This is a genomic window from Bacillus sp. C1, assembly GCF_054570475.1.
This window is the reverse complement of sequence record NZ_JBTMZT010000002.1, coordinates 230,148-460,833: the sequence shown is the minus strand read 5'-3', so window position 1 is coordinate 460,833 and position 230,686 is coordinate 230,148. Positions and strand designations below refer to the sequence as shown.

Annotated in this window: 199 protein-coding genes, 19 pseudogenes and 1 CRISPR repeat array (2 of these 219 only partly in view); of the genes and pseudogenes, 64 read left to right on the top strand and 154 right to left on the bottom strand. The window is 35.6% G+C overall.

Features of this window, described 5'->3' with window-relative positions; all coding sequences use genetic code 11:
- The 4 genes in view from ACX5JI_RS08820 to gerPF are tightly spaced (at most 36 nt apart) and all read left to right on the top strand, a layout consistent with a single transcriptional unit that may run on beyond the window.
- On the top strand, positions 1 to 283 hold the final stretch of the coding sequence (locus ACX5JI_RS08820) for a spore germination protein GerPC (RefSeq protein ID WP_459500702.1). Its footprint begins 332 nt before the window's first position; 283 of the gene's 615 nt are visible here — the last part of the coding sequence; its start codon lies off the left edge, out of view; its stop codon occupies positions 281 to 283.
- Between the two features lie 6 nt (positions 284 to 289).
- On the top strand, positions 290 to 484 hold the full coding sequence (locus tag ACX5JI_RS08815; protein WP_459500701.1) for a spore germination protein GerPD: 195 nt from the start codon (positions 290 to 292) through the stop codon (positions 482 to 484).
- 12 nt (positions 485 to 496) lie between these two features.
- Positions 497 to 892 (top strand): spore germination protein GerPE, encoded by a 396-nt coding sequence (locus ACX5JI_RS08810; protein WP_459500700.1) that lies wholly within the window; start codon positions 497 to 499, stop codon positions 890 to 892.
- A 36-nt stretch (positions 893 to 928) separates the two neighbouring features.
- Positions 929 to 1,144, top strand: a complete 216-nt coding sequence (gene gerPF, locus ACX5JI_RS08805; protein WP_459500699.1) for a spore germination protein GerPF — start codon at positions 929 to 931, stop codon at positions 1,142 to 1,144.
- Positions 1,145 to 1,227: 83 nt separating this feature from the next.
- Here the strand turns inward: gerPF and ACX5JI_RS08800 are convergent, their stop codons facing one another.
- The 9 genes from ACX5JI_RS08800 to aceB form a co-directional block, all read right to left on the bottom strand.
- A complete protein-coding gene (locus ACX5JI_RS08800; protein ID WP_459500698.1) occupies positions 1,228 to 1,521 on the bottom strand; it encodes an RNA polymerase alpha subunit C-terminal domain-containing protein in 294 nt (97 codons plus the stop codon).
- 136 nt (positions 1,522 to 1,657) lie between these two features.
- Positions 1,658 to 5,383, bottom strand: a complete 3,726-nt coding sequence (gene addA, locus ACX5JI_RS08795) for a helicase-exonuclease AddAB subunit AddA (protein WP_459500697.1) — start codon at positions 5,381 to 5,383, stop codon at positions 1,658 to 1,660.
- The gene (addB, locus tag ACX5JI_RS08790; protein WP_459500696.1) at positions 5,380 to 8,892 is read right to left on the bottom strand and encodes a helicase-exonuclease AddAB subunit AddB; all 3,513 of its coding nucleotides are present in this window, start codon (positions 8,890 to 8,892) and stop codon (positions 5,380 to 5,382) included. The genes addA and addB overlap by 4 nt, the downstream gene beginning before the upstream one ends.
- A 177-nt stretch (positions 8,893 to 9,069) precedes the next feature.
- Positions 9,070 to 9,633: a signal peptidase I gene (lepB, locus tag ACX5JI_RS08785; RefSeq protein WP_459500695.1), complete on the bottom strand. Its 564-nt coding sequence runs from the start codon at positions 9,631 to 9,633 to the stop codon at positions 9,070 to 9,072.
- A 51-nt stretch (positions 9,634 to 9,684) separates the two neighbouring features.
- Positions 9,685 to 10,278 (bottom strand): TVP38/TMEM64 family protein, encoded by a 594-nt coding sequence (locus ACX5JI_RS08780; RefSeq protein WP_459500694.1) that lies wholly within the window; start codon positions 10,276 to 10,278, stop codon positions 9,685 to 9,687.
- A gap of 435 nt (positions 10,279 to 10,713) precedes the next feature.
- Positions 10,714 to 11,304 (bottom strand): competence protein ComK, encoded by a 591-nt coding sequence (locus ACX5JI_RS08775; RefSeq protein ID WP_459500693.1) that lies wholly within the window; start codon positions 11,302 to 11,304, stop codon positions 10,714 to 10,716.
- Between the two features lie 662 nt (positions 11,305 to 11,966).
- Complete coding sequence (locus tag ACX5JI_RS08770) at positions 11,967 to 12,170, bottom strand: cold-shock protein (RefSeq protein ID WP_003195857.1); 204 nt, start codon at positions 12,168 to 12,170, stop codon at positions 11,967 to 11,969.
- Positions 12,171 to 12,449: 279 nt separating this feature from the next.
- Positions 12,450 to 13,727, bottom strand: coding sequence for an isocitrate lyase (gene aceA, locus ACX5JI_RS08765; protein ID WP_459500692.1), 1,278 nt, complete (start codon positions 13,725 to 13,727; stop codon positions 12,450 to 12,452).
- A 22-nt stretch (positions 13,728 to 13,749) separates the two neighbouring features.
- The gene (aceB, locus tag ACX5JI_RS08760; protein ID WP_459500691.1) at positions 13,750 to 15,339 is read right to left on the bottom strand and encodes a malate synthase A; all 1,590 of its coding nucleotides are present in this window, start codon (positions 15,337 to 15,339) and stop codon (positions 13,750 to 13,752) included.
- A gap of 378 nt (positions 15,340 to 15,717) precedes the next feature.
- Between aceB and ACX5JI_RS08755 the strand changes: the two genes are divergently transcribed.
- The 3 genes from ACX5JI_RS08755 to ACX5JI_RS08745 are packed head-to-tail and all read left to right on the top strand — an operon-like array spanning position 15,718 to position 17,058.
- Positions 15,718 to 16,059 carry a PadR family transcriptional regulator gene (locus tag ACX5JI_RS08755; protein WP_459500690.1) on the top strand — a complete coding sequence of 114 codons (342 nt, stop codon included), beginning with the start codon at positions 15,718 to 15,720 and terminating at the stop codon, positions 16,057 to 16,059.
- Positions 16,052 to 16,534: a hypothetical protein gene (locus tag ACX5JI_RS08750; protein ID WP_459500689.1), complete on the top strand. Its 483-nt coding sequence runs from the start codon at positions 16,052 to 16,054 to the stop codon at positions 16,532 to 16,534. Before ACX5JI_RS08755 ends, ACX5JI_RS08750 begins: the two co-directional genes overlap by 8 nt.
- The gene (locus ACX5JI_RS08745; RefSeq protein ID WP_459500688.1) at positions 16,531 to 17,058 is read left to right on the top strand and encodes a permease; all 528 of its coding nucleotides are present in this window, start codon (positions 16,531 to 16,533) and stop codon (positions 17,056 to 17,058) included. Before ACX5JI_RS08750 ends, ACX5JI_RS08745 begins: the two co-directional genes overlap by 4 nt.
- A 379-nt stretch (positions 17,059 to 17,437) precedes the next feature.
- On the opposite strand, the gene ACX5JI_RS08740 is transcribed toward ACX5JI_RS08745, so the two are convergent.
- From ACX5JI_RS08740 to ACX5JI_RS08705, 8 genes are all read right to left on the bottom strand, one after another.
- Positions 17,438 to 18,700, bottom strand: coding sequence for a M48 family metallopeptidase (locus ACX5JI_RS08740; protein WP_459500687.1), 1,263 nt, complete (start codon positions 18,698 to 18,700; stop codon positions 17,438 to 17,440).
- A gap of 189 nt (positions 18,701 to 18,889) precedes the next feature.
- Positions 18,890 to 19,264, bottom strand: a complete 375-nt coding sequence (locus tag ACX5JI_RS08735) for a DUF956 family protein (protein WP_459500686.1) — start codon at positions 19,262 to 19,264, stop codon at positions 18,890 to 18,892.
- A 194-nt stretch (positions 19,265 to 19,458) separates the two neighbouring features.
- Positions 19,459 to 20,370 carry a PTS system mannose/fructose/sorbose family transporter subunit IID gene (locus ACX5JI_RS08730; protein WP_459500685.1) on the bottom strand — a complete coding sequence of 304 codons (912 nt, stop codon included), beginning with the start codon at positions 20,368 to 20,370 and terminating at the stop codon, positions 19,459 to 19,461.
- Positions 20,371 to 20,391: 21 nt separating this feature from the next.
- Entirely contained in the window at positions 20,392 to 21,192 is an 801-nt protein-coding gene (locus ACX5JI_RS08725; RefSeq protein WP_459500684.1) for a PTS mannose/fructose/sorbose transporter subunit IIC, read from the bottom strand.
- A gap of 36 nt (positions 21,193 to 21,228) precedes the next feature.
- Positions 21,229 to 22,215, bottom strand: a complete 987-nt coding sequence (locus ACX5JI_RS08720) for a mannose/fructose/sorbose PTS transporter subunit IIA (RefSeq protein WP_459500683.1) — start codon at positions 22,213 to 22,215, stop codon at positions 21,229 to 21,231.
- Between the two features lie 913 nt (positions 22,216 to 23,128).
- Positions 23,129 to 23,296 (bottom strand): hypothetical protein, encoded by a 168-nt coding sequence (locus tag ACX5JI_RS08715; RefSeq protein ID WP_459500682.1) that lies wholly within the window; start codon positions 23,294 to 23,296, stop codon positions 23,129 to 23,131.
- Positions 23,297 to 23,312: 16 nt separating this feature from the next.
- On the bottom strand, positions 23,313 to 23,612 hold the full coding sequence (locus ACX5JI_RS08710; protein ID WP_459501059.1) for a hypothetical protein: 300 nt from the start codon (positions 23,610 to 23,612) through the stop codon (positions 23,313 to 23,315).
- Between the two features lie 292 nt (positions 23,613 to 23,904).
- The gene (locus tag ACX5JI_RS08705; RefSeq protein ID WP_459500681.1) at positions 23,905 to 24,738 is read right to left on the bottom strand and encodes a CPBP family intramembrane glutamic endopeptidase; all 834 of its coding nucleotides are present in this window, start codon (positions 24,736 to 24,738) and stop codon (positions 23,905 to 23,907) included.
- 136 nt (positions 24,739 to 24,874) lie between these two features.
- On the opposite strand from ACX5JI_RS08705, the gene ACX5JI_RS08700 reads away from it, so the two are divergent.
- Both ACX5JI_RS08700 and ACX5JI_RS08695 read left to right on the top strand, forming a co-directional pair.
- The gene (locus ACX5JI_RS08700; protein ID WP_459500680.1) at positions 24,875 to 25,579 is read left to right on the top strand and encodes a response regulator transcription factor; all 705 of its coding nucleotides are present in this window, start codon (positions 24,875 to 24,877) and stop codon (positions 25,577 to 25,579) included.
- Positions 25,580 to 25,588: 9 nt separating this feature from the next.
- Positions 25,589 to 27,328, top strand: coding sequence for an ATP-binding response regulator (locus ACX5JI_RS08695; protein WP_459500679.1), 1,740 nt, complete (start codon positions 25,589 to 25,591; stop codon positions 27,326 to 27,328).
- A 369-nt stretch (positions 27,329 to 27,697) separates the two neighbouring features.
- Here the strand turns inward: ACX5JI_RS08695 and ACX5JI_RS08690 are convergent, their stop codons facing one another.
- The gene (locus tag ACX5JI_RS08690; protein WP_459500678.1) at positions 27,698 to 28,564 is read right to left on the bottom strand and encodes a DUF4097 domain-containing protein; all 867 of its coding nucleotides are present in this window, start codon (positions 28,562 to 28,564) and stop codon (positions 27,698 to 27,700) included.
- 397 nt (positions 28,565 to 28,961) lie between these two features.
- Between ACX5JI_RS08690 and ACX5JI_RS08685 the strand changes: the two genes are divergently transcribed.
- Together ACX5JI_RS08685 and ACX5JI_RS08680 are read left to right on the top strand one after the other, a co-directional pair.
- Complete coding sequence (locus ACX5JI_RS08685; protein WP_459500677.1) at positions 28,962 to 30,878, top strand: ATP-binding cassette domain-containing protein; 1,917 nt, start codon at positions 28,962 to 28,964, stop codon at positions 30,876 to 30,878.
- Positions 30,878 to 32,722, top strand: coding sequence for an ABC transporter ATP-binding protein/permease (locus tag ACX5JI_RS08680; protein WP_459500676.1), 1,845 nt, complete (start codon positions 30,878 to 30,880; stop codon positions 32,720 to 32,722). Before ACX5JI_RS08685 ends, ACX5JI_RS08680 begins: the two co-directional genes overlap by 1 nt.
- Before the next feature lie 46 nt (positions 32,723 to 32,768).
- Here the strand turns inward: ACX5JI_RS08680 and ACX5JI_RS08675 are convergent, their stop codons facing one another.
- From ACX5JI_RS08675 to ACX5JI_RS08625, 11 genes are all read right to left on the bottom strand, one after another.
- Positions 32,769 to 33,953, bottom strand: a complete 1,185-nt coding sequence (locus ACX5JI_RS08675; protein ID WP_459500675.1) for a sensor histidine kinase — start codon at positions 33,951 to 33,953, stop codon at positions 32,769 to 32,771.
- Complete coding sequence (locus ACX5JI_RS08670; protein ID WP_459500674.1) at positions 33,946 to 34,641, bottom strand: response regulator transcription factor; 696 nt, start codon at positions 34,639 to 34,641, stop codon at positions 33,946 to 33,948. Before ACX5JI_RS08670 ends, ACX5JI_RS08675 begins: the two co-directional genes overlap by 8 nt.
- A 505-nt stretch (positions 34,642 to 35,146) precedes the next feature.
- Positions 35,147 to 36,724 (bottom strand): hypothetical protein, encoded by a 1,578-nt coding sequence (locus ACX5JI_RS08665; protein WP_459500673.1) that lies wholly within the window; start codon positions 36,722 to 36,724, stop codon positions 35,147 to 35,149.
- A 171-nt stretch (positions 36,725 to 36,895) separates the two neighbouring features.
- A complete protein-coding gene (locus ACX5JI_RS08660) occupies positions 36,896 to 37,801 on the bottom strand; it encodes an AraC family transcriptional regulator (protein WP_459500672.1) in 906 nt (301 codons plus the stop codon).
- Positions 37,802 to 38,326: 525 nt separating this feature from the next.
- Complete coding sequence (locus tag ACX5JI_RS08655; protein ID WP_459500671.1) at positions 38,327 to 39,436, bottom strand: metallophosphoesterase; 1,110 nt, start codon at positions 39,434 to 39,436, stop codon at positions 38,327 to 38,329.
- Between the two features lie 175 nt (positions 39,437 to 39,611).
- Positions 39,612 to 40,358 (bottom strand): ABC transporter permease, encoded by a 747-nt coding sequence (locus ACX5JI_RS08650; protein WP_459500670.1) that lies wholly within the window; start codon positions 40,356 to 40,358, stop codon positions 39,612 to 39,614.
- Between the two features lie 12 nt (positions 40,359 to 40,370).
- Positions 40,371 to 41,111, bottom strand: coding sequence for an ABC transporter permease (locus ACX5JI_RS08645; RefSeq protein ID WP_459500669.1), 741 nt, complete (start codon positions 41,109 to 41,111; stop codon positions 40,371 to 40,373).
- Positions 41,111 to 42,025, bottom strand: a complete 915-nt coding sequence (locus ACX5JI_RS08640) for an ABC transporter ATP-binding protein (RefSeq protein ID WP_459500668.1) — start codon at positions 42,023 to 42,025, stop codon at positions 41,111 to 41,113. The genes ACX5JI_RS08645 and ACX5JI_RS08640 overlap by 1 nt, the downstream gene beginning before the upstream one ends.
- 87 nt (positions 42,026 to 42,112) lie before the next feature.
- A complete protein-coding gene (locus ACX5JI_RS08635; RefSeq protein WP_459500667.1) occupies positions 42,113 to 43,507 on the bottom strand; it encodes an ATP-binding protein in 1,395 nt (464 codons plus the stop codon).
- On the bottom strand, positions 43,504 to 44,226 hold the full coding sequence (locus ACX5JI_RS08630) for a response regulator transcription factor (protein ID WP_459500666.1): 723 nt from the start codon (positions 44,224 to 44,226) through the stop codon (positions 43,504 to 43,506). The genes ACX5JI_RS08635 and ACX5JI_RS08630 overlap by 4 nt, the downstream gene beginning before the upstream one ends.
- A 503-nt stretch (positions 44,227 to 44,729) precedes the next feature.
- Positions 44,730 to 45,413, bottom strand: coding sequence for a hypothetical protein (locus ACX5JI_RS08625; protein WP_459500665.1), 684 nt, complete (start codon positions 45,411 to 45,413; stop codon positions 44,730 to 44,732).
- Between the two features lie 344 nt (positions 45,414 to 45,757).
- Here ACX5JI_RS08625 and ACX5JI_RS08620 point away from each other — a divergent pair.
- Positions 45,758 to 45,948 (top strand): annotated as a pseudogene (locus ACX5JI_RS08620) (hypothetical protein); the annotation flags it as partial.
- On the opposite strand, the gene ACX5JI_RS08615 reads toward ACX5JI_RS08620, so the two are convergent.
- The 10 genes and pseudogenes from ACX5JI_RS08615 to ACX5JI_RS08570 form a co-directional block, all read right to left on the bottom strand.
- Positions 45,914 to 49,264 (bottom strand): trifunctional glycoside hydrolase family 18/polysaccharide deacetylase/glycosyltransferase family 2 protein, encoded by a 3,351-nt coding sequence (locus ACX5JI_RS08615; RefSeq protein ID WP_459500664.1) that lies wholly within the window; start codon positions 49,262 to 49,264, stop codon positions 45,914 to 45,916. The pseudogene ACX5JI_RS08620 and the gene ACX5JI_RS08615 sit on opposite strands and share 35 nt — an antisense overlap.
- 140 nt (positions 49,265 to 49,404) lie before the next feature.
- Positions 49,405 to 49,488 (bottom strand): annotated as a pseudogene (locus tag ACX5JI_RS08610) (IS6 family transposase); the annotation flags it as partial.
- An 8-nt stretch (positions 49,489 to 49,496) separates the two neighbouring features.
- A complete protein-coding gene (locus ACX5JI_RS08605; RefSeq protein WP_459500663.1) occupies positions 49,497 to 50,765 on the bottom strand; it encodes an anti-sigma factor domain-containing protein in 1,269 nt (422 codons plus the stop codon).
- Positions 50,758 to 51,481 (bottom strand): annotated as a pseudogene (gene sigI, locus ACX5JI_RS08600) (RNA polymerase sigma factor SigI). The gene ACX5JI_RS08605 and the pseudogene sigI overlap by 8 nt, the downstream one beginning before the upstream one ends.
- A 65-nt stretch (positions 51,482 to 51,546) precedes the next feature.
- The gene (locus ACX5JI_RS08595) at positions 51,547 to 51,834 is read right to left on the bottom strand and encodes a hypothetical protein (protein ID WP_459500662.1); all 288 of its coding nucleotides are present in this window, start codon (positions 51,832 to 51,834) and stop codon (positions 51,547 to 51,549) included.
- A 317-nt stretch (positions 51,835 to 52,151) separates the two neighbouring features.
- Positions 52,152 to 52,836: pseudogene (locus ACX5JI_RS08590) on the bottom strand (RHS repeat domain-containing protein); the annotation flags it as partial.
- A gap of 254 nt (positions 52,837 to 53,090) precedes the next feature.
- A complete protein-coding gene (locus ACX5JI_RS08585) occupies positions 53,091 to 53,477 on the bottom strand; it encodes a hypothetical protein (protein WP_459501058.1) in 387 nt (128 codons plus the stop codon).
- 396 nt (positions 53,478 to 53,873) lie between these two features.
- Positions 53,874 to 55,406 (bottom strand): fatty acid--CoA ligase family protein, encoded by a 1,533-nt coding sequence (locus tag ACX5JI_RS08580; protein ID WP_459500661.1) that lies wholly within the window; start codon positions 55,404 to 55,406, stop codon positions 53,874 to 53,876.
- 210 nt (positions 55,407 to 55,616) lie between these two features.
- Positions 55,617 to 56,606 (bottom strand): lipoate--protein ligase, encoded by a 990-nt coding sequence (gene lplA, locus ACX5JI_RS08575; RefSeq protein ID WP_459500660.1) that lies wholly within the window; start codon positions 56,604 to 56,606, stop codon positions 55,617 to 55,619.
- Between the two features lie 9 nt (positions 56,607 to 56,615).
- Positions 56,616 to 57,350, bottom strand: coding sequence for an MBL fold metallo-hydrolase (locus tag ACX5JI_RS08570; RefSeq protein WP_459500659.1), 735 nt, complete (start codon positions 57,348 to 57,350; stop codon positions 56,616 to 56,618).
- Positions 57,351 to 57,551: 201 nt separating this feature from the next.
- Here ACX5JI_RS08570 and yhfH point away from each other — a divergent pair, with 201 nt between their 5' ends.
- Complete coding sequence (gene yhfH, locus ACX5JI_RS08565; RefSeq protein ID WP_000567010.1) at positions 57,552 to 57,680, top strand: protein YhfH; 129 nt, start codon at positions 57,552 to 57,554, stop codon at positions 57,678 to 57,680.
- A 40-nt stretch (positions 57,681 to 57,720) separates the two neighbouring features.
- On the opposite strand, the gene ACX5JI_RS08560 is transcribed toward yhfH, so the two are convergent.
- Positions 57,721 to 58,734: a LacI family DNA-binding transcriptional regulator gene (locus ACX5JI_RS08560; protein WP_459500658.1), complete on the bottom strand. Its 1,014-nt coding sequence runs from the start codon at positions 58,732 to 58,734 to the stop codon at positions 57,721 to 57,723.
- Between the two features lie 187 nt (positions 58,735 to 58,921).
- On the opposite strand from ACX5JI_RS08560, the gene ACX5JI_RS08555 reads away from it, so the two are divergent.
- A complete protein-coding gene (locus ACX5JI_RS08555; RefSeq protein WP_459500657.1) occupies positions 58,922 to 59,863 on the top strand; it encodes a helix-turn-helix transcriptional regulator in 942 nt (313 codons plus the stop codon).
- Positions 59,864 to 59,958: 95 nt separating this feature from the next.
- Entirely contained in the window at positions 59,959 to 60,483 is a 525-nt protein-coding gene (locus ACX5JI_RS08550) for a DinB family protein (RefSeq protein ID WP_459500656.1), read from the top strand.
- A 482-nt stretch (positions 60,484 to 60,965) separates the two neighbouring features.
- On the opposite strand, the gene ACX5JI_RS08545 is transcribed toward ACX5JI_RS08550, so the two are convergent.
- Complete coding sequence (locus ACX5JI_RS08545) at positions 60,966 to 61,634, bottom strand: sulfotransferase family protein (RefSeq protein ID WP_459500655.1); 669 nt, start codon at positions 61,632 to 61,634, stop codon at positions 60,966 to 60,968.
- Between the two features lie 170 nt (positions 61,635 to 61,804).
- Positions 61,805 to 62,227 carry a YfmQ family protein gene (locus ACX5JI_RS08540; protein ID WP_459500654.1) on the bottom strand — a complete coding sequence of 141 codons (423 nt, stop codon included), beginning with the start codon at positions 62,225 to 62,227 and terminating at the stop codon, positions 61,805 to 61,807.
- Positions 62,228 to 62,509: 282 nt separating this feature from the next.
- Between ACX5JI_RS08540 and ACX5JI_RS08535 the strand changes: the two are divergent.
- Together ACX5JI_RS08535 and ACX5JI_RS08530 are read left to right on the top strand one after the other, a co-directional pair.
- Positions 62,510 to 62,764, top strand: a pseudogene (locus ACX5JI_RS08535) (IS4 family transposase); the annotation flags it as partial.
- Positions 62,765 to 62,947: 183 nt separating this feature from the next.
- Complete coding sequence (locus ACX5JI_RS08530; RefSeq protein WP_459500653.1) at positions 62,948 to 63,472, top strand: hypothetical protein; 525 nt, start codon at positions 62,948 to 62,950, stop codon at positions 63,470 to 63,472.
- 991 nt (positions 63,473 to 64,463) lie between these two features.
- Here ACX5JI_RS08530 and ACX5JI_RS08525 read toward each other — a convergent pair.
- The 5 genes from ACX5JI_RS08525 to ACX5JI_RS08505 all read right to left on the bottom strand — a co-directional run bounded on the left by ACX5JI_RS08525 (position 64,464) and on the right by ACX5JI_RS08505 (position 68,985).
- Positions 64,464 to 64,898 (bottom strand): hypothetical protein, encoded by a 435-nt coding sequence (locus ACX5JI_RS08525; RefSeq protein WP_459500652.1) that lies wholly within the window; start codon positions 64,896 to 64,898, stop codon positions 64,464 to 64,466.
- A 327-nt stretch (positions 64,899 to 65,225) separates the two neighbouring features.
- Positions 65,226 to 65,858 (bottom strand): glycerol-3-phosphate 1-O-acyltransferase PlsY, encoded by a 633-nt coding sequence (gene plsY / locus ACX5JI_RS08520; protein ID WP_427368865.1) that lies wholly within the window; start codon positions 65,856 to 65,858, stop codon positions 65,226 to 65,228.
- A gap of 326 nt (positions 65,859 to 66,184) precedes the next feature.
- Positions 66,185 to 66,844: a protein kinase family protein gene (locus ACX5JI_RS08515; RefSeq protein ID WP_459500651.1), complete on the bottom strand. Its 660-nt coding sequence runs from the start codon at positions 66,842 to 66,844 to the stop codon at positions 66,185 to 66,187.
- Between the two features lie 166 nt (positions 66,845 to 67,010).
- The gene (locus ACX5JI_RS08510; RefSeq protein WP_459500650.1) at positions 67,011 to 68,441 is read right to left on the bottom strand and encodes an IS4 family transposase; all 1,431 of its coding nucleotides are present in this window, start codon (positions 68,439 to 68,441) and stop codon (positions 67,011 to 67,013) included.
- A gap of 118 nt (positions 68,442 to 68,559) precedes the next feature.
- Positions 68,560 to 68,985 carry a GNAT family N-acetyltransferase gene (locus ACX5JI_RS08505; RefSeq protein WP_459500649.1) on the bottom strand — a complete coding sequence of 142 codons (426 nt, stop codon included), beginning with the start codon at positions 68,983 to 68,985 and terminating at the stop codon, positions 68,560 to 68,562.
- Between the two features lie 782 nt (positions 68,986 to 69,767).
- Here ACX5JI_RS08505 and ACX5JI_RS08500 point away from each other — a divergent pair.
- On the top strand, positions 69,768 to 70,937 hold the full coding sequence (locus ACX5JI_RS08500; protein WP_459500648.1) for a serine hydrolase domain-containing protein: 1,170 nt from the start codon (positions 69,768 to 69,770) through the stop codon (positions 70,935 to 70,937).
- A 270-nt stretch (positions 70,938 to 71,207) separates the two neighbouring features.
- On the opposite strand, the pseudogene ACX5JI_RS08495 reads toward ACX5JI_RS08500, so the two are convergent.
- From ACX5JI_RS08495 to ACX5JI_RS08475, 5 genes and pseudogenes are all read right to left on the bottom strand, one after another.
- Positions 71,208 to 71,456: pseudogene (locus ACX5JI_RS08495) on the bottom strand (IS4 family transposase); the annotation flags it as partial.
- 93 nt (positions 71,457 to 71,549) lie between these two features.
- Positions 71,550 to 72,080, bottom strand: coding sequence for a GNAT family N-acetyltransferase (locus ACX5JI_RS08490; protein WP_459500647.1), 531 nt, complete (start codon positions 72,078 to 72,080; stop codon positions 71,550 to 71,552).
- Positions 72,081 to 72,321: 241 nt separating this feature from the next.
- Entirely contained in the window at positions 72,322 to 72,765 is a 444-nt protein-coding gene (locus ACX5JI_RS08485) for a carboxymuconolactone decarboxylase family protein (RefSeq protein WP_459500646.1), read from the bottom strand.
- Positions 72,766 to 73,332: 567 nt separating this feature from the next.
- A complete protein-coding gene (locus ACX5JI_RS08480; RefSeq protein WP_459500645.1) occupies positions 73,333 to 76,239 on the bottom strand; it encodes a YhgE/Pip family protein in 2,907 nt (968 codons plus the stop codon).
- Positions 76,240 to 76,508: 269 nt separating this feature from the next.
- Positions 76,509 to 77,081: a TetR/AcrR family transcriptional regulator gene (locus ACX5JI_RS08475; protein ID WP_459500644.1), complete on the bottom strand. Its 573-nt coding sequence runs from the start codon at positions 77,079 to 77,081 to the stop codon at positions 76,509 to 76,511.
- Between the two features lie 325 nt (positions 77,082 to 77,406).
- Between ACX5JI_RS08475 and ACX5JI_RS08470 the strand changes: the two genes are divergently transcribed.
- Positions 77,407 to 77,817 carry a hypothetical protein gene (locus ACX5JI_RS08470; protein WP_459501057.1) on the top strand — a complete coding sequence of 137 codons (411 nt, stop codon included), beginning with the start codon at positions 77,407 to 77,409 and terminating at the stop codon, positions 77,815 to 77,817.
- Between the two features lie 372 nt (positions 77,818 to 78,189).
- Entirely contained in the window at positions 78,190 to 79,047 is an 858-nt protein-coding gene (locus ACX5JI_RS08465; protein WP_459500643.1) for a hypothetical protein, read from the top strand.
- A gap of 47 nt (positions 79,048 to 79,094) precedes the next feature.
- Here ACX5JI_RS08465 and ACX5JI_RS08460 read toward each other — a convergent pair whose 3' ends face one another.
- The gene (locus ACX5JI_RS08460) at positions 79,095 to 81,461 is read right to left on the bottom strand and encodes a DUF6359 domain-containing protein (protein WP_459500642.1); all 2,367 of its coding nucleotides are present in this window, start codon (positions 81,459 to 81,461) and stop codon (positions 79,095 to 79,097) included.
- A 195-nt stretch (positions 81,462 to 81,656) separates the two neighbouring features.
- Here ACX5JI_RS08460 and ACX5JI_RS08455 point away from each other — a divergent pair, with 195 nt between their 5' ends.
- The gene (locus ACX5JI_RS08455) at positions 81,657 to 82,595 is read left to right on the top strand and encodes an aminoglycoside phosphotransferase family protein (protein WP_459500641.1); all 939 of its coding nucleotides are present in this window, start codon (positions 81,657 to 81,659) and stop codon (positions 82,593 to 82,595) included.
- Positions 82,596 to 82,627: 32 nt separating this feature from the next.
- Here ACX5JI_RS08455 and ACX5JI_RS08450 read toward each other — a convergent pair whose 3' ends face one another.
- Positions 82,628 to 83,365 (bottom strand): SDR family NAD(P)-dependent oxidoreductase, encoded by a 738-nt coding sequence (locus ACX5JI_RS08450; protein ID WP_459500640.1) that lies wholly within the window; start codon positions 83,363 to 83,365, stop codon positions 82,628 to 82,630.
- A gap of 123 nt (positions 83,366 to 83,488) precedes the next feature.
- Here ACX5JI_RS08450 and ACX5JI_RS08445 point away from each other — a divergent pair, with 123 nt between their 5' ends.
- Positions 83,489 to 84,313, top strand: a complete 825-nt coding sequence (locus tag ACX5JI_RS08445) for a LysR family transcriptional regulator (RefSeq protein ID WP_459500639.1) — start codon at positions 83,489 to 83,491, stop codon at positions 84,311 to 84,313.
- Positions 84,314 to 84,363: 50 nt separating this feature from the next.
- Here the strand turns inward: ACX5JI_RS08445 and ACX5JI_RS08440 are convergent, their stop codons facing one another.
- Entirely contained in the window at positions 84,364 to 85,236 is an 873-nt protein-coding gene (locus ACX5JI_RS08440; protein WP_459500638.1) for a LysR family transcriptional regulator, read from the bottom strand.
- Between the two features lie 110 nt (positions 85,237 to 85,346).
- On the opposite strand from ACX5JI_RS08440, the gene ACX5JI_RS08435 reads away from it, so the two are divergent.
- From ACX5JI_RS08435 to ACX5JI_RS08420, 4 genes are all read left to right on the top strand, one after another.
- The gene (locus ACX5JI_RS08435; protein ID WP_459500637.1) at positions 85,347 to 85,763 is read left to right on the top strand and encodes a tautomerase family protein; all 417 of its coding nucleotides are present in this window, start codon (positions 85,347 to 85,349) and stop codon (positions 85,761 to 85,763) included.
- A complete protein-coding gene (locus tag ACX5JI_RS08430) occupies positions 85,756 to 86,064 on the top strand; it encodes a carboxymuconolactone decarboxylase family protein (protein ID WP_459500636.1) in 309 nt (102 codons plus the stop codon). Before ACX5JI_RS08435 ends, ACX5JI_RS08430 begins: the two co-directional genes overlap by 8 nt.
- A 204-nt stretch (positions 86,065 to 86,268) precedes the next feature.
- Positions 86,269 to 86,703 carry an NUDIX domain-containing protein gene (locus ACX5JI_RS08425; RefSeq protein ID WP_459500635.1) on the top strand — a complete coding sequence of 145 codons (435 nt, stop codon included), beginning with the start codon at positions 86,269 to 86,271 and terminating at the stop codon, positions 86,701 to 86,703.
- Positions 86,704 to 86,740: 37 nt separating this feature from the next.
- A complete protein-coding gene (locus ACX5JI_RS08420; RefSeq protein WP_459500634.1) occupies positions 86,741 to 87,244 on the top strand; it encodes an NUDIX hydrolase in 504 nt (167 codons plus the stop codon).
- A gap of 124 nt (positions 87,245 to 87,368) precedes the next feature.
- Here the strand turns inward: ACX5JI_RS08420 and hemY are convergent, their stop codons facing one another.
- From hemY to ACX5JI_RS08400, 4 genes are all read right to left on the bottom strand, one after another.
- Positions 87,369 to 88,790, bottom strand: a complete 1,422-nt coding sequence (gene hemY / locus ACX5JI_RS08415) for a protoporphyrinogen oxidase (RefSeq protein ID WP_459500633.1) — start codon at positions 88,788 to 88,790, stop codon at positions 87,369 to 87,371.
- A 26-nt stretch (positions 88,791 to 88,816) separates the two neighbouring features.
- Positions 88,817 to 89,752: a ferrochelatase gene (hemH, locus tag ACX5JI_RS08410; protein ID WP_459500632.1), complete on the bottom strand. Its 936-nt coding sequence runs from the start codon at positions 89,750 to 89,752 to the stop codon at positions 88,817 to 88,819.
- Between the two features lie 14 nt (positions 89,753 to 89,766).
- Positions 89,767 to 90,813, bottom strand: a complete 1,047-nt coding sequence (gene hemE / locus ACX5JI_RS08405) for a uroporphyrinogen decarboxylase (RefSeq protein ID WP_459500631.1) — start codon at positions 90,811 to 90,813, stop codon at positions 89,767 to 89,769.
- Between the two features lie 184 nt (positions 90,814 to 90,997).
- Positions 90,998 to 93,115: a transglycosylase domain-containing protein gene (locus tag ACX5JI_RS08400; protein WP_459500630.1), complete on the bottom strand. Its 2,118-nt coding sequence runs from the start codon at positions 93,113 to 93,115 to the stop codon at positions 90,998 to 91,000.
- Positions 93,116 to 93,244: 129 nt separating this feature from the next.
- On the opposite strand from ACX5JI_RS08400, the gene ACX5JI_RS08395 reads away from it, so the two are divergent.
- Positions 93,245 to 93,718 (top strand): antibiotic biosynthesis monooxygenase family protein, encoded by a 474-nt coding sequence (locus tag ACX5JI_RS08395; protein WP_459500629.1) that lies wholly within the window; start codon positions 93,245 to 93,247, stop codon positions 93,716 to 93,718.
- A 104-nt stretch (positions 93,719 to 93,822) separates the two neighbouring features.
- Here ACX5JI_RS08395 and ACX5JI_RS08390 read toward each other — a convergent pair whose 3' ends face one another.
- The 8 genes from ACX5JI_RS08390 to ACX5JI_RS08355 form a co-directional block, all read right to left on the bottom strand.
- Entirely contained in the window at positions 93,823 to 95,247 is a 1,425-nt protein-coding gene (locus ACX5JI_RS08390) for a PH domain-containing protein (RefSeq protein ID WP_459500628.1), read from the bottom strand.
- A gap of 314 nt (positions 95,248 to 95,561) precedes the next feature.
- Entirely contained in the window at positions 95,562 to 97,013 is a 1,452-nt protein-coding gene (locus ACX5JI_RS08385; protein WP_459500627.1) for a PH domain-containing protein, read from the bottom strand.
- Complete coding sequence (locus ACX5JI_RS08380) at positions 97,006 to 97,482, bottom strand: PH domain-containing protein (RefSeq protein WP_459500626.1); 477 nt, start codon at positions 97,480 to 97,482, stop codon at positions 97,006 to 97,008. Before ACX5JI_RS08380 ends, ACX5JI_RS08385 begins: the two co-directional genes overlap by 8 nt.
- A 123-nt stretch (positions 97,483 to 97,605) precedes the next feature.
- Positions 97,606 to 97,788, bottom strand: a complete 183-nt coding sequence (locus ACX5JI_RS08375; RefSeq protein ID WP_459500625.1) for a hypothetical protein — start codon at positions 97,786 to 97,788, stop codon at positions 97,606 to 97,608.
- Between the two features lie 441 nt (positions 97,789 to 98,229).
- Positions 98,230 to 98,457, bottom strand: a complete 228-nt coding sequence (locus ACX5JI_RS08370; protein ID WP_459500624.1) for a hemolysin XhlA family protein — start codon at positions 98,455 to 98,457, stop codon at positions 98,230 to 98,232.
- A 167-nt stretch (positions 98,458 to 98,624) separates the two neighbouring features.
- Positions 98,625 to 99,014 (bottom strand): hypothetical protein, encoded by a 390-nt coding sequence (locus tag ACX5JI_RS08365; protein ID WP_459500623.1) that lies wholly within the window; start codon positions 99,012 to 99,014, stop codon positions 98,625 to 98,627.
- Positions 99,015 to 99,244: 230 nt separating this feature from the next.
- Entirely contained in the window at positions 99,245 to 100,453 is a 1,209-nt protein-coding gene (locus ACX5JI_RS08360) for a macrolide family glycosyltransferase (RefSeq protein ID WP_459500622.1), read from the bottom strand.
- Positions 100,454 to 100,555: 102 nt separating this feature from the next.
- Entirely contained in the window at positions 100,556 to 101,104 is a 549-nt protein-coding gene (locus ACX5JI_RS08355; RefSeq protein WP_459500621.1) for a helix-turn-helix domain-containing protein, read from the bottom strand.
- A gap of 186 nt (positions 101,105 to 101,290) precedes the next feature.
- On the opposite strand from ACX5JI_RS08355, the gene ACX5JI_RS08350 reads away from it, so the two are divergent.
- Together ACX5JI_RS08350 and ACX5JI_RS08345 are read left to right on the top strand one after the other, a co-directional pair.
- Positions 101,291 to 102,190 (top strand): DMT family transporter, encoded by a 900-nt coding sequence (locus tag ACX5JI_RS08350; protein WP_459500620.1) that lies wholly within the window; start codon positions 101,291 to 101,293, stop codon positions 102,188 to 102,190.
- An 80-nt stretch (positions 102,191 to 102,270) separates the two neighbouring features.
- Positions 102,271 to 102,521, top strand: a pseudogene (locus ACX5JI_RS08345) (IS4 family transposase); the annotation flags it as partial.
- 17 nt (positions 102,522 to 102,538) lie between these two features.
- Here the strand turns inward: ACX5JI_RS08345 and ACX5JI_RS08340 are convergent.
- Genes ACX5JI_RS08340 through ACX5JI_RS08330 form a run of 3 tightly spaced genes read right to left on the bottom strand, consistent with a single transcriptional unit; the run spans position 102,539 to position 105,219 of the window.
- Positions 102,539 to 103,258, bottom strand: a complete 720-nt coding sequence (locus ACX5JI_RS08340) for an EcsC family protein (RefSeq protein ID WP_459500619.1) — start codon at positions 103,256 to 103,258, stop codon at positions 102,539 to 102,541.
- A 13-nt stretch (positions 103,259 to 103,271) separates the two neighbouring features.
- Positions 103,272 to 104,483: an ABC transporter permease gene (locus tag ACX5JI_RS08335; protein WP_459500618.1), complete on the bottom strand. Its 1,212-nt coding sequence runs from the start codon at positions 104,481 to 104,483 to the stop codon at positions 103,272 to 103,274.
- Positions 104,476 to 105,219 (bottom strand): ABC transporter ATP-binding protein, encoded by a 744-nt coding sequence (locus ACX5JI_RS08330; protein WP_459500617.1) that lies wholly within the window; start codon positions 105,217 to 105,219, stop codon positions 104,476 to 104,478. Before ACX5JI_RS08330 ends, ACX5JI_RS08335 begins: the two co-directional genes overlap by 8 nt.
- 574 nt (positions 105,220 to 105,793) lie before the next feature.
- Between ACX5JI_RS08330 and ACX5JI_RS08325 the strand changes: the two genes are divergently transcribed.
- Positions 105,794 to 106,228: an HIT family protein gene (locus ACX5JI_RS08325; RefSeq protein ID WP_003195737.1), complete on the top strand. Its 435-nt coding sequence runs from the start codon at positions 105,794 to 105,796 to the stop codon at positions 106,226 to 106,228.
- A 40-nt stretch (positions 106,229 to 106,268) separates the two neighbouring features.
- Here the strand turns inward: ACX5JI_RS08325 and yhzF are convergent, their stop codons facing one another.
- Positions 106,269 to 106,451, bottom strand: a complete 183-nt coding sequence (gene yhzF, locus ACX5JI_RS08320) for a membrane protein YhzF (RefSeq protein WP_459501056.1) — start codon at positions 106,449 to 106,451, stop codon at positions 106,269 to 106,271.
- An 89-nt stretch (positions 106,452 to 106,540) separates the two neighbouring features.
- Between yhzF and ACX5JI_RS08315 the strand changes: the two genes are divergently transcribed.
- Both ACX5JI_RS08315 and ACX5JI_RS08310 read left to right on the top strand, forming a co-directional pair.
- Positions 106,541 to 106,903, top strand: a complete 363-nt coding sequence (locus tag ACX5JI_RS08315; RefSeq protein ID WP_459500616.1) for a YtxH domain-containing protein — start codon at positions 106,541 to 106,543, stop codon at positions 106,901 to 106,903.
- A 300-nt stretch (positions 106,904 to 107,203) separates the two neighbouring features.
- Positions 107,204 to 107,761, top strand: coding sequence for an HTH-type transcriptional regulator Hpr (locus tag ACX5JI_RS08310; RefSeq protein WP_459500615.1), 558 nt, complete (start codon positions 107,204 to 107,206; stop codon positions 107,759 to 107,761).
- A gap of 6 nt (positions 107,762 to 107,767) precedes the next feature.
- On the opposite strand, the gene ACX5JI_RS08305 is transcribed toward ACX5JI_RS08310, so the two are convergent.
- The gene (locus tag ACX5JI_RS08305; RefSeq protein WP_459500614.1) at positions 107,768 to 108,103 is read right to left on the bottom strand and encodes a DUF1878 family protein; all 336 of its coding nucleotides are present in this window, start codon (positions 108,101 to 108,103) and stop codon (positions 107,768 to 107,770) included.
- Between the two features lie 119 nt (positions 108,104 to 108,222).
- Between ACX5JI_RS08305 and ACX5JI_RS08300 the strand changes: the two genes are divergently transcribed.
- Positions 108,223 to 108,417: a hypothetical protein gene (locus ACX5JI_RS08300; protein WP_459500613.1), complete on the top strand. Its 195-nt coding sequence runs from the start codon at positions 108,223 to 108,225 to the stop codon at positions 108,415 to 108,417.
- A gap of 30 nt (positions 108,418 to 108,447) precedes the next feature.
- Here ACX5JI_RS08300 and ACX5JI_RS08295 read toward each other — a convergent pair.
- Positions 108,448 to 108,559 (bottom strand): annotated as a pseudogene (locus ACX5JI_RS08295) (YjcZ family sporulation protein).
- 293 nt (positions 108,560 to 108,852) lie between these two features.
- Between ACX5JI_RS08295 and prsA the strand changes: the two are divergent.
- Complete coding sequence (prsA, locus tag ACX5JI_RS08290) at positions 108,853 to 109,698, top strand: peptidylprolyl isomerase PrsA (protein WP_459500612.1); 846 nt, start codon at positions 108,853 to 108,855, stop codon at positions 109,696 to 109,698.
- Between the two features lie 323 nt (positions 109,699 to 110,021).
- Here the strand turns inward: prsA and glpD are convergent, their stop codons facing one another.
- From glpD to ACX5JI_RS08260, 6 genes are all read right to left on the bottom strand, one after another.
- Complete coding sequence (gene glpD, locus ACX5JI_RS08285) at positions 110,022 to 111,704, bottom strand: aerobic glycerol-3-phosphate dehydrogenase (RefSeq protein WP_459500611.1); 1,683 nt, start codon at positions 111,702 to 111,704, stop codon at positions 110,022 to 110,024.
- Between the two features lie 132 nt (positions 111,705 to 111,836).
- Positions 111,837 to 113,327: a glycerol kinase GlpK gene (gene glpK, locus ACX5JI_RS08280; protein WP_459500610.1), complete on the bottom strand. Its 1,491-nt coding sequence runs from the start codon at positions 113,325 to 113,327 to the stop codon at positions 111,837 to 111,839.
- Between the two features lie 13 nt (positions 113,328 to 113,340).
- Positions 113,341 to 114,162, bottom strand: coding sequence for a glycerol uptake facilitator protein GlpF (gene glpF / locus ACX5JI_RS08275; protein WP_459500609.1), 822 nt, complete (start codon positions 114,160 to 114,162; stop codon positions 113,341 to 113,343).
- A 227-nt stretch (positions 114,163 to 114,389) separates the two neighbouring features.
- The gene (locus ACX5JI_RS08270; protein ID WP_459500608.1) at positions 114,390 to 114,947 is read right to left on the bottom strand and encodes a glycerol-3-phosphate responsive antiterminator; all 558 of its coding nucleotides are present in this window, start codon (positions 114,945 to 114,947) and stop codon (positions 114,390 to 114,392) included.
- Between the two features lie 223 nt (positions 114,948 to 115,170).
- Positions 115,171 to 115,965 (bottom strand): sulfotransferase family 2 domain-containing protein, encoded by a 795-nt coding sequence (locus tag ACX5JI_RS08265; protein ID WP_459500607.1) that lies wholly within the window; start codon positions 115,963 to 115,965, stop codon positions 115,171 to 115,173.
- A 16-nt stretch (positions 115,966 to 115,981) separates the two neighbouring features.
- On the bottom strand, positions 115,982 to 116,959 hold the full coding sequence (locus tag ACX5JI_RS08260; protein WP_459500606.1) for a CgeB family protein: 978 nt from the start codon (positions 116,957 to 116,959) through the stop codon (positions 115,982 to 115,984).
- 642 nt (positions 116,960 to 117,601) lie between these two features.
- Between ACX5JI_RS08260 and ACX5JI_RS08255 the strand changes: the two genes are divergently transcribed.
- Positions 117,602 to 117,772, top strand: coding sequence for a hypothetical protein (locus tag ACX5JI_RS08255; protein WP_459500605.1), 171 nt, complete (start codon positions 117,602 to 117,604; stop codon positions 117,770 to 117,772).
- A 155-nt stretch (positions 117,773 to 117,927) separates the two neighbouring features.
- Positions 117,928 to 118,050 carry a PH domain-containing protein gene (locus tag ACX5JI_RS08250; protein ID WP_459500604.1) on the top strand — a complete coding sequence of 41 codons (123 nt, stop codon included), beginning with the start codon at positions 117,928 to 117,930 and terminating at the stop codon, positions 118,048 to 118,050.
- Between the two features lie 559 nt (positions 118,051 to 118,609).
- Here ACX5JI_RS08250 and ACX5JI_RS08245 read toward each other — a convergent pair.
- The 12 genes and pseudogenes from ACX5JI_RS08245 to ACX5JI_RS08190 all read right to left on the bottom strand — a co-directional run bounded on the left by ACX5JI_RS08245 (position 118,610) and on the right by ACX5JI_RS08190 (position 135,080).
- Positions 118,610 to 119,515: a VanZ family protein gene (locus tag ACX5JI_RS08245; RefSeq protein WP_459500603.1), complete on the bottom strand. Its 906-nt coding sequence runs from the start codon at positions 119,513 to 119,515 to the stop codon at positions 118,610 to 118,612.
- Between the two features lie 89 nt (positions 119,516 to 119,604).
- Entirely contained in the window at positions 119,605 to 119,781 is a 177-nt protein-coding gene (locus ACX5JI_RS08240) for a hypothetical protein (protein WP_459500602.1), read from the bottom strand.
- Between the two features lie 268 nt (positions 119,782 to 120,049).
- Positions 120,050 to 120,265, bottom strand: a pseudogene (locus tag ACX5JI_RS08235) (hypothetical protein); the annotation flags it as partial.
- 76 nt (positions 120,266 to 120,341) lie between these two features.
- The gene (locus tag ACX5JI_RS08230) at positions 120,342 to 121,499 is read right to left on the bottom strand and encodes an acyltransferase family protein (RefSeq protein WP_459500601.1); all 1,158 of its coding nucleotides are present in this window, start codon (positions 121,497 to 121,499) and stop codon (positions 120,342 to 120,344) included.
- Between the two features lie 560 nt (positions 121,500 to 122,059).
- Entirely contained in the window at positions 122,060 to 122,260 is a 201-nt protein-coding gene (locus ACX5JI_RS08225; RefSeq protein ID WP_459500600.1) for a sporulation YhaL family protein, read from the bottom strand.
- A 145-nt stretch (positions 122,261 to 122,405) separates the two neighbouring features.
- On the bottom strand, positions 122,406 to 124,790 hold the full coding sequence (locus ACX5JI_RS08220; protein WP_459500599.1) for an immune inhibitor A domain-containing protein: 2,385 nt from the start codon (positions 124,788 to 124,790) through the stop codon (positions 122,406 to 122,408).
- A gap of 188 nt (positions 124,791 to 124,978) precedes the next feature.
- Positions 124,979 to 125,863 carry an alpha/beta fold hydrolase gene (locus tag ACX5JI_RS08215; protein WP_459500598.1) on the bottom strand — a complete coding sequence of 295 codons (885 nt, stop codon included), beginning with the start codon at positions 125,861 to 125,863 and terminating at the stop codon, positions 124,979 to 124,981.
- Positions 125,864 to 126,187: 324 nt separating this feature from the next.
- A complete protein-coding gene (locus ACX5JI_RS08210) occupies positions 126,188 to 126,481 on the bottom strand; it encodes a Phr family secreted Rap phosphatase inhibitor (protein ID WP_459500597.1) in 294 nt (97 codons plus the stop codon).
- A gap of 942 nt (positions 126,482 to 127,423) precedes the next feature.
- Positions 127,424 to 127,828 (bottom strand): DUF3942 family protein, encoded by a 405-nt coding sequence (locus ACX5JI_RS08205; protein WP_459500596.1) that lies wholly within the window; start codon positions 127,826 to 127,828, stop codon positions 127,424 to 127,426.
- Positions 127,829 to 129,928: 2,100 nt separating this feature from the next.
- On the bottom strand, positions 129,929 to 130,873 hold the full coding sequence (gene yhaM / locus ACX5JI_RS08200) for a 3'-5' exoribonuclease YhaM (protein WP_459500595.1): 945 nt from the start codon (positions 130,871 to 130,873) through the stop codon (positions 129,929 to 129,931).
- A gap of 41 nt (positions 130,874 to 130,914) precedes the next feature.
- Positions 130,915 to 133,842 carry an ATP-binding protein gene (locus tag ACX5JI_RS08195; RefSeq protein ID WP_459500594.1) on the bottom strand — a complete coding sequence of 976 codons (2,928 nt, stop codon included), beginning with the start codon at positions 133,840 to 133,842 and terminating at the stop codon, positions 130,915 to 130,917.
- The gene (locus tag ACX5JI_RS08190; protein ID WP_459500593.1) at positions 133,839 to 135,080 is read right to left on the bottom strand and encodes a metallophosphoesterase family protein; all 1,242 of its coding nucleotides are present in this window, start codon (positions 135,078 to 135,080) and stop codon (positions 133,839 to 133,841) included. The genes ACX5JI_RS08195 and ACX5JI_RS08190 overlap by 4 nt, the downstream gene beginning before the upstream one ends.
- A 277-nt stretch (positions 135,081 to 135,357) precedes the next feature.
- Here ACX5JI_RS08190 and ACX5JI_RS08185 point away from each other — a divergent pair, with 277 nt between their 5' ends.
- Positions 135,358 to 135,543, top strand: a complete 186-nt coding sequence (locus tag ACX5JI_RS08185; protein ID WP_459500592.1) for a YhzD family protein — start codon at positions 135,358 to 135,360, stop codon at positions 135,541 to 135,543.
- A gap of 25 nt (positions 135,544 to 135,568) precedes the next feature.
- Here the strand turns inward: ACX5JI_RS08185 and ACX5JI_RS08180 are convergent, their stop codons facing one another.
- On the bottom strand, positions 135,569 to 135,928 hold the full coding sequence (locus ACX5JI_RS08180; protein WP_459500591.1) for a hypothetical protein: 360 nt from the start codon (positions 135,926 to 135,928) through the stop codon (positions 135,569 to 135,571).
- Positions 135,929 to 136,068: 140 nt separating this feature from the next.
- On the opposite strand from ACX5JI_RS08180, the gene ACX5JI_RS08175 reads away from it, so the two are divergent.
- Positions 136,069 to 136,209 (top strand): YflJ family protein, encoded by a 141-nt coding sequence (locus ACX5JI_RS08175; protein WP_459500590.1) that lies wholly within the window; start codon positions 136,069 to 136,071, stop codon positions 136,207 to 136,209.
- Positions 136,210 to 136,462: 253 nt separating this feature from the next.
- Here the strand turns inward: ACX5JI_RS08175 and ACX5JI_RS08170 are convergent, their stop codons facing one another.
- The 3 genes from ACX5JI_RS08170 to ACX5JI_RS08160 form a co-directional block, all read right to left on the bottom strand.
- Positions 136,463 to 137,197: a thioesterase II family protein gene (locus ACX5JI_RS08170; protein ID WP_459500589.1), complete on the bottom strand. Its 735-nt coding sequence runs from the start codon at positions 137,195 to 137,197 to the stop codon at positions 136,463 to 136,465.
- Positions 137,194 to 137,895 carry a 4'-phosphopantetheinyl transferase family protein gene (locus tag ACX5JI_RS08165; protein ID WP_459500588.1) on the bottom strand — a complete coding sequence of 234 codons (702 nt, stop codon included), beginning with the start codon at positions 137,893 to 137,895 and terminating at the stop codon, positions 137,194 to 137,196. Before ACX5JI_RS08165 ends, ACX5JI_RS08170 begins: the two co-directional genes overlap by 4 nt.
- A gap of 856 nt (positions 137,896 to 138,751) precedes the next feature.
- Complete coding sequence (locus tag ACX5JI_RS08160; RefSeq protein WP_459500587.1) at positions 138,752 to 139,117, bottom strand: hypothetical protein; 366 nt, start codon at positions 139,115 to 139,117, stop codon at positions 138,752 to 138,754.
- A 339-nt stretch (positions 139,118 to 139,456) separates the two neighbouring features.
- On the opposite strand from ACX5JI_RS08160, the gene ACX5JI_RS08155 reads away from it, so the two are divergent.
- Positions 139,457 to 139,984 carry a dihydrofolate reductase family protein gene (locus ACX5JI_RS08155; protein ID WP_459500586.1) on the top strand — a complete coding sequence of 176 codons (528 nt, stop codon included), beginning with the start codon at positions 139,457 to 139,459 and terminating at the stop codon, positions 139,982 to 139,984.
- Between the two features lie 308 nt (positions 139,985 to 140,292).
- Here the strand turns inward: ACX5JI_RS08155 and ACX5JI_RS08150 are convergent, their stop codons facing one another.
- The 3 genes from ACX5JI_RS08150 to ACX5JI_RS08140 form a co-directional block, all read right to left on the bottom strand.
- Positions 140,293 to 141,708, bottom strand: coding sequence for an amino acid permease (locus ACX5JI_RS08150; RefSeq protein WP_459500585.1), 1,416 nt, complete (start codon positions 141,706 to 141,708; stop codon positions 140,293 to 140,295).
- A 445-nt stretch (positions 141,709 to 142,153) separates the two neighbouring features.
- Positions 142,154 to 142,465: a heavy metal-binding domain-containing protein gene (locus ACX5JI_RS08145; protein WP_088094088.1), complete on the bottom strand. Its 312-nt coding sequence runs from the start codon at positions 142,463 to 142,465 to the stop codon at positions 142,154 to 142,156.
- Between the two features lie 151 nt (positions 142,466 to 142,616).
- Positions 142,617 to 143,417: an ABC transporter ATP-binding protein gene (locus tag ACX5JI_RS08140; RefSeq protein ID WP_459500584.1), complete on the bottom strand. Its 801-nt coding sequence runs from the start codon at positions 143,415 to 143,417 to the stop codon at positions 142,617 to 142,619.
- Between the two features lie 274 nt (positions 143,418 to 143,691).
- Between ACX5JI_RS08140 and ACX5JI_RS08135 the strand changes: the two genes are divergently transcribed.
- Together ACX5JI_RS08135 and ACX5JI_RS08130 are read left to right on the top strand one after the other, a co-directional pair.
- Positions 143,692 to 144,348, top strand: a complete 657-nt coding sequence (locus ACX5JI_RS08135; protein ID WP_459500583.1) for an SMI1/KNR4 family protein — start codon at positions 143,692 to 143,694, stop codon at positions 144,346 to 144,348.
- A gap of 935 nt (positions 144,349 to 145,283) precedes the next feature.
- Positions 145,284 to 146,153, top strand: a pseudogene (locus tag ACX5JI_RS08130) (Hsp70 family protein); the annotation flags it as partial.
- A gap of 46 nt (positions 146,154 to 146,199) precedes the next feature.
- Here the strand turns inward: ACX5JI_RS08130 and ACX5JI_RS08125 are convergent.
- The 3 genes from ACX5JI_RS08125 to ACX5JI_RS08115 form a co-directional block, all read right to left on the bottom strand.
- Positions 146,200 to 146,568, bottom strand: a complete 369-nt coding sequence (locus ACX5JI_RS08125) for a cytosine permease (protein ID WP_459500582.1) — start codon at positions 146,566 to 146,568, stop codon at positions 146,200 to 146,202.
- Entirely contained in the window at positions 146,565 to 146,726 is a 162-nt protein-coding gene (locus ACX5JI_RS08120; RefSeq protein ID WP_459500581.1) for a hypothetical protein, read from the bottom strand. The genes ACX5JI_RS08125 and ACX5JI_RS08120 overlap by 4 nt, the downstream gene beginning before the upstream one ends.
- Positions 146,727 to 146,878: 152 nt before the next feature.
- Positions 146,879 to 148,549, bottom strand: a complete 1,671-nt coding sequence (locus tag ACX5JI_RS08115; protein WP_459500580.1) for a collagen-like repeat preface domain-containing protein — start codon at positions 148,547 to 148,549, stop codon at positions 146,879 to 146,881.
- 916 nt (positions 148,550 to 149,465) lie between these two features.
- On the opposite strand from ACX5JI_RS08115, the gene ACX5JI_RS08110 reads away from it, so the two are divergent.
- On the top strand, positions 149,466 to 149,900 hold the full coding sequence (locus ACX5JI_RS08110; protein ID WP_459500579.1) for a hypothetical protein: 435 nt from the start codon (positions 149,466 to 149,468) through the stop codon (positions 149,898 to 149,900).
- A gap of 320 nt (positions 149,901 to 150,220) precedes the next feature.
- Positions 150,221 to 150,571: a hypothetical protein gene (locus tag ACX5JI_RS08105; protein WP_459500578.1), complete on the top strand. Its 351-nt coding sequence runs from the start codon at positions 150,221 to 150,223 to the stop codon at positions 150,569 to 150,571.
- 83 nt (positions 150,572 to 150,654) lie between these two features.
- Here the strand turns inward: ACX5JI_RS08105 and ACX5JI_RS08100 are convergent, their stop codons facing one another.
- Positions 150,655 to 151,071, bottom strand: coding sequence for a hypothetical protein (locus ACX5JI_RS08100; protein WP_459500577.1), 417 nt, complete (start codon positions 151,069 to 151,071; stop codon positions 150,655 to 150,657).
- A gap of 847 nt (positions 151,072 to 151,918) precedes the next feature.
- Positions 151,919 to 152,125 (bottom strand): hypothetical protein, encoded by a 207-nt coding sequence (locus ACX5JI_RS08095; protein ID WP_459500576.1) that lies wholly within the window; start codon positions 152,123 to 152,125, stop codon positions 151,919 to 151,921.
- Between ACX5JI_RS08095 and ACX5JI_RS08090 the strand changes: the two genes are divergently transcribed.
- The 5 genes from ACX5JI_RS08090 to ACX5JI_RS08070 all read left to right on the top strand — a co-directional run bounded on the left by ACX5JI_RS08090 (position 152,124) and on the right by ACX5JI_RS08070 (position 156,167).
- The gene (locus ACX5JI_RS08090; RefSeq protein ID WP_459500575.1) at positions 152,124 to 152,276 is read left to right on the top strand and encodes a hypothetical protein; all 153 of its coding nucleotides are present in this window, start codon (positions 152,124 to 152,126) and stop codon (positions 152,274 to 152,276) included. The genes ACX5JI_RS08095 and ACX5JI_RS08090 overlap by 2 nt on opposite strands.
- A gap of 53 nt (positions 152,277 to 152,329) precedes the next feature.
- Positions 152,330 to 152,641, top strand: coding sequence for an ArsR/SmtB family transcription factor (locus tag ACX5JI_RS08085; RefSeq protein ID WP_459500574.1), 312 nt, complete (start codon positions 152,330 to 152,332; stop codon positions 152,639 to 152,641).
- Between the two features lie 433 nt (positions 152,642 to 153,074).
- On the top strand, positions 153,075 to 154,250 hold the full coding sequence (locus ACX5JI_RS08080; RefSeq protein WP_459500573.1) for an MFS transporter: 1,176 nt from the start codon (positions 153,075 to 153,077) through the stop codon (positions 154,248 to 154,250).
- A gap of 388 nt (positions 154,251 to 154,638) precedes the next feature.
- Complete coding sequence (locus ACX5JI_RS08075; RefSeq protein WP_459500572.1) at positions 154,639 to 155,343, top strand: alpha/beta hydrolase; 705 nt, start codon at positions 154,639 to 154,641, stop codon at positions 155,341 to 155,343.
- A gap of 266 nt (positions 155,344 to 155,609) precedes the next feature.
- Positions 155,610 to 156,167 (top strand): hypothetical protein, encoded by a 558-nt coding sequence (locus tag ACX5JI_RS08070; protein ID WP_459500571.1) that lies wholly within the window; start codon positions 155,610 to 155,612, stop codon positions 156,165 to 156,167.
- Between the two features lie 148 nt (positions 156,168 to 156,315).
- Here ACX5JI_RS08070 and ACX5JI_RS08065 read toward each other — a convergent pair whose 3' ends face one another.
- Complete coding sequence (locus ACX5JI_RS08065; protein ID WP_459500570.1) at positions 156,316 to 157,644, bottom strand: NtaA/DmoA family FMN-dependent monooxygenase; 1,329 nt, start codon at positions 157,642 to 157,644, stop codon at positions 156,316 to 156,318.
- 374 nt (positions 157,645 to 158,018) lie between these two features.
- Here ACX5JI_RS08065 and ACX5JI_RS08060 point away from each other — a divergent pair, with 374 nt between their 5' ends.
- The 3 genes from ACX5JI_RS08060 to ACX5JI_RS08050 all read left to right on the top strand — a co-directional run bounded on the left by ACX5JI_RS08060 (position 158,019) and on the right by ACX5JI_RS08050 (position 161,208).
- Entirely contained in the window at positions 158,019 to 159,050 is a 1,032-nt protein-coding gene (locus ACX5JI_RS08060) for a S66 family peptidase (protein WP_459500569.1), read from the top strand.
- 188 nt (positions 159,051 to 159,238) lie between these two features.
- Positions 159,239 to 160,678, top strand: a complete 1,440-nt coding sequence (locus ACX5JI_RS08055; RefSeq protein WP_459500568.1) for an FAD-binding oxidoreductase — start codon at positions 159,239 to 159,241, stop codon at positions 160,676 to 160,678.
- Positions 160,675 to 161,208, top strand: coding sequence for an MFS transporter (locus ACX5JI_RS08050; protein WP_459500567.1), 534 nt, complete (start codon positions 160,675 to 160,677; stop codon positions 161,206 to 161,208). The genes ACX5JI_RS08055 and ACX5JI_RS08050 overlap by 4 nt, the downstream gene beginning before the upstream one ends.
- Before the next feature lie 158 nt (positions 161,209 to 161,366).
- Here the strand turns inward: ACX5JI_RS08050 and ACX5JI_RS08045 are convergent.
- Positions 161,367 to 162,682, bottom strand: a pseudogene (locus ACX5JI_RS08045) (SH3 domain-containing protein).
- 440 nt (positions 162,683 to 163,122) lie between these two features.
- Here ACX5JI_RS08045 and ACX5JI_RS08040 point away from each other — a divergent pair.
- On the top strand, positions 163,123 to 163,356 hold the full coding sequence (locus ACX5JI_RS08040) for a hypothetical protein (RefSeq protein WP_459501076.1): 234 nt from the start codon (positions 163,123 to 163,125) through the stop codon (positions 163,354 to 163,356).
- 28 nt (positions 163,357 to 163,384) lie between these two features.
- Here ACX5JI_RS08040 and ACX5JI_RS08035 read toward each other — a convergent pair whose 3' ends face one another.
- Positions 163,385 to 164,887 (bottom strand): multicopper oxidase family protein, encoded by a 1,503-nt coding sequence (locus tag ACX5JI_RS08035; protein WP_459500566.1) that lies wholly within the window; start codon positions 164,885 to 164,887, stop codon positions 163,385 to 163,387.
- Positions 164,888 to 165,160: 273 nt separating this feature from the next.
- Here ACX5JI_RS08035 and ACX5JI_RS08030 point away from each other — a divergent pair, with 273 nt between their 5' ends.
- Positions 165,161 to 165,529, top strand: a complete 369-nt coding sequence (locus ACX5JI_RS08030; RefSeq protein ID WP_459500565.1) for a hypothetical protein — start codon at positions 165,161 to 165,163, stop codon at positions 165,527 to 165,529.
- A 70-nt stretch (positions 165,530 to 165,599) separates the two neighbouring features.
- Here ACX5JI_RS08030 and dnaB read toward each other — a convergent pair whose 3' ends face one another.
- Positions 165,600 to 166,889, bottom strand: coding sequence for a replicative DNA helicase (gene dnaB / locus ACX5JI_RS08025; protein WP_459500564.1), 1,290 nt, complete (start codon positions 166,887 to 166,889; stop codon positions 165,600 to 165,602).
- Positions 166,886 to 167,746 (bottom strand): DnaD domain-containing protein, encoded by an 861-nt coding sequence (locus ACX5JI_RS08020; protein ID WP_459500563.1) that lies wholly within the window; start codon positions 167,744 to 167,746, stop codon positions 166,886 to 166,888. Before ACX5JI_RS08020 ends, dnaB begins: the two co-directional genes overlap by 4 nt.
- A gap of 382 nt (positions 167,747 to 168,128) precedes the next feature.
- Here ACX5JI_RS08020 and ACX5JI_RS08015 point away from each other — a divergent pair, with 382 nt between their 5' ends.
- Complete coding sequence (locus tag ACX5JI_RS08015; RefSeq protein ID WP_459500562.1) at positions 168,129 to 168,374, top strand: hypothetical protein; 246 nt, start codon at positions 168,129 to 168,131, stop codon at positions 168,372 to 168,374.
- 263 nt (positions 168,375 to 168,637) lie between these two features.
- On the opposite strand, the gene ACX5JI_RS08010 is transcribed toward ACX5JI_RS08015, so the two are convergent.
- Both ACX5JI_RS08010 and ACX5JI_RS08005 read right to left on the bottom strand, forming a co-directional pair.
- Positions 168,638 to 169,417, bottom strand: coding sequence for an alpha/beta fold hydrolase (locus ACX5JI_RS08010; protein ID WP_459500561.1), 780 nt, complete (start codon positions 169,415 to 169,417; stop codon positions 168,638 to 168,640).
- 397 nt (positions 169,418 to 169,814) lie between these two features.
- Positions 169,815 to 170,297 carry an alpha/beta fold hydrolase gene (locus tag ACX5JI_RS08005; protein WP_459500560.1) on the bottom strand — a complete coding sequence of 161 codons (483 nt, stop codon included), beginning with the start codon at positions 170,295 to 170,297 and terminating at the stop codon, positions 169,815 to 169,817.
- 249 nt (positions 170,298 to 170,546) lie between these two features.
- Between ACX5JI_RS08005 and opuD the strand changes: the two genes are divergently transcribed.
- A complete protein-coding gene (gene opuD, locus ACX5JI_RS08000) occupies positions 170,547 to 172,097 on the top strand; it encodes a glycine betaine transporter OpuD (RefSeq protein WP_459500559.1) in 1,551 nt (516 codons plus the stop codon).
- Between the two features lie 428 nt (positions 172,098 to 172,525).
- The gene (locus ACX5JI_RS07995; RefSeq protein WP_459500558.1) at positions 172,526 to 172,882 is read left to right on the top strand and encodes a hypothetical protein; all 357 of its coding nucleotides are present in this window, start codon (positions 172,526 to 172,528) and stop codon (positions 172,880 to 172,882) included.
- Positions 172,883 to 173,007: 125 nt separating this feature from the next.
- On the opposite strand, the gene ACX5JI_RS07990 is transcribed toward ACX5JI_RS07995, so the two are convergent.
- The 3 genes from ACX5JI_RS07990 to ACX5JI_RS07980 form a co-directional block, all read right to left on the bottom strand.
- A complete protein-coding gene (locus ACX5JI_RS07990; RefSeq protein WP_459500557.1) occupies positions 173,008 to 173,949 on the bottom strand; it encodes an NADP-dependent oxidoreductase in 942 nt (313 codons plus the stop codon).
- Positions 173,950 to 174,098: 149 nt separating this feature from the next.
- Positions 174,099 to 175,889, bottom strand: a complete 1,791-nt coding sequence (locus tag ACX5JI_RS07985; protein ID WP_459500556.1) for a response regulator — start codon at positions 175,887 to 175,889, stop codon at positions 174,099 to 174,101.
- A 4-nt stretch (positions 175,890 to 175,893) separates the two neighbouring features.
- Positions 175,894 to 176,484 (bottom strand): sensor domain-containing protein, encoded by a 591-nt coding sequence (locus tag ACX5JI_RS07980; protein WP_459500555.1) that lies wholly within the window; start codon positions 176,482 to 176,484, stop codon positions 175,894 to 175,896.
- A 279-nt stretch (positions 176,485 to 176,763) separates the two neighbouring features.
- On the opposite strand from ACX5JI_RS07980, the gene ACX5JI_RS07975 reads away from it, so the two are divergent.
- A complete protein-coding gene (locus ACX5JI_RS07975) occupies positions 176,764 to 178,788 on the top strand; it encodes a serine hydrolase domain-containing protein (RefSeq protein WP_459500554.1) in 2,025 nt (674 codons plus the stop codon).
- A 144-nt stretch (positions 178,789 to 178,932) separates the two neighbouring features.
- Here the strand turns inward: ACX5JI_RS07975 and ACX5JI_RS07970 are convergent, their stop codons facing one another.
- Entirely contained in the window at positions 178,933 to 180,723 is a 1,791-nt protein-coding gene (locus ACX5JI_RS07970; protein ID WP_459500553.1) for a S8 family peptidase, read from the bottom strand.
- A 791-nt stretch (positions 180,724 to 181,514) separates the two neighbouring features.
- Here ACX5JI_RS07970 and ACX5JI_RS07965 point away from each other — a divergent pair.
- Both ACX5JI_RS07965 and ACX5JI_RS07960 read left to right on the top strand, forming a co-directional pair.
- Positions 181,515 to 182,609, top strand: coding sequence for a response regulator aspartate phosphatase (locus ACX5JI_RS07965; RefSeq protein WP_459500552.1), 1,095 nt, complete (start codon positions 181,515 to 181,517; stop codon positions 182,607 to 182,609).
- Positions 182,606 to 182,728 carry a hypothetical protein gene (locus ACX5JI_RS07960; protein ID WP_459500551.1) on the top strand — a complete coding sequence of 41 codons (123 nt, stop codon included), beginning with the start codon at positions 182,606 to 182,608 and terminating at the stop codon, positions 182,726 to 182,728. The genes ACX5JI_RS07965 and ACX5JI_RS07960 overlap by 4 nt, the downstream gene beginning before the upstream one ends.
- Positions 182,729 to 182,874: 146 nt before the next feature.
- On the opposite strand, the pseudogene ACX5JI_RS07955 reads toward ACX5JI_RS07960, so the two are convergent.
- The 3 genes and pseudogenes from ACX5JI_RS07955 to ACX5JI_RS07945 all read right to left on the bottom strand — a co-directional run.
- Positions 182,875 to 183,048: pseudogene (locus tag ACX5JI_RS07955) on the bottom strand (two-component sensor histidine kinase); the annotation flags it as partial.
- Positions 183,049 to 183,441: 393 nt separating this feature from the next.
- A pseudogene (locus ACX5JI_RS07950) lies at positions 183,442 to 183,624 on the bottom strand (IS4 family transposase); the annotation flags it as partial.
- Between the two features lie 219 nt (positions 183,625 to 183,843).
- Positions 183,844 to 185,016 (bottom strand): serine hydrolase domain-containing protein, encoded by a 1,173-nt coding sequence (locus tag ACX5JI_RS07945; RefSeq protein WP_459500550.1) that lies wholly within the window; start codon positions 185,014 to 185,016, stop codon positions 183,844 to 183,846.
- Between the two features lie 528 nt (positions 185,017 to 185,544).
- Between ACX5JI_RS07945 and ACX5JI_RS07940 the strand changes: the two are divergent.
- Positions 185,545 to 185,709 (top strand): annotated as a pseudogene (locus tag ACX5JI_RS07940) (IS6 family transposase); the annotation flags it as partial.
- Between the two features lie 224 nt (positions 185,710 to 185,933).
- On the opposite strand, the gene tnpB reads toward ACX5JI_RS07940, so the two are convergent.
- From tnpB to ppsA, 9 genes and pseudogenes are all read right to left on the bottom strand, one after another.
- On the bottom strand, positions 185,934 to 187,058 hold the full coding sequence (tnpB, locus tag ACX5JI_RS07935) for an IS200/IS605 family element RNA-guided endonuclease TnpB (protein WP_459501055.1): 1,125 nt from the start codon (positions 187,056 to 187,058) through the stop codon (positions 185,934 to 185,936).
- A 328-nt stretch (positions 187,059 to 187,386) separates the two neighbouring features.
- Positions 187,387 to 187,587, bottom strand: a pseudogene (locus ACX5JI_RS07930) (nucleoside triphosphate pyrophosphohydrolase); the annotation flags it as partial.
- 155 nt (positions 187,588 to 187,742) lie between these two features.
- Positions 187,743 to 188,276, bottom strand: a complete 534-nt coding sequence (locus ACX5JI_RS07925; RefSeq protein ID WP_459501054.1) for a GNAT family N-acetyltransferase — start codon at positions 188,274 to 188,276, stop codon at positions 187,743 to 187,745.
- 224 nt (positions 188,277 to 188,500) lie between these two features.
- Complete coding sequence (locus ACX5JI_RS07920) at positions 188,501 to 189,820, bottom strand: aromatic amino acid transport family protein (protein WP_459500549.1); 1,320 nt, start codon at positions 189,818 to 189,820, stop codon at positions 188,501 to 188,503.
- Positions 189,821 to 189,919: 99 nt separating this feature from the next.
- Positions 189,920 to 190,019 (bottom strand): annotated as a pseudogene (locus ACX5JI_RS07915) (serine dehydratase); the annotation flags it as partial.
- Positions 190,020 to 191,019: 1,000 nt separating this feature from the next.
- A complete protein-coding gene (locus ACX5JI_RS07910) occupies positions 191,020 to 191,880 on the bottom strand; it encodes a M15 family metallopeptidase (RefSeq protein WP_459500548.1) in 861 nt (286 codons plus the stop codon).
- An 82-nt stretch (positions 191,881 to 191,962) separates the two neighbouring features.
- Positions 191,963 to 193,069, bottom strand: coding sequence for a sensor histidine kinase (locus tag ACX5JI_RS07905; protein ID WP_459500547.1), 1,107 nt, complete (start codon positions 193,067 to 193,069; stop codon positions 191,963 to 191,965).
- Positions 193,062 to 193,760: a response regulator transcription factor gene (locus ACX5JI_RS07900; protein ID WP_459500546.1), complete on the bottom strand. Its 699-nt coding sequence runs from the start codon at positions 193,758 to 193,760 to the stop codon at positions 193,062 to 193,064. Before ACX5JI_RS07900 ends, ACX5JI_RS07905 begins: the two co-directional genes overlap by 8 nt.
- A gap of 377 nt (positions 193,761 to 194,137) precedes the next feature.
- The gene (gene ppsA / locus ACX5JI_RS07895; protein WP_459500545.1) at positions 194,138 to 196,738 is read right to left on the bottom strand and encodes a phosphoenolpyruvate synthase; all 2,601 of its coding nucleotides are present in this window, start codon (positions 196,736 to 196,738) and stop codon (positions 194,138 to 194,140) included.
- A 327-nt stretch (positions 196,739 to 197,065) separates the two neighbouring features.
- On the opposite strand from ppsA, the gene ACX5JI_RS07890 reads away from it, so the two are divergent.
- Positions 197,066 to 197,584 carry a GNAT family N-acetyltransferase gene (locus ACX5JI_RS07890; RefSeq protein WP_459500544.1) on the top strand — a complete coding sequence of 173 codons (519 nt, stop codon included), beginning with the start codon at positions 197,066 to 197,068 and terminating at the stop codon, positions 197,582 to 197,584.
- A 312-nt stretch (positions 197,585 to 197,896) separates the two neighbouring features.
- A pseudogene (locus ACX5JI_RS07885) lies at positions 197,897 to 198,046 on the top strand (putative protein N(5)-glutamine methyltransferase); the annotation flags it as partial.
- A 201-nt stretch (positions 198,047 to 198,247) separates the two neighbouring features.
- Here ACX5JI_RS07885 and ACX5JI_RS07880 read toward each other — a convergent pair.
- The 5 genes and pseudogenes from ACX5JI_RS07880 to ACX5JI_RS07860 all read right to left on the bottom strand — a co-directional run bounded on the left by ACX5JI_RS07880 (position 198,248) and on the right by ACX5JI_RS07860 (position 202,921).
- Complete coding sequence (locus tag ACX5JI_RS07880) at positions 198,248 to 198,886, bottom strand: VanZ family protein (RefSeq protein ID WP_459500543.1); 639 nt, start codon at positions 198,884 to 198,886, stop codon at positions 198,248 to 198,250.
- Positions 198,887 to 198,914: 28 nt separating this feature from the next.
- Positions 198,915 to 199,805, bottom strand: a pseudogene (vanY, locus tag ACX5JI_RS07875) (VanY-A/VanY-F/VanY-M family D-Ala-D-Ala carboxypeptidase).
- Between the two features lie 117 nt (positions 199,806 to 199,922).
- Complete coding sequence (vanS, locus tag ACX5JI_RS07870; protein WP_459500542.1) at positions 199,923 to 201,020, bottom strand: vancomycin resistance histidine kinase VanS; 1,098 nt, start codon at positions 201,018 to 201,020, stop codon at positions 199,923 to 199,925.
- Positions 201,013 to 201,708: a vancomycin resistance response regulator transcription factor, VanR-F/VanR-M family gene (gene vanR / locus ACX5JI_RS07865; RefSeq protein ID WP_459500541.1), complete on the bottom strand. Its 696-nt coding sequence runs from the start codon at positions 201,706 to 201,708 to the stop codon at positions 201,013 to 201,015. Before vanR ends, vanS begins: the two co-directional genes overlap by 8 nt.
- A 664-nt stretch (positions 201,709 to 202,372) precedes the next feature.
- On the bottom strand, positions 202,373 to 202,921 hold the full coding sequence (locus ACX5JI_RS07860; RefSeq protein WP_459500540.1) for a TetR/AcrR family transcriptional regulator: 549 nt from the start codon (positions 202,919 to 202,921) through the stop codon (positions 202,373 to 202,375).
- A 173-nt stretch (positions 202,922 to 203,094) separates the two neighbouring features.
- On the opposite strand from ACX5JI_RS07860, the gene ACX5JI_RS07855 reads away from it, so the two are divergent.
- Complete coding sequence (locus ACX5JI_RS07855; RefSeq protein ID WP_459500539.1) at positions 203,095 to 204,540, top strand: DHA2 family efflux MFS transporter permease subunit; 1,446 nt, start codon at positions 203,095 to 203,097, stop codon at positions 204,538 to 204,540.
- A gap of 224 nt (positions 204,541 to 204,764) precedes the next feature.
- Here ACX5JI_RS07855 and ACX5JI_RS07850 read toward each other — a convergent pair whose 3' ends face one another.
- The 23 genes and pseudogenes from ACX5JI_RS07850 to ACX5JI_RS07740 form a co-directional block, all read right to left on the bottom strand.
- On the bottom strand, positions 204,765 to 205,076 hold the full coding sequence (locus ACX5JI_RS07850; protein WP_459500538.1) for a YjcN family protein: 312 nt from the start codon (positions 205,074 to 205,076) through the stop codon (positions 204,765 to 204,767).
- Between the two features lie 263 nt (positions 205,077 to 205,339).
- A CRISPR array of direct repeats spans positions 205,340 to 205,764; the repeat unit is 30 nt; unit sequence ATTTAAATACATCTAATGTTACTATTCAAT.
- A gap of 175 nt (positions 205,765 to 205,939) precedes the next feature.
- Positions 205,940 to 206,224: a CRISPR-associated endonuclease Cas2 gene (cas2, locus tag ACX5JI_RS07845; RefSeq protein ID WP_459500537.1), complete on the bottom strand. Its 285-nt coding sequence runs from the start codon at positions 206,222 to 206,224 to the stop codon at positions 205,940 to 205,942.
- Positions 206,224 to 207,225, bottom strand: a complete 1,002-nt coding sequence (gene cas1b / locus ACX5JI_RS07840) for a type I-B CRISPR-associated endonuclease Cas1b (protein ID WP_459500536.1) — start codon at positions 207,223 to 207,225, stop codon at positions 206,224 to 206,226. Before cas1b ends, cas2 begins: the two co-directional genes overlap by 1 nt.
- 12 nt (positions 207,226 to 207,237) lie before the next feature.
- The gene (gene cas4 / locus ACX5JI_RS07835) at positions 207,238 to 207,732 is read right to left on the bottom strand and encodes a CRISPR-associated protein Cas4 (protein WP_459500535.1); all 495 of its coding nucleotides are present in this window, start codon (positions 207,730 to 207,732) and stop codon (positions 207,238 to 207,240) included.
- Positions 207,729 to 210,296, bottom strand: a complete 2,568-nt coding sequence (gene cas3 / locus ACX5JI_RS07830) for a CRISPR-associated helicase Cas3' (RefSeq protein ID WP_459500534.1) — start codon at positions 210,294 to 210,296, stop codon at positions 207,729 to 207,731. Before cas3 ends, cas4 begins: the two co-directional genes overlap by 4 nt.
- A 29-nt stretch (positions 210,297 to 210,325) precedes the next feature.
- Positions 210,326 to 211,096, bottom strand: coding sequence for a type I-B CRISPR-associated protein Cas5b (cas5b, locus tag ACX5JI_RS07825; RefSeq protein ID WP_459500533.1), 771 nt, complete (start codon positions 211,094 to 211,096; stop codon positions 210,326 to 210,328).
- A gap of 10 nt (positions 211,097 to 211,106) precedes the next feature.
- Positions 211,107 to 212,060, bottom strand: coding sequence for a type I CRISPR-associated protein Cas7 (locus ACX5JI_RS07820; protein WP_459500532.1), 954 nt, complete (start codon positions 212,058 to 212,060; stop codon positions 211,107 to 211,109).
- A complete protein-coding gene (locus ACX5JI_RS07815) occupies positions 212,044 to 213,924 on the bottom strand; it encodes a hypothetical protein (RefSeq protein WP_459500531.1) in 1,881 nt (626 codons plus the stop codon). Before ACX5JI_RS07815 ends, ACX5JI_RS07820 begins: the two co-directional genes overlap by 17 nt.
- 11 nt (positions 213,925 to 213,935) lie before the next feature.
- Positions 213,936 to 214,625, bottom strand: a complete 690-nt coding sequence (gene cas6, locus ACX5JI_RS07810; RefSeq protein WP_459500530.1) for a CRISPR-associated endoribonuclease Cas6 — start codon at positions 214,623 to 214,625, stop codon at positions 213,936 to 213,938.
- Between the two features lie 1,155 nt (positions 214,626 to 215,780).
- The gene (locus ACX5JI_RS07805) at positions 215,781 to 216,503 is read right to left on the bottom strand and encodes a MerR family transcriptional regulator (protein ID WP_459500529.1); all 723 of its coding nucleotides are present in this window, start codon (positions 216,501 to 216,503) and stop codon (positions 215,781 to 215,783) included.
- Between the two features lie 26 nt (positions 216,504 to 216,529).
- Positions 216,530 to 216,811, bottom strand: a complete 282-nt coding sequence (locus tag ACX5JI_RS07800; protein ID WP_459500528.1) for a hypothetical protein — start codon at positions 216,809 to 216,811, stop codon at positions 216,530 to 216,532.
- 3 nt (positions 216,812 to 216,814) lie between these two features.
- Positions 216,815 to 217,153 carry a magnetosome magnetite crystal formation protein family gene (locus tag ACX5JI_RS07795; protein WP_459501053.1) on the bottom strand — a complete coding sequence of 113 codons (339 nt, stop codon included), beginning with the start codon at positions 217,151 to 217,153 and terminating at the stop codon, positions 216,815 to 216,817.
- A gap of 276 nt (positions 217,154 to 217,429) precedes the next feature.
- The gene (locus ACX5JI_RS07790) at positions 217,430 to 218,788 is read right to left on the bottom strand and encodes a 5-methylcytosine restriction system specificity protein McrC (protein WP_459500527.1); all 1,359 of its coding nucleotides are present in this window, start codon (positions 218,786 to 218,788) and stop codon (positions 217,430 to 217,432) included.
- Positions 218,769 to 220,385 (bottom strand): McrB family protein, encoded by a 1,617-nt coding sequence (locus ACX5JI_RS07785; RefSeq protein WP_459500526.1) that lies wholly within the window; start codon positions 220,383 to 220,385, stop codon positions 218,769 to 218,771. Before ACX5JI_RS07785 ends, ACX5JI_RS07790 begins: the two co-directional genes overlap by 20 nt.
- A gap of 134 nt (positions 220,386 to 220,519) precedes the next feature.
- Positions 220,520 to 220,846 carry a pyrophosphohydrolase domain-containing protein gene (locus ACX5JI_RS07780; protein ID WP_459500525.1) on the bottom strand — a complete coding sequence of 109 codons (327 nt, stop codon included), beginning with the start codon at positions 220,844 to 220,846 and terminating at the stop codon, positions 220,520 to 220,522.
- A gap of 169 nt (positions 220,847 to 221,015) precedes the next feature.
- Positions 221,016 to 221,183 carry a hypothetical protein gene (locus ACX5JI_RS07775; RefSeq protein ID WP_459500524.1) on the bottom strand — a complete coding sequence of 56 codons (168 nt, stop codon included), beginning with the start codon at positions 221,181 to 221,183 and terminating at the stop codon, positions 221,016 to 221,018.
- Between the two features lie 30 nt (positions 221,184 to 221,213).
- Positions 221,214 to 222,097 (bottom strand): annotated as a pseudogene (locus tag ACX5JI_RS07770) (alpha/beta hydrolase).
- 159 nt (positions 222,098 to 222,256) lie between these two features.
- A complete protein-coding gene (locus tag ACX5JI_RS07765) occupies positions 222,257 to 223,693 on the bottom strand; it encodes a GntP family permease (RefSeq protein ID WP_459500523.1) in 1,437 nt (478 codons plus the stop codon).
- A gap of 90 nt (positions 223,694 to 223,783) precedes the next feature.
- Complete coding sequence (locus ACX5JI_RS07760) at positions 223,784 to 224,575, bottom strand: enoyl-CoA hydratase (RefSeq protein ID WP_459500522.1); 792 nt, start codon at positions 224,573 to 224,575, stop codon at positions 223,784 to 223,786.
- Between the two features lie 47 nt (positions 224,576 to 224,622).
- A complete protein-coding gene (locus ACX5JI_RS07755) occupies positions 224,623 to 226,227 on the bottom strand; it encodes an ATP-dependent acyl-CoA ligase (RefSeq protein WP_459500521.1) in 1,605 nt (534 codons plus the stop codon).
- Positions 226,228 to 226,454: 227 nt separating this feature from the next.
- Entirely contained in the window at positions 226,455 to 228,185 is a 1,731-nt protein-coding gene (locus tag ACX5JI_RS07750; RefSeq protein ID WP_459500520.1) for a sigma 54-interacting transcriptional regulator, read from the bottom strand.
- Between the two features lie 442 nt (positions 228,186 to 228,627).
- Positions 228,628 to 228,936, bottom strand: coding sequence for a pyrophosphohydrolase domain-containing protein (locus ACX5JI_RS07745; protein ID WP_459500519.1), 309 nt, complete (start codon positions 228,934 to 228,936; stop codon positions 228,628 to 228,630).
- 405 nt (positions 228,937 to 229,341) lie between these two features.
- A complete protein-coding gene (locus tag ACX5JI_RS07740; RefSeq protein WP_459500518.1) occupies positions 229,342 to 229,794 on the bottom strand; it encodes an OsmC family protein in 453 nt (150 codons plus the stop codon).
- A gap of 135 nt (positions 229,795 to 229,929) precedes the next feature.
- Between ACX5JI_RS07740 and ACX5JI_RS07735 the strand changes: the two genes are divergently transcribed.
- A protein-coding gene (locus tag ACX5JI_RS07735) for a hypothetical protein (protein ID WP_459500517.1) crosses the window boundary here: on the top strand, positions 229,930 to 230,686 show its 5' portion. It continues 536 nt past the right edge of the window; only the first 757 of its 1,293 coding nucleotides appear in the window; the start codon lies at positions 229,930 to 229,932; its stop codon lies off the right edge, out of view.

Genomic DNA, 230,686 nt, shown 5'->3' with positions numbered 1-230,686 from the left:
GCATCGCTATTTAGACGAAGAAGCATATAATAGAATTCTTCATTTTGAACAAGAAGAACGAACACCTCTTGATAATATGTATCGTCAAATGATGATTGATGATATAAAGAAACAAATGGAGCATCGTCTTCCTTATTATTTATCACAAGTACAGCCATATGAAGACATTACCTCAAATCCCGATTATATGAAGGACGTCATTATTCAAGCGATGAAGCAAGATATCGACAAAGCATTCCTTTCCTTTATTCAGCACATGCCAAACAACTTCCGAAAGGAGTGAGCTTATATGAATTTTAACGTTATTAACCGTGAGATAAAGGTTGGACAAATCAAAATGAACGGGGTATCTTCATCTGCTCTTTTTTTAATCGGTGATGCAAATCTCCTCATTCTTTCTTCTATTCTTGATACGCCGTTTGAATCCGTCACGGAAGGACCATTCGTACCTCTCGTAACAGATGCCCCTACTACTCCAGGTTAAGGAGGAAGTTTTATGTTCCGGCACATCTCAGTTGTTCATCGTACGAATATTGTTTCTATGGGGGTCGCTGGTGTTTTCCAAATTGGTGATGCCAATCAGATGGAATTAAAAAGCCGAGCCCTTATCGTACACCGTGAATTTCCCTGCTATTTCGAGAACGAAGGAAGATTAGATGCTTTTGGAATTTTTACAGATGATGAAATTACCATTCCCACTCGGTCAACAGATGTGAAAATGAATATTATAAATGAATGTCCGTTTATTGAAGTAAACGATGTAACAGTTCGTTCTTTGTTAAATTCAGCCTGCTTTCAAATTGGTTCAGTTGATTACGGATTTAGTAATTCGCGCATACACCAAATGCGACAATATATAACAGATGAACCATTTCAATGCTCAATCATATAGTAATCGTAAAGAAGACTGATAAAGTAGGTGAATATCATGCCCTCCGTTGTGGGAAACCTCGTTGTGCAAAATAGTAATGGTTCTTTTAACTTAGGAGATTTCTATAACGTATCACCAAAAGAAAATACAAAAGCTTATAATGGTTCAGGTGCATCAAATGTTGGATTTGTTGTAAATACCTTTAGCGGTGTTAGTGCAACGAATACATTTGATTCCGATCTTGCTGATCAAAATCAATTTGGAACAGCATAAAAAAAGTAGGAGAGGTTCTCCTACTTTTTTCGTTCTTTTCATTTCCTTGTTCTCATTTCAATAATTGTAATCATTCTTATTGTTTAATCTTTGAATGATAACCCACGTTCCTTCAAAGCAGTTCTAAGTTTAGGTAAAGATGCTGGTCCGATACCGTGCAGTTGTAAAATCTCTTTCTCACTATATTTTGAGAGCTGCTGCAAAGAGGTTATTTCATTATGTTCCAAAGCTCTTCTCGCTGGTGCTGAGAGATGTGAAAGAAATCCACTTTCTGGCTTTCGTTCCTTCTCACAGATTGGACAAGAAGGGCAGTCGCTAATTTTATAGTATTGGTGTCCACTGTCGCAAGTTCTTAAACTTTTTTTGGATGCTACCATTTTACATAGCTCCTTTCTAAAGTTTCATCCTTCCTTTTTTCACCATCTATCCCGCTATTTGCGGACAGCAAAAGCCCGATTGATGAGGGCTGATTAAAGTTTCACTTCATACTTTGATATATATTCTACTCACTTTTTAATCAACATTTACTATGTGATTCCCATCAAAGAAGTATAAATATTTCTCTTTTACCGGCTGATGTAAACTTTTCTCTAAAGCTTTCCCATATAATGAAAGCTGCACTTTATAACGATCTTCTAAAATAGGTTTTGCTTGATCGTACCCGCCGGGAAAACGGCCTTCAATTGTATCGGTTTTAAAATCAATTAATACAACTCCGTCTTCCTCTTCTATGAGGCAGTCAATAACACCTTGGACAAGTACAGATTCCTCGTCGCTTCCTTGCCAACCTTGATACGCTTCTTTCGCTGAAAGCATCATCGTAAACGGCACTTCACGTTCTACACTTTTAGCAGCTAATACCCGCTTACCAAGATCCGTTTCAAAAAATTCAACTATGCGAACAATCGTAACTTCTTCTGCTTGTTCAAATGTTAGTAACTCTTTATTTACCATTTCCGCAATTTGTTCTTGAATCACTTCTACTGTAATTGGTTTCTTCAGGTCTACGTGCTGCATCACAGCATGTACAGCTGTCCCTCGTTCCGCATACGTTAATCCCTTTTTCTCCATAAAACGAGGACGCGTTTTTATAGGAGCACGGAGTTTTTTAATAAAAGCATGATCACTTCCATCTTCCGATTGATAATTTCGCTTTATCTCCGTAACAGACTGCTTTGCCCTATGCATCGTTGCACCTTCATTCGCATATTTCCATGTTAAACGTGCATACACTTCATCTTTTCGTTCACTTTCTAGTGGAACAGTTTTCTTCTCACGAAGTGCTTCTAACAATTCTTGCTTTTCTTCTTGCACTGGTTCCGGCGCAAGTAAGGTGCTACCATCAACGAGTTCTACGTTCCAGCTCGCATCATATTCATAAATATCATTTGGTATCGTTCCTTGTCCAAGTTCAAGAAGCATCTCACTATCACGATGTCTATATAGTGACGGCGCAATCCAATCTAAATAACAAGACGCACTAGCCCTGACATAATCCGGTAATAGCCACTCTGTATGTTCCCTAGCATCAAGCCATTTTTCCATTTCTTTTTCTTTATCTTTCACTGTACCAATTAAAATTAACTTCTCTTTCGCACGCGTTAAAGCAACATATAATACCCGCATCTCTTCCGCAATAAGTTCCATCTTCATCTTACGTTTAATGGCTAATTGCGATAGCGTTGTATATTTAATTCGCTTGCGAGGATCGATAAACTGTGATCCAAATCCGAAATCTTTGTGTAGCAAAAATCGTTTCATTAAATCTTGTGTATTAAAACGGCGCCCAAGTCCCGCTACAAATACAACTGGGAACTCTAGCCCTTTACTTTTATGAATCGTCATAATTCGCACAACATCTTCTTGCTCACCAAGCGCTCTCGCTGTTCCCATATCGTCCCCGCGCTCTAAAATACGCTCAACAAAACGAAGGAAACGGAATAATCCGCGGAAAGATGTTGCCTCATATTGCCTTGCGCGGTCGTATAATACGCGTAAGTTAGCTTGTCGCTGTTTTCCGGCCGGGAGACCACCAACAAAATCGTAATATCCTGTCTCGCGATATACTTTCCAGATTAAATCAGAAAGAGATTGTTGGCGCGCAAATTCACGCCACCCTTGCAGGAGATTATAAAACCATTGTAATTTCTCGTGTAATTCCGCTTCTTTCTCAAGCGGCGCCCCTTGTAATACGGAACGCATCACTTCATAAAACGAACCTTTCTTTTCGTGCGCCCGCAGCATGGCAAGTTCCTCATCATGTAACCCAACAATCGGGGAACGAAGTACAGCAGCAAGCGGAATATCTTGCATCGGATTATCGATTACCCGAAACACATTCATCATAACGGTCACTTCTGTCGCTTCAAAGTAGCCCGTCGCAAGCTCAGCGTAAACAGGAATACCTTGCAGCTTTAACTCTTCCATAATTTGAGGAGCCCACGGCATCGAACGAAGTAAAATAACAAAATCACGATATTTCACAGGGCGCATACTATCTGTTTTCCGGTCATATACTTCATAACCAGAATCAACCATCGCTTTAATGCGCTGCGCTATTAAACGTGCTTCAAGCTGTGCCTTTTCTACTTCTACGCCATCTTCTCCCTCTACCGACTCTTCTCCCTCAGATTGATGAATACATAACAGTTCTGCTGTCACATCTTCTCCTACTGGATAGCTAGCACCTAATTTTAATTCTGCATCAGCATCATAATCGATTTCTCCGACAGTTTCACTCATAATTTGTTTAAAGATAAAGTTCGTACCTGCTAGCACTTCATGACGACTCCGGAAGTTTTTCGCTAAATCAATCTTCATCCCGCCGCCCTTTCCTTCAGGCGTAAAACGTTTGTACTTTCCAAGAAACAAGCCAGGCTCTGCTAGTCGGAATCGATATATAGATTGCTTTACATCGCCGACCATAAATAAATTTCCCTCTTGCTCAGAGTCTTTCGTTACAAACTTAATAATCGATTCCTGCACAAAGTTCGTATCTTGATATTCATCGACAAGTACTTCTGCAAATTTATTACGATATTGAAGCGCAACTGGCGATGGGCGAAGCTCACCATCTTCTGCACGTTCACTTAAAATTTGTAAGCAAAAATGCTCTAAATCTGTGAAATCAACCATTGCCTTATCACGCTTCATCGTTTGAAAACGCTCAGTAAATACTTTTACAATTTGAACAAGCTTTTCTAGTACAGGATACATTTCCTTGAAATCACGTAAAAAACTTTCCGGACTGCGACTAAATAACTCTTCTTGCAGCTTCTTCACTTCATCTTTTGCTTTATTTCGAAGTGAATCTACTTGTTTGACAATCTCTTCATTGTAGTCACTCTTCTTAATGCGCTTTAATGTTTGCCAAGATACGCTTTGCATCGCTTCATATACGCTTGTCCATGACTCGTACGCCGCTTCCGATAACGCCTCAAGTAGTGCAAGGTCTGCTTGTAGTGTCTCCACACGCGGCGCCGGTCCATCCGGAAGCATTGCTAGTTCTACTCCTTTTTGAACATGCTTTTTCGCAGTTTCTAACTGAAACTTTACATCTTCTAATAAGTACGACGCATAGGTTAAATCTTCAACTGATTTTCCTTCCACGTCATATGCTTCGACCAATTTGTCCAGCCATTTTTCTGGATCTGGATGCGCTCTTGATTCTGTATGAAGCGCTAAAATCATACGTTGCAAATCATCATCACTTCGGTCGCTCGTATACCTGTCCACAAGTTCAAAGAAAATCTCATTTCCTTCGATGCCGTATTCCTCTTCTAATATGTCTTCTAATACTTCTTCTTTTAATAACTCATTTTCCGTTTGATTCGCAATACGAAAACGCGGATCAACATCGAGCATATAATAATACGTTCGAATCACTTGTAAACAGAAGGAGTGAATAGTTGAAATAGATGCTTTATTTAATAAACTGAGCTGTTTTCGAATATGCCCTGCCCCCGGATCGTCGATTAATACTTTTTCTAGCGCTTCACCAATTCTATTCTTCATCTCCTGTGCTGCTGCATTTGTAAACGTTACGACAAGCAAGCGATCTACATCTACTGGATTCTCGGCATTAATAATTTTACGAATAATTCTTTCTACAAGTACTGCTGTCTTTCCCGATCCTGCTGCTGCAGCAACTAAAATATCACGGCCATCTCTGACAACAGCCTTCCATTGATCATCTGTCCATTGACTACCTTCAGGCTTCTTTGGCCACTTCTCTATCATTCGCCAACCTCCTCTCTCATTTTCTCCATCGCTTCACTATCTTTCATATCTTTTAACGTGCGGAACTGGTTATCTTCCAGCGATTCATCAAACTGACAAACAGAGCGGAAATTACAGAACGTACAAGCTGCTTTGTTCCCCATTTTATACGGTGCGATGTCAATAACACCTTCTGTAATGTCTTTTCCTATTGTTTCAAATGTATGATGCACATATTGCTTAAGGACTGTAAATTCTTGTTCACTCGCAATGCTAGAACGTGCACTAAAGCTACCATCTTTTTTCAGACCGGCTGAAATAATGTCTGAACTTCCCGTACTTAACTTATTGTCCATTAAACGAACAACATCCGTATCTCCTAGCACAAGGCCTTTCATTTTAAATTTCTTTAAAATTTCTTTTTCAATTTCTTCTTCGGAAGCGTCGCCTTTCATTTCTACAAGCGGATTATGAATGTGGAAATATAACACACCAGCAGGTGATGCCGACTGGCCTTTTTTCATCCACGTATTTGCATTTGAAATCACAACATCTAAATACGTTAACATTTGAAGCGCTAAACCATAGTATACTTCCGTTAAATCTAATGATTTCGTACTCGATTTATAATCAATAATGCGAAGGAACGTACCGTTTTCATCTTCCGCTTTATCTACGCGGTCAATGCGGCCAACAACTTCCATTTTCACACCGTTTGAAAGTGTAAACTCCATCGGCGGAAGTGAACCTGTTCCTCCCATACCAAACGGAACCTCTAAATCAACCGGTACAAATCCACTTGACTTCGCATGCTCACGAAGAATAAGCGATGTACGGAAAATGATTTGTTGCAACTTTTGTTTTAAATACTGATTTCGATTTGAACTTAATAAAATTTGTCTCTGCAATAGCGGTGCGATTTCTTCAATTACTACAGCAGACAGATGTTCACACTCTTTTACCGATAAATCAGCCCATGTTCGATTTTCCTTCAGTAACTTGTCTGCAATTTTCTTTAATGCTGCATGGAATAATTCTCCAATATCTGGTGCATCTAATTTGAAAATGTCACGTTCTCTTAGCGACAATCCGTGCTGCGCAAAATGAGCATACGAGCAACGATTAAATAATTCCATACGAGAGACGCTTCCTTTAATTTTATCTCCGTACAGATCTCTACTTACAACTGGGCTAAGCCTCTCTGCGCGGTTTCGATAAAATAAACTCGATAAAACGCGGCTACTTTTTTGCTTCCAATCTGCCGATGTAACATAGAAATTATATACATCCCACCAAAAATCGAGGTTTCCTTCAAAACCGTATCGTTTCCAGTTTTGTAATTGCTGCGTCACATAAGATAAAGTAACTTCCGGGGTTGCTACATACGAAATTTGCGCCTGACGAGACAAATCGTTCACATCGTTCGTTACAAACACTTCTTGAATAGAAGGAAACATTCTTTTCACTTTCTTAATAAAGCTAGATGAAAGTAGCGTCTTGCCCTCTTCATCTGCAAGTGGACAAGAAATATATAACTTCTCGGATGCACGAGTTACTGTTTGATAAATAACAAATTGCTCTTCTAATAAAGTCTGCCTTGTTGTTGGCGCTAATTCTACGCCAGATACAGCGAGAAATTCTCTTTCTTCATCTGATAACATGCCTTCATCTGACGGAGCTGCTGGAATAATCCCTTCATTCGCACCAATGACAAAAGCCACGCGTACATTGGATAACCTTGATCGGTCAATATTTGCAATAAGTACTTGATCTAAAGAAGGCGGGATATTTGCAAATTGAAGTGCTTCAAGTCCTGTCGTTAAAACATCGGTAAACATCGAAAGCGACATCTTTTCTTCACCAAGCATTTCTACAAATGTATCAAGAAGGTTTATAACCTCTTCCCAAACTTGATCATGGTCACTTGCAAATAGGAAATTCCCTTCTGCCTCAGCGCGCAGCCGCAAATCTTCTAGCTTTTTAGGAACATCTAATTCTTCTAAAAACAAATACACTGCCTCACACATTTGCATAACTGAACTTGCACGTTTTAAGCGTTTTTGTAAGCGAATAATGGGTGTCCTTACCACCCCTCGAAGGCGGTTTATTTTCTCTTCCATTTCACGTTCGCTATCTGTTTGCATTCCAAATGCTCCGTCTAGCGAACGATAACGACGATATGTCCACGGCTCATCTATCGTCCATCTCTTTCCTTGTACGCCGTATGCTAAACAGTAATTTTCAAACTCATCCATGTCTTCGCGCATTGCTTCTTTTCTTACATCTAACGGATATAATAGTTCCGTTTTTATACAGCGAAACACCGCATCATAACGCCAATTCCCACTAATAATTTCTAGTGCGGAACGGATGCATTCAACGAGAGGATGATGTGACATTGCTCGCTTCTCATCGATAAAATGCGGAATGTCGTAATCTGCAAATAGCGTTTTCATAACATCATAATAGCTCTCCCCGTTACGAAGCAGAACCGTAATATCTCTGTAGCGATACTTCTCCTCCGCAACAAGTCTCCGAATCTCCCTAGCTACACCTTCCACTTCTGCTCGCAAGTTTGCCGCTGTATACAATGTAATACTTGGATCGCCCTCAAACTTCTGAGAAGGACGAGATTCAAATTCAGCTTCTAAATGCGCTAGTGCTGGCGCATGAAAACGCGGCTGTTCCCTAAGTGGAATCGTACTTTCAACCGTGATTTTCTCCTCACGTGCCAGTTGTTTTACCTTTTCATACGTAAGAGTAGTTTGATAAAACAAATCTAATTCACTTACTGGCTGCGATAACGTTTTTTCATCCAGTGTTAACGTAATTGTGATTCTTGCACCGCACATCATAAGTTGTCTTATAATTTCTAATTCCTGCGGTGAAAAGGAATGGAATCCATCTATATAAATTTCTGCACCCTTTACATAATCAGAATGCGGAAGTTTTTCTACAAGCAACTGTAAATAATCTTCTGAATCTAAATACTTACCAATTAAAGCTCGTTCAAAATCATCGTATAGAAGCTGAAGATCATATATTTTATTTGCTAATAATTTTTGCTCATCGCCACTTGAGTGAGCATCTAATTGTTGCCACATCTCATATACATTCGAGGGCGTTACATTATAACGTTTAAACTCCGCAATCATGCTTCCTAAATGTTCAAAAAAGCCATTTTGTTCTGCTGCTTTTTGAAACACATACAATCCTTCTTTACGTGATTCGACAATTTTGCGCAGTAACATATGCACGCCCGCCTCATCGATATGAAGACGACTCGCCCCGCCAACTTCTTGCAACACCTTCCATGCTAACCTTGAAAAACTAAACACTTGTGCCCTGATTGATCCGCTCACTTCTTCATTTCCTATTAACGCTTGCTGCGTTTGGAACGTCATTTGTTCTGGTACAAGATATAAAATTGTTTCGCCTCTTGGACGCTTCCTTAACTCTTCTTGTACTTCTTGTAAACAAAATGTACTTTTTCCACTTCCAGCTCGTCCAATCACAAACCGAAGCGACATACAATCCCCACCTTTCTCTTACATAACGAACGTTAGTTTGATATTATTCTTGTATTATAACACAAAAAAAACAGGAGTTAGCTGGCTCCTGTTTTTGTCGTAATGCGTTGATTGATCGATATCCTTTTTCGAATCATCGATATATTTAAAATTACTCCGATAAAATTTCATTTATTATTAGCCCTTTGAAAAATTCGTTTGCACTTCATGAATCGGCCAATAGCGTAAATCCACTTTTCCGACAACAGTATCTACTTTCACAAAGCCAAAATGCCTGCTATCCCAGCTCCCGAGGCGATTGTCGCCAACCACAAAAATATGTCCCTTTGGAACAACCTTTTCTCTCGTTAATTCCTCTAATTTAAAATCACCTGTCAGCTGTCTGCCTTCCACTTGCCTCTTATATGTTTCCAAATATGGCTCATCAACAAAATCACCGTTTATATACAATTTATCATGCTTATATTCAATATGATCGCCTGGTAAACCGATAATTCGCTTTACATAGTCTTCTTTTTTATTCGCATGAAACACAACAACATCAAATCGATTCAAATCCCCAACTTGATAGCTTACTTTATTCACAACAAGCATATTCCCATCTTGAAGCGTCGGCATCATTGACTTCCCTTCTACAACGTACGTTGAGAAGAAAAACGTTCGAAAAAAAACAGCTAATAGCACACCTATAAAGATTGTTCTCATCCATTCTAGGCCTTCTTTTTTCAAAACTCGCTTCACCTCTACCTCTCCCCCCGCGCTTTTCTATCATGATGCCTTCTCCCTATAGTCTCAATGTAGTTCTAGCTTGACTTCAATTTTTTTACCCACATACCATAAAATAAAAATAACCCCTATGACAATAATTGTTTTCGCAGGCTTATAAATAAACGAAGTTAAATCATATCCGATGTAACTTAAAATAAAAATCATAACTAATTTTCCAAGCGCTAGCGCTAACACAAACTGTCTTATACTAATACGTGATAGACCAGCGACAACATTAATCAGCGCAGACGGTGTAAATGGAAAACAAAATAACACAAAAATGGGCGCGAACCCCTTTCGCTCAATCCATCCCATCGCCTTGCGCACTTTCGGATGCTTATTCACAAATGAGAAGAACCGGCTTCTTCCAAAGCGGCGAATCACCGAAAATACAATTAATGCACCAACAACTGATCCAATCCACGAATACAAAAATCCAAGCCATAACCCAAAAGCAACTGCATTCGCCATCACAAATACAATAAGTGGCAATGCCGGAATAATCGCTTCCACCATCGGTAAGCCAATACCAAGGAGCGGTCCGAATGCCCGATAGCTCTCTACAAGCTGGTCCATATTCTCTTCTGAAAAATACTCTTTGATTGTTTGAAAATCCATTCTACAATTTACCCCTTTATTATATTTCTATCCCTACTTTATCATTGCTTATTAGAAAGAGGAAATGGTAGATACGACATATGGAGATATATTTATTAATGTTCCATACTTTTATGTAAAAATCCTTTATTATTATCGTATAATAATCTATCAATATTTGACAGAATGTTACATATATAAATACAAATTGAAAAACTGACACACCCCTTTCTTTTTAGTTGGAAGAGAGCATTCGGCCGAGTGTAGTAGCGGTCAGTTCCCTTTTTAGCCCCATGCCATGTAAAAACAAACAGAAGAAATAAGTGGGGATTTCCTTTCGTTTTCATAACCGTAATTTAGATGTTGAAAAATCAGAATGGATTTACATATTGATCATTGAACTTCACGGTTAAAATGATAAAAAAGGATGGTTGTCCATCCTTTTTTGCTAGTTCTTCATAATTTTTGTATGTCCGCTTCTTTCACAAGGTACGCCTGTTCATATGCTGGCTTTAATTTGGATTCATCTTCTTTATCGACTTCCTTAAAATGAAGCTTTCCTTGTTTATTTTTAAGATCCTCATACTCTGTCCGCAGTTTTGCAGTACGATTTTGCTGATTCTCAAAACTACTCTTTGACATTTCTAGTTTCACTGCGAACCCGTTAATGAATCGAATAATTAAGTTGCCATCTAATAATTCTTTATTGTTTGCAACGTGAAAATGGGACAACCAAGCACATTCCTTTCTAGAGTAAGAATACGTAGGAAAAAAGTAAAGTTGATCTGTTGGGCTAATTGCAATGGGTGCTTTATGCGTAATCTTTGTCAACTCTTTTGTCCCGTCTTTTCTGCCTAAAAAGCTAGATCCGTTCTTACGGCAACTTCTTTCTACAATATCAAGGGGCTTTTGAAACATAAAAAAAGAGTCTTCTACTTCAACCACTCGCGTTACAATACGTTTTTCACCTAAAATAACTGGTAGCAAAGCCATAGTGTTCTTGTTTACGACATAATTTTCAACATAGCGTTCTGCTTGTTCACCCATCCTACATCCGCTCCTTCTTTATTTTTTCTTATCAATTCATAACAGCAGCTGCATAAATAATTGTATCATCAAAAAAATAAAATAGGCTTCATTTTCAAATATTTTACATTTTCTTATAAAACTTTAAAGTTTCATAATATACCTTCATACGAATATCCATATAAAACCTCCATATTTCCCTACTATAAAAGAGATATATGATGATCGAAAAACATCATTATTTCTTTTTGAAATATTTGTAACATAACAAAATCCGGTTTTGATACACATATTTACAAAACTACAGAACTCCACAGCTTAAAGCCCCCTTCCTCTAAACGAAGTGCAGGTGGGGGTAGTTCAATACAACACGTAAAAAAGAATAGCATAAGCCATCCTTCAAGCCGTGGAGAAAGGGAAATGCTACAAAATTATAAAAAGAAACATCGTAATCTGACGAGTGTGGTCCGTATGAATTGGTGAATGAAGTTTTATCAACGATTTTTCAAACATATCGATTATTTCTCACAATATATCGGCGCAAATTTGAATATATGAGCGATTCGACAAAGGATATCGACTAACCAACAAAAAACGACAAAAAAACAAGAGCCCCCTAGCTCCTGTTTCCCAACAAAAAAAGGATGGCATAAGCCATCCTTTCTTCATCACGTACTATAAAATTATAGTTTTACAACGTTTTTAGCTTGAGGTCCGCGGTTGCCATCTTCGATTTCGAAGCTAACTTTTTCGCCTTCTTCTAAAGATTTGAAACCTTCAGTTGTGATAGCTGAGAAGTGAACGAATACATCGTTTCCGCCTGGAACTTCGATGAAACCGAAACCTTTTTCGTTGTTAAACCATTTTACTTGTCCTGTTACTGTCATAATTATTTCCTCCTAAAGAAAATATAAATTTTTTTAGTCTGCATACATAAAAAAAGAATCCACACATTATCAAATACGAAACATAAAACAGTTCTCACATACTTTTTCTCGTTCGTTTTCAGCACTTGATAATATATGGATTGCTTGATTTAGTTATTCAACTGAGATAATCATACCATAGTTAAAATAGAATGTACAATTTTTTTTAAAAATATTTATTTCCAAAAATCCCCACACCAAAACAACAGGTGCCCTTTTTCAGGACACCTGTCTCTATATTCACTTCGTAAACTGCGCCTCTTCTGTAGAACCTTTCAGAGCCGTTGTCGAAGATGTTCCGCCTGTAATTACTTGTGCTACTTCATCAAAGTAGCCTGTTCCAACCTCGCGTTGATGACGCGTTGCAGAGTAGCCATGCTCTTCTGCTGCAAATTCTGCTTGTTGCAGTTCAGAGTACGCTGCCATGCCGTGCTCTTTATAGCCACGCGCAAGTTCAAACATACCATAGTTTAATGCGTGGAACCCTGCAAGTGTTACGAATTGGAATTTATATCCGTATGAAGCAATTTCTTTTTGGAAAGTTGCAATCGTTTTCTCATCTAATTTTTGTTTCCAGTTAAAAGATGGTGAACAGTTATACGCTAGTAACTTCCCTGGATATTTCTCATGAATTGCTTCCGCAAAGCGCTTCGCATCTTCTAAATTCGGTTCAGATGTTTCACACCAAACAAGATCTGCATATGGCGCATACGCTAGCCCGCGCGCAATTGCTTGATCAAGTCCTGCTTTTGTCCGGTAGAAACCTTCTGGCGTTCTCCCTCCTGTAATAAATTCTTGATCAACCGGATCGATATCACTCGTAATTAAATCTGCAGCATCGGCATCCGTTCTTGCTACAATAATTGTCGGCACGCCCATTACATCCGCTGCTAAGCGCGCAGAAATTAAATTACGCACCGCCGTTTGCGTTGGTAGTAATACTTTTCCACCTAAATGTCCACATTTCTTTTCTGAAGACAATTGATCTTCAAAATGCACGCCAGATGCCCCAGCTTCAATCATACCTTTCATTAATTCAAACACATTTAATTGCCCACCAAACCCAGCCTCAGCATCCGCAACAATCGGTACGAAGTAATCAACATCGTCCTTTCCTTCCATATGCTGAATTTGATCCGCACGCTGCAATGTTTGATTAATACGTTTTACAACAGCTGGTACACTGTTCGCTGGATATAAACTTTGATCCGGATACATATGCCCTGATAGATTGGCATCCGCTGCTACTTGCCAACCGCTTAAATAAATAGCCTTTAGCCCAGCTTTTACTTGTTGCATCGCTTGGTTGCCTGTTAATGCGCCAAGGGCATGAATATAATCTTCTGTATGAAGCGATTTCCAAAGTTTTTCTGCTCCCTTGCGCGCTAACGTATGCTCAATGTCAATAGATCCCCTTAGACGAATTACATCTTCAGCAGAATACGGACGCGTTACCCCTTTCCAGCGCTCATCTAATTCCCAGTTTTCTTGTAACTTTTGTACTCTTTCGTTTGTCATCTCTTCCATCCCCTTTTCTTTTTTATAAAATTTCATAACCCGGTAATGTTAAAAATGTTTCAAACTCATCATTTCGTACTAAATTCGTAAACAATTTCGTTGCTTCTATAAATCTACCTTTCTCAAACCGCTCCTTACCAATCTCTCGTTCTATTTTTGCTAGCTCTTCCGCCTTAAACTCTTCTACTAAAGAGAACGTAATATTACGACCATCATCTAATTTCCCGCCCTCATGACGAATCCATTGCCATACTTGCGCCCTTGAAATTTCTGCCGTCGCTGCATCTTCCATCAAATTGTAAATCGGTGCTGCTCCGCGCCCGCTTAACCACGAGGCAATATATTGAATGCCGACGCTAATATTCATCCGAAGCCCTTCTTCTGTAATCGTTCCCACCGGCACTTCTAACAAATCTTGTTCTGTTACATAAACCTCTTCGCGTTTTCTAAAAATTTGATTTGGTGTTTTCATAATATAATTGAATACTTCCATCGCAACTGGTACAAGTCCCGGGTGGGCAACCCAAGTCCCATCATGCCCGTCTAAAGCTTCGCGTTCTTTATCAGCACGGACTTTTTCAAAAGCAGCTTCATTTGCCTCTGGATTATTTTTAATTGGTATTTGTGCTGCCATACCGCCAATTGCTGGTGCATTCCGGCGATGGCACGTTTGAATTACTTTTAAAGAATACGCACGCATAAACGGAGCCGTCATTGTAACTTGCGCTCTGTCCGGAAGTAAGAAAGCATTATGGTTCCGAAAACTTTTTAAGAAGCTAAAAATATAATCCCAACGTCCGCAATTCAATCCCGCCGAATGGTCGCGAAGTTCATATAAAATTTCATCCATTTCAAAAGAAGCGTGGATTGTTTCTAATAAAACTGTTGCCTTAATTGTTCCATTTGGAATCCCGATATACTTCTGCGCAAAAACAAACACATCATTCCACAGCCGCGCTTCTAAATAACTTTCCATTTTCGGTAAGTAAAAATATGGTCCGCTCCCTTTTTCTAATAACGTTTTCGCATTATGGAAAAAGTACAAACCAAAATCAACGAGACTACCTGACATCTTTTCTCCGCCAACTAACATATGTTTTTCTTCTAAATGCCAGCCGCGCGGACGCACGATAAGTACAGCGGTTTTGTCACCTAAACGATATTCCTTACCACCCGGGGTCTTGTATGAAATCGTTCCCTTCACTGCGTCTCTTAAATTAATTTGGCCATCCATCGCATTGTGCCATGTTGGCGAATTAGAATCTTCAAAATCAGCCATAAACAGATGCGCACCAGAATTTAAAGCATTGATGACCATTTTCCGGTCTACTGGCCCTGTAATCTCCACCCGGCGATCTTCTAAATCTTTTGGAAGCGGAGCGATTGTCCACTCTCCAGCACGTATATGTTCTGTTTCTCGTAAAAAGGTTGGAAATTCCCCTGCATCAATTCTTTTTTGCTTTTCCACACGTTTTTGCAGTAAACTCATGCGGCGTGTATTAAAATTCTCATGCAGCTCTTTCAAAAAAGCGAGCGCTTCCGATGTCAAAATTTCTCCATACGCCGGTAATACTTCTGAAGCGAGCGTAACTCGTGAAGTTTGCGTCGACATATTAGCATCCCCTTTTCAAACTGTTTTATAACAGATTTGATTTTATGTTTTATATTATATAACAAATTTTCAGAAAAGGAAGGGTTTATTTGAAAATTAATCCATTTTTACAACATCCATTTATTCAAAAGTATTACTTTTTACCCTTACTAAAACAAAAGATGCCCTCCTCTTTTGTTAGCTCGGCATGGGCGAATCTTCCGATAGCTTTAGCATCAAGTTTGTTCAAAAATACGTTTTTTATTTTTAAATTGACATGGAATTTTATTCAAGATATACTGCCAGTAACACATTACTGTCTTTGACAGTATACTGTTACTAACAGTTATTTATTTCTTTTGAAAAAATATTTTTATATTCACTTTAGGAGGTTATATTATGAAACATACTGGCAGACATACAGGTGCATTTCTTTTACTATTTTTAACAGAGGGTGATAGCTATGGGGGAAAACTTCTGCAGAAGTGTGAAGAAGAGCTTCCCGTTAACCCCATTGATAGTGCCATCCTATATCGTACACTCAAAAAATTAGAGACAGAAGGTGCCGTTGAATCTTATTTAGATACATCTGATCAAGATAAACTAATAAAGATGTACAAAATTACTACAGCGGGACAAAAACAATTAGAAACGTTTCAGCTAGATATTGAAGAAAAAATGAAAAACTTATCATTTTTCTTAAATAAATATAACGAATGGCAGGGATCGAATCATGATTAATGGCGCGATCCTTTACACGATAGCAATCATTCTTACTAGCATTTCTTTTATAAAAGATCGAAATAAAACAAAAGAAGCGCTATTAAAGTCATGGAAAATGTTTTGTAATCTTATACCTGACACGTTAGCAATTATGCTTTTCGTTGGACTATCCTTATCTATCGTAACGCCATCCTTCATTTCTTCCATCATTGGAGAAAAGTCTGGATTGATGGGTATTGTTTATTCAACAATAATCGGCTCTGTTGCGCTAATTCCAAGCTTTGTTGTTTTCCCTCTTGGAAATACACTACTCCATAATGGTGCAGGCCTTCCTCAAGTAGCCGCATTAATGTCTACATTAATGTCAGTAGGAATCACAACTTTACCGATGGAACAAAAAATATTTGGGCGGAGTTTTGCCTATTCTCGCAATGCCTCTGCAGTACTAATGTCTCTCCTATTTTCGTATATTATTTGGGTGGTGATGGGATGATTGAACTAAGAAAATATCGGTTCTTTTTCATTTTATTATTTTGCCTCGTTATACTAACGTTTATAAACAAATCAGCAGGATGGGGCGCATTTCAATTAACAGGCAAAAGCATGTTAGATATGCTGTTTCTACTTCCTCCTGTCTTAATATTCGTAGGTTTGCTTGACCAATGGATTAAGAAAGAAACTTTAATTAAATATATGGGCCAAACATCTGGTATCTATGGTATCCTGTTCTCCCTATTATTAGGAGGCATTGCAGCGGGTCCCCTTTACGTAGCTTTTCCGATCGCGGCACTTTTGTTAAAAAAAGGAGCAAGCGTACGGTACATTGTATTCTTTTTAGGAGTTTGGACAACTGCAAAATTACCGGTTCTTGTCTATGAATTTGCTTCATTTGGAGTTACATTCACACTTATTCACATCTGTTTTGGTCTATTCTTTTTCTACTTAATGGGTGTCATTTTTGAGAAGTTCCATGAAGGGCGACAATTATTGAAATATGATATAACGAAAGAATTGTAGATTTAGGGGAATGGTTCTGTAAGCCTCTCAATCCTATACCCTTTTGTGATTGATCAAAAATACTTCATAAACTAACATTGTAAGATGAAGAACATAACAAATCAGTTGTATCTAAACAGCTACAACTGATTTGTTATTCATGGGTAGTCTATTTTTTCACTTTCATCTTTTTTGGGTTTCCATATTTATATCACGGCGATCTAAACAAAAAATAACCTCCTCTCTTTTTCTCTTTTTGTGTTAACACCGCATGGGACTAAAATAGGCACTGACCGCTCCTATGCATGATCGGATCCTCTCTTCCACACAAAAAAGAAAAGGTTTTCTCTCTTTCCCTAAACTTATATGTAAATAAAGAAGCAGCGTCCACCGCTGCTTCTCATTTCTTCTGTTTCTCATACTCCTCAAACACATGGATCCGTTCAAAAATTGGCGGATGTGTATATAAGAAAAACTTCACTAGCGCCGGTGGATTCACTTGACTTAAACTCGTTTTCGATAAATATTGAAACGTCTTTACACCAGACTTTCCATCCTTCGTCATATCTAGTGCGTATTGATCCGCCGCCCGTTCTTCTATGCGAGATACATAATTTGATAGCGGACTTACCGCAAAAGACAATACAGAGGAAATAAGAAGAAATAATGGAAGAATCGAAAAACAAGCCTTCTTTGATAAGCGCAATGTATCTCCCCATTTCCTTAGGCACATATTGATAATGCGGCTAATTACATACATTCCGACAAACGAGAGCACAATATAACTCGCCACGCCCCAATATATATGTTTCATGACGTAATGTCCCATTTCATGAGCCATAATAAATAAAATCTCTTTATCTTTTAATTGCTCAAGCGTTGTATTCCATAATACAATTCGAGAATTTAATCCAATTCCTGTTACATATGCATTTAGTGCATTTGTTTTCTCAGACATGTTCACTTCATATACATGCTCAGCTGGAATATCCGCCCGATCTGCAATTGCTAAAATTTTCTCCTCTAACTCTTTATTTTGCAGTGTAGAAAAATCATTGTATAACGGATCAATTAAAACAGGCTGTACAAATGTTAAAAAAATTGTAAACGGTACAGATAAAGCCCAGCCAGCTAACCACCATCGCTTCGGGAACTTATGAATGAGCCATAACAGGACAGAAACAATGAGAAGCATCGTAATATAATTTACCCAAAAATCGATGACATGATCTTTAATCCAACTCGCTGTTGTTTGTGTTGAAATACCGTAATCAATTGATATTTGATGCCCCACCCACCCGAGTGGCAGCGCAAGAGCAGTTGTAAGTAATGATAAATAAAAAAGATAAATCGCAACTTGAATGACCCGTACTTTCGTCGTTTCTTTTGACCATGTTTCAAAACGACTGGATATCCCTAAAACGAGCACAAACAATAAAATGATCCATTCAAGAGGTGTCGCTAAAAAAAAGAGTAAATTTTTCACGCGTGAGTAATCTTGACTTAATGTCAATTCTTTCGCATTCATAAACGTCTCTGGATCAGCACTCGTTCCCTTATACATACTTGGAATTACCTCATGATTCCACCCAAATAAATACCAATATATAAACAATGCAAAACCAACGTACAAAAAAAGTGACCACCCAATAACTTTCTTCACGGTATCTCCTCCTCTATGCTGCCTGTCTCTTATTATTGTAAGTTTGTATCTTGCAAAATAGAACAAGCTAACAATCAGAACTTACTTTTTCTTATAAAATAAGACTGGAAGGAAGATAAAAAATAAACAAAAGGATGGCGTTTCTTTATGAATCTGGAGATGAAAAGTACATCCCTTCTTTTCATTCCATTATTTCTTTTTACCTATCGACTTAAAAGCTCGTTTCATAACATCAAAGAAACTTAGGGATTGTACCATATGATCTGGATTTACATATTCTCGTATAACCCGAAGAACTTTCTTAGGTTCCTTAGAAGAAAAGGTGAAGGTCCCATTTCTCTTCGTTTCAATCGCATAACGCGGAATCCATTTCCCCTTAAACATCACAGAGGCTATCACGTAATCTACTTCCGCCCACGGAATTTGAATAAATTTACGCGCATCACGAGAATTATAAAATTCAAATCCTTTATCACCAATCATAATTTTCCCATAATCCGTAAGTCCCGTAAAAGCGGTGGCATCTATTACGAAATCTACCTTTGTATTAATTGATTGAACCATCATATTCGCCCCATCTCATCTATCTTATTTATTAATCGTTTCTTCAAACAATTAAATCCATACAAAAAGTGGCTGAAACAATAATCTCCAACCACTTTTTGTGCGATTCACAGGCTAAAAAAGTCTGCTACTAAACTACACTTCAATCTCAAAAATTACTAAACCTTAAAAATTGAAAGCAGCAGCAATTTTCATTATAAAAGTCCGATTACGTGACCAACTACCCCAACTACGAATAGGGAAAGAATAATAACAATTGGGCTGATTTTTTTCTTAAGCAACCACATACATAAAAATGTTAGAAGTAATGCCGCCAAACCAGGAATTAATTGATCCAGGTTATCTTGTAATGTCGTTATTTTCGTAGGTGAAAGTGCCATTCCTGAGTTTACTTGTTCAAAAGCTTGACGAATCCCTTCGCCATTTCCAGGAAGTTTGTCCCAGTCAATATACGCACCTTTATCTAACTGAACTTCAGATACGACTGGCTGGAATTTAATTGATACCCACCGCTCTACTAAGGCAGCAAGTACGAACATACCAAGGATTGATGCGCCTTTTGTAATATCTTGTAATAATCCACCTGAAAGATCATCAGTGATTTTAGAACCGGCTTTATAACCAAATTCTTGTGTATACCACATAAATCCCCAACGAATCAAATTCCAAGCTAAGAAGAAAAGGATTGGCCCAAGGATATTTCCACCCATTGCTAATGATGCCCCTAAAGCACCTAACATTGGACGTAAAGTAAACCAGAATACTGGATCGCCAACACCGGCTAAAGGACCCATCATCCCAACTTTAACCCCTTGAATTGCCACATCATCAACTTCTGCACCATTAGCACGTTCTTCTTCAAGTGCTAATGTAACTCCTAGAATTGGCGAAGCAATATAAGGATGCGTATTGAAGAATTCCAAGTGACGTTTTAACGCGGCTTTTCGATCTTCTTTTGATTTATATAATTTTTTGATTGCTGGAATCATCGAGAAGGCCCAGCCACCATTTTGCATACGTTCATAGTTCCAAGAACCTTGAATAAATGTAGAGCGCCATGCAACGGCTAAGCGATCTCTTTTTGTTAATTGAATTTTTTCTGCCATTTCTCTTCTCCTCCTTCTGAATTAATAGTCGTTTAAAATATCACCAAGTGGGTCGCCAGAGTTGCCGCCGCCACCATTTGAAGAACCACCCATTTTAGAAAGACTCAAGTAAATAAGAGCTAAAGCCACACCCAACGCACCAAGTGCAATAAGTGTTAATTGAGAAATGGCGGCTATTACGAAACCAATAATGAAGAATGGCCATACTTCTTTTGTTGCCATCATATTAATAACTAATGCATAACCAACAGCAACAACCATTCCACCACCAATAGCCATTCCGTCCGTTAACCATGCTGGCATCGATTCCAAGAATGCTTGCACGCTTTGTGCAGGAATAAATAAAAGCGCTCCTGCAGGGATGGCAATTCGAATCCCTTGTAAACACACCGCAGCGATATGTAACATTTCAATTTTTTTAATATTTCCTTCTTCAGCTGCCGTATCCATCATATGTACGATAGGGACAGCAAGTGTACGAACGATCATTGTTAAGAAAAGGCCTGCGACTGCAAGTGGAACCGCTACTGCGATTGCTGATGCAACACCGCTAACACCTTGTCCGCCTAATACTAAAATAATTGCTGATGCAACAGATGCCAATGCCGCATCTGGCGCTACGGCTGCCCCGATATTTGCCCACCCAAGTGCAATCATTTGAAGTGTACCACCAAGAACAATACCAGCCTCCAAGTTGCCTGTTACTAAACCAATTAATGTACATGCCACTAGTGGTTGATGGAATTGAAATTCATCTAATATCCCTTCCATACCAGCTAGAAAAGCAATTAATATTACTAAAACGATTTGTATAATCGACATTATGGTCCCTCCATTTCATTTGAATTTTCCATGTCACTATGCTAATTCAACCTCCGCTTTTTTTAGGATGTCATCCATGTTTGCACGAGAATCATTAGGTACTTTCCGTACATCAAACTGAATGCCTTTTTCTTTCAGTTTCTCAAAAGCCTCAACATCTTCTCGTCCCATAGAAAGCACCTTACTAACGACAACTTTACCGGTTGAATGAGCCATAGAACCAACGTTAACTTCTTTAATATCCACCCCCGCCTCAATAACCCTGAGGACATCTAGTGGTTTTTCAAATAATAATAGTGCTTTCGTGTTACCAAAACGGGGATCTTTTGCAACTTCAATCATTTTGCTAATTGGAATGACATTTGCTTTAACCCCTGGTGGTGCCGCCTGTTCGATCAATTTCTTACGAAGGTCGTCTCTAGACACTGCATCTGAAACGATGATAATACGATTTGGTTGTGTAGACTTTGTCCATGCGGTCGCTACCTGACCATGTAATAAACGAGAATCTACACGGGCTAAAACGAACTTGATTTTCCCGTCACCAACTATCGTACCTGGGGCAAGCGTACCTTTTGTTTGTTCACCTTCTGCAACTGCGGTATTCATATTTTCTTTAGGTTCTAGCTCTTCAGGTTTAATTCTCACCCCATCTTTTGCCGTTGTAACGATATGTGCTGCGATTTCTTGAGCAGACGTCATTGATAAACGGGATGCATAAGCTTCAATCACCATTGGTAAATTCATACCAGCAACGATTGCCCAATTCTCTTTGTGCTCTTCATACAAGCCGTTAGCTTGATTGAATGGCGTACCGCCCCATAGATCGACTAAGAATAATACTTCATCTTGATGATCAAAAGATGCAACTGCCGCTTCCATTTTTGCTCTCAAATCATCTGGACCTTCACTTGGCATTAAGGTGACAGCCTTAACGTTTTCTTGTTCTCCAAAAATCATTGCGCCAGATTGTAAGATACCTTCAGCAAATTCGCCATGACTTGCTAGGATAATCCCTACCATCTCTCTACCTCCTAAATATTTCATCCTACTTTTTTCTGAATAAACGCAACTGACAAAACTATTTCTTCTTCATTTCGTCAATCTTTGTCTATTAAAAAATTATTTTTTCACCCTTAAGAAAACCACCTCCTTTACTTCTAAGCTATTGTAATTTAGCTTTTCTCATCAAATTTTGTTTACTATCGATAATGAGTTTACAAATCTCCAATTCACTAGCAACTCTTTCCTTCATAAAGAAAACGTTTCCAATTATTGCGTTACATAATAACAATGAACTCCCCTCTTCTTGATTTGGCATCATCAAGTTATACTTGGATAACTTTTTTCATTGTGCATTTCTTCTTTTTTTATTATTTCTTATATATCTCTACAATAAATTAATGTTGCATAGCATTTATATTTTTTTTGAAGATGTCATAATAATTTCAAACCTTTATGACAATGTCTCAAAGTATATTTTTGGGGAATATGGTAATACAAGTTATGGTTAGGTTGACATTTCCATTCTGTAACATTTCAGCTTCGAGATCAGTTTTCTTCACATAATCAAGGTTCAGATGAAAACAGCCATACAGTAGAGTGTGTGAGAACGTGGATGTAATAGCTTAAAAAGCGAAAAAAGCACTATAAAAAACCTCTCCTGTCACGAGAAGAGGTTTTTTGTTCTATATAAATCTATTTTGATTTTCCGACACATAACCCGCTGCTAGGAAGAACAAAAAGTGAACTTCACTCATTTTCTCCTTGTGTTTTCACATGGAATGGGGCTAAAAAAGGCACTAACCGCTTCTATGCATGGCTGGATGCTCTCTCCCACTTAAAAAGGATGGTTTTTTGTCATTTTTTCAATTTGTATTTATATATATCATTATGCTACGAATATGAAAGTCTAACCATTCTATTATTTCTCTATCTATTTCTTCGCTTCATATGTTGGAATAAGAAATGCGCTCGCAAGCCAACAAACAAGGCCGAGACCACTTATATATTTTCTGTATTCATAATCGTGTAGATACACTTTTCCTGCAATAATAATGAATCCAAGTAAAACACCAATGTATCCAACTTGTTTTTTCGACACGCTCAATCAGCACCTTTTACTGAAAAATATTCACAACAAAATTGACATCGTGAAAAGAAATCGAACTATACTTCATAATACCTTGTACAGCGAGAAGTAACATAAGACCAAGCACACATATATAATTAATTCCATCTTCATTTCTTTTTTCTGCTACCATTCCGCCCCCAATACAAAGGAGCCCTAACAGATGAAGTGCTAAATAAACAAAAAAGTATGACTCATCAAAGTGAAACCCTACATTCACTGTTGTGATAACAATTAAACTCACCATAATCAAATAAAATATTCTATTTGACTGCATCGTTTGGTTCATCAAAGGATTCACATTCCTTTCTCTATTTTTCTTTGTCTTCCAATTCACTAATGCCGTTTCCGTGTAATGAAATATCTATAAATCCAATTTGATTTTCTAACATCTAAATTGCGGTTATGAAAACAAAAGGAAATCTCCACGTATTTCTTCTGTTTGTTTTTACATGGCATGGGGCTAAAAAGGGAACTGACCGCTACTACACTCGGCCGGATGCTCTCATCCATCTAAAAAGAATGGTTGATGTTCGTTTTTTTAATTTGGATATATATAATAGCTGTCATTATATAAAAAGCTAAAACTCCCTTACTCTATTTCCGGAAACTACTGGTATATTTTTACTCATATAACGACGATTCTGAAATAGAAAGATGAGAACTAAATTTAATCCGATAATAAAGATAATAAGTCCCGTTAAGAATGTTGTATGATTTGTAAAATCTGCTAAACTCATTCTTTCTTCTTTACTAACCATAAAAGACGTAAATAGTACGATGCCATTATTTAATATATGGATACTAATAGGCATGAGTAAGCTTTTCGTCCGAATATATACAATGGATAGTACAATGCTAAATACGACAGCACCGAGAAAATCAATATGGAAACAACCAAACAGGAGCGCCACGATGATTACTCCTTTCGCTGTTCCCCATTTCGCTGCAAAACGCTGAAATAAAAAACCTCTAAATATGAATTCACATATAATAGGAGTTACTAGTACGAGGGTTATAAATTGATATATATATCCATCCACACTACCCATAATAGGTTCACGTAATATATTTATAATAAAATTTGGTGTAATCCATGCAAAGCTATACATATATACTACAAGATATCCATAACTAAACAGACATAACATTACTGTAATCATCAACACTTGTAGAAAGTTAAACTGTTCTTTTCTATTGATAAACAAAGAAAACGGCACACAATGGCGCTTACATTGATACCATAACCAAACAGAAGGAAAAACATATAAAACAATGAAACTTGTAAACGAAGAAATCGATATATGAAATGCACTCTCTAACAATCGTTTACTAAAATATCCTATAAAATTCAGTGATGTAAATATAATTAAAAAATATCTGGCTCGCATCGAACAAAACGGATTCACACTCATCTCCTCCCCTATGTTACATTCATCATATCATTCCAATCTTATTTTTTAGCAAAGAAAACCTTAAATTTTCCTTAAAAATCCCATAACTTACAAGAAAATGTTATGATATTCCATGAAAATAAGGGAGGGCTTTCTATTGTATCAGGCAAACATTTTACTTGTTGATGATGAAACAGCTATTTTGCAACTATTAACAACAATTCTACAGAAAGAAGGATTTTCTCATATTACAACCGCTACATCTGCTGAAGAAGCTTTACGCTTCATCGAACGAAACCGCTATGATTTAATGATTCTAGATGTTATGCTTCCTGGAAAATCTGGTTTTGACATTTGTCCTATCATTCGTCAACAAACAGATTGTCCTATTTTCTTCCTAACAGCAAAATCATCTGATTTAGATAAAGTATCTGGCTTCCTATACGGAGCGGATGATTATATTACAAAACCATTCAATCCACTAGAAGTTGTTGCTCGTATAAAAGCTCAGCTTCGAAGACATATGAAACAAGTCTCACAATCTACGAAAGAAGCAACAATTATTTCATTTGAAAGATTTCAAGTTGATAAACATGCAGCAGAATTAAAAGTAGATGGAACCGTTGTAGAATGTTCCGCACAGCTCTTTCAACTCCTGCTCTTTTTCTGTGAACATCCGAATTACGTATTTTCAAAAGAAGAGATATACGAAAAAGTATGGGGCGCTCCTGCCTATAATGGTGATGACAATACTGTTATGGTCCATATTCGAAAACTACGTGAAAAAATTGAGCTTGATCCAAGTAATCCACAATATATAAAAACCGTTCGTGGACTTGGCTATAAGTTCATCGCAAAGTAGGTACCGACTATGAATTTACGCAGAAGACTGATTATTCAATTCATTCTCCAACATAGTTTCGTTTTATTTACTTTGCTCATTGCAGTGATTATGGCTTTCGCTTACTTAGTTCATCTTATTAATACAAATCTTTATGAACCAAACGTTCCTGAATTTGATACCTTTACGATTTCGCAACATGTCTCTTTAGAAGACGAACGTATTACACTAAGTTCTGAAATGAAAGAACTCATTGAAAAGAAAAATGATTGGCTTCAAGTTATAGATGAAAATGGCAAGGTACTATATAACTTTAACACCCCGAAAGATGTTCCAAGTTCTTATACAAAAACATCACTCATTGCTTATTTACAGCATCCGGTGCAAAACACTTATACGTTTACATATTGGGACATTGAATTAGAAGAAAAGAAAGCAATTGTCATTTATGGCGGAAAACTAAAAAGCAACACGTTACTACAAGAATTAAAACAACGACATGGTTCACCATTATCAGCTAACTTTTCTTTAACAGAGGAAGAACAGAAACGACTGACGGAAGAAAATGCCACGCTGCAAATATTTAATGCAAACGGCGAAGAAATATTTGCTTATCCAAAAACAAACAGAAAATCTTTTTCAGCTATCCAAACTGTGCTTTCTGAAAAAGAACCTTGGAATCATAAGGAAAACACCTCTAGTTTTTATAATCCAGAGGACCAAACTTTATTTACAGTAACGGTAAAAAATGAGTACTATTATCCTTCTGATATGAATGAAGATGTATTTGCGAAAAAAATGTTAATTGCATTTGTCGTTATTATTTTAATCGCGTTTGTCTACTTAGTTATTCTTTCGATTTGGTACGGTAGAAAATTTGGTAAGCCATTATTACACGCCATGCGTTGGCTCAAAAATATCGCAAGCGGAACCTATGAAGAACCAGTAAGTAAAAAAGGAAAAACCGTTCGTTTTCGGCGTTCTGGTAAAGAAAAGTGGTCCTTCCGTCTTTTTAAAGACGTCACAGCCGCTTTAGAACACCTTTCCATTACACTTAAAAAAAATGACTCTATGCGAAAAGTTATTGAACAAACGCGAGAAGAATGGATTACTGGTCTCACGCACGATTTAAAAACACCACTTAGTTCCATTTATGGTTATTCTCTTTTATTAGAATCGAAGCAATATAACTGGACTGATCACGACATTCAAGAGTTTGGCCGTGTCATTCGAGAGAAATCTCAATATATGACAACATTAATTGACGATTTAAGCTTAACGTATCAATTAAAAAATAACGCCATTCCCTCTCAGCACATTCAAGTTGAGATTAACCAATTTGTTCAAAAAGTATTACTGCAATTTATTAACAATCCAACGCTACAAAATCAAAACATTGAATTTGTTCCAAGCGCTAGTACTATTCATTATTCTATTGAAGAAAAGTGGTTTCAGCGCATCATTGAGAACTTACTCGCAAATGCTGTAAAACATAACAATGCAACAACCAATGTAATCGTAAAACTCGGACAAAACAAACAAGCTTTCACGCTATCTATTTCTGATAATGGAAAAGGAATGGATGAAAAAACGAAAGAACTTTTATTTGACCGATATTACCGCGGGACCAACACAGAAGAAAACAACGCAGGAACAGGTCTTGGCTTAGCTATTACAAAACAACTTGTTATGGCACATAACGGGACAATTGCGATTGAAAGTGAGATTGGGAAAGGGACGACTATTACGATGATATTCCCATTTTCATAGTCATCAAGTTAAGAAAAAAAGAAACTATGGAGAAAGAGAAATGCTACAAAGTTATAACAAGAAACATGGTGATCGGACATGGTCTGTTCGTATAAATTGGTGAATGAAATTTTATCAGCGATCTTTCAAATATATCGATCATTACCCACAATATATCGGCGCAAATTTGAATATATCAGCGATTCGACAAAGGATATCGACTAACCAACAAAAAACGACAAAAAAATAGGAGCCTCCTAGCCCTGTTTCCCAAAAAACTGAGAAGCTGTCCCAAAAGGTCGTTAAAAACGACCTTTTGGAGACAGCTTCTTTTTGATGAAAATGATACATACGTAACCTTAACTTGATAGCTATGCCTGTTTCTGGCCTCTATTTTACATGTATCGTTCCATCTTGACTTACAATTTCTAATTGATTTGACGCATCACCAATCGTCCCCTTCTTCGCCCCTTCAGTCTTCTTCTCCGCCTTAAATCCTTTTAAATCAACTGTAATGTCAGATGAATCACTCTTCGCGCTAAGCATTAACGACTGGGGTGCTTCTTTATACGCAACAGTAATGTCTCCTGACTTTGTTTCTACAAATATTGACTTCTCCTCTTCGATCCCTTTAACCAATACTTCACCATCTGTTGAATTCAGTTTCATCTTCTTACTTATCACATTTGTTAAATAGTTACCACCAGTAGTGGAATCTACTGCCAATTCCTGAAAGGAACTATTTTTCATACTCAATTCCCCATCTTTTGAGGTAAACTTCCCCTCTTCTGCTGTGAGTCCTTCTATTTTTCCTGCACCTGATCCATTGGAAACGGCGATATATTTTGTTTTTACATCATTTATTTTCATATCCCCATCGCGATTATGTACAGTAATCTGATCAATCTTATTTTTAGGAATGGAGATTGTAATTTTCCCTTCTCTTCCAAAACTAAATCCACTAAGCCATCTCTGTTCACCCGTTTGATTAATGAACAATTTCTTCTTATCCGTTCGAATCGTTACAGGGTCTTTCTTTTTATTTTTTTGTTTACCATCCACTTCAATTGCTATTTTTTTCGATTCCGTATGTTTGAATTCAATATTCCAAGAATCATTATTCACTTCTACTTCTTCAATTCGATCCGCTTCAAAAGTCTGTTCTTTTTTAAAACTTTCCGCCCCTACTACTTGAAAACCTAAAATGATGCCAACAATACTAAATAATAGAATAGAACCTGCGATAATTTTCTTCAAATTTAATCCTCCAATTCCTTAAGCTATATCCATTTCAGATTAAAATATGTAAGTAAAATCAAAGTAAAATTTATAAAAAATATTTGTAATTTTTTATAATCGTAAATATAAGAAGCACGTTACCATATTGATGATACAAGTAGTAATAATTGTGCTGAACAAACACTCCCTTCCATTAGATTTTCCCCACTAAACAATCGTTACATTAGAAAAAATCTAACCTTCTCCTAACCTAGAAATAGATATACTAGCTTCTAACAAGCACTACAAATCATTTTTTGATGAAATTGAAACACATTAGATAAGGGATATTGACGGGACAAATTTCGTATTCTGCATGTGCATCTACAGTTTCAAATGACAGTGTTATAGAAAAGGAAAATAAGAGGAGGTTACTATGTTATCGTTAAATAATATAAGAAAAAAATTTGGTAACGAAACCGTATTACACGATTTATCCGCTGAGTTTACGGGAGGCCTAAATTTTATACTAGGTCCATCTGGAAGTGGGAAGTCCACACTATTAAAGATAATAAGTGGAATGGACAATGATTTTGAAGGAGATGTACGATTTAAAGATCAATCATTAAAAGGTTTTAGTACACCGGAGTTAAACAATTATTATTACAATTCAGTAGGGTTTATTTGGCAAAACTTCCAATTACTCAATCATTTATCTGTAGAAGATAATGTAAAACTAATTATAAACCTTTCCCCTCTTAGCGCTGCTGAAAAAGATAAAAAAGTGAGAATGATGTTAAATAGATTGGAGATTGGAAATTTAGCAAAAACGAAAGTATCTAAACTTTCTGGCGGGCAGAAACAAAGAGTTGCGATTGCTAGAGCTTTAATAAAAGATCCCGAAATCATAATAGCTGATGAACCTACTGGAGCATTAGATGCTGCATCTTCTAAAGTTATTATTGATTTGTTAAGAAAAATAGCAAAAGAAAAATTAGTCATTATCGTTACTCATGATAAAAGTCTAATCGATAAAGATTCAAACAGCTTTTTACTAAAAGGCGGAAAGCTAGAGAAAACGAGTTTTCAAGATAAAGCTCCCTCTAGCAAAATGAAAGATAAATGGATTCAGCCAACACTTTCTTTTAAGGACGCTATCATTCAGGCCTTCAAAAATATAAAAGGTTTATCAATAAAATTTTCACTAACTGCAGCTATGCTCATTTTATCATCCTTTTTCTTACTTATGAACGTAAGTGGAAATATACAAGAACAACAAGACGATACATACAACGAGCTCGTTAAAGAACGAGGAGATTCGATTCGAGATATATATCTTACCCCAAATTCAACTTCTACTGGAGGTAATGCTAACGGACAAGCGATGGAACAAGATACTTCTAAAGCATATGAGTTATTAAAAGAGAGTCCGGGCATAGATTATATGTATACTAGTACACCGTTAGCGAATCTGAATATAAATATTGGCGATATTGTAAAAGATTACAAACCAGAGACTAGTAATGTTTCTCCAACAGTCCAAAATTTGATAGCTGGAAAAATGCCGGCTTATAATAAAATGGAAGTTGCAATTCCTAAAATTGTATTAGATGAGTTAAACTTAAAACCAAAAGATGTAATCGGTAAAAAACTTAGTATGACTGGCGCGATGAATAGCAGATCTTTGGGAGCCTCTGAGGTTTCTCTTAATGATTTAACTGTATCAGGTGTTATAGACACTAATTTTTACAACCAAATGGAATTAAAGGACGCTTTTATATACAGTCTACAAGCAAACAAAGAGATATTTAAACAGGCAAATGTAGATACCTCTAATTTAGGGGTGAAAATAAGAGCTAAAACGTTAGAAGACATTTTACCTTTAGTTGATAAATTACAAAAAGCAGGTTTATCCCCTCAAGGTGACTTTAGTTCTATACAAGATATGTTAAATTTAAAAGCTACAAATGAAGACCAAGGATCTTCAATTTCCACAATTTTCTTAGTTTTATCAATTGTTATCACGTTAGCGTTAACAGTTATTAACTCATACTTAAGAAAAAATGAACATGCCATACTTAAAATAAACGGCTATAACAGTAAAAGTATATTAAATTTAACGATATTTGAATATCTACAAGTATCATTACTATCAAGTATTGTATTTTTAATTACTTTCCCAGTGCTAAATATATTCAGTACAAGTTTATTTAATATGTCGGTTTCTGGTAAAGATTCTTTACTTTTAGGTGTAGCAATCATGATAGCGCAAGGACTCGTGATTGGTGTTATCTCATCGATCATGTCAGCTACTATCAAGCCCTCAAAAAATTTAAAGATAGGCGATGTATAATGATACATTTTAAAAATGTGACAAAGAAATACAAAGAAAATACCATATACCAAAATACAAGTTACACTTTTAAAAATAATACGTTAACTTGCTTTCTAGGACCTAGCGGTTCTGGAAAGACAACGTTATTAAACTTGCTAGCTGGTTTTGATAGAGACTATGTAGGAGAAATAGATGTTGAGGAAAATCATTTACAAAATTTAACCCTTGATGAATTATGTACATACCGGTTTCATAATGTCGGTTTCATATTTCAACATTACAATTTACTTACTGGGTATACTGCCATTGAAAATGTTGTGATGGGATTACATCTAGACCCTGGTCTATCAAATAGTAAAAAGCACAATAAAGCATTAAAATTGCTTACTGACCTTGGTCTAGGTAGTAAAGCAAATGAGCCGATAGAAAACTTAAGTGGTGGTCAAAAACAAAGGGTTTCTATTGCTAGAGCTTTAATCAATGATCCTGATGTCATTCTTGCCGATGAACCTACTGGAGCATTAGATGAAGATACTACGACGTCAATTATGGAAATCATCAAAGAACTTTCTAAAAATAAAACGATTATTGTCATTACTCATGATGATGATGTTGCTACTTATGCTGATGAAATTATTTCCCTTGAAGACCATTCTATAAAAGTTATAAAAGAAAAGAAAGAAGATATGAATCAAAATCATGCTTCTCGAAAAAAACATATGACTCCTAACCTTGGAAATGATACAGCTTGGAAATTATGTATAAAAAATTTTAAAATCCACTTTTTCAAATTTTTCATCGCAGCCTTTCTGATTGCATTTGGATCTGCGGCATTTATTTCTTCCTTAGGATCAAAAGAAATCATCAATCATGCAATTGATGATTTTAAAGATAAAAACTCTTTTTATAATAAAGCTTCTGTTACGAAAGGTGATAAAGACTTAGAGACTTCATTTAAAGAATTACAAACGATTGATTCTATAGACAATATATACTACCAATATAAGTTAGAGAACATTTCTATCAATTACAATGAAAATCAGAAGAATATACAGTCAAAATCACCGACTATAATAAACTCTGACTTTTCTATGGTGTATGGAACGATGCCAAAAGATGATGAAAGGGGAATCGCTCTTTCCAATAGCGTTGCGGCTAAGTTAACCCCAAAAACAAATGAGTTGATTGGAAAATATGTAGATTTTGAATATGTTGATAAAAATGGTAAGAAACAAAATATAAATGTAAAAGTTACGGGTATATCGAATGATAAATATGATAACTTTACACTGAGTGCCGATGTAGAAAAAGAAATCTACAAACACACAAATACGAAAGAAGCATCCGCTATATCATTTCACATAAAGGAATTTAATGACATTCCAAAGATAGACAAGTTAATGAAAGATAAAGATATCAATGTATCAACGAAAGAAAAGGAAGTTACAGCATTTAAAAATAGTTTTGAAAGTACATTACAGTTATTTTCAATGTTATCAGGCTTAATCCTCATTGTTTTCATTATCATTGGTTTTGCCATGATTTATAAAGTTTCACTCGAAAGATATACCGAAATAGGAATTTTAGCTTCGTTAGGCTATACGAAAAAAAATGTTAGAAAGATATTTTCTAAAGAAAGCTTACTGTTTGGAGCTGTATCTACACTTTTAAGTATTTTGCTAAGTGTATTGTTTAATGTTGCTTATGCTAGTAAATTTGGATATAAACTTGATTTAGGTTTAAGTTTATATTCACTTTTAATCGCTCTTAATATGGCATTAACTTTAGGAATAACATGGATCATAAATACGAAACTTATAAATACAGAGACAATTGTTGCTTTAAAAGGTAGAAAAAGCTGATACATATGATCAGCTTTTTCTACCTTTCTTCAATTCTTACTATCATTCATTTTCGATTTCCCTCACACTTAGAAACAACGGGTACATTTACTTCAAATGTTGTTCCAACGTTCATTGTGCTTTCCACCTGCACTGTCCCCTTATGCTTTTCAATAATTGTTCTTACAATGGATAACCCTAAGCCAGAACCACCTAGCTGACGAGTTCGAGATTTCTCTACACGATAAAATGGCTCAAATATAAAAGGTATCTCTTCTTGTGGTATTCCAATTCCCGTGTCCGAAATAGAAATTCGAATTATTTCATTATGAACGCTGACTATTACTTTCACAGTTCCACCATTGTGATTATATTTGATTGCATTTTCGATTAAGTTTGAAAACGCTCTATACAACAATGTTTTACTTCCGATCATGCTTGCATCGCAAATATCTAGAGAAATATTTGTGTCTTTTTCCATACAAAAAGGACGTAATTCAACAGAAATGGTTTCAAACAATTGTTTTAGCTCAATAGGGTCCGAGAAATTGTCTGTTTGTTCGTCTGCTAACGTTAATAAGTCATTCACAACTTGTATAAGCCTTTCCGTACTCTGTTCCGTTACTTCGATATTTTCCTTATAATCTCCTAGTGTAGGTGATTTGTCGAGCTTTAAGACCTGAATGCTTGATTTCATGATTGTAAGTGGCGTTTTCAGTTCATGTGCCGCATTCGCTGCAAAACTTTTTTGATACATAAAAGATTTCTCTAATCGATCAAGCATTTTATTGAAGGAAACAGCTAAATCTCCAATTTCGTCTTTTGTAGAAATTTTTTCAATACGTTGAGACAAATTATCCTCACTAACCTTTTCTACCTTGTTATTGAGTTCCTTTACTGGCTTTAACGCTTTACCTGCTACAATATAAATTGTAACGATACCGACTACAATAATCGTCAGCATCCAAATAATACTCTGATTTTTAAACTGTTCTTTTCCTTCTCTCACCGCATCCATAGCCGACGACTGCAAAGCTAATTTGCTATTCACACCTTCATTTAAAACAGGACCTTCTATCATTTCTTTATTGAAGCTTTGCCTTTGATCTGATATTATTATTGTTTTCGATAGAGGTATAACAAGCTTATACTGAGCACTATAAATAGAAAGAACTGTTAGTAAAGTTGTCGTAACAATCAAGATGCACCCCGTTAAAACGGTAAGTCTCATTCTTAATGTTAATTTATTCATTAGATTCGCTTCCTTCACTTTCTGAGATTACATACCCTTGACCGCGAATTGTCTTAATTACTTCTCTTTCCCCTAGTACGTCGGCAATTTTTTTTCGTAAAGAATGAATATGAAATTTTAGTGAATTTGAAAATAAGTCCACCTCACTATCCCAAATATGTTCTATTAATTCTTCCGCACTGATCACCTTGTTTTTATGAAACATAAAATATTCTAAAATTGAATATTCTTTTTTTGTTAAATCGATGAGCGAATGATTCACAAACACCAGTTTTTTCGAACTATCAAGTGTGATATTAGAACAGGAAAGAACAGTACTTTCTTGCGTAAAAGAGCGTCTTAATAAGCTGCGTATTCGCGCATCTAGTTCTTGAAAATCGAAAGGCTTTACTAAGTAATCATTGGCCCCACTATCAAGACCTGTAATTTTATCATGAACATCTGAACGAGCCGAAAGAATGAGTATTTTTATATCGGCGCACTTACTTCGAATCCGCCTTAACACTTCCATCCCGTCCATACTCGGTAAATTTAAATCTAATATAATTAAATCGTATACATTGATCTCGACAAGTTCTAACGCTTCTTTCCCATCAAAAACCGTATCGACAGCATATCCCGACTTTTTTAACCCTTTTGAAATAATATTTGATAATATAACCTCATCCTCGACTAATAAAAGTTTCATTCGTACAGTGCACCTCCTAAAATATCGATCCATTGTGCCTATATTAGTAACAAATCATAGTAAATAGTCAAATAGAAAGAAAGCGTGTACTCCCCTATGAGATGTCCAGTTTAATAAAAAGCTCATAAAAAATCAAACGCTTCAAAAATGAATTCTCCCTTTACAATTCAACTTGTTTTTCATATGTAAAAAAGGATTTCGCCAAGGCTTTGCCTAAGCATTTCCCATCGTTTTCCTGATTCTTAGTTTTCTTAAACATCTTACTCTGAATGTAGGAGCATTTCATGGGAAGGTGATCAATGTATGTAAGTTTAATAGGAGATATGGTAGACTACAATCTGATTTAGCGTCCCCTCTTTTATGCACGAGAAATAAGATCTCATTTTATCACATGATTTTAACGTTACTTGTATACTATATTTCGTAAATACAAGCAAAAAAGTAAATGAAGCTGCCCATAAGCCAGTAAAACCGACTTATGAACAGCTCCTTCTCTATATAAGCTCTATTTTAATTTTGCAATAGAATCTTTCGCTACTACTGCACCAGAATTTTGCGTTTTCCAATTTTTTAGATCAGAAACTTGTACTTGATCTCCTCTATTAAATCGTTGCTTTTTCGAAAGCTCTACCACTACTTGCTTGTTTTCTCCTTGCTCATTTGTATAGCGGACAACTACATGATCACTTGCTGTTGCGATCACTTGGCCTGTGATAAAGTCTTGCTTTTTTTGAGTTTCACTTTCATTTACTTTTGTAATAGAATCTTTTGCTACTACTGCTCCGGTACTTTGCGTTTTCCAATTTTTTAAATCAGAAACTTGTACTTGATCTCCTCTATTAAATCGTTGCTTTTTCGAAAGCTCTACCACTACTTGCTTGTTTTCTCCTTGCTCATTTGTATAGCGGACAACTACATGATCACTCGCTGCTGCGATCACTTGGCCTGTGATAAAGTCTTGCTTTCTTTGAGTTTCACTTTCATTTACTTTTGTAATAGAATCTTTTGCTACTACTGCACCGGTACTTTGCGTTTTCCAATTTTTTAAATCAGAAACTTGTACTTGATCTCCTCTATTGAATCGTTGCTTTTTCGAAAGCTCTACCACTACTTGCTTGTTTTCTCCTTGCTCATTTGTATAGCGCACCACTACATGATCACTTGCTGTTGCGATCACTTGGCCTGTGATAAAGTCTTGCTTTTTTTGAGTTTCACTTTCATTTACTTTTGTAATAGAATCTTTTGCTACTACTGCACCGGTACTTTGCGTTTTCCAATTTTTTAAATCAGAAACTTGTACTTGATCTCCTCTATTGAATCGTTGCTTTTTCGAAAGCTCTACCACTACTTGCTTGTTTTCTCCTTGCTCATTTGTATAGCGGACAACTACATGATCACTTGCTGCTGCGATCACTTGGCCCGTTATAAAATCTTGTTTAGTTTGATTTCCTTCTTGAGTTGTTTGCACATTTTCTTTCGCTACTTTTTCAACAATCGGAGCAATCGCATTAAGAGGACTACCCGGAACTAAAGTACCAAAGAACGATTTCGCATAGACATTTACTTTATCTCCTATATTCATATTTTTCAGTACTTCAGGAGAAACCTTGGCCACAATCTCTGAATGATGATCTGAAACGACAAGAGCTATGTCCGTTTTTTTAGTGACTGTACCGGAACGTTTTTCATACTGTTTGTCTAACACATTTTGTTCACCCATTTTTTGAATAATTGGATGTACAGCAGAAAAAGGACTACCTGGTACAAGCGTTTTAAAGAACATTGTGGCATAAACATTCACTTTATCTCCTATACTCACATTTTTCAGTACTTCAGGAGACACATGAGCCACAATCGTTGCATCCTTGTCTGAAATTACAAGAGCTACATCTGTTTTTTCAATTACTGTACCGGAACGCTTTTCACGTTGTTGTTCTAAAAGAAGTTGCTGCGTCGCATTCCCCTTTGAAATTGAAAGATTTGAAGGAGTAGCAGCACTCACTTTTGTTACTTCAAATCCTGGTAAAGTCGTTCCTGAAAGTGCTGCGATTCCTAATGCACTAGCTAAAATAATTTTTTTCATACCCTATATATTCTCCATTCTGATTGTAATATAGGTTCATTGGCTATTATATTTATATGTACGCCAACCAACCTGTAACCATTATAGTTACAGGTTGGTTAAAACGTCAATGAAGAATATTTAAAAACTACCTTACAATTTTGTAAGGTAGAAAGAAATCATTTCTTGTTCTTACTGTTTCTTCTGCACCGGCAACCAAATCTCAACTTGAGCGAACTCACTCTTATCTTCATGACAACGCTCATCATACAGCTCGAACTCTGTAACGCCCGCATGCTCATATCCTGAGTGCGGGAACCATTCTGTGAAAATGCTATTCCACGTTTGCTGGATAGACGATACCATATCTTTATGCGGTACTTCTGGTGTTGTAAATACAGCATATGTTGCCTCTGGGAACGTACGCTTCGCAAGTTCACTCGGTACATTCTCAAAGTCCGTAACTTCCATTCCAATAATATATGTGAAATCACCTGTTTCTAAATTAAAATCCGTACACATTCCAAGCTCCACATATTGATCCGTATGTTTACGGTTTGAAATATTATTTGCAAGATCGTTTTGTAAATAATGATCCCAAAATGCAGGAATCTCTTTTTGATTTTTCCCCTCTTTACTAGACGTCTTCAGTTCATACCCAGCTACATGAAATACCGGTTTCTTCTCAATACGAAATTCCATTTGTATTCCCCCTAAATATGGATTGAATTTTCTTTGTTTCACATTCACTTTGTCATACATCGGTGTATTGATTCCTTGCTTTCGGTAACGACTTGGCGTCATTTGAAACAATTTTTTAAAGGCCCTGGTGAATGTTTCATGAGATTGAAAGCCATGCTCTAATGCGATATCAAGAATCTTTTCATCTGTATGAGAAAGCTGATAAGCCGCTCGGGCAAGCCTTCTCTTCCGTACGTACTCCATAACTGTATCACCTACTAACGTTTGGAATACGCGGTGAAAATGATACTCTGAAAAATTTGCAATACGCGCTAAATGACGAAGCGCCTGCTTCTCCATTACATCTTCTTCAATATAATCAATCACTTTTTGAATTTGTGTTTCATAACTTTCCATCTCCATTCACCCGACCTTATATGTATTATGATAAAAGAGAAGAGCATTCTTTTCTTGACGTTTTTTGCTTTTATTTTACAGAAATTTGCAACTTCCCGAAATACAATTCGTTGTTATAGGGGGATAGATCATTGAAAAAACACGGTGATCTGATGAGAGGTGTTCGTATAGAAGTGGTGAATGAAATTTTACCCCGCATTAACGGGCAGTAAGATTCCCACCTCAAGATTCAGAGAAATGCAGGGAAGATAGGTGGGAGTCGGGCTGCCCGTTAATGCCCGATTGGTGAGGGCTAATAATCAGTGGGGATGAAGCCCCCCACTGATTCAAGTTTCACTTTATCAGCGATTTTTCAAATATATCAACCGTTTCTCACAGTATATCGACGCAAATTTGAATATATCAGCGATTCGACAAAGGATATCGACTAACCAACAAAAAGCGACAAAAAACACACTCCCAAGCTCCCGTTTCCCCATAAACTGAAAAAACAACCATTCCAGTTTGAATGGTTGTTTTCTCTATTCACTCAAACATGACATCAATCTGAATGACCTCTGACCGGCTCCCCAGTCTAAGGGGCGGCCCCCAAAAACCAAATCCAGACGAAACGACCGCATGGAATGTTTCTTTTTGTAAGTATCCCCAGTCTAGTTCATACATTCTTCTCGTAATTAAATGATTGGGTGCCATTTGTCCCCTATGTGTATGACCTGATAATAGTAAATCAACACCTGATTCTGCTGCCTCTTTTAATGCAAACGGCTGGTGATCCATCGCGATAACGGGAAGTGATCGATCGACTGTACGCATAAGCTCTTCAAAGCTTTGACGATCTCGCTCTGTTTTATCCCTTCTTCCGACAAGGTAAAAACTATCATCAATTTTCATCACTTCATCTAATAAAATATGAATATCAATCTTCTTCATCTCTTGCAGAAACTGCGGAATGGCTCCCCCGTAATATTCATGGTTTCCAAGTACTCCATATACACCAAGTGGTGCCTTCATCTGTTTCATCACTTGTCCCATATTCTTTTTAATAAATTCTCCGGGATGATCATCAATAATATCTCCTGGCAGCAAAATTATATCGGGATTCATCTCATTTACATGATGCACTAACCTTTTCAAATGAGAAACACCTGACAATTTACCAAAATGCATATCAGAAGCCATCGCAATGCGAAGTGTTTTACGTCCTCTCCCTTCTTTCGATATATGAATCTCATACTTTCGAACAATTGGGCTATACGCGTTAAACGTTCCATAACTAAAGATAAAAACAAACAAACTAAGCGTAACAATGCCCGTCCACATAATAGCTGTATCTTTCGGGACTGCGAACCACTGCAAAATAAACACTGTTATATCAGCAAGTGGCAACAATATAAGCGCATATTGTATCACCGCAAACCAGTAAGAACCAATTGTCCGTAAAAACGGAATAAATTTAAAAACTTGAACAATTAAATACGCATATGAGAATAAACCAACTAGTACAGCGTAATATCCCCAAGACTCTAAGCGAAACGTTGCTCGAAGCCACATCCAACCATTCCAGCCGATATAAAACATCAGTAATGTATATATGATAAAAATAGTCGTCATATTAAAATATCGTCTTATTTTCACAGAAAGCCTCCTTTACTCTTTCTTTCATTATACCCTGCAACCTATATATACCGTGAATATTACGCATCATCAGATACTACTAAGTTTGCACTTCTCATTTTAAATTCAAACGTAATTTCCTAAGAGCTATACAAAAATAAAACGAACCATCATTTATAGATGATCCGCTATACTACTATATAATGTCTTTTATTGTAAATCTTCGAACACCAATAAAAGTAAATATAATCACAAATAAACAACTTAATACATAGAAGCTACTCAATTGAAAGAAAGTGTGCAGCCCTTCTAAATGCATCGGATCCATTGCTAATCCTGGTTGCGCAAATGGCCATATATACCCGATATTGAAGTACTGAAATATCATTCCTATACATGTAAAACCAAAACTCATCCCTACCGGAACAGCAAAGCTTTTTATAGAAGATGAAAGAAATAATTGTAGTGCAGCAATGGAAAATGTACCAATCCATCCATTACATGTCCAATTTAATAATGAAACCCAAGGGATTGAACTTGTAATACCTAGTAGCTTACCAATTACAATATAAGCCAGTAAAAAGAATATTTGCGTCAATAAAGTTAACAGAAAGATTATTAATAACTTTGCTATGTACACATATCGAAATGGAATTGGTAACGAGACGATTTTTTTCCAATTCCCCTCACTATGTTCAAAGCGGCATACAAATGCACAATACATACTTACTACGACAGGAAATAAAAATACTCCATAGATTAATCCAACTTGTGTCCACGCTTTCTTCCATTCATTTGTTGAGACTTTCATTAAAACATCGTGGTTCACTTGAAAATTTATCAGTCCCAATATAATACAAATAAGTGGAATGACTGTCATGACAAGCCATACTTTTGACCGTTTTAATTTTAATAATTCACATCGAAATGAACTTACTAGCATATTTGCATCCTCCTAATGAATATCTTTGCGCGCAAAGTGAATCGTACTAAAAACGATAAATAATAAACCAACACTTAAACTTAACAACAAATTCCTCATAACTTCTGGGTTTGAAAAATACACGGTTTTCCCATTAGAAAACGCCAAAGAAATTGGAGTTGTCAAAGTTGAATATGTCCAAATTATCCATCTGTTCCAAGAAAACATCAGCCCGAAATACCCAAGAAATGAGCCGATTACACCTGTCGCTAAAGCAAAGATTTGGTTTTTCACCGCCAAAGATATCCAAAGTTGCAAGATGACCATTGGTATACATCCTATAATCGTAAAACAACCATATTTCAGTAATAATATTACTGGGATGCCACTTTCAAAGTGAAAGACTTTTCCTATTACGATCATTACAGAAAGCGAAATTACACCCGCATATACAAGAAAAAAGAAACTACAGATAATTTTGGATATGTATATTAGATGTCTAGATACCGGAATTGCACACAATAGCTTCCATGTGTTCCCCTTATTTTCAAAATCAATGATTCGTGATGTAATCGTCGCAATCAGGATAGGTAAAAATAATGCATTGATCATACTTATCCTTGAAAGAAGTGCTTCCCAATTTAGAAATTCTTTTTTATCTTGTGACACAATCGCAAATAACCAAAATAAAGCTAAACTTTGGATCACAAATACTGTTAAAAACAGCTTCTTTCTTTTCAATTTCAATAATTCACTTCTTAAGGCAGTGACCATTACAAAACACCGCCTTTTTCCGTCAAGCTGAGAAATATTTCTTCTAGCGTATGCTTCTCTTCTTCAATTCGATATACTGATACATGTTGCTGTACTAATAAATGATTAATGTGCGAAATAAACTGATCGTCTTGTTGATTCGTAACGAGACAATCACCTTCCATTCTAATCTGTCCTTGATGCTGCTTTAAAATTTGATATGCTTTTGCTACATCATTCACACGAATTTTCACGGATGCCTGGCTCTTTTTACGCAAAACTTCAATCTTATCTTGAAAAATAAGCTTTCCACTATTAATAATCCCTACTTGCGTTGCAATTTGATCCATTTCATTTAACAAGTGACTAGAAATAAGCACTGTCATATCATATTGCTTTGGCAACTGCTTAATAAGTTCACGAATCTCTTGAATCCCACCAGGATCGAGTCCGTTTGTAGGCTCATCTAAAATTAACAGCTTTGGATCTCCAAGTAGTGCCATGGCAATTCCGAGACGTTGCTTCATTCCAAGAGAGTACTGTCTCACCAGTTTATCTTTTTGCTTCTCTAATCGAACGATACGTAATACCTCATCAATATTCTTTTTTGGTACTTGTAGCATATGTCGAATGACTTCTAAGTTTTCAAAACCCGTTAAATGCCCGTAATAAGATGGCGATTCAACAAGAGAGCCAACCTCTCTTAAAATATGTATTCGATTTGTTTTTAAATCTTGATTGAACACTTTAATAGTACCTTCAGTCGGTTTGATTAATCCGAGCAGCATTCTGATGGTCGTTGTTTTCCCAGCTCCATTTGGTCCTAAAAATCCATATATTTCACCTTTGCCAACTTTCATTTGTAATTGACTCACGCTATTTACTGCTCCGTATGTCTTTGTTAAATTCTCTGTTTCAACAATATATGCTCCCAATTACTCGCACCTCTTCTTCTTAATTAAGCTACTATTTATTATGCAAGTTCTTGCTTAATCTTGAATTGAGCTGACCTTAAGTTTAGCTTAATTTTCGAACGGAAGCTGAAATGTAATTTTTGTACCACTTCTTTCGATACTTTCGGCCACAATCTCTCCGCCGTGAGCTACGATGATTTCTTTGGCAATAGCCATTCCTAAACCTGAACCACTTTCTGGATCCGTATTTGTACCGCGGAAATATCGATCAAAAATATGTGGTAGATCATCTTTATTTATCCCGTAGCCATTGTCCTCAATCGTAACGATAACGTATCTGGATGTTTGTTTGATTCGAACTTGTATCAATGTTTCAACATTAGTATGAATGAGCGCATTATTTAATAAGTTTACTAATACACGTTGTACTAGTCCTTGATCTGCTTGTATCAATATTTCATTATGCAAGCATTCAAAATCTATTAATCGATTCTCATAATGAGGCATATTCATAAATTCGATAATTGTTTCCCTGGTAAGATTCACAATATCTATTTCATTTTTATGGATAGGTAACAATGCATTTTTTAATTGATATGTAAGTTTCAAATCATTAATCAATTTTTCAATATAAATTGATTTATTTTGAATCACTTCTGCATATTGATATATTTCTTGTTGTGTTATCTCATATTCCCGATTCCCTATCATTTCACTATATCCTTTAATAGAGGACAGTGGTGTTTTTAAATCATGCGATATGTTTACAATCCATTCTGCCCTCATCGTATCTAGCTTTTTTCTTTGGAGCTGAATACCTTTTAACCGATTCGATAACTGATTTAAATTTGCATATACTTCTGCAAAAATTCCTTTTTCTTGTGGTACTTGTCCATATTGTCCTTGTTTTAATGTATTAATATGCTCACTCATCTTAACAACAGGTTTAGACATATATCTAGCTACAATGTAAGCAAATAACAAAATACAAATTGCCGCTGCTCCAAGTAATAGGAAAATCCCATACGGATAAATACTAGATAGATTACTAAAATTCAAATAAACAGATTTACGCAATGCTTGATTGGATGGGAAAGCTATAATATAACTTTCTGCTTGTGTATTTGTATCTAACTTGCTCACAAACATTGTATAAGTACCAATACCGTGCTTATAATGCAAAATCAAATCACTAGGACTATAATGAGTGGGTGTGTCCTTAGGCTTATATAGTTCAAATATTTCATCACTATTATGATTTAATATTTGTAACCATGCTCCATGTTCTTGTAAAAAAATTTGTCCTTCATTTGTTATAGAGACAGTATCATTTTTTACCTTAATTTCTTTTTGAAAAGCTAATGCTGCGCTTTCTGGATTATCAATCCCCTTACTGTTATAAGTAAATGCCAAATAACTAACCGCAAAAAATTGAACAATTAAGATAAACATAATTAAACCAATTAATGAAACAATATATAATCTTGTTACCTTCCACTTCATCTCGTATCACCTTTTGTATGAAGTTTATATCCGAGTCCCCTAACTGTTACAAGATAACGAGGAGTAGAAGGATTATCCTCTATCTTTTCTCGTAAGTGTCTCATATGAACCATCAAAATATTGTCATTTCCTAAATATGTTTCTCCCCAGACAGCTTCATATAATCGAGCCTTACTAAAAATTTGATTTGGATGTTTTGTTAAAAACAGTAATATATGAAATTCTTTTGCTGTTAAACTTAGTAATGTGTGATCTTTATACACCGTCCCCTGCATTTCATCTATTGTAATATTTCCAAATTGATATATACTTTGAACCTTTTCTTGATACTGATTCCGTCGAAAAAATGCTTTTATCTTATAAGCTACTTCTTTTGGACTAAACGGCTTTGTAATATAATCATCACCGCCTATACTTAATCCAAGTATTTTATCTAAATCTTCATTTTTTGCGGATAGGAAAAATATAGGAACGAATGTAAATTGACGAATTTGCTGACAAACATTATATCCATCTAAATCCGGAAGCATAATGTCTAATATAACAAGATCTGGCTGCACTAGCTTACACATACGGATTCCTTCTTCTCCTGTTGCACATGTATAAATATGTTGAAATCCCTCTTTCTTCAAAACAGTTTCCAGCAAATGTAAAATCTCTTTTTCATCATCTACGATAAGAATTTTCTTTGTACAAATATCTGGCATATTATGTAGCATCTATTGCACCTCAATGTATTTTTTAAATGGAATCAATAATATTACTATTCTACTGTATCATTTTCAATCTACAGTAGAATAGTAATTTGAAAGTTTTTCCACTTATTTTAGAGGAGAAGTATCAATGTACGAAACATTACAAAGAGAAGGAGCTATCAAAAAAATCTGCTCCTTCTTTACAATCACAAGATAAGAATATTCTATAAAGTTTCACCAAATATGCGTCAGAACCACTTTGGTATTGTAAAAAACACCATAAGAGCCCGTTTGCATGTTCCACCTTTGTTTATATACAATAAAAATAAGATATGAAATAGACGATCCGTAAGATATTATTATAATGGCTGGAGTTATAAAACTTTTTATTATTGAAAGATTCACAGAAAAACCTTCCTATGAATCCAATGACCAAAAATTCCTAATATCTTATACCCTAAATTTTTACAAGGTTAATTGGTTGCACTGTTGTCGCTTAAATAGACAAACCATTAAGCTATACATGTTTATACATGAGTATGCGAACGTCTTTTTTGTTTTGCCAGTCCCTCAATAATATGAGTAGCCGGCATATATAATAATTGGGCTGCTGTTGAAGAGGTGATGCCAGCAAATGGATACTTATCTTGATAACAAAATGAATCATATACAATCTCATTCAGTTGAATCGCCTGATATTGTCTTGTCCATAGTTTATTAGAGATTTTATTGGTACATGCTGTGATAATATTTGATTGATTCTCCACCATTAATGTTAAAGCATGAGAAATGAGCATATTGATAGCGCTCATGATTCCTTTTCCCATCCATTTTGGATGACAGGCTCCCATATCAAAATAAATCAAGTTTTCCTTAGGTAATCGTAAAAATTCTGCAGATTTTTCTTCTAACTCTGCTAATAGTTGCAAAATGGGTGCGACTGGTGGACATATTTGAATTGCCGCTTGTTTATCAATTAACGGGCTCTCTGCTTTTCGACATAAAATGACAGCCACCATTTCATCGTCCTTCCTAGCTACCCATGACATCTTTTGCTGAATAGCTTGTTCCACCATTTCTTCACATATTTTCTTATAGGGAGATAAGGGAACTTGTATATAACTTACTAATGGCTCATTCTGTACAAAGGCTGTTGCAATCAACTCCGTTGCCTCTTGTATATGTTTTTTCTCTAACAACTCAATTTTCATATTGGACTCCCCTTTTCTGGATTCAAGTTAGGCGATACCCTATTACAACAAGTAGTTGAAGTTCCCTAGACATTAAGAACCCACCATCGATTTTTTGTTTACTATCAGTTTTTTCCGTATAATTCTATCCACTGTAATGCATTAATAGTTTATATCTCATATTCCCCTTAATAAAAACGGACTACATACATATCATACGGTTCCATCTACTTTTTTTGTAATTGATATTTACTCATTTACATTGAGAAATAAAAAAGGAGGCCCTGGAGAAGCATTTGAACTACAAAATGCTTATATTGATTATAAACAACAATTGTTTGCACGCGTCATTGTTAATAAATTAACAGCAAAACACCCAAGAAATGACAAAGATCTTCCCCCTTGTCCACCTACTACAAAAAAATAGGCAGAAATCTCATCAATATGAGAAAAAACAGTCTTTGATATTATGGGTGTTGTCTATGGATTGGAAAAACAAAGAGAGCAGATTGTCCGCTCTCTTATGATGCCTCATTATATTCAGAGGAATGCTTAACACTCCCCTTTCTCTTTAGTTTATTCCATCCTACCGCTACCCCACGAATAGATGAAAATACAGATTTAATTACAACATAAGTCATAAATTGACGATAAATAAAGCGTTGTAAAATTAGCCAAACTAATGGTTTAGGATTCTCCTTCTCTAATTTAAATGCAAAAAGAGAAGCAAGAAGATCTATTACAAAGAACACAAAGTAAAACCCTAAAACTTTTAGAGGGTTGCTACCAAATAGCCCCATAATCATTAATATATCCGCTAAAGGAGCGATAAATTGCAGGACATACTGGAACACCCACATATTAGGTAATGCAACATACCCTAATGTTTTATGCTTTGGATTAAGTAACGCCTTTCGATGCTTCCAAAGACATTGGAGTGTGCCATACGTCCAACGATATCGCTGTTTAATGAGACTTTTCACATCTTCAGGTGACTCCGTATACGCATAGGCTTTTTCTTCATATACAATTCTATGCCCTTGACGTAAAAATGTTATAGTAAGATCCGTATCTTCTGCAAGTGTATCTTCACTTAAATATCCAGATTCAAGTACATTCTTTTTACGCCATGCTCCAATGGCTCCAGGAACTACTGTAATGCAATGCAACTCATCAAAAGCTCTGCGTTCTAAATTAAATCCTGTAATGTATTCAACATGTTGCCAAGTGGTTAACAAATTTCGTCTATTTCCCACTTTGACATTGCCTGAAACCGCTGCTACATTATGATCTTCAAAGTGTCTGATCATTAGAGAAATAGCATCTTGCGCAATAATAGTATCCGCATCTAAAGTGACAATGATTTCTCCCCGTGATTTTTGAAATCCTAAATTCATTGCGGATGATTTCCCACCGTTTTCCTTCTGAATTAAATGAACTTTAGGGTGTTTATGGAATGCTTCTTGAATTACTTTTGACGTACCATCTTTCGATCCGTCATCAACAACAATAACTTCAAACTCACTATAATCACTATCCAAAATTGAGCGAATCGTCTTGGTTATAACCTTCTCTTCATTATATGCTGCTATCACAACACTCACGAAAGGTTGATAAGACGAATTAGTGAACAAACGAGCCTTTGTTTTTCTTTTTTGCTTGAATGCAAAATAAATTAAAAATAGAAATCGGAAAATCCCTAATCCAATAGCAATATAAAAAATGGTTGTTAAGAGATGCTTAAAATATCCCACTCCAGAAAAAACAGCTTTATTGTAAAGTAAATATTGCTTATCCCCAGAAGAAACAGAAGGCATAACTTCATCCCGTTCTTTATTCATTAAATCTGAAATTGTTACAAAACTATATCCATGCTTTTTAAGATCTTTAATAATAATTGGCAGCGCCTCTACCGTGTGGGCACGATTCCCTCCTGCATCATGAAGAAGAATAATATTACCCTCTCCCTTATAAATAGGAGTCACAGCACGCTTTACCAATTCATTTGTTGATGGCGTCGCCCAGTCCTCAGGATCAACTTTTTCTGCCACCATTGTATAGTTCATCTTTTGCGCACGCAAAATAGGTAATATTTCATTTGATGACTCTAGTTCAACATCTGCTTCATATGGTGGCCTAAATAAAACCGTAGAATGTCCCGTTATTTCCTGAATTAGGCGCTGAGTTGTATTCAACTCTACTTTTGTTCGTAGTAAAGACGTATCAGCTACGTTAGGATGCTTGAATGTATGATTGCCAATTTCATGCCCTTCATCGTATATTCTTTTAACAATACTAGGATTGAGTTGAGCGTTTTCACCAAGTATAAAAAAGGCAGCTTTTATTTTCTGCTCTTTTAATATATCTAGAATTTCCGGTGTGTATTTAGGATCTGGTCCATCATCAAATGTTAGTACAACTTGTTTTCCTTTTGGTTTTCCGTAGCGCTGCACTTGATATGCAGATGGTAGTGATTGATACACTTCCTCTGTAAGATAACCATCTTTTCCTACTTTAAAATCTCTCAATCCATTTTTTCTTTCATTCTCAATCTGTAAAATTTCACCTTGTCCAGAATAATTCACTTCATCTAAACTAGTGATCTTATGTAATGCATCAGGATTTTTTTGGACCTCAATAGGATTTTTTAAAGCTTTCCATACAGTAGGATCTTCTGCTCCTAGTCTCCATAATGCAAATCCCTTTGCATTGTTGTTCATTGCAATTTTCACTTGATTATAAAGAGTAACACCATCTAAGAACCAAGCAGTATGTTCTTTCACTCCTTTTTTATATCGAAAATAAGGGTTTCCACTGCTCTTATCCCATTGAATTTTTATATTTGAATCATGAGCCATTGTCATAACTTCTGAGAAAGTTAAAGACTTCGCAGGTTTCCCGCCCTTCACTTCCCAATCATATCCATAATTACCAAAAGCAACTATAAGTTTATCAGAAGGAATGTCTAGTTTATTGAGCGTATGTTCAAACCATTTATTTGAAGCAATTGGTCCTGGTGTCCCTGCCCCATAGTGCTCATCGTACATCATTACAATCATGCGATCTATGAGTTTGGCTAATGCACCATAATCAAATGCCTTATCATTAGCAGGTACATCTTGCGTAACAAGCAAATGATGTTTATGAAAGACTGTAGTAAGTTCTTTCATAAAATTTGTTAATTTATCTCTATCACCTTCAGGTATTGATTCAAAGTCAATATTAATACCCGCAAATTGATTCTCTTCAATTCGCTTTACTAAATCATTAATAAACTTAGTCTTTACATGGTCTGGAGCATTCAGTAACTTATGAATAAGTTCACTATCAGGCCCAGAAGCTTTTTGAGTAAAGTTAGTAAGTAAAGGCATAATTTTCACATCATTCTTTTTTGCTAACTTTACAATGTCAGGCTTAATCTCACTACTAATTGTTAAATCTGCTTTTAAGTGATACCATTCTGGTACTAACATGGTTAATGAATCGATATTTTCTTTTAAAGAAGCAGTACTATTTTCATCCCAGTTTACATAAAAACCATACACTTCTTTAGGTTGTTCGCCATTGCTTGCTGTACTCCCTGAATTTTCATTATTTTTCATTTCGATATTAGGTTTAAATTCGTCCTTCTTTAACTGCTGGTCGCTGAGTTTTTGATTAATAGGTACAAGTTTAGTATCTTGCTTTACAAAAGGATTCATATTTGGAATTTCTGGTGTTGAAAAAATACTTCGAAAGAAAAAATAAAATACAATACTTACGCTAACTATTAAGATACATAGAAACCAACTGAAAGCTATTTTTCTTCTTCCTTTTGGGTCATAAAAAACAGGTTTTGAGTTATCTTTCTCTTGTTGAATTTTTTTCTCCATTATATTTTTATATGCTCCTTTTCTTCTTATTTTCTAAGTACAAATGCAAACTATTTTAATAGATAGACCTTCTTCTAGGGTTTTGATGCGGAAATAGCTTAATAGGAATATAGAACAGTAATTTCCTGTTAACTTTAAGATTAAACGACTAATCTAAATAACTTATGAATGACTTCAACCTCATTTTGGGCAGATTTCACCCTCTGGTGAAATTGCCCTTTTCTTCAATATTCTATGGGTTTTTCTTTTCTTTCTCCTGATGTTGCGCGGTAGGAACGTTGTTTTCTCCTTTTTTATGCCCGTTGTTCTCGTTTATATTTCCTTTATTTTCTTGTTTATGACCTCTACCGTTGTTTTCTTGCTGAGACTCTTTATTTTCTTGTTTATTCCCTCTACTGTTGTTTTCTTGCTGAGACTCTTTATTTTCTTGTTTATACCCTCTACCGTTGTTTTCTTGCTGAGACTCTTTATTTTCTTGTTTATTCCCTCTACCGTTGTTTTCTTGCTGAAACTCTTTATTTTCTTGTTTATTCCCTCTACCGTTGTTTTCTTGCTGAGACTCTTTATTTTCTTGTTTATTCCCTCTACTGTTGTTTTCTTCCTGAGACTCTTTATTTTCTTGTTTATTCCCTCTACCGTTGTTTTCTTGCTGAGACTCTTTATTTTCTTGTTTATTCCCTCTACCGTTGTTTTCTTGCTGAGACTCTTTATCTCCTTTTGATTGCTTTTGTTCTATTTGCTCTTCATACTTTTCTTCTTTTACAAGAGGCAAGTTCGATGATGCATCCGATGATGATTCTAGTTGCGAATGTACCTCCTGATTAGACGGCTGTACAGGAGGAGTAAGCGATTTCTTCTTCTCATTCTCTTGCTTTATATAGACACCTGTGCCGACACCTGCTTTCTTGGCATTCTCTCTCACTTGCATCGTACTGCATTGATATACGACTGTAACATGTTTTGTCTCATACTCTTTCTTTAATCCTTGCATAACCTTTTCCAACTGTGATTCTAGCGATTTTTCCTTTGTAACAGCTGTTAACATAACTTGCTTTTCATTCGTTAAGTATCCATCCTCTTGACTTTGCTTTACAATGGTACGTATTACGTCTTGCAAAGGTTCATTTTTCCATCTTTTCATTTCTTTTAAAATGCGCTTTCCATCATCATTACAGGCTCGCAACTCTATAACACGAAAATCCTTTGTTACACTCGCCTCTAAACTTGGATTAATATCAATTGAGACATAAGCGGATGCTTTTTCTTCCGATTGGTTGTAGAAAAACAGAAACACACATAGAAAACAAGCAACAAGTAATGATACAGGCTTTAAGAGATACGGGATTGAAAAACGCGGTACTCTTTGTTCTTGTTCATTAAATGAGATTTCCTCTCCAATCATATAAGAGTGCGATTTTCTTTTAAACGTAATAAACTCTCCATCTGAAGTTAAAACAACTACGCTATGTTTTTTTATCTCCATCACAATCCCTTTATTCATCATGCTTCCCCCCCTCTTATATAATCAAGAATATATGTATAGTTGTTTGCATAGATAATACACATTGCAATGATGTACTTTCTATGCCGCTCCAACGTTTTACGACTTACCCTGACACGCGGTTCAATATATTTAAGCGGTAACTTTTTCTTTCGGAACAGCTCTTCCATCATTTCCTCTTCTTTTATAATAATCTTTACAATTTCTATTAAGTGCTCACGTGTATCACGATGCTTTGGAGATTCCTTAGCAAGCTCTGAAAATGTGATTTTAAACTCAGCTAGTACAATTTGAAAATGAAGAATTTCCTCCTTACGGTTACTGTTTTCCATCTCTTTCATATACTCCGTAAGCGATACTTGCATTTCTACCATTTCCTCTTGCTGGTCTTCTTTTAAAAAGACGAGATTATGCTTAGACTCCTTGCGTATATAGTCAATTACATCTCTTTTTATAAGAAGCTCAGCAAACGCTAGAAAAGATTTTCCTTTTTTATATGAATACTGTTCAATTGCTTGATTAAACGCAAATAATCCAATGCTATATTCATCATCCTGTTCCGTAATATACCGGCTGCAGACAGACGAGATTGATTTCCGAATAAAAGGCTGATACTGTGCGATAAAAGCTTCCTTATCTCCCCCGTTGTTTTGTATGTTAAATACAATATCTTCTATTTTCGTTTTTTTTATGATCTTCATCACTAAACTCAACACTAGTAATCCTCCTCCCTCCTTTTGCTTCAAATAGCAAAATGGTCACTAAAGAAGTGACCATTTAATCACATTTTCTTACTACTTTTCTTTGCACCTGTCTTCTCGCTGTTCTTCATGCCTTGCGTTACTGACTTTTTTACAATTGTCTGATTATACTTTTCTGTGTGATCCTCTTGATTTGATTGCTCATGCTTCTCCTGAGAGACAACCAGTTTATGTGCTAGTTTTGCTGGAGTTACTTCTGCATTTTGATTTGCTTTCTTATTTTCTTTTGCAATAACGGCTGCTTCTTTTTCTTCTTCATCAGAAGGCTTATCTACTTTTTCTAAATCTTCCATGACTTGTTCAGACAATAACTTTGCTTTCTTCAATATATATATTCGAAGGAAATAGAGATTTTATGGGGGTCAAAAAAGAGTTTTTTATAAAAATAGATAAATAATTTTTTCATAGATTCATATGTAAAAAATACTCGTATTCATTTTATCTCGCTATTCGCGGACAGTAAAACCCATTTCATACTTTATGAGCAGCTCGACCTTTTGTTAGTTAATTTCCGCCAGTACCATTATATGCCTTTCTTGCTACTTTAAGTGCTCTGTAAGAAACGCCTCCCACACCGCCTATAAGCTCCTAAGACTGCACCCAGCCAACCGAACCTACATGCATAACCGAGATCAGGGTCTACTGAGATGAATACACCGTGATCTGGATTGTAGTAACGTGCAATCAGGTAGTACATCCCAATCTCTTTATCATACATATATCCCGCATATCCAAATGGATTCTCTGCTGCGATACCTTTCGCGTCACTCTTTAAGACATTACCCCATGCGTCGTCATATTCATAACTTGCGACAACTTGTCCACCTTGGTCTGTCATCGCAATGACATCACCGCGTGGGTTGTAGTGGTAGTATACCGTTTCTCCTTGGGACTTCATCGCAAGACGGATGCCGTCTACAGAGTAGACATATTGACGAAGGACATCTCCATCTGTTTCGTATAACGGGTTGATGCTGTCACCGTCATGGTAATAACGTCAGCTTATTATCTACATCGTACTCGAAAAGATTCTTTTGTGTTTTCCCACTAGCTGTTACGAATTTTTCTGTCGTATCGCCATTGTCATCATAGCTGTAAGAGACAGATGTACCGTTTGCGAGTGTTGTTTTTGTTAATTGATCATCTTCATTATACGTGTAAGACTTTTTGTTGTCTTTTTCATCTGTTTCGCTTGTTTTATTTCCATACGTATCATACGCGAACGTATTTTTTCGGTTCTCTTCATCGTATGTTGCGGTGATAAAGTTTCCATCTGCATCATATTCTGTTTTCGTTAAATGGTTTCCTTCCCAAGTGCATCCGTCACACCAACTAGGCGATTATTTTCATAGCCGTATCCACGCAAAATAATAGAAGCCCTCTCCTCTATAAAAGAGACGAAGACTTATGCTTTCACGGTACCACTCTTATTGTTAAACTCTCATTTAACCACCTAATAAGATAACAGTCTTAATTATGAAAGAAGGATCAATCAAACTTATAAATCTAGGTTTTCTTAATCCTTCCTTGTGGAGTTTTAATCCCTCTGTTTTGCTAGCATGATTTATTTCAATTTCAATCTCGCTAAATCATGTTGTAAAGCGTTATTTCCTTCTTGCGGATCAAATTCTATCGCGCTGAGTCCAAAAACATTTGTAACAACATCGTTGTCCGAAGGATGAGATATTCTTACTTCATAGGTGAAAAGTCCAGCAGGCAGAGCTGCTGATCTAAATGATCTAGATTGATTAGGAGCTAGTGTTTGCGACGAAGGATCTACCAGCGGTATAACAATAGGTGAACCTGATGACCAATCGAACATTTGAACACTTACTGTACGAAAATCATCTGGATCAACATTCATAGCGTCAAAAGTAAGAAATAGAGTACTAGAGTGTCTGCGTAATACGCCTGTTGATAAAATATGACTGTGATTATGACCCATATTCATTCTTCCTTTCATTTTCAAATTAGGACAAGTAGTCCTTACAATATAAAATGTTTCTAAAGAAAAAATGAAACGGATAAAAGCGAAATTATAATTTATTTAATGGAATATCACAAGGTTTTCTGTATTGAACCATCCATCAAAGAAAGCTAAAAAAACACAGAGGTGAAAAATCTCTGTGTTTCTTCAAGTTCCATTTGTATTTCATTAAAAATAATTTTACTCATTTCCTGTACCTCACTTTTATCATTGTTTCCAAGTATAACGAGGATTGAATGTAAAAATACAGAAAAACCCCGAATGATGGACTTTTTTAAGTGCCCACGATTCGGGGTGTAGTTCATCATAAGATACGTTTCCTCTTTATTTTAAACAAGATGAACTTTTTTCTCATATTTCCTACACTTGCATTGCCTTCTCTCTCAAAGCTCTTCGCAACAATTTCCCTGTCGTATTCTTCGGCAATTCCTCTAAAAACTCGATGCTCTTTGGCACTTTATATTTTGCAAGGTGTAAAGAACAGTACTGTGTTAACTCTTCTTCTGTTACCGCACGATTTTTTAACACAACGTACGCACGTACAGCTTCTCCTAAGTTTTCATCTGGAACGCCAATCGCAATAACTTCTGCAACTGCCTCATGTTCGTATAATACTTCTTCTACTTCACGAGGGTATACGTTATAACCACCGACAAGGACAATATCTTTTTTACGATCCACAATATAAAAATAACCTTCCTCATCCATCTTCGCTAAGTCACCTGTATATAACCATCCATCACGGAGCGTTGCCGCTGTGTCTTCCGGTGCATTATAATATCCTTTCATTACATTGGGACCGCGAACAATTAATTCGCCGACTTCACCTACGGGTACTTCTTCGCCAAGTTCGTTGACAATTTTGTTTTCGACATGCCAAATGTTCGTCCCAATTGATCCTGGTTTACGCGGACGATCTAACGGATTAAAACACGTAACTGGCGAAGCTTCTGATAAACCGTATCCTTCTGAAACGATGACACCAAAACGATTTTCAAAATTTTTCAAAAGGGCAACAGGCATAGAAGCTCCGCCCGAAATACAAAGACGAAGCGTCTTAACATCTTCTGCGCTCGCTTCTTCATATAAGAATAAATAATTATACATCGTTGGTACGCCAGCAAAGATCGTCGGTTCATATGTACGACAAATACGAAATACTTCTTTTGGACTAAACTTTGGTAACATTAAAATCGTTGCGCCGTTCACAATCGGTGCATTCACAGCAACTGTTAAGCAAAACACATGAAACATTGGAAGTGCCGCAACCACGCGGTCATTCTCTGTATATTGTAAATATGCGGCTACGTCGTTCGCATTACTATATAAATTTTTATGTGTAAGCATCGCACCTTTCGGTTTTCCCGTTGTGCCTGAAGTGTATAAAATGACAGCTACATCTTCTTCATCTAGCTCAGGGCCTTCATAAAACAGGTCACCGGTTCCGGTTAGACTCGTAAACGTTTTCATTTTTTCTGTTTCTGCATGATTGAAATCTGATGAGGTTTCACATATGATGATATGTTCAAGAGAAGGAAGTCTTGGTGTAAGAGATTGTATAACAGGTAGAAGAACGTCAAGTGTGATGATTGTTTTTACATCTCCATTTTGTAAAATATAATGCATTTCGTCTGCTGTATAAATTGGATTAATCGGAATGACAGTTGCGCCAGCCTTCATCGTCCCATATAAGCCAACTAAAAAATGTGGTGAATTTCCAACAATTAATGCGACATTGTCCCCTTTTCCAATGCCCATTTTTGCTAAATTACCAGAAAACCTCGTGACCATTTTGTTTAATTGGTCATACGAGACCGACTGATCCATAAATATATAAGCCGGTTTCTCTCCTTTCTTTTTTGCTGTTTCAGCCAAAGATTTAACGAGATTCACATAAACCCCACCTTTATAAAATTTAGAAAATTTAAACATTCTAAATACATTATATTAAAAGAAAATTCAAGTGGCAAGTAGCATTTGAATAATTGCATATAAATGAGCATTCATTCATTTTGCTTCTTGAAGCTATACGTATTGTTTTTATGCGCTTTTTTGTAATAAAATAAGAAACAGTCATACGTATCATATGACTGTTTTTACCAATTAAAAGAACAACGCTAGGAAATCTTCTTTCGTTATATTACCAAAATAGCGTGTTATCTCTACATCTTCTAACGCTTTCGCAAACGCTTCTTTATCAAACTGTACGCCTGTTAAACGCTCTTCAATATCATGAACATCTAGAGCGCCGAAGAAATCACCGTATACTTTACATTCCGTAACGGTTCCCTTTGTTACTTCTAGGCGAACATCAACTTGTCCAACTGGAAAACGGTGTGAGTGTTGTAAGTTGAACTTAGGAGACTTCCCGTAGTTCCAATCCCAATTACGGTAACGTTCTTCAGAGATTTTGTAGATTTCTTTCCAATCCTCTTCTGTTAATTCATATGTTGGAATTTCTGTTTCTCCTTCAAAAATTGTCTCAAGAAGAAGCTTTTTAAAGTCTTCCGTCGTCATTTTTTCATTCAGGAATTCCGTAATGTTTGCGACGCGGCTACGAATTGATTTAATTCCTTTCGATTGGATTTTATCCATTTTCACTTTCAGTGCCGATACAACATGATCAATTTCAGAATCAAATAGTAATGTACCATGACTAAACATACGGCCTTTCGTTGAAAACTGCGCATTACCTGAAATTTTTCGGCCTTCGGCTAAAATATCATTACGGCCGCTCAGTTCCGCATTTACACCTAATTTTCCAAGTGCTTTCGTAACAGGTTCTGTGAACTTTTTAAAGTTATGAAAACTATCGCCATCATCTTTCGTAATAAAGCTGAAGTTTAAGTTTCCTAAATCGTGATATACAGCACCCCCGCCCGATAAACGGCGCACAACGTGAATACCTTTTTCTTTCACATAATCTGCATTAATTTCTTCAACTGTATTTTGGTTTTTCCCAATGATAATAGACGGTTCATTAATATAAAACAATAAGTACGTTTTATTAATATCTAAATTTTTCACACAGTATTCTTCAATTGCTAAGTTAATTGTCGGGTCTGTAATCCCTTTATTATCAATAAATAACATGTTATCACCTCATGAATTCCAGACGTAACCGCTTTGTGCAAGCGTAATACGGCCGCTGAAAATTTGTTTTGCTTCTTCTACTAAATCAGATAGGTTTCCTGTATGCGGCAAGTGCGTTAATAGAAGTTCTTTTACATTTGCATGCTTCGCAATGTCCGCCACTTCTATACTATTCATATGCCCTGCTTTGGCAGCTTCTTGATGTGCATACATATTACACTCACAAATAAATAAATCTGCCTCTTTTGTAAACGGAATAAATTCAGGAATGTAACTCGAATCCGCACTATATACAACTACGTGATCTCCCGCGGTAATACGCATTGCATAGCACGTAACTGGGTGTACAGTTTTTAAAAATGAAATCGAAAACGGTCCAATCTGCAGCGTTTCTTCCGGATTGTACACAATTCCTTTCGTATGTGGTTCATGTGTTAAGGAAGCGAATCCTTGCACATCAAAGCCATGCCCATAAATCGGCAATTGTGGTAATTGTCCCTTTGTCATGCTTGTAATTAATCTTGCATATTGCAATACCCCAATGTCTGCAACATGATCATGATGATAATGTGACAACAGAACTGCATCTATATGAGATGGTGTTATATATTTTTGAAGCTGTGCTAGTACACCACTGCCACAGTCAACAAGTAAACGAAAACCATCGTGTTCAAACAAATACCCCGACGTTGCTTCTCCCGCTTCTGGAAAGCCGCCCCAAAAGCCAACAACAGTCATTTTCATATGTATCCATCCTTTCTAAACCATTCACAATGTAGCCTTCTTCCTTTTAATAAGAAAGATTTTCACTTTCACTACACAGTGTTAACTATAATCCATTTCCTAAACTTTTTCATTCTTTTTCACTTTGTTATAAAACAGTTGTTGACATTATTGATTTGTACTAATACAATGTTAGTAAGAAATGGAAATGGAGGGATTTACATGATCGATCAACCAATGGAATTTTTCAGAAATTTGCCAACAAAAACGTGTGCACATTGCGGGAAGGAAATTGATGAGCAACACGAGGCATATCATAATAAATGTGACGATTGCGTTCACGAAGAATAGTAGTTTCTAAACATAAGAAAAACCTAGCAGACATCGTCTACTAGGCTAATAACATCGTATTTTTCATCGTTGAACCTTTCACCAAGAGCTCCAGTTCAAACTCATACAATTCTTTTTTTCGATAATTTTTCGTATGGATTTTATCCATCATTAAATCAACAACTTTACGAGCCATTTCATCAATTGGCTGTTCAATTGTCGTAATACCCGGCTCTGAAATCTGTGATAAAATCTGGTTATCAAAGCCAACTACAGCTAAATCATCAGGAATGCTCCAGCCATGGCGCTTCGCTTCTGCGATAATTCCAGCTGCAGCTTCATCACCTCCTGCCAAAATAGCGGTAGGATTTTTTTTGTCTTTTAATACATCATGAAATATTCTTTTTCCATCACTCCAAGAGAAAGCGTTTTCAATAAAATCGATCGCTTCTACTTGTTTACTTTGTTCAGTAATGGCACGTAAAAAGCCCATCTTTCGCTGTTGGCTCACTACTTTCGTTTCAGTCCCGCGACAAAAAATAAGGTTACGATAACCTTGTTCTAATACATGCTTCGCAGCGATATAAGCACCTTGCGCATGATCAAATTTCACAGTTGGAATATTTGCTTCTTCTATATATTCATTACATAACACAATTGGACCGTGTTGTAAGTATGGCTCTACATTCTCCCATGGATTCTCAAGTGAACATAAAATAATCCCATCAACTTGTTTCGTTGATAATAGTTGTAAGTACTCCATCTCTTTTTCTGGTAAGTATCTTGTTTGGCATATAATTAGCTTATATTTATGTTCAGAAGCAGCGATTTCAATTGCTTCAATAAATCGACTGAAAAAAGGATTTGTAATCCTTGGAACAAGCACCGCAATTGTTTCTGCTTTTTGTTTCCGAAGTCTTCTTGCTGCAGAATTCGGAACAAAACCTAAATGCTTCATCGCCAATTGAACTCTCTTTTTCTTCTCATCTGACACATACGGATGGTTGTTAATCACCCGAGAAACCGTTGTTCTTGATAACCCCGCTAATTTCGCCACGTCCTCGATCGTTGACACGAAATTCTCCCCCTTTTTGTGAAAACGTTTTCTTAGTTAGATTATATAGTATATTATTGGAAACTGCAATATCGGTTGTTAGGATTTTACTATATTAATATTATACATAGGAAAAAGTCTGTATATGCAGGAAAAACACTTGTCGTTTCCGAACACTCCATTATTACATGAATAAGGATGATGCAGAATGAATCGAACTGATCGTTTGCTTGCTATTCTTATAGAATTACAAAGAACACAAATTGTTACAGCTAAAAGTTTAGCTGAAAAGTTTGAAATATGTAAAAGAACGGTATACCGTGATATGCAAGCTCTTAGTGAGTCAGGCGTTCCAATCTTTTCAATGCCAGGGCAAGGCTATTCTTTAATGGATGGTTACTTCTTGCCACCTATTCAATTGAAGCCAGAAGAAGCTGTAACTCTTCTATTAGGAAGCGATTATGTTGAGAAAAATTTTGATTCTACTTTTTCTCAACATGCAAAATCTGCTAAAGAAAAACTAGACGTCATCCTTCCTCCTGAACAACAGAAGAAAATGAAAGAATTACGAGGAACATTCCGCTTCCTCTCTGGTACTTTTCCTCATCAAAAGCCGGAACAAGAACAACTAGAAAAACAGCTTTTTCTACTGCAAGAAGCAATTCAAGCAGGGCAATGTGTTTCTTTTTCATATCGTAAACCAAATCAAAGCAATAAAACAAAACGTACTGTCCATGCTTATGGTTTAGTCAATATTTCAGGGATTTGGTATATTGTTGCTCATTGCCTTCTCCGGCAACAAATACGCCATTTCCGTTTAGATCGTATGAGTGATTTACAAAAGGAGCAAACATTCTTTCAAAAGCCAGAAGAATTCTATTTACCAGACTACGAGCCAAAGAATAACAGAACTACCACGATTCATTTATTATTTCCTTCCGCTATCGCTCATAAAGTAATAGAGTCTCGTTATTTTTATATCGATACATACGAACAGAAAGAAAATGGGTTTCACGTTTTCTTAAAAACAAGAAGTGTAGATGAGGTATTTCCATGGGTACTAAGCTGGGGGAGTCAAGTAAAGGTGTTAGAACCGAATATTCTTTCTGAGAAAATTCGAGGAGAGGCAAAAAAAATGCTACAGCTTTAATTTTTTTCGTTTACTGCTGACATAATGGTGTCAACATCACCTATTTATAATCATCCTTAAGAACTAAATCTTATATACGAAAAGGAGCTAATACTATGAATTCAAATGTTATTTTAGAGGAATTTGAAAGTTTAGCAATGTATTACATGAACGAATTAGAAAGCTATTCCCTCACGCAACTTAGCGAGAAACCTTCTGAAGATGAATGGTCTCTCGGACAAATGTATAACCATTTACTCGCAGCTTCAAACATGCAATTACACGCGATTGAAAGGTGTACAACTGATTCTAAAGCTATAGATGGCCATAAAACAGAAATGGGAGAAAAAGTATATAAAGCAGGAGCCTTTCCTCCTATCCAAATAAAAATACCGAATCGTCCGGGGTACACACCGGAGAATCCCACAAATAAAGAAACGATTACGCAAGCACTATTACAGCTCGTTGAGAAAATGAAAGAACTTGAACCAAAACTCTCATCGATTCCAAGCGATCGCAAAGTGGAGCACCCAGGCTTTGGATATTTGAATGCCGCAGAGTGGTTTCAACTTGTCTATATGCATTTCGCTCATCACCTTCATCAGAAAGAAAAACTAGATCAACGGATCACACTAAAATGAGGCTGCAGAAAAGACATTTTCCATCCCTTTCAGTTTGTTAGGAAACAGGAGCTAGGGGGCTCCTGTTTTTTGTCGTTTTTTGTTGGTTGGTCGATATCCTTTGTCGAATCGCTGATATATTTCAATTTGCGTTGATATATTGTGAGAAATGGTCGATATATTTGAAAAATCGCTGATAAAGTGAAACTTTAATCAGTGGGGGGCTTCATCCCCACTGATTATTAGTTGAACCAATCGGGCATTTACGAGCAGCCCGACTCCCACCTATCTTCCTTGCATTTCTCTGAATCTTGAGGTGGGAATCTTACTGCCCGTTAATGCAGGGTAAAATTTCATTCACCACTTTATACGAACCCACCTCGTTAAATCACCATGTTTTTCTATAATTTTGGTACATTTCCCTTTCCTTGCAGCCTTCTATAAACATTCTTCCCTATATCCATATGTTTGGAACACAAAGCAATATATTGTCCACGTCTCATTTAAAAGTGTTTTAATTTTTTGTCCAAAAAGCCTTTTACTTTATCAAGGTTGTACGCATCATCGTTACCCATCCTACAATTAATTTGTCGGACAATCCGTTCTGGGCTCTCTAACAATTTATGAAAATTTACATCAAACACATCTTTGTTTTCTTGTTCCAGTTGCTTTCGATAATGTATAAGATTTTCATAATAACGCTTCAAAATATCTCTTGCTTGTTGTTCTTCTCTTTTGTCCCTGGAAGCTAGTGAACGTACTGATTCTTCAAGAGGACGCCACGTAAAGATATACGTAACATCTTTTATTCGATCTAAATGCGGCTTCCATAGATCAAAGGTTAAAATCATTCTAGGGTCTTTCAATCCCCATGCAGGTTTCATTTCCTTATTTAAAAAAGAAGATATATTATTGAAAATCTCATTAGAACACTCCACATTTCCCCTTACAGGTGGATTATCCCACGCAGCACCGAGTGAACGGAGGATTTTATCATTTAATCTTACGAACTCAATATTTTCAAAATAGCCTTTTGGATTCGTAGGTGAAGGTTTGAATACACGATCCCCCATGTGTATTCCTAACGTATGCAACATCCCCGCTGTCGCACTAGATCCGGAACGGTGGGACGATAATATTACAAACAATCTATTTTTCGTGCCAGTCTCCACAGCGTTTCCTCCTTTTTAACATCTCCCTCTATACATTACAGTATGAAAAGATACGGTTGTTCAAGACCTTTTTTTAATACTGGTTTCGAAAGCGGGTTGCGCATATCGTGTACTATCGTCTCTCCATGTTCTCATAAAAAAAGGATTCCCAATATGATTAGGAATCCCTTTTAGACACTCTCTACCGCTACCAGCATAGAACGATTTTGAAGATCTTTAGAACGCAAACTATACCCCACTACTTTTTTCTTATATTGTTTTATTACATCAACATGATCGTCATAACTATACACGGAAAAACGAATATCATTTTTTCCTCTTTTCGTATGAATCACAACTGGAGTTCCGTTACTCTGCGGCGGAAAATAATATTTCTCTAAAAAGATTGCTTCATTAAACTGATCAATAATTTCCGTTTTTTCTTCGCCTTCTAAATATTTTCCAGCAATAGCTACCGTAACGTCTCCCTCATTTAATTGTGGATGCAATTCAAATTTACTAATAAACGACTCCACAACAGAGGTTGGAATACTCGCTACGATTATTTTAAAGGCACCGAAAAGAACTAACATAACTATAAACCATGTCGTCATATTTTCTCATCTCCGTTACAATCTAAATTATATAAATACAAATTGAAAAAAGGACATAAAACCATTCTTTTTAGGTGGGAGAGAGCGGTCAGCCCCTCTTCCTGCCCCATGCCAAGTGAAAACAAAGAGAGAAAATAAGTGTAGTTCACTTTTTGTTCTTCATAGCAGCGGGTTATGTGCCCTAAAATCAAAATGGATTTATATAGTATGCTTATATTTCTCATATTATCATAGTGATAATGGTTATTTTTTGTACATTGTGTGAAACTTGGTAAATTAAAGAAACCCACTCAACTGAGGCCGGTATATATACAAATTCATTTGGAAGAAATCATGAACCAATTACAACCTGGCCAAGTGTATGAATTACATGATGTATATGTAGGGAGCAAAGACAAATTACCTACTCGCATTGTGGTTTATAAATGTACGGAGGAGCAAAAACAAAAACGCCTACGTGATCGAGCTATTCGTGAAAAGAAAAAAGGCATTACATATACAGAGCGTACGAAACTTCTACAAGGAATTACGGTATATAATAGCATGGGAGCAAACTGGAAAATTGAAAGCTAAATATATAGATAATGATACTATTGAAATCACACTTAACGGATATGGTATATTTGAAAATTCACCGTTTCTTAAAAATAAGATTAGTTTTAAAATTGATCAAATCTTATCACAATAGAATATTTTTTAAAAGATGGAAGGTGTGAATGAATGTTAAAAGATATTGATTACCGAGAAGGATTTGGGCCAGAAGACTCGGTACCACTTGGTAATTTAGATATTGGTAATACTTTTGTAGTTGATACCCCATCAGAACATACAGCAACTTTTAAATCTAAGATTGATGGTCAATGGGAACAAGCAATTTGTATATATTCAATGTTTAGTGGCGCAAAAGTATCTGAGTTTGGAAATTATTCTAGAAAGCATAATACAGAATTAGTGATTAAGAATAATTCTTCTGAGATTATCTCTTACCTTCTTACAGGATGGCATAAACAATCTCCACCTGGTTCGGGAATAATATGGGAGCAGACAGGGAAGATTGGTACTAAACATACAATTGTAAATTCTCAAGATCCAAATTCTCAAAAAGACAAAGATGCACTTTTAATTTATATAACATTTAATAAATTTGGTGCAATAAATTCAGGAGAACAAATTCATCTTAAAAATGAGATGTGTTGTCTTATTGAGCCACGCACAGTAATCGTTCGGAGAGGAGATGTTTGCTAATCTCCGCACACGTTGTGGTAGTAAAAAACATCCTTACGAGTGACTAAAAATAGTAAAAGGTCCTATTGAAAGAGGACCTTTTTTATTGTTAGCGCTTATTACTTAATGTACTATATTTATATTCATATTTAATAACTTATAATAATATGAATTTAATGTTGTAACCGACTATAATTCTTAAAAATATGTAAAGCACTGACATTCTGGCCATGTATTTTTGAAGAGGTTTAGAATTGTATATTTTTTACAAAAACAAGATATAATTATTATTGAAGAGCAATTTGTAAGTCCCATTGAAATATGTGGTAAATTTACATGGGATATGAAATGCATATTCGAAAAGAGATAATGCACTAAAAAAGTGTTCTTATCTCTTTTTTTACTTACATGATGAAGAAATCATTTGTGGAAAAATTAAATAAACATTTGTTTAAAACATTTTGGCTATGAGGTATTATATTTTCAATTGTCCACTTTGTTCAATATCACGTCTATTATATAAATTTCATATAACAAAGAAAAAAGCACCCGTTTTGGATGCTTCATCTTAATTATCTAGAGTGTATGTAAATTTAAAAAGTCTCTATTACATAGTTTTAGTAAGCCTAATGGTTTTATTTATACTTTAGTCGTACATATATTTTAATTTTTTTTGAAATGTTAATGAACATCCTGTAATAATGAAAGTAAACTTTTAAATATTAGTTTACTTTCATTTCTTTGATTTTATTGAGTTTATCGCACTTTACTCATTTTCTCCAAAATCACCGACAAAAGTATACATTCAAAACATGATAAATAAAGAGTTTAAAATACCTATAAACAAAAAAAGAAAAAGCTAGATTTATGCTAGATTTTTACATAAGTCACATTTTAGGCAGTAAAAAAGGATCTTCAATTAGAAGATCCTTTTGGCTTATTATTAAATTAACCTTCTTGTTACTTGAATAATAAATTTTAATAAAAAAGCTATATTTAAACACATTATTAATTAAATGATTAATTCTTTTTCAAGAAAAGTTACTACATCATTCCATTCTTTTATTGTTGAACCTTTTTCATATTCAAATTCTTCGAAATCTATATTGTTATCTGGTTCATCTTCATAAAGTGAAAATTCTCTTATTAATGAACCTTTTTCTATAATTATAAGTTCTGCATTAAAATTTTCATCATAGTAAGCGTATGTAACAGAATTCTCTTTTGCAAGTGCTATCCAAGATACATTTGATAGACCAAAGAATGCTTCACCTTCAAGGTCTACAAAATATGTCCATCCATCTTCATGTTCAGAAAAATACACTGATTCATCGATAAAATTCCCATATCCATCTAATCGAAATTCGATATCTTTATTCATCCAATCACAATAACGTTTTTTAGCTTCTTCTAATGATAAACTTATTTTAAAACAACACTCTCTCAATCTAGTCTCTCCTCCTCATTTTATAAATAAAATGTGCAACATTATAGATAGGATGTTAGTTTAAAAAAACCTATATATTATTACTTATCTTTAATATTACAGAATAGCCGTGTATAGTTTTCAAAAAAATTACATCTTAATATACCTTTAGTTGACATAATGTACAATTATCGGGATTTAATTTATTTAGAAGACTATTAAAAGTCCTCCAGATTGTTTAACTGGGGGACTTTCGTGTTCACATAATTTCCGTTATTGGAAGTTGTAATGTGGTCTCTTGTTTTAAACGGTTAACTAACTTTAAATTTTTCCATTTTGACGACATGCTCAACGCCGCGAAAAAATAAGTTTATTTTCTGTTCCTGAAAGTAACCTTTTTATATTTTCTCTATGCTTGAAAATAACTATAAACGTCATTAGGAAAGCAAATATATAAAAATATATGGTATTCCCGAAAACTGGAACAAATGAGATGGCTGCAAAAAGCATTGTAGCGCATATTGTGCCTAAAGAAACATAACGGGTAAAAACTACTATCATCACAAAAAAACAAATGCATAAAATGGCCATAACCCAGTTGATCATAAACATCACAGCTACTCCCGTAAGTGCTCCTTTGCCCCCTTTAAAACCAAAATATATCGGCCAGTTATGCCCTATAATCACTCCTGCGCCTGCCGCTAAAAGGCTTACGCAATCTTTAGCCTCTCCTGAATAAAAGTAAACGCTAAGGAACAATCCTATAAAACAGGCAATTATTCCTTTTAATATATCTCCAGCAAGAACAAATACTGCAGCAGATTTACCAAGTACCCTCAGGGTATTGGTAAGCCCGGCGCTTTTGCTTCCATGGTTTCTTATGTCCTTTCCGTATATTTTCCCTACAATCACCGCTGTATTAAGGCTGCCTAAAAAGTAGCCCAAAGCTAAGGCCGAAAAAATTTTAAAAATATCAATCATCACTCTTCTCCCTTTAAATTATTCTAATTTTCTTTTATTTCATTTTATCAGAATGTAGCATGTAGCAAACTATGAATATCGTATACATGCTTGGTTAACATAACGCATTATTATCGGCAGAAAGAAAAAGGCAGGTCCCTATTTTCACAAGGAATCCGCCTTTTTCTTTTTCTATGACTCTATTCATTTTTTTATACATTCCTATCCTGGCGCGGTTTTAGGGTTCTTGTTTGTTATTGGATTAGCCGAAAAACTGTATAAAATCCTGCATACTCTTAGCGTGGTTTTTTTCCGAAATGCTAGCGGTACCCCAGTATGTGGTCCTTTTACAATTTGAATTTCTTTTTAAGCTTCTTATATTTTCTATATGAACGTCTAACAATGTTTAACATGAAATACGGTATTTTAACAGGGAAAGGCAATTTATAAATGAAAGGCAAGTAAAATGTAAAATATGCCTTTTCTAGGTCTCTCCACTTACTATCTTCTTTTGTTTTTAAGAAATCAGATACATCGACTACATATCCCCTTCCGTTTTCCATCATCACATTTTTCCCGTGAACATCACAAGGAGTTAATCCTTGTTTCCTTGCATACTCTAAAGCTTCATTGATATCAAGGATTACCTGCTTAGGAATTTTAATCCCCTTATGAATAGCATCGTATAAGGTAATTTCTTTTAAACGTTTCAATACTATGAAATTTTCTCCTTTATATATAAGCTTCGAATAAGAAGGATGATTTCCAATTCTTCGGTATACTTCTGACTCTTTTTCAATTCCTTCTCCTTCTCGCGCGTAAACTTTCACTACCCAATCTTTGTATGCTTTGTGCATAAATACTGCGGCATAATTACCTGTCCCTAAACACTTCCAAAGTCTAGGAATATCTTTAACTACTACAGGCTCGAATTCATCCTCACTTCTTATGCTTAACTCTTTTAATAATTCGTCCTTTATCAATCCCACAAAACTATTTATACTCATCATTTCCACTCCGGTTTTGCTAAAATGGGGCCCACCCCATGCCCATCAAGCTAAGATTATACAAGTTTACTTTTTGGTGAGATTTTTTATTTCTACTTAAGGTCTAGTTTAGGTTATTTAAAGATTTGCATACCAAATAAACCCTAACGAGTTTCAAATTTTTTTATTAAGCCGCATAATCGCGGGACATAGAATAATTATATACGACACCTAAGATATCAAAGACTGTTTTCTTCTCATACCTATGAGATTTCCGTCCATTTCTCTTTAGAAGATTGAACAGACGAAGTAATATTTTTGATAGCTCTTCAGTGTCTTTTTGTAGAGCTTGATAAAGAAGTGGAAAATAATCTTTGATGATATATACGGCTTTATATTCACTCAACTCTCGTTTCTTCTTGGTGAGGAGTAATTGGCGCATTTGAAACATAGTGAAGGAACAAAGAAGAATACTAATTAACTGTCCATATAAATGACACTCTAGTCGTTCTAATTTTACAGAATTACAATGATGCATACGAAAAAACGATTTCCATGTTTTAAAGATTAGTTCAATCTGCCACCGTAAGGAGTAAAAATCGTATACTTGTTCTTTTGATAGATATTCCGAAGGAATATTTGTAATGTAAAAGTTAATTGCACTGAGACGCTTACTGCGTTCCTTGTAGGTAATTTGCTTCTTGTGCTCTTTAGATGCTAAATCCTGTTGTCTACGTTTCATTTGCGTGTCAGTTAATTTATACAGAATAAGTCTTGCAGGAAGTTTTTGATACATTCCAATATAAATCTCAGGAATCTCGTATGTTTCACCAGACTGCAATTGGTCAATAAATTGCTCCATATCTAGTTGGATGTACTCAGAGTGCTTTTTTATTGTTCCATTTTGAAAGTATTCAGGCTCACTATTCTTCTGATATATAAGAGTATTGAGCTTTAATCGTGAAATAAAATAAGCACCACACTCATCTATAGTATGTAGATCTTTTAAATCGAAGTATCCTAAATCCCGTATACATACATCGTGCGGTTGAAGAGATGTTAGGCAAGTAGAACCATAAGTTTTATCATTATGCTTTCCTGATCCTACATGAACATGTAAAAACTGACCACTAAGTAAATCATACTCAAGCTGAATTTTCACACCTGCACTATGCCCACTACCTCCTGAACCTTGATATGTAGAAGCAAATGTATTTGGAACCTGAAAGTGTGTAGAATCCAATACACGAATACGACGAAAAAAGTTTGTATATAAAGTTAAAATTTTGCTAGAGGAAAAAAATTTTTGGTGAAGTAAATGTGCTAAGAGTTGTTGTAACAACTGTACAGCTCGAGAATTAAAGCGTTGATTGAGTCCTTCAGGACTCATAGAAATACCTGTGTTAGCTTCTAATCGACTACATAGTTGTGTCAATGAAGTATTTGCTATGTTTTCGCTTAACCAAACACAAAGAGCTACTAAATCTTGTGCACGATATTTACTTTTTCGTTGAACAAATCCCATTTTTCTAGCCAATTGCTCCAAAGCATCAGGTGACATATATCGTTGCAACTCGTTAGAAAACAATTCTAGTTCGTCAGAAATCGATAAATTCATACCAAAAATGCCATCCTTTCCTATGATTCTATAGAAAGAATAGCGTATTTTTTCATTTTAGGGGGAATTTTGTTTTGTTAGCTTGATAGCGATGGGGCGGGATCCCGATATAAATTTTTTAATCACATTTCGTTATTACAGTAAACATTCCTGTCATACTAGGTGAGTAATCCTTAAAATCATATTTTTCATAAAATTTTTCTTTTCCCTCTGATGCAAATAATCCTACAAATGCTTTATTTGGTGCGTTTTCTTTTAGATACTCTACTAACGTATTCATAATTTTTTTGCCAATACCCATTCCTTGATAATCTGGATGAACTACCACATCTTGAATGTAAAAGTAAATAGCTCCATCCCCAACAATTCTTCCCATTCCTATGGCCTTACTCTCATCCTTAACTGTAACGGAAAAAACAGAATTTTTTAATGATATTTCGGCAACATCAAAGTTCATATAATCTTCCCAACCCACAACTGAACATAAATATTTATATTCTTCTAATGTTGGTGCATAATTTGAGATTGTATATTGTCTTTCCATAAACCCTCCCCCTATCTCTCTATAGTTTCAAGTTAGCATTTTTGCACTTCTTTTTCTTCCGAATGTTCAGATTTAAGTATATATCATATTCATGTAAAGGTTAACATAATCCCTCATTGAAGTAGAAGGAACATTTATACTAGGAAACGTAAAAAAATTAAAAAAAGGATGAGCTTATAGGGGGCACCATACACATCCATCAACTTAAGAAAAAGAAACACCCCAAAAACAAAAAAATGAGCTGACTTCTCAAAATAACTAACTGTAGAGAAAGAAAAATTTCATTTAGTGGGTACTTCAAAACCTTAGCTTGATGGCGATGGGGTCACCATACCAAAAAAAGAAAATTGTGCTATAGACATATTTTTCAACCACTTCCTGTTCGTTAAGGGACTCGATATTTTTTTTACAGTTTTTTATTATGAAATTCTAAATAACTAATTATAATAGGTGAAAAAAACGATCAATAGCTGGGGTACGGAAAGGATTCGAATTTACATTCTTTCTCAATACATATTATGGATAAATAAAGTAAAATATGGGTTGGGGTCATGTCTCATGTTGTGTTAATCCTAACAATAACTAAAGGTACATAATATGCTTTCATACCTTTGAATAATTTTGTTATAGAAGGGAGTGGAGATTTAACTGGCTCAAATTGTTGGTATTGATAGATACCTTTGTACTGGGGCTTTAATCTATATGCGTGAGGGCCTCTTGTCAGGAAGTAAGGAACAGTAAGCAAACACTTATACAATATGAATAAAGGAGAGGAATGCCTTATGAAAATACGTAGTCAAATTACATGTGCAAGTCTGGCCCTTTTAATAGCTGGAAGTTCCCTGTTATATACAACACCAACCTCAATTGTAAAAGCAGAGCCCACTCAAAATGTATCTAGTTCGTTACAAACAAGCACTCAACGAGATCGTAATTCCGTCAAGCAAGCAATGCGGGATACATTGCAACTTGGATACCCGGGGATACTTGCTAAAACTTCCGAGGGTGGAAAAACGTGGGGGTATGCCGCTGGAATAGCGGATCTGAGAACCAAGAAACCAATGAAAACAGATTTTCGCTTTCGCATTGGAAGCGTGACGAAGACGTTCACCGCAACGGTTGTACTTCAATTAGCTGGAGAGAACCGCTTGAATCTAGATGACTCCATCGAAAAATGGTTGCCTGGTGTCATTCAAGGAAACGGATATGATGGTAACCAGATTAAGATCCGGCAGATATTGAACCATACAAGTGGTATCGCTGAATACTCAAGGTCAAAAGACGCTGATTTTACGGATACAAAAAAATCGTATACGGCTGAAGAGTTAGTGAAGATGGGGATTTCTCTGCCCCCAGACTTTGCCCCAGGAGATGGATGGTCTTATTCAAACACAGGATATGTATTACTGGGTATTCTTATTGAAAAAGTAACCAGAAACAGCTATGCGGAAGAGATTGAAAATCGGATTATTGAACCGCTTGAATTGTCGAATACATTCCTACCTGGCAATTCAAGCGTTATTCCAGGCACCAACCATGCCCGTGGATATGTCCAACCAGACGGAGCAAGTGAGCTAAAAGACGTTACTTATTATAACCCAAGTGCAGGTAGCTCTGCTGGAGATATGATTTCTACTGCTGACGACTTAAACAAATTCTTCTCTTACTTGCTCGGTGGCAAATTACTGAAAGAACAGCAACTAAAACAAATGCTTACTACAGTTCCTACAGGAAAAGAAGGAATCGATGGATATGGTCTTGGAATCTATGAAACTAAGCTTCCAAGCGGTGTCTCGATATGGGGACACACAGGTGGCATTCTAGGGTTTACTACTTTTGTTGGAGGTAAACTTGGAGGCAAGCATACGTTGGTCGTCAATTGGAATAGTTTGGGTAGAACTGACAGTCCTAATCCTTTTAAAAAAATTTTACTTGCTGAATTTAACAAGTAGGAAAAATTTATCGTAGTTTTCATAGTTAAAAATATACTTTTCTGGTTCAAAAGCCCCAACTTATTTTCAAGAAAAATGTGGGGCTTTTTTTGTTTTGGTGGCGTTTATTCTTCTTAAGTTGATGGATGTGGGGGTCCGCCCCATAGCCACCAAGCTAAGCTCATATAACGTCAATTATAGGAGAGGTTGTTTCTTTTTTCTAAAGGCTACCTTTAGGAAATTTAAAGATTTGCATACGAAATAAACCCTAACGGATTTCATTTTTTTGAATTACGCCGCTTGATTATCAGACATGGTATAATTGTAAACGACACCTAATATATCAAAGACTGTTTTCTTCTCATACCTATGAGATTTTCGCCCGTTTTGCTGTAGGAGGTTGAACAAGCGAAGTAGAATCTTTGATAGCTCTTGGGTGTCTTTCTTTATAGCTTGGAAAAGAAGAAAAAAATAATCTTTAATCATATATATAGCCTTATATTCACTCAGTTCTCGTTTCTTTTTCATAAGAAGTAATTTCCCTATGATTCTACAGAAAGAATAACGTATTTTTTTCATTTTGAGGGTATTTAATAGCCTACATTTTAAGGAATGTAGGCTAAGTAGTATAAGTTAATCTGTTATTAATTTTGAATAAATACTTAGATCAATAAACTTTTCATTAGATTTTTCACACATTCTCATTGTCCCTTCGAATGTAAAGTTTAACTTTTGTAAGACTTTTATTGAATTGATGTTTTCAGATTCAACTTTTGCTTCTATTCTATTGAATTCTAAAGTACGAAACGCATAATCCATTAAAGCGAGAATGGCTTCTGGCGCATATCCCTTACCCCAAAAAGCTTTACTAATATCGTAACCAATTTCTGCTTTGGCGTTTTTGAAATCAAATGAATTATAACCACAAGAACCGATAATTTCATTTGATTCTAATTCAATTATTGAATAACGAATAGCTCTGTTTTCCCGAGATAACTTATCAAGCATTTCAATCATATCTACCACTTGGCTTTCATCAGTAAAACTATTGATATTCATAAATTTTGTAACTTCTGGATCAGACCAAATTGTAAACATGCTAGCTGAGTCTGATGCTTTCATTTTTCTTAAAACTAATCTTTCGGTTTGTAGTTCTGTAATCAATATTTTTACCTCCATTATGTTTTTATTTTGGGGTCAAGATATTGATATCTGCGCATAGTTCAGTCCCTTCGTGTTTCAAGATACTATTATTATAAAAGCTATAAAGGATGAAACAATAAATTTCAAAAATTCAGTTATGTCACAGTTTATGATAACTGCGTAATAAAGAAAAATGAAACAATTGTATTGTGATTTTTAAACATCTTTAATTTTATTCTTATTTACCGTTCGTTGAGAGCAATTATTTTTTAGTTGCTGTATTTCCCATTGCAATAGAAATTCTATTCCAACTGTTGATTTGATTAATTACCAGAACAAGGTCAACATATTGTTTCTCGTCATAGTGTTCACGTACTCGCTTATATAGGTCTTCAGGAACTCTTTTAGTGGGAATTAGAGTAATATGCTCAGATAGTTCAAGAGCAACTTTCTCTTCAAGTGTATAAAAATCACATTCATTCCAAGCATTCAAGCAATAAATTCGTTGCTCGGTTTCACCTATCTTACGAGCATCGGATGTATGCATATCCATGCAGAAAGCACAACCGTTAATTTGAGAGACTCTAATCTTTATAAGTTCTCTAGTAATTCGATTAATTGTAGACTTCTTAGTGTACTTCTCCATATCCATCATAATTTTCATGCCATCAGGTGCAACATCATAGTAGGAAATTCTTTGACTCATAAGGCAAGACCTCCTTTGATTTTAAGATACTTATAATTATACCTTCATACGAACATTCGTGCTATTTTTTTGTTTGCAAGGCATTCGACATCAAAGAGAATTTCAGTTGTAGACAGTGTAATTAGTTGTTTCATGGTACATAAATATCGCAAATGAGTAACCGTATTTTCCAAACAAATATTTTCACTTTTTAATTACTTTATTATTACCGTCAGAATAAATTGAATAACTTTATTAATTTTTAAATGATTTTATTATAAATGAAACAATTTTATTATCACCAAACAACTACATAATTTTGATCAAACTTTATTCGAAAGCTACAATGTTTTTATCTTCCTATAGTTATTTATGGGATTTAGTTAATTTTTTTGTTTTGGAAAACAACTAATTTCTTAGCTTGATAGGCATGTGGCGAAACCCATAATTAAATAAAGTAAAGGATATTACGGGAATGTTATCCCCTACTACTTTTTGTTTCCACTAAATTTTGAGGCGGGGATTTTACTACCCACGCATAGCGGGATAAACTATATTTCAAAAGAAAAAGCCTAAAGGATAACTCCTTTAGGCTTCTACTGATTTGCTCTCTACTACACTTCTAAATTGTCGCTTATGCATCCAAGTTAACGATCCAATCGTTCCAATTGACAACAGCACAATGAAAATCATTAAGATCCCTGCGTTTTGCCACATGAATCCAAAGTCTCCACTTGAAACAACTGCTTTAAAGCCAGACACAGAATATGTCATCGGTAACCAAGCATTAAAGTGTTGTAAAAACTTTGGAATTAACTCAAGCGGGAATGTCCCTGCACTTGTTGTTAACTGGATAATCAATGTTAAGATCGCAATAAAACGTCCTGCATCTCCAAATGCTGTTACTAAGCACTGAATTAATGCGATAAATGATAGACTTGTAAGAATACTAAACAGAATGAAATATGGTACGCTCTGTACTTCAACACCAAGTATGAACAATAATACTACATCTGCAACTAAAGCTTGAACGATACCAACTGATAATAAAACACCAAACTTACTAATAAACCAGCTAAATCCTGATTTTGGAACACCGACTGTATCCCTAAGTGGATATACAATTGATAATAGAAGTGCTCCAACGAATAAACCAAGAGATAAGAAGTATGGTGTAAATCCTGTTCCGTAGTTTGGAACTTCTGACATTTTCTCTGTTTGTACTTTCACTGGATCTGCAAACATGTCATATGTTTTATCCGTCCCTTTTACTTCCCCTGTTTTTTCTGCGCCTTCGCCAAGTTTTGTAGCGAGTTCACCAGAACCGTCATTCACTTTGACTAAACCATCTGTTACTTGGCCAGATCCATCTGCTAGTTTGTTTACGCCGTCGATTAATTGGCTAGATCCATTTGATAATGTACCTAGGCCATTTGTTACTTTGCTTGAGCCATTTACTAGTGTACCTAAACCATCTGTTACTTGGTTTGAGCCGTTTGCTAATTGGCCAACTCCTCCGGCCATTTCGTTTGCTCCAGAAGATAATGAGCCTAAACCGCCTGTTACTTGGTTTGAGCCATCCGCTAATTTGCTCACTCCCCCGGCCATTTCATTTGCTCCGGAAGATAATGAGCCTAAACCACCATTTAATACACTTAAGCCGTTTGTCAATTCACTAGATCCATCCGCTAATTTATTTACACCTGCGATTAATTGACCCGATCCTGTTGATAATGTTCCTAGACCTCCATTTAGCCGCTCTGCACCTTTTGTTAATTCATTTATCCCACCAACAAATTTCGGTCCATTTTCAGCTAATTGATTCATGCCATCCTTTAATTTTTGGCTTCCTGATTCTAATTTCTCAGCTCCAGATTTCACTTCATCTAATCTAGTACCAAACTCTTGGAATTTAGCAACAAAATTATTTTGAGATTCTGTTAATTTTGCAATACCTTTAGCTAACTCATTAAGTTTGTCTGGATTAGGCAATTTTGTTTGTGATTCAGTTGGTGTTTCACTTACTTTTGATTGCGATGCTACTTCAGCTGACTTCTTCTGAACAGCAGCTGTACTATTTGTAGCATTCGTTACATACGGTTGTAACTGATCTTGATATTCTTTCGGTAAACTTTCAATTTGCTTTTGTAAAGCCGCTACATCCTGTGCTGCTTGATTTGCACTCTGTACATTTGACTGCATAGCTTCCTGTAACTGGTTTGCATTCCCTGCAGCTGCATTTATTTTTTTATTTTCTTGTTTCGGTACTGCGTTTTGCAATTGATTATTTAAATCTTGTAAACCTTTTTGAATTCCTTGTGCACCTTGTGCCAATTGTCCTTGCGCACCACCAAGTTTGTTCATTCCACTTGAAAGCTCACCAGCACCTTGTTGCAACTCATTAAAACCAGCTGAAGCACGCTGTACACCAGCATTAAATGTAATAGAGTTACTCGCTAATTCTTTTACTCCCTCATATAATTGTCCTGAGCCATCTGCTAGCTTTCCAATTCCGCCCTGCAATTCACCGGATTTATTTACTAATACTTGTAAGCCATTGCTTAATTGGCTAGAACCATCGTATAGCTGGCCAGATCCATCTAATAACTTTCCAATCCCAATCTGCATTTCACCAGTTTTTCCATTTAACATATTTAAACCACTTGTTACTTGACCAGATCCATCTAGTAATTTTCCAATTCCACCTGTCATTTCACCAGTTTTTCCATGTAACGTATTTAAACCACTTGTTACTTGATCAGATCCATCTAATAATTTATTTGCTCCATCTGTTACCTGACCAGATCCATCTTTCAATTTATTAATCCCATTTACCATCTCACCAGACTTCCCTTGCAACGTATGCAAGCCATCTGTCACTTTTCCAGAACCGTCTTTTAAGTCTCCAGCCCCGTCGTGTAATTGATTCGCTCCATCTTTTGCATCAGCAAATCCTTTTGAAACGTCTTTTATCGAATCAAACATCTTCTCTGCATACGTTTTAGTTAACGTATTAGATACTTCACTTTTTATTTTCTCAATGGCAGTTCCGCCAATTTGTGAAGATAAGAAGTTTAAACTTTCATTTGGAATATATTCTAAGTTTAATGGTTTGGGATTTTCTTTTAGCAGCGTTGTTGCATTGCTCGAGAAGTTCTCTGGAATGCGTACTAACATATAGTATTTTCGGTTTTCCATTCCCTCTTTGGCTGCTTTTTCACTTACAAACTCCCATTTAAAACTTTTATTATCCTTTAATTTATCAACTAATCCTTCCCCAACTTCAATTGGTTTCCCATCAAATACGGCACCTTTATCAAGATTTACTACCGCAACTGGCAGGTCATCTAACTGTTCATATGGATCCCAAAACGCCCATAAAAACATGCCCGCATATAAAAGTGGTACGAATAAAACGGCAATAATCGGTATTAAAATCTTTTTACTTTTAATAATTTCCGTAAATTCTTTACCAAGTAATGAAAATCCTCTCATTGTTCCGCCCCCTTTTTCAATTTATGACCATTTCGTTCACCTAGTCATTTTAACGTAAATAAAAAAGTAATCCCCTGCTATCCATATTACTTAACCATAACTTTTATTATCTTCTCTCTATGTTATGCACTTTTTCATTTTAAATGACTATTCAATTCATTAAGTCAATGCATATCGATTCAACATGCACGACCCCTTATTCCCTCCTTATCGGAATTATTGACCATTTTGTTCATTTAGTCATATTTTACTATAATAAAAGGATTATCTTAATTTGACAATCCTTTTAATAAATAAAGTTCAAAAAGTTGTGCGATTCTTTCTTTGTCTAATGGTTCATGATTTTTTTCCCAATCAAAAATAAGCGATACGTATAAGCGAAGCATAATAAAAGCCGTAATTTCCGGATCACATTTACTAATTTCACCCTTTTCAACCGCAACTTCTAAATACGATTGAATGACAGATACAATTTCAGTCTCGACTTGCTGCATACCCTCTTGTACTTCTTTCGTACCCATATCTCGCTCTTCTTGAATCAGTTTAATCATTAATTGATGTTCTTTTCTGAATTCTAAAATGCTATATAGTGCTTTATGTACATTTTCAAAAAATGAAACGTCTGGACGAATTGCTTCTTTCGCAACTTGCTTCATTTCTGCAATTAAGTTGGCAATAATTTCTCCAAACAACTCTTCTTTATTTTTGAAAAACGTATAAATCGTTCCCTTTCCAACATTCGCTAATTTTGCAACTTGATCCATTGTTGTTGCCTTATAACCAAACGCTGAAAAAGACTTTGTTGCAGCTTCAATAATAGAACGTTTTCTATCGACGGCCACACTGTCACCTCCGGAATGACCATTTGGATAATATAGTCAATTAGTACATTTTTGATATTATCACGGATTTCTATTCGTTACAAGGTCTCTTTTTATTTATTTCCAAGTATAAAACATTCCAATCATTAAATATGTTACATGATCCCACTGTCATAGTGTATCAAGAAAAACTAGAAGATGAAAAGATGTTTCTTGTATATTTTCTATGTCAACCAACGAACTTACTTCTAAAAATATGTAGACAAGCATATTCTAAATTAAAAATTTAGGAGGATCACTCTAAATGTTGCATTCAAAAACGATAGTGAGCAAGCGCCTACGCTAAATCAAAATTGCTAGTTTATTTGTTATGCTATTTGTAATCACGTGGGTTGGATATATAAAATTTCTTTATGGCAATGGCTTTCTTTTAGAAAAAAAGAATACCGTAGAAGTATTCAATTACAATACTTCTACTGATATAGAAAAGAGATTTGGTGTGAACTTACAAGGATTTTGGAAAACGAATATGGAGAGTCTAATTGATTTGAGTAAAACGGATCCTAACGAATTATCATTAATTGCGTTCGTAAACTCATCCTGCTTACAAACATGCATAGGAGAACCGTTGATATATATTAAAGTAGACCATGGTTACGTCCTTTACAAAGAGTCTAGTGGGGTGAATATCGTTTTAGAAATTAAGAAAAGTTGTACATGGAAAATAGAAAACAAGCTGGTGAAAAAGGGGACTTAAAAATGAAATAGCCCTTACTAATAGCCCCTCTAAATTTACATTATGATGGCTCATCACCGTAACATGGGGTTATTTTTTGAAAATGATTCATTTTTAATACACGGAACGGAGAGTGGCGACTCCTGCGGGAATAGCGAGGGAAGCGAGACCCCGCAGGCTTGCCGAGGAGGCTCGCTCTCGCCCGCAGAAAGCGCCCACTCGGAGTGGAGTGTACACCTCTCTATATGTCACCCACACCTTATGATGGTGAACCATTATGATAATTTTCCCTTCTTTTTCAAATTATCAAACCGAAAAACAAGAAAATCTTTACAATTAATAGTAATATAGAACTAGATATATTTATTACATTTAGTGGGGGCTATATCAAACATGATGCGTGCACTTCGTTTACATATAAAACAAGCCTTTTGGAATCGACTTTCTATCTGTTTTTTCTTCAGTATGTTCGTTCTCATTTTAATTTATCATTATTACTATGTTATTCAATACATAGGTGACGTACCTGATAACACTATAACAACTGCATATAAATGGATTGGATTTCGTGATAATGAAATGGACGTTTATTTCTTATTAATGCCTGTTATCGCTTCTTTGCCATTTAGTACAAGTTATAACTCTGATAAGGCAGATGGCTTTAAGGTTTTTATAAGTAAGGAAATATCTATATTTCCCTACTTATATACAAAATATATTGTTACATTTTTTTCTGGTGGAATTCTTTATACGTTTCCTTTTTTGTTTTCCTTATTGCTATGTAAACTAACCATACCAAATGGTATTCCAAATTTATCCTCTGAGATTATAAGTAATAACGGTATGTTCGCATCCATATACTTTGATTCTCCTATCGCTTATATCTTTATATATATTGGGATTAATTTTATGTTTGCTGGCTTAATGGCTGTTTTAGGTCTCGCTGCATCTATTCTGTACAAAAGAGATTACATGGCTATCTTATTTCCGTTTGTCGTGAGCTCACTCCCCTATGTCATTTTAAATACGATATTCCCTACCATCGGAGGGGCACCCATTCATTTATACGATCCTAAACAACCTCTAGAAGGAATTTCACCTTATGTCTTAATCGTACAATGTATCCTATTTGGATTCATTAGTTTATTCATGTATGTAAAAGGTGCACAACGAGATAAAAAAATATATATGCGAAGACTACAAAAAAGGGCTCGATGCAAAAACTCCATTCAAAAATCAATACATCTATAATACAAAAACATCCCTCAGCTTCATTGCTGAGGGATGTTTTATACAAATCAAGAAGCCTTTTTCAAATCAATTTGAGCAAGAACTGGATCATGATCACTGACACGGCCATGTTCTTTCATCACATTTGAATTTAAATGTACTGGATCAACAATCGTGTGTGGTGCAATGTTATTCGTTACTAAAACGTGATCTAACGCCTGTGCGTTCCCGTCATGAATATACGTGTAACGATTATCTTTCGAAACTGTTTCTATCATATCTTGCATTGTATCGCCTTTTAATGCTTTTAATGGTTTCGAGAATTCAAAATCATTCATATCGCCAACGACAACAACTGGTGCATTCTGATCTCTGTTTTGAATACCTTTTACAAAATGATTCACTTCTTGCGCCAGTTGAACGCGTTTCTCTTCACTCTTTAATACAAGAGGCTGAATTTTTCCAAACGGCGTCGCATCACCGAGTTTTGAGTTTAAATGGCTTGAAATCACAACAATATTTTGTCCCTGGAATGTAAACTCCGCTGCTAACGGTTTACGAGTATTATCAAATACCGGATTATCTTGTCCAATACGCACCGGGTTTGTTGCTAATAGCTTTGGATTCTTTTCTAATTTCACACGTGATGGATTATAGAAGAAACCAACGCGAATATTCGCTCCTGGCGCCCCGCCATCTTGATTATTCCCAGGTGCAATTTCTACATACTCATACTTAGGCCCGCGAATCTCTGCTACAGCGTCAATAATACGCTTTGCACTTAATGAAGCATCTGTTGTTCCATCATTCGTTGCCCCATTATTATCTTGCATTTCTTGTACACCGATAATATCTGGCATTTTTAAATTATATTTAATAGAGTAAGCAAGTGTTTTTACCTTTTCATCCGATGTTTCTTTTTTATTCGCTGAAAAGTTCTCAATGTTATATGTAGCCACTGTTAATTTGTCAAGACGAGGCTGAATATTTGCACCCACTTGTTTAAATCCACCATCTATTACTGATGGTAATTCTGTTACTGGTGAAATTCGATAAGCACCATAGTCATATCCAACTACACCTGTTATATCTCCAGTAAAAGTATCTCCTGCTTTCGCTACGTAATCACGAGGTACTTTTACAGAAAGACGCTCTGGATTTAATTGATTTTCTCCTAATAGCGGCGTTCCGTATTTCGTAGTTACTTTATCTCCACCATTTGCAACGGTTACATATAAATTTCCATTTTTTTGCGGTCCAACAATTTGAGGCGTTGGCATTGTTACTCGCATACCTTCTACACTTTCATAAAAATCGATCGCATCTTCATTTGGATCAAATACACCAAATGCATCGTTATCAATAATTTGATCTGGAATTTTCACACCATTTTCACCTAATACAGTTGCTTCTGGCAACTGTTGATTTTTTGCCTTCACAGCAAGATTGCTTGCTTTAATTTCTGTGATAGATAGATCTGTATCAAATCGGTCAGCATATCCAGCTCCAATATATTCTTCCACTTCTCCATCCACCTGCACAAGATCACCGACTGCTACATTTGCCTCTTTTTTATACACGTAAATCCCTTCTGAAGTTGCTGGGTCTTCATCAGGCTTTGCGTCTTGCATATAGAAACCGTTTTTATCTAATGCAGTTACAACACCTTCTACACTTCGTACTTTCTTCCCGTCGTAAGGAGAAATATGTGATTTCCCTTGAATATCATGAATACGAACTTGCTCATTTTTTACAATTGTAAAAGAAAAAGTTGAAACTGCTGAATTTTCAAGACCTTCTTTCACTGCAACTGCTTTTATCACACTGTTTTCATTTAATACAATCGATTCATTATAACGAAGACTTTTATCTGTTGGAACTGATCCATCTAACGTATAATAGATCGTTGCTCCTTCTGTACGAGTTGCTAATGTCACTGCTGTCCCTTTTGCAATCTCGCCACCGTTTGGCGATGCTGTCACATCACTCACACGACTTTCCGTTTCTCCTTGAAACTTATATGCTGTTACTGATTTCAAACCAGGGCTACCAAAATATAACTCAAGCGCGCCTGTTAATTGAACCTTCTTCCCAACATTTTCAGGATGTTCCTTTACATTCACCGCTGCTCTTACGTCACCTTTTGGTAACTGAACAGGCATAATTTTCGCTGGATCCGTCTCATTTGGCGAATCGGCAATTGCTACATTCGTATCACCAAACTTCGCTGGGTCCTTCGTGTATGTAGAAGGGCTTTGCGTATATCCAACAATGTATCCCTCTACTACTCTTTTACTTGTTCCTTGCTGCTGAAACAGTTGAATTGCGTCCTGCACAGACAATGCGGAACGTTCTTCTGCTTTTACTACAGCTCCAGTAAATGAAATCAGTAGTATAAATGATAGCAAGACACTTACTAGTTTCTTCAAATTCATCTTCCTCCCCTAATTTTAATATTCTCTCAGCATGTACTATCATAACAAATAGTTCTCTATAAAGAACTTTATTTCGACAAAATTTACAAAAAATTAATCTCCTACCATTTATTCGAAACACTAGGTGAATTTTTGACAGATATTGTATAAGGTGTTACTCTATTTTTCTGAATTTTATAAAGGGATGGTGAGAATATGTCATACTTGATTACGGATATAATAGATGAATTGCCATGTCTAAATGGATATTCATCTATCACAAAAATTGAACAAGGATATTCATCAGATAGGAAATACGTTGTCGGCGTAGGAGATCACAAATATTTTCTACGTGTTTCGGACACACAACAAACGGATAAGAAAGAATTAGAATTTACATTACTGAAAGAATTACATACATTACATGTACAAACTCACAAGCCAATAGAATATAGAGTACTGAAGAATACGGAACTATCTTTACTGGTCATGAGCTACATTGAAGGCACTCCCGCAAGTAAGATGATTACTTCTCTGTCTGATGAAACGCAATATAAAATCGGACTAGCCGCAGGAAAAGAGTTACGAAACATTCATCAAGTGAAAGCTCCTACCTATATAAACTGGGAAGAAGTGCAAACGAAGAAATTTAACTTTTATGTAAATAAGTATAAAAAGGGCGATTTTAAGCTTCAACAGGACGAGAAAATACTGACGTTTATTGAGGATAACATATCTTTGCTAAAAAATAGACCAGTAACATTACTTCACGATGATTTTCATTTAGGACATGTAATCGTACTTCATCATCATTATAATGGCATCATTGATTTTAACGGATTTGACTTTGGTGACCCGTATCATGATTTTTATAACCTGCCATTGTTTAGTAGACGAAAAAGTATCCCTTTTTGCATTGGACAAATACACGGTTATTTTGGAGATGAACCTGATGAATCATTTTGGCAGTTATATGCACTGTATGCTGCAATGAATATATTTTCTACTATTGTATGGACGAGAAAATATGATCCTGCATCATTTGATGATGCCTTAGAGAGAATTGACTTAATAGTAAAAGACCATGAGTTTTTTAATTCAAATGTTCCGATGTGGTATAGATCTTTTACAGACATATTGCCTGTAAAAAGATAAGCTCAGAGCTATGAACTCTGAGCTGTTTTTTATTAAAGCGTCTGCCCATTATCAATAGTAAAGACCTGCCCCGTAATCGATTCTTGCGTTAATTGAAAAAGAATTGCTTCCGCGATATCATCTGGTGTGGAAATTCTTTGGAGTGGTAGGTGTCCTGCAAGCTGGTACATCTTCTCTTCGTTCCCTGCCCACCATCTCGTCTGAACTGCACCGGGAGAAATACAATTTACCCGAATAGAAGGTGCTAATGCAATCGCCAGTGATTTCGTCATCGTATGAATAGCTGCTTTCGTTGCGGCGTACGGCACAGATGATCCGAGTCCTGTTATCCCTGCAACGCTCCCCATGTTCACAATCGCTCCTTGTTTCTGCTTCATATAAGGAACAACAGCTTGTATACAGTAAAACATTCCTTTCACATTTACATGAAAAAGTGAATCCCATACTTCATCCGTTACAGATTCTAAATCATCCATCGGAATTTGTGCTGTTATACTCGCATTGTTTACTAAACAATCGACTGTTCCAAAACGATTAACAGTTTGAGAAACCATCTCCTCTACTTCTTCTTTGTTTGCTACATTTGCCATAACAGCGATTGCCGTACCACCTCGCTGCTTTATTTCATTTACAGTTTCTAACGCTTCTTTTTCAGAACGACTATAATTAATGACAACTTTCGCTCCTAAACTTGCTAATTTCAAAGCAGTAGCCTTTCCGATACCCGTACCGCCACCTGTTATAATAACTACTTTATCTTCTATATCCATTTAAAAATCCCCTCACTATATATGATTCCATTTCATTTTATCTTCGTTCACGTAAGGAGTATAATACTGAATAATGACTATGGTATCATTTTAAATGATACCAAGGAACGGAGGAATCTAGTTTTGGAAAGCCATGACCTATTTATTTTTAAACACGTTGCAGAATTACAATCCATATCTAGAGCTGCTGAAAAATTAGGATATGTACAACCGAATATAAGTCAGCGCATCAAAAACTTAGAAGAAGAGCTCGGCGCTAAAATATTAAAGCGTAACAATAGAGGCGTTACATTAACTGAAAAAGGAAAAGTGTTATTAGAATACACAAATCAAATTCTATTTTTAATGGATGATGCAAAATCAAAAATAAACCCTGAAAAGTGGAAAGATACTTTAACGATTGGAGCATCTCAAACAATTTCTGCGGTGAAAGTTCCGCAGCTATTCTCTTCTTTTTTGAAATTCTATCACAATATTGATATGAAGATGAGAACGAATCATAACGTAAAGTTACAAGAAATGTTGTTATACGGGGAATTAGATGGCATTTTTTTAAGCGGTACATACAATGAGTCACAATTTGAAACGGTGTACAGTTATGATGAGAATATCATACTCATTTCACCAAAACAGACGCATCAAACTTTACTCGTGAACAGTGATCCCAATTGTATCTATAGACAAAAACTATTAGATTACTGTACGAATCATGAATCTGAGCAGAAAACAATCATGGAATTTGATTCACTTGAGTCGATTATACAATCAGCTCATAACGGACTTGGCATGACGATTCTACCAGCTAATGTTGCGTATAGTCGCCCAAAGACAAATGCGGTTCATTATGAAGAACTATCTGAAAAGATCAACGTCGACTTTGTCATTAAGAAAAGAAAACAACAACCGCAAAGCTTACAGAAGTTTATTCGTTTTTTGAAAGAGTTATAACTTTACAACAAAAGCCCCTTCTTATTTGAAAAGGGGCTCTTATTCTTTATTTATAACAATGATTCAATCAATTTAATAAGTTGTTTTTTCGTTTGACTCAAATAATTTCTTTTTTTAGAAGAAACACATAACCCGATCGGCATTTTAGGATCAAATCCGTTTACCTTAACTACTATATTACCTTCTTTTAAAGAAGTCCCCTTCGGAATAATACCTACTAAATCTCCAAAAATCATTTGCGGAATAAGATGCAAAGCACTGCAATTATATACTTTTTTAAAAGATACATTATTTTCTAATAAGAAAGCATTTACAGATTGATAATAATAACAACTATTCTCCCCTATTAAAATGGGATAATCAATGATATCTGCTATTTCAACTCGCTCTTTTTGCAATAATGGATGATGAGGATCATTCACAATAAATTGTATTTGTTCCTTGCAAAGTGGTGTGAAATTTACATTGGAAATATTTTTGTTGTTTCCACAAACTGCAAAATCAATCTTATCTTCGTCTAGCATTTGTGATAAAAGTGCTGTATTTCCAACAACGAAATCACAATGTATATACGGTTTCTCCTCATTTAAATATTGTAATAGTGGAGGAATCAATTTTTCTGCAAACGAGTCTAATAGACCAATTCTTACCGTTCCCTTCTCCTCATTGCTAATGCGCTGCGCTTGCGCTATTGAGTAATCCCAGTGCAGCAACAAGTCGTCCACTTCTTCTACAAATAGAACGCCTTGCGCTGTTAACCGTGCATCCCAGCCACGTTCAAATAAAAGAAAACCTAGTTCCTTTTCTAGCTTTTTAATATGTGTCGTTACGGTTGACTGCGCATAGTTTAACTTTTTGGCCGCGAGTGAGAAAGTTCCTTCCTGAACAATCATCTTAAACGTTTTTAACTCTTTTATCTCCATGTTCACACCTAATCTCTATCGATTTTATTGATAATTTCATTATATATTTTCAATTATACAAATCGAAACTGTGAGCGTACAATAAAATCCATACGAAAAGGAGTGATAATATGCCGTTTGTTACAATCTATTATCCAGAAAAGCAATTACGTGCAGAAGAGTTAAAACAGGTAAGTAATGGTATTCACCATTCATTAATGGAACACTTTCATATTCCTGAAAAAGATTACTTTCATATGTTTTTGCCTTACCCGCCTCAGCAATTTTTTTACGACCCGCATTATCTTTTAGAAAAGGAGAACGAGAGAACAGATCAAATGATCCACGTTTCGATTACATGTGGACCCGGTAGAACAGTGCAGCAAAAACAGCATTTGTATCAAGCAATCTCAGAAGCTCTTTATAACGATACAAACATTTCTACAGCTAATATTTTTATTACATTACACGAAACAGCTGCTGAAAACTGGTCGTTTGGACAAGGAATGGCGCAAATGGTTACTACGGAGGGGAAAATCTATGAATGATCGTATCGAACTCAATATACCGGAGAACATGAGAGAAACTGCTCCCGATTTTGTACAGTATAGTGAAAATATATTATTTGAAAAAGTATGGCGAGATCCTGCTTTAACGCCAAAAGAACGAAGCCTAATTACACTAGCTGCTTTAATTAGTATCGGAAATACGGAACAGCTACCATTTCATCTACAATTAGCAGAAAAACACGGCATAAGCCAACAAGAAATGATTGCTTTAATCACCCATCTCGCTTTTTACACTGGGTGGCCGAAAGCTGCTGCTGCACTGAATGTCATATTACGTTAAAAAAGACCCACCTTTTAATAATGAAAGATATTACTTGTTAAACTAACGTAATAGCTAAATTAAAAAAGGTTTATGACTTTGCTATAATGTACCATATAGAATAGGCACTTAAAAAAGTCCATTCTATATGGTATTTCTTATATAACTCTATTAAATAATCTATACGTAAAATCTGTTAGTGTTAACGAAAAGAGCGTGATACACATGAAAATAAGAAATTCAGTCAAAGCCATACTTATACACGCAGGCAAATTATTAGTGACAACTTATGAAGATGAAGAAGGTGTGTATCACCTACTTCCGGGTGGCGAACAAAAGGTTGGCGAAACATTAGACAAAACCTTGAAAAGAGAATGTCTTGAAGAAACAGGAATTGAAGTAAAAGCAGGAGACCTCTTATTTATAAGAGAATGTTTTATGGATCCTGAAGTACACCGTGTTGAGTTTATGTACGCATGTACCGCTGTAAATGTAAATTCAAAAAAACGACATATGGACAGTAAACAAATAGGTATTTCTTGGTTACCGATAGATGAATTACAACATTCCCCTCTCTTCCCAATCGGTATTAGGAAGCTTATTCAAGACTTTCATACTGGGAATTACTCTAATCCAGTTTATGTTGGTATCATTGATTAATTTTTATGTAGAAATATAAGAACGGAGGGAACATATTTTGTACAAACATACTTTATGCTTTCTAAAAAGAAATGACGAAATACTCATGTTAAACCGTGAGTATGGCCCTTTAAAAGGATTATGGAATGGTGTAGGTGGAAAGATAGAAAGCAAAGAAACGCCTTTAGCTTGTATCATTCGAGAAGTACAAGAAGAAACGGGGATCTACATAGTAGAAAATCAAGCACAGTTTAAAGGAATAGTTAAGTGGGAATTTGATGATGCTTATTTTGGCGGCATGTATGTGTACCTCGTCCATATGCCATCAAATTATTTTTATGCCACTCCTAAAAAAGTAGCTGAAGGGGTATTAGACTGGAAAAAGCTTTCATGGCTTTTAGATAAAAATAACTATGGAGTAGATGAAATCATCCCTCATATTTTACCGAACATTCTTGATAACTCGAAGACTCTTGAGCATCGATGCGTCATTCACGATAATAAAATGATTCAGTATGAACAGAAAGAATTGGTAAATGAAATTATATCAGCGCAAATTTAAATATATCGACCGTTTCTCACAATATATCAGCGCAAATCAAAATATATCAGCGATTCGACAAAGGATATCGATCTCGCGACAAATAACGACAAAAACAGGAGCCCACTAGCTCCTGTTTTTGTCGTTATTGCGCAATTAATTCTGCTTCATCTACTTTTTCTAAATAAGATAATACGTGCCCTGCTGCCGATTCACCTTGATCAATACAATCCGGCAGACCGGATCCAGCGTAAGAGCTACCGGCCAAATACACCCCCGGTAATTCTCGCTCCATAAATGTTGTTAATTTCTCCATACGCTCTTTATGCCCCACTGTATATTGCGGCATGGCGTCTTTCCAGCGACTGATCACGGTAAATTCCGGATTTGCTGTAATATCCATTGTTTTTTGCAAATCTTCTAATATGAATTGAATCATTTCTTCATCTGTTTGCTCAACGATTGCTTCATCACCAGGTCGTCCCATGTAGCAGCGAAGAAGTACTTTTCCATCCGGTGTTGTATGCGGCCATTTCTTATGGGTCCACGTGCACGCCGTCATCGTAAAGTCACTATTTCGCGATACGACAAAACCAGTTCCATCAATATCACGCTTAATGGCTGCTTTCGGAAATGCTAAGGCAACATTGGCAACGGATGTCGATGAAATGTTGCGGAAGAAGCGGAACTCTTTATACTGAGCAAACATGGATGGCAATACTTTATGAGACGCCGCAATAATAATAGCATCCGCCTCCATTTCTTTTCCATTGCTCATTGTAATCGAATAACCATCGCCCATTTTGGCAACTTTTTCAATCCGCGTTCCCTTCACAACCGTTCCATCTTCTAGCCGCTCTTCTATTCTTTCTACAAGAGATTGCAAGCCTTTTTTCAATGTTAAAAAGATTCCTTTTGGCGCTTCATCCGTTTCTTTCTTTGGAGCCAAATTACGCATACCGAGTGAAACACTACGATATTTCTGCTCTACTTGATAAAACTGCGGAAACGTCGCCATTAAGCTCATTTGGTCAATATCCCCTGCATAAATTCCCGATAACAATGGTTCGATCAAATTTTCAACAACTTCATTTCCGAAACGGCGCCGGAAAAATTGCCCAAGTGATTGATCAGAAACAGGTTTCGAACGTGGTAATACGAAATCAAAACCTGCTCTTACTTTTCCAATCGGAGAGAACAATCCTGAAAATAGAAAGGGTGTAATTTGCGTTGGAATTCCCATCATCGATCCGCTTGGCATCTTATGTAATTGATTGTTTACAAGAACAAATGACTGACCAGTTGCATTGTTTACGAGCTGATCTCCAAGCCCGAGTTCTTTTACTAATCTAGCAGCACTTTCTTTTCTTTCTAAGAAAGAATCTGGCCCGCGCTCAATTGTAAATCCATCTTTTCGAACGGTTTGAATTTTCCCTCCAAGCTTACCCGATGCTTCTATTAACAGTGTATCAATCGGCAATTTTTTTTCGCGAATTTCTTTTTGTAAGTAATACGCCGCTGTTAAGCCTGTAATTCCACCACCGATGATTACAACTTTCTTCTTCAAAAAGGCTCCTCCTTTCCCAAGGGACATTACAATACTTCTGTTTGTTTCTTTAACACAACATCTGCTAGACAATCAATAAAGGCAGCTGAAGCATTTGGCATATCCGGACGATAATACTTCGCTCCAATTTCCTCTGTGACGATTTTACATTCAATATCATTGTCGTATAACACTTCTAAATGTTCTGCGACAAATCCAACTGGTGCATATACAAATGAAGTGTAGCCATACTTTTCATGTAGCTCTCTCGTTAAATCTTGTACGTCTGGCCCAATCCATGGATCTGGTGTATTACCAGCACTTTGCCAACCAACCGCATAATTTGGAACCTCTGCACCGCGCGCAATATAATCTGCGGTTTCATTTAACTGCTCTGGATAAGGATCACCTAAAGCGATTATTTTTTCTGGTAAACTATGCGCAGATACGATTAACACTGCTTTTTCACGTTCTTCTTCTGCCATGCCATTATAGATTTTTTTCACTTCGTCTACCCAATACTGAATAAACTTCGGTTCTTTATACCAGCTATCAATGCCATGAATCGTTAAGTTTCCAAGCTTCTCTGCTTCTTCCTGTGCTCTGCCGACATATGATTTTACGCTAAACGTCGAATAGTGCGGCGCAAGAACAAGCGCAATCGCCTCTTCAATCCCATCATGATGCATTGCCGCTACCGCATCCTCAATGAACGGTTCAATATGTTTTAAGCCGAGATACATATGAAATTCCACATGATCTTGCATGTCATTTAAACGTTTTTCTAGTTTTTTCGCTTGTTCTAATGTAATTGTAGCTAAAGGAGAAATGCCGCCAATCGCACGGTAACGTCCTGTTAAGTCCTCTAACATTTCTGGACTTGGCTTATGTCCTCTGCGAATATGCGTATAGTACCGTTCGATATCTTCTTCTTTATACGGTGTACCGTATGCCATTACAAGCAAACCAATCTTTTTTTTCATACACCTATTCTCCTTTACTTCGCTAATTGCTCTTTAGAATAATCATGAATAAATGCCGTTAAGCGTTTTAATGTATCTGGATTTACTTCCGGGAAGACACCGTGACCTAAATTAAATACATAACCAGGTTGTTTCATCCCTTGATCTAGAATCCCTTTTACATGCTCTTCAATAACGTGCCATGGTGCAAGTAAGAACGAAGGATCCATATTACCTTGTACCGCTTTATGAATACCACGAGAACGCGCTTCTTCAATTGACAGGCGCCAATCAAGTCCGACTACATCAAGAGGCAAGTCATTCCAGTCATTTGCTAAATGTCCTGCTCCAACACCGTGCATAATCATCGGAACATTCATTGCGCGAACTTCCGTGAAAATACGCTCCATTACCGGTTTAATAAATATGCGATAGTCTGCTGTATTTACCGTTCCAACCCAAGAATCAAAAACTTGCACCGCTTTTGCTCCTGCTTTAATTTGTGCTTTCAAATATGTAATGACCATATCTGCAAGCTTATCCATTAATGCAAACCACGCTTTCGGCTCTGCATACATAAACGCCTTTGTTTTATGATAGTTACGAGAAGGCCCTCCTTCTATCATATAACTCGCTAATGTAAACGGTGCCCCTGAAAAACCAATTAACGGAACGTCTAACATTTCTGTCGTTAATAAACGAATCGTATCTAATATGTATGGAACATCATCTTCCGGATGGATCTCACCGAGCTTCTCTACATCTTGTAAAGAACGAATCGGATTATCAATAACTGGACCAATCCCTGATTTAATTTCAACATCAACACCGATTGCCGGTAGTGGTGACATAATATCTTTATACAGAATCGCTGCGTCGACATTATATTGATCAACTGGAAGCTTTGTAACATATGCACATAGCTCTGGATTGTGCGTAATTTCAAATAAAGAATACTTCTCTTTTATCTTTCTATACTCAGGCTGCGAGCGACCAGCTTGTCTCATATACCATGCTGGTACATATTCTGTTTGCTCCCCCATACATGCTTTTAAAAATGTCTCATTTATCGTTCTTACCAAGACCCTTGCTCCCTTCCTTACCATCGCTTCTAACGAACCCTATCCTACTTATTTATCTTTTTTTACTATACAGCTTGTAAAAACAAAATGCATAACATTATGTACGTTGTTCATGAAATTGACACAAACGTTCGTAAAAACGCTTACCTTTTTCACAACATTCTCATTATATCATAAGCCAAAACTACGGTTTAGCCACTTTTGTCTTTTCGCCTTCGCGATTTGTTTGTGGGTTATATGGAACAACATAAAAACTTGGTTTAGCGAATATATTGATAAACTTCTCTTCATACTCACCAACCCCTTTTACCGTCCCAACATGAGTATGGATACCATTCTCAACCTTATAGATTCGATAGAGAATCCTTTTATCTTGCAATGGTTTCCAGCTCAATTTCGTCGTAAATAAACCAAACGGACTAAAAGATAATTTCTCCTCTATATTTTCAATCTTACTTAAACGAATTGGTTTTCCAATCGTTTCAACCCCTTTTGGCTTCTTAAAATGCGTTTGATTTTGTACATTTGCCTTCGTTAAAATCTTCTTGAATAATTGTGTTGCCGCCGCGCTTCCATCTTGCAGTTGATGCTCCTTATCTGTACGATCATATCCAATCCAGACCGCACCTACTAAACTCGGCGTATATCCGACAAACCACTGATCTCTAGCACCTTCACTTTGGTTCGGAAGAGATGTTGTCCCTGTTTTTCCTGCTAATGCCCCTTTATACTCTCCCGCTTTCGCTGTTCCTTCTTTTACAACACCTTCTAACATTTTTGTCATATACCAAGCTGTTTGTTTTGAAAATATTTTCGTTTCGGTCTTAGGTGATTCTCCAATCATCTTTCCGTGTCGATCGAATACTTTTTCAATAACATGCGGCTCAATAATGTTTCCATCTGCTACAAAAGAACGGTACATCTTGACAAGTTCAAATGGAGAAACTCCTTCTTTCAGTCCACCAAGTGCCGTGCTTAAACCAGATTCTGCAATATGAATATTCCCCTTCTCTAAATATTGCTTTCCCTCTTCTACTCCCAGCTCATGTAATAAAGATACAGCTGGTACGTTCGCCGATTGTAACAATGCGTCATACATCGTCACTTCTTTTGAATACTCGCGATTATAATTGCGCGGTTCATACCCTTCAAAGGATGTTCGTTCATTTGTTAATAAAGAATACGGATTATACTTTTTCGTTTCCAGCGCTGGTGCATACACGATAAGCGGCTTTAAAACAGACCCTGGCTGCCGCTTTGCATACACTCTATTAAATCCTCTTGGCACATACTCTCGCCCTCCAATCGCGGCTTTAATGCCTCCTGTCGCATGATCCATTAATAAAAAGGCTCCTTGTGCCCCGCTCTCATTTCCTGGAAAATTATGCGCGTCTTGAAATTGATCGTAAGCTACTTTTTGAATTTTTTCATCCATCGAAACAATAAATGTATAGCCTCCGCGCAAAACTTCTTGATGCGACAAGCCATATAAACGAGCCGCCTCATCTACTACCATATCGACATACGGCATATAAGCGAGTTCCCTTTCATCTACATTTTTATAAAGTGCAATCGTTTTCCCTTGATAGCGAACACTTTCCTCCGCTGATATATATCCTTGTTTATGCATAAGAGATAATACTAAATCACGGCGTTCCTTACTCTTTTTCGGATGTAAAAACGGCGAATATCCATTTGGTGCTTTCGGCAGCCCCGCAAGCATCGCTCCTTCTTCAACTGTTAATCTCTCTACATCTTTATTAAAATATAATTTCGCGGCTGCTTGAATCCCGTAAGCGCCATGGCCAAAATAAATATGATTCATATACATTTCAAGAAGCTGCTCTTTCGTGTAAGTTTGTTCTAATTTAAGTGCAATTGCTACTTCTTTTAGTTTACGTGTGAACGTTTTTTCATGCGTTAAAAAAACATTTTTAACGAGTTGCTGCGTAATGGTACTACCGCCCTCCACTTTTTCTCTCGCTAAAATATCTTTATACAATGCGCGAAACACAGATGGATAGTCAATCCCATGGTGGTCGTAAAACCGCGCGTCCTCGACGGTGATAAATGCCTGTTGTACATGTTTTGGAATTTGCTCAATCGGTACAAGCTCTCTATTTTCTACATATAATTTTGTAATTTCGTTTCCCTTTTGATCAACAATACGTGATGAAGAGTGGAAAACTAACTGTTTTTCATCCATCATATAACCACCAGCTAACACAATGAGTTTATATAGTACAATCGCTACTACAAACACCGCCACGCTGCCCATTAAAGTCCACTTTATTTTCTTCATACATCGTCCTTCTTTCCAAATGATGGTATGTTTATTATTTGAAAAATGATTATCTTTATGTATATAATCTTCGAAGTTTTTCAGAAGAGTTGCTATAATAAAGTCAAACTTATAAAGGGGGCATTACAAATGAAAGCAATCATTTCATACGAAACACCTCTAGAAAATCCACATTTCACCGCAAAAAATAACGAAAAAGATATGTTTTATAAAGAGAATATAGAAGAAACAGTGGAAAGTACGCTTCAGTATGACGTGTTAGACGCGGTCGGAGAATTTAACGGACAAGCTGGCTTCATTGTTTGTAACAACATCTCTGTAACAGACGAAGGCCGTCCCGTTTTTGAAAATCGCTTCAAAAACCGTGCAGGACTGATTGAAAACGAACCAGGCTTCCAAGCAATTCGCGTTCTTCGTCCATTAAGTAACGATACATATGTCATTATGACGATGTGGGAAACAGAGCAAAACTTTAAAGACTGGACAGAATCACGTTCTTTCGAAAACGCACATAAAAAACGCCCTGCACAAGCGAGTGCAGAGCCGCAGAAGAGTATTTTTTCAAGACCTTCTTTTGTGACTACTTTTGATGTGTTGGCGTAGAAAAGACATACTCTTATCCTTTTCAAAAGTGCAAACAATATAAGTAGAAGGCGAAAAGCTTGAGAGATAGTCCAAGTTTTTCGCCTATTAATGAAACCCGTTACTTATCCTTTTTTCTTATACCAACTCCGTATATAGTTGGTATCCTCTTCACTCACATGCTTCAATTCATAATGACGCCCCTGGGCACTACAAGCTACCGCTACAACATACGTATATAACCGATTTCTCCGCTGAAAGTATGATTGTTTTTTGGTCATTGCTTGTACATGTCTTCTTCTCACGAAACCTGTATACTTTGCAATGCCTCTGTACACAAGCGTCAACTGATTGGATTTTATCGCATATCCACCCGTTTTATACTTGCCATATCCAAGAATCGTAAAGAACAAAAATAATGGAATCAGTACGAATAAAGCACTAGATTGCTGAAAATATACACTTGCCCCGATAATCGGTACTGATGTAATTACAAAAGTAATCCAGCCCATAAGCAAATAACGACGCAGCGCTGCTTTTGGTAAATGTACAATCTCCTCTTCCATTTCATATGGTAACGCTAAATATGTCAACAATGCTTGTACATCCTTTTTCTTCATAAGCGGGTGTAGTATGACATTCATATTATCTGTTTCAATACTTTGAATCACTTCTATCTCAATAGAACAATATCCAAACGGTTGACGAAGAAGTCCTTCTTTCATTGTCAACGCTTGAATGCGATGCAGTTTTAAAACTATTTCTTTCCTCTCAAGCAGCCCTTGTGAAATATGAATTTCATTTCCATTTCTCTGCATAGTAAAGTTCGCATGTTTAAAAGCATAGCCAATTGTAGAAATGATCCATGAGATTACGATTAAAATAGCACCTATATATAGCAAATTATGTATACCATTATCTTTCACATATGTTTCTACTTCTTCTATGAACCATTTTGGAAGAACGTTATCAAATTGTGTATAAAGGAAAAACAATCCTGAAAATAACAAGCCAAACTGACCAGATGTAACGGCTGCTAGCAAAATTTCTTTTGCTGTTAACTGGTAAATAGTTGTATTTGTTTCCGGTGGTACACTTTTCTCTTCTTTTAAAAATTTCTCGTTTTCTTTATGCAATAAACCAATTAATTCTTTCGCTTCCTCTTCCTTAATACCAGCCAATGTTACTTCCGGTTCACTACCCCCACCAGCCGTTTCAACCTTCAGCTTCGTTAGCCCAAATAGCTGATATATGATATTTGAATTCTTACTAATTGTTTGTACACGCTCTTTATTTAAATAACTTTCCTTTTTAACAAAGACCCCTTGTTTAATATGTAAAACATGATTTTTGATCCAATACACTTTAAAATACCATTTCACAAATGAGAATACAGCCAAAACCAATACAAAACCTACAATGAAGATGGGAAACCAATACCAAGGCTCTATTTCATCTTTAGGACCAAATAAGACAATGAGAATAAGAGGAAATAAACTAGAAATTCTTATACCAAATAATATCGTAATCGGATGTTGTCTCTTATACACCCTCATCGCTCACCTTTGCAAGTACTCCTGCACCAATTAAAGCATAGACCTTCCACACTTTGACCATATTCGGATGAATTGTGCTTTCTAGCAGCTGCATGTAATCACTCCAAATTTAAGAATCTATTACATATGTATATTATTTACATCTAATTGTAATATTCTATAATCATACAAAACAAGATAAAATGAAATTTTATCAGCGATTTTTCAAATATATCGGCGATTCGACAAATAATATCGACTAACCAACAAAAAACGACAAAAAACAGCCCCCCTAGCCACTGTTTCCCAACAAAATGAAAAGATCACCCTCACAAAAGGGTGATCTTCTCATTTTTCCTCGTAAACCAATCGCGCATCGCTTTTGCATCTTGCATCGTCATATGTTTTAACTTGTAATGATGCCCGGTCTCTGATGAAGCAATAGCGAATATAGATGTGCATAGCTCGTTTTTACGTTGAAAGAACGTTTGTGTTTTGGTTAATGATTGTATATGTCTTCTACGAATTAATCCTGTATGTTTTCCAATACTTCTAGACACAATGGTCAACTGCTGGTCAGATAGTGCATACCCGCCAGCTGTAAATGATATGTAACCAAGCCACGTCAAAATAGCAAACAAAGGAAGTAATACGAGCATTGCCATATATTTTTCAAAATATATGGCTGCACCTGCGATTGGAATTGTAAAAATCATAAAGACAATCCAGTATGCACGTAAATAACGTCTTAACGCCACTTTTGGTAACCCAATCAGATTCGTTTCTAATTTATAAGGAAGTTCTAAATGATCGAGTAAACTAGGTACATTTGTTTTTTTCATAAGAGGATGAATTGTTACATTCTTCTCTCCTTTTTCAGCATTTTGAATCACTTCTGCATGAATCGAACAATACCCTAACCATTCACGTAGCAATGTCTCTTTTATTGTAATCCCTTGAATGCGATGCGTTTTTAAAACAACTTCTTTCTTTTCCAAAAGCCCTTGTGAAACCCGTATTTCATTGCCATTTCGAACAATTGTAAAATTAGCATGCTTCATCGCATATCGAAGCGTTGATAAAATCCATGATAAAACAAGGAGTATTGCCGCAATATACAGCCAAGTAGAAATGGCAAAATTAAAATCCATTACATACTTTTCCACTTTTTTTATCATCCAATCTGGAGCATAGTCATGCGCCTTTGAAGAAATAAACAACAGTACAGAAAATACGATTCCAAATTCACCAGAAGTGATGGAAGCTAACATAATTTCTTTCCATGTTAGTTTGTATTCAGATGACTTTGGCTCCTCTTGCAAGGCGGAATCTATTATTTCTTCCTCATTTTCTCTTTTTACAGCCATTTCTTCATTTAATAGAGAGATGAGTGCTTTTGCATCTTCAAGGGTCACACCAGCTAAACTTACTTCTGGTTCCTTCCCTCCGCCTGCCGTTTCAATTTTTAGCCTCGTTAATCCTAATAATTGATATATAACATTCGAACTTGTATTGATCGTTTGTACACGCCCTTTATTTAAGTAGCTCTCTTTTTTTACAAACATCCCTTCTTTTATGTGCAGTACATTGTCCTGAACCCAATATACTTTGTAATACCAATGTATAATAGCAAATACAATCGTCACGACAAACAATGCAATCGGAATCATATACCAAAAAGGAAACTTGCCTTTTAAACTAATTAAAGGAATAAGCCCTGGTAATAGGTGAGAAATTTTCAGTTCTAATAAAATCGTGATCGGATGCTGCCTCTTATACATCCTCATCACTCACCTTTGCTAGTTCCGCGATTTGACGCTTTAATCGCTCCGCTTCCCTCATTGTTAAACCAGGAATACTATGAGAAGTAGCGGCGGTAGAAATCTGTAATTCTGCTAGATTGTGTTTTCTCATAATTGGTCCTTGTTCAATTGTAACGTGTTGCACACGAATCATTGGCACTAAAACACGTTTTACAATAAACATACCACGCTGAATCTCAATCTCTTCTTCATTTAATTGATAACTATGATAGCGTTGACGCAAATTCGGGAATACAAAATAATCAAGTGGTGCATACACTATTGATCCGATGAAAAGCACCCCAAAAAGCCAACCCCACCAATGAAATTTAATCATAAAAAAGAGATACGCCAGAACAACAGCCGTTAATACTCCCGCCATAATTAAAGCATGCGTTTTCCAAACTTTAACCATATCAGGATGAATTTCATTTTCTAATGGTTGCATGTTATCACTCCAAATCTAAAAATCTACTAACTTCCTACTCAGCATGGAGCTAAAAAGAAAGCTTTTATGTCGATTTCGTAATATATGTATATACTACAAAATTTAACGAAAGATGGAAATATGTTAATTATCTTTCTTTTCACCATCGCTCTTCTCCGGAATGAAATACCCGAACCAAATGAACCAAATAAGGCTTATACATGCCGTCCATCCCTGTTCACCTTGAAAAGCATCAATTACGTTTGGGAATTTATATACTCCAATTAAACCAAGGAAACCGAGAAACCAGTCTTTGCGAAATTTCATATAAGAAACTCCTTTCTCACTATTCTCCCTTTTCATTAAAACACTCTTTACACTTTCTGTCAGTAGCGTAGCCGCCACAAATTTTTCTTATCATGTATGCTGCAGCGCATTTTTCTAAGTTTGGAAATTAAAATAAAAAGAGAGGCATTCGCCTCTCTTCAGAGTGTTGGGAAACAGGAGTTAGGGGGAACCCTGCTTTTTGTCGTTTTTTGCTGGTTAGTCGATATCCGTTGTCGAATCGCTGATATATGATGACAAACGATCGATATATGATGAGAAACGGTCGATATATTTGAAAAATCGTCGATAAAATTTCATTCACCACTTTATACGGACCAATCTCGTCAGATTACCATGTTTCTTTTTATCATTTCATAGCATTTCCCTTTCTACACGGGCTGAAGAGAGAGATTCGCCTCTCTTAAAAAATCATTGATACGATTACATTCCACCTTTCATCAATAATCCTAGTACTCCCATCACAACAGCGCTCACAACAATTCGTAAAATCCAAGTCGTATTTGTACTAATCTTTTCTAATTGTTTATTAATTGTAGAAATATCCTTTTCACTAATGGTTATCCTCGTTTCTAAATTACGAATATCTCTCACCATCTCCTTTTGCTCTGCCTTTAAATATTCAATTTGCTCCCTTAAGTCTTCTTGCATACATTCACACCCTTCAATTACTATATTGAAATGCCTTTTATATACTATGAGACAAGCTCTTTTCATGTGAATGAATGCTGAGTTCCTTAATAAAATTACTATTTAAATCGAATTCTTTGAAGAGGATGAGTACCACGTATAATGGATAACAAATATACATGTATGTCTTATTTTTGATTCACTTCTATATGTAACGTTCCATCTTGACGGACCGACTTAATACTAATATCTATCGTTCCTTTTCCTTTCCCTTCAAAATAACCAAAAATGACCACTTTGTGTGTATTTTTCTGATTATCTTGATAATGTAACGTTAAGCTATTTTCTCCAACATCTTTTAACTTAATTTTAGTTTTATATTGTTTATTAGAATGTATGGTAGGTATGCTGAATTTTTCTAGTTTACGACCATCCGTAATTATGAGATTTTCAATATCTTGATTTGTTTTATTATGAATTGTAATATCAAAGCCATGATAAAAAAATAAAATATAAGCGACTCCCAATGATAAAAAGATAGATAATGCCCCTACTATGACTCCTATTTTTTTTAGCATAATATCCCCCTTGCGATTTGATAGCTACAAAATTTTTAAAAACGAGTTGTGTTCGTGGCTTCTTCTAACTCTATATGGGCAGGTAGCTGTTGCTTTGAAATAAAGTTTAATCAAAACTTACTTATCATTCTTTGATTTAAGGAATAAAGCACCGAATCTTTTTATAACTGTTGCAGCTTTATTCAAAATCCAGCGTCTTTTTTTACATAAATGAAATTAGGTGCTGCGTTTTATATTTGCATACCGTATTGACCTTTAAATTTAAAAATCTCATCAACAGCTCGCTGATACCCCCCTGCCGTTTGAAAGGATTCCCTCATATTTGCAGCAGCTTTCTGGAAAGATGACTGTCCCAACACGTGATCTACGGTTTCTCGTAGTTGCTCTGCTGTCAATCCTTGCATTTGTAATCTCATGTCGGCTCCAAGATTCACAACTTGTTGCGCAATTACTGGCTGATCTGCGCTTTGCGGGATTACGATGAGTGGAACCCCGTAATATAGACCTTCATTGGTACTGTTCATTCCGCCATGTGTGATAAATAATTTCGTGTATGTAAGCACCTCTGTTTGTGGAACATAATTTTTCACAATGAAGTTTTTCGGAATCTCTCCTAAATCAGCTATTTGAACTTTTTCTCCAATCGACATCACAACGGTATGGTCAGTGTTCTCAAATGCCTTAAAACAAAGCTTATAGAAATCAATTGCCTGGTTAAAAACAGTACCTAGCGAAATATAAATTGGGCTTTTCCCTTTAATTACAGTAAAATCGAAGTTTTCTTTTGTTAATTGTGTAGAGATGGATGGTCCTACAAATTTGTATGTTTGGTCAAATGTTTCTCCAAAAGGTTGAAACTCCCTAGTTGTATAAACAATTGTAAGTTGTGCGGGATTGCAGAAAACTTCATAAGGAGAAGTGATTTCAACATCATATTTTTCTTTAATGTTTGTTGTTAGATTTTGAAAATCATTATTTATCTTCTCAGCAATTTCTGTTGGGATATTTTGCGAAAGCTGCTCTAACATTCTTTCAAATGCTATTTCAGTTTGAGCAAAAGAGGTGCACGAATTAATTGCAGGAAGCTTTAGAATTTTGGAAAGCAACCGTCCACAACCAAACATAGAATCGTGAATGATGTAATCAAAATGTTCTCCCTGGATCTGTTCTAAAACACTAGGTATAATGATATCCGCCGTATGTAAAAGACCGTTAATTCTTTCAGATAAATAATTTCTTCCACCTGAGAGAAAGGCTTGTATAAATTTTTGACCGTCAAATGTCCGTACATCGGCTCCCGTCTTCTCAATACGTTCTCGAAAATCTTCTATTGAAAAGTATACTACCTCTTCCCCGCGCGAAATAAGCTCTTGTACAACTCCAATTGTTGGATTAATATGTCCTTCTGATCCACCATTAATGAATAAAACACGTGCCATTATAACCACTCCTTAAGTCAAATGTTCTCTAGATTAATAAGAGTATGGAACACTCCCCCATACTCTTACTTAACTTGATAGCGGTGGGACGAGCCCACATTTTTAGTAGTAATAAATGATATCTATAAATTCAAGCACCGTATCCAGATGATTGGTGAAAGTATGCGGAAGCGAACAGTCAAAGTGGATAGAGTCACCTTCCCGAAGCACATATTCTCCTGTAGTCAACTCGATCGTCAATTCCCCCCGAGTCACAAAAATATATTCCTGAGTTTTAGGAGCGTGGCCATCAGAATTATGCTTACAATTGGGCTGTAACTCAACCTTAAATAATTCAAAATTACGGTTGGGATTGGTAGTGTAGTAACAGTAGGAGGCAAAGGAATCCTCATTCTCGGACTGCTTCTTGCAGTCGCTCTTCCGGATGACAACGGCATCATCTATTGGGCAATCAATCAGCCGAGTATACGGAACCTGCAGACCGATGGCAATCTTCCAAATCGTGTTGATGGTTGGGTTAGATTCACCTTTCTCTATCTGAGAGAGCATTACCTTACTAATACCGGACAACTCTGATAACTGACCGAGACTAAGATTTCGCTCTGTTCTTAACCTCTTTAAATTTACAGAAATTATATCATTTAAGTTCATAGAAATCCTCCTATTGAAAATTATAACGAACATTCGTATAATATAACTAACGTTAACTATATTATACGTTCATAAAATATATTTTACAAAATTACGGTTTACTATAGCAAGTAAAAAGGCAGTTCGTAAGGATTATCACCAAATCGATAGTAGTTATAACAATAACGATTTAAGGAGAGATATGAAATGCATGCCAAATTAAAGTTTGCCATCTCCATGGCCATATTCGGTTCAATCGGTCTATTTTCAGAAAAAACTGGTCTGCACTCGATTGAACTAGTTTTTGTACGTTGCCTCTGTGCAAGTATTCTTTTAGGAACAATTTTTTTGGGGAGCACATTAAAAACAAAACAACCGCGGGAAATTTCTATTCCTCGTAGGGAGTATTTACTTGCTTTATTGTGCGGTGTATTCCTTATTGTAAATTGGGTGTTTTTCTTCCGTTCTTTAGAAGTAATGCCTATTACTGTGGCGGTATCCATTTATCATTTAGCACCCGTTATTGTACTTCTCTTAGGCTCCGTTATTTTTAAAGAAAAAATAACAAAAATGGGATTGGTCTTTTTCTTTGTTTGCTTGTTAGGGACATTGTTAGTTGGGGGGATTCATCAACATACAACTGTGGCTGGATTTTTATCCACCGGTGTTTTATGGGCGTTTGCAGCAGCATTCTTCTATGCTCTAACTTCTATTACGGGAAAAGGAATTCAAATGCTTAGTCCTGTGTTAACAACCGTTATTCAAACAAGTCTAGGTGTTTTATTATTGCTACCATTAGTAGATTGGTCAAACTTTATGCATCTTACCATTGAAAACTGGTTCTATATCCTTGTTACAGGATTTATTCACACGGGATTTGTATTTTATTTATTTTTCAGTAGTTTGCGTGAGTTAAAGGCACAAACAATTGCTATTTTAGTCTTTGTTGATCCGGTTATCGCAATCTTACTGGATGTAACTATTTTGAACTACCGTCCTGATGTCTACCAGCTTCTCGGAATATTTTTAGTATTTGTGGGAATCAGTTATTCTCCCAAAAAAGAAAAAGATTTAGAACAGCGTACATGTATTCACTCAAACCAGTAGTGCAGTTTAAGCTATAAAATGATTAGGAAAATACACGCTTAATTCATGATGGAAAAGTGATGATGTATCGACTTATATTGTTCGAAATATGCCAATTACTTTTGCAAAAGACGCAAAGAGAATTAGACGAATACAAAGCACTTAGGATGATTCGAGATTATGTACCTCTGTTATATCAAGCCATGAAAAAAAACACCCAAGAAATAACAAAGGTTCTAATCCGCCTGTTCTATCTCTTACAGTAGAATGGCCGAAAATCTCACACATGTGAGAACAAACAGTCTTTGCTATTATGGGTGTAGCTTATAAGTATAGTAAATTTGACAAATAAAAGAAAAGTTTTATCTCTTATAGATGCAGCCCCTTCTGCTGAAGAAAGCGCAAACGATAGCAATTCATCGTCACCTCGCCGAGCCGTTGCAATAATTGATAATTCGCATACGCGCCGACGGGAGCACCGATCACCGGAACAAGCTGGAGCATCTTCGCTAAATCAATATAATCTCGATACTCTTGCTGGAATTTCTCCCAGTCCATATGATTGTCTGTTTCTGTATCCCACGTTTCGATTGCTTTCCATACTTCCTTGCGATGGTCGTCACTTGAAAAAGCAAGCTGAAAGACGTGCAGGATAAAGAGCCGCTCTTCTTCTTTGCTCGTATCGAATCCATACATAGTCGCTGCATCAAATAAAAATTTAATTTTAATGCTGAGCAGCAGCGGGAAATCAGCAAGTCCTAATAGAAAACCACCCGCTCCTGTTCCAGCACCTTCTGCTGCCGCAATTTTTTTGTACTCATCCATTTTCTTTAACACTTCTTCATCTCTTCTTTGCAAGGACCAATCTGTTTCTTTTAGCCTTGGTTTGATAAAGTTCGATCCGATGCTAATGCCTTGCACCATCTTTTTTATCGTTTCTGTTAAGATACGTTGTACTTTTTCTGGAATGAGTTGTTGCATTTTTATTTGTACCTTTTTCGAAAACCTCGTCATCACAGAAGAATTTTTCATGATTGTCTGTTTCCACTGCTGTAATTCTTCTATGACTTTCTCTTCATAATCCGTCATAAGTTCATTCCTTTCAGTTTAAACGTTCGATACGCTTTGCACCGTATTGATATACAAAACCGATACTAAAGACAACGCTAACAGCAAATACAATACAAGTCATGATGATATCTTTTGTTGCTACCGCAAATATGATTGTAAAGACAATGCTCCCAGTGCATAAAATTGCATTTAATAGTTTCAGAAAATCCTTTTTCTTTTCTTCAGCGGTTACGGGATATAAATCAAGCCACAGTTTTAAACGATGGTGTTTCCAAAGGCTTAGTAGTTGATAACCAATTAAGTATAAGAATACGATACTTACAATGAAGCGCCCGTATAAAAACGGAATAAAGTAAAGAATGACCCCGCCAATCGCAAGTAAGCGTATGTATAAACCGAAGTAATTGCCTGATCTTAAAAATGTTCGTGTATACAAATATAAATATGTACGTTTTTCACCAATCATCGAAAGTACAAAATCAAGCCATTTTCGGCGTGATACTCTCTCTTTTAATGCCGGTACATCGACAAACATATTGGCAATGCGGTATAAAAACATCATTTTCTTACTTTCTTCTGCAATTAAGTATTCCCAGTTTAACGGTTTTCCTTTTACTTTTTGATGCATGAAGGCAAGGTATATCACCATTACAAAGAGGATTCCCCCTATGTACATAACTGATGTGCGCTCTACAAGAAAATACACAAATAAACCGTTACATATAAAGCGAATAAACCAATCCGCGCGTTGCATACTTTGATCTGTTAAAAATGATTTTTCCCACGTTACGAATAAATTCCAAGCTTTCACGAAAACAAGTGCGACCACAATCCATATGTACGTCCCGCCTGATTCATTCATCTGCTGGAAATATAGCGGAGCAAGCGCAGCAGATACAATCGCGATTACATATAACTGAATCATAAACGTAAAGAGAAATGCTTTTGTAAAGTATGGTTTTAATTTTTTTTCAACGGGAAGCAAATACACAAGGTCCGCTTCCTTTAATAACGTTTGCACAGACCCTGTCGTTAATACAAGCCCAAGTAACACTGCCATTACAAGTGCGGCTGGAAATGACGGTGTTAATATTTGCAGCCATTGCTGGTAATAATACGCACCGGCCCCAATGATAAACACGAAAATAAACTTTAAATGATCGTTAAAAACATACTTACTATATGTACGAACTTCTTTTAAGAAATATTTGAATCGTTCTTTCCATAATGCTCTGCTATTCATAATCTTCTTCCTTTGTTAACGCAATATAAATATCATCTAGCGTCGCAGATGGCATATTAAACTCTGACTGCAACGCAGAGAGTGTTCCTTTCGCACGAATTTCGCCTTGATGTAAAATAATAAAGGAATCACAATAGCGTTCTGCCGTCGCTAAAATATGCGTACTCATTAAAATGCCAGCACCGCTCTTTTTCATTTTGTCCATCATTTGAAGTAGTGATTGAATCGCTAATGGATCGAGTCCAACGAAAGGCTCATCAACAATATAAAGCGATGGTTCAACAAGAAACGCACTCATAATCATCACTTTCTGCTTCATACCTTTTGAAAAATGAGCCGGGAACCATTTTAGACGATTCGTCATGCGAAATTCTTTTAATAGTTGCTGAACCCGTTCTTCATATTGTTTCTCATCTAAACCATATGCCATCGCTGTTAACTTTAAATGTTCTTCTAATGTTAATTCGTCATATAATACAGGTGTTTCTGGAATGAAAGAAAAACTAGAGCGATATGCGGTCATATCTTCTCGAATTGTTTTCCCGTTAATTGTAACACTGCCTTTTTTCGGCTCCATTAAACCAATAATATGTTTGATCGTTGTACTTTTACCAGCCCCATTTAATCCGATTAAGCCAACAAGTTCACCTTGATTCACAGAAAAGGAAACGTCTTGCAGCACTGGCCGCTTCGTATATCCTCCTGTGACATTTTCCACACGTAATAACTGTCCCATATGACACCACTTTCTTCATTATATTCATTTGCTTATATTCCATTAAAATGTATACCTTCATCTTATCAAAAAATAACCGATACTACATAGTACCTAAATTTCTTCAAAAAAAAATTAATTTCTTTACATATCTTCTGTAAAACGGGACATCATAATGAGTGAAGAAGGAAACTATTGAAAAAGCAACCACCAAATTGATGAATATAGCTTAGCGAAATCATCATGAAATGGGGTGTCCATAATGGACAAAGAAAATTTACACGAAACCAGATAGTTTGTTTTATTTTAGAAACGGGGTGTCTCGAGGAGAGAATATACTGTTTTATAAAATAAACAAGTTCATTTCATAAAGGATTATCATTTCATTGTAAATGGGGTGTCTACGGCAGAACACGAGCCGAACGATCACATATTTCCTAAATAAATGAGGTGTCTGCGAAAGGTAAATTATAAAAATGCTTTTTCAATCCCTCTTCAGAAAACAGGAAGCTGAGTCAGCTTCCTGTTTTTCGTGTTTGTTCTCTTATGTAAGTATGGTAAAATACGGCTAAGACTACTTGAAAGGATGATAACAATGAATCATACAGCGGATAATTGTATTTTTTGTAAAATTATTGAAGGGCAAATCCCTTGTTCGAAAGTATATGAAGATGAACATGTGCTTGCATTTTTAGATATTAGCCAAGTGACAAAAGGACATACACTTGTCATTCCAAAGGTACATAAACAAGATATTTTTGCCTTAACGCCAGAAATTGCATCCCATATTTTTTCTGTCGTTCCTAAAATCTCAAATGCGATTAAATCTGAATTTAACCCAGTCGGCTTTAATTTATTAAATAACAACGGTGAAAAAGCTGGACAAACAGTATTTCACTTCCATCTTCATTTAATTCCACGCTACGGTGAAAACGATGGTTTTGGTGCCGTTTGGAAATCACACCAAAATGAATACACGACGGAAAATTTGCAAAACATCGCAAGTACGATTGCAAATAGTGTAAAATAAATAAATAACAAAACATATCTTGTTATTCATAGGTAAAACATTAACCTAGCATATAAAACAAGATTGTACATAACAAGCCTACTCCTCCAAAAGAAATATATTGCATGGCTTGTTTCTTAACCCAAAATGCTGGTGGATACGATCTTTTTTGTTTTACAAATAACAGTAAATGCATTGCACGTACAAGAAAGAAAAGACTTACGATAAAACAAATTGTTGTCATGAGTTTCAACTTTTCTCCCCCCTTGTCTTAAGCATATGCATCGTTTTGTACATCATGAATAGGAACAAAAAATAAGGAGGTTTCCTTCTATGTCAAAGGCTAAATCTTTTGTAACAGGTTTAATTTGCGGCGGAGCTGTCGCTGGGCTAGCTGTTCTTTTTTCCACTCCTTCTTCTGGTAAAGATATGCGTACGAAACTAAAAGAAAAAGGAAATGACATGAAAAAGACGTTAGCTGATATTACTGCTGATACGAAGTTATTAAAACGTCAAATTGTTGAAACAGCTGTAGAAGGCAAAGAAGCGTTTCAAGGATTGAAAGTTGATATGCAAGATACACTTTCTACATGGAAACAAGATATTTCTCACAATAAACGTCATATTGAACAAGAAATTTTAGACATTCAAAAATCAATTGAAAAACTGCAACAAGCAGTTCCAGAAAAAGCATAAACAATGTATCATTCTTAGTTTTTGCATATAACAAATATGTTTTATAAATATTTCTCCTAACGCGACATATCACATAGATATGTCGTGTTTTTATGCATTTACAATATATGTTATCCTCTACTTTGTGAAGATACTTCTTATAGTTGTGACATCTAAAGCGTTCCCGCAAGTATGCATGATTTGTACAAGAATATGATTTTTCCGAAAAATTTTCACAATTCTCACAAAAAGACTTTATTAATTTTTATTTTACTGGCATAATAGATACTAATGAATAAGAATGTAAAAGTGGGTGAGTATATGAAAAGCGGAGAAAAAGATTATTCGGTAAAAGAAGCAATGATTTTCAGCCAACGCATTGCTCAATTATCAAAAGCATTATGGAAATGTGTAGAAAAAGATTGGCAACAGTGGATTAAACCATATGATTTAAATATTAACGAACATCACATTTTATCGATTGCTTATCATTTAAAAGGGGCTTCTATTTCTGAGATCGCAAAGTTTGGTGTGATGCACGTATCAACTGCATTTAACTTTTCTAAGAAACTTGAAGAGCGCGGCTATCTTATATTCTCAAAAAAAGAAGATGATAAGCGAAATACGTACATTGAAATTACAGAAAAAGGGGAAGAATTGCTGCTGCAATTAATGGAGGAGTATGACCCTGAGAATAATTCTGTCTTTAATGGAGCTCTTGCTCTTCGTAATTTTTATGGGAAATTCCCAGAAAATATCGAATTAATCGCGATTTTAAGAAATATTTATGGACAAGATTTTATCGATATTTTTGAGAAATCATTAGAAAATATTGAGGAAAACTTTACAGAGCATGATCAAAAACTAGTGAAAAAATAATACCGATTATTTCTTCACTGTCATGCGTAAAAATTCTTGCATAACTGGTTGAAATAAACCTTGTCTATATAGCGCTCCTGCTGTCTCGTTTACTTCGAGCTGATGTGGAAGCGCTTTTTCAAATTGTTCCAAAAGAGCATCAAATAACAGTAAACCCTCTTGTTTCTCTGCTATGTATTGTTCGTTTAATTGTTCACAAAGATTAAGTATACGTTCAATATCCTTTTTACGTGCTTTTTTCTTTATAATTAAAGAATAAAATGGACACTTATCTTCATCGATCATTTGAAAAAGTAATTCTACATAATATTCAGCTTGCTCTAGTCGCTTTACAACGTCCATTTTCTCCCTCACTTTCTAACGCATCGCCTGCTATTTCTGAATTTTATAACACGAACAAAATATCGTATGATACAATATATGAAAGTATATGTATTTTTGCCAAAAGGAGGTTTCTCCTCGTGACTCTTATAGAAATAGTTTTTGTCACATTTGCACTTATCGTTCTATTTTACACGAATTTCCTCACGCACACACTCTGCATGAGAAAGCAACTATCCGAAAGCCGTCAAACGAACGCTTTTCGAGTAATTAATGTATGTATTACGATTCTATTAATTTCTAGTTATATAGAAATTATATTTCATGGAAAGTGAGGAAGGAAAGCCCCTTCCTCACTTTTTCCTCTATAAGCAAATTATACCTATAATAACTAATAAAATAAACAGTACAAGTAATAAAATAATATGTGATACATTCATTCGCCCATCCCCCTTCTTCTACTTCCTTTATATGCACATGCGCCCAAGTGTGCTACTCTCTTCTTAATCTGACAATCTTTATAAGCAAATGGCTAATTTTTCTTTATCAATAGGAAAAGACGTCGAAATATGGTATATTAATTTTTGTACATATTGCTTATACTATAGAATAAAATTACCCTCAGCTAAATTTCATCCTTAGCCTCGGTAAGCCCTGTTAAGCTTTGTAGGCTTATGTTGGGCTCTCGTGAACAAACATAACCTTACATGAGAAATTGTTCATTTGCGTAGGATGAATTAAAAATACATAATAGTAGGAGTGTTTATTGAATGAAAAAAGCTATGCTTGCATTAGCAGCAACAAGTGTACTTGCCTTATCGGCATGTGGATCAGCTGATAAAATTGTAACATCTAAAGCTGGTGACATTTCAAAAGAAGACTTTTATAAACAAATGAAAGACAAAGCTGGTAAACAAGTTTTACGTGGTATGGTACTAGAACAAGTACTTGTTAAAAACCATAAAGTCGATGATAAAGAAGTTGACAAAAAAGTTGACGAATACAAAAAGCAACTTGGCGATCAATTTGACGCAGCTCTTAAACAACAAGGCTTTACAGAGAAATCATTTAAAGAGAGCGTTCGCGCTGAATTAGCTATGCAAAAGGCGATTGAAAGCAGTATTACTGAAAAAGAATTAAAAGAAAACAACAAACCTGAAATTAAGGCAAGCCATATTCTTGTAAAAGATGAAGAAACTGCGAAAAAAGTTAAAGAAGAACTTAATCAAGGTAAATCTTTTGAAGATGTAGCGAAACAATACTCTGAAGACCCAGGCTCAAAAGAAAAAGGCGGAGATCTTGGCTACTTCGCAGCTGATAAAATGGTAAAAGAATTTACAGATGCTGCATATAAATTGAAAAAAGATGAAGTAAGTGATCCTGTAAAAACACAATATGGCTACCACATCATTAAAGTAACTGATATTAAAGAACAAAAATCATTCGATAAAGAAAAAGATAACATTAAAAAAGCATTAGTTGAAAAGAAAATGGCAGACCCTCAGTTCATGCTTGAACTGCAAGAAAAAGAAATTAAAAAAGCTGATGTGAAGATTGAAGATAAAGATTTAAAAGATGTCTTTGAAACTCCAAAAGCTGAAAAAGAGACAAAATAATGTAATTAAAAAAAGCTGTCAGGAAACCTTGACAGCTTTTTCTAGTTATGGAGAAAGGAAATACGTGGCGCCTAAAATAGCAAATGAAATTTCATCGGCGTTTTTTCAAACGCTAAAGATTGAAGAAATATTTCAAAATGATACAAATAAAAAGCTCACTATATGAATTCTGTAATAAATAGTCTCCCTCTTTATCCGTATGTTATCGTAGCAAAAAAAACATAAAACAATATAAAAAATGAGCTCCACTTCAAATATATAACCTAAAAAAAGCGCTTAGAGGGTGTCTTCTTCCCTCTAGGCGCTTTTTTATTGCTAATCGCTTACGCTAACGCAGCCGCTTGCTTCTGCTGATCTACAGGCACAACAGCGTCTGTTAATGCTTTTTCTAATTCAGCTGTATATTTCATTTGCTCTTCTTTACTCCAGCCTAATTTTGCTGCCATATATGCAATCACTGCTTCTTTCCACTCATATACCCAGTGGATGTTGAAGAATACAGCTCCTCTACGGCGTACGAAGAAGTCAACTGGTTTTGCTGTCATTTCATAGTCCATCGCGTATACGAGCGGTACAAGTACGTCTAACGGCATATTATACTCTTTCGCATCTGCTTTTAGCTCTTTTGCTAAGTTGAAGAGAATATCAACGTTAGAACCATAGAATTTCGCAAATTCTTCTGCTTGCCCTGTTGTTAAGCCGTATTTTGTTCCCTCTCCAGCTTTTTTCGAAATAAACGTTGATAATCCGTTAGAACCACCTACATGGCCACCAGAGATTGGCATATGCTTTGTTTCGCTTTTCGGATATGCACTGTGTCCTTCTTTTTGTAATAACGTCGTTACATAATCTACTACCATTTCCGCCATTTTACGGTATCCTGTCAACTTACCACCAGCGATTGTAATTAATCCCGATTCAGAAGTCCAAATTTCATCTTTACGAGAAATTTCAGATGCGCTCTTACCTTCTTCGTAAATTAATGGACGCACACCAGCCCAGCTTGATTCAATATCTTTTTCTGTAATTTTTACGCTTGGGAACATATAGTTAATTGCATTAATGATATATGTGCGATCTTCTGTTGTCATTTGTGGTACCGCCGCGTCTTTATCATAGAACGTATCCGTTGTACCTACATATGTTTTCCCGCCGCGTGGAATCGCGAACACCATACGTTTGTCTGGTGTATCAAAATAAATAGCTTGCCCTAGTGGGAAACGTTTCTGATCGATAACTAAGTGAACACCTTTAGATAATTGTAATACCTTTCCTTTTTTCGAATTATCTTTTTCACGTAATGTATCTACCCAAGGTCCAGCTGCGTTTACAATTTTCTTACCGTACACTTCGTATACTTCACCATCTAATAAGTCAATTACGCGCACGCCACATACTTTTCCATCTTTATATAAGAATCCGTCTACTTTTGCGTAGTTAACAGCTTTTGCACCATGTTCAATTGCTTCTTTCATTACTTCAATTGTTAAACGTGCATCATCTGTACGATATTCTACGTAGTAACCACCGCCGTTTAATCCGTCTTGTTTTACAAGCGGTTCTTTCTTCAGTGTTTCTTCGCGACTAAACATTTTTCTACGTTCACTTCGTTTTACTCCTGCTAAGAAGTCATATACGCGAAGACCGATTGATGTACTGAATGAACCAAACGTACCGCCTTTATGGAACGGAAGTAACATCCACTCCGGAGTTGTTACATGGGGACCGTTCTCATATACGATCGCACGCTCTTTCCCAACCTCTGCTACCATTTTCACTTCAAGTTGTTTTAAATAACGTAAACCACCGTGTACAAGTTTCGTTGAACGACTTGATGTCCCTGCTGCAAAGTCTTGCATTTCAAATACAATTGTTGATAAGCCGCGTGTTGCTCCATCTAATGCAATACCAGAACCAGTAATACCTCCACCAATTACGATCACATCTAACTCTTGTTTATTTACTCCATTTAATACGTCTTTACGTTGTTTACTTGAAAATTTCATGGTAATTCCTCCCTATTATACGAAAAAAGAGACCACAAACTCCGCTATAGAATTCGCTTCTATAGCGTGTTGTGGTCTCTCCATATCTCCTACCGAATTATTAACTTATTATCATTATAACACTGTTTATGATTATTTAAAAGCTTTTGTTGCTTCAATCGCTTTTTTCCATCCAGCGTATAGCTCTTCACTTGTTTTCGCTTCCATCGCTGGTGTAAAGCTTTTATCCATATTCCACTGCGCTTTAATTTCGTCTTGGTTCTCCCAATATCCAACCGCAAGACCAGCTAAATATGCCGCACCTAAAGCTGTTGTTTCATTGATTATAGGACGCTCTACAGGAACATTTAGCATATCACTTTGGAACTGCATTAAGAAGTTATTCTTAACTGCGCCTCCGTCAACACGTAATGTTTTCAGTTCAATACCTGAATCAGCTTCCATTGCACATAATACATCTTTCGCTTGGTATGCTAATGATTCTAGCGTTGCACGAATAAAGTGTTCTTTCGTTGTTCCGCGCGTTACGCCAAATACCGCTCCGCGTACTTCACTATCCCAATATGGTGTGCCAAGTCCTACGAATGCTGGAACAACGTAAACACCATCTGTTGATTCAACGCGAGACGCGTATTCTTCACTCTCACTTGCATCCTTGAACATGCGCATTCCGTCACGTAACCACTGGATTGCTGAACCTGCTACGAAAATACTTCCTTCAAGTGCGTATTCAACTTTCCCGTTTAAACCCCATGCAATGGTTGTTAATAAACCATGCTGAGACGCAACTGCCTTTTCACCTGTATTCATTAACATGAAACAACCAGTTCCGTATGTGTTTTTCGCCATACCTTCACCGAAGCAAGCTTGTCCGAATAATGCTGCTTGTTGATCACCTGCTACACCAGCGATTGGTACACTTTGACCGTAGAAATGATAATCGATTGTATGACCGTATACTTCAGATGATGGACGTACTTCTGGAAGCATGCTCTTTGGTACTGTTAACATGTCTAACAGCTCATCATCCCATTGTAAGTCATGAATATTAAACATTAATGTACGTGATGCGTTTGAGTAGTCTGTTACGTGCGCTTTACCACCAGATAATTTCCATACAAGCCATGTATCAATTGTTCCGAATAATAACTCTCCACGTTCTGCTTTTTCTCTTGCACCTTCAACGTTATCTAAAATCCATTTTACTTTCGTACCAGAGAAATATGCGTCAATTAAAAGGCCTGTTTTTTCGCGAACCATTTCGCTGTAACCTTTTTCTTTTAAATCGTCACAAATATCAGCTGTTTGACGCGATTGCCATACAATCGCGTTATAAATTGGTTTACCAGTTGCTTTATCCCATACAACCGCTGTTTCACGTTGGTTTGTAATACCGATACCAGCGATTTGCTCTGGTTTTACATCTGCTTCGCTTAAGCATGTTGCAATAACAGCTAAAATTGATCCCCAAATTTCTTGTGCGTTATGTTCTACCCAGCCTGGCTTTGGAAAATGCTGCGTAAACTCTTTTTGAGCTGAATGAACAATTTTACCTTCTTTATTAAAAAGGATTGCACGCGAACTTGTTGTTCCTTGGTCTAATGAAAGAATATATTTTTTCATAATCGGTTCCCCCTTATGCTACTTTTCTACTATTTGTATTACTTCCGCTCTTTTTGCTTGTCATATAAGAGATTGCTAGTACAATCACAGTTGCAATTATTACATAAATAAGTGCTACATTTTGTTCTCCTTCAAACACTACTTGATGGAATAAACCTGCAAGTGATCCACCTAAAATCGGTCCTACTACTGGAATCCATGCATATTTCCAGTTTGAACCACCTTTACCCGGAATCGGTAAGAAGAAGTGAGCAATACGAGGTCCTAAATCACGAGCCGGGTTAATTGCGTACCCTGTTGTTCCACCTAATGATAAACCGATACTTACGATTAAAAAACCTACGATGAATGGATTTAAACCATCTGCAAATTTATTTGCACCAATTGCTAATATACCAAATACTAAAACGAATGTTCCAATCATTTCACTTAAAAGGTTTGCAAATGTGTTCGGAATTGCTGGTCCTGTTGCAAAAACACCTAATTTTGCGCCTGCGTCTTCTGTTTCTTTCCAATGAGGTAAGTAATGTAAATATACAATAATTGCTCCGATAATTGCCCCAATCATTTGCGCTACGATATATCCTGGTACATCGCTCCATGGGAACGCTCCCTTAAATGCTAGTCCAAGTGTTACTGCCGGATTTAAATGTGCCCCACTAATTGATCCAACTGCATATGCTGCAACAGCAACTGCTAAACCCCAGCCCATTGTAATAACAATCCATCCAGAGTTATTTGCAAATGACTTCTTTAAGCTTACACCAGCACAAACGCCGCCACCAAGAACGATTAACAACGCTGTCCCTATTAATTCTCCTAAAAATGCTGACATAAAATCCCTCCACAATCAAATTAAACGCTTACGGTGTGATAGAGAGAAAATGAATGGCCATTCGTTTTTTTCAAAAGAAAAAGATCCACAGCCTACATGCTTCTATATAATAATATAGAAACAATAAAATGTGGATCTCTACTTTTCTCCGTCACGTTTATTAACTTGTCTATAATGTTAACCGCAAATGAAAGCGGTGTCAACAAGATTTTTTCACATTTTCGACACTACTTTTGGAAATGTTTCCATAGTTCCTTTTTCGACGTTGTAATCGCTGTCGCACCAGCCCCTAACGCTCTTTCAACATCCTCAACTGTACGAATAAATCCACCTGCTAAAATCGGTACGCCCGTCCGTTCTTTCACTTCGGCAATTACACCTATTAAAGCCCCTGGAAGTACTTCGATATAATCTGGTCTTGTCTTCTCTAACAGATTACAACTTTTTTCCATCGCACTAGAATCAATTAAAAAGATGCGTTGAATCGCTACAACACCCTTTTGCTTCGCTTTCATAATTACACTCGCCTTTGTCGACAATAATCCATACGGCTTATACTCTTGACATAAAAACTCTGTCGCATGCCCGTCACTTTGCAAACCGTGAATCAAATCGACATGTAGAAATACTTTTTTACAATGCTGCTTAGCAAGTTGAACCACACTCTTCAATTGCCCGATATGAATGTCTAAAATAACAATATACTCATAAGAACTATGTAGTAACTTTTCTAAATCCTTAATTTGTCGAACAGCTGGCAAAATCCTTTGTTCATGAAATTCCATTCAATAAATCCCCTTCTTTTCGTCTCTTTTCCTTTATAGTACACAATTTAGGCGAAAAGAACAGCTAGTAGAAGAAATTTTTATTTCCTTACTTACCGCATTGTATGAAACAGTCCATATTTTATTTAAAAGTGCACATGTGATTTCCTCGTAAAAAATGCAACCTTATAACAAGTGTCATAAAGTTGCATCCACCGGGTGTGAAAATATTTTCAAATCAATTTCAAAAAGTACTCGGATACTTGTATGTTTTAAAATCTTGATGGAATATAGATTGAACCAGTTCTAAAGTTTCTTTATCATAAAAACTTTTATACGTTGGGAATTTAGGAAATAAAGGATCTGTTATATCTACGTCTGCATAATTCCCTTCATATAACATTTTATCAGATTGATGATGCTTTGATTTTACAAGCGTGTGTAAAGGGGAATGTTGAAGGTTATATTTCATTTCTAATGCGCGAATTGTCATGTTAAACTTCTCCAGGTAAATATAATTAGTTACGAATTGTTCTTCTCCAGGTATATATTGCTGGGCATAGTGAGGATCAACATCTATATTATTTTTTTTACTATGCTGAAGATAATAAAGAAATTGTTTAAAGGAAAATCCTTTATCACTGTTTTCGTTTTTATAAAGAAACTTTTTGATAGGCCTCCAATGTGGATGTTGAATTTCAAAGAAAGGAATAAAGAAAATAAAAGAACTAACGGCTCTCTTATAAGGATTTCTAACTAATTTATAGGTATCTTTTTGTTTAGCTTGTAATGCAGTACTCAACTGCGTTTGATACGTTGGATGTGCTTTATATATTGTGTATTCGTAATTATGGATATACTCTAACTCTGACCGGTTTTTTAATGCTGTTTCGAGTAAATTAATTTGATAAAAAAACCATAAAGCTAAAGAAGTGCATCCACTTTTTTGACTCCAGAATAGAATCAAAGGAAAATCTTCTTGAAAATGCGGAATACGAGCTTGTGCGGTTGTAATGTTTATTGCATTAAGATTTGACACCCTATATCCCTCCACCTTATATAAAAATATTATCCAATAACTGACGTACACGATGATCATAAGTATGTTCCCGTAATGTTCTCTTATATGCATTCGTTGCAATTTGTAATCGTTCTTTTTCGTGCACTAAATAATACTCTGATTTCTTCATGAACTCTGTAGGAGAATGAAATATTTCTATTTCCGTACCTAGCATGTAATGTTTTTCAAGATCAGACCTGACATCCGTCAATTGAAAGGCATGTGAATTTGCAATTTCAAATGTACGATTATTAACGGAGTATGCTTCAATTTGTAAAGAGTTACAATTTAATGTTTGATCCTGTGTGGAACGATGCATATTTATATTAATTTTAGAAGATGTATAATACTTTAAACTCTCTTCATATATTCCTAATGGCATTAATTTGATTTTATCTTTTAATAATTCATAATGCTTTAATTTCTCCCAACCATAGCCTACAATACATGTGTTTTTTTGCTTTAAATAGTCAGCAACTGAATCAATAAAAGACAAGCGATTTTCAAATGCGGTACCTAAAAAGCTTATATCGTACTTATAGGAGACGAGCTCAAGATTCGGTTTGTATATACTTGAATCTGATGCTAAAGGGACATGAAATACATGATTACATCCCAATTCCTTATAAAAACCAATGATTCCAGAATCTTGTGTAAATACATAGTCATAATGAGACACAATGTGTTGTGTAAAATCGGAACAATAAGGATCATCTGTTAACCATATTCCTGTTCTATAACCATAATCCTTTAACATAGGAATGACAGAATTAAAATCTGGATGTAAGCCATGTAGAACCAGAATAAAATCCGGTTTTGTTTCAATTGCTGTTTTTATAGCCTCTTGACTAGAAACCATTGTGACGGCTTGTACTACTTTCTTAAGAGCATTATATATAGACATTTCTAGTAATGGATAATAAAAAGGGATACCAGATTGAACAAATAAAACATTTGCATTTACAATATGCATACTTATCACCTTTTTCAAATGTATGATGCGCACAAAAATAATAAAAATAGAGCCCCATTTATCGTACGTATAAATATTATCTCTATTTTTCACAGGTACGACAGGAAGAACAGGAACCTTCTATACCATATATGTTTCATTAGGAAATTTTAGAATGAAATCATCTTTTTTTGCTGTACATATTTAACTTTATTATTATTCTCTTTCTCAAAAGCGAAAGAGCTCCTTCTTCTTAACGTACAGAGAATCGGTTGATTTGTGTCCAAGTTGTGTCTAAACATACAATTTTCCCGAAATGATATGGTGACCCCATGCCCATCAAGCTAAAAGAACTAGTTACCCCAAAACAAAAAAACGTTATTCTTTCTAAACAAGCTAGATTAGAAGGAATAACGTTTTTTTGTATTTGAGAGTATTAAAATCTCTTGAATTGATGGGCATGTAAGGTGCCCTTAATAGAAAGTAAAGTTTTTATAAGTGACTTCTTTAATTTGGAAATTAAGTGTATTATTATTTGGATAGATAAATATAAACAAAGACGAGGTGATATTAACTATTTTTACATCGGTTGTATATTAATGATGATATTTTTGGCTTATGTTGGAGCAACAGACCTTAAACATTAAAAAGGAGACAGGAATCATGTTACTTATTATCATTTCAATTATCGCACTTGTATTTTATATTAAGAAAGAGAAAGCAGAAAAGGGAGACGATTATAGTCCTAAGAAAACGATATTGTTAATGGGTGTAGGTATATTAGTATTTGCAGGTATTTATTTTGGATTTATTGCAATCAACGATATGCAATAAGTGTGTGAGATGGTAGTAAACTGTATATGCTACAATTAATAATTATGTTAACAGTAGGGGGATTCTTTTTAATTGTTGATAGACCATTATTAAGTATACTAAGTCTATTTATTATATTTGTATTAAAGTCATTATATGACAGTAACAGTAAATAGGTGAAAGGGAGACTACAATGGACGAGACAGCGATTAGAAATTATGTATGGAGTATTTGATATATTAACTGTTTGTGAACCGCAAGAAGATGCGGCATTTATTCGTTTATTAAAGGAAAAATAACCTAATATTAAAATAATAAACAAACCTGCTAATGAATAGTTTTAGTAGGTTTATTTATTACAAAGTAGTCATTCTCCTTCTATATAAATACAAATTAAAAAAAGACATAAAAGCCCTTTTCCTGTCATGTGCAAGTTTTAAAAAAGGTAGAAAGCAACTAGCGGTCAAGTTTTGTTCTTCCTAGCAGTGACTTATATGCTGAAAAATTAAAATGGATTTATATACAATCTTAGTGGCAAACAGTAACTGTGAAAATCTATTAGTAACTTCACTTGACGGATTTGTTTTGCAACAGTATGCAGCAACCTTTCTTAAAAAAGGTTGCTTTTTTCATAGATTGTTTAGAAAGAATAACATTTTTTTGTACTTAGGGGGAGTGAAAATTCTTAACTTGATGTGCATGTATGGTGACCCCTAAGAAAGAATAACGATTTTTTGTACTTGTGGGGATATGAAAATTCTTAAGTTAATGGGCATGTATGGTGAGGCCATATAAGAAAAAAACTAATATTGACGTCAGTCCTGGGGATCATATACAAAAACAAGAAAATTCAAATTATTACCTTGCGGAAATAGGTGGAACCGTAAGAACTACGTCATTATCTTTTAACTGTACGCGAAAAATATATACAGGTTGAGAAAAACCTTTTGTGTCAGTGGCGTACTCTAAATTATACTCTGTAATGACTAATGTCTCACCTTCAAATTCTTCACCCGCTCCGAACGGTCCCATAGGATAAATGTCTCCTTGTTTCAGTTTTTGAAATGCTTCTTTTGGAGAAATAATTTCGACGTCTCGCACTTTTTGACCTTTGGAATCGTAAACAGGCATTTTTTTACCTTCATTACTTAACTCCAGTGATGCTTTTATAGTGACATGAGACATATCTGTTTTTCCATAAGGATCAAATGGCATATTACCAAATTCCTTCATTTGATACGAAATAATTATTCCAAGTGCGACGAAGCTTACTGCAGTGGGTAAGATTAAATATTTGACTATTTTTGTGTGTGATTCCTTTTTTTTAAAAAAAATAAGAACTATATTTAATATACAATACCCTAGCATCATTCCTATGGTATTATGAAGTAAATCGTCTAGTTCTGCACTTCCACGAAGTGTTATAAATTGAAGAGTTTCAATAAATAAAGATGTTGTAATTGAACTGATTAACATCCATTTTGCTTTTAAAAAAACTTCACTAAATAAAGGTAATAAAATCCCTAGCGGAAACAGCATACCTATATTAACAATGATATGAAAAAAAGAATTAAATGAAAATTGATTCCATGCTTGTTGATACTGGCTCAGTACATCGAAATCAATTGTTCTTACAAAGATATTCTCAGCTGAACGACCAAATGTGGTAGCTATTATTAAAAGGGAATAATATCCTATTATTAATATAAATAGTATAATTTGTCGTTTAGTAAATTTCTTTTCTCGTTCATTAATAAAATTCATTTTACACCTCTTTAGAATAATGTATATTTTATCGGTTCTGTTGCAAGGTTTCTTAACAGATAAAAAGTTGAGTCAAATACAGTTAAATTTTATGCAATGGTTAGTAATTGTTGTAATTCATTGTACGTCGAAAAACAGGAGTCTAGCTCAGCTTTGTTTAAAATACTAACGATGATTACTATTTGATATGCACTCTTTCCATTTTTTGCAGGAACAATCACCTTCATTCCTGTTACATTACTATTACTGGACTTACCAAAGGTCACTTGGTTCCCACACGGCCTCTCCATACCTTTTACAAACTTTAGTTCTTACTCTTAACTTTTTCTATTTCAAGGATCAGCTTTCGCTCCAAGGACTTCTGATTGTTCGATAACGATTTGACCAGCGTCCCCATCTTCATATTCAGTCTAACTATAGATTTTGGTTTTCCTATTGTAATGTTTGAGTCAACCTGTTCATTCACTGGATGGTACCCTCCTGGAAAATAATTTGGTTTTTTCATCAGAAAATCAACTGAATTTTGCGCTTCTTCTATGGTAAATATAAAATGCTTATAAATTTTCTTATAAAGAGAATTTGTTTCATTAACAAGTTCAGCAACTGCAAGTGAGCTAACGTCTTACTAATTGTATTTTCGGCTATGTCTGAATAAACATTACGAAGATCCTCTTTCATAAAAGGAGTTTTGGGGTTAAGTATAAAATTAAAAATTTGTTCAATTTTAGTATGTTTACATACAGAATTCAGAATTGACCGATTCCTAATATACTCAGGAACCGGTAATATTCTTATAATTACTAAAGAAATAAGATTCCTTCAAGTATTACACTTTTTTTTGAAACTTTGTTGTTCTTTGTTTCGCCCAATTAATACACTTCTTTTCAATTAAATGATACGAAAATATAGAACAAAGTATTGTCATAGTTATACATAAGATAAGAAGGAACAGAATAGGTATCTTTGCATACAAAAGTTTAAATAGTACCATCATGATTGGAAAATGACACAAATAGATACTATATGAAATTTCTCCTAAGTATACAAATACACTCTTATTTAAGGTGGCTTTTATTTTCAGGTTACTCATAGCCATTATAATCAGTATACTAACGCCAATTACGACACCCCAATCTTTCAATAAGAAAGTAGTATCATTACGAGCAAACCCATAAACCAAAATGGAATATACATATAGAATAATCCCTAATGCAATAAGAAGTCTTCTTTTTAATTTTCCCATATTCCTATATAGGTAGATAAGTTTTTCCAGATGCTTAAAAAGTAACATTCCAACCATAAACATAGATGTGAAGTGCAGTGTATCGGCATAACCATTATAAAAGCCCTCAGCTTTCCCAATATGCAACATATTAAGAAAAATACTAATTAAAGAAAAAACCATAGCAAAGAGTATCGTTTTCTTCCAGCTCTGTTTATAAAAAAGAAGGAATAGCAAGGGAAACACAATAGATATACGCATTTCTTGAGCCAATGACCAGATAACTGGATTATAATTTTCCGTAAAAAAGTTATTAAGAAGCACAAAGTGATTGATAATATCTAATTTTGTTATAGACCCTTGCCACCTATCATAGAACCAATCCCGTAGTCCTGTTACGTCATACGGCGAAAATAAAATAAATAAAGCGAAAGTGATGAATATCCAGAAATAATAAGGGAGATATATTCGTACAAATCGCTTAATTAAATATCCCCAATAATTTGTTTTTGAGTGATAAAGTGCCATAGATAACACAAAACCACTGAGTACATAAAAAACGATTACAGCTTCTCCACCAGCCCATAAGAAACGAAGCGGGGAAAATTTAATAGAATTAGGCAATGATGGTAATATTAAACAAAAATGTCCAATTAACACTGTAATAGCCGCTAACCCTCGTATGGAATCTAATTCTTTTATTCTCTTACTCATAAAGTCTTCTCCTTGTAAATTGTAGATTTTACTGTTAATAAAGGCCACTATACTAGTGTAGTGGGAGAATTGTACATATATACGTATAGGATAGAAGGAACTATTAAAATAAAAAGTAGGGTAAGCTTTAAATTTTTATTAAATTTTTGAACTCTTTTCTTTAGGTAACCTAACTTCAAATATTGTTCTTATCACATTACTTTTAGCAGAAATCACTCCATTATACTGTTCGACTATATTTTTAGGATTACACTTAATAGACAATCTAAGTAATAAATTTGTTCCAAATTTACAAAAAAATCAAACCAGTGTGCCCCGATTGAATATCGAAACACACTGATAACTTAGTCTTTTTCTTATTGTCTACTTAATAGGGGGAAGACCCTATCACAATCAAGCTAAGAAAAGCAAATACCCCGAAACAAGAAAATTGACATCTCCAGATGAAAATGTACAATTTTTTGTTTTTGGGGCGTTATAAAATCCTTAAGTTGACGGGCATGTATGGTGACCCCTATTAGTGGAATAGAAGAAACCTGTATACAGTGTATACAGGTTTCATTGTGACATTTTAGAATAAAAAACAAGAAATTCACGTTATACTATTACTAAAGCAACACAGAATCCTTATCCTTCTCTTGATGGCGTCGTTCTCTTTCCTCTTCTAAACGCTTCATATATACTTCGCCTTCTTTTTCAATAAACTCATTATCCATCTCTTGCTCTTTTTTCGAAGTATATAAAACCATGTAGCCACTTACGACAATCCCAATAATGATAAGATAAATCCACCATGGTAAAGTTTCCACTTTATTTCCTTCCTTTCCTAAGACAAGCCTTGTTAGTTTCACTGTATGAGAGGAAGGACAAGGTTATGACTTTTTTCCATACATTCCTTTTCAAATTACGAAAGCAGTACCCATTAAGAGTACTGCTTCTCGTTTCACTTTTATTTTATCGATGAATCCAAACTGCACCTGCAGATTTATCTTCAGCTTGACCTACTACTTCGAACTTTAATCCTAGTTTCGGCAATTTACGTCCTGCATCCGGAATGATACTGTTCATATATTGCTTCGAATCATCAAATTTCGCAACCCCTGGTAAGCCTTTATAATCAAAAGTGCCGCGAGTTGCTGATTCTACTTTCCACGCAGGTGTTTGATCAAATGAAAATGCAGCATCAGCAATTTGATAACGCGTACTGCTCTTCACAGTCGGTTTTCCGTTTAACGTCCCTACAATTGCATCTGGATGAGAATCTACTACACCTAGGAATCCTTCACCTGGATGAACGCCTACCCAGTTATCTGTAAAGCTTTGATCTGCATACCATACAACCATCCCCGTATTAAATACTGGGCCACGCGCATATTTTAATGCCTCGTCAGAACCAGCGTAGTTTCTCCACTCTACATAATAGTTATGTTTCTTCTGTTCAAATCCGTTAGACACAGTAAACCCTTTTAACGTCATTGCTGATTGTCCTTCTGCATCATCAGAGAACACAACTTTGCCATCTACAGTTAATGCTGCATTATCTAACGCAAATCCTTTATAAGCTACCGCAATGTCTGTTACATACTCAAATTGCAGTTTTACTTTCTTCCCTTTGAACTGGCTTAAATCGTATGATTTATCAACCCACTTACCATCAGTTGTATCCATACCACCTTTTACATCTTTTTCACCAATTCTATCAATACGCGTCTTCGTTCCATCTTCTGTAACCGCATGTACGTCAAGGAAATCATACTTCGCTTCAAGTTCATAGAATGTCTTATAATCAAACTTCGCATTCGCTGCATTTGTTAAATCAAATACCGGTGTCTCAAGTGTTGTATGAATGTCATTTCCTTTTGTACTGTAATAAAATTGCTTGCCAAATGCTGATTCGATATTTTTTATATCTTTGTCAGGTAAATTAACGCGAACAATCCCTGGTCGTTTTGATTTCGTCACACTTTGATCGATATATGTTGCTGCACCGATTCCATTGCGAAGCTTATCATAATCTACCTCTACAATATTCGCCCAATTTCCGCCCATATTCTTTTGGAAGAACTCTTTATTTTGCGGGGAGAAACTTGTTGGTTCTGTTCCTGCAACTTTTCCAGACCAACTGCCTCCACTCATAAGAGACCAAGACTCGACTGGTTCCCCTTGTCCTGTGTATTTTGTATCGTACTCATCTGGTAAGCCTAAATCATGACCGTACTCATGAGCAAACACACCAGTTGCTCCATCTTCCGGTTCGATTGTATAATCATATGCAGCCATCTTTCCGCCCCAATTCGGAACAGAGGCTTTCGTTCCATCAATCGCATATGGTTTTGTGCCAAGTTTCGAACGGTGAGACCAAATCGCATCATCTTTCAGCTTACCGCCGCCAGCTTCTTGCCCTACACCTGCATGAACAACCATTAAATGGTCAATAATGCCGTCTGGCTCATTTTTATTACCGTCACCATCTTGATCGTACTGATCAAATTGGTCAAAATCAGCTAAGTTTATCCCTTTTTCCACTGCCGCTTTTAATGCTTCCTTCACAAAATCACGTGGTCCTAAAGGTCCTTTATTATCATGACCACTACCAGCATCTGCCCCATAATCAGAAGCTTTTCCTGGAACAGTTAACCATTCCGTTACCGTTCCATCAACTGTATAGCTACCACCTGATTGTTCTTCATAATATTGCTTAAATGTATTAATTTTGGATCCATCAAAAAGCGTAAATGGTTCATCGCCAAATAACATCTTTTCATAATGCTCACGATTAAAGTCTTTAGAATACATATATCCTGGTTCTTGATCAATATTGTTATGTTTAAAATCGCTAAATTCTACGAGTAAAACAAGCACTTTATCTTTTCGAACATCTCCATTATACCCTTCTTGCTTTGCTGGCGCGGTCGGAACTTTTCCATTTAGCTTACCAGGATTAAACCCTGATGCTTGTCCCGATACCGGTCCTTTTGCTGGTTGCTCTGCCTGTTCATTCTCCTTCATTTTTGCATCTTTTACTTTTTTCATAAAATCAGAAGCTTCTTGCGTTAAACTGTCTCCTGTTATGATTTCTTTTCCAGGGTTTTCCCCTTTCTTTTTCTCAACATACTTTTCAACAGCTTTTGCTGTCTCAGCTTGTGACGCAGACTTATCAATGACTCCTCGTTCTTTTAACGCTTCTGCCAAACGTTCCTCTGGAATTACATGCTCATCAATTGGCAAGGATGCTGGTGTTTCAGCATATGCTGCTTGACTGCCAAATGCAAAACTACTACTTAATACTGCCGCTGTTGCTAATACTGACCACGGTTTTAATTTCATCTTCTTGTTCAACGTATTTCCTCCCCATGTTTGCGAATCATCTGTTTTCTTGTCGATACAAAAATAATATTCGTATTATGACGAATATTCAATATTTTTCAACAGACAAAATGTTGAGAAATATTTTCCCGCAACATAAAAAGGTTCTACTCAAATGGCAGAACCTCTTTTAAAAGAACAAATCTATTGATGAAACACTTCTATTCATTACTCAGTGCAGCATGCTCCTCAAAAAATACTTTCACATATCCCATAAATTCTTCGGGCTCTTGACGGAACGGAGCATGCTTTCCGTTTTCAATAATATGGAATGTACTATTTTTAAATAATTGATGATACGTTTCACCATTTTTCCATGAAACACTTTTATCATTTCTGCCCCAAATGATTAAAGTCGGCACCTTGATTTCATTCGCATCCATCGCAATGCGGCGCTCTCTCATTTTCGTCAGCTCACGATAATGTTCTTTATCATCACGACTATTTTTCACTTCATTTTCACGATATTCCGTAATGGCAGCTACCGTACTTAAATCCGTCGATACATTCGGATCTGTAAAATTTTCTTTTTGCTGGAAAGATTCGATCCCTGTCGCATCTGCCAAAACAAGATGAGTCACCACGCCAGGATATAAATACGTTAAATTAAGGGAAATCTCTCCCCCCATAGAATGACCGAGCACCGCAAACTGATCATAACCTAACTTCTTCATTAACTTATAATATAAATTTGCTTGATTTGGAAAAGCATAATGAAAATCAACCGGCTTAGAAGAACGACCAAACCCTAAAATATCAACCGCAATAATCGTATGATCTTTCGCAAGTTCCGGATAAATATCACGAAATCCATCAGAAGATCCACCAAAACCATGTAGCATAAGCAGCGGCGGCTTTCCTTCACCAATTTGTTTAAAATAAATCGTTTGTCCATCTATGTCTACCATTTTTTCTTTCGTACTCCATTTTGTTGCAACCGTATGTTTTACCTCTTCTACTTTTGCTGTTGGTCTTTCAACAATATAACAAATGACCAATAATAGAAGCGCCAAACTGCTAATCATATAGAGCCTGAATCGTTTCAAGTTGATTGTCTCCTTTCTGTTACTGTAACTATGAATACATATACTTATCATAAGTTTTTACTTTTTGTTTGGATTTTATAGCCACCAAAGTTGTAACTTAATAAGTTACAACTGTATTAAAAAAATATATGCACTTACCCTATTAGACTTTATTTCAATCACTTGTAATCATTATAGTTACAAAAGAAAAGTAAGTCAATTATTTTTGGGAGGATTTATTTTTTGAGAGATTTTAAATTTTTGAGGAGTGGTATATTTGTAGAAAAATCAAAAAGAAGAACGCCTTTTAGTGAGGGTAAACGTTCCTCTTGTTTTGCTCTGAATTTAGTTAATTTCTTTTGGTGCTGGATAGTCTCCATGAAGATTAGAAGGTGCTCCGCCATCGCCTTTATTATAAGCAGGCGCTGGATAGTCTCCATAAAGATTAGAAGGTGCTCCTCCGTCTCCTCTATTATCAATAGGCGCAGGTGTATCTCCAATGTTGTATGCTAAATCAGGTCTTGTAGGTGCTGGTAAATCCGCTTCTCCTGCTTGTTGTGATCCTATAAAAGAATTTAATCCTAAAGAAACAATACCAGCAAAAGCTAATCCTACTACTGCTAATTTAAATTTCCCCATCATTTTAACGCTCCTTTTTCTGATAATTTCTCATTCACCTCATAACTCATATAAAAATACTCACTTGCCTTCTGATATACTTTATCATGATGAAATTGAATTGCTAGCCTTTCAGTATGCTATTGCACACATTCCCATAAACCTTCTTTCTCAAAATAAGAAATCCCTTCCAGGAAAACCTTTTCTAATTCTAAAGCAGAAACTTTTTGATTTAAAAGTTTTAACATCTTAAAACGATGTTGATATTCTGTGTTATTTACTTTCTCACAAATTTTTTCTCCTCTTTCAATAAGTTCTTCTGCAAACTTGTTTTCCCCTAATTTACTTTGTTCTCTTGCTTCTACAAATAAACATTAACATTTTTCTGATAATTATACGCACCTCTATCTTAAAACTAACTTGAGAAATAATTATCAGAATATTCGCTGGTCTAATTATAAGTTGAATGAAAGAATGTGTATAAAAAGAAGCATACAACAAAAAAGATAGCTCAATAGGCTATCATTAGTAGATTACATAATTCTCGTTATCAGAAGCTCTCCTCACCAACAATCCCTGGCTTATCAACAGTCTGCGAAACATCCTCTTCACCCTACATATGTCGTTTCTTATTCATCCCATTATATCAGTGGTTATAAGCAAGCATTGTCTTTATTACCTTTACTTCCATATGTATAAAATTCCGTATAAAGTGAAACTTTAATCAGTGGGGGTTTTCTTCATCCCCCACTGATTATTAGTTGAACCAATCGGACTTTTACGAGCAGTTGATCTCCCACCTAACTTCTTTGCTGTCGCTGAATTTTGAGGTGGGAGTCTTACTGCTCGTTAATGCGGGATAAACTAACGGCCAGCTTATGGATAAAGTGACAATGGGCATTTACCTCTTGTATTTCAGTGCTACACAAGAAAAAGCACTCCATAAGGAATGCTTTAACATAATTAATCTAATGATAGCCCTAACTTTTCACCAAATGTTTCACGCAGATAGTCTTCTAATATCTTGATCGTAAATGTTTCATTACGACCTAAAGCGAACAACTCCCCATCTTTTACAATAATTGTATCAAGCGGAATAACGACTTTATCAACGATTTTTGTAATTTCAATGATATTCTTTTCAGTATGTACTTCCGTTTTAAATTCAATATTTTCTACTATTATATGCGAACGTCTAGCCGATGTAAAAAAATTAAAATTAGGATTCCTTACAACACCTATCTTAATTTCTAGTTCATATAAATATTGAAAAATTACATCTCTGTGCCCGTTTTTAATCATTGTTTTATCCTTCTCGTCTTCTAAATATTCTTTTACTCTTACTGCAAATTCATCTGGGAAGCTCATTTTTTCTGACGCCCCTTTCTACATTTAATTTCAGAATTATAAGTTAATATAATTGTACCATAGTGAAAAACAAGTTCCTATTAAAAGGAAATATATAAATCCAAATTAAAAAACCAACATCAAACCATTCTTTTCAGATGGATGAGAGCATCCGGCCATGGATAGAAGCGATCAGTGCCTTTTTTAGCCCCATTCCATGTGAAAACAGAAAGAGAAAATGAGTGAAGGTCTCTGTTTGTTTTTCATAACCATAGTGTATCTGTTAGAAAATCAAATCGGATTTATATAAAAAGAACAACTACTCACCAGTTGACCTTTCGTTAACTTCTTATGCTATTACTATCATTCATGTCATGCTTAGAAACATAGTAACAGTTCTTCTAACATTTTCATTATCTGTATTGTTAACACATACTTTGACTGTAGGGTACGCATGAAGCTAAGAAACATTTTTGCGTATGCCGACGAATAAAACTCATTATTTCGTCAATACTGTAGATAACATTATAGTTTCTCCTTGTTCCCCCTTGGAGACTCAAGCAGTTAGCTTTTGCTAGCTGCTCTTTTTATACAAATTTCACATTCTAATAAGTGAATTTTCATGTTTAGTGATGCTGCCTTGATACGCAATTATTCTCATTTTCTTTTGTCCCCACACACCTCTAATTTTCTAACCTTTTTTATCAAAAGTTCTCCCTACCTTACATTTATGAATTAGATTATAATAAAATATATAGTTATAACGATTTTATTTAGGAGGTGTAATTATGTCATTTGCAGCATGGAGCGCAATTTTTATGACATTAGTCGGCGCAATGTCCGGAGCGCTATTTGGTACAATCTCTGCTAGAAATAAGGACAAAAATACTAACTAACAATCCAAATAGTAAAAGTTAATATCTATTTTAATGACAGCTGATACAGCCTTGATATTTCAGCTGTTATTTTCTATTTCAATAAGGATTTTATAAACACTTATAATGCGCCTGCCTTTATCACCTAAAAAAACTGTATATGGTAAAATAATACACACATATAAAAGGAGGATTATACATGTCATACTCCGCTTGGTTTCCTATTATTTTAGGAATAATTGTTGTGTTTTTTCTTGATAAAGATAAAAAGCAAAAACGATAACTTTATTTCTTTGTACCAGTTCAATTATTAAGTTCATAACAAAAAAATCCTTTATGAAGCAAAACAATGCAAAAGAGGGATGTAAGAATGTTATTAAATCAACATTTTTACATCCCTTATTTTCATTTTTCAGGACCAAGAATCACCTTTCAAACTAGTTGCTGCTTGGGAGTCCAAGCAGTCTTACATACATAATTTATTTACACTGTGCATCTATTAAGTACGATAAGAAATTTATGACATTTCTAATCCAACAGTTCCCATACGCGTCGGAGAAACGAATGGTGCGAATTTAAGCGGTCCTATTGGGCTAGCTATTTTTTCATTATTCGGCTAGCAGGGGCAATTACAACAACATATTTATCAATAATACAAAGTCTCTTTATATCTTAAAAAGACTTTTCCAGGTCGTGGAGAAAGAGAACTGCTACGAACTTATAAAAAGAAACATGGTAATCTGACGAGATTGGTTCGTATAAAGTGGTGAATGAAATTTTATCGACGATTTTTCAAATATATCGACCGTTTCTCATCATATATCGGCGCAAATTAAAATATATCAGCGATTCGACAACGGATATCGACTAACCAGCAAAAAACGACAAAAAAAACAGGAGCCCCCTGGCTCCTGTTTCCCAACAAGCTGGAAAAGTCTCTTTATATCTTAAAAAGACTTTTCTACCTTTCTAGACAGATCCAATACCACAATTGAAGTTATATTATGAAGACAGTATCTACTATGTTGATTTTTCATCAATTACATGTTTCAAATTCGCAGCTTTCACTAATTTTTGTGATCTCATCAGTTGATACCGATCGAATCAATACCGCGGGAATTATTCAGAATAGAAATACAGTGCTTCATAGGCAGTTTTCGTGATGACCACAAGATCCTATAATCCAACCTAAAAAAAGAAAAACCGACTCCTATTACAGAGTCGGTTTTTCTTCTCACTTCATTTTTTAATTATGAAACGTCGGTTTATAGAACGAACGATTATCAAGCGCAAAGACACGCTCTGTGTATTCTCCTGGCTTCGTACGGCCAAGGGCACGATCCATCATATTCATTTTTGCATCTAAATTGTCGATGTAGTGAAGAATTTCTGCTTCTTTTACTAATGGTGGTTTTGGACTCCCCCATTCTGCTTTTCCATGATGCGACAGAACGATGTGCTGCAGAATTAATACTTCTTCTCCTTCAATTTTCAATTCATCTGCTGCTTTTCCAATTTCGTTTACCATGATTGAAATGTGACCGAGTAAGTTTCCTTCTAGTGTATATGTTGTTGAAATTGGACCAGATAACTCAATTACTTTGCCAAGGTCGTGTAAAATAACACCAGCATACAGTAAATCTTTATCTAAAGATGGATACAGCGCAGAAATTGCTTTTGCTAAATCGAGCATCGATACAACGTGATACGCAAGTCCTGATACGAATTCATGATGATTTTTCGTTGCTGCTGGATAGTCTAAAAACTCACTTTGATGTTTATTTAATAAATGTCTTGTGAGACGCTGAATGTTTGAATTTCTCATTTCAAATATGTACTGTGTAATTTTTTCTACCATCTCTTCTTTTTTCACAGGTGCTTTTTCAACGAAATCTGAGATGTCTGTTACTTCATTCGCATTGGCAACGCGAATTTGTTTCACACGAAGCTGAATGCGTCCTTTGTAATTTTGAACATCACCAGCTACTTTCACAATCGTTTCTGCGACATATTGCTTCTCAACTTCTGGTGATACATCCCATAGCTTCGCTTCAATATCTCCGCTTTGGTCTTGTAAGATCACTGTTAAAAATGGCTTCCCATTACTTGCGATACCTTTTGTCGCTGTCTTAATTAATAAAAAGATATCGACTTGTTCACCAACTTCATATTCTGCAATTTTCTTTTTCATCCTGATTCCTCCACCAACTTAAGTACTTTTAGTATAGCACATTACATCTTATTTTCTTTATGTTCACGTGTTAATTTTATAACCTGTTTTCCTTTAAATAATGATAATAGATGGGCATGACATGTAAAGAAGATGACTTGTCTCTCCTTCGCAATTTCTTTTATCAACTCGGTGGTTCGTTCTGTTCTTATCGCATCAAAATGCACAAAACTATCATCAATAATAAACGGATAATCATGTTCAAACGTCCGCGCTAACGCAAATCTGAGTGATAAATAAAGTTGCTCCGCTGTTGCCTGACTTAGTTCATAACTGTAAAAACGCATACCATCACTTCTCTCTACAATAAACGGCTCACTTGCGGACGGTGAAAAAATCTTACTATACTTCTCACCTGTTACATATACGAAATATTCCTCAGCCTTTTGTAAAATGCGCGGCATCTGCACTTCATGATAATATTGCTTCGTTTTTGTTAACACCGTTTTAGCAGCCGCATATGCAGCCCACTTCTTCACTTGCTCACGTACATGTGATTTTTTCAGTTCCCATTCATGCAGTAAATCACCATACGTACTACCTTCTTCTAAATTCGTAATCTCTACGCGGTATTCTGCAATACGCTCTGTCAATTGTTTCTCTTCTGAAAGAAAGTTTTGCATATGAAGTGCTTCTTGCTTTATGTTTTCTTCATATCCTTCCACTTGATAGTGATTCGCTAATGATAAGCTTGTTAAACGTTTTTCTAGCATATCAATTTGAGGCGATAAACGCTCGACTTGCTGCTTTGCCTCTTCACGCTTTTCTGCCCTCTTACCAGCTGCTAAAAACGTTTCTTCATCAGTAACTGCCGCCGCCTTAAAGAGCGCATCTCTTTCTAGTATAAGTTGCTTTACTTGATGCTGCAGTACTTCTCGTTCTTCTTTCCAATCAGCAAACTTGCCTAACAGTTGTTCCTTCTTTTGCCCTTTTTCTTTTTCCTTTTGAATACGATCACGAATTGTATGAAGATGCTCAAAATCTGTATGTTCTATAACGTTCTCTAGTTTATGTTCAAACTGCGAAATCGTTTCAAATAATATCTCTTTCCGCTCCGTCTTCTTCCCTACTTCGCGATATAACTGCTGCATCTTTTCCATACGTTCAAATGCCGGCAATATATGTGCATATGTATAAAAATGAGGAAACAAATACCGCTCTTTATATACATCCACTTGCTCTCCCGCGTGAAACTTAGCTTGCTCCCATTCTTCATATGCCGAAACCAATTTATCATAAGCTCGCTCTATTTGTTGTAATTTATATGACTCGCGCTCAAATAATTTCTGCATTTCTTCATCTTTTTCTAATTGATACCGAATGGAGAGTGCCTCTTCATTTTGCCTTCCTCCTGCACTTTGCTGCAAGGTAAGTAATTCTTCTTGTAAGCTTTCAGAAGAAGAATCTTTATACAAAACAAGGGCCAGTACAAGTGCTACAAAGATAATCACACTCACGAATAATAACGAACGGTTATCTAGCAGTACACTTGTTAGCAACATTACTGTATTAATCGCTAATAACAGAAAACAAATTGATTGCCAGCGCTTTTTCTTTTCCTGCGCTGCTTTCATTTTCTCTTCATATTTACGCTTGATTCGTTCCGCACCAGTACTTATAAAAACTGTATCTTGAAATGATTTTTCTTTTTCTACAAGTGCCTGGCGCGCTTCATCTGCTAACATTTGCTTGCGAATGTGCGCTACATTCTCTTCCTGTTCTTCTAATTGCTCTTGCACGGCTTTAAAACGCTCATCAAGCTGCTCTTTCCGCTTATCTAATTCTCGCGCCTTTTGCACCGTTTGCGTTATCATTTCTTTTGCCGCGAGGCTTGTATCAAAGGACAGTACACTTTCCGTATCAAACGTAGCACCGATTTGCTGCTTCAGTTCTTCTATCTCTTCTTTCATATTTCGAATGCTTACTGTAAGATCCCGCATTTCTTGGCAAGCATTTTCATATGACATATGCTGCATACGAAGTTCTTCTACATAACTTTCTTTTTGCAAGAGCGCTTCTTGTACTTTTATCCCATCTACTTCCGACTGCACCAACTCCATTTTTTTTCCGATAGAACTGACTTGCAATTCAAGTGGTTCAAGTTTTACTTTTATCGTTTCAAAACGTTCCACGCCCCGGACAGGAAATAACCCCTTTTGCTCTTCTAACACTTTTTCGTATGCATGTTTTTCAATGACAAGCGGTTGCAATGCAGCCAATACTTCATAGTCTTGCTTACGCCTTCCTGCCATCTCCTTTTCATTTCGAATATGCGTAAGGCGCGCTTCACTTTCCTTTAACTGCTCCACTCGCTTTTCATACGTGCCAATCTTCCCTTGCCACGCCTGCAGCTTTTCATTAAGCTGCTTTATCTCTTGCAGTGATACATTAATCTCAGGCTTACGACCGTTTGGCTTAAAGCGCTGCTCCATTTCTTTTTCTAGCTTCTTATCTAACTGCAAAAGGGCATCACTTCCAACTGCACTTGCTGAAAATAAATAATTTCCGATTTCAGCTTCTCCGATGTGATGAATATTTTGTAGACCATGCATGTCAAAGGAAAAAACAGAATCAAACAAATTCTCATTCATCCCGCTCAGCAAAGTTTGTAATACTTCTTCTCCAGCTGTTTTTCCATCTTCAAAGTACACCGTTACTTCCCCGGCAGCTGTTTTCGGAAGGCGTTCAATTTGCAGGCGACCATACCGCTCCGTCATAACTGTGATCTTGCCGCCGTACTTCCCGCCTTCTTTCGGCTCATAATGCTGCTTCTCCCTCGTCTTAAATCCAAATAAAATACTCTTCATAAACGAGCGAATCGTCGATTTTCCGGCTTCATTCTCTCCGTACAACACCGTCAGCGAAGAAAGATCCATTTCCACATTTTCTAACTTTCCATAACCGTAAATATGGAGTTTCTCAATTCTCATTTTTTATCCCTCTCTTGCTGGAATAATTGCTCTAATATAATATTTTCTGCTTCCTTTTGAATCTCTTCTTTCTCTTCTTCTGAAAAGGACTCAATGACATTACGTGCGATAGGAGATGTCCAAATCACTCTGAGCACTGCATCCATATTCGCAAATGATTCTAGCTCTTGCAAGATACTACCGACAAAATGATTTTCCTCTTTTAACCGCTCCGTTTCCGCAAATGAAATCGTCTCATTCTTCCATTTCATCACATAAACGAAATCTCTCCGCTCTTCTCCTGCTGCTAAAATGTGAAAGATCTCTTCCACCCGTTTTTCATCACGTAAATATGAAGCAAGTGGTCCTTGTCCGGTAAATATAACTGTCAAAAGAGTTCCTTCTTCTTTTTTTCGCCATTCATGCAGCACTTTTGTACAAACTGTCATAAGATCATCAATCGTTTCTAGTTCGTCAATATTCACTTCTGCTTCTCCCCACACAACATCCGCTGCATGGAAAAAAGAACAATTCGTTCCGCGCTCTGTTATCTCAACAACATACGCCCCTTTTTCACCTGTTTCTTTTCGGTGACGCCCTTGTATATTACCTGGATAAATAATATATGGTTCCTCTGCTAAAACCTCACGCTTATGTATGTGTCCAAGAGCCCAGTAATCAAATCCTTTTTCTTTCAGCTCTCGAATTTGAAACGGCGCATACCGATTATGTTCTGCATCGCCTTCCACGCTTCCGTGAAGCATCCCAATATGAAAAGGCGCGTCGCCTATTTTTTCATACTGCGCTGTCATATTATCCGTTACCGCTTGCTGGAGGTAACTAAATCCGTAAATCAATGCAAGCAATTCTCCATTTTTATAAAAGGGCTTTGCTTCTACATATGGTTCTGTAAACACATGAACATTCTTTGGAAACTCAATTGCCGCCCAGCTTCCGCCTAAATGATCGTGGTTACCATGAATAATATAAACAGGAATCTCATATTGCGAAAGGCGCTTCATCTGCTCTCGCACAAATACTTGCGCTCTAAGGCTTCTCGTTTCTGCGTCATATAAATCTCCTGCAAGCAGCAAAAAATCAATGCGCTCTTGAATCGCTTTATCAACAATACGCTCAAACGACTGAAACGTACTTTGCTTCATTCTTTCCCAAACTGATAGCGGCACACTCATTTCCATCCCTTTAAACGGACTATCCAAATGTAAATCTGCCGCGTGTATAAACTTTACTTGTTTCACAAATAAACGATCCTTTCTTTATCCGATAAAAGTTTCACTTTACCCCGCTTTAACGGGCAGTATTACTCCTAATTCAAAGTTTAACAAAAACAAAGAAGTTAAGCAGGAGGTAAACTGCCCGTAAAAGCCCGATTGGTGAAGACTAATGGTCAGTACAAACCACTGACCAAAGTTTCACTTTATTTTAACATGCAATGTCATATATTTCTTTGCATATTCTATCGTTTTATGACAAAATAGTTATAAGATTCTGATTTTATTCTTAGGAGGAATTTTCATGGGAGTATACGTTCTAACAGTCTTTGAAAAAGATGGTTCTAAAATGCTAGACGAATCATTCGAAGCCGCAACAGAAACAGAAGCGAAATCAAAAGGAGAATCCATTTTACAAGAAAAGGGACTACATAAGCATACACATCGCTGCACATCTTCAGCAGGAAAACTCGTTTTATTCCAGCGTTAAAAAAGAAGCGTCACCCGCTTCTTTTTTACTCCATCTCTTCATCACACCACGTAAATGTCACATCTAGAATTCGATTACCAATGCGCACGCGTCTGTTCCACTTTCCAGTTTGAATTTGGCGCTGCAGTTCATCTTTCATCTTTTCCGTCCAATCGTGAATGGTTCCATTCCCGTTGTATGGATATACGCTAGGAAACTCTTCCTGCAGAAGACTAAGGCTTTCTGCGTCCAAATGAAAATGAAAATAGTAGTTTGCCGTAAGCGATGGCTCTTGCAACCTTAAAAATGGATCATCAATTTGCTTTCCACTGCGGTAGAAAGTAAATATATTCACCTTTCCGCTCGTAATTTGATCAATTTGAATTTCGTACTTCTCTATCATCACGTTGCGCCCACCTCGTTATATACTACCTTTAGTATATATGTCTTTTGCACCGAAGTTAACCATTTTCATACGAAATTCACTGCCCGTACCTCCAAAAATCAGAACAAATCACAAGAACAAATTTGAAAAGGAGCGATTCTATGTATTTCGGTAGTAAAGGTTGGTATGTAAAAGAACTTAAAAAATTAGGTATCCGTACTTATGGAGGTAGAAAACTAGAATCTTATCGCACACACATATTGGCTCGTTTGCTTGAGAGAGTTCAAAAAGAATCAGCTTAATTTGAACTCTCCTATAAAGTTAGACAACTTTTAAGGCATAGGCTCGGTATCGTATCCGAGTTCTATGCTTTCAAAATCGATTAGATAAAAAAAGCAAATTTCATAATACGAAAGAAATTTGCTTTTAAATGGATTTATTTTTTTGTTCCGAAGTAAATTAGGAGCTTTCTCGCTTATTTACACTAAAATTATATCAACAAATTTGTAACAAAGTAACATTCCGTATCATAATGTACAGCAAGTTAAATAGATTTTATTCAATAGGAATGAGTGGAGCTAACTCCTTTTCAAACAACGCACTCTTTATTATACGAGTTATATTTTCAACATTGTTATTTATAAAAAAATGATTTCCTTCAAAATTATATATTTTACACTTCTCACTACTATGTTCATTCCAGGCGAATATATCTTTTGATGGAATAGAGTCTTCTTTTCCATTTAGTACAGAGACACTACACTCAATTTTATTTATTTTTTCTTTATACTTATATGTTTCTACTATTTTGAAATCATTTCTTAATATAGGAATAAATACTTCCATTAATTCTTTGTTCATAAGGATTTCTTCTGGTGTTCCACCAAATTTCATAATTTCATTCACAAAATCTTCATTTGCCAAAGAATAAATATGATTTCTCGCTCTTACAACATGAGGCGCTTTACATCCTGAAAAAAATATATGTTTTGGTTTTTCAAATCCCATTTCGTTAATTTTATAATACAGTTCATACGCTAACAGACTTCCCATACTATGTCCGTAAATAGCATACTCACCCTTTACTATTTCTTCTTTAATCATTTGAAATATATCCTCAACCGCTTCTTCTATATCTTCATAAAAATCTTCAGTAAACCGTTTTCCTCTTCCTTTTAATTCTACGGGATATAGCTTTATAGAAGAGTCTAAATAATTTTTCCAATTATAATATACTACTTCCGATCCTCCCGCATATGGTAAACAAAATAGTATCATTATATCATTCACCTTTCTAAAGTAATTTTACAATAGTCCTCAATTAAATGCTTTTGATCTATAAACACTATATTATCGGAGATTTCTTTATTAAATGAGCATACTGCCATTTTGTAACCTAACATATTAAATATTTTAAATTTATATCCCTTATATACATGATTCGTAATCACTTTAATATTTTCCATATGTTTTATCTCAAACGAGAATGACTTTAATGGTATTGATAGTCCTTGTCCACAACATTTAATATAACTTTCTTTCAACGTCCATATTTCATAAAACTTACTTAATCCATCATTCAAATTTTGTTTCATAATATACTCAAATTCATTTAATGTGAAAAAATTTCTAGCTATCTCTTCATACTCAATATGTCTTATCTCTTCAATGTCAATCCCTATCGGTTTATCATCAATTGCACATACGACAAAATCTCCAGAATGAGATATATTAAAATGGAACTCAGGATACTCTTTCAAAGAGGGTTTACCATATTCGTTTTTTTGAAATTTTATATCTTTATTTTTAATCTTTAATTCTGCAGCAATTATTGTTCGTATCAATATCTCTCCAATTAATGTTCTAACGCTATCTTTTTGATTAATAAATTTTTCAATTTTACATTTCTTCTCCAAATCAATCCATAAACAGAGTTGATCCAACCTTTCTTTTTCAATATTTAAAATTTTTACAGCATAAATTTCCATAAAGGACCTCATTATTTATTATTATTCACTTAATTAGCACGATCTCTAGCAACTATCATTATGAAACCTTCTAACATCATACAAGAATTTGGAAAGGTACTTGTTTCTCTTGGCATATCAAGGTTGAGAATAAATCGAATCATTAGATTTCAGTTTATATACCGTACTTTCTATATTATCAGAAATCGAAATATGTAACTAGTAAAAATTAACATTCACGATGTTACCTTTCTAAAAATAAACAAGAAACTTATTGTTTCATAGAAAAAGACAAATATAATCCATCATTAAAATGATGTACTGACAGAGTGTTGGGAAACAGGAGTTAGGGATCATCCTGTTTTTTTGTCGTTTTTTGCTGGTTAGTCGATATCCGTTGTCGAATCGCTGATATATTTTAATTTGCGCCGATATATGATGAGAAACGATCGATATATTTGAAAAACCGTCGATAAAATTTCATTCACCATTTTATACGAACCAACCTCGTCAGATTACCATGTTTCTTTTTATCATTTCGTAGCAGTTCTCTTTCTCCACGACCTGACAATCCATCATTAAAATGATGGATTGAGATTTACAAAAGGCTAAGGGTTACATGAAATAGTTTAGTTTGGAAACTTATTGCTTTATTTGCGCAAACTCCGTATGCATAGCTCATAGGATTCACTATGTATTACCAGAAACTTAAAAATATCCCCATACAACGAAAAAAGAGCTATTCTTTTTGTAGAAATTCACAGAAAGAATAACGTCTTTTTTGCTTTATGGATCGTGCAAACCTTATCTATATAGCCGTTTCATAATTATTTCTATTACCCATATATATTTATATAGTTTCGTTATCAAAAATCAATTAGATTCGTCTTATAAAATAAAATACTAAAGATGATAAAGTAATAGGAATACTGTTTTTTACAAAGTCCAGCATAGTAAAAGAGATTCCTATACCGATTAAACAACCATAAAAAACACCTAACAACACAAATAAAGGGATGCCAATTTTTAACTCATAACTCCTTTTTATTTTTCGATAAAAAAATTCTCCTAATAAACAACCTATAAAAACAGGAATACTTCCAAATATCATATACATAATAATTGATGCCCAAATTGACCCCCATGCTTCTGTATAATTTGGTTCTTGTATATACTGTAAAACATTCACAAAAATAGAGAAAAACATCAAGCACACTAAATAGCTAATAGCAAATTTTTTCAATGCAATCCTCCTCATCATTTCCTAATGTTACATTCATTATATGGCGTTACCATTTTGTAAGATAAATAAAATGTGAAATAAATATCTTATATATGTAAGATTTACATAACATATCGTTATCAGTAGTCAATAATGAGGAAATTTTGATTTTTAGGTTGCTCCAAAAGAATGTACCCCGTCTTTATTAGGAGAACCTACTATTTCTGATCCAATTGCGCCACAAAAATAGTGATGATATGAAACTAACGAATGCTGTTGTTCTGTCTACTGCTGGAAAAATGCTCGAACTTTTGTCGTAATTTATAGATATGCTAACATAAGAAAGAAAGGATGATAAAAATGAACCAAGAACGCAAAGTAATTTTATATATCGGAACTTCAATTGATGGATATATCGCAAACGAGGATGGAACTTTAGAGTGGTTAGAATCAACAGAAACTGAAGGAGATAATGGATACAGTACCCTTCTTGAAAGAATTGATACAGTTTTAATGGGCAAGAAAACATATGACGTAATTCGTGGATTCGATATGGACTATCCATATGCTAATTACACGAATTATGTCTTTTCAACTTCTGTAGAGGATAAAGATGAATATGCTCAATTTGTCAAAGAAAATGTAAAAACATTTATTATGAACTTAAAAAAACAGCCAGGAAAAGATATTTGGTTAATTGGCGGTGGTAATTTAGCACGAGAATTTTTCAAAGAAAACTTAATTGATGAGTTTCAACTTGCCATTGCACCTATCATTTTAGGTAAAGGTATCTCCCTTTATACTGGCGGTGACATTGAAACAAAATTTACACTAACGAAGATAGAGCAACTTGGTCAACTTGCTATGTTACATTACATAAAAAAATAATATCTTACGAAATCTTGCTAGAGGTGTTGGCTTTGTGCAAAGAACAAGTAAATACCGAGCCAAAGGTTTAGTCGCTTTATGAGTATGGCTGAGTCAAAATGTCGCTAAGACTTCTTTAACTCAGCTATCTAGTCGTTTCATTTGTATTTCATTAAAAATAATGTAATTCATTTCCCGTACCCCTATAACGATGAATGAGTGTAAAAGTACATAAAAACCCCGAATCATGGACTTTTTTAAATGTCCATGATTCGGGGTTTAGTTTTCATTACTATCGATATGATTATGAATAAACTCGCCTGTAACTATTATCTCGCTATTTTATCACGTTCTTTTGAAATCGTTTCCTCATTTAAATCACTGTGCTTGATTGAATAAAGGAAATATATTACTGCTCCAATGGCTATCCAAACACCGAAATACACCCATGTTCTTAATGGTAAATTTAGCATTAAGAATACACAACATACAATTGAAATGCCTGGTAATATCGGTACAAATGGTACGATAAATCCACGTTTTAAATTCGGGTGCGTTTTACGAAGGATAATAACTGATACACTAACTAGCGAGAACGTAACCAAACCACCAATATTAACTAAATTCGCTAATTCTTTCAAATCAATAAATCCAGCTATTATAGCACTTCCTAGTCCAGCCAATCCGATTGTAAAGGTTGGTGCGCCAGTCTTCTCATTGACCTTTGCAAGTGATTTTGGTAACAGTCCATCACGACTCATTGCAAAGAATACTCGTGTTGCTGCGTACATAGTCGAGAAAATAACAGCTATAAGGCCAATTACAGCCCCTGCCGCAATTACACCAGCGACTTTCCCTTGTCCTACAACTTCCATTACATAAGCCATTGCTTCAGGTACATTTAATTCTTTATAGGAAACCATCCCTGTCATAACAAGACACACTACAATGTAAATAAGTGTACATATGATTAACGATACAATAATACCGATGGGAAGATTCCGTTGTGGATTTTTCACTTCTTCTGCCGAAGTTGCTAATATATCAAATCCCATAAAAGCGAAGAATACAGCTGCCCCACCAGCAAAAACTCCACTTAAACCGTATGGCGCAAACGGTACCCAGTTCTCTGGCTTTACGTAGAATACACCAACCACAATAAATAATATAACCATGCCAATTTTAATTAACACCATTATATTGTTGATACGTTTACTTTCCTTTGTACCACGCGATAACAACCATGTTATTATCAATGTAATGATTAACGCTGGTAGGTTCATAATACCACCTTGTGCCGGAATCGTTAACAGAGCTTTTGGTATCTCTAATCCCAATCCACTTATTAAATTATGGAAATATCCTGTCCACCCACCAGCGACAGCTGCTGTTGCTACAATATATATGGAGAGTAACGTCCACCCTACTAAATGGGCCACAAACTCACCGATTGTTGCATAAGAGTACGTATATACACTACCTGAAGCAGGGAGTGTCGAAGCAATTTCTGCGTAACATAAAGCGATAAATCCACAAACAATCGCTGCAAGTATAAATGAAAAAATAACTGCTGGACCAGCATCTCTTGCTGCTACTAATCCCGTTAACACAAGAACCCCCGTTCCAATTATGGAGCCTATCCCTAACATAATTAAATCAAATGCGCCTAATGTTTTCGTTAAGTTCTTACTTTGACTATGCTCTAACAATTGTGTAACAGATTTCTTTTTGAATAACTTACTCATATTCTCTGTCCCCCCCTTTAAAAGCACAAGATATATTCTTCTCATTCTTGTGGTATATATAAATTTACTTTGCTATTAGCGAACCCCAAATTATTAACTTCACATTATTCTTTTCAGAATCTTTATAGAAATCGATTCCATTAACATCCATCGATTTCGGTTAGCTATTTTTATTGCTTTATCCCACTCTTTCATTGATAAGGACAATACACCAAAAAATGAATATTCCCCTTTTTCTGAAAAATAAACCCGTATTTCAATTGTCATATTTTGTCGAATTATATTTACTATTCTAATTAAAGGGACTATGTTTGTAAAGTATTATTTTTTTGGAATATCTCACAAGAAAAACAGATGCTAGAAACCAGCATCTGTTTTTCTTGTGAGATATTCATTTGCTACATTATTTTTATTTTTCCGTATAGCATGTAGATAACTGACTTCTTTATATACGTACAGCCGTTCCGCTTACAGCAACCATTAGCATTCCGTCACGAACAACCTCGTAGTCTACATCAACGCCAACAATTGCATTTGCTCCTTTTTGCTTCGCAAGCTGTTTCATTTCTTCCATTGCAATATCACGAGCTTCTTTTAATTTACTTTCATATGCACCAGCACGGCCACCGACAACATCGCGAACAGAAGCAAATAAATCGCGGACGATATTTGCACCCATAATCGCTTCACCATTTACAATATCAACGTACTCGATAATTTCTTTTCCTTGAATTCCAGAAGTTGTTGTTACAATCATTCTTGACACTCTCCTATATGTTATAAAAATTTATTTGCATTTCTTATACTTTGATTATTACATTGAAAACATAAATAAACTATTTAATAATCTTACAAAAAGGTGACATCTTTGTAAGGATTCATAAAAAACAAATTACATGTTCTTCCCTTTAAACACTCGCTCTATTTTTTCTAATCTCGATTGTATATAAACTATAAAGAAGCACTCCTAAACCTAGAATTTTTTCATTTCTAGACATGTTGGAACCAAGTGTAATAGTAGGTACATTTAACCCCATAAACCTTTCGCTCCATTCTATAGGCATATACCCTTGCTTCCCAATTGCTAATGTGCGTCCATCTGTTGTACGAAGCGTACTTTGAATGAAATCGAACTCTACTTCCACATCGGACAATTTCGTTTCTTTATCAGTCATCAAAGAACCACGTATCGAGCCAAACCCTTGTATCATCTTCTCTTTAAACATACCAATCTGGTTATAATTAGCATCATAGATTACCCAATCATACCCATCAGTTTCAGTATGAAAATAGGCAAGAATTTCACCACTACTCGTTTCTAATCCATACACATCTTTATTATGTAAAAACGGTATCACTGAACAAAGAATATTAGATGAAATGATCTTTGTTCCAGCAATATATCCACCATCAGGATGGTATAAACCAAATTGCCTGTTCCGTTTTGGCAACTCTAATACAACAAACGTATCAATATCCCAAAATGTTTCATTGCTTTTCACAGTATTCTTTTTTATCAAATTCCCTTTTCTTACTTGCCAAAATCCAATTCCAAAAAAAACAGAAGCAACGATCATCATAAAGATAACCTCTCCCCACTCCACAAATCCCCAATTCTCATATAAACCCCATAGCACAAACATAAAAATAACAGTGCTAATAAGAAGTTTAAACTTCCCTTTCCGCTTATAATAATCAAATAACTCCATGTCTACCTCTCTACCCCTTATTTATATTTCCTAACTATTAATGTAGCAAAAATAAGTCCTATCTTCTAGAAAAAATGGCTTCGATAGTTAGTATCAAAAGGAATATTATTAATGAATCACGAAATCATTGTATATCTATAAAATATAAAAACCTGTTTGGCAGCAGTGCTTAACAGGCTTATATAACCGGTGTTTATTTTGTGAAATATCTTAGGTTTTTAGTAAAAAAACAGATTAAAAAAGAATAAATATAAAGAATAAGGATGTAATAAAAATGACAATGATAAAATTTAATTCTTATCATCAAAAAGTAGAAATTAAGAGGAATTTAGAACGTATTAACTTAGAACATGAAAAAATTAGAGACTATGTAAATTTTGATATATTTTCTTTTGAACAATTAGATGAATTTCAAGTAGGATATAGCATTGACACCGATGGAAACTCCCTTGTAACCGATGAGGAAGATACTTGGGATGCAAATTGGATTGTTATTGCGTATGAAACTATGTGTGGAGATCCAATTATTATTGATTTAAATGAGGATGGATACCCTATATCTTCATTAATGCACGGAATGGACAGTTGGGGTGTTGGCGGTTTCCTTGCAGATTCTATGGACTCATTTATCAATTTTATAAAGGATATTGGTAATTTTCTTGCTGAGAAACAAGTGTTAGAAGGGAAAAGAATTATACAAAATAAAGAATTAAAAACATTGCTAAATAAGTTTATGGAAAAAAATAAATTTGCTGATTTTGAAATATGGCACTCTTTATTGAGTCCATTATTTGATATTGCAGAAGAATACGAGCAAACATTGGAGACACAAGTAAAGAAGATGAAGAAAGAAGGAAAAAAAATAATGGAAATTGCTCACCTGCTTCATATAAAACCTAAAGAAGTGTATGAGTATATTAAGAAAGTTTAATAGAAACTATTCACTTTTTAGAGAACAATCGAGTTTTATAATTTAACACTCAATGCCGCGATGTCAATCGGTATTGCCTATACAACAGCAATGATGGACCATTCCGCAATGCGCCGAAGCTTCCTAGGAATTGCAAACAATGCGGACGCTTCCATGTTTTGCAATATCCTATTCATTCTCGTACTCATTGCCTTTTTCAGTTTACCTCTATACTGAATATTAGTATATAAATTCATTTTGATTTTCCGACACATAACCGGCTGCTATGAAGAACAAAAAGTGAACGACACTCATTTTCTCTCTTTGTTTTCACTTGGCATGGAGCAGGAAGAGGGGCTGACCGCTTCTATGCATGGCCGGATGCTCTCTCCCACCTCAAAAGAATGGTTTTATGTCATTTTTTCAATTTGTATTTATATGGGACGAAAAGCGACAAAATAGATATATTGTCTATTTGTTAACTAGTCATATAGAATAACGATTCTTTCATAATTAGAACCCTAAAACGAGAAGTTTAGGGTTCTTTTTTATAATTTATAAAATATAAGAGATGTTTTAGACTTAATGCTTCCGCCTAATTATGTAAGTACAAACTATACAATATGTAACTTCTAACCATTCTTCCTTAATCTTCTTCTCTCTTTTTCTAACCGTCTAAAAATCAAACATATAACACCGCCTGCCACTGTAAACAGAATGCCAGGCACTAATAATAAAAGTCCCCCTCCACTCATCCAAATTAATGCTATTCCTAAAATCAAACATATAATTCCAATTATCATCTGACCTCTTTACCACCCTCCACATAAAATTTCCCCATGTTTGTAAAAACATTCTGATGAAATTATACCTCTTTACTTATAACAAACTCAACACTACTAAACTATCTGTTTCTCCCCCTTTTCTTCAAGAAATAAAAACGGGAGGAGATTATTATGGCAACGATTGGAATTGACCTAGGAACAACGAATAGTTTAGTAGCCTATTGGACGGATCATGGTGCAGCCCTTATCCCAAATGCACTTGGCGAATATCTTACACCATCTGTCATTAGCGTTGACGAGAGCGGTGAAGTTTTAGTCGGACGCATCGCCAAAGAACGGCTGATTACCCATCCGCACGTTACAGCATCCACGTTTAAGCGATTTATAGGAACAGAGAAAAAATACGAGTTAGGTATGTATACATTTTCTTCAGAAGAACTTTCATCTTTTATCATTCAATCTTTAAAACAAGATGCAGAAGCTTATTTAAACGAAGCGGTTACTGGTGCTGTCATTCTAATTGGCGGGGCGACAAGGATGCCGCTTATCAAATCCGTCATTTCTAAAATGTTCGGACGCATGCCTCATGCGAATATTAATCCTGATGAAACCGTTGCTTTAGGTGCTGCGATTCAAGTTGCTTTAAAAGAACGAAACAAAGCACTAGAAGAAGTTATCTTAACGGATGTTTGTCCATATACGTTAGGAACTAGTGTTGTTCAAGCATTAGGAAATGGACAACAAGAATCCAGATACTTCTTCCCGATTATTGAACGAAATACAACGATTCCTGTAAGTCAAGTGGAACGACTTTATACTGTTAATGATAGACAACACTCCATACTTGTCGATGTTTATCAAGGAGAAAACCGCTTGGTTAAAAATAACTTAAAACTTGGCGAACTTAAAATTAAAGTCCCTCCTGCTCCTGCTGGACAAGAGGCGATTGACATTCGTTATACATATGACATAAATGGCATTCTTGAAGTCGAGGTAATAAGTACAACGACTGGAGAGAAAAAAAGAGCGATGATCCACCAAGAATATTAATAGAAAATACAAAAAAATAGCATATCTAAGGGGGAAATTATCCATGAAGACACATACAGTTTATATTAGAGAAGCTACTAAAAAAGGGTATTCCGAGGACAATCGAAAACACCCTTGCACCATATTTACCAAATACATACTTTGTAATCATTGCTGTAGAAAGATTCGTAGAAGATCCGACAATTGCACAAATTGTACATAAAACAGAAAGAAGAAGCGATCCGGCACAAACTGATAAAATTGCTTGGTTTAATGGCATTCCATTCGCTAACTCTGCCCCTAACATAACCGCAGATAAATCAACACCAATCGCGACTAATACAGAAAACATCGAAAACCATGATCTTCGCAATTCCTTTGGCACAACCTCTCGCGCAAAGTCTGAAATCACTTTTTCCTCTTTCATATATGAACTCCGCCATCTATATTACATTCATGAGAGGAAATTGCTTTTTCACAATCGTTATAAATTCCATTCCCATACACGCTCCAAGTTTGCTCGATCCGTCGTTTCAATTTGTCTTCCTGATGATGATAATTATCTTGCAACAAATCTTTATACACAGCCTTACACCTTTTGAACAGCTCGTGAAATAATGTAAAAATCCCAATTTCTCGTTATTTAAATTAAGAAATCGGGATTTTTATTTTCCCATGACCTATACATACGTAAGGAGGGGATTTCTGTTTGCGAGGGCTACTAAAATTTACTCTTCTTACATTGCACTACTCGCAAATTTAAATATACGTAACTCAGCTGCTGATCCTTCTTCATTCCCACCTATTGTTCTAATGCCTGAAGCATGAAGAGCTACTAAAGTAACATGAACCGGAACTGTTATTACCTCAAGCAATCTTCCTCCTGACACATTACCACTTATCGCGGCATTTATAGCTCTAGTACCACTAGGCACTCCATCTACATACACATTAAAAGAAGCTACAGAACTACCATCTATTAAATTAGCCAAATAATCTACATAATAAAGACCCGGTTCATGAATTGTTATCTTATCTGTACCATTAAAAGTAAAAGCAGTTCCAACACTCATATCACTCAAAAAGTGGACCGTATCAGTTGGATTCATAGTTTGATTTACACTACGACTAACTTCAATAAAACTAGATGTAGTTGGTGTTGTAGGTCCCGTCGGTCCTCTTTGACCTGTTGCTCCCGTTGGACCCGTTGCTCCTCTTTGACCTGTTGCTCCTGTTGGACCCGTTGCTCCTCTTTGGCCCGTCGCTCCCGTTGGACCGGTTGCTCCTCTTTGACCTGCCACTCCGGTTGGACCCGTTGCTCCTCTTTGGCCTGCCGCTCCCGTTGGACCCGTTGCTCCTCTTTGACCTGCCACTCCGGTTGGACCCGTTGCTCCTCTTTGGCCTGTTGCTCCCGTTGGGCCCGTTGCTCCTCTTTGACCTGTCGCTCCCGTTGGACCCGTTGCTCCTCTTTGACCTGCCACTCCGGTTGGACCCGTCGCTCCTCTTTGACCTGTCGCTCCCGTTGGACCCGTTGCTCCTCTTTGACCTGTCGCTCCCGTTGGACCCGTTGCTCCTCTTTGACCTGCCACTCCGGTTGGACCCGTCGCTCCTCTTTGACCTGTCGCTCCCGTTGGACCCGTTGGACCCGTTGCTCCTCTTTGACCTGCCACTCCGGTTGGACCCGTTGCTCCTCTTTGACCTGTCGCTCCCGTTGGACCCGTTGCTCCTCTTTGACCTGTCGCTCCCATTGGACCCGTTGCTCCTCTTTGACCTGTCGCTCCCGTTGGACCCGTTGCTCCTCTTTGACCTGTCGCTCCCGTTGGACCCGTTGCTCCCGTTGGGCCTGTTACTCCTCTTTGACCTGTCGCTCCCGTTGGGCCTGTTACTCCTCTTTGACCTGTCGCTCCCGTTGCTCCCGTTGGGCCTGTTGCTCCGGTTGGACATTCGATACAGAGGGAACCACATCGAATCAATATAAATTCTAATCGTCTAATTAATTCAATCAAATCTTCTAAACTACAAGAATCAATTTTGGAGGATTTTACAAGATGTAATAAAAGCGAGAGTAGTTCTTCTAATTTGATAAGAATTGCATGACATGGGAATGAAGAGTCTTGCAAAAGTTTCAATAAAGCATGAATAATAAAATGGGAACGTTGTTTTTGTTTGTTTGATAGATTTAAACAATCTAAAAGTCCTTGTAAATCTTTTAACGTATGTTGTAAATTTTTTCTATGTGAAGGAGAGGGTTCTAAAAATAGCTGTTTTATATCTTTTGTTAAGTATTGTAAAACATCCTTGAATTCATCTATTTTATATGCAGAGATTTTTATACAGCGTTCATTTGGTATACAACAATCCTTGTTACCAAAAAATACATTCTTTCGTTGCTTATCTTGATCAAACATATACTCACCTCTTTTATTCTGAACCCGTAAAGGAGATACAAACATTACAAAAATGCCTATTATCTCTTATCATATAAAACACCGCAAAATTCATTTTATATTTATCTATTCAAATTAATTTGTATAAATGTTTTAAAATACACTTAATATTCCTTTCTTTCATAAAACCATAATGCCGCAGTCCATTTCCCCCTTCTTGAAACACCCAAAATGATTCCTTTATGTGCAACCCCCTTAACTTTCAATGTTCTTTATCACTGCCTATGTATATATATGTGCCCAAAGTCAAAGAGGAACTTCTCCCATCCTTTAATTTTTCTAATCAAATCTCTACTATATACATAAAATTATATTTTGCAGATTAAACGGATCACTGAAGAGAGTAATGGCAGGGGATCATTTGCACTTTCTCGATTAACTCTGCCCTTTTCGTAACTTTCCTTTAATCGACCTTAATCATCACATCTTCTGAACCAATTACCAAAAATTCATATGAAAATCTTAAAAATATGTTTATATATAAAGAAAAGACACTCTTATGAGTGCCTTCCTTTGACTTGATAACCACTTTAATTTTAATAATATAGCATTGGACTCCCATCCAATTACCATTTTACCATATTTATCTATATAAAAGATTGAGAAATATCATTTAAACCTATATTTTTTTCATTTTAACCGCGCAGACCTCCTCCGCTAACCGAAGTGATGTAATACAATTTGAAACCAATGCGATTTTTGAAGCACGCTCCCCCTTAAAAACGCCCTCATTAAATAAAAAATCCATTTCAAATCTATTACTATGTACTCAAACACAAGGGAATTTATGATTTTTTACTAGAATTAGACGCTTGTCCAGTTCTTATTTAACCATTTTTCATATTATATGAATGAATATAATGAAGGAGGTGAGTATATGACAAAATGTTACGATCACTATAAACATGATCAATGGAAACATGGAAATTGCTGTCATCACCATCACAAACCTTTGAAACGTAAAGTGTTAAGTACAGGTGTATTAAATACAGTTGTCGGTCAAACTGCTGCACATATTGAATTAAGTAATGTAGATCCAACGCGCACATTTCGAGTAAGAGTTCAAGTTATTAACTGGAATTCAAATTCACCAGTTATATTATTAAATGAAGTAGTTGAACTTGCTCCTAATACACATCGTTTTGTTTCTCAAAATGTTTCTGCATTCCATTATGAAATTAGAATTTTCCATCCTGGATCACCTAATGTTATCGCAAATACGTTTGCTATTAATGCGGCTACTTCCACTCTACCTGGTTTAACATTCAATCAAAAGGAACTTATGGAATTAGATATTCCTTTTCTAGTGTAATTTTAGTATATAGAGAATAAAAGAGAAATTGATTAAGCTAATCTTTGTGATTGGCTTATTTTTATTATATTTCTATAGAAAATCTACTTTTGAAAAAGTGGCTAACCATTTCTGCCAGCCGCTTAAAATAGGTAGTGCTTCCGTTTAATTTTGTTCCATTGAAATCATGATGATCATATATTTGCTATTTCATAGTGCGGCATTTTTTGTTATTGTTTAACTTTATACATCTTATATTTTTACTTAATACATGGAGAGTACATAGGTATTAAAATATTTAAACTGATTTGTTCGTTTACAACAGGAAAGAAGGTATACATATGATAGAAATAATAAATGTATCGTTATACTTCATTTTATTTATCCTCATCGTAGCTATACTATGTTTCATCTTATTAGTATTCATGAAAATTTTCGGAAAAAATACGAATGAACAGCGCCCTATGAAAAAAGAACGGCCAGAGCTTTCTTCAGGAAAAGATACCGCAGAATATAAACATTCAGAAATAACAACAAAAGATGCTGAAGCAGATTGGATGGATGCAGTAATGACAACAGCTTTTGTTGTTACGGCTATGAAAAATGCGAATGAGGATGCAAATATCGATCACACTTCCCATCATCATGATTCTACAAGCCATGATGATGCATTTGATAGCGGAGACTCGTAGGATGAGCTAAGCACAACAAAAAAGAGAGAAGATTTTTCTCTCTTTTTTGATTCTGGATGATGTAATTATTTATACCACTCTTATCATGAATTAAATTTAGAAAGCGCAAATTTAGCTGTAAAATTCATTTTCTTCATGAATGAGGAATTCGCTCCTGCTTGAAATTGTACAGAAATATTACCATCTTTTTGTGCTTTGAATACACGTCCATAAGGCGAATTCGCATTGTATATACCAATTACTTGATTGTCTGCATCAAATACTGTGTAAGAAATTGGGAAACCCGAGTTATTTACAAATACTGTAAGTTCTTCTCCCTTTTTTAGATTAAAAGATTCTTTCTGAGACACTTCGTATGAACTCAAAGAATAATATTTAGTAACCTCTTGCATTTCTAAATCCATAGTTGCTGCGCTAACTTTTGAAACTTCTAATCCTGGTAAATTCATACCCGAAAGTACTGCAACGCCTAATGCTCCTGCTAAAATAGCTTTTTTCATAACCATAACTCCTCCTTTAATACACTTTTGTAAAATTCAGTAAAATAAACCTTACGAAACCATTATAGTTACAACGATAATTATTATCAACAGAAAATGATATGCAATTTTGCATACATGTATCAGAAAGATGTGGATAATGAAGCTAGGAATGGATAATACAATTTTTATGAAAACCTTCTAATGGGAATTTTTTGTTTGAGTATAATTTTTTCATAAAGAAAAGGCACTTAATAAGTGCCTTTCTCTCGTTCACCAATTGTTCTTTTGTAGGGTTTCGACATGATGAATGAAAAAGTATAGAGCAGATCTATAAAATACTAACATAGTATCGGTTGCTGTTTTAATGCAATTTTACATATAGAACCTCATAAGTGTCTATCGAATCATAGTTTATTCTCTCTAAATCATGCTTTAGCTTGTTTTTCCTAACCTTCTTTTTACTAAATTCAAAAAATCGGTCACCTTTACATATATTACCGCATTCTTTTTGCGATAAACTTATAAATCGAGTTTTTATATTCCTCAAAATGCTTTAGCTTACGACATCCGTATTTTGTTGTTACGCTCTCTTTTAATAAAATCATCGAAGCAGAAAGCGTTTGTTATTTTTATAAAATGAATCCCCTCTCCACCCCCTCCTGCTTTGCCTTACTTCCTCCTAAACCTTAAAGCAGTTGGCTTAAGATCCAGAAATAAAAAAATAAAAGTTAGACTAGTGAACAAGCACATTTCTTAAAGAAACATAAAATATGATGAGTTCCATTATGAAGAGGAGGGGAGATTTTTTATGGGATGTAATCGACATTTCACACACTCTCGAGGTTGTAATAGACATTGGGATGATTTAGTGTTTTGCAACCGTAAATGCAGACATTTTGGTTGGGGTTGTAGACATCAATGCGATCATCATGATTGGGATCGCGACTGGTGTGACAATCACGATTGGGATAATAATCACAATTGTGGTGGCCATCACCATGGAGGCGGCCATCACCATGGAGGCGGCCATCACCATGGGGGCAACAATCACCATGGAGGCAACAATCACCATGGGAATCGCAGACACCATTGTAAGTGCAGACATCATTGTAAATGTAGACACCATTGCAAGTGCAGAAACCATTGCAAGTGCAGACGCGGTTGGTAAACTTTCACAAACGAGCGCTTTAAAAAGTGCTCGTTTTTCATTTTGCATATACTAGTATTTTTAACATCACCTATTTACAAATCTATAAAAGTAGATATAATTGTTATTATGGAACCTTCATTAATTTATAAAGCATTATCAAATGATACAAGACGTCAAATTTTATTGTGGCTTAAAAATCCAGAGCAATATTTTGACGAAAAACCTTATTTAGAACAAGGCATTAGTTTTCAAGTTGGCGTATGTGTAGGCGATATCCAACTGAAAACTGGCTTAGCCCAATCCGTCATTTCTAGTTACCTATTAACAATGAAAAAAGCAGGATTGTTAGAATCCGAACGAATTGGGAAATGGACGTATTATCGCCGCAATGAAAAAACAGTACAAGAATTTTCTGCGTATGTCCAAAACGAGTTATAAAGTGACGCTGTAATTAGTGAGGGGCCTCTTCAGCCCTTCCGATTATGGTCCTTCACAAATTCTGCTTTTACAGGCGACCATCTTAGCAAATTTTCACGCAAGATCCTTACCGCCTGTTCATGCAAGACAAATGGAAAGGAGGATTTTTTCATCAAAACATATCTACTTATACAGATATCTGTTATTTTATATTGTTAAATTCCTTACATAAAGTGAAAATTTAATCAGCCCTCATCAACCGGGCTTTTTCGGGCACCTAACCTAACTTTCTTACCTTCGCTGAACCTTGAAGTGGGAGTCTTACTGCCCGCAAATAGCGGGATAAACAATAGAATGATGACATTTTCATTCCTATCATCAATGCTTACCTATTTTTTCATTAATGAACTGGAACCTATTTTCAAAATTAATATACGAATGGAGATTTTTACAAATGAAAAAAGTAAACCCTCTACTCATTATAACGCTGGCTGTCGGTGTCTTTGGAATTATTACAACAGAGATGAGTATTGTCGGTGTCTTACCCCAAATGACTCAAAAATTTGGAATTTCAACTTCACAAGCTGGATTGTTAGTGAGCATATTCGCTCTAGTTGTTGCGATTTCTGGACCGTTTTTAATCCTGCTCGTATCTGGGGTGAATCGTAAAACAATTTTATTAACATCCATCTTTGTGTTTGCCCTTGCTAATATGATTTACGCCTATACAACACAATTTGAAGTTATGCTTATTTTTCGCATTCTACCAGCAGCACTTCATCCACTCTTCTTTTCAATCGCTCTTGTAACTGCAGCGAAACTTGTCCCCCCTGAAAAAAGCGGTCAGGCAGTTACAAAAGTCTTTATGGGGATTACTGTTGGTTTCGCTTTAGGTGTACCGCTCACTTCTTACCTGGCAGAACAAATTTCATTAGAAGTCGCTTTCTTATTTGGGGCTTTTATAAATGCCCTTGCCTTTATCGGAATATTAACATTTCTCCCTTCTATGCCGGTTACAGAAAGAATGTCTTTCGGCAAGCAAATTCGTATATTGCGTAAGCCTGCCTTATGGTTCAATATTGCTACTGTTGTCTTTCTTTTTGCAGCCATGTTTTCCGTATATAGTTACTTTGCCGAGTACCTTGCAAAAGTAACAAACATGAATGGCTCTCTCATTAGTATCATGCTATTCATATTTGGCGTCATTATGATTGTAGGAAATCATGTATTTGGAGCTCTTTTGCAAAAAAGTCTAGTATATACCGTTGTATTGTTTCCGATTTTATATGCCGTCGTGTATGGATTGGTTTATTATGTAGGACCTTATCTTATTCCGATGATGTTCATGGTATTCATTTGGGGACTCGTACATTCCGGAGGATTAATTGTTGGGCAAACATGGTTAATGAGTGAGGCAAAAGAAGCTCCTGAATTCGGTAATAGCCTATTCGTTTCATTCTCAAACCTTGGAATCACATTAGGAACCTCTATCGGCGGCTGGTTCATTTCTCAATTAGGCATTCATCAACTCATTTGGAGTGGATTCCTATTTACACTGCTTTCGTTTTTGTTAATTATTATAAAACTAAAATTTTTTAGTTCTAGTAATCTAGCATCTGTATCCAGCTGAAAACACTTTATTTCATATGCTCACTAAACAAGCTTATTTTATAGTTATTAATCAGTAAAAAATACCAAATTTGTGCAGAGATAATAAAGTTGTTTAATTTACAATAAAGTCATTTAAAAAATAATATAGTTGTTTAAAAATCCTTCTTCGACTAACAGTGCAGGTTAGCTCAATAAGGAATCAAAATAAGAGAACTTGTAAGCTTCTGAAGAGGTGGACGAAAGAAAGGTTTAAAATATAAAGTAGACTATGTTATACAGATATAGAGAGATATTATAATTAATTTGTGGTAAGTTATGAATAGTTTGATTTATTTAAACTAAGTAGAAGAATATAAAATGTATGTGATTTTTTGCAAATCCCATACGTCCTATTCTATGGAGGAATTATGCTTAAAGACAATTTTAAAATTAGTAATATTCCCGCGGTTTTATGGGGAGAAAAGAGTGAAAAAATTTTTATTGCAGTACATGGAAATATGTCAAATAAAGAAGATGCAGTGATTCAAATATTAGCTGAAGAAGCCAATCAAAAAGGTTATCAAGTATTAAGCTTTGATTTACCTGAGCATGGGGAAAGAAAAAATGATCATACTCCTTGTAAAGTACAGTTTTGTGTTAGTGAATTATCTATAATTATGAATTACGCAAAAGAACATTGGAAAGAAGTAAGCGTGTTTGCATGTAGTATGGGAGCTTATTTTAGCCTTTTAGCTTATCAAAACGATGTGCTAAAAAAGGCATTATTTTTATCACCGGTATTTAATATGGAACGAATTATCGAAAATATGATGAAATGGTTTAATGTAACACCAGAGCTTTTGCAAAAAGAAATGACTATAGAAACACCTATTGGTCAAAAGTTATATTGGGATTATTTATGCTATGTAAAAGAACATCCTATTAATACATGGAATACAGATACATATATTATGTATGGAGCCAAGGATGAACTGTGCGAATTTGAAACTATTAACTATTTTACAAAAAAACACAGTTGTGAATTAGAAGTCATGGAAGCAGGTGAACATTACTTTCATACTGAAGAACAGTTGAAAGTATTTGAGCAGTGGTTACACAAGCACATCGATTAACAAATTACAATTTATCTAAGTGATTTAGTGAAGAACCTGTTAGAGAAGAATTGTGAATATATAAACTGATATTATATTTGAGAGGAATTATAAATGTGGATTTATTCACTTAAACAAACAGGTGCTTTAGTTCAATAAGAATTAAACAACTTTATTATCGGTTTACAAAATTCATTTTCTTAAGGGAACTACTTTTAAGCAAATCTTAATTTTTAGTATTATAATAAAGAAAGTATTAACAGAAAATATAGATAAAGGAGGGCCATATGGATTATATGAAGGATAATTTAATCCCCCTTTTAGAAGACTTGAAAAAGGAACCTACGAAAGAAACTGTAACCCACATTTTAAAAGAATTTGGCGTGGAGTCCCCTGAATATTGGGCGGAAGATGAGATAGAAGGAAAAGAAGCTGTTCTTGCTAGCTTTCGTTTTTTAAGACCGCTACAAGAGGCATTAGATACGTATTTATATAACAGCGAAGACTGGGTTCAGCGCTCGATTGAACGCACTAATGAACAAGCAACTCCCGATGCAGACGATTTGATTTTAAAAGAAATGGTGCAAGCAGGGATTCCACCTGAAAAAATCGGTTTGTTTGCGTACTGGATAGCTAGGTCAGCTATGAACGCCGTTCTCCATCGTCTATCTGATGCAGGCGGTGGAGATTATGATTTGCCAAACGAAGGCGAAGACTTACCATCTTGGAGACTTGCAGAATATACAGCACAGCGTGAAAATTCAATGCATGTAAAACGTACAGGACGACTTTTACTTGAATTACATAACATTTTCCCATTTCATAATCCAGGTGAAAAAAATTGACTTAAACAAAAAGCTCGCCAAAAAGGCGAGCTTTGCTATTTATCTTTATTGACACTCACAATCGCTTATATAAAACGTCCATACTATGATAAACTCTACCATTCTATTCCTTCTCTAAATGCTTTTGTAGTTTTTCTAAAAATTGAGCTTAAACTTCAAGACATTCACTTTTTGGAATTCCTAAATGCTCACGTAAAGTAGAACCTGTATAGTCTTTTCGGAATAAACCAGCTTTCACAAATAAAGGGATTACATCACTTAAGAAAAGATCTAACGATTTAGAAGGTCCACCTGGAATCGCGATAAAACCGTCTATTGCACCCGCTTCAACTCTTTCCATAATTTGCTGAAAGACTTCTTCCGGTGTTCCAATCGCGACCCAATGCGCAGCACCGACCACTTCTGGTCTTTCAAGTAATTGTTCAACAGTTGGTTCATGTTGGATAATAAATCGTCTTAATAAATTTGCATGTGTTTTACTACGTACAGGTTGATTCACATCCGGCAAAATATTTGCGGTTACTCTCTCATTTAATGAAAGTTCTCTCAGATTCAACCCAAGAATTGTTTCAACCGAATTGTATCTCCACTCTAACGTAAGATGCCCGTGAGCTTTCCTATGCCTTTCTTTCGCTTCTTCATGCGTATCGCCTATAAAGAAATATAAACCAGGTAATACGCGAATTGCATCGGGCCCACGGCCATTTTGCGTCGCTCGTTCTCTTAAATCTCTACGCAGTTCAACCCCTATTTCTACATCTGGCATCGCAGCGAAAATCCCATTCGCAATAGAAGCCGCAAAGTTACGCCCAGACTCTGAAGCTCCCGCTTGAAATAAAGGCATCTCCCCTGACGGATGGGCAGGAATGTTAAGTGCCCCTTTTACACGAAAGAATTCCCCTTCATGCTCAATCGGCTTTACCATTTCTTTAATAACTGCCGCTATTTCTTCATTTTCTGCTTGCAAAACTTCATATGGATAACTTCTCCAAAGCTTCCTCACCACTTCTGTACATTCCGCCGCCTTAGCATAACGCTCTTCAGAAGGTGGCATCCCTCTATTTCCAAAGTTTTCAGCACCATCCACCGACGTCACAACGTTCCACCCTGCTCGTCCATTGCTAATCCAATGTAAAGATTGCAATTGCCTTGCTAATATATATGGCGGATTGAATGATGTAGAAGCAGTCGTAACCAATCCAATTTTTTGCGTTTCACGCGCAATCGCTGTAAACAGTAGTGTTGGGTCTACAACTACAGTGTCCCTAGTACGTGCAATCATATCAGGATGTGCAAATAAATAATCTGCTTTAAAAACAAAATCTAATTTCGCTTTCTCTGCCCTTTGTGCCAATTTAATCTGTTCATCCATTGCCCTATAAATTTTATCCATAGCTGTTTCTATTTGTGGATCTTGCTTATTTCTTTTACCTGGAATCAAACATAATCCAATACAAAGTGGTTTTTCTCTAGACATATGTACCCACCTTTCTTTAACGTATCTTGCCATCTCTAAAATATTTTTCTATCTTTGCAAAAATTAGCATTGTTGTTAATCTTATTGGTACTGATAATCATTATCATTATATTTTTAGTTACTGATAAAAGCAAGGATACACTTTACTTATTTTGGAATCCGCCATCTTGTACACAATATTTAATAGGTTTAATTTTTTAAAGTTTCTTTCTGCTTTCAATCATAGACGATGTCGCAACTAAAAATATTTCATCCACTTTCTCCTTTTCCTACTAGCAGGGAATTTTTTTGTTATGTAGAAAAAAGTCATATGTTATGTGTTTCAGCTATACAAATTGTATAGTAAATCAAATGATATAAAGGCGGGAGTTCATGTGTTAAGAAAACCGAAAAGATTACAACCTGGCGATCGCGTCGCAACCATTAGTCCTTCTTGGGGAGGCGCAGGTGATCCGGAACTTAGGTGGCGTTATGAACAAGGCGTAAAAAGATTAGAAGAAGTGTTTGGGCTTATTGTTGTACCTATGCCCAATAGTTTGAAAGGTTCAGAGTATACTTATGAAAATCCACAAGCCCGTGCGCTAGATATAATGACAGCCTTTCAAGACAAAAGCATGAAAGGGATTTTTGCCAATATTGGCGGAGAAGATAGTATCCGTCTCCTTCCTTATATTGATTTTGCTGTCATACGTGAAAATCCAAAAGTTTTTATGGGCTACTCTGATGTGACCATTCCCCATTTATTTTGTCATAAAGCAGGTCTTTCTTCTTTTTACGGTCCAGCCATTTTAACCGATTTTGCTGAAAATATTGAAATGCACCCATACACACTTGAAATGGTGAATCGAACGCTTTTTTCAAATGAGCTGATTGGCGAAATTGAGCCAGCTTCAGAATGGACGAGTGAGCGTTTAGAATGGATTGAATCAAATAAACATACACGTCGCATCATGCAGCAAAATACTGGTTACGAACTTCTTCAAGGCTCAGGCACTGGAAAAGGCCGTTTGATTGGAGGTTGTATAGAAGTGCTAGAATTCGCAAAAGGAACAGCACTTTGGCCAGAGAAAAAACATTGGGAAAACAGTATTCTATTCTTTGAAACATCTGAAGACAAACCAGATCCGAATTATATAAGATACTGGTTACGAAACTATGTGGCGCAAGGCATTTTACAAAACACAAATGGCATCATTTTCGGTAAACCAAAAGACGAAACGTATTATGAAGAATATAAACGTGAAATTTTAACGGTTATGAAAGAATATCATTTAGAAGAATTGCCAATTCTTTATAATTTAAATTTCGGTCATACTGAACCTAAGTTTATTTTACCTTATGGCGCTATGGCAGAAATTGATTGTGAAAGGAAGACATTTTCTATTTTAGAGAGTGGTGTGCAATAATGTAAAATAAAGGGGACACTCCTCCCCTGCTAATAGCTTTCAAGATATACGCGTTATCACAGAGGATATTTCTCATCTGGTACGCGCTTTTTTTATTTATATAATGTTCCTTCCTTATTATAAACAGCTATAATATAAATCTCGGATATACATTAAATTCTTTATATGATAACTAAAAAGGAGCGTGTATGTTGAAAAAACGAACAATTATGATAGGTGTTACTGTATACGCCTTATTATTTACATCATCTGTATATACATATACAAAACAGGTAACCAATCCTACTATTAGCGATGTTGGTAGATTACTTCCTACAAAGATTAAGCGCGTTGAAAATGTGGAGGATAAGCAAACATTAACAAAGCTAGTTACAGATGCAAATGCTTCAGGTGAGAAGATTTCAATTGCTGGCATGCAGCATAGTCAAGGCGGACAAACCTATTATCCAAATGGTACAGTGCTAGATATGAAAGGATATAACAAAATATTAGAGTTTGATCCAGAGAAGAAAAGAATTCGAGTGCAAAGCGGCGCGACATGGGACGATATCCAAAGGAAAGTAAATCCATATGGTCTTGCTGTTCAAGTGATGCAGTCTCAAAATATTTTTACAGTTGGCGGTTCGTTAAGTGTAAATGTACATGGACGTGATATTCGGCATGAAGCACTCATTGATACAGTAGAATCATTTCGATTGATAACAGCAGATGGTACGGTTAAAAATGTAAGCAGAGAAGAAAATGCTGATTTGTTTCCTTATGTTATTGGAGGTTACGGATTATTCGGCGTGATCTTAGATGTGACACTTCAGTTAACAGATGACGAACTATATGAAATAAAGACGAGAACGCTAGATTATAAGGAGTATACAGCTTATTTTAAAGAAAAGGTGAAAACGGACGAGAATGTTCGTATGCACTTAGCGCGTATTTCTGTCGCTCCAAACTCATTTTTAAAAGAAATGTATGTAACAGATTATGTTTTAGCAGAGAACCAAAATAAACGGGAAGAATACAGCAAACTCAAGGAAGAAAATATTATTGCTGCGCCGAAGTTTTTCCTTGGATTATCAAGGTATAGTGACTGGGGCAAGAATACGTTTTGGGATATACAAAGGAACTACATGGAACGCATACATGGAACATATGAAACGCGAAATAATGTAATGCGATCAGATAGTACTTTTATGGAATACGAAAATCCAAATAAAACAGAAGTTTTACAAGAATACTTTGTACCTATCAATCACTTTACAGCGTATATAGATGATTTGCGAAGTGTATTAACGAAAGAAGAATTAAACCTTCTTAACATTACGATCCGTTATGTAGAAAAAAATGAAAATGCGGTTTTATCCTACGCAAAGGATGATATGTTTGCCCTTGTGCTTCTTATTAATCAAGGACGTTCGGAGAGTGAAATAAAGAGAACGAAAGCAGTGTTAGGAAAGATGATAAATGTTACTTTAAAGCATGGTGGAAGTTATTATTTACCGTATTATTCTTATCCGACAAAGCAGCAGCTTAAAAAGGCATATCCTCGTATAGAAGAATTTCTTCAAAAAAAGAAGGAAATTGATTCAGGGGAACGATTTGTGAATTTATTTTATAAGGAGTACAGTAAATGACATATAGAAGATTTGTAACTTCGCAAAGTATAATTATGATGGCCGGTAGTATGGTATTCCCCTTTTACATACTATTGCTTCGAAATGTTGGAGATAGTTTCTCCCAATTCGGCTGGGCATATGGCTTATTTGCGTTAACTTCGGCTTTAGTGTATCCACTAGTTGGAAAGATATCTGACAGAGTTGGAGATAAAAAGTTATTACTTGTATACGCTTGGTCTATGGCGATATTAATGCTTTTCTTTCCAATTGCTACAGAAGTTTGGCACGTTTATATTCTGCAAATTATAATGGGCTGCTTAGGTGCTGTGCAACGTAACACAGAAAAAACATCGCTTGCACGACAAGTAGCAAGTAAAGAAGCAGGCTATGAAATAGGAAAATACCACGTATGGACTTCAATTGGCGGAGCAGTAGCTGTTATTGCAACAGGGTATCTAGTAGATTTCTTAACGATTGGTACCATTTTTTATATTGCTTCTGCTTTATATGTGGTGAGTGGTATTGTAATAGGAAGACAAAAAGGATAGATAGTGGTAGAACATTCTACTGCATCTATCCTTTTTCTTTTGATGAATTGTACGACACCTAACCCACAAAGCGTTTCAAGAGGAACTGTCGTACTTAGACATAAAAAAAGAAGCCAGCCTCATGAAAGAGAACTAGCTTCTTTATCATAAACAATAGATTAATTTAAAATTTTCACTTTAACCGTTTTACGTCCCCAATTACTAGATTCAGCTTTTGAACCAACTAGAACGTCAATACGATTACCTTTAATTGCACCACCAGTATCACCAGCAATTGCTTCTCCGTAACCTTGTACCCATACTTTTGATCCTAATGGAATTACTTTCGGATCAACTGCAATTAGTTTCATGTTTGGATTTGCTGTTAAATCATGACCCATTGCACTTAATACACGACCACCGTATGCGCCGTTTTCACTTGGGTCCGCAGTATATGCTGTTGCTACAACTGTTAACTCACGAGCACCAGATGATTCGTTTGTTTCAGTTGACTTCACATTAGATTGTTGTGCTTCTGTTTTTTGAGCTTTCGCAGCTTCTTGTGCTTTCGCTGCTTCTTTCGCTCTCGCTACTTCTTTCGCTCTCGCTACTTCTTTCGCTTTTGCTGCTTCTTGTGCTTTCGCTACTTCTTGCGCTTTCTCTGCTTCTTGCGCTTTCGCTACTTCTTGTGCTTTCGCTACTTCTTGCGCTTTCTCTGCTTCTTGCGCTTTTGCTACTTCTTGTGCTTTCGCTACTTCTTTCGCTTTTGCTACTTCTTGTGCTTTCTCTGCTTCTTGTACTTTTGCTGCTTCTTGTACTTTTGCTGCTTCTTTCGCTTTCTCTGCTTCTTGTGCTTTTGCTGCTTCTTGCACTTTTGCTACTTCTGGAGTTTTCACTACTTCTTGCACTTTTGTTGCTTCTTGTACTTTTGCTACTTCTTTCGCTTTTGTTACTTTTTCAACCTTAGCTACCTCTTGCGTTTTAACAGGTGCTGTACTTGTTAAGAAAGGAACATGTACATAAGCCGTTTTTCCGTTGTATTCAAATTGTAACCAATCATTTTGTACTTGATGTGTTGTTTCGATTACATCGTCTTTTTTCAACTTACCAAGAATCTCTGAGTCTGTGTTTGCTTCAGCACGTACATTTAATACGTTTGCTGTTACATAATAGATATCCTTTGTAAAGTCCGCGCTTACGAACGCCTCTTTACCATTTAAATTGATTTTTGACCATCCGTTTTCTGTATGTATAACATTTAATTTATATCCATCTAGTAATTTACCGACAATGTTTGATTTCGTAGTTGAGTCTTCTCTTACATTTAATACATCAGTTGTTACGACAGTTTCTGCATTAGCTGATGTTGTGAAAATCCCAAGACCAAAAACCGCTGCTGTTGCTACACCAATTATCTTTTTCATAATAGCCTCCATTGCATTTGTTTTCGCATCCTCATTATAACAATCATTTTTTTGAGATATGGGTAAATCATAGAATTACAAACGATTCGTAATATGACATTAACACTTTGTAACAATAATAGAAGCAACAGAAAGATGCTTTCAATCCCCTGTATGCAGGAGGCTTATTGACTTTCATCATTATAATTAGCCATTAGTTCGTTACAGAATCATAGAATATATTTCATTTACATTTCATTTTAGTTAATACAACGTTGCTAAAAGTGGTGGTTTTACCACAAAACCACCAATATAGTTATATAATAATAATATTTTCTGTATGTAAAATTACAAAAATATGATTAATATGAATAGGAAACTCGTACAATTGTTACAAGAAGTAAATATTCAGAGGAAATATTTACCGTTCACCTTCAAGTTTTCTAGTCACTCGCTAAATAAGTAAACGCGTTAAAAATCTATCACACATTCAATTTATATCTTCTATTAATAGAAGATATAAATTGAATGTATGCGAAGTGATACTTATTATGGATTACGATTATTTAACAAAGCGGCTGAAGTAGATAATGACTATTTAAAAGGGTGTTACCTCATTATGAGATTTAAAAACGAAAAAGAGCTAAATGAGGCCTTTGAAGCAGCTCAGGCAACTTTAGAAATGGAAAGAGTGATTAAAGCAAAGTTAAGCGGGAAGATAACACAGGAACAACTTATTTCTTCAGCCGATTTTAAAGGTTATTGAAAGTCCGTTTCCTAATGAATTTTATCCATCATTTTAATTTGTGTCTATTTGGATTGGAAGGTATGATTTTTAACGGTCTCATCATGTCATGGTCTTCATGCTCTAAACGATGACAGTGCCATACATAGTCTCCAGAAAATGGCTCAAACTTCATTATGATTCGAACGGTTTGTTCCCCCTCTACTAGAACGGTATCTTTTAAACCGAAATCAGCTGGGAGCGGGTCTAACAATCTTCCGTTCTGGTCGCGACGATTAAGGACACGAAAATTAACAAGATGTATATGAATAGGATGAATTCCAACGGTTAAATTCACTAACTCCCATATTTCGACAGAATTAAGTAATGGTGTTTCTGTCACTGGATCGTTCCATTCTTTATCATCTAATAAAAGCATAGGACGCCCAAATTCATCTTCTGAGTCACTTAATGTTAAACGTCTCACTTTTCTTACTTTAACTTTTTCTAATGGAATAAAGTCAATGTTGCTTAAAAGACATGGAATTTTGCTTTTATCAGGGCAAGATAAAGGCTTAGTTACTTGGAATTCCATTACCTCGCCAGTTGGACTTTCTAAGTCACTTCCATTTTGTAATACTACTTTCTTCCCCTCTAAACCTGAGAAATCAACAATGATGTCAATACGTTCAGAAGGTGAAACATCCAAACTTCGTACTCTAATTGGTCGTTTAAGAAGCCCCCCATCAGTTCCGATTAAAAAGAAGGAACTAAGGTTGCTCAATTGGAACTTATATGTTCGAGTATTGGAAGCATTTAATAAACGAAATCTGTATTTGCGGGGCTCCACTTTTAAAAATGGCCATACTTTCCCGTTAACTGTAATTGTATTCCCTAAAAACGAAGGAACAATAGAAGGGAATGGTAAATCCGGGGATGGATTGTCTGGTTGAGCGGGGTAAAAGAGAGACCCGTCTGGATTAAAGGATCTATCTTGCACAATAAGCGGTATCTCATATTTACCCTTCGGAAGCCGAAATGAGCTTTCTTCCTTATCGCGAATCAAGTAAAGGCCGGCAAGACCTGCATACACATTTAGACGAGTAATCCCAAGTGCATGGTCATGATACCAAAGAGCTGTCGCTCGTTCTTGATTCGTATAATGATAAATCTCTTTCACGAATCTAGGACCGGTTTGTTGAAAGTTTCTCGTAAACCATGCTTCAGGATGACCATCACTATCTGGTTCGCTTGGACTTCCGTGTAGATGGACAACGGTCCGTACCTCTGGATTATCATGGGCTCCATGAACGGTTTTATCGACTGGTAAAAAATGCTTTCTAGGTAAATCGTTTGTCCATCTCACATATACAGGATGATCTTTTTTAACATCGAACGTTGGACCAGGTACTGCCCCGTTATACCCCCATACCTTTGTTTTAGGTAAATCTCTATGAAACTTGTGTAGTGTTTCAACCATGCAGACATCATAAAGCGGCTTTCCTTGATATGTTCCTTTTGGTTTGATTATGGAGGGAATCAGAAGAGAATCAACAAATTTTTTTAATTCCAAACTTTGTTATCTCCTTTCATTTAATAGAGTATAGTATATTTTATTACATAAATATTTTTTTGTTTGTATACTTGTCTAACAAACAAATAGATGTATATCTTTTACACCTATCCAAACTGTCTGGAAAAATCAAGATTATTTTAGGCGCGGAACTCACTTGGCTATTTTTAACCATCCTCCATAAACCACCCAAACCCATCTACTATACCTTTATGCCTGGTATCCCTTAAGTCAATTACCCGTAATGAACTGTTCTTATCATCTGATCAATATATGAAACTTGTTAAAGGTCAAGAAGGAACAATTCACTTCAAAAAGATCAGTGACAATGTATATGAAATTCAAACGAGTTCTTCAATCAAACTATTAAACAAAGTTCAAATTGACTTTGCTAGCAATACAGTAAAAACAGAGTTTGGTACACTAAATTATGATGATAAAATCCCAGCTGACGGTGGTCAAAAAATAATTGGCAGATGGAATGGTGAACAGTGGCGACTAACCACCGATAACATAAATGTAAAGTATGCAATTGGTCAGCTGGAAGACTCTACGAAAACCATTATTTACATAACAGCAAAAAGGCTATTAAATGGTCAACCAATCACTCAAGAGCAAGTAATTGAATTTAAAGCACAATAATTTATAAGACAAAAAGGATAGATGGTAGTAAAACATACTACTGCATCTATCCTTTTTCTTTTTAAAAGACTCATCCTTTCTCCTCCACAAACTTCCCGTACTCCTTCAAAAACCGTAATTTCATCAGTCCAACAGGCCCGTTCCGGTGCTTTGCAATTTGAATTTCTGTTATATCTTTCTGTTCCGTCTCTTTATCATAATAATCTTCCCGATACATCAGCATAATCAAATCCGCGTCCTGCTCAATCTGCCCTGTCTCCCTTAAATCAGATAGAAGCGGGCGCTTATCTTGACGTGACTCCACCCCGCGGGATAATTGAGATAATGCTACGACGCACACATTTAAATCACGTGCCATTAACTTCAGCTTACGGGAAATTTCACTCATTTCTTGAAACCTGTTTCCTCTATAGGTCGAATTACCTGTAATCAGCTGCAAGTAATCAATCATTACAAGCAATTTTTTATCGCCGTACTTTCGTTTCAGCTTCCGTACTTGCACCCAAATCTCTTGCATTGTAACGCCGGCCTTATCATAAATCTCTATCGACAAATCCCCAATTTCCGCAAAAGTCCGGCTCGTTCTTCCCCAGTCCTCTATCGTAAAGCGGTGCTTCGGATTTTTTAGCCGCTTTCCAGACACCTCACCTAAACAAGAAACCATTCGTTTCAAAAGTTGCTTATTGCTCATCTCTAAAGAAAACATTCCAACCGCTACATTCGATTTTGCCGCATGAAGCCCAATATTTAAAGCAAACGCCGTTTTCCCCATAGAAGGCCGTGCCCCAATCACGACGAAGTCTCCTTCCTGTAGACCACACGTCATCTTATTTAACACTGAAAAACCTGTTTCAATACCGATAAGCTCCTCTGTATCTTGGTGAAGCTCTTCATAAAGATCGACTAACGTATCCTTCAAATCAAAATCGAGTGTACAATCCTCTTCCTCTAGTTCACAAAGCGCGGTAATCGTTTCACCAATTACTTTTTCATCCTTCTCCGCAAGAAGCCGTTCGCACATGTTATGCGCTGCACTCCCTGCCTGATTCATTTTCCACGCACTTCGAACAAGCCCCTCATAATAAGAGAAGTTAGTCGTAGTCGGAACACTCTCCATCATACTTACAAAATGTTCGATCCCGCCCACTTGCTTCAAAAAACCGGATTCCATCTTAGACATAAGCGCAACAAGGTCAATTGGTCGCCCATCACCTTCTATCTCTCGCATCACCTTAAATACCGCTCGGTGCACAGCTGTCGAAAAATGTTGTGCTGTTAGCCGGCACTCCTCAATCAGTTCCCCATCCAAAAGCAAAGAACCTAATACCATCTGTTCCGCCTCAATATGTTGAATACTCATGGCCGCCATCCCTCTTCCTTAAGGAACTTCTGAAGCTCTTCCTCAGACGCCACTTGTTTCTCCCACTCTTCACACTCCTTGAGAAACTTCTCCGTCTCATAACTAGTAGACGATTCCTTCTTCCGAAATTTCGCTGCCGCTTCCTCAACTTCACTGATTTTCGTATATCCCTTCCCGTGCCAATCACGTAAAATCCCCTTCACATACGCAATTGTCCGCTTATTATTTTCATACGCAATTTGAAGTGCTTTTAGCACAAGATCCTCCGACAAATCCGCCATCCATTCACTTAATTCCTCTGCCGCATAAGACGACAAACTACCAAAATGTTGTTCATAAAACGTGAACACACCGCTCCCTGGTTCCACTTCATCTACTTCTTCAGCCGTTTCCTCACCTTGAAACACTTCTTGAGGTACAATATCAGATATATCAATCGATATATCAAAATGTTCTAGTAATAACGGAATATTCATTTCTTCCTCTACACATTTTTGCAGAAACATATGTACAAACTCTTTACTCTTCACAGCCTTCAGCTCACGAAGCACGCACTTCTCCATGTTCGTATTCGTAACCGGATTATAACGTAGCCAATTTAAAATATATAACTCCTTCGTTTTTGCATCATATTGTATCTTTCCATACTCCATAAACCGATGCAGCAATTTCTCAACAGTCTCCCTGTTATAACCGGTTTCCATCTCTGCCAAACGCTTCGGAAGCGGATAAATCCCGCACTGCGTCGTCTTCGAACAAGTCAGCAAATATATGTAAAAATACCGCTCCTCCGGTGTTAAATCGAGTACAAAATCATCTTGCCAAAAACTCACCTGTACATTACGGTATATCGCCATGTTTATTCCTCCCATTCCTTTAATGAAACATATGTAAATTCGGATTCCATCATGTATATAGGGCTTAGTGAAGAATTTTGGCGGGATTATTTTATATTTTTTTATTACTACGACTACTTTTCTTTAAAAGCACTGCTTGTAGTAGTTTTTTTGTTTTTTATTTTGTTTCTTTTTAGTGATTTATTTGTTGGTAGGGGTTTGGAATGGGGTTATAAGGGGCTTACAAGGGCTTACATATCAACCATAAGACAGCCATCATCAAACTTTCACACTCATTTCGTTATCATAACCGGTAACGTTTTTATTGACTCTATACTTTTTATGAAATACAATTATCGATATCATTTATGTTAACAAAAAAAAAAAAAACGGAGTCGATTATATGAAAAAAGAAATGATAGCCAGTGCGATCCACGCCTTACAAGAACTGTTTTACAATACAGAGCATAAAAATCAGTTTCTAGCGATGAAAACGCTAGAAATGTATATGGATTTAAACTTATTTCGAGACATAAACTTTGTCACACAAGAAATAGAAGAACAACAGGCATATGGACTTTTAGCATTCATGCAACTGTACGATATGATAACAGCTCAGCAAATTGAGCAGCGTTTACGTGGTTTATAATTGTAAATAATCCGCTACCCCGCTCACATTGAGAAGGGCGTTTAATCCAACTATAACTTTGAAATAAAGTTGGATTAAACGTCCTTCTTACACTCTTATATGTTGCCAAAACAAATAAATCCATTTTGAAAAACCTTTTTATTAAGACCTAAATTAAAAAAAACAAATAAATGAAAGAACATTACATATTTCACCATCTTTAAAGCATACTCGATTATTTTGCTATCGTTCTCCGTTCACTTGAATTTAGGTCGAAATTTCAACTAAATAAATTGTGTCAGTAGCTGGTTAAACTTGTCACGTTCTTCCCAGAAAGAGCCATGACCGCTATATTGAAATGGAACAAGCTGTGAATTTCTTATTTTTTCATTTAGTTCCTGAGCTTGTGCAAATGGGATAACCTTGTCATGAATACCGTGAATAATTAAAGTAGGGACATTAATTTTTGGAAGATCTATGTGTAACTTCTCATCTCTTAATGTAATTATAATAGCAGCTGTCGACCAACTTGCTGCTTGTAACCCCATTTGCAAAAACCAGTCCGAAAATGGTTTCGTTATATACTGAAAGAAAAATCCATCTGTTACGTCCTGCATCATTTTAGGCCGGTCATTTAAGGTTTCTTTAAGAAAGTTATTAGCAGTTTCTGCGGTAAATCCAGTTGGAGCGGCCGCATCAACAAGAACCAGCTTTGATACCCCGAAACCATTGTGACGAGACGTATATCGAATTGCGATAGCCCCACCGGTTGAGTGGCCCACAAGAGTAAAATTATTTATTTGAAGTGTATCAACTACCGTGCGGATATCATCTGCAAGTCTGTTAAACGTATAACCACTCATTGGTTTATCCGAATTGCCAAAGCCCCTCCAGTCTATACCAATACAGCGATAGCCCATAGCAGGAAGAACATTAAACTGATATTCAAACTGTTTATGGCTTAACGGCCAGCCATGTAAAAATACGATGGTCTTATTTCCCCCAGGGTTAATATCTTCTACATATAAATTCACACCTGACTCTACAGTAACAAAGTATCCCATGGAAATTCCTCCCTAGTTAATATGGTTTCAACAATAGATATTCATTTTGCTTAACATAGATAAGTACCTATCCCAGTTGTAGACCAGAGCAGCGAAAAAGGATGGGATGTATTTAACTATCCTGCCCCTTTAGTTTAAGTACATTTATTCACAATCTCTTCTATACATTTCAAAATAAATATCAATTTATTTTAAAAATGAGCTACTCAACAATCTGGCCCAATATATAAAGAAGGACGCTTTTCTTGCTAAAAAACGACCAATTGTTGAAGATCTTAACTACTTTTTCTTGTTGAACTAACGCCCACGTTAACTTAATCTTGCTTATAATCACTGCCTAGTTGTTCCTACTACTTTCGTTAATTCTATATGGAGTATTTTAGTTAATTAGATAATGCTAATACTTAAAGAGGTACCCTGCAAAAGATGATCTTTGCAAGGTGCCTCTTCTTTCCTTTTCGAATAATCTCCAAATATTGGCGAATCGCTGATCACTCTTGCTCTTACAGCACGTCATCCCGGCCGGCCTTGTACGCGTGTCCGTAAAGTGATCGCCATCACCGACGGACTTCGTGACCATCGCATGCGTCACATTTTTGTTCGGATCTTTTCCGTGACCTGCGTATTCCGGCATATATACAGCATGCCCTCGACGGCGCAGCACCGCCGCTACGCCGTCCCAGAAATGAGCGTCAGCCCAAGAACCATGCACAAGCACGAAGGTAAGCTGTTGCTGTGCAGGTAAAGGGGGGGGGCTTTTATCCGATTCAAGAACACCATTGCTCCAGGGCCACCACCCTTCAAAATAAGAGAAGTAATAATACCCCGCGGGACATAAACCTATAATCGGGATAGGGGAATTGATGAATTTCTTGTACATAAGGAACCATGGACAAGACATCCTTTCAAAGCAAAATATATTATCAGCTTATGCCCACTGCGTTTAAGAGGTTCCTACACTCGATCCGCAAAAAACAAGCCACAAGAGAGAACGATGGAGAAATTGAAATAAACGTACTGATTTCCCCTTATATGCAACCGCTTAAAAAACGAATTTTTTGACAATTAATACTAAAAAATGTTATGTTTAATAGAATTATTAATTAAGTGAAATAAAAGGTGGGATTCCATGATAAAAAAAGAAAACTATGTATTTTATATCTCCCTCTTGCTTACATCCTTATTTATTATATGGGGTGTAATACCAGCAAGTTGGATACAAGGCTATGATTTACAAAATGTTACCTCGTCTCTAAACTCTTTTATCCTCAACAAATTTGGCTGGTTTTACTCTCTACTTATGACTACTATGATTGTTTTAGCGGCTTATTTAGCATTTTCAAAGTATGGATCTATTCGTCTCGGTAAGGACGATGAAAAACCAAAATACAGTTATCTTTCTTGGCTTGCGATGTTATTCGGTGCAGGAATGGGGATTGGTCTTCTCTTTTATGGCATCGCTGAACCCATTTCACATTTTGGCGCGCCACTAACTGGAGAACCTGGAACAGAGCAAAGTGCCAAACTCGCTATGCAGTATTCTTTCTTCCACTGGGGATTATTTCCTTGGTCACTTTATGCAATGGTCGCCTTAACCATCGCTTACTTTACATTCCGAAAAGGCAAAGGTGGTACACTTGGTGCCACAGTTACTCCTTTATTTAATCGATCGAAAAATTCTCCTATCGGAAAAACAGTAGACATTTTAGCTGTTCTAGCAACTGTGTTTGGCATTGTACCATCCGTAGGAATCGGCGCACAGCAAATTGCTGGTGGATTGAATTATTTATTTCCTTCTATTCATAATACAATCGGTACACAGCTCGTGCTCATCGCCATTTTTACTGTATTATATTTAACAAGTGCTCAAACAGGCTTGGATCGTGGGATTAAATACTTGAGTAACTTAAATTTCTCACTTGCTGGGATTTTACTCGTTTCCTTTTTAATTTTCGGACCAACTGTCTTTATCATGAAATACTTTACCTCTTCATTAGGCTCTTATATTCAATCTTTACCAAGCATGGGCTTAAACTTAGGTGCCTTTAGTAAAGAATCTTCTTCATGGATTGAGAATTGGACCATCTTCTATTGGGGATGGTGGATTTCCTGGTCTCCATTCGTAGGTACCTTCATAGCCCGTGTATCTCGCGGTCGTACAATTCGTGAATTTATTTTCGGTGTTGTATTACTGCCAACGCTCATTTGTACATTTTGGTTCGCAGTATTTGGCGGGACAGCCATCCATATGGAAATGTTCCAATCACTTGGAATTGCTGATGAAATTGCGAAAAGCGGCACAGAAATTGGATTATTCGCCGTTATTTCACATTTACCATTCTCAACGTTCTTAACGATTATTGGATTAATTTTAGTCGCAACATTCTTCGTTACTTCTGCCGATTCAGCAACATTTGTTGTTGCCATGCAAACAAGTAATGGTAACTTATCTCCCAAAAATAGTTTAAAACTAATTTGGGGCTTAACAATAGCAGCAATAGCAGCCATTCTCTTACAAGCTGGCGGATTACATGCATTGCAAATTGCAGCTATTATCGCAGCATTACCATTCTCTCTTGTCGTCGTTTTAATGGTAACCTCACTCTTTAAAGAACTACGTCAAGAAGAATTTGCTGCTCAAACAAAGCCAGTTCCACAAAATATGAAAAAAGTGATGTAATAACTGAATTGTACCCTATAAAAAGACCTTTAAAAATTAGGCGCTTAAAAGATGGTTCCAGTATTGTACTGGAGCTATTTTTTTATTGTCCATTGATAACGATCCTAATTATAATCTTGCATATAATTCTCGATTGCCAGTTGTGATGAATTGTTTCGTGAAATACAATACAGGTGATGTCTGTTTAATAGACAGATATGGGAGTCATATTGTGCCAGGTTAACGAAATGCTTCGCTGACTTTCATAATATGAAACTTAGTCCAAAGTTGGGCGTAGCTTCGCTATAGCGTTACTATTTTTTGATTTTTGTGCGGAATGTCAATTCAATACGAGAACACAATGGACAAGCATACAAGCGAGAACGAGGACTCTTGCATATTTTATATTATAGATTCTATTAATATTACTTTTATAGGGGAGATGGTTTTTGATGGGGCATAACGATTGTAATGATAATTCTTCAAATCGTGGATCTCAATGTGTTGAAGGAATCGCAAAAATATTAAAAAACCGTATAGGTGATGACATTTTTCTTTTTGAAAGAGATGGTTCTAGGGTTTTTGGTAATATAAAAGATGTAGTAAGAGATTCGGTTCTTGTTCTTGGGCCGTTTGATCCAACTCCAATCGGATTTGTACAAAAAACAACTTGTTTCTGTAACCAGGGACCACAACTTATACTTTTAAGCGAATTAATGCTAAGTATTTGTGAAATTACGGAATTCTTTATTTTTTCTGATCCTGATCTTGCAAAACAAATAGAACCTTTTATGAAAACAAATTAAGTAAAATATTAAGGGAGTCGTATTCACGACCCCTTTTTATAATGGGTCGTGAATACGACTCCCTTTATTTCCCGTTTCTCCTTTTTCATTATAAGTTATGTTTCTATCACAGCCTTAAGTGCTCCCTACCACTTCATACAAATCACGATTTTCCCTCTCGTATGACCGTTTTCACTTAAGAGGTGTGCTTTTCTTATGCTATCCTGACTAAAGTCGAAAACATGACTCACTATTGGTGTTATTTTTCCCTCTTCAATCCACTTACTCAATTTGAGAAGTTGACTGCCGCTCGGCTTTAACCACATAAACACCGCTGATATATCATGACGGACAAGCTCCCCTTCTTTCGGAGCATGAACAATAGAAATTAATTTCCCACCTGATTTTAATAAAGAATAACTTTTCTCCTGAACTGCCCCGCCTATCGTATCTAAAATCATGTCATAATCTCCTGCAAGTGCCCGTCCAAAATCCTCTTTTCTATAATCAATGAGAATATCCGCTCCGAGCTCTTCTAGGAACGCATGATTGGCAAGGCTAGCAGTTGTTGTTACATGTGCCCCAAATGCTTTCGCGATCTGAATCGCAAAACTTCCCACACCACCGGCTCCTGCATGAATAAGCACGCGGTCTCCCTTTTGAACTTTTCCATAATCCACTAAGCTTTGCCAAGCTGTTAATCCAGCAAGAGGAACAGCGGCCGCCTGAGTAAAGCTAAGGTTTCCGGGCATCTTTGCGATGTGTTCTTCTTTAGCAGTCACATATTCTGCATAAGAACCCTTCCCTACATTCGCTAGTTTTGTATACACTTTATCACCAGACTTATATTTTGTTACATTTGCCCCTACTTTCACTACAATACCTGCAGCGTCTAATCCTAAAATAATAGGAAATGAAAAAAGAAGCTTCCTTTGTAAGTCTCCTTTCCTCGTTTTCCAATCAACTGGATTTATAGATGTTGCATGTACTTCTATTAATACTTCATCCTCTTGAGGAGTTGGAATAACAACTTCTTTTCCCTTTAGTTCCTCCACGTTTCCATAGTGTTCTATGACAATCGCTTTCATTGTTTACTCCCCCCCATTCTTATTCATATCGTAGCAATTTCTACAAATTCGCTTAACTTATAAAATATGAGATGACACAAATTAAAATGAAAGAATGTAGTCCTTTACATCTAGAGTCATTCAAGTATCCTAACTTTTTATTTTCACATTTACATAAGTAACCCTATATCTTTTGCTTTTTGCACGGCTTCTTCTCGGTTTTTAACTCCCAACTTTTCATAGAGATTGGATGCGTAGTTTCTTACTGTGCCGCTTGATAAATAAAGCTTCGAAGCTATTGTTTTATAACGAATTCCTTGTGACAATAGAATTAGTACCTCTAGTTCGCGTTTTGTTAACCCATACTCATTTTCATCTGTCTTAGGTTCGTCTGAACCTACCTCTTCATTTCTTTCCCACATTCTATGGAACAAATCTTGGTTAATCATTGTGCCTCCCCGATAGACGAGACGAATAGATTCAGCTAGCTCACGAGACTCTATGGACTTCAGCAAATAACCATCAGCACCACTTCTTACAACCTCCTTCGCCCTTTCTATATCCTGAAACGTTGACAGGATTAAGACACGAATTTCAGGACATCTTTCCTTAATAATTTTAGTCGCACGAATCCCATCCAGATTGGGCATTTCCAAATCCATTAATACTAGATCTGGTTTTAAGCTTTCGCACACTTTGACAGCCTGCTCTCCATCTTCAGCTATCCCGACTATCTGTAAATCTCCCTGACCATCCAAGATTGTATGAAGACTTTCTCGAATAAACGAGTGATCATCAACGATACACAAGCGGATTTGTTCGTCGGCCAATGGAATCAGTCTAGGTAACACACATGAAATCAGCGTCCCTTCTCCTATTTTGGAGTATACAGTGACTCTTCCTTGTAACTGTCTAACACGTTCTTTCATCGTAGTTAACCCAAAGCCATCCGTCCACTCTTCCACCCCACAACCATTATCCTGCACATCCAATCTCGTTTGTTGTGGCTCAAAATGTAGTGATACAATAATATCAGTAGCGTTTCCATGGCGCACCGCATTCGTTAGCGATTCCTGCAAACTTCGGTACAGCGTCATTTTTGATTGCTTGGAGACCATATACTCTTCCCCTATTATTTGGGTACGTACATTTACTTTTGCATGTTTCTTAAATTCCTCTGTTAATTGTTGTAATGTTAAAGTTAAGGGAAGCGATTCTTGTGGTGAATCTATTTGATGTAAATACGTTCTCACTTCTTCCATACTATTACGGGCCAATTGCAGTAATGAATCAAGCTTTTGCTCCCCATCCTTCGTTTTTAATTCCGTACGTAATGTTTCCATCCCCATTATAATTGAGGTATAGGCATGCCCCATAGTATCGTGTAAGTCCTTTGAAAGTCTGTCACGCTCCTCCAACAAAGTAATCCGTTCAATCTGAGATAAGTACTGTTCCAATACATGCTTCTGGTTTCGAATAACTTCATTTTGTCGATAATTGACAACGAATAAATGAAAGGAAAATCCTATAGCATAAGCCAAACCAATTTGTAAGACGATTACCCATAAATCTATTCCACTAGTATAGATTGAGATAAGTAACGGGAACAAAATAATTGTGATAAAACCTGACCAACGGTACGATTTATCAGCACTATTTGCTGCAATCATGAAAGTTGGCATTAAAAAGGCGAGATACGCTGACGGAAATAATAAAGTTAAGTAGAAACTCACTCCGCCAAACAAAATCATCTCAGCAAACAAGTAATAACGATAACTAAACATTAAACATATCCAAGGTATTGAAAATGAGGCAACTTCCCAAAGAATAATGCTCCAAAGTGGTACAGTTAAATGTTCTTGGCATTGAATAGTCGTTAATATTAATGATAGCCATATGATAAAACGTATACAAAGTAATACCCAATCATACCAGAACCATTGTTTTAAAGTCCCAAACAAATTATCACTCCTTAATAGCTTTAAACATGGAATGTGTGTACATTCCAAATATATGAATTAAGCTGTTTCCAATATGAATGCGTATCCAGATTAGAATCCCCCCAGAAATCATGACAAAAATAGCCTTCTCCCATGAATTCACAGCAATTCCCAATAAGTATATATCAAAAAATTGAAAAAGTAATAGTGTTAAGATAAATACAAGCGGAGCTATGTACAATATAACAGCACATAAAAGGCTAATTACCCCAACAAAAAATTTCTGCATGAGCCAAAAAATGGCCCTCCAATTGTTACTCTTAAGAATTGTTTCTCTCGCCTTCATCCATTTATCCTCTCTTTTGTTTTTCCTTGGCAGGATTGGCTCTATTGATATATCCGTATAAATCTTCGTCTGAATACGTTCATACTGGACAAACGAGTGAGTCGTTTGCAACACCCTCGCCAATAAGGGAATACCAACGAAGATAACCGTCATTACTAATGCAACTGTAATGCTGACCAGATAGAAACAAAAGTAAAACAATCCTGATGCAAAGGTAAACAATAAAAAATAGAAATCTTGCAAATTTTTTTGAGCTGATGCTTTCGTCATTACAATCTCTCCTCCTCATTCATCGCTAATACGTTAAAAGCTGCTCTTTGATTCTAAGTATTTTTCTGTCACATACAGTAGTGTCAAAATGTCATGATTTATATGACATGACTATCAATACAGCCGTAACCCCCTTTATTTTTCGCGTTATACATAAATATGACAGATGATCACTATCTACTATGACTTGCCGCTTGCTACACTCTGTTCATACACTAACGAGCTAATAACTCGCTGTGCCAACAAAAAAATTTCAATCAAATAAAGGAGTGTACAAAAATGAAAAAAGCAATCAACAAACTGGGTCTCGTTGCAATTCTTCTTTCTTCTTCAAGTATGATTTCTGCGTGTTCCCAACAATCATTAGAGGTTGGAAAATCATCGGCATCCACGGGTGATACCCAAATGACAAAAGTACCCAATAATAAAAGGGAAGTAGAATCTTTTGCTGATCCGTTATTTGAGGAAAAAATGAAGAAATACAATGTAAACGGTTCTAATTTTGTCGTCGTTCACGATGGAAAGGTCGTCGTCAATAAAGGATATGGGTATGCTGATAAAGAAAAGAAAATCCCCGTCACTAAGGACACGGTCTTTCAAATCGCTTCAGTCTCGAAAACTTTTACCGCCTTGGCTGTCATGCAGCAAGTCGATAAAGGAAAGCTTAAACTAGATCAAGATGTACAACAGTATCTCGGTGGATTAAAAATACCCAATAAAACAGGAAAACCTCTTACCTTGTTTGATATGCTCACTTATACCAGTGGGGTAGATCTTCCCGACCTCACCACGCTAACTGGACCTGAATACATTAATCATAGTATACCGATGAAGGAATTTTTCTCTAAACATATGCCAACGGTGGTACGTCCGCCCGGTGAAGCTTATACGTATGACAACGTCTCATTTGCGCTCGCAGGGTTTGCAGTGGAGAATGTTACTAACACACCTTTCTCGCAATATATGGAAAAGAATGTTTTTAAACCATTAGATATGAAATCTACAAGTATGAGCTTTACGCCTGATCTTCTCAAGAGAATGGCTACACATTACGGTCCCAACGGCGATCCTATTCCAACAAGTGGGAACGGTCTAATGGATGCACCACAAGGAGGCATTTTATCTACCGGGGAAGACATGTCAAAATACATGATTATGCAGCTACAGAAAGGAAAGTTTAAAGATAAAGAAATTGTAAGTAAAAAAAGCACGGATATGATGCATGCCTATCAAGTTTTTGATGATAAGACAATTCCTGTTGCAACAATTGGATTTGAAACGCCTTTCAATGACTTTGCTAACGGTCAACATGTTGTAATAAAAGGGGGAAGCATGCCTGGACATCAATCAATGATAATTTTAGTACCTGAACAGAAAACAGCATTCTTCATGTCTTACAATAATGATTCAACGATGAGTATAGAATTGTATGAAGCTTTCATGGATCACTATTTCCCTGCTAAGAAGAATGAAGTAAAAACAAGTTATCTCCCGTTAGAAGAAAAAGAAGCTCATAAATACTTGGGCTTATTCCAACATACGCGTTTCGCTGCAATTCGCACCCACTTTACCTATGAAAATGGGAATTTAGTCATGGAAAGTGGGACAAGTGGAAAACAAGTTCTTAAAATGATTCATCCGTTGTTATTTGAAGATTCGGAAGGCAATAAAGTTGCTTTCAAAAAGAATTCGGCTGGAGAAATCGCATATTTTCACTACAACTCGTCTAAAAGCCTTGATTTTGTAGCAGATGCCCAGAGAATTAATAACAAACCATCTTTTGATGACGTCCCGCAAAATAGTAACTATAGAAGCCATATCGATAATCTTCATACTTTAAACATTATGAATGCTAAGGTCGACAATCTATTCGACCCGATGGGTACCATGACACAAGGAGAATTTGCTGATACCTTGTTACTTGCATATGGATGGAACGCTTTTCCAGACGACTCCAAGGAGGCTAAGGAGAAAATGATGGCAGGAATACCAGTATATGAACGTGATACTCCGATTACCCGACAGGTCGCAGCAACCATGATTCATAACTTAAAGCAGCTTCACGACTTGAAGGCGATTCAACCTGACAAAGCCAATAACGTTACATTGCTTGATGCTGCAGATGACTGGGCAGTCCAATCTATTCAAAAACTTGCCTCACAAGGAATCGTAGATCCTGATACTTCCATCAACACCGACGGATCCTTTAGCTTCCGTCCGAGGGACCTATTACTGCGTCAAGAAGCGAGTGCCTTGCTAGATTTAGCTTTTAGCTATCATGCTCTGCCTATTAAACAGCAGTAAGCATTCACGACTCAGGGTACGGTTGATCCTAAAAGATGAAGCACACAAACAAGCTCTTATGCTATTTCACATAAGAGCTTGTTTAAACCAATACAAAACTGCTTCTATCAAATTACTTTCTAATAATTAGATGATATTTCACTATTATTCTGGAAAGACGAAGCTTGAATCTCCTTTTTCCTTATTATTTGCATTCTCTTCCGGGAAAACGAAGTCTGAACCTCTTTTTTCCTTATCATTTGCATTCTCTTCTGGAAAGACGATGCCCGAATTCCCTTTTTCCTTATTATTCGAATTCTCTTCTGGGAAAATAAAACCTGAATCTCTTTTTTCCTTATTATTTGCATTCTCCTCTGGGAAGATTATAGTAGATCCTTCATTTCCTTCATTTCCTTTATTTCTTTCTTGCTCTTCTGGGAATACAATCGCGGAATTATTACTTAAGTTTGGTGAAAATCCAAGGTTAGATAGAATCGCTTTTAAATCCGGTAACACACCAATTTTATCAGCTGTTGGATCATTAGACTTTGTGCCCGTCTTAGAATTACTTAAAATACTTCTTAACTGACTTGGTGTATATACTTTCCCAAGGTTCGCTTTTGCGATACCTTGAATGGATGCCGCAGCACCAGCAATGATAGGTGACGCACTAGACGTTCCAGCGAAACTAGATGTGTATAGATTTGTCATAAATTGATTCGGCTTAGCATCTGTTGTATCAACCGCATTCCCCCATCCGTATACATCAACTCTACTACCATAGTTAGAGAAAGATGAACGTTTATGAGGAACTCTTGCAGAAGCTGCACCAACTATAATCGCACCTGAATCTTTAAAGTCGGGACTATTCCGATTCAAAACTTGTTTACCATTACGATCTCTAAATTGATCTAAATCATTTCCTCCGTTTGCACCGGCTTCAATAATAATGATTCCTTTATTGACTCCCATGCGAATCGCATCAAAAATATCTGGTTTTACTTCTACAGGTAAATATTTATCTCCATATCCATCATAAGTTGCTTGCGCTTCTAATAATAAGACATCACCTGCTTGTAAATGTTGAACCGCACTTAAAATCGCATCAGCTGTATTATAACTACCATTGTCTCTAATTTGAGATACAACCTTTACCTTCGCTTTAGGAGCGATTCCAATCCCACCTTTATTATTGTCTTCTGCAGAAACAATTCCTAAAACAGAAGTACCATGATCATGATGTTCGCTCTTATTTTGTCCCGATATAAGTTCAATCTTTTGATTCACTAAATCTTCATGATTGAGTAACCATCCATACTCCATATCTGTAAACGTTGTCCCTTTTCCATCTCCACCTTTAATACTCCAAGCATAAGACGCATTAATTCCTAGTGGTGCTGCTTCAAGGTATCCTTGTCTTGCAAGTCTAGGTTCATCATATGGATTAACAGATAAAGCTGGTAACTTCGTTTCTGGTGGCGCTTCTTTTTCTTGTAGATATGCACTCTCAACAAGGGAAGATTTCTCAAACTGTACAAGTAATGTTTGGAGATCAATATTACCCGAAGCTTCTACACTATAATAATTTAGTAAATTAGAAGAAATATGATCCGATTCTTTTATTTCTTCACCTAGATTTTTTATTTCCGTAGGTTTTAAAGATTGAAAGAGTCGATTTAAAGTTAGATTTGGATACTTATCAAAAATCCCCATCAATTCAGCATCACGCTTTTCTTCTTTGATGACTTTTTCAATCCCATCCTTAGATGGCAAGTTCGCTTCATTTTTGAATTTTACAATCAATTGTTTAGCAATTTGCTTATGTACATTAGATTTCATTTGTTTATTACTAGCAGCATAGGCAACATTAGAACCTTCACTAGGAAACATACTACCGATTCCAGTAAATGTTGTAAGCGCAATTGAAGATACTAGAATTCCTTTAAAAATTTTCAAAACAGGCACCTCTCAATATATTTTTTATACTTTCTATCAAAATATAGTTATATTCTCTACTTACTTTTTGAACTATCTTCTTACATACACCTATATTTTCAACTTCTATTCATATCCTTACATCTATCATGTGATCACAATGATGTAACCATTATAGTTACACCTTTAAGAAATAGTCAACATTATTTTGTATGCAAATTTGCATTTTAATTGATATTCACTATAAATTTGGGTCCAATCCAAAACATAAAACGCTTTATGTTACAAATACAACGGAATTAACAAACAATAATCCTATGTACTTTTAAGTCGTACTTTCAGCTAAAAAAGGAAAATATATATAAGGATTCACTATCTAGTAAACCGTATATGATAAAGTGAAACTTTAATCAGTGGGGGTTTTCTTCATCCCCTACTGATTATCAGCCCTCACCAATCGGGCTTTTACGGGCAGCCCGTTAATGCGGGATAAAACTTTATGTATTTGTTCTACCCTATTTTTAACATCAAGAACTAGCTTTGCTGGCTGTTCTAGCCGTTCAGGTGCTACTTTTATTTGAACCACAACATCCTTTCTTCCTCTAATATCTCACAAGAAAATTATACTATTTCAAATCATTCCAATATTACGAATATACGAATTCAACAACAAGAATAATGAATATAATTAGTTACATACTTGAAAATTAAATTGCTAAACAAATGTTGAGAAATATGTAAATTGGATTTCCATTATATTTTATTCTTGCTATCATTATTTGTGAGAATATTCTAAAAAAGGAGGGGGTTTCATGGATGTTCTAATAAAGGGGAATGAACAAATTTCAAAACTACTTAACGAATGGTACCAAGAAATACGTTCACGTAATATAGATAATGCCCATTGTTTAAAAGAAGAAATTAATTCTATTATTCACACTAACGAAGCAGATCCAAAATTATTACTCTACTATCATCTTTTAGATTTCGGTTATAAACATTTAGTGGATAATTTAAGTATTTCAAAAAATAGCTTTGATAAAATTGAATCTTTTAATATTCCTACAGATAACTTTTTATCTTACTACTACCATTTTTATAAAGCTATTCATTCTAACGCAATCGGTAATTATAGCCTTGCTAAAGAACATTATGATAAAGCAGAAATTTTACTTAAACACATTCCTGATGAACTTGAAAAAGCAGAATTTCATTATAACTTAGCAACATATCATTATCATATTTATCAAGCACTTTTAGCCATTAAACAGGGTACAAAAGCTAGGGACATATTTTCTAAATATAAAAGCTATGAATTAAAAACAGCTTATTGTGATAACTTATTAGGACTAGCTTGTACGCATTTAAGAGAATTTGAACTAGCTGAAGAATACTTTGTTACTGCAATGAATACATTCCAAAAACAAAAAAATGAGAAAGCAATCTTACTTGTTCGCCATAATTTAGGCTTAATGTATGCAAGTCAAAACCTTTCTAATTTGGCAATTCGATACCTTTTAGAAGTTGTTGAAAAGAAACCTCATCATTATAAAGCGATTTTTGTTAAAGCAAAGGAACATGTCAAGCTAGGTGAAGAAGAAATTGCATGTCAACTCATTGAAAAAGGTTTAACTATCTGCAATGAATTAGGGAATCAAGAATATCAATATCATTTTACAATTCTAAAAGAAATAAACAAAAAAGTTACTGCTGAAGAATTAGAAAAAGCAGTACTAGCAGGAATGGACTACTTTAGAAACGAAAGATTATGGGAATATATTCAAGAGTACACAGAAGCACTAGCAGCCCAATTTCATAGCAAAGGGCACTTTGAACAAGGAAGTAAATATTTCTACTTAAGTTATGAAGCTAAAAAAGAAATCTTTAAAAAGGAGGCATTAAAATGAAAAAGATATTATTAGGAATGATATTGATTACAATTGTAACGATAGGCACACATACTTCAGTTAACACTCAAACAGCTATTAATAGTATACAAAATTTAGCCCATGGGGATACAGGTTGATTTATTAAAGACATAGGACGCTTACCTATTCTTGAACTGCCCCCTATAAAATAGACAGTTTAATAAAAATTAACAAGAAAAAGATGGTTCCGGTATTGTGTACTGGAACCATCTTTTTCTTGTCATTATCATTTTGCATATCATTCTTGATTACTATATTGATCTTCTAAATAAAATAGTTGTAATCTCATCGCCGTTAAAGGTGTATTCATATCGTGCCTTAATTTCTGTAAAAGTTCCTTTTTTATTTCTTCTTGCTGCTCAAGTTCTAACTCTCAATATGTAGTTCTTTCAATTAATACGTTCACTAAACGAATTAGCATGTAAAAAAAACGCTGCTATAACTAGCAGCACTCAACTCAAAAGCTAAGCAATATCTTGTTGCACTTTTACTTTATCATTATCTTATTGGAATACATAAACTTCTGTTTTTCGCATCATACACTACAAATATTAAAAATAAAAAAGCAGAATTCCTATTATACCTTTATGCCACTTTTCATCATAAGCATAGTGGAAAATATCTATACTAAACTTTAAAAATATTCCGCATAAACATTCTCAATTTACTGTATATTCCGTTAATGTTACACTTTAAGTGTAGTAAATATCTGTTTGAATCCTGTCCCCAAAAGTAATAACAGTCATCTCAATACGCGAGAACAAACGAAGAAAAGGCACCTTAAGGTGTCTTTTCTTTATTTATGCAAACAAGAAGTCGTAGCGCTATTTTGACTTATCCACACACATACAGCGACTAAATCTTTTGCTAGGTACTTACTGGTTTGTTGCATACAACCAACATCTCTAGCAAGATCTCATAAGATATTTGGAGAGAAGAAACTTTGAACTTCTTGAGCAAATAGTTGTCATTCATCAGATACAGAAATAGACATACAAACACGCCATCCTTTCCTATGATTCTACAGAAAGAATAGCGTATTTTTTCATTTTAGGGGCTATTTTGTTTTATTATCTTAATAGCATTGGATTGCTACCAAAATTCCCAAAACCCCCAAAATCATTTTTTAGAGTAAGTTGGGGGTTCTTGAACTAGAAAGATATATATTTAACTATAAAAGCTATAACAAAACGTATTCAGTTTTCCTTTTTGCCTACTTGCTAAATTCGGCAAGTAAAATATTTTGAAAAGGGTTAGAACTGTTAGCTTTTTCTAAGCTGTTCAAATTGGCGGCTAACGTATGCTTACCTCCAAGTGTGCCTCCAACAAAAGTAGCAAACCCTGGAATGCCACCTCCGTGTCCCCATATCGAGACACCGTTCGGAAGCTTAGTTTCATAGATTCCAAGACCATATCCGACGATTTCAGCACTTCCTGTAGGAACTGTAGTAAGCATTTGTTTTAGTTGCTGTTCCTTCAGTAATTTGCCACTGAGTAAGTAAGAGAAGAATTTGTTTAAGTCGTCAGCAGTAGAAATCATATCTCCAGCCGAGCTACCTATACTTGGATTATAATAAGTAACGTCTTTTAGCTCACTAGCTCCGTCTGGTTTGAAATATCCACGGGCATGTTTGGTGCCTGGAATAACGCTTGAATTGCCCGGTAGGAATGTATTCGATAATTCAAGTGGTTCAACAATCCGAGTTTCAATCTCTTCCGCATAGCTGTTTCCAGTTACTTTTTCAATAAGGATACCCAATAATACGTATCCTGTGTTTGAGTAGGACCAACCCTTTCCTGGGACAAAATCTGGGGGCAGCGAAAGTCCAATCTTCACTAGTTCTTCAGCGGTAAACGATTTTTTTATATTCGTAAAAAAATCAGCTTCTTTTGACCTTGAGTATTCAGCGATACCACTTGTATGGTTCAATATCTGCCGGATCGTAATCTGGTTACCATCATATCCGTTTCCTTGAACGACACCAGGCAACCATTTTTCGATGGAGTCGTCTAGATTCAGGCGGTTCTCTCCAGCTAATTGAAGTACAACCGTTGCGGTGAACGTCTTCGTCACACTAGCAATGCGAAAGCGATAATCTGTTTTCATCGGTTGCTTGTTGCTCAGATCCGCTACCCCAGTGGCATACCTCCACGTTTTTCCACCCTCAGAAGTTTTAGCAAGTATCCCCGGGTATCCAAGTTTCAATGTATCCTGCATCGCTTTCTTGACGGCATGACGATCTCGGTGGGTACTTGTGTGTGACGAACTAGATGCATTTTCAGTAGGCTCTGCTTTTACAATTGAGGTTGGTGTTGTGTATAAAAGGGGACTTCCAGCTATTAAAAGGGCAAGACTTGCACATATAATTTGACTACGTGTTTTCATAAGGCATTCCTCTCCTCTATTCATATTGTATAGGCGGTTGCTTGCTGTTTCATGCTAACCATACAGCTATCATCTCTACCAATGACAACAGGTCAACATGGAATTTGTAATCATCTTCATAATGATTATTTTTACAAACATCCTTCTGTCCTAACAAACGGTAAATCCCTCTTTTTCACATGTATGTTAACCCCAGAAATTACTTCATTCCCTTGAAACATTCTTGTTAACTGATTTGTTTTTCATACACAATGAAAATCTCTTTTTCCTTACCTATTCCTTACGTTCAAGATAGCGATGTGGTCAATTATTAATTCCATCACATTCCCTCCTCACCTTATAAAACAAACATGAATTTTGTTTCCGTGTTTTTATTGTATGTGGTGAAAGTAAAATCTAGATAAATTTAACTTAAAATATACTATGGGGCTTTTATTGTCAGTTACTCCGCTCACAAAATAACTAACTTTAAAGAAAGAAAAACTTTGTTTAGGGGGGACTTGAAACCCTTAGCTTGATGGATGCGGGCGGCAGTCCAATATGCTTGGATTAAAATCATTGCAAACAGCTAAAAAAGTGATTGCTGGCATAGAAACTATGCATATAATCAAAAAAGGACAAACTCCCCAAGGTGAGGAGTCTGTCCAAAAACAGATATATCTTATCCATGATTTCTTTAGTTTAACAACATAACATTCAATTCCGCTAAGAATCTTTCATTCTTTTTTCAAAAACGGTTCTAGTATTAGACCTGAACCATTTTTTAATGTCCATTAATAACAATCATCATTATAATCTTATATATATTTTTCAATTGCTATTTGAAGAGAATTGTTTGAACTACCCACCACTTAACATCCTTACGGACTGTTTGAAATGGGGGATTCCTACGAACACCAAAGTATCCTTCGGTTATCTTAGTAGGCTAACCCCGTAGTCCCTACGGTTAGAAGTCTTACGGCTTCGTTTTTAAGATTTTGTCCTGCGTTAATATCTCTGTCGTGATGCGTGCCACAAGAAGGGCAATCCCATTCACGAAGATTTAGATTCTTAACGTCTTTGTTTTGGTAGCCACAACAAGAACATAGCTGACTAGAAGGGAATGTTTTAGATACAACAACAACTTGTTTACCGCCCCATTTTGCTTTGTATGCAAGCATGGTTCTGAATTGCGACCAAGATACTTCACTAATTGCTTTCGCTAATTTATGATTTTTCAGCATATTCGACACTTGCAAATCCTCTATACCAATGATGTCGTGGTTTTTGACAATTTCGGTAGAGATTTTTTGCAAGTAGTCTGTTCTTGCGTTGGTAATTCGTTCGTAGATTCTTGCAACCTTATTACGTTGTTTGTTCCAATTTGAAGAACCTTTCACGCGTCTTGAAAGAATTCGTTGTGCATCAGCTAACTTCTTTTCCAATGTACGAAACCATTTAGGATTCGTGAAAACCTCTCCTGTGCTCAAAATAGCAAGATCTTTTAATCCAACATCTACACCAACAGATGATCCGGTTTTAGGTAACGCTTGTATTTCTGTTTCAACTAACAGTGATACAAAGTACTTGCCACTTGGATTACGTCTAATCGTAGCATGTAGAATGCGACCATGTACTTCACGACTTTTCGCAAAGCGAACAAGACCAAGTTTTGGTAGCTTTATTTTGTTGGCTACAATGGCAATATTTTCGTTGGTGTGCTTGGTTGTGTAGGACTGTACTTTGTTCTTTTTAGACTTGAGGCGTGGTGCATCATTTTGCTTCTTGAAGAAACGGTCAAACGCATTTGCAAGATTTCTGACAGATGACTGTATTGCAATACTATCTACTTCTTTTAACCAAACAAATTCTTTCTTCAGTTTCGGAAGTTCTGCTGAACATGTTCCATACGCTAACCCCTTCCCTGTTTCCTTGTATGTATCGTTCCATTTAGAAAGGAAATAATTAAATACAAATCGAGAACAACCAATTGTTTTATTGATTAAAATTGCTTGTTCTCTGTTTGGATAGATACGGAATTTGTATGCTTTATTGACAATCATGACCTTCACCTCCTCACGTGTTATAACATACATATTATATAATTTTTAGTATATTTTGTATATTTTTCAGGAGTGAAGACATGGAAAAACAAACAGTAGCATTACGATTTCCTATAACTCTTTTATAGAGAATAGACGCATACAAAGAGCAAAAGGTTTTTTGTACTCGTACGCAAGCGCCATGCTATTTTTCATTTATTACAAGTAGCACTCGAGCAGTCGAACAATCGAGATGGTAAATTACCATCCCTTGTCCGAAGGCGATTCATCCCCCACCTACTCATTAGGCTACGCCCTTCACATTCCTTGAGGTGGGAGTATTCTCGCCTATTTCAGATAAATCTGCTAGTTCTTCTATTTTATGCTCTTTACTTTCTGCTTCTACATACTCTGTTAACTCTTCTCCTATTTTCTTTCCTACTTCTTCTATGTATTCTTTTTCCTCTAATATTCTTGTTGTAGATGTTTTTCTGTTATGTTCGATGATTTCTGGGATGCGGTTACGTACTAATTTGTTGTAAATTGGCATTGCGATTCCTCCAGTATGTTGCTTTTTCCTTAATTACAATGAAGAAAAGAGCACGTTCCGAAAGAGATTGATCAAAACATGCTCTTCTTCTTTGAAATTAAGTGACTCATTCATAAAAAGTTTAATAGTTTTTTCGTTAAATAAGATTTTTAAATTTACTCTTTCCATTCACTTTCCAAAATACTGTATAACAAGGAATCTCTCCAACCACCTCTTATTAACAAGTTCTCACGCATTCTTCCTTCCTTATTCATTCCAACCTTTTCTAATACTTTCGATGAACCTATATTTCTAGGATCACAAGTCGCATATATCCTATGAAGTTTAAGTTTAGAAAAACCAAAATCAATCAATAGATTAGCGACATCTGTAGCTAATCCCTTTCCCCAATAATTCGGATTAACAATATAGCCAATTTCTCCATTTTTATTTATAAAATCTCTAATATTTAACTCCCCAGCTCCAACTACACTCCCCATATCCTTATCAACAATTGCAAAGACATACCTTGTTCTTTGTTCTTGAGAGGCATCTTTAATTACTTGCTTAACAAAATCCTTTGAATCTTCTACTGTATTAGGTCCCCAAGGTTGATATTCACAAACTTTATCTTGTGAAGCATATTTATGAACATCCATCCAGTCATTATGTGTGAATTCCCTTAATAACAGTCTTTCGTTCGATAGAATACATGTAGTATTTTCGATTGTAATCCCCTCCCTTTTAATTTTTCAATATTGTATCCTAACTTGACTATAAAAAAACGAACCGGAAATTACCACTAATTTCCGGTTCGTTTTGACTCTATTTTAAAATTACGCTTCAAATCTATGCGATTGTTGGCATGGTGATGATTTTACCTGTTTGCTGCAACCGCCAAGTTGAATTTTGCACCCGAATCAACAATAGTAAATTAGAATAATGACTTAATACTTGCTAGGACAGTAAGTATACCGATAACAATGACAAATACATTGCTCATTTTCCCTCTGTATTTAGCTAGTACTGGTACTTTACGGATCGCATACATTGGTAATAGACATAAGATAGCAGCAACTAACGGACCGCTAAGGGCATCAATGATTCCAAGAATACTTGGATTTGCATAAGCAACATACCAGCATGTTAATACGACAAAAGTAAGGATCATTGTCTTAATTGTTTTTTCTTCTATATCTTTTCCGCGTGTTTTACTGAACTTGATAATCATGTCACGCATTACCTCATATGCCCCTATATAATGACCAAGGAAGGACTTTGTGATGGCCGTAAAAGCTATGATAGGTGCTACAAGAGTAATTAAAGGCGAATTAAGCTCATTAGCAAGATATGATAGAATTGACAAGTTCTGTTCTTTTGCCATCATAAGATCATTTGGAGTCAAACTCAAAGCACTACTCCAAACAAAGAACATAACAACAACGAATGTCATGATATAACAAACTTTTTGTATTTGAGCACATTTGGCATCAGTAGCCTCTATTCCATAGGTAGCTCTTTGTTTCACAACAAATGACGAAATAAGAGGAGAATGATTAAACGAGAACACTATAATTGGTAGTATCATCCATATCGTTCCGAAATATCCTGTTCCTGTTGAAGCCGCAGAAACACTTGAAAAACTAAGCATTGACGTGTTCCACTGTGGAATCAAAGAGATTGCGATAAAAAGTAGAGAAGCTATGAAAGGATATACTAGCATACTCATTATCTTTACAGTGATATCTTGACCAAAATTTAGTATAGCTATAAGACCGAGTACTAATACAAGTGATAAAATGGCCCTTGGAGGCTCCTTCATGTGCAATTGATTTACGATAAAACTACTTGCAGTATTTGTAAGTGCAACCGAATACATCAACACGATCGTATAAATGGAACCGAAATATACGATATTAAAAATGATACTTGCCTTATTTCCGAAATACTCTCTTATCGTACCTGTAATCCCCTCATCAGCAGAATTAGAAGCGTATATCATTTTAGCAAGCGCTCTATGTGAGTAATACATAACAGGATATGCAAGTATAGTAATTAGCAGTAATGATAATAAACCACCTGAACCTGCATTAATAGGTAAAAAAAGTACCCCTGCTCCAATTGCTGTTCCAAAAAGACTCAATGCCCAGGTAGTATCCTGTTTATGCCACTTTTTAGAATCTAGATATTTCTCATTTTTTACTGCAGTATTCTCAGCTTGAAATTCTAGGTTTTTTGCAGTATTCCCATTCATATAATAATTCCTCCTTGTATCCTATTCTTACGTCTCTTTTTAAGGCTTAGAAATATAGACCATTCTTGGAAAATGAATGACTTACAAGGTGCCCCCGTATCTATTGGCAACTGTTCCAATAGCTAAAACACCTTGCAGTATGTGAACTTGAAGGACCTATCCTTACCGGCCCGATCACATCAAAACAACTTTCTTCAATAGATACTTATACGCTCCCATAATTTCTTATTTTTAATCGCAGTTGAATCTAAGTGATGAGAATGACCAATTAGCTTTTATTTTCTGCAATTACATTTGCTCAAAAAATCAGCACTGTTAACAAAATAAGATCCATCTGGTAACGCTTCCAATTTTATGTTAAATACATTCCCCTTCTGATCACACACCCTTCTTAGAATAAGAGTATCAGTATGTCCAATTTTAGAAGATTACTTGCAAGATCTTTAGAACTCTTACATCGGAACCAAGTTTGATACTTTCTCCAGAGTTAATAGATTATCTCTTAACGCCCTCATTATAACTTGTATATTTATAAATTTAATATTTTTTTATTTTTAGAAATATTGAATAAATACAATTTTGAATAGATATGAATTACACTCGGCATGTAGAAATTTTGTCCGTTGTTTGAAGCTGTATTAGTTAGTAGAAAGGCAAAAGTAACACAGATTTCCTTCGATTAACACATTGATTATATTGAGAAATCATTATACAGATACTTATATCTTCCTTTGTTGAAACATCTTATTTTAGACGTGAACGCTGTTGTAATAAATGATTCATGTAGGTGGAACGGAATACATTAAGGAAATATAAAATATTTTTGTGTATTTATTGTTCATCTTGCTTTTATATAAATTTTGTACATCCTTCTCTATTACCTGCCCAAGAGATTGGAATGTTTGATAAGATTTTAGCCTAATTCATTTTTCATATGACAAAAAGATGAATTGGAGCGTTACCTAAGCAGTTTCCTCTATGTGACATATTTTCGATAGATGACATCCACTTTTTTCATTCCTTCTAATCTAACTATGTATAAGTATGAAAATACACAAAAACCCCGAATCATGAACTTTTTAAGTGTCCGTGATTCGGGGTGCAGTTCATATTAGACTCCTATAGTCTGTCTAAACTATTTATTATTTGATTTGAAGTTGCTTCTACATACTATACCATTTGCTACATGATTTCTTTCCTTATCCATAAACAGTTACAATAACTCCACTCATATTGTCCCCTGAAATTTCGTAATGCTTATTCACTGGAACATTCACGTTAATATTCTCTGAAACTTTATAATAAGAGATCGTATACTTTTCACCTTCAACATACGTTGAAATTTCTTTTTTCTCTTTTAAGAAATCCAGATATTCCTCTAAGGTGAAATTATTTTTTTGCATAACAGCACTATGAGGTAAACCGACATAACGTATATGCCATGGCTCGTATTGAATCCCTGTAATATTACTTTTATTTTTCGGATAGCGTAAAACAAATCCGTATTTCCATACATTTTCCTCAATCCATTTTCCTTCAGGAGCTTTCTCCATTTTCATTTGAGTAGACCCAACATCAAGTGATAACCCTAAATTATGTTCACTATATCCTGCTGGAAGTGCGTAATCAGAGCCCATTTCCTCATATAGCTTCCCCTGTTCTTTGGAATCTCGATAACCGCTATTGATCAAAAAATGCTGTACCCCTTCTTTTTCTGCTGCATCTACAATCTTCAAAAACTTTTTCACAATATCCTTTGATAAGCGCAGACTTCTATCAAGTACCACATACCCTCTTACTAATTCAGGATTTTGAAATACATTTATAATATCAGATCTTATACTATCTTTCTTAACAGGGTAATCTTTATTAACTAGCAATAAATCCCCTTTATGAACTTGTTCCTTTGTAATCTCTTTCTTCTCAGTATTCGCAGCTTTTACTTTATTATCATTTTCTATGATTTTAACATTTATCTCTTTTTGAAATAACGGTGCTATATAAATCCCAACACATACTGTGCACAATATAAAAAGAAAAATAAATACCCACTTCTTCATTCCTAGTTCCTCCTTGACCTAACATATGTATAGGATAGAAAAAACTATTAAAATAAAAAGTGGGGTAAACTTAAAATTTTTATTAAATTTCCGAGCTCTCTTCTTTTGGCAATCTCACTTCAAATATTGTTCTTATTACATTACTTTCAGCAGAGATTGTACCATTATGCTGCTCCACAATATTTTTAGCAATAAATAATCCAAGACCTGTACTACCTTGTTGCTCTGTTCTTGCTTTATCACCTGTATAAAACATATCAAAAAGGTATGGCAAGTCTTCTTCTGGAATGCTATCTCCGTAATTAATAATTTGCACGACAACTTCTCCATTATCAATAGATCCATTCATATCAACAAACTGTCCATCATATCCGTATCGAATCGCATTTGTTAAAAGATTTTCAAATACCCTGGCTAACAAATTCCCGTCACCGTTAATATATAAATGAGGATCAACATTCAATCTAGCTTCTAAATGATGCTTCTCCAATAATGGGTACAATTCCTCATCTAACTGTATAAGCAACTCACTTATATTAATTGTTTTTTTATCTAAATTCAGCATACCATAATTCATTCGCGTAATTTCAAATAACTCATCAAGTAAACTTTCAAGTCGCTGCGATTTCGTAAATGCAATTGTAGAAAAATGTTTAATCTGATCTTTTGTTAAATCCTCATCTTTAAGAATTAAATCTAAATACCCTAACACAGATGTTAACGGTGTTCTTAAATCATGAGCTAAGTTAACAACGAGCTGATCTTTACTACTTTCTGCAAAGTCACCTCGTTCAACCGCTTCTTTTAACTTTTCGCTCGCTAAGTTAATTTCACGCGCAATATCTCCGAATTCATCATTTGATGAAATAGGAACTGTATTTGTAAAATCACCGTTAGCGAGATGATGAATGCCGTTAGAAATTTCATTAAAATACTTTAAGTATGGTTTTGTTAAAAAGAAAAAGAATACAATAGATAATGGAATAAAGAAAATCAAAAAGAAATTAATATCTCCAAACTCTCTTACTATTGACCTAAATTGGGCCAAAGGATCTTCATAGCGCACCATCGTTTTATAATAGAACTGTAATCCTTTATACATCATATATGTTACGCCAGCTGCTAATACCATACTTAGCGCAAACAAGGTGATCATTGTAAAACGAAAGCTTCTCATCATTTTAACCATTGAAAGTATAGCCTACCCCCCATACCGTTTTTATTAACTTATTCTTTCTTTTATCCTCCCCAAGTTTTTTTCGTAAAGTACGAATATGCACCATAACTGTATTTCCACCTTCAAAATAATCATTTGCCCATACGTGCTGAAAGATATTTTCAACACTATACACTTTCTTCGGATGGCTTGCTAATACATATAAAATATCAAATTCTTTTGGGGTCAATTCAATGTTCTCTCCATATACATTTACCGTTCGTCGCTCAGGATCAATAACAACTCCGCCTACTTCTAAAACGGATTTATTCTCCTCTACTTTCAGTTGATTTAACGTAAGAAATCGGCGTAGTTGTGCATTTACACGCGCAACTAATTCAATCGGTGTGAAAGGCTTCGTCATATAATCATCCGCGCCTAGTACAAGACCTGTCACCTTATCAAAATCAGATGTTTTCGCACTTAAGAAAATAATAGGCATATGATGTTTCATACGAATTTGTCGCGTTACTTCATAACCATCCATTTTTGGCATCATAATATCTAAAACAACTAAATCGATTGGCTGTGATTGAATGATACGAACTGCTTCTTCTCCATCAGTAGCCTTCACAACATGATAACCTTCTTTTTCTAAATGTATCCCAATTAATTCAGCAATTTCCACCTCATCATCAGCTATTAAAATTGAAATACGTTTCATTTTGTTTCCCCTCTCATTTCGTTTTCATACGCTCCATTTTAAACTAGTCCGCTGCATTTATACTACCTAAAAAAACTTTCACTAAAGGTAAATCACTGAAACAGTATTCTCTAGTTGTTTCATTTGCATTTCATTAAAAATAATTTTACTCATTTCCCTTACTTTTATCATGTTTTCTATTATAACGAGGAATGAATATAAAAACACACAAAAACCCCGAATCATGGACTTTTTTAGTGTCCACGATCCGGGGTACAGTTCAAAAATGTATGGTCTTTTTAATGTCTTATTGAACGAACGTAACCGTTACTTTAAGTACATTTTTTACAACATACCGCAAAGCACCCTAATATTAATGCTTCTCTTCTTCTAAAAAATTATAGTATTTCTATATACCCTTCTGTCCCATTCACCCTAATCATTTGTCCATCCTTGATTATCTTCGTTGCATTTTCCACACCGACAACTGCTGGTAAGCCATATTCACGCGCAATAACTGCTCCATGAGTCATCAGTCCACCAACTTCGGTGACTAGACCTTTTATGGATACAAACAATGGTGTCCAGCTAGGGTCAGTAAAGGAAGTGACTAATATATCTCCATCTTCTAAATCAGCGTCTTCCATGTTTAAGATGACACGAGCCCGCCCCTCTATCACTCCGGAAGAAACAGGTAGCCCTACAATCGCTTTGGCTGGGAGATTTTCTCGTTTGTATTTACCAACAATGATTTCACCATCAGACGTGATCACACGTGGGGGAGTCAGTTTTTCATATAATTTGTACTCGTCTTTTCGTTTGCTGATAATTTGGTAATCCAGCTTATTTGTGTGTACGACTTCGCGAAGTTCTTCAAAAGTGAGATAGTATATATCTTCTTTTTCATGAATAACGCTAGTTTGTACGAGTTGTTCGGCTTCTTTCAGTAAAGCCTGCTTATAAACGAAGTAGCGATTAATCATGCCGTATTTTGGATATTCACGATAACCGATGAAATTCCGGATTAAGTCGATCATTCGTTTTGTTTCTTTAGCTTTTTGTTCACCATCCGGTAATTGCTTCAATCGCTCTAATAACTCTTGTTCTTTTTTCAAAGCTTCCTGTCGCCCTTGCTCAAATTTCCGATTGCTGGCATTAGGTTGCAAGTTTTTAATATTATTAAGAATCATCGGGACAAGTGTAATTGGTTTTTCACTCCAACGAGTTTTCGTAATATCAATTTCTCCTGCACATCGCATTCCGTATCTGTTGAGAAAAACAACGAAAGCGTCTCTAACTTCCTGTCCACCATCAAACGTAACCAGTTCATCCAAAAAGGTATCATCTTTTGCATGTTGTAAATATTCTATTACTTCTGGATAAGGACGAATCACATCTGCGACATCCAATAGTGCGAGACCCATTTCCGAAGTAATATTGTTTGGTACAGATTGAGAAAGCGTGTCTGCTACGTTTTTTTCACCTAACCACTCGTTCATTTTTTCATTGATCCATATGGAAGCATTTATAGCAGCCATAAATACAGCTGAACTTTGTGGATCAAATAAAATCTTCTTTAATTCCTGAATATCTTCTAGAATAAAATCCAATACATCTATTCCTGATTTCGTTCGGATGTTTTGTTTTAACTCTTCTATAGATGTTTGATTACGCTTAATCAATTCAGAAACGATTGATGGATTGTTTTCGATTTGTTCGAGCATATCTGGATTGCCTCTGTTGGGACTCGGTGCTTTCTTATCATTTGGCAACGATGTTATAAAATCTCCGCGCTCAATGATGTTCATAATGGCATCTTTGGTGAGCGGATCGTGTTGTCCCATCGCATGTAATAACATGTTTCTACTAGCAGGTGAAGCCAGTTGATGTGTGACATCGACAAACAACCTTCCACCTGCTTTACGCATGGGTGCATTAGTCGTTAACAGCCAAAAAGATAATCCCAATGGTTTCATAGGATCCGTCATCATTTGTTGATGACCGACAGATACATAGACGTGGTTTTCTTGATCATTCACTTCAGGGATGGGGAAAAGAGTCGTGATTGGGCGACTTTGGACGATATAAAATGTATCATCAATGAAACACCATTCGATATCTTGTGGGCGATCAAAATGTGCTTCCAGCTTTCTACCGATTCTTTCAAGCTCTAACACTTGCTCATCTGAAAGTGTAGATAGATTCTGCTGATCCGGCTCAATTTCCTTTTCTTCCGTTCCGCCTTCTTTTCGTCCATATATAGCCAACTTTTTCGTAGAAATCGTCTTCTCCACAATGCTACCTTCCCGCACTTTATAATTGTCCGCAGACACGACGCCAGAGACAAGGGCCTCACCCAATCCAAAGCTAGCATCGATCGACAGCACCTTTCGGTTTGATGTAACTGGATCAGCTGTAAATAGTATTCCGGAAGCCGTTGAAAAAATCATCCTTTGAATCACAACAGACAGATAGACCTTTCGGTGGTCAAATCCGTTTTGCATACGATAAATCACTGCTCGATCAGTGAATAAGGAAGCCCAGCACTTACTAATATGTTGTAAAATTGCATCTGTTCCTTTTATATTTAAATAGGTATCCTGTTGACCAGCAAAGGAGGCGTGTGGTAAATCTTCAGCAGTTGCACTAGAACGAACTGCATAAGCATATTCATTGCCAAACTGGGAGAGTGTGTGAGTAACAGCTTTCACAACATCGGAAGGAATTTCTGCCTCCAAAATGATGTTCCGAATCTCCCTGCTGATTTCACCAATTTGATCTCGGTCCTCTACTTTCAGCAGTGTTAATTGGTTCACCAATGCGTGGAAGGCTTCGTTTTTTTCGAGGGCTTCTTGATAAGCAGTTGTCGTAACACAAAAACCTTCAGGCACTTGTATTCCATCAATATTCGATAACTCCCCTAAATGAGCCCCTTTTCCTCCGGCCATCATTTGTCTCGTTTTATCAACCTCTCGAAATTCTAGAACATATTGGTTCATTTCTTTCCCTCCCATTTTATCGCTCAATACGAAAACGAATCGTATGACAAAAATTGTTCATCTCATCAACGAATTACATTTACATGTATCGCCAGAGAAGCAACTTCGCTTGATTAATACTAACAAGTTAATAAATAAAAAACAGACTAAAAATGATTAATTATTAATGGTATAATTAAATTAGGGAAAAGGACAGTTACCGATTATATATCGTAACTGTCCTTTTTTTGTAACCAATCGTTCTTGAACGCTCCTGCCTTGTTAGTTGAAGAAGGGATGTTATAATAAATTTTATTATTTTACTGTTTTGCATTGGAGGCACTTAACTTGGAAATTAGAAAAGCAAGTAAAGAAGATATAAAGGGCGTATCAAGAGTTTATGTTGATAGTTGGAGGACTACTTATCGTGGTCTAGTACCTGACGATTATCTGGACGAATTATCGTACAAAGACGCAGAAAAAAGATGGATTGATTTTTTAAATAACGAAAATGAATCTTTTATTTATGTTGCCATTAATGATACAGAGAAAATTATAGGTTTTGCATCAGGTAAAAGTATTGATGAGAAGAATTTTGATGGGGAATTATATTCGCTTTATCTCTTACAGGAATGTAGAGGATTAGGTGTTGGGAAGCAGCTTGTTTCAGCTGTTGCTAAGCATTTTAAAGAAAAAGGTATTTATTCTATGATGGTTTGGGTAATGAAACAGAATAAATCTGGACTTGGTTTTTATGAACGTATGGGCGGAAAAGAATATATTCATAGGACTAGTACGTTTGGAGGAACAGTAGTAGAGGATGTTTCGTATGGTTGGAAGAAGATCTCAGAATTATGTGCTGAGTAAGAGTAACAAAGATTTACACGCGTGTACCTTGTTTAATTAACGGGATCTATCGTTGAATAAAACTTAGATTTCCAAACGGCTTTATGTTAACTGAAACAACTGTCTTTCACTTAACATAACGTTTAATTATTTTCTATTTTTGTTATTCTACACTTTCCAATGAAATAGAGTAACAAAAATAGAATAATAAATGAAAATCAGCATATCACCTCAAACTAAAGCACCCCTTCGTATTATAAGGTCAGCCAGAGAAATCTGGTTGACTATTTTTCATTCAATTTATAGATTGATAGTAGCCGGGGTAGAACGGAAGCACCCATGGGTCATCTACTCGTTGAGACTAGCCAACGACAGGCATTGCAAACTGTTGAGATATTTGCTCAAAACTGGCTAATTCCACAGGTGAAAAATTGTGATGAACTGGACTCTACTGTTGTAATCGGAACTAAACCATATCTTTAGATTAAATACGGACAGCTAGACATTACCACAAATAAAAGCCCAATAATCTATAAATTCCTGGTCCTTTATTTGTACTTCCAGTAACGAAAACTATTTAAATATATAAAGGTAACTGTGAGAATTTAAAATGAATGGGTATATGTGATATCCTATTATTTAAGAATCAATTTGCTTATATTATCTGACAGTATCTTAATCACCTCATTGGAAGATTAGAGGCCTTCCAAATAAAGCTGGATAATAAATTAACATCATACCTACATGTGAGCAAACTAAATAAAAAATAGCCTCGTATTTTATTACTAGAGAAGAGTTATTATCAAGCTTTTTTTCATCTCTTTTATATATCATTTTAAATAAAGCTCTATATAATAAATACCCAATAATCGCCCCCAGGGTGTTCATAAATAAATCATCAATATCTGTAATTCTATTATTTGGCAATTGACTTAACTCAATAGCCAATGAAAAAAAGAATCCAGCATATACGGTATTTTTCATTGTTCTAAACTGCGGCCAAATAGTCGGCAATAAAAAACCTAACGGCATAAATAGTAAAATGTTCAAAACATACGTAGTAATACCTTCAGAAGCAAATGGAATCAAGTTGATTTCACTTGCACGAATCAATGTTTCATATCTTCTTATATCCCATACAGTCGCTATCTGCGTCACCTTATACACTAGCGAAAGGTAGAACAGAAAAACATACACCCATAGAAAATGCCGAATAGATATATTTTTTTGCGCTTTAAAATAAAATCCAATTTGAAACACAATACAAAAAATAATAGTAAAAAAATAAGTATACAAATAACTAATCAAAACTCCTGTATGCATATAGAATCTCCTAACTTTACATTTAAATCTATGACTTTGTCATTTTAGAACATAATTCAAGAACGGATGTCACAATCACTCCATCTATATTATTACCAGAAATTTCATAATGTTCACCCGCTGGTATTTCAACGTCAATTGTCTCGTTTTGAGAAATGGGATAATATGAGATCGTATATTTTTGCCCATCAATACTAATAGAAATGCTCTCTTCTTCTTTCAAATAATCCAGATATTCTTCCAAAGCTAAATTCATTTCCTGCATAATCGCACTGTGAGGCAAACCGACATAGCGAATATGCCAAGGTTCATATTGAATTCCCGTAACATCCGTTTTATTCGATGGATAGCGTAAGATAAAGCCGTATTCCCAAGCATTTTTTTCTATCCACTTTCCTTCAGGTGCTTTGTCCATCTTCATTTGAGTAGATCCCACATCAAGCGATAATCCCAAATTGTGTTCGCTATGCCCTGCTGGCAAAGCATAATTAGAACCCATTTCTTCGTAAAGTCTACTTTGCTCATCTAAGTCTCGAAAACCACTGTTAATTAAAAAGTGCCAAACCCCATCTTTTTCAGCATCAGCTATCATCTCAGAAAATGTTTCAGCTATTTCTTCTGACAATTTAATTTTGTTATCAAGTATCTCATACCCCTTTGTCAATTCTTTGTGTGTAAATAAATTTATGACATCTGATTTTATACTCTTTTGGTGAACAGGATGTTCCTTGTTGACCAAGAGTAGATCCCCTTGATAGATCTGCTCTTCTGTAAGCTTAATCTTTTGGGTATTTTCAGTAGCTGTATTATCATTTTTTTTTTATATTTGAACCTCTACTTTATCTTGAGATATCGGTAATATATTAAAAATAAAAACTATGAATAATGCAAAGGACAATAAAAATCCCCACTTTTTCATTTTTAGTCTCCTCCTTGATGTAACCTGTTTATAGGATAGGAAAAACTTTTAAAATAAAAAGTGGGGTAAACATTAAATTTTTCTTAAATTTTCACTTGGATTTTATTATTAATCTTCTTAGGAATCCGCCATTGGTAATCGGACTTCAAATATAGTGCGTATTAAATCACTTTCTGCAGTTATTGTTCCATTGTGTTGCTCTACAATATTCTTCGCAATGAATAAACCGAGACCTGTACTATTTTCTTGATGAGTTCGTGCTTTGTCACCAGTATAAAGCATATCAAAAATATGAGGCAGTTCATCTGGAGGAATGGCATCCCCATAATTGATAACTTGAATAACGACTTCCTCTGAATCAATAAAACCGTCGATATCTACATATTGCCCCTCATACCCATAGCGATTTGCATTAATTAGAAGATTTTCAAACACACGTGCCAATAACTCTCCATCGCCCATAATAGATAAAGGGGGAGTAATATTCATTCTTGCTATCAAATCGTTTTTCTCGAAGACGGGATACAACTCTTCTTTCAATTGAATAAGTAGCTCACTTAAATCGATTTGTTTCTTTTCAATTGGTAACATGCCATAATTCATCCTAGTTATTTCAAATAATTCATCAATTAACCTTTCTAAACGTTGAGATTTGGTAAAGGCAATCGTTAAATAATGCCTGATCTGATTTTCAGTCAAGCTATCATCCTTAAGGATTAAATCTAAATAACCTAAAACAGAGGTAAGAGGTGTACGCAAATCATGAGCCAAATTTACTACTAACTGCTCTTTACTACTTTCCGAAAAGTCACCCCTTTCTATGGCTTGTTCCAATTTTTCACTTGCCAGATTAATACCTTGTGCAATATCACTAAATTCATCATTTGACAATATTTGAACTCGATGTTTAAAGTCACCCTGAGCAAGATAATGAATTCCTTTTGAAATCTCATTGAAATAGGCAGAATAGGGTTTTGTAAGTAAAAAGAAAAATAATATTGAAAGCGTGATAAATAAAAGTAAAAAGACGTTAAGGTCTCCAATATTTTCTATGATTTTGCGAAAATAAGCTAGTGTATCTCCACGATTAACATTTGTATAATAATACAATTGGAGTACTTTAAAGAGTAGATATGTTATGGCGCTAGACAACAACATGCTTAAGCCTAACAATACTATCATTTTTGAACGAAAGCCTCGTAGTATGTTACCCATTGAATTTATAACCTACCCCCCATACAGTTTTTATCAATTTGTTTTTTCGTTTATCCTCTTCAAGTTTTTTCCGCAAAGTACGAATATGAACCATAACGGTATTCCTACCTTCATAGTATGCATCCCCCCATACCTTCTGAAAAATATCTTCTGCACTATAAACTTTATTTGGATTACTGGCTAATAAATATAAAATTTCAAACTCTTTCGGTGTTAACTCAATATTCTTACCATATAGAGTAACTGTACGTTGTTCAGGAGAAATCGTTAATCCTCCAAATTCCAAGTTTGAGTTCTGTTTGGTTTTAGGTTGATTCAACTTCATAAAGCGTCGCAGCTGTGCATTTACCCGAGCTACCAATTCAATGGGTATAAATGGTTTCGTCATATAATCGTCTGCTCCAATCACGAGTCCCTGCACTTTATCAAAATCAGACGTTTTAGCGCTCAAAAAAATAATGGGCATATTATGTTCTTCGCGAATGCGATGTGTAACTTCATATCCATCCATTTTCGGTATCATAATATCCAAAATCAGTAAATCAATTGGTTGAGTCTGGATAACATCAATGGTTTCTTGCCCATCCGATACCTTAATGACACGATACCCTTCTTTCTCTAAATGTATAGCAACCAAATCAGCGATTTCAACATCATCATCAGCTATTAATATTGTTATATTTTTCATTTATTTCACTCCTAGACAAAGTTATCATTAATCGTCAATAAGTCATACGAAGTTGTATCATAAAAAAACATCAGTTTTTGATAGTTAGTTCCGCACAGTTAGTTTAAGTACATTTCTTCACAATCTTTATAGTGATATTAACATAAATATCTAATAATAAAATCATCTCTCCTCTAAGACATCTATAGAGGAGAGATGATTTTATTCAAATATTTTTATAATCAATCTTTATTACAAAAGTAAGTTACCGCAAGTAAAAATTCAAGAATTCCTAGTAGTAATGCGACGATAGTAATAACATTTAATACCTTATCTTTATAAAAAACTTTTTCATCATTTCTCCTTTTTACCTTCACTTGAAATAAACTTTACCACAAAGTAACAGTTACTTGTTCAACCTATTGATCAGCACGTTCATTTAATTGGGCGTATGAAAGAGCTGAAGTATTAATCGCAGCTGTAGAACGCAACCCATTTCAATCAACGCTTTATCAAAGCCTTCTCGTCAGTCTGAATATGTATATTGATTTAAAATGTTTTCCTTGACATTCTATTAGCTGGTTTAGCGCAATTAAGATGTAAAATAACAACTGTTTCATTTATTCTCACTCATTAAAAACTAACTTCTAATCATTTCTTTACATGATTGATATATAGTCTAGAATCATTGCCCTCTGTACATTAAATAAATTTGATTTGTAATATAATCTGAACTAAAGTGAAGTCCCTTCCTTATCCACCACATGATGATACCCACTAATGAGGCCGTTTTAATCTCAATCGCAACATAATCAGTAGGTAAATCCTCCTTGGTATTCTTTCTTCTTGTTTCTACTAATTGCTTTAATAATAAAAATAATTGCTCCTCAAACTGATTCATATTAAATAAAAGAGGCAAATAATTCCGATGAATATATAAATAATCCAGCAATTGTGTTAACTGTTGTTTTTCTGATAGATCTTGTGCATGTAGTAAAGCAATCATTTTATTAGAAAGCTCATTTAAAATCTCATCGGTGATTTGCGTTAGTAAATCTTGAATATCCTGATAGTGTAAGTAAAACGTCGTTCGATTTAATCCTGCTTTGGCTGCGATTTTCTGAACTGTTAAATTGGAAATAGTGACTTCCTCACTTAAAAGAGAAAAGACGGCATTTTTAAACATTTCTCTTGAACGAATTGTACGAGGATCTTCTTTTTTATGTATAGACATTTTAAAACTCCTTTATAGATTTTCCTTTGACTTTCTCGACATCCTATATTTTCTATGTCGATTAGTGAACATTTCATACAAAATTGTTCATGGTCAGAAATATGTATCTTTGTTACTATGGATTTTATCGACACAATGTCGAAAATGCAAGTCTAACGCAAAGGAGTTTATAGATGCAGAAGGAACTAACAGAGAAAAATAAAAAAGTTTTATTAATTGTACTGATTGCGGGCTGTTTTTTATCAACATTAAATCAGACGTTATTAAATGTTGCATTAAGTGGTTTTATGGATGTATTTCATGTAACGGCTACAACTGTACAATGGTTATCAACAGGCTTTATGCTCGTAAATGGTGTTTTAGTACCCATTACAGCGTTTTTAATGAAACGTTTTACAACGAGACAGCTATTCATTAGTTCGATGTTCTTTTTACTCATCGGGTCGGTATTTTGTGCCTGTGCAATGAATTTCGGTATGCTGTTAACAGGAAGAATGATTCAAGCAATTGGTGCTGGAATTATTATGCCTCTAATGATGACAGTTATTTTATATTTATATCCTATCGAAAAACGCGGAAGTATTATGGGAACAATTGGCTTTGCAATCATTTTCGCACCAGCCATCGCTCCTACATTATCTGGTTTTATCATTGAATATATATCATGGAGATGGCTATTTATTGGGTTAGTCCCATTTGTATTAATCGTCATTGCTCTTGCGTTCAAATATTTAATAAATGTTGTAGAAACAACAAAAGCGAAATTGGATATCACAAGTGTCATCTTATCAACAATTGGCTTTGGCTGTATTTTATTTGGATTTAGTAGTGCCGGAAGCAAAGGCTGGGATCATCCTGTTGTTATGACAACAATTATTGCCGGAATACTCGTTACGACTTTATTCTGCTTACGTCAAATAAAATCCAAAGATCCATTATTAAATCTATCCGTATTTAAGTATAAAATTTTCACTCTCACATCGTTCATCAATATACTCATTACAATGATTATGTATGCAGATTTAATCCTTTTACCAATTTATTTACAGAATGGACGAGGTTTTACACCTTTCGAAACAGGTTTACTTTTATTACCCGGAGCTGTGATCAATGCCTTCTTATCACCTGTCACAGGTAAGATGTATGATAAATATGGCGCTAAACCACTCTTTATTACAGGGTTACTATTTGTCATTATTTCTATGTGGGGCGTAATTGATTTAACCGAATCCACAACGTATATGTATGTAATGGTTCGCACCTGTATTTTACGAATTGGCTTAAGCTTCATTTCTATGCCTTTAAACACAGCAGGATTGAATGCTTTACCAAGAGAATTAGGTTCACATGGTTCAGCAGTAAATAATACCATTCGCCAATTAGCTGGTGCTATTGGAACAGCAGTTGTTATCACAGTATATACAATGCAAACGACTTCACATGCCTCTATGCTATCTATGGAAAATGGAAATATTGCAGCTACCCAACTAACAAAACTAGCTTCTATCTTTGGCTCAAATGATGCTTATACCTTTATGTTAGTTTTATCGATTGTAGCGTTACTACTTGCATGCTTTATGCCTAAAAAAGCAGCTATCGAAAAGGAACAGGTTAATTAAGTAACAGATTAATTACTATCATATTCAAAATGTAAGCATATCTGAGATTTTTCAGATATGCTTTATTTTAGTTATGGTTCTATATCGGTTCATCATAACGTAGCTTCCTTCTTCCATTATATAAAAAAGGATAATTAGCCTCATAACGGACTAACTATCCACTATATTTACATCTTATTTTGAATCTTTTTTTCAAACAGATTATTATTTACCATTATTAAACATTAAGGATTAGCGAATGTAACTTCATATAAGGAATTAACTTTTTTAACCGCTGCAGAGCAAGCATAACCTGTTTCATCTTTCCAACCCGGAAAACTATAATAAACCTTACCATCTGCACTCATTATGATTTCATTATTCACATCTCTCATCGGGTAAACATCACCAGTAACAGCTTGCACTGGATGGAAATTCAAAAAAATTGTTGTACGAATCGCAAGTATAGGTGTACTGAATAAAAATCTATACACGAAAATAAATGATACAACTACCAGTATTCCTATTATAGAAATAATCGTGAATTTCTTGTTCATTTTAAGCTCCTTTAACTTCCCCCTGTTTTCTTTTCTATGTATTCTATTTCATCTAGTATTTGTCTTTCTGTTATTTTCGATGATTTCTGGGATGCGGTTACGTACTAGTTTGTTGGAGGTTTGGATTGCGATTTCTCCAGCGCTTTGGTTTCTCTTCAGTCAGAATAGAAAGTACAAAATCAACTTACCAGCAAAATATCGCTACATATTTAATATTACTATTCAATCGAAGTACCATTCTGTGAGCTGGATACGCATGCAGGATTTAAATACATCTAATGTTACTATTCAATGCTATGACAGACTAACTGCACTTAACAGTAAAAACTTATTTAAATACATCTAATGTTACTATTCAATGTGCTGACTTAGTAAAAGCATTACAGCGTCGTGTATTTAAATACATCTAATGTTACTATTCAATTAATAGCTCAGCTCATGGAGTAGAAGTTTGCTACTAATTTAAATACATCTAATGTTACTATTCAATGTACTAGCTCGCACTAGTGCGCCAGCTATCCTGATATTTAAATACATCTAATGTTACTATTCAATCGTCCACACGGGATTACCATTTATGTATAGGGACAGAATTTAAATACATCTAATGTTACTATTCAATCGGTGGAAACACAACTAGTCAGATGCTCGCACGCATATTTAAATACATCTAATGTTACTATTCAATGCCGAAGAAATAAGGGGTACAAACTCCCTATACTCCATATAATATTATATGAACCGTAGGTTTAACGGATTTTTTACCAGCGGCAACTTATTACTTTCATTTTTTCAAAAGATGCGAAAAACCCTTTGATACATCTAGGTTTCTTAACGTTCACTCATAATTCCACCTGGTAAATTTATAGAAATAAGAGGTCCCCATTTCCTGATTGACCCATTTCAATCTCCTCAAAGCTATGTTCATTTATCATTTTAATAATTGTGATAAAATCTTCTCCATCTTCCATGATATCCTTTAGTTCTTTTTCCATTTGCAATAAATTAGAAGGCGTGATATTCCCTCTAAAAATAGACTTTTGGTAGTGATTTAAATATTTCTTACAAATCTTAAATACTTTCGTCACCCTTCTCTCATTTACGTCATAAAAAACAAACGCATAATTCGCATTCATTTTCTTCTTCATTATTTTTTCTCCTTTATATTGAATGGAACGAAAGTTTTCCCCTCCAAAATAAATTTTGTTAATTTGTAAGCATCTAGCTTAATTGCTGTCTGATACGAAACTTTTCTCTTTAGAACTGGATGCTGAAATACACCGTTAATTCTTTCTTCAAATGCTGCAATAAATATTTTTTTACCCGGTTCATTTAATAAGCAATAATTTAATTCTTGATCAAAGTGCTTTTCAACCTTTATTTTTTTATTCTTAATTGTTTCAAAAATTGTGCGAAACACAATAACGGGTTTAAAAACCTCGCATAAATCTAAACAAAGCGAAAATCTCCCTTCACTTGGCTCATGTAAAAAACTAATACATTGGTTCAAATGAGTATAATAGATTTGTGAGATTGTCTTTGAATATAACAAAGAGTTCCCAAAAGAAATCATTGCATTTAACGGGTTATCTGGTGGACGTTTTACTCGTTTATGAAATACAAATTCTTCCGGTAAAAAAAGTGAAAATGAATCATAAAATCTTTTCCAAATTGACCCTTCAATGAACAATAACTGTTGAATAGAAATATCTTTATCTAACATTCTTGGAATATCTTTTCTGAGCCAAACTAATAAAGTTTTTAACTCTTTCACATCATGTTTATAATAATGGTACAATACCTCATGTATATTTTGAGCTATTCCTAATACAATTGCTTTTGCAATATTTAATCGATAATTCTTGAAAGCTTCCGCTTGTAAAATTGTTAACTTTCCACTTACTAACTGTTCTTTTGGATAGTACGTTCCTGAATACTGCTGGTAATAATTAAAAAAATGAACAACAATACCAACCTTACTCAAAAAATCAAATAGTTTACTATTTAAACTTACTTCATTCAAACAATAAATTTCCTTAACTCCTTCTACTGGAATATAAGTATGTCCGTTTTCATTTCTAAATATGAGAGAATTATCCTTGCGCTTCAATTCTCCCATATTCAATAAATATTTCGTCGTATTTGCCATTATTTATCCTCCCTATATATAACAATAATCGTAGTACGCACATTTTTTACATTTACTTTTATATATAGGTTCAACTGGAATGCCTCCTTCTACGTACTGCTTTATATTAATTAATATTTTTTCCAACTGTGCTTCTACTTCGGCTGTTAATTCTACATAAAAAATATTTTTTGTTTGCTTATTTTTTTCAATGAATTGGATCTTTCCTGTACGTTCAACACCCTTAGCCCTTAGAACTTTTAAATAAAATAAAGTTTGCCATTTTACGGCTTCAATATCGGAATCAGATTTTTTTATTTCTACTAAATAATCATCAGTTAACTTATCAATTCGAATATTCTCGATGGCAATCTCTTTTTTCTTCGCACGTTCATTTTTCAATTCATGCAATATTTTACCTATCCGAACATCCTCGCTATTATCTTCTAAATTAATTTTATTGGCGAACAGCCAACATTGCCTCTTACAATGAAAATAATAATTCACCATAGTTCCTGTTATTTTCATAAGAACATACTCTCCGCTCCATCAATATATCGTTTACGATTAAACTTCTTCGTTCCCGTTTCATCATCCAATTCCATATATTGTTCACCATTGCTAACGTAAAATATTATTCCCGCACTATCGTCATAACGTGGCGGATGTGGCCTTCCATTCGAATAAAGCGTATACGTAAAATATGGCATATACTGTCTTAATCTTGAAAGTTCTATTTGCCTCTGTGCGTAATTCATTGTTTTATTATTTGATAATTGTTTATACTCGTTCCATAGTTCTTCACCTTTTATTACTTCTCCATCTTCCATTTCTAAATCATAAGAAATAAATAATGTGAGTGGTTTCTCAGTAATCAACTTCATATGTTTAGATACCGCTTCAAACTCTAAAAACTTTATATTAGTAATAAACACATTTTCATTAGTTAGGCTTTGTCGTTTATTCCTTTCATCCAACCGCCTAAAGTTTAAATGATAAAAATCAGTGAAATCTTTATTAATTAGACTTTCTTGATACTCTTTAAAATGAAGGTTTTTTTCCGTTCGAAAATCGTTTCGATATATATTCCCCGCTTTATCCAAATCAAAGAAATACGCATGACAGTTCTGACGTAAGCAAGAACGGTTTATACGTCCAAGAAACTGTTCTTCTGCGTCCATTAACGAAATATCCTTAAAACCAATATCCATATCAATGTCTACACCTGCTTCAATGACTTGTGTCGCTACAACAATTACATTTTCTAATATAAAATGACCTTCCTTATCTTTCTTGGTCAGTTCATCTAATATTATTTTTCGATAATAGTTGTTGTCATCTCCCGTTAACTCTACTACTCTCATTGTCCTGAAGTTTTCTCTTATCCTGTTATAACAATCTCTTGCAGTTGTTTTACTAATACACTCTATTAACACTCTGCTATTTTCCCTACTTGCGACTATTTTTTCTACCTGTTTAACTAGCTGATCAAGCGTAAAATCCTTATTTTCTAGTAATTCAAAATGCAATTCCACACGATCTTTAAATAATGGATGTTGAAAATATTTTGTTCGATCCGGTATTAACTCAACAAATAGATTCTCTTCTTGCAGTAATTCATCTAGCCGGGGAAGTGTTGCAGACATAATAATAAACTTAATGTTCAAACACTCACTAATTTCATGTAAGAAATGAATAATCTCAGACCAAATAATATTTCGGTAATTTTGTATTTCATCTAAAATAACAACACTATTACATAAATGAACAAGTGCTAGATTAGATTCTCTTCCTAAACCAAATAAGTAATGAAAGAAATTTACATGGGATGTTAACGTTACTGGATATTGCAACATTTGTCGCCTAAATAATTCTTCTTCATAGTGAAGTACTGGTTCTTCCATTTCTGATTCTGATTTAGTAACAATTGGGGTAACAGAATTTACGACAGATATTCGATACTTCTCTTGAATTTCTTCTGAGTATATTTTGCTAAATGTATTTTTTGTTTGTTCAATGAGGGTGTTGAAAGGAAAAACATACATAATTTTATTTGTACGTTTATTTTGATGCATCAGCTGTAGGGACAAATTTAGAGACATATTCGTCTTACCACTACCTGTTGGGGCCTCTAAATAAAATAAATTTCTATCACTATTTTTAACGAGCTCTTCTTCAGATGCTACAAACAATTCCGAACGTAAAGCATTAATTGGACAATGATCAAAATGGTTGGAGTCTTTCTTATAAAACTGAATCCCTTTATATACGTCCGTTTCTCGATAAATAGATAGTAGCTCTTCTATATCTGCTTGCTGTAAATAATAAAAAGTAGGCTGCGAACCATTTTGATAGGTGTATGTTGCCAAGGAATCACAGCTGACAATGGATGAATACAGCAATTTTATTAATAAGTAAAAAGGCGTTGGCTTATGACCATCATCAAAGCGGAAATTATCCCGATCTTCAAATTGCTCTACAGGAAATTCCTGTAACAAACGATCTTTGTAAGCATAGTACGCAACATATTCAGGTGTATGTTTTATTCTACGGTATAAATGAAATAATCTTTTATAAAATTGAACCGTATTTACATCTTCTAAATAAGTATGATGTCTTGATATACAATAAGCAAATGCATATAAGACATGATTTAAAAATCCACGTACCCCATCGTCATCAAACGATTTTACTTCTAAACTAAAAATATCTAAATAAAGAAGTGCCGATAAAAGCGAATGATTTTTATTATTGTACTCACTACCACTTTTCAATGTAATGAACTTATTTTTCATTTTCAAAACTTGAAAGGCAGGATTTATTTTCCCTAAATCATGTAAATACACAGCCTGTTCAAATAATTTTTTTATAAAACACTGTACGTTATCTTCTAAAGCTTCTCCATCAAACGTCAAACGGTTTAATATTCGAGTTAATATGTCATCTAACGTATTTTCGCTTTTTAATTTTTCATAGAAAAGCAACGTTAACTCGGAATGCTCTACTAGTGTTTCTTTTTCTTTATTTCCGTTTTTATCTGTATGGGCATACAAGCTATCACTATTTAACAAATAATCATTAATACCCACCACACACACCTCCCCCCTTTACTTAATAGTTTTTAAAGAAACGCAATCATCCGTCCTTCTGTTTGAAATACATGTAATGTAGGAGACACTTGTTGTATTTTTCGATTCGTAAATACGATTTCATCAAATTCATAATAATTAAGATCCGGGTTTAATTGTGTTGGGATATATTCTTGAAAGAAATATCCTGGCTTTTTATCAAAAGTTCCTCCTCTCGATGCAAATGAGATATCTTTCAAATAGGCTAATGATGAGATACCATTTACTTGATCTACTTTTTCTAACTCAACTATTCGAGGATGTTCAATATGAGCAGGATGATCATTTTTCCCTAAGTAAGGGACATATTCACATAAAGAGAGAAGTAAATAATTTTTCAACTTGATGAATGTTTGTTCATCTACACTACCATCATTCCATAAGTAAATTGACCAATGAGGATTTTCTAGCCATTGTTCTCGGACGATTAAATTGCCACCTTCTTCCTTACTCGCATACCCAACTGTATTATTAAACACCTGAATTTTCTTTGAAAAATAGCCCCGATCACCATGTGGTACAATGCTAACTTTTAAATCTTTTAATAATCGGTAAAACTCTGGATATTGATTAATGTGTGAGTTTCCATCTTCAGCAATGTTTTTTTGTTGCTGCGTATACCCACCAGCACCAATGATTGCTCCCAATAATCCGTAAAGTGCAATTTTATGAATATGACTATATGTGAAGTAAACATTAGAATTTACATCCGGCTTTTTAAAAAAGGCCGTCTTGCCTTTTAACTCAAAAGCTATCGCTTCCATATCATCACTCCTAAACCAATAAAGACTCTATTTCTTCTTCTGTAAAGATATTTTTTCTTATAAACATATCAGTATCTGTAACAATAGAAGTAGTTAGAGGATTATAATACACTTCAATACCCTCTAGCTTGTTATGAAATGGTTGTAATAGCTCCTCTATTTTTCTCATATCAATGATGTACAAATTATCTTGCTTGGAGAATTCAATATATTGATCAAGCTGCGGTAAATAGAGCGGTTCATCTTCCTTACACGTTACAAATAAAGCAAAATTATTAAAGCATCCTGATTTGCTATTTGTATTTAGAGCTGTCGCGCTTAATAATGACGCCTTTTTAAATTTCATATATGCTTCTTCTGTATATCCTTCAATCCCATCCATGAAACTTGTATATTCATCATAATTTTTTGGATTCACAGAGAATGGATAAAAGTAATGTGCTTCATTACTTACAATTTTCGCCCCTAAACTAGATGCCTCTGCATTTTCCTTACTAGAATTGCGAAATGGGGATAAAATATCTTGGCTTTCTGTATTTGTAAGTTCATATTTATTCATGCCTTGACCAATTTGAACAACGCCTGTTATTCCAATATTTTGACCTTCTACAGCAAAAGTCGCTCCGAAATTCATAACATCCACTGCGGAGAATAGGTTCTGTAACACATCCACTGTCTTTGATTTTTTAGAAACTTCTGCATTAAAAATTTCTTGATAACGTTCTATCAATTCCTTAGGTTGTAGTTTTCCTTCTTTTTCATTTACCTTATAAGACTTGATATATAATACCTTTTCCCCTTCATTTAACCAATATTTCTTCATACTGAACTTTAATGCTTTATCACTTCCAAAAACCATTCCATCACTCGTCGACTTTGGTCTCCCTGAAAAATCAGCATTCCAGTTTGACATAATACTAGAAACTCCTATTACTCCATGTACACGTTTATGCCATTTGCTCATGTTCCACAGCCCCTTTTTCATAGAATATATTGTTAGCCAATAGACCTGCTACTAATAAATCTTTGTTTACTCCTTCACTTCTCCCCTCAGTTTCAAACCCCATTACCATCGCAAAAGCATTTTTAAAAGAAACATTCCCCATGCTTATGGCATGTCCATATTTCAGCAATAAATCTTCTAAACGACGTTTTAATTGATGTGGATATTTGGCCCGTAGAATAGGCTCAAACATACCAATTGTTTTGGACCTCGCTTGCGATTGTGATAATAAATAGTACCCTAGCTGTCCAGCTAAATAATAAAATTCCAAATCATTTTCACAAACAACTAATTCCTTACTGTGGATTTTCTCTTTCAAGGCGTTACTCACACTGCGAATACAATCTCCCATTCCCTCTCCTCCTGTAACATGAAAATATTTTAATAAAGCTACCCGTAAATTAAATGCTTCTGCTAATTGTGTTGTATACGCACCTTCAACTATTTTACATAATTGCTCTTCTATTAAATTTCGAGTTAATTTGTCAATCACAAATCTTAATGATTCATTTGTTCCTTTACAGAAAAAATCATATAGCGCTTGTCTGCTTTCAAGAAAATACGACAGCATATTATTCGTAAAATCATTTGTTTTTATCTCAGGTTGATGATTTAAAATTGAACCGCTCATTCTACCTCTAAAAAAATATTGGCTCATTAACATCTTTAATTGTTCCCGTTTCTCCACTAGATAGAATGATTTAGCAACCAACATACCATCAACTTTTTCTTTAATTTCTAGTACATTTTGAACTTCAAAACCACCTTCATTTAAGGACTCCAAAATAGAAAATGGCACATTCTCGTAGTAATCAATGCTTCCTTTCTTATCCATTCTAATATGATAATTACCTTTATTTTTTGTAGCGTGAGACGTAAATATCGTGTCGGTAGAAAATACATGCTCCCGAAATTTCCCCTGTGATTCCAACCATGAGTAGAAATCTTTTCTTGCAATTGCACTATCTACTGAAATACGTAAAGGTACACTCGTTTTCATCGTTTTTAATAAGAGAAATGGTTTGTTGCTGTTTACTGTCATATCCCCACTTGGTAATCCAATAATAGAAGATGAATCCGGATAGTTATACGCATCAACGGTAAAAATTCTTGGTAATATATATAACTCATATTCTGTTTTATAAGTTTCTTCATCCGCTTCAAAAAAAACTTTTATATAGTTTTTGAATCCATATTCTTCTTTCAATTCGTGGAATAATTCGATAATTAATGATGTATTAGTTGTTAAAAAAGTTTCATACTGATGATTACGTTTTATCCGCTCTTCATCATGTAATACTTTCATCAAATGGGGATAATATGTCTCAAAGAAAGTTTGTCTATTGTTCAACATTTTTTCCTTTAATTCTTTTGGTCTCGTTACGATGGGATATGCATCTAAAAATTGAGAAGATAATTTTTGTAGTTTCTTGTAATACTCTTCAATACGTCTAGCTAGTTGCTCTGCACCATATATCTTCTTTTCCCCTAACAACAATTCTTCTTTCATAAAAAACGTTAAAGGATTGGTACTATGAATTTTCTTTTTAGGAAGGTCAATTAACTTATTTGCATCATCATTTAACATACCGCTATAAAAATCTCTTATTTTAAACCATTCGTATAACTCCCGGTTTTCAATAACTTCGTCACTTTTATGATCATGAATATATATGTTTTGGTGTATGCTTTTCACATTGTCTTGAAATGATTTAGCAGCATCGAACTTAATGTATATCCCATCTTTCAATCTGTAGTTATCTAAAACAATTGCCGGATTCTCATTAACAGCCCTTTGAAACTTCTCAACTAAATCAATTAACATCGTTTCACCACCTACAAATAATTAGCAAAACAAAATCCGCAGCCTAGTGCACTATTCTTCTCCCCAAGCCCACACCCTAACGCTACATGTGCTAGTAATTGAGATTTTTCATCTTCCTTCACAGCTATCTTTAATTTATTCCCGAGTAACCGAACGTTTTTATACTTCGTCGCAATTGGTTTACTATTCAAAAGTTCAATCCTTTGAATAAACGATTCATTAAAATCACCTTGACCATAAAATGATGTATACTTTTTCTCCAAATTAGCTTGTAATCTTTCCAATAATATATCCAAATCATCCTCTGGTAAAAAAGGTTTATTATCTACCGTAATTACAACAGGAGTCACTGTGTAAAGTTCAGCGATATGCTTCACTGGTAACGTTCTCAGTTCCGACGAAAGTACTTGCATAAAAGAGTTATTCACTTTAGGAAAACATCCTTGTAATTCTCTTAAAAATTTCTTATCCATACTTTTCAAACGAACTATATATACTGCTCCCTTTTTGTACATTTTATCTTTCTCAAACGGATAAAAATTACTAAAAACATAATATTTATAGCCTGTTCTTCGATGTAAATCTTTTAACTTTTCATTATGAAACATAGTTTCATTAATATAACGACCGATTAATTCTATGCTATCTTGATAATGCACCTTTTCTTTTAATAAAGCTGTTATGATTAACTCAAAATTCATTTTAAACCTTCCTTTCAGACGAATATATCGTAATCTTTAAGGATCAGTATAAACATGGTGATAACTAGATTCTTAATCAAATTCTATATTGTGAGGATAACTATAAGAATTGATGGGTTTCTGGTTTATACAAATTCAAAATATAAAAATCGAACTGAACAAGATTTGTTTTTTTATAATACATCCAATGTTATTATTTAAATGATTTGACTTACTGCTCTTGATAATGACTTACTGCTCTATTTAAATACATTCCATGTTACTGTTCCTACTTAATTAAAAATTCATCCTATTAATCAGCTCTTTAATTAATATAATTGTAGCTTTACTTAATCTGGTATTTCTACACAAATCGTTCCTCAATATATTCCATATTTCTACAAAAAAATAGAATATATATTTCCCTATGAAAATACACACCATCATCTCTTCAAAATTATAAAAGTAGCTAAATTCGAAGTCCGTTTTCTGCAAATTTACCAAGTGGCATCAGGACTAAAAGTTAAGAAATCTAGATGTATCAGAGGTTTTTCTGCATCTTTTGAAAAAATAAAAATAATACGTTATCGCTGGTAAAAAATTAGATAAAGCTGTGGTTCATGTAGTATTATATGGAGTGTAGGGATTTGTACTTCTTGTTTTTTCGGGGTTGAGTAGGAACATTAGATGTATTTAAACTCTCCTTTTTGACAATAAAAAAAGAAGCATGTATATGTTGAGTAGTAACATTGGATGTATTTAAATTCTAATTTCATAACCGTTAAAGAAAGCCTAGCCATCGTTGAATAGTAACATTGAATGTATTTAAATTGTTCTTTCACCTCAAAAGATGCTGCCGTTTTGTTGTTGAATATTAACATTGGATGTATTTAAATAATACAACAACTTCTTTACCTTCAAGACCAGTAGCGTTGAATAGTAGCATTGGATGTATTTAAACGTGTCCCCTTGGGATGCTATCACTCCGTTGAATAGGAACACTAGGTGTATTTAAATACTAGTTCCACTTCTTTTACCTCCGGAACATTCAGGCAAATAGTAACTTTATATAGTTTAGCACTGCAATTCGTCTAATATTTTGATTGTCCTTCTAATATAAAAAATAAAGACACCTTAACAAATTCATTATGTCTTGTTAAAGCGCCTACCTATTACTTACATATTTTTCATAGCTTCCTTCAAATACTGCTCTTCTTCCCTCGTCAATAAAGCAGGAAATTCAGCTAATGGAATATCCTCCTGTTTCGTAATATGTTCAAATTCATGTTGTGGTACACCAGCGATTTGGAGGATTTCTTCTATTACATGATACAACTCTTTCACAACCGCTTGAACATCAGGATGTGCTGCATCCTTCTTCTCTTCCTTATATCTCTTTACCTGTTTAATAAAACTCATAAACTGCTGATTGAATTTCAATTTTAACTCTTTATCATCAATATCTTCTATTCCTCGCTCTTCTAACCACTCTCTATTTTCCTTTTCCCACATGAATGTTTGTAAAACAGAACAAAATAACGAGACATCGATTCTTTCTTCTTTTTGTACTATCTCTACCATTTCATCCATATGTTTAAGTACTTTCGCAATCCGTTCTTTTTCTGCCAGAAGTAATTCCTTTTGAAAATGAATCCGTTCCATAAAGTGTTCCTTTGGGATTTCATTTTGTACAATGATATTTTGAACCTCTCCTAGCGAGAAACCAAAATGTTTTAACGCTTGAATTTGCTGCAATACATATAAATCATCTTTTGTATATAAACGATGTCCACCTTCAGTATAATCGCTTGGTTTTAATAGATTGATTTTGTCATAATAACGAAGCGTTCGTACCGTTACATCACCTATACTGGCGAATTCGCTAATTGTCCAAGGCATGGTTTCACCTGCTTTTTCATTTTTATTTATGACTTAATGTTTTGTTTCTTAATTACGTACTGCACCATATTAGAAATATTTGCTGATACACTTTTATGGCTCTTCATTTGCATCCCTAACTGGAACAAACATACTACAAGCAATAAAAAATTAAAGTTTTTTCGAGTTGAGTTACCGTAGCTAGTATCATAATCTTCATCACCATAATACAGACCATCTTGCTTGCTCTTTCTCATACACAAATAAACAGCAGCAAGGAACGCCACTATCGCAATAACAATTTTCTTTTTCTTTCCTTCTGTGTTCATTCTTTATTCTCCTTCCATAGCGTATTTTTCTTCTTTAAATAACGGAATACGAATGAGATAAACGTATGGCTCATTTCGGATTACTTTCCATGCGACGATTCCCACTTGAATTACTTCAAAAGCAAACACAATCCAAAATAACACTAGACTTATACGTGAACTCATATTGAATAGTAGAAATATAAACAAATGAAAGTTAAAAGCTTTTCGGCAATGATATTTGTATACTTTATTTTTACGAGCTAGTGTGAAATACATAAATATTGGTGAGAGAATGCCTATAACAGCTGATAGAAGTAACATGATGATGGCGACTCTTTGTTCACTTGTGGTATTTTTCAGTAGAATCTCCCCCTTTCTTTTTTATCGTAGGGGGTGACGTCGGGGGAAGTTCAAGGGGATTTTTGAATTTTTTTTATAAATGAAAAATATGAATTTTAAATCCTATAGAAAAAAACTGCACCTCAAGCATAGACTCTGTCTAACAATTGAGTGCAGTTCAAGCAGCTCCCCTGCTTCATCTATTTTCCGTATCACTTTATATACAACTTGATGCCCAACCATAGAAAAGCGCTACTCCATTAGTCATCGTTCCTTAATCAGTTCACCGTAACGCATCTACCCGGGGGTAATCTCTTTCAATTTCGCCAATATATTTATAATTTTGTTTGCTAACTCCTCGTTTTGATTGTCTAAAAAAACTTCTAAATCACCAGATTTAGGCACATTGTAAGGTATTAAATAAAACTTCCCATTCTTCCAAGCTTTTGAAATCGGCGAGCTTGTCACTACATCATCATTTTCATTAGTTGGGTAAATTACACCACCGATGCTAACATTTAGCGCAGACATATACATAGAGATTTGATAAACATCCTTCTTTACTGCACTTGTATCCTTCTTAGACCAAGCTGGGCGGTGCTTTGCGTCAAAGACTGCTTGATTTCGTTTATTGTGTGACAAAACAAAGTCTGGCTTAATTTGCATATCAAATCCCTTAAGTTCATATAAAATCGGATAACTATCCTGCGTTGAAACTTCATAGAGCTCAGACATCTTTTTCATCTCAGCAAAAACCGTGTCCTCTAAAAAATACTCCCACAGCTTATTTACATCGATCAACAAGCCTGTAATCATTTGATTTTCTTCTTGAAATATGTCTGTACCTGAATGACGAATAATCTCGATACATACTTTTCGCAGACTCTCAACTTCTGTAAAATACGGGTGCCTAATAGACTTTGTAAGTTGCTTTAATAGTTGTTTTTTATCTATACTCCTATAGTTTGGCAATTCCCCCTTAATCTGTGCAATAAAGCGTGAAAGAATCGGATTCTTTTTAAACATTTGCTGTACAAAAATTGGGTTCTTACTTTTTAATACATCATAAGCTGTTAGAATCCCTATATTCACTGGATTCATTGCACTACGCTCCCGCACATGATAAGGTAATCGACCATCCTGAATCATAATTTGTTTCATATAAACATTAAAATTAATCGTTCCTTTAATGTTACTATCGTAAAAATCAAAGTTCATATACTGCTTGAATGTTCCTTTTTTCATTGCCTTCTCAAGAAGATAAACAAAAATAAATAACAACATCTGTTCAAAAGCTTTATCTCGACTCGCACTCACCTGCATGCTTTCAAAAATGAACGCCTTTGAACCAAATACTTTTTTTAGCATATAGCTTAAAAAAATTTTACTCCCATCATTTTTATCAAAGCGAGAACCAAAAGTAATTCTCACCCCATTTTGATTATCGAACAAAACACCAACATATTGCTGTGTATAATAATCCCTGCCAATATATTTCCCAATAAGCGGTACTGACTCTTTTCCCAAGACTTTCATACCATCTCCTAGGACAGTAATTCTCGCCTTTCCTTCACGAATATTCTGCTGAACACGTTGTAAAAGTGAAACTTCTTCCTCATTAGAGACCTTTTGGTAATCATGAAAGTACATCTTCATCACTCGACTCATTCGTTTTTAATATCTTTAGAAACGTATCTTTAGCAGACTCAACAAATTGCTCCGCTCCTATATTGCCTCGCACATATTCTGTAATAATAGAGCGCAAGCGATACTCCCAAACATATTGCAATAAACGTTCAACATTCCCACTTTTGATTGGCTCGGGTAAATTAGAAAAGTATCCTTGGCTAATATAATAATTTTCGTTTAGCAAATATTCCTTCCCTTCATTCGCTATATAACTATTTAATTTTCCAACCTGTTCCGTAACAGTCTGAACCATCCCCAAATTATCACCAAAGAAACGTCCAGAATGAAATGCCTCATCTAAACTTTCTTTTGTTACATCCACTGGTAACCACATAAAGCGACGACGTAACGCAAAATCCATACTCTCTACCGATCGATCAATATCATTCATTGTCCCAATGATAATGACATTATGAGGTACATAGAATCCATCTGCAAACACATCATTTGCATCTACACCATGAACTGGTAATGAATCATACTGCAACTTAAATGGTTGATCACGTTTGTCTGCTTCTAAGGCAAATAGTAGCTCCCCAAAAACTTTCGAAAGGTCAGCTCTATTAATCTCGTCTATAATAAAATAATATTGATTATATTCTTTCTTATCGAATTCCTTTTCCTCAAGGTATGTATTATACTCATCTACCTTTTTATTTTGTAATACAACCTTACGACAAAAGGCTTTGAAAACACCTTCTATCTTTGCAAAACCGATTGGTCCTTCCTGCTGTGTTGACGGAATGGGACGAATCCCTTCTAGGAAGTCCGAATAATCATATGACGGGTGAAATTGGACAAGTTCATAAGATTTACCATTATCTATCGAATTTTCCTCACGAATCCTTTTATCGTTCCTTCTAGCAATAGCTAACGCTGCATATGTCTTTCCCGTTCCAGGAGGCCCAGTTAAAATTACTTGTTTAACACCATTCGTTATCATGTCTTCTAATATCTTTTCAGTTGAACCTAACTGAACTTCTTTACTCTTTACAACACTTTCCTCGGTAACATTCACATCGATTTCATCTAGATGGTTACGAAAATCTTGTGTTACAAATGTGTCTTCTTTTAGTTTATTAATCAGTTCTGCGAGAGTTATATCAATAGATTGATTGATATTATTATACAGATATTGAAGAACTTTGTTATTATCAAATTTTTCATGATCAAACTCCATATCCTCCCAAAGATAATTCTTATCCCCCCCAACCTCAGACATCTTTAATTCTTTACCATCTTTACCCCTACCCATAATAATCTTAAAGCCTTTTAAAAAGGAACCATTAGTTTCAGCATTAGGCAAGCTCGAAAAAGATTCTCTTTTATCAAGTCCAAAGGCTGCTTTAGTTTCGTTAACTACTGATTCAAATTTCAAATTTTCACCCTTCCTTATAAAGGGTAAAGCAGCAACAAGTAGGATGAAAAAGTTATTATTTTTATTATTGGACTTATTTTTCGTTAAAAATAAGCTATCAAAATCTATGTCCTCTCCTCTCTTAATAAAATCCCTTATTTTCCAATTAAATATTTTTTTCGAATCGATATTTTCTACTTCTGACATGTCCCTTCACCTCTTATGATTTCTAGTAGATTGATTATAATTGAAACTTTACAGAGTAAATTCAATACATGGGCCTTCAGATAAGAAAGCTGTCCGCCACTCTCCCACAACAAACACTAGTATCGGGATGAAAATTATTCATTATGTACCTCAACTAAAAAGATTCGTTCCCGAAAACCACCACGCTTTTCAGCTTTTTGTTTACGTACGTTCTCAACATCCTCTAGCGTTACCCCCTCATACTGCGTCAGTGCATTTACAAGTTCTAATAGATCCGCTAGTTCTTCAACTTTATGTTCTTTACTCTCAGCCTCTAAATACTCCAATAACTCTTCTTGTATCTTCTTACTTACTTCTTCTATGTATTCTTTTTCATCTAAAATTCTAGTTGTCACTGTTTTCCCGTTGTTTTCGATAATTTCCGGAATGCGGTCACGTACTAGTTTGTTGTAAGTTGGCATTTGAATTTCTCCAATGTTTTCAGTTTAATTTTATTATACCATACAAAATTTCCCTTTTTTCAGTTAAAGTAAACATGCGAGAATCTTAAAGCAATCCTCGTTTTTATAAGTGTAATTTGAGGAACAGAGTGAAAAGACATCCTAACAAATTGAGGATGCCTTTTCATCATTATATATTTTTCATTGCTTCCTTTAAATATTGCTCTTCTTCCCTTGTTAACAGAGCTGGGAATTCTGCTAATGGAACATCATACTGTTTCGCAACATTTTCAAAATCAACTTGTGATATACCATTACTCTGTATAATTTCCTCTATTAAAAGGTGCAGCTCCTTCACAACTGCTTGAAATACCGTACTTCACTCTCATTACCCCAGCCAATTCATTACATCTTCAGCAACTTCATTCGGTCGATCCCAATGCATTAAATGCCCGGTTTCTCTATATAATTTAGCCGTTATATCAATATGTTTCTTAAATTCAGCTACTTACAACTCTCTTATTTTCAAATAATCATGAGGAAGATCACAATACAATAGAAGTATGTCACTCTTAACCTTATGCAACTTCAATGTTTTATAAACTGTATACTGAAATTTAACTACACCTCTAGCAGTATCACCAGTAGCATGCCATTTTACTTTCCCATCTTCTTCTCGCATTAAATCATAAACCGCACGTTCTATGAGCCGTGACCATCTACTGTACGCCTGTTTTTCTGATTGGATAAATTGTTTTTTACTATCAAAGATATATTCATCAAAATCTTTTTCGTAATAGGTTATTTCTTCTTCTAACGAGCGAGGGGAAACATCTCCTTCTGCCGCTCCTTTATATAATTCTGCAAAATAATTTTTATTCATCTCACCATGATGATAACCACCATCTAAAAGAACCATTTTACGAACCTTTTCAGGGCGTTCCGCTGCGTAATGAAATGCGACACTTGCGCCCCATGAATGTGCTACTATATGAAATGTTTCTCTTCCAATCTTCTCAAGTAATGCCACTACCCAATTCGTAAAATGAGATGAACCATAATCTTCATCTTTCTCGAAACTTGATGTCTTTCCATGTCCAGGTAAATCAAACGATACAATATGATACTTATCTTTTAATCGCTCTGCTACCTCTATAAAACTTAACTTCGTCCCCCTAAACCATGAAAGCAAATAATTTGAGGACTATTTTTATTTCCCCATTCACAGACACTTACTTTATAACCATTACACTCTACAAAAAAGTGCTTCACTTTCTTCTTCTCTATTCCTAGTAAAATTGACGAATGTATAAACACATTTACATTCATATACCTTTCTATAACAATTATCGATATACCTATTTTTCATTCTGTAAAATGAAATTTTCACACAAACAAGCCATCACTCTATAAAATGATGGCTTTACAAACTTATACAATCGAAAACATTAGATAAACCCCAACAACGAAGAAAACAGCAGCCGTCTTAATTAAAGTAATACCAAAAATCTCTTTATACGCTTCCCGGTGCGTTAATCCTGTCACTGCAAGCAAAGTGATAACTGCTCCGTTATGAGGCAGTGTATCCATACCTCCCGCAGCCATTGCGATCACGCGATGCAGTACATCTAATGGAATCCCAAAATTCGCTGCTGCTTCAATATACTTGTCTGCCATTAACCCTAATGTAATACTCATTCCGCCCGATCCTGACCCTGTTAACCCGCACAATATATTCGTCATGACCGCTCCGTTAATTAAAGGATTGGAAAATGTCCCAGTCAAGTAATTTTGGATCATAACAAAGCCAGGTAAAGCCGCAATAACGGCACCGAATCCATACTCAGCTGCCGTGTTCATCGCAGCTAAGATGGAACCACTTACACCCACGCTTGTAATCGATTGAAAATGTTCTTTTACCGCTTGGAAGTTTAATAATATAGCGGACAGTATACCGATAAGAAGTGCGATTTCCACTGACCAAATACCGACAACTTGTGCCATATCAATTGTTCCGTACTCCTTCAAACCGATAGATGCAAAATCAAATCCCTTTGTATACCAAACAGGGATGAACTCTGTAAAGACTTTATTCATCACCCCAACTAGTACAAGCGGTAGAAAAGCCATCCAGTAGCTAGCCGAAATTGCATCACCTGTAACAATCGGCGTTGGTGCCGCTTGCGCGCTAGTTGTCGCAGCCATTTCAGGAGCGGCATCACCTTTCCCGAAATAACCTTCGCCCTTAGCCGCTGCCTTCTTCCTACACCTTTCCAAATACAGCATGCCACATGTAAAAATGAATAACGCTCCAATGATTCCTAATGTAGGTGCTGCGTAAATATTTGTTTTAAAAAATGTAGTTGGAATTACATTTTGAATTTGAGGCGACCCAGGAAGAGAATCCATCGAAAACGTAAATGCACTAAATGCGATTGTCGCTGGAATGAGACGTTTCGGAATATTTGCTTCGCGAAATAATTGTGCTGCAAATGGATAAATCGCAAATACCGCCACAAACAAACTGACACCACTGTATGTAAGAATCGCTCCCATTAACACAATGGAAAGAATCGCTCTTTTCACACCTATAAAACGGATGATAATTTTCGCGATTTTTTCTGCGATTCCAGTGATCTCAACCACTTTACCAAATATCGCTCCAAGCAAAAACACAGGAAAATATAATTTTATAAATCCGACCATCTTCATCATGAAGACATTAGAGAAGAACGGTAAAACGAGCGCTGGATCAGTCAAAAATACAGCCAGCAAAGCACATAACGGAGCGAATAAAATGACTGAGAATCCCCGGTAAGCAACAAATATAAGCAAGCCAAGCGATAACAGTACAATCAATAAATCCATAATCCCTAGTCCCCCCTCAATTCTCTTAAATTTGTTTTATGCCTTGATATGTTGTTACGATGTCTACCAAAGGCAGACATCGTATTCTTTTTATTTATGCTGAAAAAGCGGTACTCTCTTTTCTATAAAAGCACCCACTCCCTCTTTTACATCACTCGTTTGAAAGACATGACCAAAATTTTTAGCCTCTATTTTTAGCCCTTCCTCAAGAGAATAAGATAGCCCTTTATTGATAGATTGCTTCATCAACGATAAAGCAGGAAGAGAAAATCGGGCCATCTTCGCAGCCAGTTCCTTTGCCTTATTTAGCGATTCGCCGCGCGGAACAACATGATTTACCAAACCAAATCGCAAAGCCTCTTCAGCACCGAGCGGTTCACCAGTAAACATCATTTCTTTTGCCCTCGCAGTTCCGATTAAACGAGGCAAACGCTGCGTTCCTCCTGCCCCTGGAAACAAACCTAGTGTCACTTCCGGAAGCCCAATTTTGGCATGGTCTTCGATAATCCGTAAATCACATGATAAAGCTAATTCACACCCGCCCCCAAGCGCTAATCCGTTAATCGCAGCGATGACAGGCTTCGGCAGGCTTTCTAACTTATTTAACGGATTCTGAAGCCACAATGCTTTTTCCTCCGCATATTCACTTCCTTTTCCAATCCATTCCGGAAATGACTTAATATCTCCTCCGGCAACGAAAGCTTTTTCTCCAGCACCTGTTAGAATTACAACAATAACTTCATCATCCCGTTCAATTTCATCAACCACTGTTGTCAATTGCTCAATCACCGCATAGCTCAGTACATTCACAGGAGGACTATCAATGATAATAGTCGCGATTCCTTTTTCTTTAGACCATGAAACAACTCGCTTATTTTCCAAGGCAATCCCTTCCCTTCCCTTCTTTCTCATATGTAATAAGGTAATCGTCAACTCGTTCTTTTAATGACATACCCAGCCTGCTCGCGATCCCAAGCAATACCGATTCCTTCTTCCTGCAGCTTAAACTTCTGAATCCGTTCCGTTGCGGTTTTTGGGAAAGCTTCACTGAACTGCACATATCGCGGCACCATAAAATAAGCCATGCGTTCTTGACACCAATCGATAACCTCTTCATGGGACATCGTTTCCCCTTGCCTTACAATTACATACAATTTGACATCTTCCTCCCCTACTTCTGACGGAACACCAATCGCAGCGGATTCAAGCACTTTCGGATGATTATTCACGACCTTTTCAATTTCCCAAGAAGAGATATTTTCTCCGCGCCTTCTAATACACTGTTTAATTCGATCGCAAAAGTATAGGTAACCTTCCTCATCCCGATAACCACGATCTCCTGTATGGAACCATCCGCATTCCATCGCTTCTTCTGTTTTATCCGGCATTTTATAGTAGCCTTCCATGAATGTTTGTCCTTGTAAAGCACGAATAAAAATCTCTCCGATTTCACCAGTCCGCACTTCGTTTCCTTTCTCATTTACAATCTTTGTCTCGACGTAGGAATACGGTTTTCCGATAGAAGGCGGCTTATTAGCTTTCAATGGATTCGTTACGCAAAACCCTGTCGTTTCCGTTAATCCGTAACCTTCCACAATCCGAACGCCAAATCTCTCCTCAAACGGCTTCCAAAATTCCTTAGGCGTAGCAGCACAAGCCGTCACCCTTGCTGGATTTTCATAATCATTTTCCTTTTCCGGCTGCTTGCAAAGAATTGGAATCATAGATCCTAAAGAATTGAAAATCGTTGCGCCATGACTGCGAATTTCATCCCAAAAACGTGAAGCACTAAACCTCTTTCCAAGAGCAATCGTCGCATTGGAAGAAATAGCACCGAGTACTGTATGAGCTTGAGCATTAATATGAAATAACGGCAGCGCTGTAAATAAAATATCTTGCGAATTCGCGCCAACCATATAGGTAGCGAATGACTTTGCAGAATTAACATAAGCAGAATGACTTAACATAACCCCTTTCGGTAATCCAGTCGTTCCAGAGGTATAAAGGATACTGTTGATAGAAGAGGAGAAAATAGATTCATTTGGAAGATAGTGATGATTTGTATGCAGTACATCTTTCAATCCGATTACCGGTCGTTCTTTACCATCACCCGCGATGATTACGCTTTCATTATTTCCGTGAACGACAATCACAATTTCCCTTTGTATAAATGGTAAACAAGAAGCGATTTGAAGAACAAATTCCTTATCAACGATTATTAACTTACAATCAGAATGGGATACAATATACTGCAAACCTTCTCCCTTTAAATGCACATTAAGAGGCACCGCAATTGCTCCCATAAAAGATAAAGCAAACCATACATCCAGATATTCAGGGTTATTATGAAGCATAATACAAACCTTGTCCCCTTTTTGAATACCGAGTTCATACAATCCCGCTGCAGCCCTTGTAATCCGATGATAAAGCTCCTCATACGTAACCCTTTGTTCTTCAAATTGTAAATACGCCTTATCCGGTGACTTGTCGATACTTTGCATAAGAAAATGCGGCAAACTCTGATTCTCCAGCACTAGATTCCATCCCCTTCCTATTACAATTCTTTTTATTTATATAGCAAAAGTTATGCCAAAAATCGACTCATTCCCCATTTCCTTATTCCTTCAAGGACCAGCCCCCAATCTCTCTTACATGTCCACCTTCCCATGTCGCATTTATGCTAAAAACGATAACAACTATGTCGCATATATAAGAAAGCGTCGCAAAAACGCGACAAATAAAAAAAGGGCCGATTCGCCCTTTATCCAATTCCGTACCTTTCTATTTTTCGATATAAGCTAGCCCGATGAATCCCCAAAAGCTCCGCTGCCTCTTTTCTATTTCCAGCTGTCTTTTCCAAAGCTCTCGTAATTACCCGTTTTTCAGTGGCTTCCACTTCCGCATGCAGTGAATAGCTTATCTCATTCTCCCCTTGATATCCCTCACAACTTAGCGCTTCTTCCAAATCCTTTTGCCGCAAATACACAGGAAGATGATGCACTTGAATAACCGTTCCTTCCACAACATTCATCGCTCGTTCCAGCACATTCTCCAGCTCCCGAATATTCCCTGGCCAATCGTGCGCCATAAAAATGCCCCTTACCCTGTCGTCCAATGAAAGAACACTACTACCAAGCTCCTCATTCAATTTCCGAATTAAAAACTCCGTTAAATGTACCATATCTTCCTTTCGTTCTCTTAGCGGAGGAATATCAATTCCAAACACATGTAGCCTATAATATAAGTCTTCCCTAAATTCTCCTCTTCGCACCATTTCACGGAGATTCCGGTGCGTTGCTGCAATAAAGCGGACATCAATCTTATGCGTTTTTGTTCCACCGATTCTTTCAATCTCTTTCTCTTGCAGCACCCGAAGCAACTTCACCTGCATGTCCAAAGACATATCGCCGATCTCATCTAAAAACAACGTTCCCTTATGAGCTAGCTCAATCTTTCCAGGCTTACCGCCCTTTTTCGCTCCAGTAAAAGCCCCCTCTTCATATCCAAACAATTCTGCCTCTAAAAGATCCCTCGGAATCGCAGCACAATTCAACCGAATAAATGTACCATCAGCACGCGGACTCGCATGATGAACCGCATTGGCAAAAAGCTCCTTCCCCGTTCCACTTTCTCCTCTTATCAAAACCGTAGAACGGCTTTTCGAAACCTTCAAAGCCATCATTTTCACTTCTTCCATTTTCGCACTCTCTCCTACAATACTTTGAAACGAAAACCTCCCTGCTTGCAGCCGCTTTAACTCAGTTTGATAGTATGATAACTTCGATTCCATTGCGCGAATCTGATCCGCCAAAGCTTTAAATTGCTGGATATCATGAAACATGATTTTCCCAATCGCACCAATAACCTTCCCTTCCTTCATAATAGGAATACGATTTGCAATAACATTCTGACTATTCACTCGTTGAATATGCCCAATTTCCACCTGTCCCGTCTCCACAATAATATGCATCCGCGTATTCTCAACAACCTCCGTACAATGTTTCCCAATCGCTTCCTTTGGATCATCAATCCCTAAAAATTGTGCATAAGCACCACTAAAAAAATTGATAATTCCTTGTTCATTCACCCCTATAATACATTCAGACAGTAAATTCAAAGCATTTTCATACCGGCTGATGGTGCTTTCTAAAGACTGTATACTTTTCTCCTTGTTTTCCAAAATGACAATCGATCCGTCTTCTTTCCTATCCTGGTACACATAAGATTCATTCACGATGAACACTTGGTTGCCAATCTTGCACTCGTATTTGTGCAAACTATCATTTTGATTCGCTACTAGCTGTTTACGAGTAGGAAGAATGACTGATATGTGCTTACCTATTATCTCTTTTTCCGTTTTGTTGAACATGCTGCAGAATGATGAATTGCTGAATATGACCGTTCCATTATGACTTGTTACTACAATCCCGTTATTCATTACCTGAAGAGCCTGACTCGTTAACTGCAAATTTCCTCCTTCGTCCATATACATTTGGAAGCCCCCTATCAAATCGTGCTCTGTCTCGCATCTCATATATCCATTTTACAACACCTTGTGAAATACTTGGACAATCTAAAGCCAATATATACTTCAGAAGTTAAGGTGAACTTTAGTCATCATGTACCTCAACTAAAATACAAGAAGGGTTATAGGTAAAAATATCCAATTAATAAAATGATCAATAAAATCTCCAAAAATATTATAAAGAATTTAGGTGCTACATATATTGAAAACACTATTTGGTATATTTCTCTGCCTATTGGGAGCCTTTTTAATTGGTTTAACAGTTAATAGTCTCGGAGACATAGGTAACACCATAATGAAAATAATAGGAGTTGTCTTTGTTGCATTGAGCATCAAAATAATAAGCAACAAAAATAAAGAATGAAGCTTGCCTGTTTAGGAACAAGACTGTTAAGAGGCTGTCTTGTTCTTATAATTTCATTGTCTTAACTAAAAAAATTCGCTCCTGAAAACCACCGCGTTGTTCTGCTTTTTGTTTCCTTACTTCTTCCACATCTTCCAATGTTACACCTCCATGCTGGGCTAGTGCGTTTACGAGTTCTAATAAATCTGCTAGTTCTTCTACCTTATGTTCTTTACTTTCTGCTTCTAAATACTCCGTTAACTCTTCCCTTATTTTCTTGCCTATTTCATCTAGTATTCTTGTTATCGATGTTTTTCCGTTATTTTCGATTATTTCTGGGATGCGGTCACGTACTAGTTTGTTGTAAAATGGCATTATGATTCCTCCAATATTGTGATTTTTCCTCAATTATAATATCTATACACACTCCCATACAGTATCCTCAGAACCTATAAAGACACCCTAACAATTTTACCATGGCTTGTTAAAGTGCCTTTTCATAACTAAATATTTTTCATAGCTTCCTTTAAATACCGCTCTTCTTCCCTCATCAAAAGAGCAGGAAATTCGGCTAATTGAATCTCATCCTGTTTCACAATATTTTCAAAATCATTTTGCGGTACACCAGCACTTCGAATGATTTCTTCTATATAATTATTTACGATACAGACCACCAAATATTACAAAAAAATACAGTTGACTTTAAACATAAAATTCACGTTACCCTCACTAAATAAACTAAGATGGATAATCCATCTTAGTCTATAAAAAATAAGTATACTATTTTTTATACCAATTCGATTCTATTCTAACACCTGCATCTTTTAATAAATTATAAACAGGGCATCTTTTTTCTACTTCTTCTTTTAATTCCGTTATTCGAGAATCGGGTTCATATGTTCTAAAGATCACGTCAAAATTAACACTTTGAAAATGTATTGAAATCCCTTTAACTCCCATTAATCCTTGTAAATCTAGTGTTCCATTATTTTCAAAATCTACCTCTTGATAAGAAAAATCCTTTTCTTTAGATATTAACCCAATCATAACTGACGTACAGCTAGACAATGCACCTAATACATACTCAACGGGATTTGGTCCTTCATCTGTCCCACCTAGACTTTTCGGTTCGTCAACTATGAATTTTGAAAAATCTCTAATTGAAATTGAAGTTTTTAAGCCCCCTTCCCACTTTCCACTTGTTTTTACTTTTAACAATTTTTTTGTTCCCATATAGCCACCATCCTTAATTCAAAGTAATTTTATAGGTTTTATTATAAAATAAAAATTCAGAATTGTGAACTCGATTTATTCTACTTATGGTTTATCGTAATTATGGTATGATCTAGGTGGAAAAGGAGGCTTATCATGGCTGTTAATACGCAGGTCGTAACTTGTGAGGTTTGCAACACAAAAACATTGGTTAAATTCCAAGTAGGCACTTTGAATCAATACCCTGTTCACTATTCATGTCCCACATGCTTAACAAACATTTATGGAGATATCTTAATTCATCATGGAGAGGGTTATATAGAGTTTAAATTAAACAATGCTAAGAATGAGGATCAAGGCAAGGAAGAATATATTCTAGTATTATCTGGCGAGTTCCCATCCATTAAAATAGTGAAATCAACCGAGGATACATTTCACGCATCCTTATTTTCACCTTTTATTCGTTATTCACCTCATAGTGAAGACGAAAGACGAAAATACCAAATTTTACATGGATTTTTACCTGAATTTATAAATGCGGAGTGGAAGATGATAGAAAGAATCGCTCATCTTTACTTTAACGACCAAGAAAGATATTTAGAAAGTGAAGTGAACAAATTAAGAAAAAGTCCAAAAATCACTATCAGTCCGTACGAAAAAGATTCCAGTGTTAGTAAACTTGTAACAACGGTTTTTAGAGAACTCTCATCTTCGAAGCCATTATTAGAATCTCCATCGGAATCTCTATCTGATCAACTAAATGCTATTTCTAAAGATAATAAAGAAGCATATTTAAAATTGCTAGATTTTTATACGAGGAATGATTTACTTAAAATTCAAAAAGAATTATTTTCTCTTTTTAATGCCTTCATAAATCATTACCGATATCTGGTACCTGTAATATATTTAGAAA

Excerpts from the sequence above, each read along its gene's own strand:
- ACX5JI_RS08815 (WP_459500701.1), top strand. The coding sequence starts at position 290 with ATGAATTTTAACGTTATTAACCGTGAGATAAAGGTTGGACAAATCAAA.
- ACX5JI_RS08810 (WP_459500700.1), top strand. The coding sequence starts at position 497 with ATGTTCCGGCACATCTCAGTTGTTCATCGTACGAATATTGTTTCTATG.
- gerPF (WP_459500699.1), top strand. The coding sequence starts at position 929 with ATGCCCTCCGTTGTGGGAAACCTCGTTGTGCAAAATAGTAATGGTTCT.
- ACX5JI_RS08800 (WP_459500698.1), bottom strand. The coding sequence starts at position 1,521 with ATGGTAGCATCCAAAAAAAGTTTAAGAACTTGCGACAGTGGACACCAA.
- addA (WP_459500697.1), bottom strand. The coding sequence starts at position 5,383 with ATGATAGAGAAGTGGCCAAAGAAGCCTGAAGGTAGTCAATGGACAGAT.
- addB (WP_459500696.1), bottom strand. The coding sequence starts at position 8,892 with ATGTCGCTTCGGTTTGTGATTGGACGAGCTGGAAGTGGAAAAAGTACA.
- ACX5JI_RS08780 (WP_459500694.1), bottom strand. The coding sequence starts at position 10,278 with ATGGATTTTCAAACAATCAAAGAGTATTTTTCAGAAGAGAATATGGAC.
- ACX5JI_RS08775 (WP_459500693.1), bottom strand. The coding sequence starts at position 11,304 with ATGGGTGAACAAGCAGAACGCTATGTTGAAAATTATGTCGTAAACAAG.
- ACX5JI_RS08770 (WP_003195857.1), bottom strand. The coding sequence starts at position 12,170 with ATGACAGTAACAGGACAAGTAAAATGGTTTAACAACGAAAAAGGTTTC.
- aceA (WP_459500692.1), bottom strand. The coding sequence starts at position 13,727 with ATGACAAACGAAAGAGTACAAAAGTTACAAGAAAACTGGGAATTAGAT.
- aceB (WP_459500691.1), bottom strand. The coding sequence starts at position 15,339 with ATGTCGACGCAAACTTCACGAGTTACGCTCGCTTCAGAAGTATTACCG.
- ACX5JI_RS08755 (WP_459500690.1), top strand. The coding sequence starts at position 15,718 with ATGAAACATACTGGCAGACATACAGGTGCATTTCTTTTACTATTTTTA.
- ACX5JI_RS08750 (WP_459500689.1), top strand. The coding sequence starts at position 16,052 with ATGATTAATGGCGCGATCCTTTACACGATAGCAATCATTCTTACTAGC.
- ACX5JI_RS08745 (WP_459500688.1), top strand. The coding sequence starts at position 16,531 with ATGATTGAACTAAGAAAATATCGGTTCTTTTTCATTTTATTATTTTGC.
- ACX5JI_RS08735 (WP_459500686.1), bottom strand. The coding sequence starts at position 19,264 with ATGGTTCAATCAATTAATACAAAGGTAGATTTCGTAATAGATGCCACC.
- ACX5JI_RS08730 (WP_459500685.1), bottom strand. The coding sequence starts at position 20,370 with ATGGCAGAAAAAATTCAATTAACAAAAAGAGATCGCTTAGCCGTTGCA.
- ACX5JI_RS08725 (WP_459500684.1), bottom strand. The coding sequence starts at position 21,192 with ATGTCGATTATACAAATCGTTTTAGTAATATTAATTGCTTTTCTAGCT.
- ACX5JI_RS08720 (WP_459500683.1), bottom strand. The coding sequence starts at position 22,215 with ATGGTAGGGATTATCCTAGCAAGTCATGGCGAATTTGCTGAAGGTATC.
- ACX5JI_RS08710 (WP_459501059.1), bottom strand. The coding sequence starts at position 23,612 with ATGAACCAAACGATGCAGTCAAATAGAATATTTTATTTGATTATGGTG.
- ACX5JI_RS08705 (WP_459500681.1), bottom strand. The coding sequence starts at position 24,738 with ATGAGTGTGAATCCGTTTTGTTCGATGCGAGCCAGATATTTTTTAATT.
- ACX5JI_RS08695 (WP_459500679.1), top strand. The coding sequence starts at position 25,589 with ATGAATTTACGCAGAAGACTGATTATTCAATTCATTCTCCAACATAGT.
- ACX5JI_RS08685 (WP_459500677.1), top strand. The coding sequence starts at position 28,962 with ATGTTATCGTTAAATAATATAAGAAAAAAATTTGGTAACGAAACCGTA.
- ACX5JI_RS08680 (WP_459500676.1), top strand. The coding sequence starts at position 30,878 with ATGATACATTTTAAAAATGTGACAAAGAAATACAAAGAAAATACCATA.
- ACX5JI_RS08675 (WP_459500675.1), bottom strand. The coding sequence starts at position 33,953 with ATGAATAAATTAACATTAAGAATGAGACTTACCGTTTTAACGGGGTGC.
- ACX5JI_RS08670 (WP_459500674.1), bottom strand. The coding sequence starts at position 34,641 with ATGAAACTTTTATTAGTCGAGGATGAGGTTATATTATCAAATATTATT.
- ACX5JI_RS08665 (WP_459500673.1), bottom strand. The coding sequence starts at position 36,724 with ATGAAAAAAATTATTTTAGCTAGTGCATTAGGAATCGCAGCACTTTCA.
- ACX5JI_RS08660 (WP_459500672.1), bottom strand. The coding sequence starts at position 37,801 with ATGGAAAGTTATGAAACACAAATTCAAAAAGTGATTGATTATATTGAA.
- ACX5JI_RS08650 (WP_459500670.1), bottom strand. The coding sequence starts at position 40,358 with ATGCTAGTAAGTTCATTTCGATGTGAATTATTAAAATTAAAACGGTCA.
- ACX5JI_RS08645 (WP_459500669.1), bottom strand. The coding sequence starts at position 41,111 with ATGGTCACTGCCTTAAGAAGTGAATTATTGAAATTGAAAAGAAAGAAG.
- ACX5JI_RS08635 (WP_459500667.1), bottom strand. The coding sequence starts at position 43,507 with ATGAAGTGGAAGGTAACAAGATTATATATTGTTTCATTAATTGGTTTA.
- ACX5JI_RS08630 (WP_459500666.1), bottom strand. The coding sequence starts at position 44,226 with ATGCTACATAATATGCCAGATATTTGTACAAAGAAAATTCTTATCGTA.
- ACX5JI_RS08625 (WP_459500665.1), bottom strand. The coding sequence starts at position 45,413 with ATGAAAATTGAGTTGTTAGAGAAAAAACATATACAAGAGGCAACGGAG.
- ACX5JI_RS08615 (WP_459500664.1), bottom strand. The coding sequence starts at position 49,264 with ATGGAGAAAAAAATTCAACAAGAGAAAGATAACTCAAAACCTGTTTTT.
- ACX5JI_RS08605 (WP_459500663.1), bottom strand. The coding sequence starts at position 50,765 with ATGAATAAAGGGATTGTGATGGAGATAAAAAAACATAGCGTAGTTGTT.
- ACX5JI_RS08585 (WP_459501058.1), bottom strand. The coding sequence starts at position 53,477 with ATGAATATGGGTCATAATCACAGTCATATTTTATCAACAGGCGTATTA.
- lplA (WP_459500660.1), bottom strand. The coding sequence starts at position 56,606 with ATGTTATTTATTGATAATAAAGGGATTACAGACCCGACAATTAACTTA.
- ACX5JI_RS08570 (WP_459500659.1), bottom strand. The coding sequence starts at position 57,350 with ATGAAAATGACTGTTGTTGGCTTTTGGGGCGGCTTTCCAGAAGCGGGA.
- yhfH (WP_000567010.1), top strand. The coding sequence starts at position 57,552 with ATGATCGATCAACCAATGGAATTTTTCAGAAATTTGCCAACAAAAACG.
- ACX5JI_RS08555 (WP_459500657.1), top strand. The coding sequence starts at position 58,922 with ATGAATCGAACTGATCGTTTGCTTGCTATTCTTATAGAATTACAAAGA.
- ACX5JI_RS08550 (WP_459500656.1), top strand. The coding sequence starts at position 59,959 with ATGAATTCAAATGTTATTTTAGAGGAATTTGAAAGTTTAGCAATGTAT.
- ACX5JI_RS08540 (WP_459500654.1), bottom strand. The coding sequence starts at position 62,227 with ATGACGACATGGTTTATAGTTATGTTAGTTCTTTTCGGTGCCTTTAAA.
- ACX5JI_RS08530 (WP_459500653.1), top strand. The coding sequence starts at position 62,948 with ATGTTAAAAGATATTGATTACCGAGAAGGATTTGGGCCAGAAGACTCG.
- plsY (WP_427368865.1), bottom strand. The coding sequence starts at position 65,858 with ATGATTGATATTTTTAAAATTTTTTCGGCCTTAGCTTTGGGCTACTTT.
- ACX5JI_RS08515 (WP_459500651.1), bottom strand. The coding sequence starts at position 66,844 with ATGAGTATAAATAGTTTTGTGGGATTGATAAAGGACGAATTATTAAAA.
- ACX5JI_RS08510 (WP_459500650.1), bottom strand. The coding sequence starts at position 68,441 with ATGAATTTATCGATTTCTGACGAACTAGAATTGTTTTCTAACGAGTTG.
- ACX5JI_RS08505 (WP_459500649.1), bottom strand. The coding sequence starts at position 68,985 with ATGGAAAGACAATATACAATCTCAAATTATGCACCAACATTAGAAGAA.
- ACX5JI_RS08500 (WP_459500648.1), top strand. The coding sequence starts at position 69,768 with ATGAAAATACGTAGTCAAATTACATGTGCAAGTCTGGCCCTTTTAATA.
- ACX5JI_RS08485 (WP_459500646.1), bottom strand. The coding sequence starts at position 72,765 with ATGAGTCAAAGAATTTCCTACTATGATGTTGCACCTGATGGCATGAAA.
- ACX5JI_RS08480 (WP_459500645.1), bottom strand. The coding sequence starts at position 76,239 with ATGAGAGGATTTTCATTACTTGGTAAAGAATTTACGGAAATTATTAAA.
- ACX5JI_RS08465 (WP_459500643.1), top strand. The coding sequence starts at position 78,190 with ATGATGCGTGCACTTCGTTTACATATAAAACAAGCCTTTTGGAATCGA.
- ACX5JI_RS08460 (WP_459500642.1), bottom strand. The coding sequence starts at position 81,461 with ATGAATTTGAAGAAACTAGTAAGTGTCTTGCTATCATTTATACTACTG.
- ACX5JI_RS08455 (WP_459500641.1), top strand. The coding sequence starts at position 81,657 with ATGTCATACTTGATTACGGATATAATAGATGAATTGCCATGTCTAAAT.
- ACX5JI_RS08450 (WP_459500640.1), bottom strand. The coding sequence starts at position 83,365 with ATGGATATAGAAGATAAAGTAGTTATTATAACAGGTGGCGGTACGGGT.
- ACX5JI_RS08440 (WP_459500638.1), bottom strand. The coding sequence starts at position 85,236 with ATGGAGATAAAAGAGTTAAAAACGTTTAAGATGATTGTTCAGGAAGGA.
- ACX5JI_RS08435 (WP_459500637.1), top strand. The coding sequence starts at position 85,347 with ATGCCGTTTGTTACAATCTATTATCCAGAAAAGCAATTACGTGCAGAA.
- ACX5JI_RS08430 (WP_459500636.1), top strand. The coding sequence starts at position 85,756 with ATGAATGATCGTATCGAACTCAATATACCGGAGAACATGAGAGAAACT.
- ACX5JI_RS08425 (WP_459500635.1), top strand. The coding sequence starts at position 86,269 with ATGAAAATAAGAAATTCAGTCAAAGCCATACTTATACACGCAGGCAAA.
- hemH (WP_459500632.1), bottom strand. The coding sequence starts at position 89,752 with ATGAAAAAAAAGATTGGTTTGCTTGTAATGGCATACGGTACACCGTAT.
- ACX5JI_RS08400 (WP_459500630.1), bottom strand. The coding sequence starts at position 93,115 with ATGAAGAAAATAAAGTGGACTTTAATGGGCAGCGTGGCGGTGTTTGTA.
- ACX5JI_RS08395 (WP_459500629.1), top strand. The coding sequence starts at position 93,245 with ATGAAAGCAATCATTTCATACGAAACACCTCTAGAAAATCCACATTTC.
- ACX5JI_RS08385 (WP_459500627.1), bottom strand. The coding sequence starts at position 97,013 with ATGTATAAGAGGCAGCATCCGATCACGATTTTATTAGAACTGAAAATT.
- ACX5JI_RS08380 (WP_459500626.1), bottom strand. The coding sequence starts at position 97,482 with ATGCAACCATTAGAAAATGAAATTCATCCTGATATGGTTAAAGTTTGG.
- ACX5JI_RS08375 (WP_459500625.1), bottom strand. The coding sequence starts at position 97,788 with ATGAAATTTCGCAAAGACTGGTTTCTCGGTTTCCTTGGTTTAATTGGA.
- ACX5JI_RS08370 (WP_459500624.1), bottom strand. The coding sequence starts at position 98,457 with ATGCAAGAAGACTTAAGGGAGCAAATTGAATATTTAAAGGCAGAGCAA.
- ACX5JI_RS08365 (WP_459500623.1), bottom strand. The coding sequence starts at position 99,014 with ATGCTAAAAAAAATAGGAGTCATAGTAGGGGCATTATCTATCTTTTTA.
- ACX5JI_RS08360 (WP_459500622.1), bottom strand. The coding sequence starts at position 100,453 with ATGGCACGTGTTTTATTCATTAATGGTGGATCAGAAGGACATATTAAT.
- ACX5JI_RS08355 (WP_459500621.1), bottom strand. The coding sequence starts at position 101,104 with ATGAACTTAAATGATATAATTTCTGTAAATTTAAAGAGGTTAAGAACA.
- ACX5JI_RS08350 (WP_459500620.1), top strand. The coding sequence starts at position 101,291 with ATGCATGCCAAATTAAAGTTTGCCATCTCCATGGCCATATTCGGTTCA.
- ACX5JI_RS08340 (WP_459500619.1), bottom strand. The coding sequence starts at position 103,258 with ATGACGGATTATGAAGAGAAAGTCATAGAAGAATTACAGCAGTGGAAA.
- ACX5JI_RS08335 (WP_459500618.1), bottom strand. The coding sequence starts at position 104,483 with ATGAATAGCAGAGCATTATGGAAAGAACGATTCAAATATTTCTTAAAA.
- ACX5JI_RS08330 (WP_459500617.1), bottom strand. The coding sequence starts at position 105,219 with ATGGGACAGTTATTACGTGTGGAAAATGTCACAGGAGGATATACGAAG.
- ACX5JI_RS08325 (WP_003195737.1), top strand. The coding sequence starts at position 105,794 with ATGAATCATACAGCGGATAATTGTATTTTTTGTAAAATTATTGAAGGG.
- yhzF (WP_459501056.1), bottom strand. The coding sequence starts at position 106,451 with ATGACAACAATTTGTTTTATCGTAAGTCTTTTCTTTCTTGTACGTGCA.
- ACX5JI_RS08315 (WP_459500616.1), top strand. The coding sequence starts at position 106,541 with ATGTCAAAGGCTAAATCTTTTGTAACAGGTTTAATTTGCGGCGGAGCT.
- ACX5JI_RS08310 (WP_459500615.1), top strand. The coding sequence starts at position 107,204 with ATGAAAAGCGGAGAAAAAGATTATTCGGTAAAAGAAGCAATGATTTTC.
- ACX5JI_RS08305 (WP_459500614.1), bottom strand. The coding sequence starts at position 108,103 with ATGGACGTTGTAAAGCGACTAGAGCAAGCTGAATATTATGTAGAATTA.
- prsA (WP_459500612.1), top strand. The coding sequence starts at position 108,853 with ATGAAAAAAGCTATGCTTGCATTAGCAGCAACAAGTGTACTTGCCTTA.
- glpD (WP_459500611.1), bottom strand. The coding sequence starts at position 111,704 with ATGAAATTTTCAAGTAAACAACGTAAAGACGTATTAAATGGAGTAAAT.
- glpK (WP_459500610.1), bottom strand. The coding sequence starts at position 113,327 with ATGAAAAAATATATTCTTTCATTAGACCAAGGAACAACAAGTTCGCGT.
- glpF (WP_459500609.1), bottom strand. The coding sequence starts at position 114,162 with ATGTCAGCATTTTTAGGAGAATTAATAGGGACAGCGTTGTTAATCGTT.
- ACX5JI_RS08270 (WP_459500608.1), bottom strand. The coding sequence starts at position 114,947 with ATGGAATTTCATGAACAAAGGATTTTGCCAGCTGTTCGACAAATTAAG.
- ACX5JI_RS08260 (WP_459500606.1), bottom strand. The coding sequence starts at position 116,959 with ATGCATATTGTAAATGCAAATGTTTTATTTGTTCAATCTGGTATCCCT.
- ACX5JI_RS08255 (WP_459500605.1), top strand. The coding sequence starts at position 117,602 with ATGTTACTTATTATCATTTCAATTATCGCACTTGTATTTTATATTAAG.
- ACX5JI_RS08245 (WP_459500603.1), bottom strand. The coding sequence starts at position 119,515 with ATGAATTTTATTAATGAACGAGAAAAGAAATTTACTAAACGACAAATT.
- ACX5JI_RS08210 (WP_459500597.1), bottom strand. The coding sequence starts at position 126,481 with ATGGGGAAATTTAAATTAGCAGTAGTAGGATTAGCTTTTGCTGGTATT.
- ACX5JI_RS08205 (WP_459500596.1), bottom strand. The coding sequence starts at position 127,828 with ATGAGCTTCCCAGATGAATTTGCAGTAAGAGTAAAAGAATATTTAGAA.
- yhaM (WP_459500595.1), bottom strand. The coding sequence starts at position 130,873 with ATGAAAAAGAAAATTGCAGAATATGAAGTTGGTGAACAAGTCGATATC.
- ACX5JI_RS08195 (WP_459500594.1), bottom strand. The coding sequence starts at position 133,842 with ATGAGAATTGAGAAACTCCATATTTACGGTTATGGAAAGTTAGAAAAT.
- ACX5JI_RS08185 (WP_459500592.1), top strand. The coding sequence starts at position 135,358 with ATGGGAGTATACGTTCTAACAGTCTTTGAAAAAGATGGTTCTAAAATG.
- ACX5JI_RS08175 (WP_459500590.1), top strand. The coding sequence starts at position 136,069 with ATGTATTTCGGTAGTAAAGGTTGGTATGTAAAAGAACTTAAAAAATTA.
- ACX5JI_RS08165 (WP_459500588.1), bottom strand. The coding sequence starts at position 137,895 with ATGGAAATTTATGCTGTAAAAATTTTAAATATTGAAAAAGAAAGGTTG.
- ACX5JI_RS08155 (WP_459500586.1), top strand. The coding sequence starts at position 139,457 with ATGAACCAAGAACGCAAAGTAATTTTATATATCGGAACTTCAATTGAT.
- ACX5JI_RS08150 (WP_459500585.1), bottom strand. The coding sequence starts at position 141,708 with ATGAGTAAGTTATTCAAAAAGAAATCTGTTACACAATTGTTAGAGCAT.
- ACX5JI_RS08145 (WP_088094088.1), bottom strand. The coding sequence starts at position 142,465 with ATGATTGTAACAACAACTTCTGGAATTCAAGGAAAAGAAATTATCGAG.
- ACX5JI_RS08140 (WP_459500584.1), bottom strand. The coding sequence starts at position 143,417 with ATGGAGTTATTTGATTATTATAAGCGGAAAGGGAAGTTTAAACTTCTT.
- ACX5JI_RS08135 (WP_459500583.1), top strand. The coding sequence starts at position 143,692 with ATGACAATGATAAAATTTAATTCTTATCATCAAAAAGTAGAAATTAAG.
- ACX5JI_RS08125 (WP_459500582.1), bottom strand. The coding sequence starts at position 146,568 with ATGAAAGAGGAAAAAGTGATTTCAGACTTTGCGCGAGAGGTTGTGCCA.
- ACX5JI_RS08115 (WP_459500580.1), bottom strand. The coding sequence starts at position 148,549 with ATGTTTGATCAAGATAAGCAACGAAAGAATGTATTTTTTGGTAACAAG.
- ACX5JI_RS08110 (WP_459500579.1), top strand. The coding sequence starts at position 149,466 with ATGACAAAATGTTACGATCACTATAAACATGATCAATGGAAACATGGA.
- ACX5JI_RS08105 (WP_459500578.1), top strand. The coding sequence starts at position 150,221 with ATGATAGAAATAATAAATGTATCGTTATACTTCATTTTATTTATCCTC.
- ACX5JI_RS08100 (WP_459500577.1), bottom strand. The coding sequence starts at position 151,071 with ATGAAAAAAGCTATTTTAGCAGGAGCATTAGGCGTTGCAGTACTTTCG.
- ACX5JI_RS08090 (WP_459500575.1), top strand. The coding sequence starts at position 152,124 with ATGGGAATCGCAGACACCATTGTAAGTGCAGACATCATTGTAAATGTA.
- ACX5JI_RS08095 (WP_459500576.1), bottom strand. The coding sequence starts at position 152,125 with ATGGTGATTGTTGCCTCCATGGTGATTGTTGCCCCCATGGTGATGGCC.
- ACX5JI_RS08085 (WP_459500574.1), top strand. The coding sequence starts at position 152,330 with ATGGAACCTTCATTAATTTATAAAGCATTATCAAATGATACAAGACGT.
- ACX5JI_RS08080 (WP_459500573.1), top strand. The coding sequence starts at position 153,075 with ATGAAAAAAGTAAACCCTCTACTCATTATAACGCTGGCTGTCGGTGTC.
- ACX5JI_RS08075 (WP_459500572.1), top strand. The coding sequence starts at position 154,639 with ATGCTTAAAGACAATTTTAAAATTAGTAATATTCCCGCGGTTTTATGG.
- ACX5JI_RS08070 (WP_459500571.1), top strand. The coding sequence starts at position 155,610 with ATGGATTATATGAAGGATAATTTAATCCCCCTTTTAGAAGACTTGAAA.
- ACX5JI_RS08065 (WP_459500570.1), bottom strand. The coding sequence starts at position 157,644 with ATGTCTAGAGAAAAACCACTTTGTATTGGATTATGTTTGATTCCAGGT.
- ACX5JI_RS08055 (WP_459500568.1), top strand. The coding sequence starts at position 159,239 with ATGTTGAAAAAACGAACAATTATGATAGGTGTTACTGTATACGCCTTA.
- ACX5JI_RS08050 (WP_459500567.1), top strand. The coding sequence starts at position 160,675 with ATGACATATAGAAGATTTGTAACTTCGCAAAGTATAATTATGATGGCC.
- ACX5JI_RS08040 (WP_459501076.1), top strand. The coding sequence starts at position 163,123 with ATGCGAAGTGATACTTATTATGGATTACGATTATTTAACAAAGCGGCT.
- ACX5JI_RS08030 (WP_459500565.1), top strand. The coding sequence starts at position 165,161 with ATGAAACTTGTTAAAGGTCAAGAAGGAACAATTCACTTCAAAAAGATC.
- dnaB (WP_459500564.1), bottom strand. The coding sequence starts at position 166,889 with ATGAGTATTCAACATATTGAGGCGGAACAGATGGTATTAGGTTCTTTG.
- ACX5JI_RS08020 (WP_459500563.1), bottom strand. The coding sequence starts at position 167,746 with ATGGCGATATACCGTAATGTACAGGTGAGTTTTTGGCAAGATGATTTT.
- ACX5JI_RS08015 (WP_459500562.1), top strand. The coding sequence starts at position 168,129 with ATGAAAAAAGAAATGATAGCCAGTGCGATCCACGCCTTACAAGAACTG.
- ACX5JI_RS08010 (WP_459500561.1), bottom strand. The coding sequence starts at position 169,417 with ATGGGATACTTTGTTACTGTAGAGTCAGGTGTGAATTTATATGTAGAA.
- ACX5JI_RS08005 (WP_459500560.1), bottom strand. The coding sequence starts at position 170,297 with ATGTACAAGAAATTCATCAATTCCCCTATCCCGATTATAGGTTTATGT.
- opuD (WP_459500559.1), top strand. The coding sequence starts at position 170,547 with ATGATAAAAAAAGAAAACTATGTATTTTATATCTCCCTCTTGCTTACA.
- ACX5JI_RS07990 (WP_459500557.1), bottom strand. The coding sequence starts at position 173,949 with ATGAAAGCGATTGTCATAGAACACTATGGAAACGTGGAGGAACTAAAG.
- ACX5JI_RS07980 (WP_459500555.1), bottom strand. The coding sequence starts at position 176,484 with ATGACGAAAGCATCAGCTCAAAAAAATTTGCAAGATTTCTATTTTTTA.
- ACX5JI_RS07975 (WP_459500554.1), top strand. The coding sequence starts at position 176,764 with ATGAAAAAAGCAATCAACAAACTGGGTCTCGTTGCAATTCTTCTTTCT.
- ACX5JI_RS07965 (WP_459500552.1), top strand. The coding sequence starts at position 181,515 with ATGGATGTTCTAATAAAGGGGAATGAACAAATTTCAAAACTACTTAAC.
- ACX5JI_RS07960 (WP_459500551.1), top strand. The coding sequence starts at position 182,606 with ATGAAAAAGATATTATTAGGAATGATATTGATTACAATTGTAACGATA.
- ACX5JI_RS07945 (WP_459500550.1), bottom strand. The coding sequence starts at position 185,016 with ATGAAAACACGTAGTCAAATTATATGTGCAAGTCTTGCCCTTTTAATA.
- tnpB (WP_459501055.1), bottom strand. The coding sequence starts at position 187,058 with ATGATTGTCAATAAAGCATACAAATTCCGTATCTATCCAAACAGAGAA.
- ACX5JI_RS07920 (WP_459500549.1), bottom strand. The coding sequence starts at position 189,820 with ATGAATGGGAATACTGCAAAAAACCTAGAATTTCAAGCTGAGAATACT.
- ACX5JI_RS07910 (WP_459500548.1), bottom strand. The coding sequence starts at position 191,880 with ATGAAGAAGTGGGTATTTATTTTTCTTTTTATATTGTGCACAGTATGT.
- ACX5JI_RS07905 (WP_459500547.1), bottom strand. The coding sequence starts at position 193,069 with ATGGTTAAAATGATGAGAAGCTTTCGTTTTACAATGATCACCTTGTTT.
- ACX5JI_RS07900 (WP_459500546.1), bottom strand. The coding sequence starts at position 193,760 with ATGAAACGTATTTCAATTTTAATAGCTGATGATGAGGTGGAAATTGCT.
- ppsA (WP_459500545.1), bottom strand. The coding sequence starts at position 196,738 with ATGAACCAATATGTTCTAGAATTTCGAGAGGTTGATAAAACGAGACAA.
- ACX5JI_RS07880 (WP_459500543.1), bottom strand. The coding sequence starts at position 198,886 with ATGCATACAGGAGTTTTGATTAGTTATTTGTATACTTATTTTTTTACT.
- vanS (WP_459500542.1), bottom strand. The coding sequence starts at position 201,020 with ATGGGTAACATACTACGAGGCTTTCGTTCAAAAATGATAGTATTGTTA.
- vanR (WP_459500541.1), bottom strand. The coding sequence starts at position 201,708 with ATGAAAAATATAACAATATTAATAGCTGATGATGATGTTGAAATCGCT.
- ACX5JI_RS07860 (WP_459500540.1), bottom strand. The coding sequence starts at position 202,921 with ATGTCTATACATAAAAAAGAAGATCCTCGTACAATTCGTTCAAGAGAA.
- ACX5JI_RS07855 (WP_459500539.1), top strand. The coding sequence starts at position 203,095 with ATGCAGAAGGAACTAACAGAGAAAAATAAAAAAGTTTTATTAATTGTA.
- ACX5JI_RS07850 (WP_459500538.1), bottom strand. The coding sequence starts at position 205,076 with ATGAACAAGAAATTCACGATTATTTCTATAATAGGAATACTGGTAGTT.
- cas2 (WP_459500537.1), bottom strand. The coding sequence starts at position 206,224 with ATGAAGAAGAAAATGAATGCGAATTATGCGTTTGTTTTTTATGACGTA.
- cas1b (WP_459500536.1), bottom strand. The coding sequence starts at position 207,225 with ATGGCAAATACGACGAAATATTTATTGAATATGGGAGAATTGAAGCGC.
- cas4 (WP_459500535.1), bottom strand. The coding sequence starts at position 207,732 with ATGAAAATAACAGGAACTATGGTGAATTATTATTTTCATTGTAAGAGG.
- cas5b (WP_459500533.1), bottom strand. The coding sequence starts at position 211,096 with ATGGAAGCGATAGCTTTTGAGTTAAAAGGCAAGACGGCCTTTTTTAAA.
- ACX5JI_RS07820 (WP_459500532.1), bottom strand. The coding sequence starts at position 212,060 with ATGAGCAAATGGCATAAACGTGTACATGGAGTAATAGGAGTTTCTAGT.
- ACX5JI_RS07815 (WP_459500531.1), bottom strand. The coding sequence starts at position 213,924 with ATGTTAATTGATTTAGTTGAGAAGTTTCAAAGGGCTGTTAATGAGAAT.
- cas6 (WP_459500530.1), bottom strand. The coding sequence starts at position 214,625 with ATGAATTTTGAGTTAATCATAACAGCTTTATTAAAAGAAAAGGTGCAT.
- ACX5JI_RS07805 (WP_459500529.1), bottom strand. The coding sequence starts at position 216,503 with ATGCCTTGGACAATTAGCGAATTCGCCAGTATAGGTGATGTAACGGTA.
- ACX5JI_RS07800 (WP_459500528.1), bottom strand. The coding sequence starts at position 216,811 with ATGAACACAGAAGGAAAGAAAAAGAAAATTGTTATTGCGATAGTGGCG.
- ACX5JI_RS07790 (WP_459500527.1), bottom strand. The coding sequence starts at position 218,788 with ATGAAGATGTACTTTCATGATTACCAAAAGGTCTCTAATGAGGAAGAA.
- ACX5JI_RS07785 (WP_459500526.1), bottom strand. The coding sequence starts at position 220,385 with ATGTCAGAAGTAGAAAATATCGATTCGAAAAAAATATTTAATTGGAAA.
- ACX5JI_RS07780 (WP_459500525.1), bottom strand. The coding sequence starts at position 220,846 with ATGCCAACTTACAACAAACTAGTACGTGACCGCATTCCGGAAATTATC.
- ACX5JI_RS07765 (WP_459500523.1), bottom strand. The coding sequence starts at position 223,693 with ATGGATTTATTGATTGTACTGTTATCGCTTGGCTTGCTTATATTTGTT.
- ACX5JI_RS07750 (WP_459500520.1), bottom strand. The coding sequence starts at position 228,185 with ATGTATATGGACGAAGGAGGAAATTTGCAGTTAACGAGTCAGGCTCTT.
- ACX5JI_RS07745 (WP_459500519.1), bottom strand. The coding sequence starts at position 228,936 with ATGCCATTTTACAACAAACTAGTACGTGACCGCATCCCAGAAATAATC.
- ACX5JI_RS07740 (WP_459500518.1), bottom strand. The coding sequence starts at position 229,794 with ATGGGAACAAAAAAATTGTTAAAAGTAAAAACAAGTGGAAAGTGGGAA.